The sequence below is a fragment of the Algoriphagus sediminis genome (genome assembly GCF_030403435.1).
Taxonomy (GTDB): Bacteria; Bacteroidota; Bacteroidia; order Cytophagales; family Cyclobacteriaceae; genus Algoriphagus; species Algoriphagus sediminis.
The window spans coordinates 346,029-576,714 of record NZ_JAUEPH010000001.1 but is presented as its reverse complement, the minus strand read 5'-3'; the positions used below and the strand labels follow the sequence as shown (position 1 = coordinate 576,714).

Annotated in this window: 178 protein-coding genes (2 of these 178 only partly in view); 73 read left to right on the top strand and 105 right to left on the bottom strand. The window is 40.9% G+C overall.

Features of this window, described 5'->3' with window-relative positions:
* Positions 1-610 carry the start of a PVC-type heme-binding CxxCH protein gene (locus QVH07_RS02455; protein WP_289998542.1) on the bottom strand. It extends 2,534 nt beyond the left edge of the window, so 610 of the gene's 3,144 nt are visible here — the first part of the coding sequence; its start codon is at positions 608-610; its stop codon lies off the left edge, out of view.
* Between the two features lie 176 nt (positions 611-786).
* Here QVH07_RS02455 and QVH07_RS02450 point away from each other — a divergent pair, with 176 nt between their 5' ends.
* Together QVH07_RS02450 and QVH07_RS02445 are read left to right on the top strand one after the other, a co-directional pair.
* Positions 787-3,462, top strand: a complete 2,676-nt coding sequence (locus tag QVH07_RS02450; protein ID WP_435367051.1) for a c-type cytochrome — start codon at positions 787-789, stop codon at positions 3,460-3,462.
* Positions 3,463-3,581: 119 nt separating this feature from the next.
* Entirely contained in the window at positions 3,582-4,271 is a 690-nt protein-coding gene (locus QVH07_RS02445) for a 3-keto-disaccharide hydrolase (protein ID WP_289998705.1), read from the top strand.
* A gap of 281 nt (positions 4,272-4,552) precedes the next feature.
* Here the strand turns inward: QVH07_RS02445 and QVH07_RS02440 are convergent, their stop codons facing one another.
* Complete coding sequence (locus QVH07_RS02440) at positions 4,553-5,185, bottom strand: hypothetical protein (RefSeq protein ID WP_289998541.1); 633 nt, start codon at positions 5,183-5,185, stop codon at positions 4,553-4,555.
* 521 nt (positions 5,186-5,706) lie between these two features.
* Between QVH07_RS02440 and QVH07_RS02435 the strand changes: the two genes are divergently transcribed.
* Both QVH07_RS02435 and QVH07_RS02430 read left to right on the top strand, forming a co-directional pair.
* Positions 5,707-6,123 (top strand): hypothetical protein, encoded by a 417-nt coding sequence (locus QVH07_RS02435; protein WP_289998540.1) that lies wholly within the window; start codon positions 5,707-5,709, stop codon positions 6,121-6,123.
* A gap of 285 nt (positions 6,124-6,408) precedes the next feature.
* Entirely contained in the window at positions 6,409-7,224 is an 816-nt protein-coding gene (locus tag QVH07_RS02430; RefSeq protein ID WP_289998539.1) for a 3-keto-disaccharide hydrolase, read from the top strand.
* 31 nt (positions 7,225-7,255) lie between these two features.
* Here the strand turns inward: QVH07_RS02430 and QVH07_RS02425 are convergent, their stop codons facing one another.
* The 3 genes from QVH07_RS02425 to QVH07_RS02415 all read right to left on the bottom strand — a co-directional run bounded on the left by QVH07_RS02425 (position 7,256) and on the right by QVH07_RS02415 (position 10,179).
* Entirely contained in the window at positions 7,256-7,834 is a 579-nt protein-coding gene (locus tag QVH07_RS02425; protein WP_289998538.1) for a YdeI/OmpD-associated family protein, read from the bottom strand.
* Positions 7,835-7,963: 129 nt separating this feature from the next.
* The gene (locus QVH07_RS02420) at positions 7,964-9,058 is read right to left on the bottom strand and encodes a TlpA family protein disulfide reductase (RefSeq protein WP_289998537.1); all 1,095 of its coding nucleotides are present in this window, start codon (positions 9,056-9,058) and stop codon (positions 7,964-7,966) included.
* Between the two features lie 20 nt (positions 9,059-9,078).
* Positions 9,079-10,179 carry a DUF2855 family protein gene (locus QVH07_RS02415; protein WP_289998536.1) on the bottom strand — a complete coding sequence of 367 codons (1,101 nt, stop codon included), beginning with the start codon at positions 10,177-10,179 and terminating at the stop codon, positions 9,079-9,081.
* Positions 10,180-10,274: 95 nt separating this feature from the next.
* On the opposite strand from QVH07_RS02415, the gene QVH07_RS02410 reads away from it, so the two are divergent.
* Positions 10,275-13,538, top strand: a complete 3,264-nt coding sequence (locus tag QVH07_RS02410; protein WP_289998535.1) for a VPS10 domain-containing protein — start codon at positions 10,275-10,277, stop codon at positions 13,536-13,538.
* Positions 13,539-13,651: 113 nt separating this feature from the next.
* Here QVH07_RS02410 and QVH07_RS02405 read toward each other — a convergent pair whose 3' ends face one another.
* Positions 13,652-14,890 carry an agmatine deiminase family protein gene (locus tag QVH07_RS02405; protein WP_289998534.1) on the bottom strand — a complete coding sequence of 413 codons (1,239 nt, stop codon included), beginning with the start codon at positions 14,888-14,890 and terminating at the stop codon, positions 13,652-13,654.
* 332 nt (positions 14,891-15,222) lie between these two features.
* Between QVH07_RS02405 and QVH07_RS02400 the strand changes: the two genes are divergently transcribed.
* From QVH07_RS02400 to QVH07_RS02365, 8 genes are all read left to right on the top strand, one after another.
* On the top strand, positions 15,223-16,371 hold the full coding sequence (locus QVH07_RS02400) for a serine hydrolase domain-containing protein (protein WP_289998533.1): 1,149 nt from the start codon (positions 15,223-15,225) through the stop codon (positions 16,369-16,371).
* A 327-nt stretch (positions 16,372-16,698) separates the two neighbouring features.
* Entirely contained in the window at positions 16,699-18,381 is a 1,683-nt protein-coding gene (locus tag QVH07_RS02395) for a hypothetical protein (protein ID WP_289998532.1), read from the top strand.
* 62 nt (positions 18,382-18,443) lie between these two features.
* A complete protein-coding gene (locus QVH07_RS02390; protein ID WP_289998531.1) occupies positions 18,444-19,166 on the top strand; it encodes a hypothetical protein in 723 nt (240 codons plus the stop codon).
* 9 nt (positions 19,167-19,175) lie between these two features.
* Positions 19,176-21,146: an adenylate/guanylate cyclase domain-containing protein gene (locus tag QVH07_RS02385; protein ID WP_289998530.1), complete on the top strand. Its 1,971-nt coding sequence runs from the start codon at positions 19,176-19,178 to the stop codon at positions 21,144-21,146.
* 153 nt (positions 21,147-21,299) lie between these two features.
* A complete protein-coding gene (locus QVH07_RS02380; protein WP_289998529.1) occupies positions 21,300-22,346 on the top strand; it encodes an aldose 1-epimerase family protein in 1,047 nt (348 codons plus the stop codon).
* Positions 22,347-22,379: 33 nt separating this feature from the next.
* Entirely contained in the window at positions 22,380-23,591 is a 1,212-nt protein-coding gene (locus QVH07_RS02375; protein ID WP_289998528.1) for a class I mannose-6-phosphate isomerase, read from the top strand.
* A gap of 34 nt (positions 23,592-23,625) precedes the next feature.
* Positions 23,626-24,645: a sugar phosphate isomerase/epimerase family protein gene (locus QVH07_RS02370; RefSeq protein WP_289998527.1), complete on the top strand. Its 1,020-nt coding sequence runs from the start codon at positions 23,626-23,628 to the stop codon at positions 24,643-24,645.
* A 62-nt stretch (positions 24,646-24,707) separates the two neighbouring features.
* Positions 24,708-25,874: a Gfo/Idh/MocA family protein gene (locus tag QVH07_RS02365; protein ID WP_289998526.1), complete on the top strand. Its 1,167-nt coding sequence runs from the start codon at positions 24,708-24,710 to the stop codon at positions 25,872-25,874.
* A 134-nt stretch (positions 25,875-26,008) separates the two neighbouring features.
* Here QVH07_RS02365 and QVH07_RS02360 read toward each other — a convergent pair whose 3' ends face one another.
* A complete protein-coding gene (locus QVH07_RS02360; protein WP_289998525.1) occupies positions 26,009-26,770 on the bottom strand; it encodes a hypothetical protein in 762 nt (253 codons plus the stop codon).
* Positions 26,771-26,883: 113 nt separating this feature from the next.
* On the opposite strand from QVH07_RS02360, the gene QVH07_RS02355 reads away from it, so the two are divergent.
* The 3 genes from QVH07_RS02355 to QVH07_RS02345 all read left to right on the top strand — a co-directional run bounded on the left by QVH07_RS02355 (position 26,884) and on the right by QVH07_RS02345 (position 29,527).
* Positions 26,884-27,687 (top strand): LytR/AlgR family response regulator transcription factor, encoded by an 804-nt coding sequence (locus QVH07_RS02355; RefSeq protein ID WP_289998524.1) that lies wholly within the window; start codon positions 26,884-26,886, stop codon positions 27,685-27,687.
* A 107-nt stretch (positions 27,688-27,794) separates the two neighbouring features.
* Positions 27,795-28,400, top strand: a complete 606-nt coding sequence (locus QVH07_RS02350) for a hypothetical protein (protein WP_289998523.1) — start codon at positions 27,795-27,797, stop codon at positions 28,398-28,400.
* On the top strand, positions 28,388-29,527 hold the full coding sequence (locus QVH07_RS02345; RefSeq protein WP_289998522.1) for a serine hydrolase domain-containing protein: 1,140 nt from the start codon (positions 28,388-28,390) through the stop codon (positions 29,525-29,527). Before QVH07_RS02350 ends, QVH07_RS02345 begins: the two co-directional genes overlap by 13 nt.
* 6 nt (positions 29,528-29,533) lie before the next feature.
* Here the strand turns inward: QVH07_RS02345 and trhA are convergent, their stop codons facing one another.
* The 5 genes from trhA to QVH07_RS02320 all read right to left on the bottom strand — a co-directional run bounded on the left by trhA (position 29,534) and on the right by QVH07_RS02320 (position 34,259).
* A complete protein-coding gene (gene trhA, locus QVH07_RS02340; RefSeq protein ID WP_289998521.1) occupies positions 29,534-30,199 on the bottom strand; it encodes a PAQR family membrane homeostasis protein TrhA in 666 nt (221 codons plus the stop codon).
* A 95-nt stretch (positions 30,200-30,294) separates the two neighbouring features.
* On the bottom strand, positions 30,295-30,885 hold the full coding sequence (locus tag QVH07_RS02335) for a DUF2911 domain-containing protein (protein WP_289998520.1): 591 nt from the start codon (positions 30,883-30,885) through the stop codon (positions 30,295-30,297).
* 132 nt (positions 30,886-31,017) lie between these two features.
* A complete protein-coding gene (locus QVH07_RS02330; protein ID WP_289998519.1) occupies positions 31,018-31,677 on the bottom strand; it encodes a hypothetical protein in 660 nt (219 codons plus the stop codon).
* 45 nt (positions 31,678-31,722) lie between these two features.
* The gene (locus QVH07_RS02325; RefSeq protein WP_289998518.1) at positions 31,723-33,216 is read right to left on the bottom strand and encodes a sulfatase family protein; all 1,494 of its coding nucleotides are present in this window, start codon (positions 33,214-33,216) and stop codon (positions 31,723-31,725) included.
* A gap of 8 nt (positions 33,217-33,224) precedes the next feature.
* Positions 33,225-34,259 carry a GntR family transcriptional regulator gene (locus QVH07_RS02320; RefSeq protein WP_289998517.1) on the bottom strand — a complete coding sequence of 345 codons (1,035 nt, stop codon included), beginning with the start codon at positions 34,257-34,259 and terminating at the stop codon, positions 33,225-33,227.
* A 205-nt stretch (positions 34,260-34,464) separates the two neighbouring features.
* Between QVH07_RS02320 and QVH07_RS02315 the strand changes: the two genes are divergently transcribed.
* Both QVH07_RS02315 and QVH07_RS02310 read left to right on the top strand, forming a co-directional pair.
* Positions 34,465-35,871: a sulfatase gene (locus QVH07_RS02315; protein ID WP_289998516.1), complete on the top strand. Its 1,407-nt coding sequence runs from the start codon at positions 34,465-34,467 to the stop codon at positions 35,869-35,871.
* A gap of 2 nt (positions 35,872-35,873) precedes the next feature.
* Positions 35,874-36,887, top strand: a complete 1,014-nt coding sequence (locus tag QVH07_RS02310) for an SMP-30/gluconolactonase/LRE family protein (protein WP_289998515.1) — start codon at positions 35,874-35,876, stop codon at positions 36,885-36,887.
* Positions 36,888-37,432: 545 nt separating this feature from the next.
* Here QVH07_RS02310 and QVH07_RS02305 read toward each other — a convergent pair.
* From QVH07_RS02305 to QVH07_RS02295, 3 genes are all read right to left on the bottom strand, one after another.
* Positions 37,433-39,544 (bottom strand): bifunctional aldolase/short-chain dehydrogenase, encoded by a 2,112-nt coding sequence (locus QVH07_RS02305; RefSeq protein WP_289998514.1) that lies wholly within the window; start codon positions 39,542-39,544, stop codon positions 37,433-37,435.
* Positions 39,545-39,824: 280 nt separating this feature from the next.
* On the bottom strand, positions 39,825-41,219 hold the full coding sequence (locus QVH07_RS02300; RefSeq protein WP_289998513.1) for a sulfatase-like hydrolase/transferase: 1,395 nt from the start codon (positions 41,217-41,219) through the stop codon (positions 39,825-39,827).
* Between the two features lie 141 nt (positions 41,220-41,360).
* A complete protein-coding gene (locus QVH07_RS02295; protein ID WP_289998512.1) occupies positions 41,361-42,470 on the bottom strand; it encodes an FG-GAP repeat domain-containing protein in 1,110 nt (369 codons plus the stop codon).
* Positions 42,471-42,759: 289 nt separating this feature from the next.
* Here QVH07_RS02295 and QVH07_RS02290 point away from each other — a divergent pair, with 289 nt between their 5' ends.
* The 7 genes from QVH07_RS02290 (at position 42,760) to QVH07_RS02260 (ending at position 56,072) form a co-directional block, all read left to right on the top strand.
* The gene (locus QVH07_RS02290; RefSeq protein ID WP_289998511.1) at positions 42,760-45,858 is read left to right on the top strand and encodes a SusC/RagA family TonB-linked outer membrane protein; all 3,099 of its coding nucleotides are present in this window, start codon (positions 42,760-42,762) and stop codon (positions 45,856-45,858) included.
* Positions 45,859-45,899: 41 nt separating this feature from the next.
* A complete protein-coding gene (locus tag QVH07_RS02285) occupies positions 45,900-47,411 on the top strand; it encodes a RagB/SusD family nutrient uptake outer membrane protein (RefSeq protein ID WP_289998510.1) in 1,512 nt (503 codons plus the stop codon).
* Positions 47,412-47,618: 207 nt separating this feature from the next.
* Positions 47,619-50,306, top strand: a complete 2,688-nt coding sequence (locus QVH07_RS02280; RefSeq protein WP_289998509.1) for a c-type cytochrome — start codon at positions 47,619-47,621, stop codon at positions 50,304-50,306.
* Positions 50,303-51,085, top strand: coding sequence for a 3-keto-disaccharide hydrolase (locus QVH07_RS02275; protein WP_289998508.1), 783 nt, complete (start codon positions 50,303-50,305; stop codon positions 51,083-51,085). Before QVH07_RS02280 ends, QVH07_RS02275 begins: the two co-directional genes overlap by 4 nt.
* Positions 51,086-51,484: 399 nt before the next feature.
* Positions 51,485-52,063: an alpha/beta hydrolase gene (locus tag QVH07_RS02270; protein WP_289998507.1), complete on the top strand. Its 579-nt coding sequence runs from the start codon at positions 51,485-51,487 to the stop codon at positions 52,061-52,063.
* A 116-nt stretch (positions 52,064-52,179) separates the two neighbouring features.
* Positions 52,180-55,035: a PQQ-dependent sugar dehydrogenase gene (locus QVH07_RS02265; protein WP_289998506.1), complete on the top strand. Its 2,856-nt coding sequence runs from the start codon at positions 52,180-52,182 to the stop codon at positions 55,033-55,035.
* Positions 55,036-55,037: 2 nt separating this feature from the next.
* Positions 55,038-56,072, top strand: coding sequence for a sugar phosphate isomerase/epimerase family protein (locus QVH07_RS02260; RefSeq protein ID WP_289998505.1), 1,035 nt, complete (start codon positions 55,038-55,040; stop codon positions 56,070-56,072).
* 22 nt (positions 56,073-56,094) lie between these two features.
* On the opposite strand, the gene QVH07_RS02255 is transcribed toward QVH07_RS02260, so the two are convergent.
* Positions 56,095-57,351 (bottom strand): prolyl oligopeptidase family serine peptidase, encoded by a 1,257-nt coding sequence (locus tag QVH07_RS02255; protein ID WP_289998504.1) that lies wholly within the window; start codon positions 57,349-57,351, stop codon positions 56,095-56,097.
* Between the two features lie 338 nt (positions 57,352-57,689).
* Entirely contained in the window at positions 57,690-58,553 is an 864-nt protein-coding gene (locus QVH07_RS02250; protein ID WP_289998503.1) for an AraC family transcriptional regulator, read from the bottom strand.
* Positions 58,554-58,684: 131 nt separating this feature from the next.
* On the opposite strand from QVH07_RS02250, the gene QVH07_RS02245 reads away from it, so the two are divergent.
* Genes QVH07_RS02245 through QVH07_RS02230 form a run of 4 tightly spaced genes read left to right on the top strand, consistent with a single transcriptional unit; the run spans position 58,685 to position 63,880 of the window.
* The gene (locus QVH07_RS02245) at positions 58,685-59,959 is read left to right on the top strand and encodes a sugar isomerase (RefSeq protein ID WP_289998502.1); all 1,275 of its coding nucleotides are present in this window, start codon (positions 58,685-58,687) and stop codon (positions 59,957-59,959) included.
* Between the two features lie 4 nt (positions 59,960-59,963).
* On the top strand, positions 59,964-61,337 hold the full coding sequence (locus QVH07_RS02240) for an FGGY family carbohydrate kinase (protein WP_289998501.1): 1,374 nt from the start codon (positions 59,964-59,966) through the stop codon (positions 61,335-61,337).
* Positions 61,337-62,488 (top strand): alpha-hydroxy acid oxidase, encoded by a 1,152-nt coding sequence (locus QVH07_RS02235; RefSeq protein WP_289998500.1) that lies wholly within the window; start codon positions 61,337-61,339, stop codon positions 62,486-62,488. The genes QVH07_RS02240 and QVH07_RS02235 overlap by 1 nt, the downstream gene beginning before the upstream one ends.
* 12 nt (positions 62,489-62,500) lie before the next feature.
* Positions 62,501-63,880: a purine-cytosine permease family protein gene (locus tag QVH07_RS02230; RefSeq protein WP_289998499.1), complete on the top strand. Its 1,380-nt coding sequence runs from the start codon at positions 62,501-62,503 to the stop codon at positions 63,878-63,880.
* Here the strand turns inward: QVH07_RS02230 and QVH07_RS02225 are convergent.
* A complete protein-coding gene (locus QVH07_RS02225; RefSeq protein ID WP_289998498.1) occupies positions 63,877-64,695 on the bottom strand; it encodes an O-methyltransferase in 819 nt (272 codons plus the stop codon). The two genes, QVH07_RS02230 and QVH07_RS02225, sit on opposite strands and share 4 nt — an antisense overlap.
* A gap of 247 nt (positions 64,696-64,942) precedes the next feature.
* On the opposite strand from QVH07_RS02225, the gene QVH07_RS02220 reads away from it, so the two are divergent.
* Positions 64,943-65,893, top strand: coding sequence for a phytanoyl-CoA dioxygenase family protein (locus QVH07_RS02220; protein ID WP_289998497.1), 951 nt, complete (start codon positions 64,943-64,945; stop codon positions 65,891-65,893).
* Positions 65,894-66,015: 122 nt separating this feature from the next.
* Here the strand turns inward: QVH07_RS02220 and QVH07_RS02215 are convergent, their stop codons facing one another.
* A complete protein-coding gene (locus QVH07_RS02215) occupies positions 66,016-67,056 on the bottom strand; it encodes a serine hydrolase domain-containing protein (protein WP_289998496.1) in 1,041 nt (346 codons plus the stop codon).
* A gap of 5 nt (positions 67,057-67,061) precedes the next feature.
* Positions 67,062-68,600, bottom strand: coding sequence for a mechanosensitive ion channel family protein (locus tag QVH07_RS02210; protein WP_289998495.1), 1,539 nt, complete (start codon positions 68,598-68,600; stop codon positions 67,062-67,064).
* A 223-nt stretch (positions 68,601-68,823) separates the two neighbouring features.
* Between QVH07_RS02210 and QVH07_RS02205 the strand changes: the two genes are divergently transcribed.
* Both QVH07_RS02205 and QVH07_RS02200 read left to right on the top strand, forming a co-directional pair.
* Positions 68,824-69,201 (top strand): transmembrane 220 family protein, encoded by a 378-nt coding sequence (locus QVH07_RS02205; RefSeq protein ID WP_289998494.1) that lies wholly within the window; start codon positions 68,824-68,826, stop codon positions 69,199-69,201.
* 4 nt (positions 69,202-69,205) lie between these two features.
* Positions 69,206-69,967 (top strand): NIPSNAP family protein, encoded by a 762-nt coding sequence (locus QVH07_RS02200; RefSeq protein ID WP_289998493.1) that lies wholly within the window; start codon positions 69,206-69,208, stop codon positions 69,965-69,967.
* Positions 69,968-70,035: 68 nt separating this feature from the next.
* Here the strand turns inward: QVH07_RS02200 and QVH07_RS02195 are convergent, their stop codons facing one another.
* From QVH07_RS02195 to QVH07_RS02085, 23 genes are all read right to left on the bottom strand, one after another.
* A complete protein-coding gene (locus tag QVH07_RS02195) occupies positions 70,036-73,482 on the bottom strand; it encodes a ThuA domain-containing protein (RefSeq protein ID WP_289998492.1) in 3,447 nt (1,148 codons plus the stop codon).
* A gap of 116 nt (positions 73,483-73,598) precedes the next feature.
* Positions 73,599-74,747 (bottom strand): galactokinase, encoded by a 1,149-nt coding sequence (gene galK, locus QVH07_RS02190; protein WP_289998491.1) that lies wholly within the window; start codon positions 74,745-74,747, stop codon positions 73,599-73,601.
* Positions 74,747-75,772 carry a LacI family DNA-binding transcriptional regulator gene (locus tag QVH07_RS02185; RefSeq protein WP_289998490.1) on the bottom strand — a complete coding sequence of 342 codons (1,026 nt, stop codon included), beginning with the start codon at positions 75,770-75,772 and terminating at the stop codon, positions 74,747-74,749. Before QVH07_RS02185 ends, galK begins: the two co-directional genes overlap by 1 nt.
* A gap of 57 nt (positions 75,773-75,829) precedes the next feature.
* Positions 75,830-76,807 (bottom strand): M28 family peptidase, encoded by a 978-nt coding sequence (locus QVH07_RS02180; protein ID WP_289998489.1) that lies wholly within the window; start codon positions 76,805-76,807, stop codon positions 75,830-75,832.
* Complete coding sequence (gene cysS, locus QVH07_RS02175; RefSeq protein ID WP_289998488.1) at positions 76,797-78,287, bottom strand: cysteine--tRNA ligase; 1,491 nt, start codon at positions 78,285-78,287, stop codon at positions 76,797-76,799. The genes QVH07_RS02180 and cysS overlap by 11 nt, the downstream gene beginning before the upstream one ends.
* Before the next feature lie 171 nt (positions 78,288-78,458).
* A complete protein-coding gene (purH, locus tag QVH07_RS02170) occupies positions 78,459-79,985 on the bottom strand; it encodes a bifunctional phosphoribosylaminoimidazolecarboxamide formyltransferase/IMP cyclohydrolase (protein ID WP_289998487.1) in 1,527 nt (508 codons plus the stop codon).
* A gap of 104 nt (positions 79,986-80,089) precedes the next feature.
* Complete coding sequence (locus QVH07_RS02165; protein ID WP_289998486.1) at positions 80,090-81,310, bottom strand: glycoside hydrolase family 18 protein; 1,221 nt, start codon at positions 81,308-81,310, stop codon at positions 80,090-80,092.
* 112 nt (positions 81,311-81,422) lie between these two features.
* Complete coding sequence (locus tag QVH07_RS02160; protein ID WP_289998485.1) at positions 81,423-82,007, bottom strand: GrpB family protein; 585 nt, start codon at positions 82,005-82,007, stop codon at positions 81,423-81,425.
* Positions 82,008-82,217: 210 nt separating this feature from the next.
* On the bottom strand, positions 82,218-82,925 hold the full coding sequence (locus QVH07_RS02155; protein ID WP_289998484.1) for a 2OG-Fe(II) oxygenase: 708 nt from the start codon (positions 82,923-82,925) through the stop codon (positions 82,218-82,220).
* Positions 82,926-82,955: 30 nt separating this feature from the next.
* Positions 82,956-83,876 carry a hypothetical protein gene (locus tag QVH07_RS02150; RefSeq protein ID WP_289998483.1) on the bottom strand — a complete coding sequence of 307 codons (921 nt, stop codon included), beginning with the start codon at positions 83,874-83,876 and terminating at the stop codon, positions 82,956-82,958.
* A 209-nt stretch (positions 83,877-84,085) separates the two neighbouring features.
* Positions 84,086-84,559, bottom strand: coding sequence for a transcription elongation factor GreB (gene greB / locus QVH07_RS02145; RefSeq protein ID WP_289998482.1), 474 nt, complete (start codon positions 84,557-84,559; stop codon positions 84,086-84,088).
* A gap of 34 nt (positions 84,560-84,593) precedes the next feature.
* Positions 84,594-85,757: a cytochrome P450 gene (locus QVH07_RS02140; protein ID WP_289998481.1), complete on the bottom strand. Its 1,164-nt coding sequence runs from the start codon at positions 85,755-85,757 to the stop codon at positions 84,594-84,596.
* Positions 85,744-87,183: a Dyp-type peroxidase gene (locus QVH07_RS02135; protein ID WP_289998480.1), complete on the bottom strand. Its 1,440-nt coding sequence runs from the start codon at positions 87,181-87,183 to the stop codon at positions 85,744-85,746. The genes QVH07_RS02140 and QVH07_RS02135 overlap by 14 nt, the downstream gene beginning before the upstream one ends.
* A complete protein-coding gene (locus QVH07_RS02130; protein ID WP_289998479.1) occupies positions 87,165-88,463 on the bottom strand; it encodes a hypothetical protein in 1,299 nt (432 codons plus the stop codon). The genes QVH07_RS02135 and QVH07_RS02130 overlap by 19 nt, the downstream gene beginning before the upstream one ends.
* 76 nt (positions 88,464-88,539) lie before the next feature.
* Positions 88,540-89,679: an NAD-dependent epimerase/dehydratase family protein gene (locus QVH07_RS02125; protein WP_289998478.1), complete on the bottom strand. Its 1,140-nt coding sequence runs from the start codon at positions 89,677-89,679 to the stop codon at positions 88,540-88,542.
* Positions 89,680-89,849: 170 nt separating this feature from the next.
* Positions 89,850-90,863, bottom strand: coding sequence for a pirin family protein (locus tag QVH07_RS02120; RefSeq protein WP_353890976.1), 1,014 nt, complete (start codon positions 90,861-90,863; stop codon positions 89,850-89,852).
* A 100-nt stretch (positions 90,864-90,963) separates the two neighbouring features.
* Positions 90,964-91,326 (bottom strand): hypothetical protein, encoded by a 363-nt coding sequence (locus QVH07_RS02115; RefSeq protein ID WP_289998477.1) that lies wholly within the window; start codon positions 91,324-91,326, stop codon positions 90,964-90,966.
* Positions 91,327-91,334: 8 nt separating this feature from the next.
* Positions 91,335-92,756: a sulfatase gene (locus QVH07_RS02110; protein ID WP_289998476.1), complete on the bottom strand. Its 1,422-nt coding sequence runs from the start codon at positions 92,754-92,756 to the stop codon at positions 91,335-91,337.
* Positions 92,757-93,204: 448 nt separating this feature from the next.
* Positions 93,205-93,762 (bottom strand): phosphoribosylglycinamide formyltransferase, encoded by a 558-nt coding sequence (purN, locus tag QVH07_RS02105; protein ID WP_289998475.1) that lies wholly within the window; start codon positions 93,760-93,762, stop codon positions 93,205-93,207.
* 84 nt (positions 93,763-93,846) lie between these two features.
* A complete protein-coding gene (locus QVH07_RS02100; RefSeq protein ID WP_289998474.1) occupies positions 93,847-95,088 on the bottom strand; it encodes a glutamate-5-semialdehyde dehydrogenase in 1,242 nt (413 codons plus the stop codon).
* Complete coding sequence (gene proB / locus QVH07_RS02095) at positions 95,081-96,163, bottom strand: glutamate 5-kinase (RefSeq protein WP_289998473.1); 1,083 nt, start codon at positions 96,161-96,163, stop codon at positions 95,081-95,083. The genes QVH07_RS02100 and proB overlap by 8 nt, the downstream gene beginning before the upstream one ends.
* Before the next feature lie 79 nt (positions 96,164-96,242).
* Positions 96,243-98,375, bottom strand: a complete 2,133-nt coding sequence (locus tag QVH07_RS02090; RefSeq protein ID WP_289998472.1) for a polysaccharide lyase family 8 super-sandwich domain-containing protein — start codon at positions 98,373-98,375, stop codon at positions 96,243-96,245.
* Positions 98,376-98,423: 48 nt separating this feature from the next.
* Positions 98,424-99,281 (bottom strand): geranylgeranylglycerol-phosphate geranylgeranyltransferase, encoded by an 858-nt coding sequence (locus tag QVH07_RS02085; protein ID WP_289998471.1) that lies wholly within the window; start codon positions 99,279-99,281, stop codon positions 98,424-98,426.
* 146 nt (positions 99,282-99,427) lie between these two features.
* Here QVH07_RS02085 and QVH07_RS02080 point away from each other — a divergent pair, with 146 nt between their 5' ends.
* Positions 99,428-100,801 carry a Gfo/Idh/MocA family protein gene (locus QVH07_RS02080; protein WP_289998470.1) on the top strand — a complete coding sequence of 458 codons (1,374 nt, stop codon included), beginning with the start codon at positions 99,428-99,430 and terminating at the stop codon, positions 100,799-100,801.
* A 12-nt stretch (positions 100,802-100,813) separates the two neighbouring features.
* Here the strand turns inward: QVH07_RS02080 and QVH07_RS02075 are convergent, their stop codons facing one another.
* The 3 genes from QVH07_RS02075 to QVH07_RS02065 all read right to left on the bottom strand — a co-directional run bounded on the left by QVH07_RS02075 (position 100,814) and on the right by QVH07_RS02065 (position 105,110).
* Positions 100,814-101,767: a carbon-nitrogen hydrolase family protein gene (locus QVH07_RS02075; RefSeq protein ID WP_289998469.1), complete on the bottom strand. Its 954-nt coding sequence runs from the start codon at positions 101,765-101,767 to the stop codon at positions 100,814-100,816.
* 71 nt (positions 101,768-101,838) lie between these two features.
* The gene (locus QVH07_RS02070) at positions 101,839-102,705 is read right to left on the bottom strand and encodes an ROK family protein (RefSeq protein WP_289998468.1); all 867 of its coding nucleotides are present in this window, start codon (positions 102,703-102,705) and stop codon (positions 101,839-101,841) included.
* A 77-nt stretch (positions 102,706-102,782) separates the two neighbouring features.
* Positions 102,783-105,110 carry a glucosamine-6-phosphate isomerase gene (locus tag QVH07_RS02065; protein ID WP_289998467.1) on the bottom strand — a complete coding sequence of 776 codons (2,328 nt, stop codon included), beginning with the start codon at positions 105,108-105,110 and terminating at the stop codon, positions 102,783-102,785.
* A gap of 305 nt (positions 105,111-105,415) precedes the next feature.
* Between QVH07_RS02065 and QVH07_RS02060 the strand changes: the two genes are divergently transcribed.
* The 3 genes from QVH07_RS02060 to QVH07_RS02050 all read left to right on the top strand — a co-directional run bounded on the left by QVH07_RS02060 (position 105,416) and on the right by QVH07_RS02050 (position 108,505).
* A complete protein-coding gene (locus QVH07_RS02060; protein WP_289998466.1) occupies positions 105,416-105,910 on the top strand; it encodes a gluconokinase in 495 nt (164 codons plus the stop codon).
* A 61-nt stretch (positions 105,911-105,971) separates the two neighbouring features.
* A complete protein-coding gene (locus QVH07_RS02055; protein WP_289998465.1) occupies positions 105,972-107,339 on the top strand; it encodes an amidohydrolase family protein in 1,368 nt (455 codons plus the stop codon).
* Positions 107,336-108,505 (top strand): aldose epimerase family protein, encoded by a 1,170-nt coding sequence (locus QVH07_RS02050; protein ID WP_289998464.1) that lies wholly within the window; start codon positions 107,336-107,338, stop codon positions 108,503-108,505. Before QVH07_RS02055 ends, QVH07_RS02050 begins: the two co-directional genes overlap by 4 nt.
* Positions 108,506-108,532: 27 nt before the next feature.
* Here the strand turns inward: QVH07_RS02050 and purB are convergent, their stop codons facing one another.
* A complete protein-coding gene (purB, locus tag QVH07_RS02045; RefSeq protein ID WP_289998463.1) occupies positions 108,533-109,876 on the bottom strand; it encodes an adenylosuccinate lyase in 1,344 nt (447 codons plus the stop codon).
* A 218-nt stretch (positions 109,877-110,094) separates the two neighbouring features.
* On the opposite strand from purB, the gene QVH07_RS02040 reads away from it, so the two are divergent.
* Entirely contained in the window at positions 110,095-111,189 is a 1,095-nt protein-coding gene (locus QVH07_RS02040; RefSeq protein ID WP_289998462.1) for a ferredoxin--NADP reductase, read from the top strand.
* The gene (locus QVH07_RS02035) at positions 111,164-111,682 is read left to right on the top strand and encodes a hypothetical protein (RefSeq protein WP_289998461.1); all 519 of its coding nucleotides are present in this window, start codon (positions 111,164-111,166) and stop codon (positions 111,680-111,682) included. The genes QVH07_RS02040 and QVH07_RS02035 overlap by 26 nt, the downstream gene beginning before the upstream one ends.
* A gap of 56 nt (positions 111,683-111,738) precedes the next feature.
* Here QVH07_RS02035 and QVH07_RS02030 read toward each other — a convergent pair whose 3' ends face one another.
* From QVH07_RS02030 to QVH07_RS01990, 9 genes are all read right to left on the bottom strand, one after another.
* The gene (locus tag QVH07_RS02030; protein WP_289998460.1) at positions 111,739-112,668 is read right to left on the bottom strand and encodes a DUF4097 family beta strand repeat-containing protein; all 930 of its coding nucleotides are present in this window, start codon (positions 112,666-112,668) and stop codon (positions 111,739-111,741) included.
* An 11-nt stretch (positions 112,669-112,679) separates the two neighbouring features.
* A complete protein-coding gene (locus QVH07_RS02025) occupies positions 112,680-113,525 on the bottom strand; it encodes an outer membrane beta-barrel protein (RefSeq protein ID WP_289998459.1) in 846 nt (281 codons plus the stop codon).
* A gap of 46 nt (positions 113,526-113,571) precedes the next feature.
* Positions 113,572-114,606: a hypothetical protein gene (locus QVH07_RS02020; RefSeq protein WP_289998458.1), complete on the bottom strand. Its 1,035-nt coding sequence runs from the start codon at positions 114,604-114,606 to the stop codon at positions 113,572-113,574.
* Between the two features lie 34 nt (positions 114,607-114,640).
* Positions 114,641-115,438 (bottom strand): hypothetical protein, encoded by a 798-nt coding sequence (locus QVH07_RS02015; RefSeq protein ID WP_289998457.1) that lies wholly within the window; start codon positions 115,436-115,438, stop codon positions 114,641-114,643.
* Positions 115,431-116,003, bottom strand: a complete 573-nt coding sequence (locus tag QVH07_RS02010) for an RNA polymerase sigma factor (protein WP_289998456.1) — start codon at positions 116,001-116,003, stop codon at positions 115,431-115,433. The genes QVH07_RS02015 and QVH07_RS02010 overlap by 8 nt, the downstream gene beginning before the upstream one ends.
* Positions 116,004-116,151: 148 nt before the next feature.
* A complete protein-coding gene (locus tag QVH07_RS02005; RefSeq protein ID WP_289998455.1) occupies positions 116,152-116,547 on the bottom strand; it encodes a carboxypeptidase regulatory-like domain-containing protein in 396 nt (131 codons plus the stop codon).
* 74 nt (positions 116,548-116,621) lie between these two features.
* Positions 116,622-118,022 (bottom strand): MBL fold metallo-hydrolase RNA specificity domain-containing protein, encoded by a 1,401-nt coding sequence (locus tag QVH07_RS02000; protein WP_289998454.1) that lies wholly within the window; start codon positions 118,020-118,022, stop codon positions 116,622-116,624.
* A gap of 74 nt (positions 118,023-118,096) precedes the next feature.
* The gene (locus tag QVH07_RS01995) at positions 118,097-120,088 is read right to left on the bottom strand and encodes a PspC domain-containing protein (RefSeq protein WP_289998453.1); all 1,992 of its coding nucleotides are present in this window, start codon (positions 120,086-120,088) and stop codon (positions 118,097-118,099) included.
* Complete coding sequence (locus QVH07_RS01990; RefSeq protein ID WP_289998452.1) at positions 120,085-120,414, bottom strand: PadR family transcriptional regulator; 330 nt, start codon at positions 120,412-120,414, stop codon at positions 120,085-120,087. Before QVH07_RS01990 ends, QVH07_RS01995 begins: the two co-directional genes overlap by 4 nt.
* Positions 120,415-120,738: 324 nt before the next feature.
* On the opposite strand from QVH07_RS01990, the gene QVH07_RS01985 reads away from it, so the two are divergent.
* From QVH07_RS01985 to QVH07_RS01975, 3 genes are all read left to right on the top strand, one after another.
* Positions 120,739-121,881 (top strand): putative type IX sorting system protein PorV2, encoded by a 1,143-nt coding sequence (locus QVH07_RS01985; RefSeq protein ID WP_289998451.1) that lies wholly within the window; start codon positions 120,739-120,741, stop codon positions 121,879-121,881.
* A gap of 1 nt (position 121,882) precedes the next feature.
* Positions 121,883-126,895 carry a putative type IX secretion system sortase PorU2 gene (gene porU2, locus QVH07_RS01980; protein WP_289998450.1) on the top strand — a complete coding sequence of 1,671 codons (5,013 nt, stop codon included), beginning with the start codon at positions 121,883-121,885 and terminating at the stop codon, positions 126,893-126,895.
* Positions 126,896-127,047: 152 nt separating this feature from the next.
* Positions 127,048-128,199 carry a cystathionine gamma-synthase gene (locus QVH07_RS01975; RefSeq protein ID WP_289998703.1) on the top strand — a complete coding sequence of 384 codons (1,152 nt, stop codon included), beginning with the start codon at positions 127,048-127,050 and terminating at the stop codon, positions 128,197-128,199.
* On the opposite strand, the gene QVH07_RS01970 is transcribed toward QVH07_RS01975, so the two are convergent.
* The 4 genes from QVH07_RS01970 to QVH07_RS01955 are packed head-to-tail and all read right to left on the bottom strand — an operon-like array spanning position 128,200 to position 135,879.
* A complete protein-coding gene (locus QVH07_RS01970) occupies positions 128,200-129,033 on the bottom strand; it encodes a hypothetical protein (RefSeq protein ID WP_289998449.1) in 834 nt (277 codons plus the stop codon). It lies immediately after the preceding gene.
* A gap of 2 nt (positions 129,034-129,035) precedes the next feature.
* Positions 129,036-129,974 (bottom strand): DUF8465 domain-containing protein, encoded by a 939-nt coding sequence (locus QVH07_RS01965; protein WP_289998448.1) that lies wholly within the window; start codon positions 129,972-129,974, stop codon positions 129,036-129,038.
* Positions 129,971-131,272, bottom strand: a complete 1,302-nt coding sequence (locus QVH07_RS01960) for a cryptochrome/photolyase family protein (protein WP_289998447.1) — start codon at positions 131,270-131,272, stop codon at positions 129,971-129,973. The genes QVH07_RS01965 and QVH07_RS01960 overlap by 4 nt, the downstream gene beginning before the upstream one ends.
* A 44-nt stretch (positions 131,273-131,316) precedes the next feature.
* A complete protein-coding gene (locus tag QVH07_RS01955; protein WP_289998446.1) occupies positions 131,317-135,879 on the bottom strand; it encodes a translocation/assembly module TamB domain-containing protein in 4,563 nt (1,520 codons plus the stop codon).
* Between the two features lie 29 nt (positions 135,880-135,908).
* On the opposite strand from QVH07_RS01955, the gene tsaD reads away from it, so the two are divergent.
* From tsaD to QVH07_RS01930, 5 genes are all read left to right on the top strand, one after another.
* Positions 135,909-136,922 (top strand): tRNA (adenosine(37)-N6)-threonylcarbamoyltransferase complex transferase subunit TsaD, encoded by a 1,014-nt coding sequence (gene tsaD / locus QVH07_RS01950; RefSeq protein WP_289998445.1) that lies wholly within the window; start codon positions 135,909-135,911, stop codon positions 136,920-136,922.
* 1 nt (position 136,923) lies between these two features.
* The gene (gene smpB / locus QVH07_RS01945) at positions 136,924-137,391 is read left to right on the top strand and encodes an SsrA-binding protein (RefSeq protein ID WP_289998444.1); all 468 of its coding nucleotides are present in this window, start codon (positions 136,924-136,926) and stop codon (positions 137,389-137,391) included.
* The gene (locus tag QVH07_RS01940) at positions 137,354-138,151 is read left to right on the top strand and encodes an NlpC/P60 family protein (RefSeq protein ID WP_289998443.1); all 798 of its coding nucleotides are present in this window, start codon (positions 137,354-137,356) and stop codon (positions 138,149-138,151) included. The genes smpB and QVH07_RS01940 overlap by 38 nt, the downstream gene beginning before the upstream one ends.
* A gap of 1 nt (position 138,152) precedes the next feature.
* Positions 138,153-138,665 (top strand): HNH endonuclease, encoded by a 513-nt coding sequence (locus QVH07_RS01935; protein ID WP_289998442.1) that lies wholly within the window; start codon positions 138,153-138,155, stop codon positions 138,663-138,665.
* A gap of 92 nt (positions 138,666-138,757) precedes the next feature.
* Positions 138,758-139,204 carry a hypothetical protein gene (locus QVH07_RS01930; RefSeq protein ID WP_289998441.1) on the top strand — a complete coding sequence of 149 codons (447 nt, stop codon included), beginning with the start codon at positions 138,758-138,760 and terminating at the stop codon, positions 139,202-139,204.
* A gap of 47 nt (positions 139,205-139,251) precedes the next feature.
* Here the strand turns inward: QVH07_RS01930 and rnhB are convergent, their stop codons facing one another.
* Together rnhB and QVH07_RS01920 are read right to left on the bottom strand one after the other, a co-directional pair.
* A complete protein-coding gene (rnhB, locus tag QVH07_RS01925; RefSeq protein ID WP_289998440.1) occupies positions 139,252-139,857 on the bottom strand; it encodes a ribonuclease HII in 606 nt (201 codons plus the stop codon).
* Complete coding sequence (locus QVH07_RS01920; protein WP_289998439.1) at positions 139,829-142,504, bottom strand: MGH1-like glycoside hydrolase domain-containing protein; 2,676 nt, start codon at positions 142,502-142,504, stop codon at positions 139,829-139,831. The genes rnhB and QVH07_RS01920 overlap by 29 nt, the downstream gene beginning before the upstream one ends.
* A 260-nt stretch (positions 142,505-142,764) precedes the next feature.
* Between QVH07_RS01920 and QVH07_RS01915 the strand changes: the two genes are divergently transcribed.
* Both QVH07_RS01915 and QVH07_RS01910 read left to right on the top strand, forming a co-directional pair.
* Positions 142,765-143,133: a BlaI/MecI/CopY family transcriptional regulator gene (locus QVH07_RS01915; RefSeq protein ID WP_289998438.1), complete on the top strand. Its 369-nt coding sequence runs from the start codon at positions 142,765-142,767 to the stop codon at positions 143,131-143,133.
* On the top strand, positions 143,133-145,181 hold the full coding sequence (locus tag QVH07_RS01910; protein WP_289998437.1) for a M56 family metallopeptidase: 2,049 nt from the start codon (positions 143,133-143,135) through the stop codon (positions 145,179-145,181). Before QVH07_RS01915 ends, QVH07_RS01910 begins: the two co-directional genes overlap by 1 nt.
* Here QVH07_RS01910 and QVH07_RS01905 read toward each other — a convergent pair.
* Positions 145,178-146,320 (bottom strand): glycosyltransferase family protein, encoded by a 1,143-nt coding sequence (locus QVH07_RS01905; protein ID WP_289998436.1) that lies wholly within the window; start codon positions 146,318-146,320, stop codon positions 145,178-145,180. The two genes, QVH07_RS01910 and QVH07_RS01905, sit on opposite strands and share 4 nt — an antisense overlap.
* On the bottom strand, positions 146,317-147,165 hold the full coding sequence (locus tag QVH07_RS01900) for a UDP-2,3-diacylglucosamine diphosphatase (RefSeq protein ID WP_289998435.1): 849 nt from the start codon (positions 147,163-147,165) through the stop codon (positions 146,317-146,319). Before QVH07_RS01900 ends, QVH07_RS01905 begins: the two co-directional genes overlap by 4 nt.
* 166 nt (positions 147,166-147,331) lie before the next feature.
* Here QVH07_RS01900 and QVH07_RS01895 point away from each other — a divergent pair, with 166 nt between their 5' ends.
* The 3 genes from QVH07_RS01895 (at position 147,332) to QVH07_RS01885 (ending at position 152,194) form a co-directional block, all read left to right on the top strand.
* Positions 147,332-148,291 (top strand): glycosyltransferase family A protein, encoded by a 960-nt coding sequence (locus tag QVH07_RS01895; protein WP_289998434.1) that lies wholly within the window; start codon positions 147,332-147,334, stop codon positions 148,289-148,291.
* 86 nt (positions 148,292-148,377) lie between these two features.
* Positions 148,378-150,858, top strand: coding sequence for a S9 family peptidase (locus QVH07_RS01890; protein WP_289998433.1), 2,481 nt, complete (start codon positions 148,378-148,380; stop codon positions 150,856-150,858).
* A gap of 76 nt (positions 150,859-150,934) precedes the next feature.
* Complete coding sequence (locus QVH07_RS01885) at positions 150,935-152,194, top strand: glycosyltransferase (RefSeq protein ID WP_289998432.1); 1,260 nt, start codon at positions 150,935-150,937, stop codon at positions 152,192-152,194.
* A 13-nt stretch (positions 152,195-152,207) separates the two neighbouring features.
* Here QVH07_RS01885 and QVH07_RS01880 read toward each other — a convergent pair whose 3' ends face one another.
* Complete coding sequence (locus QVH07_RS01880; RefSeq protein ID WP_289998431.1) at positions 152,208-153,551, bottom strand: sensor histidine kinase; 1,344 nt, start codon at positions 153,549-153,551, stop codon at positions 152,208-152,210.
* Positions 153,541-154,923 (bottom strand): sigma-54-dependent transcriptional regulator, encoded by a 1,383-nt coding sequence (locus QVH07_RS01875; RefSeq protein WP_289998430.1) that lies wholly within the window; start codon positions 154,921-154,923, stop codon positions 153,541-153,543. The genes QVH07_RS01880 and QVH07_RS01875 overlap by 11 nt, the downstream gene beginning before the upstream one ends.
* A 199-nt stretch (positions 154,924-155,122) precedes the next feature.
* On the opposite strand from QVH07_RS01875, the gene QVH07_RS01870 reads away from it, so the two are divergent.
* A complete protein-coding gene (locus QVH07_RS01870) occupies positions 155,123-155,551 on the top strand; it encodes an FKBP-type peptidyl-prolyl cis-trans isomerase (protein WP_289998429.1) in 429 nt (142 codons plus the stop codon).
* 49 nt (positions 155,552-155,600) lie between these two features.
* Here QVH07_RS01870 and QVH07_RS01865 read toward each other — a convergent pair whose 3' ends face one another.
* From QVH07_RS01865 to rsfS, 4 genes are all read right to left on the bottom strand, one after another.
* On the bottom strand, positions 155,601-156,434 hold the full coding sequence (locus QVH07_RS01865; protein WP_289998428.1) for a hypothetical protein: 834 nt from the start codon (positions 156,432-156,434) through the stop codon (positions 155,601-155,603).
* Positions 156,431-157,207: a UDP-2,3-diacylglucosamine diphosphatase gene (locus QVH07_RS01860; protein WP_289998427.1), complete on the bottom strand. Its 777-nt coding sequence runs from the start codon at positions 157,205-157,207 to the stop codon at positions 156,431-156,433. Before QVH07_RS01860 ends, QVH07_RS01865 begins: the two co-directional genes overlap by 4 nt.
* A gap of 65 nt (positions 157,208-157,272) precedes the next feature.
* Positions 157,273-159,342 carry an ATP-dependent zinc metalloprotease FtsH gene (gene ftsH, locus QVH07_RS01855; RefSeq protein WP_289998426.1) on the bottom strand — a complete coding sequence of 690 codons (2,070 nt, stop codon included), beginning with the start codon at positions 159,340-159,342 and terminating at the stop codon, positions 157,273-157,275.
* 63 nt (positions 159,343-159,405) lie between these two features.
* Positions 159,406-159,753, bottom strand: a complete 348-nt coding sequence (gene rsfS / locus QVH07_RS01850; RefSeq protein WP_289998425.1) for a ribosome silencing factor — start codon at positions 159,751-159,753, stop codon at positions 159,406-159,408.
* A 52-nt stretch (positions 159,754-159,805) separates the two neighbouring features.
* Between rsfS and QVH07_RS01845 the strand changes: the two genes are divergently transcribed.
* Positions 159,806-160,570, top strand: coding sequence for a biotin--[acetyl-CoA-carboxylase] ligase (locus QVH07_RS01845; RefSeq protein WP_289998424.1), 765 nt, complete (start codon positions 159,806-159,808; stop codon positions 160,568-160,570).
* A 77-nt stretch (positions 160,571-160,647) separates the two neighbouring features.
* The gene (gene ahcY / locus QVH07_RS01840) at positions 160,648-161,967 is read left to right on the top strand and encodes an adenosylhomocysteinase (RefSeq protein WP_289998423.1); all 1,320 of its coding nucleotides are present in this window, start codon (positions 160,648-160,650) and stop codon (positions 161,965-161,967) included.
* A 48-nt stretch (positions 161,968-162,015) separates the two neighbouring features.
* Here the strand turns inward: ahcY and QVH07_RS01835 are convergent, their stop codons facing one another.
* Positions 162,016-162,828 carry a hypothetical protein gene (locus QVH07_RS01835; protein ID WP_289998422.1) on the bottom strand — a complete coding sequence of 271 codons (813 nt, stop codon included), beginning with the start codon at positions 162,826-162,828 and terminating at the stop codon, positions 162,016-162,018.
* Positions 162,829-162,906: 78 nt separating this feature from the next.
* Between QVH07_RS01835 and QVH07_RS01830 the strand changes: the two genes are divergently transcribed.
* The gene (locus QVH07_RS01830) at positions 162,907-163,779 is read left to right on the top strand and encodes an SDR family oxidoreductase (RefSeq protein WP_289998421.1); all 873 of its coding nucleotides are present in this window, start codon (positions 162,907-162,909) and stop codon (positions 163,777-163,779) included.
* 52 nt (positions 163,780-163,831) lie between these two features.
* Here the strand turns inward: QVH07_RS01830 and QVH07_RS01825 are convergent, their stop codons facing one another.
* The gene (locus QVH07_RS01825; RefSeq protein ID WP_289998420.1) at positions 163,832-164,887 is read right to left on the bottom strand and encodes a PAS domain-containing sensor histidine kinase; all 1,056 of its coding nucleotides are present in this window, start codon (positions 164,885-164,887) and stop codon (positions 163,832-163,834) included.
* Positions 164,888-164,960: 73 nt separating this feature from the next.
* Between QVH07_RS01825 and QVH07_RS01820 the strand changes: the two genes are divergently transcribed.
* The 3 genes from QVH07_RS01820 to QVH07_RS01810 are packed head-to-tail and all read left to right on the top strand — an operon-like array spanning position 164,961 to position 167,390.
* On the top strand, positions 164,961-165,560 hold the full coding sequence (locus QVH07_RS01820; RefSeq protein ID WP_289998419.1) for an HD domain-containing protein: 600 nt from the start codon (positions 164,961-164,963) through the stop codon (positions 165,558-165,560).
* A 60-nt stretch (positions 165,561-165,620) separates the two neighbouring features.
* Positions 165,621-166,352: a DUF2092 domain-containing protein gene (locus QVH07_RS01815; RefSeq protein ID WP_289998418.1), complete on the top strand. Its 732-nt coding sequence runs from the start codon at positions 165,621-165,623 to the stop codon at positions 166,350-166,352.
* Between the two features lie 15 nt (positions 166,353-166,367).
* On the top strand, positions 166,368-167,390 hold the full coding sequence (locus tag QVH07_RS01810) for a DUF6515 family protein (protein WP_289998417.1): 1,023 nt from the start codon (positions 166,368-166,370) through the stop codon (positions 167,388-167,390).
* Between the two features lie 32 nt (positions 167,391-167,422).
* Here the strand turns inward: QVH07_RS01810 and QVH07_RS01805 are convergent, their stop codons facing one another.
* The gene (locus QVH07_RS01805; RefSeq protein WP_289998416.1) at positions 167,423-167,911 is read right to left on the bottom strand and encodes a DUF4494 domain-containing protein; all 489 of its coding nucleotides are present in this window, start codon (positions 167,909-167,911) and stop codon (positions 167,423-167,425) included.
* A 133-nt stretch (positions 167,912-168,044) separates the two neighbouring features.
* Between QVH07_RS01805 and QVH07_RS01800 the strand changes: the two genes are divergently transcribed.
* A complete protein-coding gene (locus QVH07_RS01800) occupies positions 168,045-170,315 on the top strand; it encodes a patatin-like phospholipase family protein (protein WP_289998415.1) in 2,271 nt (756 codons plus the stop codon).
* Here the strand turns inward: QVH07_RS01800 and QVH07_RS01795 are convergent.
* Positions 170,309-170,788, bottom strand: coding sequence for an Mpo1 family 2-hydroxy fatty acid dioxygenase (locus tag QVH07_RS01795; protein WP_289998414.1), 480 nt, complete (start codon positions 170,786-170,788; stop codon positions 170,309-170,311). The two genes, QVH07_RS01800 and QVH07_RS01795, sit on opposite strands and share 7 nt — an antisense overlap.
* 75 nt (positions 170,789-170,863) lie before the next feature.
* Between QVH07_RS01795 and QVH07_RS01790 the strand changes: the two genes are divergently transcribed.
* Genes QVH07_RS01790 through QVH07_RS01780 form a run of 3 tightly spaced genes read left to right on the top strand, consistent with a single transcriptional unit; the run spans position 170,864 to position 174,098 of the window.
* On the top strand, positions 170,864-171,988 hold the full coding sequence (locus QVH07_RS01790) for an NAD(P)/FAD-dependent oxidoreductase (RefSeq protein WP_289998413.1): 1,125 nt from the start codon (positions 170,864-170,866) through the stop codon (positions 171,986-171,988).
* Between the two features lie 50 nt (positions 171,989-172,038).
* Positions 172,039-173,499: a Na+/H+ antiporter NhaC gene (nhaC, locus tag QVH07_RS01785; RefSeq protein WP_289998412.1), complete on the top strand. Its 1,461-nt coding sequence runs from the start codon at positions 172,039-172,041 to the stop codon at positions 173,497-173,499.
* A complete protein-coding gene (locus tag QVH07_RS01780; RefSeq protein WP_289998411.1) occupies positions 173,496-174,098 on the top strand; it encodes a 3'-5' exonuclease in 603 nt (200 codons plus the stop codon). Before nhaC ends, QVH07_RS01780 begins: the two co-directional genes overlap by 4 nt.
* Here QVH07_RS01780 and QVH07_RS01775 read toward each other — a convergent pair.
* Positions 174,088-174,711 carry an IMPACT family protein gene (locus QVH07_RS01775; protein WP_289998410.1) on the bottom strand — a complete coding sequence of 208 codons (624 nt, stop codon included), beginning with the start codon at positions 174,709-174,711 and terminating at the stop codon, positions 174,088-174,090. The two genes, QVH07_RS01780 and QVH07_RS01775, sit on opposite strands and share 11 nt — an antisense overlap.
* A gap of 84 nt (positions 174,712-174,795) precedes the next feature.
* On the opposite strand from QVH07_RS01775, the gene QVH07_RS01770 reads away from it, so the two are divergent.
* From QVH07_RS01770 to QVH07_RS01760, 3 genes are read left to right on the top strand one after another with little or no spacing between them, the layout of a single operon-like run.
* Positions 174,796-175,227, top strand: coding sequence for a sugar 3,4-ketoisomerase (locus QVH07_RS01770; protein ID WP_289998409.1), 432 nt, complete (start codon positions 174,796-174,798; stop codon positions 175,225-175,227).
* The gene (locus tag QVH07_RS01765) at positions 175,224-176,138 is read left to right on the top strand and encodes a GNAT family protein (RefSeq protein WP_289998408.1); all 915 of its coding nucleotides are present in this window, start codon (positions 175,224-175,226) and stop codon (positions 176,136-176,138) included. Before QVH07_RS01770 ends, QVH07_RS01765 begins: the two co-directional genes overlap by 4 nt.
* Entirely contained in the window at positions 176,138-177,094 is a 957-nt protein-coding gene (locus QVH07_RS01760) for a glycosyltransferase family 2 protein (protein ID WP_289998407.1), read from the top strand. Before QVH07_RS01765 ends, QVH07_RS01760 begins: the two co-directional genes overlap by 1 nt.
* On the opposite strand, the gene QVH07_RS01755 is transcribed toward QVH07_RS01760, so the two are convergent.
* The 5 genes from QVH07_RS01755 to QVH07_RS01735 are packed head-to-tail and all read right to left on the bottom strand — an operon-like array spanning position 177,091 to position 184,155.
* A complete protein-coding gene (locus QVH07_RS01755) occupies positions 177,091-178,362 on the bottom strand; it encodes a M16 family metallopeptidase (protein WP_289998406.1) in 1,272 nt (423 codons plus the stop codon). The genes QVH07_RS01760 and QVH07_RS01755 overlap by 4 nt on opposite strands.
* A gap of 3 nt (positions 178,363-178,365) precedes the next feature.
* On the bottom strand, positions 178,366-179,577 hold the full coding sequence (porV, locus tag QVH07_RS01750; RefSeq protein WP_289998405.1) for a type IX secretion system outer membrane channel protein PorV: 1,212 nt from the start codon (positions 179,575-179,577) through the stop codon (positions 178,366-178,368).
* Positions 179,574-182,816, bottom strand: a complete 3,243-nt coding sequence (porU, locus tag QVH07_RS01745; RefSeq protein WP_289998404.1) for a type IX secretion system sortase PorU — start codon at positions 182,814-182,816, stop codon at positions 179,574-179,576. The genes porV and porU overlap by 4 nt, the downstream gene beginning before the upstream one ends.
* Complete coding sequence (gene pssA / locus QVH07_RS01740) at positions 182,813-183,505, bottom strand: CDP-diacylglycerol--serine O-phosphatidyltransferase (protein WP_289998403.1); 693 nt, start codon at positions 183,503-183,505, stop codon at positions 182,813-182,815. Before pssA ends, porU begins: the two co-directional genes overlap by 4 nt.
* The gene (locus QVH07_RS01735) at positions 183,502-184,155 is read right to left on the bottom strand and encodes an MBL fold metallo-hydrolase (protein WP_289998402.1); all 654 of its coding nucleotides are present in this window, start codon (positions 184,153-184,155) and stop codon (positions 183,502-183,504) included. Before QVH07_RS01735 ends, pssA begins: the two co-directional genes overlap by 4 nt.
* Before the next feature lie 55 nt (positions 184,156-184,210).
* Between QVH07_RS01735 and QVH07_RS01730 the strand changes: the two genes are divergently transcribed.
* The 3 genes from QVH07_RS01730 to QVH07_RS01720 are packed head-to-tail and all read left to right on the top strand — an operon-like array spanning position 184,211 to position 189,482.
* Entirely contained in the window at positions 184,211-185,257 is a 1,047-nt protein-coding gene (locus tag QVH07_RS01730; RefSeq protein ID WP_289998401.1) for an NAD(P)/FAD-dependent oxidoreductase, read from the top strand.
* An 18-nt stretch (positions 185,258-185,275) separates the two neighbouring features.
* Positions 185,276-188,584, top strand: coding sequence for a BamA/TamA family outer membrane protein (locus QVH07_RS01725; RefSeq protein WP_289998400.1), 3,309 nt, complete (start codon positions 185,276-185,278; stop codon positions 188,582-188,584).
* A 16-nt stretch (positions 188,585-188,600) separates the two neighbouring features.
* Complete coding sequence (locus tag QVH07_RS01720) at positions 188,601-189,482, top strand: YicC/YloC family endoribonuclease (RefSeq protein WP_289998399.1); 882 nt, start codon at positions 188,601-188,603, stop codon at positions 189,480-189,482.
* Here the strand turns inward: QVH07_RS01720 and QVH07_RS01715 are convergent.
* The 16 genes from QVH07_RS01715 to QVH07_RS01640 all read right to left on the bottom strand — a co-directional run bounded on the left by QVH07_RS01715 (position 189,469) and on the right by QVH07_RS01640 (position 213,231).
* Positions 189,469-191,040 carry an N-acyl-D-amino-acid deacylase family protein gene (locus tag QVH07_RS01715; RefSeq protein WP_289998398.1) on the bottom strand — a complete coding sequence of 524 codons (1,572 nt, stop codon included), beginning with the start codon at positions 191,038-191,040 and terminating at the stop codon, positions 189,469-189,471. The genes QVH07_RS01720 and QVH07_RS01715 overlap by 14 nt on opposite strands.
* Positions 191,041-191,181: 141 nt before the next feature.
* Positions 191,182-191,856 (bottom strand): energy transducer TonB, encoded by a 675-nt coding sequence (locus QVH07_RS01710; protein ID WP_289998397.1) that lies wholly within the window; start codon positions 191,854-191,856, stop codon positions 191,182-191,184.
* A 79-nt stretch (positions 191,857-191,935) separates the two neighbouring features.
* A complete protein-coding gene (locus tag QVH07_RS01705) occupies positions 191,936-192,292 on the bottom strand; it encodes a VanZ family protein (RefSeq protein ID WP_289998396.1) in 357 nt (118 codons plus the stop codon).
* 1 nt (position 192,293) lies between these two features.
* Entirely contained in the window at positions 192,294-192,671 is a 378-nt protein-coding gene (gene gcvH, locus QVH07_RS01700; RefSeq protein ID WP_289998395.1) for a glycine cleavage system protein GcvH, read from the bottom strand.
* Positions 192,672-192,724: 53 nt separating this feature from the next.
* Complete coding sequence (sov, locus tag QVH07_RS01695) at positions 192,725-199,774, bottom strand: T9SS outer membrane translocon Sov/SprA (protein ID WP_289998394.1); 7,050 nt, start codon at positions 199,772-199,774, stop codon at positions 192,725-192,727.
* A 93-nt stretch (positions 199,775-199,867) separates the two neighbouring features.
* Positions 199,868-200,464 carry a Holliday junction branch migration protein RuvA gene (gene ruvA / locus QVH07_RS01690; RefSeq protein WP_289998393.1) on the bottom strand — a complete coding sequence of 199 codons (597 nt, stop codon included), beginning with the start codon at positions 200,462-200,464 and terminating at the stop codon, positions 199,868-199,870.
* A complete protein-coding gene (locus tag QVH07_RS01685) occupies positions 200,461-202,731 on the bottom strand; it encodes an NADP-dependent malic enzyme (protein WP_289998392.1) in 2,271 nt (756 codons plus the stop codon). The genes ruvA and QVH07_RS01685 overlap by 4 nt, the downstream gene beginning before the upstream one ends.
* An 18-nt stretch (positions 202,732-202,749) precedes the next feature.
* Positions 202,750-203,844 (bottom strand): DUF4837 family protein, encoded by a 1,095-nt coding sequence (locus tag QVH07_RS01680; RefSeq protein ID WP_289998391.1) that lies wholly within the window; start codon positions 203,842-203,844, stop codon positions 202,750-202,752.
* A 98-nt stretch (positions 203,845-203,942) separates the two neighbouring features.
* Positions 203,943-205,328: a LysM peptidoglycan-binding domain-containing protein gene (locus QVH07_RS01675; RefSeq protein ID WP_289998390.1), complete on the bottom strand. Its 1,386-nt coding sequence runs from the start codon at positions 205,326-205,328 to the stop codon at positions 203,943-203,945.
* Between the two features lie 8 nt (positions 205,329-205,336).
* Positions 205,337-206,773 (bottom strand): Asp-tRNA(Asn)/Glu-tRNA(Gln) amidotransferase subunit GatA, encoded by a 1,437-nt coding sequence (gene gatA / locus QVH07_RS01670; RefSeq protein WP_289998389.1) that lies wholly within the window; start codon positions 206,771-206,773, stop codon positions 205,337-205,339.
* A gap of 6 nt (positions 206,774-206,779) precedes the next feature.
* Entirely contained in the window at positions 206,780-206,986 is a 207-nt protein-coding gene (locus tag QVH07_RS01665; protein WP_289998388.1) for a Sec-independent protein translocase subunit TatA/TatB, read from the bottom strand.
* Between the two features lie 107 nt (positions 206,987-207,093).
* Positions 207,094-208,338 (bottom strand): murein hydrolase activator EnvC family protein, encoded by a 1,245-nt coding sequence (locus tag QVH07_RS01660; RefSeq protein WP_289998387.1) that lies wholly within the window; start codon positions 208,336-208,338, stop codon positions 207,094-207,096.
* A 5-nt stretch (positions 208,339-208,343) separates the two neighbouring features.
* Positions 208,344-209,084: a lipoprotein insertase outer membrane protein LolB1 gene (gene lolB1 / locus QVH07_RS01655; protein ID WP_289998386.1), complete on the bottom strand. Its 741-nt coding sequence runs from the start codon at positions 209,082-209,084 to the stop codon at positions 208,344-208,346.
* On the bottom strand, positions 209,077-210,804 hold the full coding sequence (locus QVH07_RS01650; RefSeq protein ID WP_289998385.1) for a tetratricopeptide repeat protein: 1,728 nt from the start codon (positions 210,802-210,804) through the stop codon (positions 209,077-209,079). The genes lolB1 and QVH07_RS01650 overlap by 8 nt, the downstream gene beginning before the upstream one ends.
* A 126-nt stretch (positions 210,805-210,930) precedes the next feature.
* The gene (locus QVH07_RS01645) at positions 210,931-212,430 is read right to left on the bottom strand and encodes a lipopolysaccharide biosynthesis protein (RefSeq protein WP_289998384.1); all 1,500 of its coding nucleotides are present in this window, start codon (positions 212,428-212,430) and stop codon (positions 210,931-210,933) included.
* A gap of 15 nt (positions 212,431-212,445) precedes the next feature.
* Entirely contained in the window at positions 212,446-213,231 is a 786-nt protein-coding gene (locus QVH07_RS01640; RefSeq protein WP_289998383.1) for an enoyl-CoA hydratase/isomerase family protein, read from the bottom strand.
* 201 nt (positions 213,232-213,432) lie between these two features.
* Between QVH07_RS01640 and QVH07_RS01635 the strand changes: the two genes are divergently transcribed.
* The 3 genes from QVH07_RS01635 (at position 213,433) to QVH07_RS01625 (ending at position 217,340) form a co-directional block, all read left to right on the top strand.
* Positions 213,433-214,887, top strand: coding sequence for an NADP-dependent isocitrate dehydrogenase (locus QVH07_RS01635; RefSeq protein WP_289998382.1), 1,455 nt, complete (start codon positions 213,433-213,435; stop codon positions 214,885-214,887).
* A gap of 91 nt (positions 214,888-214,978) precedes the next feature.
* Complete coding sequence (locus tag QVH07_RS01630; protein ID WP_289998381.1) at positions 214,979-216,268, top strand: glycosyltransferase family 4 protein; 1,290 nt, start codon at positions 214,979-214,981, stop codon at positions 216,266-216,268.
* Positions 216,249-217,340: a DegT/DnrJ/EryC1/StrS family aminotransferase gene (locus QVH07_RS01625; RefSeq protein ID WP_289998380.1), complete on the top strand. Its 1,092-nt coding sequence runs from the start codon at positions 216,249-216,251 to the stop codon at positions 217,338-217,340. Before QVH07_RS01630 ends, QVH07_RS01625 begins: the two co-directional genes overlap by 20 nt.
* Positions 217,341-217,386: 46 nt before the next feature.
* Here the strand turns inward: QVH07_RS01625 and QVH07_RS01620 are convergent, their stop codons facing one another.
* A complete protein-coding gene (locus QVH07_RS01620) occupies positions 217,387-217,566 on the bottom strand; it encodes a hypothetical protein (RefSeq protein ID WP_289998379.1) in 180 nt (59 codons plus the stop codon).
* Between the two features lie 10 nt (positions 217,567-217,576).
* On the bottom strand, positions 217,577-218,419 hold the full coding sequence (locus QVH07_RS01615; RefSeq protein WP_289998378.1) for a VOC family protein: 843 nt from the start codon (positions 218,417-218,419) through the stop codon (positions 217,577-217,579).
* Between the two features lie 131 nt (positions 218,420-218,550).
* On the opposite strand from QVH07_RS01615, the gene QVH07_RS01610 reads away from it, so the two are divergent.
* Positions 218,551-219,690 carry a DUF819 family protein gene (locus tag QVH07_RS01610; RefSeq protein WP_289998377.1) on the top strand — a complete coding sequence of 380 codons (1,140 nt, stop codon included), beginning with the start codon at positions 218,551-218,553 and terminating at the stop codon, positions 219,688-219,690.
* Between the two features lie 11 nt (positions 219,691-219,701).
* Positions 219,702-220,562 (top strand): bile acid:sodium symporter family protein, encoded by an 861-nt coding sequence (locus QVH07_RS01605; RefSeq protein WP_289998376.1) that lies wholly within the window; start codon positions 219,702-219,704, stop codon positions 220,560-220,562.
* A 385-nt stretch (positions 220,563-220,947) separates the two neighbouring features.
* On the opposite strand, the gene QVH07_RS01600 is transcribed toward QVH07_RS01605, so the two are convergent.
* The 7 genes from QVH07_RS01600 to QVH07_RS01570 all read right to left on the bottom strand — a co-directional run.
* Entirely contained in the window at positions 220,948-222,984 is a 2,037-nt protein-coding gene (locus QVH07_RS01600; RefSeq protein ID WP_289998375.1) for a family 20 glycosylhydrolase, read from the bottom strand.
* Between the two features lie 207 nt (positions 222,985-223,191).
* Positions 223,192-225,936 carry a S9 family peptidase gene (locus QVH07_RS01595; RefSeq protein WP_289998374.1) on the bottom strand — a complete coding sequence of 915 codons (2,745 nt, stop codon included), beginning with the start codon at positions 225,934-225,936 and terminating at the stop codon, positions 223,192-223,194.
* A 232-nt stretch (positions 225,937-226,168) separates the two neighbouring features.
* A complete protein-coding gene (locus QVH07_RS01590) occupies positions 226,169-226,963 on the bottom strand; it encodes a cation efflux transmembrane domain-containing protein (RefSeq protein WP_289998373.1) in 795 nt (264 codons plus the stop codon).
* A 2-nt stretch (positions 226,964-226,965) separates the two neighbouring features.
* Positions 226,966-227,886: an isoaspartyl peptidase/L-asparaginase family protein gene (locus QVH07_RS01585; RefSeq protein ID WP_289998372.1), complete on the bottom strand. Its 921-nt coding sequence runs from the start codon at positions 227,884-227,886 to the stop codon at positions 226,966-226,968.
* Complete coding sequence (locus QVH07_RS01580) at positions 227,883-228,944, bottom strand: hypothetical protein (protein WP_289998371.1); 1,062 nt, start codon at positions 228,942-228,944, stop codon at positions 227,883-227,885. The genes QVH07_RS01585 and QVH07_RS01580 overlap by 4 nt, the downstream gene beginning before the upstream one ends.
* A gap of 286 nt (positions 228,945-229,230) precedes the next feature.
* Positions 229,231-230,139 (bottom strand): hypothetical protein, encoded by a 909-nt coding sequence (locus QVH07_RS01575; protein WP_289998370.1) that lies wholly within the window; start codon positions 230,137-230,139, stop codon positions 229,231-229,233.
* Positions 230,140-230,389: 250 nt separating this feature from the next.
* Positions 230,390-230,686 carry the final stretch of an APC family permease gene (locus tag QVH07_RS01570; RefSeq protein ID WP_289998369.1) on the bottom strand. Its footprint extends 1,008 nt past the window's final position, so 297 of the gene's 1,305 nt are visible here — the last part of the coding sequence; its start codon lies beyond the right edge, outside the window — the gene reads right to left on this strand; the stop codon is at positions 230,390-230,392.

The following is a 230,686-nucleotide window of genomic DNA, read 5'->3' as shown; positions in this document are numbered from 1 at the left end:
CTTGGGTTACCTTGGCGTAGAGTTGGATCATTTCGTTTTCTTTCTCACCGTTTGGTACATCCTTCAGATGACTGATATTCTCCATTGCGATAGGGGACACAAGTGCAAGACTTGGTACCGAATCTCCATTGTATTTCTTTCTTTTGCTGTGCTTAATCCAGGCATCCAGCTCAGCCTTAAAATTTTCCAATCCGGCTTCACCTTGAAAAGATTCATTGAATCCGAAGAATCCGATCACCACATCGGCTTCCAATCTCGTTAGCCATTCATCAGGTTTTTCCAGAAAGCCTTCACTTCCTGATGGAGTGGCATATTCATCCTGAAAAGCTTCAGCACCTGGAAATGCCCATGGGTCATTGGTACCAGACCTGGGCCTGAAGCCTGGGGTGTCTGCTGGGTCACAAAGGTTTCTAAAGATTAGGTTTTGATCTGGAAACCGGGTGTACATTTCCGTTTCAAACGTTCCATAATGCATCATCCTGGATCCAAGGTTATTTCCTACCAAAGCGATCACCTGGCCTTCTGACAATTTCAATTCTTGTTTTTCAGCACAAGAGAAAATGAGCAGAATGATAAAAAGAAATGGGATGTAATGTTTAATTGAACTCATAGGTTACTGGGGTATTGACTTGGAATATCGGGTTTATTTATTCTCAATTCAAAAAAATCTGGTTCCTGTGATAAGAATAGAATTTTATTATGCATTAAAATTATTTGGACGGTATATTCTTCTGATTCAAATTTTTTTAGATTAAGTATTTAAAACAAACCCAAATTACCCTGAATATGAAATCAACCAAACTGTTTATCCCAGCTTTCCTGATTTTGATGCTCGGTCTTTTTTCCTGTGAACCAAACGAATCCACCGAGGTTACGGAAGACCCAAAGGTTGCGAAGCTGAAATTGCCTGACGGTTTCAGGGCAGAACACATCTATAGCCCTGGGGATATGGACCAAGGCTCATGGGTAGCCATGACTTTTGATGATAAAAACCGTTTGATTACTGCCGATCAATATGGGTTTTTATACCGTCTCGAGATTCCCGAGATAGGATCTGAATCATTGGAGCCAAAAATCGAAAGACTTATCGTAGGAAATGTACAAGCTCCTGAAGTGGGAATGGGATATGCTCAAGGATTGCTTTACGCCTTCAATAGCCTTTATGTGATGGTTAATCATAATGGTAATGAGACATTTAAAGAGAGCACTGGTCTTTACAGAATTCAAGATCTGGATGGTGATGATCAATACGAGACTGTCACTACGATTAAGCTTTTTTCAGGTCGACCAGGAGAACATGGGCCTCATAGCATCAAGCTTTCACCTGATGGACAGTCGCTCTATATGGTTGCAGGAAATCATGTGGATGTTCCGGAATTTGAGAAATATAGGGTTCCGCCTGTTTGGGAGGAGGATAATCTTTTTCCACTCATCAAGGACCCCAGAGGTCATGCAAACGAGAGGGAAGCCCCCGGAGGTTGGGTGGCTAAATTTGACCCCGAAGGAAAGGAATTTGAATTGATTTCGGTTGGGTATCGTAATCCTTTTGATATTGCTTTTAATGAAGCTGGAGACCTTTTTACGTATGACTCGGATATGGAGTGGGATTTTGGAATGCCATGGTATCGTCCCACCAGAATCTGTCATGTGACTAGTGGATCGGAATATGGCTGGCGGACTGGTAATTCCAAATGGTCACCTCTTTATCCAGATAACCTTCCCGCAGTTTTAAATATTGGACAAGGCTCTCCAACCAATGTCATGTTTGGAACCGGAGCCAATTTCCCCGAGAAATATCAAAAAGCTTTGTATGCTTTTGACTGGAGTTTTGGGATCATTTACGCCGTAGATCTTCAGCCTAATGGAGCGACTTATGAAGCTACTGCTGAGGAATTTATTTCTGGTACAGCCCTTCCACTTACCGATGGAATCATCGGTCCGGATGGGGCTATGTATTTTATGACGGGAGGAAGAAGACTTGAGTCGGATTTGTACCGTGTCTATTATGAAGGGGAGGCTTCTCCTTCTCAGAATACCTTGACAGCGGAAGATTTGCCGGCGGCAAACAAGTTGAGAAGACAAATTGAAGAGTATCATTCCAGCGAGGCTGGGCCAGAAGGATTGGACCTCGCCTGGGAAAATTTGGATCATGAAGATCGATTTGTGCAGTTTGCGGCACGAGTGGCTCTGGAACATCAGCCATTTGCCAGCTGGAAGGCCAAAGCAGTGAGCGAACAGAACCCGGTTAAAAAGACGCAAGCCATTATTGCTTTGGCAAGACATAGTCCCAAAGGAGTTTCTGATTTGCTTTTAAACTCTCTTATGGAGATTGACTATTCAGCTTTGGCCGAAGGGCCAAAACAAGATTTTCTGAGAGCTGTGGAACTGGTTTTGGCAAGACAAGGAAACCCCTCGGCCGCAGTAAAATCTAAGCTAGTTGCCTATTTGGATGGTAATTTTCCGGCAAATGAAAACAACCTTGACAGAGAATTGGCGAAACTTCTGGTTTATCTGGAAGCAGATGATGCAGTAGAAAAAACTTTGGCACTACTGGCCAATGCAAAAGATGATCCGGACTATCAGAAGACGTTTACTTCTTCATCAGATCTGATCATGAGGAATCCGCAGTATGGCATGGACATAGCAAATATGCTGGCTAATGTCCCACCTGCACAGCAAACGTATTTGGCGACTGTTTTGGGTGGAGCCAAAGCTGGATGGTCAGATGAAGCTAGGGAAGAGTATTTCACATGGATCCAAGATGCTTTCAAGTACAAGGGTGGAAGGAGCTATGTGGGCTTTATTGATCGAGCCCGAAAAATGGCTTTGGAAGAAGTGCCTGCCTCCGAATTTGATAAGTATAATGAACTCTCAGGTGCTGCTTTATTGACGAGCAATGGAAACGATCTAGTGGCCAGCGATATTCATCCAGAGGGACCAGGCCGCAGATGGACCGTAGAGGAGGCCTTGCCTCTAGTCTCCGACCTATCCGGAAGGGATTTTGTGAGAGGAAAAGCCATGTATGCAGCCACGCTTTGTCAATCCTGCCATACCATGCAAGGTGAAGGTGGGATCATCGGACCTGATCTAACCCAGCTTGGAACCAGATTTACTCCAAAAGATATTTTGACGGCGACCATAGAGCCTAGTGAGACAATTTCCGAGCAGTACGCCGCCACTATCCTCGAATTGAAAGACGGCTCATCAGTTGTGGGTCGATTAACGGATGAAAACGAGGAGAACTATTATGTTTCTCAGAATCCATTTGCTCCTGATCAAATTCGTACGGTGGCCAAAGCCAATGTAATTAGCAAGAAGATCTCGGAAGTCTCCACCATGCTCCCTGGTATGATTAACTCGCTAAATGAGGAAGAACTCAAAGACCTGATGGCCTACTTGATTTCTAGTGGGAATCCCGATCATGAAGTATTTAAGGACGGAACTTTAAGCATGAACGAATGAAAATTTTAATGACAAAGTGGTTGATTATTGAGCTGCTTGGAGCAGTAATTCTTGTTTCATTTCTGGGTTTTTCAGGGATGTTTGATTCGAAAGAAGTATCCGAAAACCCACGAATTGCCATGACTGACCCCATGTTCGTTGCGGATTTTGAGCCTATTTTTGATGGAAAGACTCTGAATGGATGGGAAGGTGATCCTGAATTTTGGTCCGTTGAGGACGGAATGATCGTTGGGGAAATGGCAGAGGGGCAGACTCTGGAAGCAAATACATTTTTAATCTATAATGAACCGGTTGCGGACTTCGAGTTGAAGGCAGAATTTCGCATTTCAGAAAGAGGAAATTCCGGAATTCAATACCGCAGTGACTGGGTGGAAGGTGTTCCTTTTGGGCTTAGAGGTTATCAGGCAGATATTGATGGGAATAATACCTATACCGGACAAAATTATGAAGAAAGGAAAAGAACTACGCTGGCCTATCGAGGACAGAAAACGAGTATTTCTTCACAACCGGATGATGTAGCTACACTTCGTGATTATGTAGAGCGAAATGCCTGGAAAGGCCTTAAAGTAGAATCTGAGCTGGGTGACCGGGCGGAATTAGGCTCTAAAATCAAAAAGCAGGACTGGAATGAAATTCACCTAGTTATCAAAGGGAATATTTTACAACATTATGTAAATGGAATCTTGATGAGCGAAGTGATTGATTTAGATGAAAAAAATCAAAGTCTGGAAGGATTGCTAGGCTTTCAGGTTCACCGTGGACCACCGATGAGAGTTGAGTTTCGGGAGGTGATGTTGAAGAAACTTTAGCGGTTTGGGCTATGTGTAATGCGGGATTTCAAGACACTTGACTTTCAGTTTAGCTATTAGTTTAAAATTTAATGTACCTACTTTTTTATTAGCATTTTCATCCGAATTACGTATAGTTCCCATGACATAATTCGCTCGTTTTAAGTACAGGATCAAAAGAAAATATCATGGACTGGAAGCTTCTCTTAAGTTATTCAATGGTATCGATGTGAACAGGCGACAAATAGAGTGCTCGCCCCATTTGCTATCCTTGGAATTCATGAATTTTTGTAGGATTAGGACTAATCCTCCACCTTATCTACATTAATCTGTTTGATGGGTAACGCTACCCAGGCATCATGATACTGTCGTGATCCGGAAAGCAGAGGGCTTATTTTGATTTGGTTGGTCGATGCAATAAAGTCAAACAACACTTCATTGAATTGGTCGTTAATGATCCACTTATCATTGTACCTGCCGGTTACACTGGTCATAACTTCTTTGTTCCTGTAATCCCCCGGTTTCAATTTTATTCTCACACGATATCTCTTTCCTTTTTCAGGTCTAAAACTTAAAACTAGATATCTTAATTCTGGTAGGAACCCGTCCACCCCGGCGTTTAATCTTCTATAAAAAACTGGTTCCGGGAGAACGTCTATGCTTGTTTGGGTGAATCTTCCGTAAAATTCAGAAACCACCATATCCTTGTCTATTAATTTCTTCGGGGTTATTTCCCAGGATTCATTTATTGGCAACCTTATTAATTCATTCCGTCTAGTAGCAATTCCCGGTATGCTTGCAATACCATTCGCATCGAGCTTTTTTAATTGGGTGTTGGAGATTCGATTTGATGGGGTCACCTGAATGTTGATAGGTTTTATGTTCAGATTCTTTTTACTGAATTTTCCGATATTCCCAAACTGTTTCTTTGACATGATTTCTTTGATTTTTTAGTAGTTAAAAATTTTCCTGACTTTAGATTGAAGCTCTGTCTGTTTGACCATTTTGACTTTGAAAATGGAAGTCTTTCATTTTTTTGGTCAAAAAAACTTTCTATTCGAGACCAAATTCAGACTTATTATAATTAACAGGCCTATACCTCTCTTATAAAATAGGGCTAATTTCACTTAGGTACAACTTTCTGTTGTAGCTAGTCCTCAACTTTAAAGATGAGCTATGGCATATTACAGGAGTCAGGAGGAGGAGTTTCTACTGCTGCAGGACTGACCCTGAAAAATGAGTACGGGAATATTCCCCCCTAAAATACTCTTTTAATAATGCATCACCCACTTATCATGAAAAGGCTTTTTTGAAGTGCAATTGAGTTTCTCTCATCCCATTTATGTATGATTTTTACCATCGCTGTTGATTTCAGCCATTTGAATAATTTATGTTATTTTTATTATTATCTTAATATTTATATTCATCTTAATTGATCAAACTTAAATCTTAGATTATGAAAAAAGTTCTATTATTAGCAGCTGTAATTTGCCTTGTGTCGTTCAGCGCGAATGCTCAGGCCAGGAAGTATCTTAACCTAGGTGGAATAGGTACTGGACTTTATGCGGGCCTTGAATTCCCAGTAGGAAGTGCGATCACTGTTGGACCTGCCGCCTACACTGATTGGGATTTTGATGGATTAGTCCTTGCTGCAAAAGGTAATTTCTATTTTGATGATTTATTTGGTTTAAGCTCTGATTGGGATGTTTATGCCGGTGCTAACGTAGGATTCAGAGCAGGTGGTGATAGTGGTGCGAACTGGGGTGCACAGATTGGTGGACGTTGGTTTTGGAGTGAGAAGTGGGGGATCAATGCCGAGTTTGGAGGTGGTTCCGCGGTCAATGGCGGTGTCGGAGTGACCCTGGTCCTTTAAAGAAATTGAATTTTACAAAGCACTCCAAAGGGGTGCTTTTTTTATTTCTTAACCTTTTTTCAAGGCAAATTCATCCGGGTACCATTGAAAGGTTTAAAAATATTATTGAGCCCTTTTATCGGTTATTTTTTCCTTCCACCATTGTTAATGAATAAATTCCTTTGGCTAGGGATTTTGTTATCCTCCCTGATTTTTATAGGTCTTTATCCGGTCAGGTGATTATTCGCTTCACCTTTCATTCCAAAGGACAATGCCCTATTTTTATTTCAACCAAACTCTCTAATTATGCAACTCTTTTTTAAATCAATTCTAACATTTTCCATTTTGGTCTGGCTATCTATTTCTGTGGTATATGGTCAAAGGGGTGCAGACCGCGATTGGACACAATTCTTTTCCGTCCCCGATTCTATAGATTTTGATGACCATGATGGTTATGTCTCACTTTTTGATGGGAAGTCTCTCGAAGGTTGGGATGGAAATCCAAAATTCTGGACCGTAGAGGATGGTGCGATTGCGGGTGAGTCTACACCCGAAAATCCCAGCGGAAATAATTACTTGGTTTATAGGGACTTGGAAGCAAAAGATTTTACCCTAAAGTTCAGGATTAAAGTGCAGGAACCAGGGGGTACCGGCTTCCAGTACCGAAGTAAGACAGGATTTCCATGGTTGGCTCCGATTAGACCTGAGGTTACAGCTAATGTTGGTCCGGTAAATCTCGATTGGATGATGACCGGACCACAGGCTGATTTTTGGCCAAGTCTTCCCTGGACTGGGCAGTTTTATTCCGAAAACACACCTATGAGGATACTGGCTTGGAGAGGACAGGTAGTGGAGGGGTATGGTGAGGAAACCCAAAAGATGCTGGGTTATGTGGGTGATGCTGAAGACCTGATGAAATATGTAAATATCAATGACTGGAATGACTATACCGTGATCGCAAGAGGACCGGTCTGCATACATATAATAAATGAACACGTAATGGCCATCATGATCGATGATGATCCGGAATCATCTAATAACTGGTCGGGTTTGTTTGGTCTCGAAATCGAAGCAACCACGAAGGTCTGGGTAAAGGATATTTGGGTGAAAAAGATCAGATAAAGAGTCCAGCCATACTGGTAAATTCCTCTGCTTAACTACCGGGCAACTTTCTTCCCTGTGCCGATAAATCTGCCAATTTCCTGATTCTATTTTGTCTTGTTTTTTCTGTTTTAGCCAACTTTACCCAGCGAAGGACAAATCTTTTGCTAGAGGGGTTAATAGAATGAAAAAACTCTTCAGCACCTAGGTGTTTTTGGAGTTCTTCCAAAAGATCATTTGGGACGATTAGTTTATCAACCTCATCCATGAAATCCCAAATACCGCTTAATTTGGACGATTCTATTGATTTCAAGCCTGACTCATGCATCTTGCCTTCTTCGATTAATTTGGCAGCACGCTCCTTGTAGCTTTTCGCCCAATGTTCCACTTTTCTAGGTGAAATGAGTTGCATGGTTTTCTCATCATCTGCTTTTCTACGGATACCATCTATCCAACCGAAGCAAATCAATTCATCCAAAACATCCCATCTGGATACGTATTTTTCAGGAATAGATTTTTTATAGGTAACGAGCCAAAAGCTTTCGTTTCTATCATGGTTTTTCACTAACCATGAGCGTAATTCTTCCCGAGTGGTAACTTCAATTTTCTCAAAGTTCTCAGTTTTGATCATGGAGCCGCGTAGCACTTTAAGTAGAAACTCAACCTGATACTTTGTGTTTGAAAAAACAATTTAAGGTAAGGAGCAAATACTCCAGTTTACCATTGAGTAGTCTTTGGACTTTTGCTGTTTTGCTATTTTTTAATCGGCCTCTAGTGCCTGAATCTTTTCTTTATCAAAGCCTAAAATCACATCTTCAATTACTCCCTCTTCATCAATTAAATAGAAAAGTGGCCAGCTGTTCACTCCGTATTTTCGAGCTATTTCTTGAGCATCTGCAATGGCTGGAAACGGGATACCAACTTTCTTTTTAAACTGAGCTACTTCATTTCTCCCATCTTCCTGATTGATATAAACAGCTTCTATATTTGATGCAAGTTTAAAATCCTCCTTGTTGAAATACTTCAACGATTCGAGGCAATACCCACAATTAATGACAGAGAAATCCAAGAGGACCTTTTTTCCGCGGTAATCCTTAAGATTCCAGGTTTCATTATTTAAATCCACCCCGGAAAATAAAGGGGCCTTTTGTCCTACTTTAAGAAGCTGAGATTTGCTTTGACCGAAAAATGCGGTCTTATAATTTTCGGGTAAGGTATAGCTCAGTAGACCCTTTTGTTCTCTTAAGTTATAATCTTCAAATCGATACCAAATCGTTTGACTTAGCTCCCCATTAAAGTAGTTTCTCCTTTCATAGCTTTGCACGAGGCTAGTTTCGGGATTAATGAAAATATGTTGTTCGGTGTAAATCGTGTTACCCTCTACCACTTTATCATTTTCTATCCTGAAGAAATCTGCCAGCGCAGTATCTTGGACCAAAGTATCGCCCACATACTTCCAATCCTCATGCTTAAAAAAAGTGACAGGAAAAACCCACAAAACCTGTTCAATGTATTGGTCTTGCTGAGGGAGATCCTTTTTAGAAAAAATCCTGACGGTCTCTTCCTCGGGGTTAATTTCCCAGTATTGACCTTCTAGATACACCGTGGTTCCAAAATCCGAATCTTTGATAAAGTCATACCCGATGGAGCTTTTGGGATTTTTGGAAAAGGAAAATGAATGCGTTCGGCTAATCATATTTCCCAAAGGATCTTTGAAAGACTGAATCTGTTTAAAATTCAGGCTCTCTTTACTTTCAATTTTTCCTTTGGCGTCTGATAAAGTTTGTTCTGGAGATTTCTTGCAGGAGCAAAGGATAATTGTGGCCAGGATGGCACAAATAAAAATTCTTTTCATGTTGGTTTAGTTTCATAGACTTAGGATAAGCTCAAAATATTCCCCTGCTTCGGATCAATTTTCCCGTTGAGCATATCGGAATACACCTGTTTTAGGTTTTGAGCTCCCTTGTAGTCTTTAATTTCGAGGGTTGATATGACAGCATCTTCAAAAAGTTTCCAGGCCATCCCTAAATTCTGACTTAGCTTCGCCATTCCCCATTCCTTTTGACGCTTCTCTGCATGGGCTGGAGCAAAGAAGAATTCGCCTTTTTTGGGTAATTTATGCTTCCCTTTCATGTTTTTCCAGTCGACTAACCCAACCAGGCAATTATAGACAAGGTGTTCTCCCAGAACACTTTGTAACCGGAACTGGGTCTCGTGATTTCCTGTGAAGTCCACCACTATATGTTTATGATTGGAGTTGAGTTGATCGATTTCATCATAGCAGATCGTTTGATCATACCAACCCAATCCTGATACGAAGCCTGAATTAGCTTTGGAAGTAAGTCCGATAATTTTCAGATTGAGCCCTTCTTTCTTTTTCCGATCGTTAAGAAGACAGGCCAGTGCCTGGGCAGTTTTGCTGGAGGCAGAAGTGAGAATAATTTTAGTGGTTTGGAAAAAATCCTGCTCCGTCAGAAAATCATCAATCAAAAAAGAGGTAACAAATAAAGGGCGGAAAATAGAAAAAAGCTTTTCAGTTTTTGGTGTGATTGTGGAATCAGCCTCGATATTCGAGTAATAATTATATACAGAAGGCAGCTCCTTTCGATGAGGCATGCCGTCCATAAATCCATTTACACCCACCTTTGCCGGAGAAACCAACAAATGAGAGCTCATAGGGAAATAACCATAAAACCTCTGGCCAATACTGACCTCTGGATGAGTGGATCGGATCACCTCTGCGAATCCCCAGGCCGGAATTATTCCGTAGCCATCCTTCGTGGGAAAAAACTTCCAATAGCCCAATCGATCTCCACTTACAGCATAGGTGATATTATTGGACGTAAATGAAAAGAGATCAATTTTGAAAAGAACCTTGTTGTCATCAAGCTGATCCGGATAGTTTTTTTCCAGAGTTTTGCTTTGCTGCAGGTCATCTCTTTTTACCACAAAATCCAAGGCTTTGATCGCTCCCATTTTCTTTTCTTTTGTTGTTTAAGGTAGGTATTTATGTAAGGAAAAGCATCGAGGTTCATTGGGCTCTTTAAAATGAATCCACATTTTCCTACATTATGAATTCGACCATCATCATGACTATGCGTTTTTTCAAATCACTTCTAATTTTAGTCCTTTTCTTTTCTTTTCAGGCCTTCGGCCAAAGCGATATAGAAGCCATTAAACAAGCAGCAAATGGACTCAAGCTAAGAGAAATCGGACCTGCCACTATGGGAGGACGAATTGCAGACATTGCTGTAAATCCTAAGAATAAAAGTGAATGGTACATAGCTGTGGGTTCAGGTGGAGTTTGGAAAACCATTAATGCCGGAATAACCTGGGAGCCGATTTTTGATGAACAGCCTTCCTATTCAATCGGTACAGTTACTTTGGACCCGAACAACCCGAATATAGTCTGGGTAGGAACAGGAGAAAATGTGAGTGGACGCCATGTAGGCTGGGGAGATGGAGTATATAAAAGTCTGGATGGGGGAGCCTCCTGGCAAAACATGGGCTTAAAAGGCTCAGATCATATTGGTAAAATTTTGATTGATCCGAGAAACTCAGATGTGATTTTTGTGGCCGCAGAGGGTCCACTTTGGTCAACTGGAGGAGAACGAGGATTATATAAGTCAGAAGATGGAGGCGAAAGCTGGAGCCAGATCCTTTCTATTGATGAAAACACTGGTATAACGGATATTGAATTTGACCCTTCAAATCCAGATGTGATTTATGCTGCTGCTTATGAGAGAAGGAGGAAAATCTGGTCGCTTTTGGCCGGAGGCCAAAATTCAGGAATTTATAAGTCCATGGACAATGGTGAAAGCTGGAGAAAGCTTAATTCAGGCTTACCTTCAGGAGAGGTAGGGAAGATCGGATTGGCAGTAACGGAGGCTGACCCTGATTTAGTGTATGCTACGATTGAAGCGAGTGGTTCAGGCAGAGGTTTTTATAAATCTAGCGACAAAGGAGAAAGCTGGAGCAAAAAAAATAATTATATCTCGGGAGGGACGGGTCCACACTATTATCAGGAAATAGAAGCATCCCCCACTGATCCTGATTTGGTATATCAAATGGATGTATTCCTTAATGTCACACGAGACGGTGGAGATAATTTCGACTATTTGGTTACAGGAAGAGAAAAGCACAGTGATAACCACGCCCTTTGGATCGATCCGGATAACGGGAAGCATCTCATTGCAGGGTCTGATGGGGGACTTTATGAAAGTTTTGATGAAGGAGTGAAATGGAGACATTTTTCAAATCTTCCCATTTCTCAATTTTATAAAATTGCCTTGGATAATGCTGAGCCTTATTACAATGTGGTGGCAGGTGCACAGGATTTAGGGACATTGATTGGCCCATCAAGGACCACCACTACGGAAGGTATAGAAAACCACCATTGGTATGTACCACTTGGCGCGGATGGATATGATGTGGCTTTTGATCCAGAGGATCCGAATATTGTATACATGGAAATTCAAGGAGGAGAGCTAAATCGTCTGGATAGAAGGACTGAAGAGCTAATTGACATCAAGCCAAGACCTGAACCAAATGACCCTCCGGAAAGATGGAATTGGGATAGTCCGATTATCGTAAGTCCACATGATATTGAGACTATTTATTTCGGTTCTCAGCGAGTTTGGAAAAGCACGGATAGAGGAGATTCTTGGACGGCAATTAGCGAGGATTTGACCAGCAATACTAACCGGTACACTCTTGAAATGATAGATAATGTTCCAAGTGTGGATGCCCTTTATGACAATGGTGCCATGTCCTTATACGCCACCCTTACCAATCTTTCAGAATCTACAATTCAGGAAGGTTTAATCTACACCGGATCGGATGATGGGTTGATTCATGTTACTGAGGATGCTGGAGCAAATTGGAAAAAGGCTGGGCAGCTTCCCGGTGTGCCGGATCGATCCTTCATTAATGATGTGGAGGCTTCAAGTCATAATGCCAATGTGGTATTTGCTTCTGCTGATGCCCATAAGTTTGGTGATTACAAACCCTATCTTTTTATGAGTTCAAACAAAGGAGAATCTTGGACTTCCATAGTAGGTGATTTGCCTGAGGAGACTATCGTATGGTCGATCAAACAAGATCCAATCGATGAAAATCTTCTTTTTATCGGTGCCGAATACGGTATTTACTTTTCTCCAAATATGGGTCAAAACTGGATTAAACTTTCTGGATCACCAACCATAGCCTTTAGAGATATAGAGCTTCATCAAAGTGACGACTTGGTAGGGGGATCCTTCGGTCGAGGAGTTTTTGTGCTTGATGATTATTCTTCATTAAGAGGAATAGGAGAAAAACTTCAAAAAAATAGGGTGTTTCCAGTAAGAGACACCTGGTGGTACATCCCATCGGTTCCTTATCAGGCAGGGGGAATGCCATCTCAAGGTTCTTCTGCTTTCAGGACGCCTAATCCGGATTTTGGCGCAATGTTCACTTATTATGTCCATGAGCTTCCTAAGACTTCCGGTCAGAAAAGAAAAGAGACCGAAAATGATATGGCTGAAAGAGGAGAGGACATTCCTTTTCCTGGATGGGATGTGCTTTCATCAGAATCAAGAGAAGATCCCTCTGAAGTCAGGCTTCTCGTCCGTAATGAAAGTGGTCAAGCCATTCGTTGGTTAGAAGGTAAAACAGCGAATGGTCTTCATAGAGTGAACTGGGATTTAAGACTTCCTGCTCCGAATGCAATTTCTCTAAGTACACCTGATTTTCAACCGCCATGGGCTGGCGACCCTCAGGGTCCCTTGGTTGCTCCGGGAATTTACAGTGTGGAGATGTTTGTGCTGAATAATGGAAAGCTGGAATCTCAGGGCGAGGCCCAAAGCTTTACAGTAAAGCCGGTTCCTTCCATTAGTACAGATTCTGATTTTTCGGCAACTGCTGAATTCAATAAGAATTTCATGGAGCTCTATCGCAAAGTGAATATTGAGAGCAGAAAACTGGGTGAAGTCAGCAGTAAAATCCCTTATATGAAAGCAGCCTTAATGCAGTTAAGCTCGGCTGATGCATCGCTTTTCGAAGACCTAATAGCTATAGAAAATGAACTTAGAGATTTACAGATCGCACTTCAGGGAGATGGAACCCGGGGAGCTAAAAATGAAGCGTCTTCTCCTTCTATTATGACTCGGGTTTGGCAGTCCCAAAACTGGGGTACAACTCAATCTCCAACGGCCACCAATCGAAAAAGCTTTGATATAGCCCAGTCCTCTTTTGCAGAATACCTAACAAAGACTGAAGGGCTCTTCAATAGGGTTAGTGCCTATGAAGAAAAGCTTTCAGAGTCAGGGGCTCCTTATACTCCTGGTAGGAAAAATTGATTGAGGTTTTGAGTTGAATTTCGCTCTTTTCCTGGATGTTTGGCAGGGGATTCATCCAGTACCGAATGATCCAACAGCATTAGTCCGACGATACTTTATCCAAAGTGTAATGTCTAATTGAGCTTTGGAATTTGCATGGTTTGACAATGGATTCCTCCTCCATACCAATTGAGCATTAAAGCATTTTTGATCCCAATTATTTCCCGGTCTGGGAAGTAGGTTTTGAGGATTTCTTTCATTTTTTCGTCTTTTACCTTTTCTGACTCTGGCAGCCCCTCCTTCCAATATTCTGAAACCAGTACAGCACCGTTCGTAATCAGGAAATTTGAATAACCGGTGATGGGAACATAGGTAATAGTGTCACCAATTTCACTTTCCGAAAAAGCAGACTGGAAATTTTCAAATAGCGGAAATTGGTATTGGTGTAGGGAAAAATCCGGATATGGGATTTCAACGATATTAAATGGCTTTCCATCTACATTTGTTTCTGATTTGAGTTGCTCTAAATTCTTAATTGAAGCCTCATATTCAGCTCGAAGTAATGCATTTTTATCCTTAAGTTCAGGTTCTAAAATAGGAATCAAAATTGTGCTATCATTCACAAACCTTAAATAGGCATCCATGTGATAATTTGCTCCCTGTCCATAAATATTATCGATTTTATGCCAGTTCTTATCCAGAAGCATGGGCTCTTTGATCCAGATAAGTTTTTCCAGTCCAAGAGCATCTAAATATTTCTCCTCAATTTGTTCTAAGCTCAGATCAGGATTTCGGATTTTCGCAAATTCTTCAAAAAGGATTAAAACCTTACTAGAGCTAATAAAACCACCTCCTTCACTATTGAGATCTACCGGTTTGACCAGATAGCCGAGAGAATCAGCGAGTTGGTTGTCGATTTCCGCTCTGGCATAATATGATGAGTCTACAAAAATCGCATCTCCAAACCCATCAAAGCCAAAGTCTGCCATTTGATACTTTTCTCCATTGGTTAGTAGGATCGGGCCATAATCCCGGATGGCTGACCCGGCTGCTTTGGGGTTTTGATAAACTCGGAGGTTACTCCAATCTATATTTGCTTCGGTCAACATGCTATCCAAAATATTTCGCGTATAATCTGAATCTAAAATCACATTAACTGGGACATATTTTACCAGATTCTCTATGATCTCGATCCTTGCAGGATAGTCCGGCTCACCTATTCCTTGACCCCAATTTCTTTCATCAGGAAAGTCAACCCAAACATATTCTTGAGATTCCCATTCAGGGGGTAAGGTGAATTTTGTAGTCTTCTCTTCTGTATTCGAATTACAACTCAGGAAAATCAATAAAAGGACAGGTATGAAAAATTTCATTTGAAAAAAATTAAAGGTTAGCATTTGACAGAAGCTCGCTTTTGTTTCTAAGCCTTTTAAAATAATCAAAAATAAGAAGGAAGGGAAAGAACCTTTTTGAAGACCCTCTCTTTCCTTATGTATTTGTCCTTGAGTCAAATCAAATTAGGCAGGATGCTATGACCTGAATGAGTATGCTATTGAAAAGGCGGGTATTTCTCCAAGGCTCCTTGGTTTGTGAACCTTAAAAGCAAATTATTTGGAAAGCTTTACTTGAGAAAAGAGAATCTGCAGATTCTAATTGATTATTAAATGCTTATTATGAGGTATGAATGCATTGAATTGAAAATGGTATGGAGAATTTAAAAAATATTCAAATATCTGTAGCCCAGTTGAAAGCTGTTCTATTATTCATAGCGACATTCAGTGCTTGCGGGCCTTCTAAATCAGACCTAATTTCAATTGACTATTCACCTTTAAAACGAGCAGACTGGAAGGTGTCCACCCCTTCTGAGCAGGGGTTAGATTCCATGCTGCTTGCTGAGTTATATTATAATGCTGCAGGATTGGAGACCCTTTACAGCTTGCTGGTGATAAAGAACGGTTTTTTAATTGCAGAAGACTATTTCAATGATGGATCGGTGGACCAGAAGGATAGACTTCAATCGGTCACAAAGAGTTTTACTTCGGCCTTGGTTGGGATTGCGATTCAAGAGGGTTGTTTGTCGAGTATTGACCAGAAGTTAGTGGATTTTTTTCCTGAGATTAAGGAAAAGATTACAGATCCAAGGAAATATGAAATCACTATTCGGGAACTGTTAGAAATGCAAGCCGGATATCCTAGAGAAGAAGACGATCAAGCCTATTGGGATGGGCTGCTGTCGGGTTACTATACAACTCTAATTGAGGATTTCCCCCTTGTCAGTGAGCCGGGTACTAAGTTTCATTATAGTAATCTTTCATCGAACTGGCTCGGGATTATTGTGGATCGGTCTTGTGGTATGAATCTCAAGGCCTATGCTGAAAAAAAACTCTTTGGACCTCTTGATATAGAGTCAGGCGATTGGGGTACAGACGCGGAGGGCCATAATAATGGCAGTGGTGACCTTCATCTTTCTGCAAGAGATGCTGCTAAATTTGGACAGCTTTTTCTAAATGATGGGTTGCTAGAAGGGAAACAGCTTATTCCTGAGGATTGGGTTGATGTCTCCCTTCAAACTTATTCCGTAAACGAAGCCTTCGTAAACAGAATAGGGGATTTTCGTGATATTGGATATGGTTTCCAATGGTGGTCTGCAAACACCAAGGATTACCATGTAAATTTTGCTTGGGGACATGGTGGTCAGTTAATTGTACTTGTAGATGAGCTGGATATGGTCATAGTGACTACCTCTTATCCATTTTGGCTAGAGCATAATAGCCAATCTTGGAAGCAGGAGAAGGCTATAATTACCATGGTAAGTAAATTTGTTTCTTCTATACCAAACCCCAATAAATCGTGATCGCCAGCAAATAAATCTGATTAGAAAAGGAGGTCATATAATTTGTCAGGCTAAAATCAACATAGGATGTTCGAAGGAACAAAAATTGTTGAGTCATGATGAAATATTAATCCTTTTCGGATAAGTCTAACAAGTTAGGATTGGCTTTTAGGGTTTTCATTGAAAAAGTTGCCCGAACCGAAATTAATTGATTCATGCAGCCATTCAAGTTCAGAGTGCTTTTCAATAGACCTTTTTGGCCTAACGGTAAAGTAATTATTTTTCAGACGGTTCGATCCTGTGCAATTGCCTTTAATTCAATATATTGAGGGCTTAGCATAAATTTTTATGAGTGATATATTTTTTGATTCAGCCGGAGAATCTGATAGTAAAAAGGTACTGGCCAAAATTTGGACAGATGTTCAGGAGACAGGTGTTTTTCCCGAAAACTCATTAGACCTTCCATCTACCGGTGTATGTTTTTGTGGTGGGGGTACACGCGCAATGAATTGTGCCATTGGTCAAATGAAGGGGTTTTATGAATTAAACCTTTGGAAAGACATAGGCTATATTTCGGCTGTTTCTGGCGGATCCTGGGCCTCGACTATTTTTACCTATTATCAGGATGGTTCCATAAGTGATGCTGATCTCCTCGGAAATAAAGTGTGCCCCTCAAATCTTTGCAAGGATAATCTGAATGATCAGCCCGAAGGGTTTATGGGTAAGGTGGTGAGTCATAGTCTTGAAAAAAATCTTATTCTAAGGTTAGGTAAGGAAGTTATCCCTTTTGAAGAATGGCAAAAGTTAGATAATATCTGGATAGATGCCGTAGGTGATACTTATCTTAAACCCTACGGAATCTATGATTCAAAGAACCCCAAGTTCTTTACGCTGGATGATGAAACTCGCGATGCTATCATAGCAAGGAACCCCCAGCTTCAAGCCTCTGACTTTATCATGGTTCACTCCAATCCTAAGGATGCAAAACGACCTTATTTAATTATCAATTCCAGTTTACAGGCACCAGCTCCCGACCTACCCATTCAAAAGGAAGAAAACTTAACTGTTTTCAATTATACCCCATTGTATGTTGGGTCCGCGTGCTATCGTGAGATTGAGGATAAGAATTTGATTTCGAACAAGGATGTGAAATTTGGATCAGGGGGAGGATTTATTGAATCGTTTGCCTTTGGAGGATCTAATCCCAAAAAGACTTCTATGAATGATAGTCTTAGCGTAATCTTGTCGAAAAAGCCATTTGAGATCGTGGATGCCACTGGGACGAGTAGTACCGCTTACGGTGCTACTCTAGGTTCTTTTATGCTCTCTGGTTTGGCGGGCGATTTATTGGACAAAATTCCTCTTTCAAAGTTCATCCCTGAAGATTATTATTGGCCATATCCTGAATTGGGTAAAATCGGTAAACCTCAGCCTTACCGTTTCACCGATGGAGGGAATTTGGAAAACCTTGGAGTTATTACTCTTTTACAGAGAAAAGTAGAACGTATCGTGGTTTTTATAAATACAGACACACCGCTTGCTACTGGCTGTAGTTTTGATGCCGAGAATCCTCCAAATAATAAGCAAGTAAGTAGTGATTTTTATCCATTATTTGGATTTACCTGGGGAAATCAAGTCCATAATCAGGTTTTCCATAAACGTGATTTTAATCCCGTGTATCAGAAGTTGGCGAAAGCCAAAGAAGAGGGTAAAACAGTCATGGCTAGGACAAAGCTCATGACAATTGCCAATGATTGGTGGGGAATCCCGGATCGTCAAAAGGTGGAAATTCTATGGGTGTACAATGACCGCGTACCTGATTGGGAGAACCAACTTTGTGATGATCTCAAAAACGAAATTTCAAAAGGAGAGAAGGGACGATTTCGAGATTTTCCACACTATAAATTGCTTTTTGAAAATGGAGTTTTACATGGAATTAGTCTCACCACTGACCAGGTAAATCTTTTATATCAACTAAGTGCCTGGAATATTTATTCGAATGAGCATGTGTTCAGGGATTTTTTGGAATAAAAAGAATTTGGCAAAAGCATTTAAATGAATTCAAAACAATACACTTTTAAAATTTAAATATTATGATCAACTCAGGAATTAGCGACCAGGTAAATTATAGCAACCTAAAATCCTCCTTAAAAACCGGGGATGTAATGATGTTCATGGGTTTCAATCCCACTGGCGATGCCATTAGGAGATTGGAGAAATTGGAAGGTCTTGAAGGCTTTACCCATATTGGGATTGTTGTAGAGATAGCGGATGAAAAAGGAAACATCCAACATTATTTTTGGCATGCCATTCCACCAGATGCCATTAACCAATTCAGTCCCGATTATCTCAAAGGAGTTCAAGCGGATGGATGCGTTTTAGTTACATTGGATTCGGTCATTGATTGGGTAAAAAAGACAAATACTGATGCCGGAAGAACAGAATTCAAGTTAATCGTAAGGAAGCTTAATGGGGAAAATGGCAAGCGTGGAATTGGCCCAGATCAGTTAAAGGATTTTATCACTTTTATGAAACAGATGGCGGGTAGAAGTTTCTCTCATCCTGTGGACATGGGGATGGTACTGGATTATACTGCAGGCTTGGAAGCTTCCAAGTTGGGAGGCAAATCATCTTCAAACACCACGTTCTTCTGTAGTAAATTATCTTCGGCTACTTTTCAGGCAGCAAAGCTGTTGCCTGAAAGTTTGGTAGTAAATAGCGTCTTACCAGGTCATTTTGGATCAAAGTCTAAACAAGGTAAACTCCAGTGGCAAAAGGGCTACTCTTTAGGAGAAGATATTTACGTACAGCCATAAATTCAGCAAGTGAAGACTCATCTGCGTTTAATTGCTACCATTTTCTTCGGATTTATTTTGAGTGCTTCTCTGCTGTCTTGTAAGCAGCAGGTCGAGGAAGAGAGGTATATTCTTGAAGCCAATGTTTTAGTTGATCCTGATGATAATATGGATCTTACCGACATAGTGGCTCAAGATGGAATACCTTTTCAAGAAATCGAGGGGCTAGAAATTGATAGTAAAATCAAAACGGTATGGGTGGAATTAAAACTTGATCCAGGCCTTCAGGGTCAAGAGTTTGTATTTGCAATCCGACACATCGATTCCCTATTCCTTTACCATGATTTAGGAAGTGGATACGTGCTCGCCGATTTCAGTGGGGAGGATGTAAAGATGAAAGATCGAAAATTAAAATATGGGGAAAGACCAGCTTTAGTGTTCGAAATACCGCCTTCTGGGGTGGTTTACCTAAAAATGGTTTGTTCATCATTTTATTCTAGAAGTTTCAGGAGTCTGGAAAACTTAAGAGTTGAGCCCGCAGAAATTTTTGAGTCTCGAATAGAGAAAGGCCGTTATTTCCATGGAATTTTTCTTGGGGTAATGGTGGCTATGATCATCTATAATCTCTTCATCTACTTCATGTACAGGGATTCCATGTATTTGGTCTATACTGTTTTCATGGTCACCCAAACTTTTTATCATCTTTCTATTACGGGTTATTTGCGTGAGTTAATTCTTCCAGATTTACCCTTTTTAGCGAAGTATGCTCCTTTTGTTATTGCCGGAATATCCTTGATGAGTTATATCTGGTTTAGCCAAGTATACCTGATTGCTAAGAAATATGCGCCGCGTATAAATAACCTTTTGAAAATACTATATGCGGTCATAACTGGAACCACGGTAGTAGGCCTTTTTTACAAGATAGAGTTAGCCAACAGCATTCTTTTGGTCTGTGGGTTACTTGTTGTCGCCTTCCCATTTGTGATTGCCATCATAGCTTATAGGCAGAAATATCGGCCAGCATTTTTCTTCCTTATTGCAAGTGTTCTTTCCTATATAGGTTATTACCTATTCACCATGCAGCGCTTTGAATTGCTACCGAATGTATTCGTCACACGGTATTCCTTTCAGATGATGTTTGCTGCGCAAAGCTTACTCTTCGCCCTCGGTTTAGGAGATCGAATGAATCGAATTAAAAAAGAGTTGGCCTTGGGTAAAATCAGGCAGGCAGAACTCAAACAAGAAAAGGAGCGGGCTCTGAAAGAGGTGCTAGAAAAGCAGAATATCGAGTTGGAGAAAAAGGTGGTCGAACGAACGAAAGAGCTGGTTGAAAAGTCAAAAATCGTAGAAAGAGATAAAGAAACCATCCAAAAGGAACGTCAAAAAAGTGAAGCCCTTTTATTAAATATTTTACCTGAATCCATTGCTGAGAGACTTAAAAAAGGTGAGTCTAAAATTGCTGATCAATTTGATGATGTCAGTGTGTTCTTTTCTGATATAGTAGGTTTTACTTCTCTTTCAAAAAAGATGAAACCGGATGACCTGATCAATCTATTGAATGATGTCTTTTCAGAATTTGATAAACTGGCAGAAAAGCATGGCTTAGAGAAAATTAAAACCATTGGAGATGCATATATGTGTGTATCGGGGTTGCCGATTCCTTTAGAAGATCACGCCACAAGAATGGCCAGCTTTGCTATCGAAGCCAACCATAGTTTATCAAAATTGAGCTTTGAAAAAGCAATTGATGTTCGCTTTCGAATGGGAATTCATTGTGGCCCTGTAGTGGCAGGGGTTATTGGCAATAGTAAGTTTGCATACGACTTATGGGGTGAGACAGTAAATGTGGCTTCCAGACTCGAAGCTCATGGTGAATCCACGAAAATCTATTGTAGCGAGGAATTTAAAACTAAGATTGAGAGCAATTTTGAGTTGGTTTCTGTCGGAGAGTTGGAGTTAAAAGGCATTGGGAAGAGAAAGGTTTTTGAGTTAAAAACCTAAACCTAAAATATCTCCTCCATGCATTTTTTACCGGAGGTATGCCATTTGTATCGATTTTTTATAAATTTCTTTTATAAGATTTCGGATTATCCTGATACCACAGGATAGTCTAGAATCGACTTTTCATTAGTTTGATTTTTTGTAAAACCCAGAATGAACATCGAAGATCAGAAAAGCTGGAAAGGCAAACTTTCTAACCATCAACAAATGGGTGGTATTGAAACCTCCATTTTGGATAATGGAGCCGGCAAGGGCGTCCGGATTGCTTGGATTAACACGGGCACAGGTTTAAGATATAAGGTTGTCCTGGATCGAGGGATGGATATTTTGGACGCCTTTTTTGGAGAAAAGAGCCTTGCCTATATTTCTCACTTGGGAATAACTAGACCTCAGCCTTTTTCTAATCAGGGAATAAATTGGCTAAGAACCTTTGGTGGTGGACTCCTCACCACCTGTGGACTATCTTCCATGGGTGGCCCAAACGAGGTGGATGGAGTTTCACATGGTTTACATGGTCGTTACTCGAATATTCCGGTTGAGCTGCTATGCATCAAGCAGCCCGATATTCACTCAGGAGATCTGAGTTTTGAGATGGTCGGGGTCGTAAAGGAAACCAGTATTTTTGGTCCCAACCTCGAATTGAAAAGGACGATTTCTGGAGTACTCGGATCAGCAGAGATTAGGATTTCTGATTCAGTTCGAAATTGTGGAAATACCTCGACTCCTTTGATGCTTCTTTACCATATCAATTGCGGTTGGCCAATTATTGACGAAGGAACACGAGTCATTTGGAAAGGTGAAAGGATACCTCGCGAATCAGACGATCAGCTCTCCGATTTTAATAAAGAACATAATTTCAAAGTAATCCCAGCACCATTACAAGAGCATTCAGGATTTGGAGAAGACGTTTCATTTATACAGCCAGAGAAAAGACAGGTGATTTGCGGTTTTGCAAACGATGAGGAGAATCTGGCCTTGAAAATTGAGTTTTCCAGAGAGCAATTGCCTTGGCTGATTCATTGGCAGCACTTGGGAAAGAATGATTACGTCACTGCACTGGAACCTGCCACAAACCCACCAATTGGTCAAAAGCAAGCTAAGGAAGAGGGGACACTGATTGAGCTAAAACCTGGAGAAGTAAGAGATTTTGATCTTAAGCTTTCTGTCCTTACAGGACAAAGTGTAACAGATTTTACCTAAAACTGACAATAAACAACCCATAACCAATACAAAATGAGCCTAGCGAAAAAAGCATTAGAACAAGGAGAGGGAATACTCCGACTCACACCTACCTGGGTACCTCGATCTTTCTGTGTACCAGGTCGACGCATTAAACTTCACCCGGATGATTACTATGCATTAGGTGGTAATCGTGGAGGTATCGATGAACGATGGTTTTCTTCCACCACTCCTGCACAAAATGGCCCATTAACCAGCGAAAACGAGGGTTTAAGTCATGTGGCATATCAGGAGAATGGGGTGACTGAATTATTCTTGCTAAGAGATGCCATAGATGAGTTGGGTTCTCAAATTATTGGTTCACGACTTTGGGACAAGCATAAATCATGGCCCATGTACTCTAAGTTTTTTGACAACATGGGGCCATTACCTCATCATATTCACCCGAGTGATGAATTCGGCAAACTCACCGGCCAAAATGGAAAACCTGAAGCTTATTATTTCCCTCCTCAGGTAAATAACCATGGCGGGGATTTCCCTTACACCTTTTTTGGAATAGCACCAGGTACAAGTAAGGAGACCATTCTTCAATGCTTGAAGGACTTCGACAAGGGAGATAATAAAATCACAAATTATTCTCAGGCATTTAGGCTCCAACCCGGGACAGGTTGGGACGTGCCACCAGGGATGCTTCATGCTCCAGGCTCCCTTTGCACCTATGAACCCCAAAAGGCCTCTGATATTTTTGCGATGTATCAGTCTCTGGTTAATGAAGCAATTATTCCTGATGAATTGCTCTGGAATGCTACCCCAAAAGATAGAATCGGTGATTATGATCTATTGCTAGAGATGATTGATTGGGACCTGAATGTGAATCCTAACCTTATGGATAGGCATTATATGGAGCCATTGCCTGTGGAAGATGAAGATGAAATGCATTCAAAAGGATATCACGATGCCTGGATCTGTTATCGCTCTCATGATTATTCTGCTAAGGAACTTACGGTCTATCCTGGTGAAACAGTAATTATAAAGGATGCAGCTGCATACGGAATGATTATGATGCAAGGGCATGGAACCATGGGAGTGTGGGATATTGAAACTCCATCCCTGATCCGCTTTGGTCAGCTCACCCATGATGAGTATTTTGTTTCTGAGGCTGCAGCCAAAGCCGGTGTGAAAATCACCAATACGTCTAAGACTGACCCTATAGTGATGCTGAAGCATTTTGGACCCGATAATCCCGATCTGAAAGTGGTTGAATAAACCAAGAACTTAAAACTTATAACCAAAAGTAACCATGAACAATTACCCAAAATTACATAATGCTACCTGGCCAGGATTGGTTGGGAAAGGACCAGATTCAGAACCTGTGATTCCCTTTGATTCCCTTCTTGAAATGACAGCGGCTGCTGAAGTTGACGGAGTGAAATTTGATGGAATTGATGTTGGTTTATTAGAACCTCATTTCGACCTGAATGATCCTGATGCCGCAGATAAGCTTGCCGAAAAAGTGTCAAAACATAATCTCAAGGTTGGTTCCCTTGTCGCGCCTATCTGGGCAGGATCAGCGATGGGGACACAGGAGCAAAAAGACACATTTGTGGAAATGGTGAGGAAGTCCTGTGAGTTTGGACAAAAGCTAAAAAAACTGGGAGTCAGAGATTATGGAGTTGTAAGAATTGACTCCGCTGCAGGAGTGGAAGACTGGGCGAAGGATCCGGATGGGAATACTGCTCAGATTGTAGAAACTTTCCAAAGAGCATGTGATGTGGCAGCCGATTTTGGCGAAAAGCTTGCAGCTGAGGGAGAAATTTGCTGGGGTGCCATGCACAGTTGGAAATATATGGTGGAAACTCTGCAGAAAGTGAATAGACCAAATATTGGTTTTCAGGCAGATATGTCTCATACATTCCTTTACACATTGGGATATAATGCGCCTGAGCATAGAGTTTTGCCCGAAGGTGCAGATATCAAGGATCATGAAGTCGTGAAGGCCGGTTTAAAAGAAGTGACTGACGCTCTCAGACCCTGGACCATTGATTTTCATGTGGCCCAAAATGATGGAAGCGTGTTTGGTTCTGGTTCTCATGATAAAACCGGCAGACACTGCCAAGCTACCGATCCCAATGGAGTATTGGATATAGCTCATGACGCGGGATATTGGCTTCGAGATGAAAATGGAGTTTTGACTAAAGCTTTCAAACATATTTGCTGGGATGGCTGTATGTTCCCGAATTCGGTGATGGAAAATCAGCAGACCTGGAATGATATTCTGGCCGCTATGATCAAGGTTCGTGAAGCTCACGGCTGGTCATAGGAAAATCATTTTTAGAACCACTTAGTAATCTCATTGAATTTAGAATTAGAAATAGATAAAAAATGAAAGACAAGAAATATATCCGAATTGGAATGATTGGAACCGGCTTGATGGGGAGGATTCACACAAACGGTTACAAAAGACTTGCTGATTTTTGGCCGGAGTATGAATACAGACCTATTCTTCAGGCCTGCTGCTCCAGACGTGCAGAGAAGGCCGAAGCATTCATGAAAGATTGGGGGTACGAATCTTTTGAAACGGACTGGAAAAAAATTATCGCCAGGGATGACATAGATGCGGTGGATATCTGCACCCCAAATGACATGCATGCCGAAATAGCTATTGCGGCGGCAGAGGCTGGAAAGATGATTCTTTGCGAAAAGCCCTTAGCCAGAACAGTGGAAGAGGCCAAAGGCATGCTCGATGCGGTGGAGAAAGCCGGGGTAAAGAATACTGTTTGGTACAATTACAGAAGAATTCCGGCTGTGACTTTGGCGAAGCAGATCGTAGCTTCAGGAAAGCTGGGAAAAATTTTCCATTACCGTGCGAACTTCCTTCAGGACTGGACCATAAACCCTGAATTACCACAAGGTGGGGACGCATTATGGAGATTAGATGTGGCTGCTGCCGGATCTGGAGTTACAGGAGATTTATTGGCTCATTGCATCGATACAGCCATGTGGATCAATGGGGGAATTAAGGATGTGTCGGCTATGACTGAAACCTTTATTAAGGAAAGAGTTCATCAGAAAACCGGAGAGAAGCAGGCAGTGGGTATCGATGACGCATGTACCTTCCAGTGTCATTTCGATAATGGCTCTTTAGGACTTTTTGAAGCCACTCGTTACGCTAGGGGCCACAAGGCGCTTTATACTTTCGAAATAAATGGAGAGCATGCCTCCATACGATGGGATTTACATGATCTTACACGATTGGAGTATTTCGATCATGATGATGAAGGTCAGGTTCGGGGATGGAGATCTATCCACGTTACTGATGGAGATCATCCTTACATGGATCGATGGTGGATTCCGGGAACTTCAATTGGTTATGAACATTCCTTTATTCATCAGGTCGCTGATTTCTTTCACAGCCTTGAAACGGGAGAGTCTTGTCACCCCACCTTCAGAGATGCCTTTGAAACGCAGAAAGTTTGCGAAGCGGTAATTAATTCAGCAAATGAAAGGGCCTGGAAGGATACAGGTGTGGAATGGGTTGAAAAGTATTGATTTTAGCTTAATCTCAAATTACAGCCTGGGTAAAATCACCTGGGCTTTTTTATTGAAAAAATCCGGAGGACCACAAGGTCCTCCGGTTTTGAAAAGCTGAAAAAATCACCCTTATCTAAATAATTGAACTGTTTTTAGTTTAAGGTCACCAGTTTTGAATCCACAGTTTCATTAATGAAATAGATCTTTTTTCCACCATAGGTCTGACTTTCAATATTGAAAGCAGCTGCTTGAACCAGACCATTAGAGGTTGAACTTAATGTCCCTACTTCAGAAGCTGAGAAGGTTACGGAAGTGGTTTTTGATTCTTTTGTGATTACTCTATTTCCATCACTTATGAGCCATAGGATGTTGTCCGCATTTGAAGGTACAGATTGAACAGAAAGGGTGATTTCTCCACCCGTGCTAAATGTATCACCCACACTCCCGGCAAAACGAACCTGCTGCGGCATTACTTTCGAAGTGGTATGCGAGAAAGCATCAAAGCCATTATTTCCAGCAATTTCCCAGGTATTGGATTGACCTACGTTTATTCCATTATCCACAGTTTGGGGATTCGAGATGTAAGAGTTTCCACTGATATTCTGTAGGTCATTTCCATTTAGACCTACTATTCCAACATTTACTCTGCTGGAGCCTATTCCAGAAGAGAAGAAATTGGCAGAGGCCACATCAAATGATAATCCAGAAACCCCTGGTACTTGTGGTGTGCCAGCGGGCAAAGCGGCTATAATTTCGATTGCCGCGAGTACGGCATCAGCATCACCAGGTACCTCTGGTGTTGGGCTCGATTGAGTTTGTTGGTCTGGCTGAGGATCATCGTCAGAATCACATGAGGAAAATAGGGCCGTTCCAAACAGGATAAGTACCCAAATGTTAGCTTTGAAAAATTTCATTGTTCTAAGGTTTAATTATGAAATTCTAAGCTAAAGAAGGTCGATTTTTTAAAACATAAGGCATTTGCCCTATTTGTGATTTGAAACCATTTACTTTTGTAAAAAGCCTTCCAGTGACTAAGGAAAATCATCAAATATCTTATGCACCGGACATCAAAATTTTTCTGATTTTGATTCCATTGATTAGTGCATTCAATTATTTCCTGACCTACTCTTACATTGCTTTTGACCTATTCACCTTGGTTAGGTATTCTGTGGATACAGCCCAGGGTTTTATTGCCTGGTGGCTGGTAAGGACTATAATCATCTGGCTTGACACCAAAATTCCCTTTATGGTAACCCCTTTAAAAAGGACCGTTATCCAGGTGACTTTGACCAGCGTTTGTGGACTGGCTTTTATAATTTTTACTACAGAATTATTGAGTCTGCTGGTTTACGGGAAACCAGCTGTCATCTCCTTTTACACCCTGGATGTTCTTATAATTCTAATTTGGTTTTTCGTTATAAATGGCATTTATATTGGACTCCTTCTCTTCCAACAATTGAAAAAATCTAACGAGCCATCTGAAAGTTTAGAAAGGATTATGGTCAGTGTAGGGAAACAAAAGAAATTATTCTCTACCGATGAGATAATTGCCTTTGGTTCAGATTCTGGTTATGTAGAATTACTTACCACGAGCGGGGAAAAATTTCTGCTAGATCAAAGCCTAGACTATTGGGAAAGTAGGCTAAGCAAAGTCGATTTTTTCAGGATAAACCGAAAGAGAATACTTTCGCGGAAAGTGATTCTTGGGTTTGAAAGTAAGGAGAACGGTAAACTGGAAATAAAGGTGTCAGCCTCAATAAATCAAAGTGAATTGGGGGTTAGTCGAGCCAAAGCTCCATCATTTAAGAGATGGTTTCGGCCAAAGCCCTGACATTTCATCCTGGTATTTGGGTTGTTTCGTCCAAAATTCGGTGTAATAGGATTATTTTATCCATTTTCGAAAAGAATCTTGTGTTCGAAAACAGACCAAAATATAAGATGAGATCTAAATTGATTTTATCGCTAATCTCGGTGCTCCTAGTCTATGAATTGAAGGCGCAGGAGACAGTGAAGGATTATCGTAATTTCCCACTTACTTTAAGCATACAGTTTCAAAACTTTGCTATGGCTTTTAAGAAGCCAAGTTTTAATTTTCAGAACTTCGGAATTGGAATTGGAACAGAAGTTAGCCATAGCAGTGGACATAATTGGGTGCAAGAATTTTCCATTTGGTGGTCCGGGAATAAAACCATGGGAAATGGGCTTTATTTCATTACTCAGACTGCCTATAGGCCCTATTTAGGTAATCCTTTTTTCGGAGAAGTGAAAGCCGGTATAGGGTATAAAATTGCTTATCGTCCCAGTGAGTCTTTTAGTCCTGGACCAGAGGGATGGCAAAGTCGTGGAAGAAAAGGAAAAGGAATGCTCGTTATCCCAATGGGGGTGGGTGTTGGGGTACATCCTTATCGAGAAAATTTTTACACCTCCCCATTCTTAAATTATCAGTTTATATTAGTCAAGGGGCTTAATCCGGATATCCCATGGTCACCTGAGACCCTTATGCAGTTTGGAACCAGAAATCATTTCAAATCATGGAAAGACTGATCAGAAACTGGCTTACCGCATTTTCTTTACTTATTTCAGCTTTGGCGATGGGCCAAAGTCAATCCGAGGACTGGGCCGAGGTAAAAACACAGATGAGATTAATGACCTCAAAGGGAGTTCCAGGAATGGTTATCGGAATCCGGAAAAACGGTGAGTCACAGTTTTTTGCGGAAGGTTATTCGGATATTCCTAATCAACATCCCATGACTACCGATCATGTACAATACGTACAAAGTATTTCTAAAACTTTTGTGGGGGTAGCCATCTTAAAATTAGCTGAGGAAGGCAGGATTGATCTTGATGTAAGTATCGAAAAATATCTTCCAGCAAGGATTACTGACTGGATTGAAGATTCCGAAAAAATGACCGTCAAAATGATGTTAAATCACACCTCAGGTATTCCAGAATACAATTACCTTCCAGAGTATATTACCTTACTTCTTCAAGTGAAAGATTATGCCTTCCATCCGGAGGATTATATCCAAATGCTTGAAGATAAATCTCCCGACTTCGAGCCCGGGTCAAGGTATAGCTACCGAAATTCAGGTTATGTAGTCCTCGCGCTTCTCCTCGACGAGATCACTGGTGATCATGCGAGGTATATTCGGGAGCAAATTTTTTCTCCCCTCGGGATGGAGACATCTTACTACAGGGAGTCAATAGAGTATTTAGATGAGCCAAATTTACCAAAGTCGTACTGGGATAGGTATGGGAATGGCATTTTAGAGGATGCAACTGAATTACAGAAGAACAACGTAAAGAAGATGATTGGGGATGATGGTATTGTACTTAGTCCAGAGAATGGTTTAAGGTTTTTGGAAGGACTGATTGAGCTAAAGCTTTTATCTAGTGAAAGTCTGGAAAAAATGAAAGACTGGGCTGAGTATGAAGATGGCTATCCAGCTTATGGTCTTGGCCTCGATTACACTGAATTTGCCGGTCAGGAAGCTTGGGGTCATAGTGGTGGAGGTATTGGTTCGGGTGCAAACCTTTATTATTTCCCGAATTTTAATGCATATGTTTTTATAGCAATGAATCTGGGAACAGTTACAGGCGGGGTGATCCATCAAAACCTGGAACCAGAATTGGAAAAACTTTATACGCTTATTTTTAAAGTTCTAAAGTAAATTATTTCAAAGAAAGAGTTCAGGATTTTGAAGAACATTCCAAATAGCCACAAAATGGGATGCAGTTCCTCCTAATACAAAAAGATGCCAAATGGCGTGGTAATAAAGTTTCTTACTTTGCACATAGAAAATAACCCCAAGTGTATAGAATAACCCGCCAAGAGCTATCCAAAAAATGATACTTCCATCTAATTGCTCCCACATGGACTCGAAAATGACTACCGACATCCAGCCCATTCCGAGATAAAGTGCAACAGAAAAAAAACGAAATCTTCCAGTAAAGAAAAGTTTAAAAAACGTTCCCAGAGCAACCAAGACCCATAAAATTCCAAGAAAAAGCAGCGCCTTTTCCCGTGTTAAAATAGCCAAAACCATTGGAGAGTAGGATCCAGCAATTAGGAAAAAGATGGAAATATGATCCGCTTTCTGAAGTTTAAGTTTAAGCCTTCGCTCTTTTGCTAGGTGATAAAAAGTGGAGCTTGAATAAACCAGGATCATTCCCAGACAAAAAGAAATAACCGCCAGATTCAGATCAAAATCTCCAATTTCAAAAGCACGCGAAAGAAGAAATGGAGAAAAAATTAATGCAAGTGCTAAACCGATTCCATGACTCAAAGCATTAAACTTTTCCTCCCTTGGGGTTTGAATTCTTTTAGGAAGCTTTGGAGTCATTTTTGATCTTTTACGAATTTATGAATACCCTTGATGCAAAAGAAAAGTCATCCCGAAAATTCGAGATGACTATCAAAATTTAGAAAATACTAGGCTTAGTTAAAAGCAGCTTTCATTGCTTCCATCTTTGCATCTACCTGCGTATCTACATCGAAGGATAATCTAGCTTTATCCCAACCCATATACACCTTTGCTACTTTGTTGTCATTAGCAGAGATCCAATAAGTTAATCGCTCCATACTTTCGTCAGCCATCATTGGGCTTACCTTAACTGCAACGATGTCATCTGCGGCAAGGGCTTCTTCGTCGATTTCCCCATCTTTCATATAGGCATATACATATACGCCTTTGGGATTGAAATGAACCACCCAATCATCAGATTCCATTGGGGTAATGTGGATTGAGTAAGTTCCGGCAGGAATGTTTTTTCCACCGATAGTTACAGCCGTGCTGAAAGTAATCTTTGTGGCTGCATTCGCACCTGCTCTCCAAGTCACTCCATAAGGAATGAGGTCTCCGAAGATGGTTCGGCCTTTTACAGCAGGAGAGGAGTAATCCATGGAGATTTTTGTAAATCCAACTACCTGGGAAACTGTAGAAGCTGGGCTAGGTGCGGGAGCTTCCATTTGGGCGAAAGCCCAGGTGCTAGAAAGCATCAAGGCAAAAGCTAAAATCGATTTGTACATTTTTATCATTTTAAGGTTGAAATTTCAATTTGTAACCTGAATTGTGGCCTAGAGGTTTCAATGGTTTATATGAATGGTCAAACAGTTAATAGCCGAGGATAAAAAAGTCTTAGAATTCAATGATTTAGAGCTTTATTTGCCTGATGCATAGTTTTTTAAAAGGGTGTCGTAATCGGGCAAACTGCCGTCATCGTGAACTTGGATAAACTGTCCAAACTGTAAGAATCCATAAATGTAAGGATCAGATGACACCTTATCGTAATTTTTATTAAAGTACTCCTGAACCGTCTCACCTTTAGGTACTGGGTCAGGGAGAATGCTCATGATGTGCTTAGCAAACTCATAACACTGGGCAAGGTCATCCTGCTCACCATGCTTTCTCCACCATTGCATTCCTATTTGATTTGCAAAGAGTTCGTTTGCATAGGAACCCTTGGTGTCACCTTTTACAAAATACTGAACTCCATGTCCAAGCTCATGTGGTAAATAGAAGCCATTGAAGAAGAGTCCAAAAAGTCTTTTTCCTTCTTCAGCAGACCCTGCCATTTTGTTGAAGAAACCTATAGCAGGATCCTTTAGCTGATCCCAAAAAGGCAGATTGACGGTCTTTGTAGAAGGGTCAAAAAACACCAATGCCGGCGTGGTATTAATGATCACGCTCACGTCAAATGCCGTGGTTGGAAGGATGGAATGAAAGTCGCTGACGAATTGGTTCGTAATGGCTTTGCCATCGGATAAAAAATCGTCTTGTGAGCTGTAGGTATGAAACCAGTTTGAATAAGGGGTGTCCATAATTTGGAATTTGATTTTATAAAATGACTCTTAAAAAATTGTTGATTAATAAGTTCTTTGATAAATATGATCCCTTTTTGGATAACTGATTCTCTTAAGAGGAATTTGCTCTCCACCTGTGTTTTCAAGCCAGGTAAAAACATCATCTCTAAGCCGCTTTGCGATTTCCTGATGAGCTTCTGAACGAATAAGATTATTCATTTCATAGGGGTCATTCTTAAGGTCGTAAAGCTCATTTATATCCCAAACTCCGTGATTGAAAATATATTTATATCGATCTGTACGCACCGCAAAAATCGTAGGTGTGGAGGGATAGGCCATTTCCCAATAATACTCGTAAAATACCTTATCTCTCCATTGATTCTCAGGATCATTCAGAATTGGGAATAAAGATTGCCCTTGAATACCCGGCTTCGATCCTGCCAGACCCGCTAATTCCAAGAAAGTAGGAGCCAGGTCAATATTCATTACAATGTTATCATTGGTAGATCCCGGCTGAATCATTTTAGGATACTGAGCCAGAAAAGGAACTTTCATGGACTCCTCGTATGCATGGCGCTTATCGATCAGCCCATGTTCACCAAAACTGAATCCATTGTCACCCATGTAAATAATCATGGTGCTTTCGGTAAGACCATTTTCCTCTACCCAGTCCAAAACTCTTCCCACACTTTCATCGATACCAAGCAAAGTTTCCAAATACAGTTTATAAAACTCATCAAATGGAATGGCTCCATGGTACATATGATCCACGCCATGCCAGGAATACCTTTGTTTCCTTACCCACTCAGGGATGTCTTGGTAGTTTACCGGGCTGGTGATGGGCATTTCTCGATCTGAGAAATATGGACTATCCTTCGTCGCAGTGAGATACATGCTCGGGGGAGTGACCACAGGTGTGTTTTCATGGACTCCTCGATGCCTTTCAGCCGGAGTGAACTCAGCATGAACAGCTTTATGTGATAAATAAACGAAAAAAGGTTTTTCCTCATCTCTCTCGTCAAGCCATTCGATGGCATAATCTGTTAAAAGATCAGAAGTATAACTCCCTTCAGGCTGTTTTACCTGCTCTCCATTGATATTGAAAGTAGGATTGTTATAAACTCCCTGGCCTCTAAAACTCAACCAATAGTCAAATCCAGCTCTGGGATTATCATCTGCATCTCCCATGTGCCACTTACCCAAGAATGCTGTTTGGTAGCCATTTTTCTGTAAAATTTCAGGAAAAAACTTGGTGCCTTCTGGTACCGGAGCGGAATTATCTACAATTGTGTGTTTATGAGCATATTGCCCAGTTAGGATAGATGCTCTACTTGGTGAACAAAGGGCTGTGGTGACAAAGGCATTAGGGAAGTAGGCTCCATTTTGTGCCATACGATCCAGGTTCGGAGTTTCTAACCCTTCCACAGCACCTGTGAATCCCATAAAGTCATATCGATGATCATCGGAAAGGATAAAGATGATGTTGGGCCTTTCACTTTGTGCAAAGACCGTAACAGTGATAAGGTATCCAATCAGGGAGAATAGAAGTTTTTTCATATGAATAATTAAATGGATTTTCTGAGAATTAGATTAAATGGGTTTTTAACTGGAGCCCTATATTCTTTATTGAGAATTTGCTTTGCGATCGTTTCTCCCATTTTTACAAAATCAGTTGAGACAGTGGTTATCCCTTCAGCAAGGATTTCTTTTAGTGGAGTGTCATTGTACGAAATGATCCCGACCTTTTCTCCCAAGGGTAGATTTTGGACTCTTGATTTTTTAACAAGGTTGGCTAGGTCGGTTTCTGCCAGAACCAAGTACAAATCCCCCTCGTAGACGGGCTCTTCATCAATTCCATCTACGATCACATTGTTGTATTCGTGTAACAAACAAAATTTCTTAAAGCCATTTACAATGTCAAAAGGATAAAGAAGACCCTTGGGGAAGACCAAGACCAGCCGCTTGTATTTCTTTAGATACTCCTGGCCAGATTCCAGTGCCTCAAAAATGTCTTTGGAAAAATCCTGGAATACTCCAGGAAATTCCTTTTCGTGCCCTTTTACTGGTTTATCAATTATAAATAGTTTCTCAGCCGGAATTTTCTGCATTAAATCATATGCAGTTTCCGGGTTTCCAGCATCATCAAAAAAGTGAGGAGCTACCACAAAATAATCATACTCACTTAGATTCTTCGTGAGTAAATTTTGGAAAAGATCACGATTATAATGATGAATCTGAATATCTACCATAGCCTCTTTCCCAAGAGTATCCACGATAGAGTAGTAAATGATCTTTTTGTAGGAGCTAAGTTTATTAAAGAGCAAAAGAACTCGTGTTTTCTCCGCTTGATCAAAGGAAGTAATATAATATCCTTTTCCCCGTACAGAGGTAAGAATTCCTTGATCCCGAAGTTCTTTATATGCTTTCTCCACGGTATCTCTGGAAAGAAGCAGATCAAAGCTCATCTCATTGATAGAGGGGATTCGATCACCAACCTTTAACTTTCCCAGGCGCAAATCCTCCATAATGGCGTTTGCTAACTGTACATATTTTGGAACCCAGGAATCTGTTTTGATTTTGTCTGACTTATTCTTGTGCATATTATTAAATCTAGCCAAATTATTGATCCTTAAGGGGGTATTTGGGATAATAATGACTTTTAAAGTGATTTTCGGTTCACCAAATAAAGAATTCTGGTAGGCGCATATTTTTTTCTTATAAATTCAAAGTTTAGATTCTCATAAAAATTTACTTTAGGTAATACTAAATTGAAATAATCGTCCAATTGTGTACTTGTTTAGGACCATGACTGCCTTGAAAGCCGTTTATCTTCCATTATTAATTGCTTTTAACCTGAACTTCTTTCCTGCAAAAGCTCAGGAAAAACCCAATATCTTATTCATTCTCACCGATGATTTGGGTTACACGGATTTAGGTTCGTATGGCAATCTATTTAATGAAACCCCAAATATCGATAGTCTTGCTCAAGGTGGAGTCCGCTTTACTGAAGCATATACGGCAAGCCCGGTATGTTCCCCTTCTAGGGTCGCTTTGCTTACCGGAATTCACCCGGCCCGAGTAGGCTTGACCAACTTTCTTGTTGGAAAAAGGACTGATGAAAATTCATCGATAGACCCACCGGAAAACTGGACTTTAGGTCTGGATGGAGCATATGTGACCTTGGCCGAATACCTCAGTGATCAGGGGTATCAGACTGGATTTGTGGGCAAATGGCACCTTGGAAACAAGGAGGGACAGAATCCATGGGAGCAAGGATTTGACTTTTCAAGAATGATATCGAAAAATGGTCTGGATTACTATAATTATTCAATTGCCGAGGACGGATTTGAAAAGCTGTTTGAGGACGACGGTACCTATTATCTCACGGATAGATTGACTGATTATGGTCAGGAATTTTTAGAAAAGCAGAAAGATGATAAGCCGTTTTTTCTCTTTATGAGCTATTCTGCTCCTCATGTATTATTGATTCCGAGAAGTGATAAGCTTGGGAAATACTTATGGAAGTATGAAGAGTTTAATGGGAAGTATAACCCGAGCTATGCCGCCATGATAGAAAGTGTAGATGATGGGGTGGGGGCATTGGTGCAAAGTTTGGAAAGTCGTGGTATGCTGGAAAATACCCTGGTTATTTTTACCTCAGATAACGGTGGAGTGGGTTTACCAGAACTCGGGCCAATACCTACTAACCTGGAACCGCTACGGGCATGGAAAGGACATAATTTTGAAGGAGGAGTTCGGGTTCCGGCGATTATTTATTGGAAGGGAAAATTTGAACCCGGAAGAATTATTGAAGATTACTTCACCAATTCGGACTACTTTGCCACCATCCGAGATTTGATTGAAAATGGAGAGATTTATGAAGATGGACAAAGCCTTTTACCCATTATTAACGGAAGCAATGAACCATCAGATAGGGCTTTGTTTTGGCACTATCCACATTTCTCGAATCAGTTGGGAATACCCTCAGCAGCAATAAGAAAAGGAGATTGGAAACTAATTTACTTTTTTGAAAGTGGAGAAAAGGAACTTTATAATTTGAAAGAGGATATTTCAGAAGGCAAAAATCAAAGTAATGCCGAAATGGAGATTCGGGATGAGCTTTGGTCTCTACTTAAAAATTGGCTTATTGAAACGAATGCTCCACTTCCGATTTCAAAGGAAACCGGCAAGCCGGTTGTTTTAAGCGAATAAAAATGAAAAAATATACTTTAGGTCTTGTCTTATGTTTTTTGCTTTCATCTATAGCTTTTGCTCAAAAAAATAATCAATCCATGTCAAAGAAATACAAAACAGCCGGCAGCATAGAGAGGTTGGACCCAGCCATCAATTCTCTAATTCCTGAAGGGGCTGAAATTGAAATTTTGGCTTCTGGCTTCGATTGGTCGGAAGGACCGCTTTGGCTGGAAAGCCAAAGTGCATTAATCTTCTCAGATGTTCCTGCCAATAAGATTTATCGCTGGTCAGAAAAGGATGGACTTTCGGTGTATTTAGAACCCTCCGGATATTTCGGAGAGAGGAGGGATAAAAAGGAGCCTGGCTCTAATGGGCTTACCCTGGACAATGAGGGTAATCTGATTTTATGCCAGCATGGTTTAAGGCAATTGGGGAAAATGCGAAGTGGTCTTGAGAACCCAGAAGAAACATATGAAACTTTAGCTGATTCCTGGAAGGGAAATAAATTTAATAGCCCAAATGATGTGGTTATTCATAAAAATGGTGGCATTTACTTTACCGATCCACCATATGGCTTGGATCCTTGGGATGAAAAGGAGTTGGAGTTTCAGGGAGTTTACCGGCTTTTGGATGGTGAATTGAAACTAGAGATTGAGGATTTGTACCGTCCAAATGGAGTAGCCTTGAATCCGGATCATAGTATTTTGTATGTGGCTCAGTCCGATCCTGAAATGGCCAGATACTATGAGTATAAGCTAAGTGAATCAGGAGAGGTTCAGGAGGGCAAAATTCTTTTAGATGTAAGTCATCTAATTTCTGATGAAAGAAGGGGTTTGCCAGATGGATTGAAGGTGCATTCTTCAGGAAATGTTTTCGCTACTGGGCCTGGTGGAGTTCTGGTGATTTCACCTATAGGCAAGATTTTAGGGACTATTTTGACGGGTCAGGCAACTGCTAACTGTGCCTTTGATGCCGATGAGAATTATTTATATATGACTGCCGATATGCACTTGATGCGGATAAAGTTGAAATAAGGTTATTAAGACTCAGTCATGGGTATAATTTGTTCATAACCTGTGATTAACTTAGTAATTGTGTGTATATCTGTGTTCATTTAGAATATTATTTGGTGGGAAAATTGGGGAGAAGTAAAGTTTGATTTTGTTGTTTTAGAGGATCTATAAACCGACATTAGAATCATCAAGTCAACGATAAAAGATCGAAGATAGAAATCGGATTAAGGTGGAAATGTGGAGTAATGAGTGAAAGGGCTGGAGGCTTCGGCTGAGTGTCTGCAAAGGGAAACCTCAAAAGCTTTTTACTACGGGCTGCAGGGCGAAAGTAATGCGGAGCGATTTGAAGCCTAAGATTAGACTGTTGGGTAACTGGCAGGAAGTCTTTTGGGAAGGATTTGATACCGTCTGGAGGTTACGGCCTCGATTCGGTTAAACGGGAGGTGCTTGAATAAAGCATTTCCCGTTTTTTTGATCCTACCCATTGAGAAATAGAAAACTCTAAAAAGACAAAAGCCCACTAATGTGGGCCCCTGTACTCAATCTATCTATCTATGAAAAACTTATTACCTGACAAATGCAGCGGCAACACCGCCGTCTACATTGATGATATTTCCAGTACTTTTTGACATATCTCCTCCAACAAAGGCAAACACGGCACTAGCTATGTCTTTTGTGCCGATGATTTCATTTAAAAGAGTACGCTTGGCGTAATGCGCAGGAAGCTCTTCCACTGTGATTCCATAAGCTTTAGCTCTTCCTTGAGCCCATTTGCCCTCCCAGATTTTGCTTCCTTCGATTACGGCATCAGGATTAACCACATTTACTCTGATTTTATCTGCACCCAATTCTGCAGCTAGAAGTCGGCTCATATGCTGCTGGGCAGATTTTGCAGTACCATAAACCACATTGTTTGGTCCGGAAACTAATCCGTTTTTGCTGGCGATATTAATAATATCACCTCCTAATCCCTGTACTCTTAAAATCTCAACCGCAGCTTTACTAACTTCAAACTGACCTTTTACCAGAACGTCCATCAGCAAATCATAATCTTTCTCTGTGGTATCCAGGATGGGTTTTGAGATTGCCAACCCGGCTGAGTTTACAATTATATCCACTCCGCCAAATTCTAGACATGCTGCTTTATATGCCTGGGAAATACTTTCCTGGTTTGTTACATCCAAGGTTACTGCGGTAGAAGTATCTCTTGCGAAGGTTTTATTTGCTTCCTGCACACGATCTCCATCAATATCGGAAATCACTACACAAGCGCCTTCTGCTACGAATCGATCAGCAATTGCTTTACCAATTCCGCCTGCGCTTCCTGTGATAAGGGCCACTTTTCTAGACAATGGCTTTTCCTTCGGCATGCGCTGTAGCTTTGCTTCTTCCAGCAACCAATACTCAATATCAAATGCCTCCTGTAGTGGAAGTGCTACATATTCTGAAACAGCTTCAGCACCTTTCATTACATTGATTGCATTGATATAAAATTCACTTGCTACACGGGCTGTCTGCTTATTCTTAGCAAATGTGAACATTCCCACGCCTGGCCAAATAATTACTACAGGGTTTGGATCCCGCATGGCAGGACTATTCGCACGCTTATGCGTTTCATAATAATCCTCATACATTTTTCTATACTCTTCGAAAGCCGGTTCAAGCTGATCTTTTATGGCAGCTTTATCGGATAAATCAAGGTCTGCAGGAATATCCAATACCAACGGACGAATTTTGGTTCTCAGGAAGTGATCTGGACAACTGGTTCCTAGTGGAGCTAATTTTTCAAGATCATGACTATTCGCAAATTCAAGAACTCTTTTATCGTCTGTGAAGTGCCCAACCATTCGGGCATAACTTGAAGCCAAGCCTCGAAGAACAGGAGCAATCATCGCTGCCTGATCTTTTCTTTTTGCTGGCTCAAGAGATTCTATTTTCTGTCCCCCAAAAACTGGACGTTTCTTTCCAAAGTTAGCTTGTAGGTAAGCACTAGCTTTTTCTATGGCGTCAAGTGAATTTATATAACACTCAAAAGCCGTGTCGCCCCAAGTGAAAAGCCCGTGACCTCCTAAATAAAGACCTTTTAAATTGGGATTTTCCTTGATGGCTGCTTCTAACTTAAGAGATAAATCGAATCCAGGTCTTTGCCAAGGGATCCAAACAAAGTCATCTCCATAAATTTCTTTCATGATTGCTTCACCCTCTTTGGATGCAGCAATTGCAATAGCAGCATCTGGGTGAAGGTGGTCTATATGCTTATAAGGTAAAAGCGCGTGAAGGGGCGTATCAATAGATGGTGCTTTAGAGTCTAAATCATAAATGCAATGGTTAAAAAGACCCACCATTTCGTCTTCATGCTCCAGTCCTCGATATACATTTTTAAGGGCTCTAAGCTTATCTACATAAAGACCTGCTAGTCCATTTCTCTTAAGAGTTCCTATATCACCTCCAGAACCCTTAACCCACATAATTTCTACTTCTTCGCCGGTTAAAGGGTCTTTTTCAATGGTTTTGCAGCTGGTGTTTCCACCGCCATAGTTGGTTATTCTGAGATCTGCACCTAATATGTTCGAGCGATATAATAATAAGGCGACTTCATCACCCTGCAATTCAAGGGCTTTTCTTTCATCCCATAAAAAATCTACATGTTGATACTTTTTCTCTGCTAATGATTCCATAGATACTTTGGTTTGATTCAATTTTAATAAGATAGACACAAGTTTCCATCCTGTAGCGTACTGCTTTACGTGCTTAAAACTATTCGTGTATTATTTTAATTTAATTCCTAATCTTGACTGATCTAATCAAGATTGATGTTTTTTAAAGGTTTAAAGCGGTAATACCGAAAACAAGATCAAATTTAATTTGAGAATATTTAAGGTGTGATGAATCCTAATTTTTTACTCTCAGGTACCAATTGATATGGTAATATTGAAATGAAGCTCTTATCCTGTATTCTTAATTCTGATACCAAGAAGATATTTTTTTTCTTAGACGTTTAACTTGCTCTGGATGCTGTTCTGATACATTATTTTTTTCCAATGGATCTTTATTTAAGTTGTACAACTGGATTTCATTGGAGTAATAACCTGCCTTTTGTTCTTCTTTAGTTTTGTCTGCTTTTTCGATCATTTTTAAGTTCGGAATCAGTAATTTCCATTCATTTTCAATTGCAATCTGATAAAGTAGAGTTTCAGTCGGGTTTTGAATATTTTCGATATCATGATCATAGGCTTCTGCAAAAACAGTAGTTCTGTTTTGGACTTGTTGTTCATCTAGAACGTTGATTCCAGGTAGTTCTCCGTGATCAATTCCTAAAATACTATGAATAGTAGGAACGATATCCACATTACTAATTACGTGTTTATCATCCCTTTTTGGAGAAATTCCTTTGGGATATTTAAACATGATAGGTGTGCGAATACCACCCTCAAAAGGTGAACGTTTAGATCTAGAAGCATAGGAGTTTGATGAAGGATCTTGGATCCAACCATTATCACAGGTGTAAACGATCAAAGTATTTTCATCCAGTCCCTTTTCTCTTAAGAAATTTTGTAAGTCACCAACTGTCTGGTCAAACCATTCTATCATGGCCCAATACTTTGCGACAGTCGAATCTGGGGTGAGCTTCAGGTATTTTTCCTCAAGCGTTCTGGGAGGAGTATGTGGGGTATGGGGAAGAAAAGGAGCATACCATACAAAAAAAGGAACCTCTTCTTCCGAGGTACTTTCGATAAAGTCATAGATAGGTTCTAATCCCTCCCTTCCAATTTTCAATCCTTCATCCCCATGACGTCCTCCTCTAGTATAATCACCGTGGGTCATTCCTGAATCAAAACCTGCGTCTTCAGCAGAACCTACCCACCATTTACCTGATTGGAAAGACCGATAACCTTGCTCTGCAAGGGTCTCAGTGATCAGTTTATTTTTGTAAAAGTTTTTGGCCAAAATTTGGAAGGCACTATCTCTTCTCACAGGGTAGCTATCACGAGGGAAATCATGAGCACCTGCTTCCAGTTTCGGATAGCGAGGTCCCGTGAATTTTACAACTGGATCATTACCTGTAATGCCATGCTGAAATGCATATAGACCTGTTATAATAGAAGCCAATGAAGGACTACATAAGGGGGCAGAGGCATATCCTCGGGTAAAAGTCAAGGACTCTTGGGCCAGCCGGTCAATATGGGGTGTTTCGACCGTCTCGTGACCCATAAAACCGTAGTCTCTGTAATCCTGATCGTCTGAAATGATGAAGATAATATTGGGTTTGCTCACCTCCTCAAACCGATCTTTGGAGCAGCTTGAAAAAATTATAGAAATCAGGAAAATCGTTATGAAAAGTTTATGATCCATTTGTTGGAATTTGAAATATTTGAATGATTTTTTTCTACCTATGGGAATCATTTAAAGCATCTCCAAATGCAATTCCTAGTGAGGTTGATATTTGTATGGTTAATTTTTTGAAGGAGTACCCCCCCCTTTCTTTGTCTTAGGCTACCTTTGCCAAAATATGGCTAGTCCATCTTTCCCAGCTACGGCGATGTCCAGCTTTCCATCTTGATTTAGATCCTTAATTTCAAAATAAATCCCAGCGCCTTTTCCTTTTCCCAAAGGGCCATAACTTATCACATTTTTATAGAAGGCTTTTCCGTCCCATTTGAAATAATAAAGCCCAATTTCATCTTTCCCGCCCGGGTCTCTGCCGTTATGGGCTCGATAGCGTTTACCTGTAATTAATTCATTTTGACCATCCCCGTCTAAATCAACCCATTCCATGGTGTGGTATTGAGAATGATATGGGTCAATTTCATGTCTTTCAAATCCTATTTGTCCATTACGATCAACCTGTTCCATCCAAAATAAGCCGTAGTCATGGCCATTTCCTATGATTAGGTCATTTTTTCCATCTTTAGTTAGATCGGTTACTATGATGGGAATGCTGAGATCTTTAAATCCGTCCAAAGGATGAAAAACCCATTCTTTATTTATCAATTCTGAAGAAGCTTCGTACCATCCGTTCGAGCTGATCAAATCTCCATTACCATCACCGTTAATATCACCAAATCCGAGGCCATGTCCTTGTGTAGGGTACACATCAAATTTCTTGAATTGTCCTGGACCAACCAGTTTAAAATACACTAGTGGTTTTTTAGGATTGTTTGGAACGATCTCCAGAACACCATCTTTGTCGATATCCCAAGCACGGATCGTTTCAATATTTTCAATCTCAGCGATTAAAAAACTATCCCACAATCCATCACTCCCTGGATTTTGCTTCCATATTAATTGACCGTCAAACCACCCGCCAGTAATGTAGTCTTCATAGCTATCCCCATTCACGTCCATGGGAATGGTGGCAAAATCCTCGTAATATTCTCCATACCTTTTCACCTCACCAATTGATTTTCGATTTGTGAACTCTGGTCCCACATACCAGAAGCTGCCAGAAACTAGATCATTGAACCCATCTTGGTTTACATCAAAGATTCCGACCGATTCAAAGCTCTCAAAACCAATCATTTGTTTCTCAAATTTCAAATTATGGGATTGGGAGAAACCAACTGTACTGACGAATAGAAATATGATAGAAAGGTTAATCTTCATTTGGAAGGAAGTAACATTTATTGATCATAAAAGAACTAGGTCGAGCTCGAAATTCAAAAATTATTTCACAAAATATCCTTTGTCATTTGACATAAATAAAAAATTTATGAGCTAAAAAAAATGTATTCTTTAAAATTATCTTATGCTTATTGTAAATTTTACAATTTTTTCATGCATTTGGTATAGATTTTTAAAATTTGGCTTGTGGAGGCAGGATTCAACAGGATGGTTTTGTTCATAGACTTTAAAAACTTAAAAGAGTTTTAGTTAACCAATAACCCAAAATCATATGAAAAACCACTATCTATCTAGATTGAAAATCCTACTTTTTGGCTTTTCGATAATGTTTGCCACGATCAGTCTACAGACATTTGGGCAATCTCAAACAATTAGCGGAGTTGTAGTCGCCGAAGAAGATAATGAGCCCATACCAGGGGTACTTGTATTGATAAAAGGTACTCAGGACGGAACTGTTACTGATATTGATGGAGCTTTTAGTATAGAGGCTTCTCCTGGAGAGATACTAGTAATTAGCTTCGTAGGGTTTACTACTCAGGAAATTCCTATAAATCCTGGTGTAACTAACCTGAATATCAGCCTTTCCCTTTCTGTATCAGATTTATCCGAAGTAGTAGTAGTTGGATATGGTAGTCAAATCAAGAGGGAAGTTACAGGCGCTATTCAGTCTGTTGAAGCGGAGGAACTCAAGGATATGCCAGTGTCTACGGTAGCCCAAAAACTTCAAGGTAGACTCGCCGGAGTTCAGATTAATCAGACCACTGGTCAACCAGGAAGAGGAATGCAGGTAAGAATTCGAGGCCAGCTGTCAGTGTCAGGGGGTAGCGATCCTCTTTATGTTGTGGATGGCTTTCCCATTACCGGAGATATCAATGCTATAAATCCGGATGAAATCGAAGAAATCACGGTTTTAAAGGATGCTGCTTCTACTTCACTATATGGTTCTCGTGCCGCCAATGGGGTTGTTTTGATCACGACGAAGAAAGGTAAAGCAGGTCAGACCAGTGTTAATCTTAATGTTTTTACAGGCTTCCAAAAAGTTCCCATGGAAGGTCGTCTGGAAATGATGAATGCTGAGGAATTTGCCCAGTTTAAGAAAGAATACTTTGAGGATGCGGGTCAAGCTGTACCTGTAGAATTTCAGAACCCTGCTCAATATCGTGGTCAAACCAATGATTGGTATGATGCTTTGCTACAGACGGCTCCTATTTCTTCCTATAATCTGACCATTACTTCAAACACAGAGCGTTTAAATACCTCCGTTGTAGCTGGTGTTTTTGATCAGACTGGGGTAGTGCTGAATACTGATTTTCAGCGGTTTTCACTTCGCTTGAATACAAGGTATAAGTTGTCAGATAAGGTGGATATCGGTGTAAACGTGGCACCAAACTACGTTTATGATAACACTCCAAGAACGGACGGTACTCGAGGAGTTGGTATCCTTTTTAATGCCCTTCATACCTGGCCGGTTATGCCTATCTATGATGAAGAGGGGGAGCTTACCTTTTTTAACCGCTTCCCTGGAAATACAGGAAATATATTTGCTTACCCTAATTGGGTTCGTTCCGCTGAAGAGATTGTCAATGAAACGACTAGGTTAAATGTATTAGCAAACACCTATGTGGATTGGAAACCGATAAAAGGTCTTTCTTTGAAATCTACCTTTAATGTGGAGGTTAATACCTCTAGATTTTTCACTTTCAACCCTTCAACTGCAACCTCATCGATTAACCGAGCAATACCAACAGTGGCCGTTTCTATACGAGAGAATGCAAATAACTTGTCTTGGTTGAATGAAAATACCGCCACCTACCGGACTTCAATAAATGATCATAATTTGGAGTTTTTGGCAGGTTTAGCAAATCAGCGGTTTAGAAGTGATTTTACTAGAATCCAAGCTGATACTTATGCGGATGACAGACTTCCGACTATTCAAGGCGCGATTAACATCAATCGAGGTGGTACTAGAAACGATATTCAAGAGTGGGCTTTAACATCCATTTTCTCTCGATTTACATACAATTATAAAGGTAAGTATCTCTTCACCGCAGCGGTCAGAGGAGATGGATCATCCAGATTTGGTTCAAATAACCGATGGGGGGTATTCCCTTCAGCCTCAGCTGGGTGGGTATTATCGGATGAGGATTTTATGGTGGATAACAAAACCTTCTCATTTGCAAAGCTAAGAGCAAGTTTTGGTGTGACTGGTAATAATAACATAGGAAACTTCACCCAATATGCCCTAGTCAACAACACCGTAAATGTGGCTTTTGGTAATAATGTGATTCCTGGTGCAGCCATAACTTCTCTGGATAATCCCAATTTGGGATGGGAAACCACTTCTCAGTTTGATATTGGTTTTGACCTAGGGTTTTTAGATGACCGAATTACCTTCAATTATGACTATTTCGTGAAGAATACAACCAATTTACTTTATGCGGTGCAGATTCCGCAGGAGTCAGGCTTCACCAATTTTAATGATAACATCGGAGAAATTAGATTTTGGGGGCACGAATTTGCCATCAATGCAATTCCAACCACAGGAGCTTTAAGATGGACCATTAACGCCAACATATTTTTCAACAGGAACGAAGTGATTTCTCTGGCGGATGGGATTGATCGGGTCTTTGGATCATTCCATATTACTCAGGTGGGTCAGCCTTTTGGTCAATTCTATGGACTTCGGAAACTGGGTAATTATTTGAATGAAGAAGACTTGGCAAACTCACCAAGTATTCCTGGTAGGTCCACCGTAGGTAGTATTAAACTTGAGGACATTAATGGAGATGGAGTGATTACCTTTGGAGGTGATAATGATGATAGGACGATTATCGGTAACCCTTTTCCGGATTTCGTCTATGGAATTACCAATAATTTAAATTGGAAGAATTGGGACTTCAGTATAGTTGGATCAGGTTCCCATGGAAATGAGCTGTATATGAGACATCTATTCTCCACAGCAAATCTTGATGGAGTATTCAATATGGTTAGAAGAGCTACTGATCGTTTCAGATCACCCTCTGATCCAGGTGAAGGAATATTTGGAACCACCGTAGGCGGAGGAGTGGTGACGGGTGTAGAAAGAGACTGGCCAAATAGCAATTTTGTATGGGATGCATCCTTCTTTACCATTCGAAATATTACCATGGGCTATACTTTTAGTAACCTGCCCAAAGTAATCCAATCTGCTCGAATCTATGCCTCTGCTCAGAATGTTTTCGTGTTCACCAGTTACTGGGGAGGATCTAACCCTGAAGTAAGTATGCAAAACAACGGACAGGGAGATGGAGGTAACTTGAGTCCAGGTATAGATTTGGCTCCATATCCGGTTCCTCGCACGATCACTTTTGGTGCAAACATCACCTTTTGATCTGTATCAGATTGATTCCATCAAATTAAAAAACAAGAAAAATGAAAAAATATATCATATTCCTTTTCTCTCTCACTCTGGTTTTCTCTAGTTGTGATGATTTTCTGACAGTCGTGCCGGAGACACAATTAAGTTCAGCTACCTTCTTTCAGACTGAGGCTGATTTTGTCCAAGCTGTCAATGGCGCCTATGCACCTCTTAGGGGTTACTACAATACACAAGCATGGATGCTTGGGGAGTTACATTCTGACAATCTATATTATGGTCGTAATATTCTTTTTGGAGCAACTGAAAACCATCAGAATATCGCAGATTTTGCTATGCCTATTTCAGGGGGTACTACACCTAATGTACATGTATTAAATGGCTGGAGAGCACTTTATTTAATTATTTCGAGATCCAATCAAATTCTGGCTCTGATAGATGATGTGGAGTTTGACCAAGCCTCCAAGGATAATGTTAAAGGCCAGGCCCTTTTCCTACGCGCATTTTCTTATTTTCATTTGGTAAGATACTTTGGACAAGTTCCTTTGCATATTACTCCGGTAGCAGTCCGCGAAGAGTCTGCCTTGCCACTTTCCGAGGAATCGGAAGTATTTTCTCAGATAGAATCAGATTTGACTCAAGCGGTTCCCCTTTTGCCTCTGAAATCTCAACAACTTCCAGGACGAGTAACCCAGGGCTCTGCAAGGACATTATTAGGGGACGTGTATGTGTATTTGAGGAGATGGGTAGAAGCTGAGCAAGCTCTTGGACCAGTTATTTCTTCAGGAGAATATATGTTAATGCCCTCTTATGAAATGGCGTTTTCTGAAAGTGTAAATAATAAGAATAACGCAGAATCTGTGTTTGAAATACAATATAAAGAAGGTCCAGAAGGGCTACAAGGTACCTTCATGTATCAATTTATGCCCAGACCCATTACCATAGATGAGTTGGCTCCAATTATGGGTACCATTAATCCACAGGAGCTAGGGGGGGAAGGGCCCGCTGTCCCTACACCAGATTTAATTTCTGCATATGAAGAGGGAGACCTCAGAGAAGATGTGTCTATCGGATATCTTACGCTCTCAGGTAGTTTCCGTGATGATAAGGTCTATCCCTACATCAAAAAATATCAAAGTGATCACGTTCAGCATAACAATCATGGAATGAATTGGCCGGTCTACCGCTATGCAGAAGTTTTGCTTCTTATGGCAGAGGCCCAGAATGAGCAAGGTAAAAGTGGTGAGGCAGTTGGTCTTTTAAACCAGGTTAGAGATAGAGCGGGTCTTGAAAATTCTTCAGCCTCAGGCCAAGCGGATGTAAGGGAGGCAATTTTCCAAGAGAGGCGAGTGGAGCTCGCATTTGAGAATAAGCGTTGGTTTGACATTATGAGGACTGATCGAATTCAGGAAATTATTGTGCCTTATGGACAGAGAATAATTAATAATCCTATAGATTATTATTATCCTCCTGTTGAAGGATCAATACCTCCCAGTAATGCCTTTACAGTTTTGGATAAGTTTTACCCTTATCCAGCTTTAGAGGCTGATCTGACACCTCATTTTTAATTACATGTCCAAAAAATATGGCTCGGTTCCAAGTCAAATCCAGAAAGGTTTTGAGGTGGGACCGGGTTATTTTCTTTACAGATACAGCAGGACGGTATTGGGAAAGAACTGAGTTAAATTCAAATGATAAATTGCTCTCGTTTACAAGAAAAATATTTGAATTTAGGCCTGTAATAATCTGAAAAACAATTGTATAAATTAATATCTATGTTAAATAATAAATTAACAAGAAATCTAATTTTCTTGCTAGGAGGGGTGGTTTTATGCCTTTCTTGTGCCAAGAAAGAAGACGCTCAAAAACAGCTTTCTGGTGACCCAAAGATCGACAAGCTCAAGCTACCAGACGGTTTCGAAGCAGAATTACTCTACAGCCCTGGTGAACACGATCAGGGATCTTGGGTAGCCATGACATTTGATGACAAAGGGAGAATGATCACTTCCGATCAATACGGTTTCTTGTATCGTTTAGAACTACCACCAATAGGCTCAGGCACTTCAACTGAACCCAAAGTGGAAAAACTGATTGTGGGAAATGTAGCAGAACCTCAGGTTGGAATGGGGTATGCACAAGGCTTACTCTACGCATTTAATTCACTATATGTGATGGTTAATCATAATTCGAATGAGACTTTCAGCAAGCCAACAGGCCTTTATCGAATACAGGATTTGGATGGAGATGATCAGTTCGAAACTATTACCCAAATCCAAGAATTTCAGGGACGGCAGGGTGAGCATGGTCCCCACAGTATGCGTGTATCCCCAGATGGTGAAAGGATTTTTATGATTGCTGGAAATCACGTGGATGTGCCGGAAATGGATTCCTATCGTCTGCCTAGAGTTTGGCAAGAAGACAACCTATTTCCCATTATTAAGGATCCTCGTGGTCATGCAAATAACAGGATGGCACCAGGAGGTTGGATTGCGAGCATGAATCCTGATGGTTCAGAATGGGAGCTAGTAGCGGCAGGCTTCAGAAATGCCTTTGATTTTGATTTCAATGAAGTAGGGGACATGTTTGCTTATGACGCAGACATGGAATGGGACTTTGGTATGCCCTGGTACAGGCCTACCAGAATCAACCATGCCACTAGCGGAGCTGAATTTGGCTGGAGAACAGGTAACTCCAAATGGTCGCCTAACTATCCTGATAATCTTCCGGCTGTTTTGAATATTGGACAAGGCTCACCAACGAATGCCATGTTTGGTTATGATGCTAAATTTCCAATTAAATACCGTAAAGCACTTTTCGCCTTTGACTGGAGCTTTGGGATGATTTATGCTATTCACCTCACACCAAATGGTGCAAGCTATGATGCCACCGCAGAAGAATTTATTTCAGGTTCTCCGCTTCCACTTACCGACGGAACTATTGGTCCTGATGGAGCCATGTATTTTGCCACTGGTGGAAGAAGATTGGAATCAGATCTTTATAGGGTCTATTACACGGGAGAGGTAGACACTTATACTCCAATGACCATTGAGGACTTACCTCAGGAGGCAAAAACGAGAAGGGAATTGGAAAAGTATCATGTGAAGGGTGCACCAGCAGAGGGTTTGGAAAAAGCTTGGTCCGAGCTGAGTAATGAGGACCGTTATGTTCAGTATGCAGCACGTTTGGTTTTGGAACATCAGCCTGTGGCATCATGGAAGTCAAAAGCCTTGGCAGAATCGGATCCTACAAAGAAAATCCAAGCCATCTTGGCTTTGGCTCATCATGCTTCAGATTCAGATGCTGCTCGGATGTTGAACAGCTTAATACAAATTGATTACAAGAGTCTTTCAGATAAGGACAAGCAGGATTTGCTTAGAACTATTGAAGTTATTCTTTATCGTTATGACGAAGGTGCTGATCCAGTTAAGCAAAAACTAATTGCTTTTCTCGACCCTAACTTTCCTGCCAATGACAATATGCTTGATCGTTCTTTGTCCATTCTGATGGTTCACTTGGACGCCCCTTCAGCTGTCGATAAAACATTGGCTTTGCTTCAAAATGCGAAAGATGATCCTAACTATCAAAAGACCTTTACTGCCTCCTCTGATTTAATATTTAGGAACCCTCAATATGGTATGGATATCGCTAACATGCTAGCTAATGTACCTCCTGCTCAAGCAACTTTTTATGCCAATGTTCTAGGAGGAGCAGATAAAGGATGGACTCCAGCCCAACGCGATGAATTTTTTTCCTGGGTGAAGAATGCTCTTACGGAATATAAGGGTGGGCGTAGCTATGTGGGTTTTATAGATCGTGCAAGAAAAATGGCCCTGTCTTCAGTTAATCCTTCAGATTTCGACAAATACGACGAACTTTCTGGTGGAAAGCTACTTTCTTCCAGTGGAAATGAAGTTGTTGAATCGGGGATTCAACCAGAAGGTCCGGGTAGAAGGTGGACAGTTGAAGAGGCAGAACCATTGGTTGCTAATCTTAGTGGGAGGGATTTTGTACGTGGTAAAGCCATGTATGCAGCCAGTCTTTGTCAATCCTGTCATACTATGCAAGGAGAAGGTGGCATTATCGGTCCAGACTTGACTCAATTAGGTACCAGGTTTTCTCCCAAGGATATTCTTGTTGCAACCATTAATCCCTCTGAAACTATTTCAGACCAGTATCATGCGACTGTGTTGGAATTGAAGGATGGAGCTTCAGTCATGGGTAAACTTTACGATGAGGATGATCAAAATTACTATATCTCCCAAAACCCATTTGTTCCGGATGATGTGAAAGAAATCCCCAAAAACAATGTAGTCCTAAAGAAGAATGCAGAGGTTTCTATTATGATGCCAGGTTTGATAAATCGATTAAATGAAGAAGAACTCAAAGATTTGATGGCTTACCTCATCTCCTCGGGTAATCCTGATCATGAAGTTTTTCAAAATAAAGCGACGGCTCAGAAATGATTTGCTCAAGAAACTATAGATTCCTGATGGCCCTATGCTATTTGTTTATAGCGATTGGATTAAAGTCGACTGACTTTTTCACCCATGAAAAAGAAGAAATCGTCCAAAATGATTTTGTTGCAATTTTCGATGGAACTTCACTAGATGGCTGGGAGTATAATCCAGAATATTGGAAAGTGAGTGAAGGGGCAATCCATGGAGAAACTACCGCTGATAATCCTTTGGAGGCTAATAATTTCATCGTGTGGAAAGGAGGTGAATTAGGAGATTTTGAGCTCAAAATGGATTATTGGATTTCTGAGACTGGGAATTCTGGGGTTCAATATAGAAGTGAACGGTTGGCTGAAGTACCTAATGCTTTAAAAGGTTATCAGGCAGATATCGATGGAAGGAATCGATATACCGGCCAAAATTACGAGGAGAAGAAGCGGGCAACATTAGCTTATAGGGGGCAAAAGACTCGAATTACCTCTCAGCCGGATGACATTAGTAATCTCAGGGAGTATGTAGAGCGGAATGCCTGGAAAGGGCTTAATGTGGTAGAAGAATTAGGTGATCGAGAAGAGTTGGGTAATCTCATTAAGCAAGGAGAGTGGAATTCCATTCACTTAATCGTGAAAGGTAATGTGATGCAGCATTTTGTAAATGGCACATTGATGAGTGAGGTTCATGATGAGGATATGAAGAACCGAATGCTTACAGGACTTATTGGTATGCAAATGCATGTCGGACCTCCAATGAAGGTTTTATTTAAAAACGTTCAGTTAAAGAAGCTCTAAAATAGCTGGGATTTTACAGGTTGGGTATGAATTAAAAGAATAAGTCTAATCGTTTAGCAATTATTCTTTACCACTCAGAGCTCGAAGTTCCAAATAGGAAGCAGCCTTGAATCCTAATATTGATTAAAGACTAGCGAATGGTCTAAAAGAAAGATTGGATAGTGCGACGGATTGAATTCTCCATGTTTAGTGGAGGATGGCACTATCCTTGGGGAGCGGGGTTTCGATGAAACCCCGTTTTCATTTTTTGTACCATATTCTATAATCCTTGGTTGTCAAGGCTCAAGCATTGGGATTCAGTTTTTACCACACTCTACCAGTTAACACCAATAATTATGATTGATTAAACACTTGTATCATTACTAATTGTCATTATTAGTTTTCAAGAGGTAGCTCAATTTGGACTACCACAAGAAAAGTGGCGAGGCAAAACCAATGATTGTGGTGATGACCAATGGTAACCCGGGACAGGCTGCGGCCTTTCCAGATTCACCAAAAGTAGCCACCCAAGGACAAGGGGCTGGTTCAATGGCAGACGGTGTGTTTGAAGAAAGCCTGGTAAAAGATGTTGTTCCTTACATTGAATCTCACTTTAGAGTAAAAGCAAATAAAGAAAACCGTGCAATTACCGGGCTCAGTATGGGAGGTCATCAGACAATAAATACCACTTTGAAAAACCCTGGAATGTTTGATTATATAGGAGTGATGAGTATGGGTTTTGCAGATTTTAGCCAATGGGGGGTAGATATTGATGAAAAAGAAAGAGATCAGAAAATTGAGGCCTTAAAGGCAGCCGATCCTGAGCTTTATTGGATTGCATGTGGAGAAGATGACTTTCTTATGGAAAGCGTAGTGAATATGAGAAAAAGACTGGATGAGCATAATTTCGATTACGAATACTTTGAAAGTGCCGGTGGCCACACCTGGAATAATTGGCGGGTATATCTATCCATGTTCGCTCCTAGACTTTTCAATTAAACAAGAAGGTCAATTAGGAATTATACAAGTAATCAACCATTCAAAGAATTAATCGGCGAAGAGAAGTTTGCTCTATTAGATTAGATCGGAAAATGCTAAAATTAGAATAATAGAATATGAAAATCATTTCATGGTCAGGATTAAGAAACAAGGATTTTGGTTCAACCAAAATGCTCCTTTTAGGTGCTTTGTTTTTTACTCTTTCCTGTCAACCAACTGACAATGGCGAGAAGCCGGAAGACAATCGATTCACAGTTTCTGTCCTTACAGAGCCAGATGCATTAGATGAACCTATGGCATTCACATTTTTGAATAATCAAGAAATGTTGATCGTAGAGCGTAAAGGAGGGGTTAAACATCTAAATGTGGAAACCAACGCTTTGGAGGAAGTAGGTAATCTGGCGGTAAATATCATTTACACCAACAAAGAAGGACAATCCAGACCGGCAGAGGAAGGGTTGATTGGGGTTACTGCTCATCCTGACTTTGCAACTAATAATTGGGTTTATCTGATGTATGCCCATCCTGATGAACCCAAGCATGTTGTTTCCCGATTTGAATTCAAAAATGGATTCCTTTATCCTGATTCGGAAATCATTATGCTGGAATATCCGGTACAGCGAGAAGAGTGCTGTCATACGGGAGGTGGAATGGTCTGGGAGGATCAAGGTAATCTTTTCATCACCACAGGAAATAATACCGTAAATCCACCAACCGGGACTTCGAATCTTGATGAAAGACCTGGGATGGAAAATAGAGATGATCAGCGTACCGCTGGCAACACGAATGACCTTCGAGGAAAGATTTTGAGAATTCATCCAGAAGATGATGGGAGCTACAGTATTCCAGAAGGCAATTTATTCCCTGTCGGTACAGAAGGTACAAGACCAGAAATTTATACCATGGGACATAGGAACCCTTGGAGGGTAAGTTGGGATTCGGAAACTGGTTATATCTATTGGGGAGAAGTGGGACCTGATGCCTCTGAAGATTCAGAAAGAGGTCCAAGAGGATATGATGAATTTAATCAGGCCAAAGGGCCGGGCTTTTTTGGCTGGCCCTATTTTATCGGGGATAATTTTGCCTATGTAGATTATGACCATGTAAATGAAGTCTTAGGGGAGCCATTTGACCCCATGAACGTGGTTAATACCTCGGTAAATAATACAGGCTTAGAAAAGCTGCCTGAACCACAGCCAGCCATGCTTTATTATCCTTATGCCAATTCAGAAGAGTTCCCACTAATGGGAAGTGCTGGAAGAAGTGCTACTGGAGGACCTGTATTCAGAAAAGCAGATTTCCCTGAATCTGATAAGCGTTTTCCTTCCTACTATGAAGGCAAGTGGCTAATTGTGGAGTTTATGCGAGGCTGGATTGTGGCGATCACCATGGACGAAAATGGGGATTATGTCAGTATGGAGCCATTTTTACCGAATGAGAAATTCATTAGTGCCATTGATATGAGCTTCAGTCCTGATGGCGACCTTTATGTGCTTGAATATGGTTCAGCATGGTTCCAGGGAAATGATAATGCATTGGTTAAAAGAGTTCGTTTCAATGGTGGAAACAGAGAACCTGTAGTAGTTGCTATTAGTGATAAAAAAGCTGGAGCAGTACCATTTAATGTGCAGCTTTCTTCTGAGGGAACTTTGGATTATGATGGAGATGATCTAGATTATTCCTGGAACATCAAATCTGATAATGGCTATAATGAAACCATCTCGGGTGCAAATCCATCTATAACACTTACAGAGCCTGGGAGATATACAGCAACCTTAAGTGTTACTGATGAGGCTGAAAATACTAACCAGATCACCTTAGATCTTTTTGCCGGAAATGAACCTCCGGTGGTCGATATTGATATCTCCCGAGGAAATACCTCCTTCTTCTTTGCGGATAGCGAAATTGAATATAGTATCAAAGTTTCAGATAAGGAGGACGGTTCAACAGCCGATGGCTCCATTCCTAAGGAAGAGGTTGCTGTGAATTTTGACTATGCTCCTGAAGGCTTTGATATTATTGAGGTTTCCCAAAACCGAGTGGTTTCAGATGAGTGGATTGAGTTCTCAAGAGGTAAAACTCTGATTGCAGAAAGCGATTGCTATTCTTGTCACAAAATAGATGAAGGCTCCATAGGCCCAAGCTATTCTCAGGTAGCGAATCGTTACGAAAATGATTCCGAAGGTCAATCAATGTTGGCTGCTAAAATAGTGAATGGTGGCGTTGGCGTTTGGGGAGAGCATGCGATGAGTGCCCACCCTGATATCTCTATGGAAGATGCTCAGCAGATGGTGGATTACATCATGGGAATAAATGACCAATTGATGCAACCAGAAGAAATGGAGCTTTCAGGAGCTTATACCACGAGAGTTCCTGCCAGTCAAAATGGTAATGGAGGTTATATTCTGAGAGCTGCGTATCAGGACAAAGGGGCTGCTGGTTTACCGGGCTTGTCGTCTGAGAAAATTATTGCTTTGAGAAATCCAGTTTTACTTCCTGAAAATGCTGAGATGGAATCGGGCACAGAATTCCTTACTACTCCACGGGAGGCTTATTACTTAAATGTACATGATGGTTATGTGGGATACAGGCAGCTTGATCTTGATGGAATTGAGAAAGTGACCATAATTGCAGAGGCACCAGAAAGATATGCCGGAGTAGGTGGAGTGATTGAAGTACATCTCGATAGTCCTGATGGGCCTTTGGTGGGCGCTACTGAAAAAATTGGGGTGTCCAATATCGATTTGAGGGCAGAGACACAAAGACTGGTAGAAGAATGGGAGGCGAATGGTAGCAAAGGGCCAATACCCAACTTTAGAACAGTCAGAGAATTGCTAAGACCAAGTTTCGATGTGGAAATCACAGGTGTGGAAGGAGTCCATGATGTCTACTTTGTAGGAAAAAACCCTGAAGCTCAACCAAGTCAGAAATTACTTCAAATCAATGAGTTTCGTTTTATTCAGAAGAAATAATTATGAAAAATAATAAAACAGATAGAAGATCCTTCCTTCAGAAAAGTGCCTTGGCTGCGGGTGGTTTATTTATTGCTAGTCAGGCCAAAATTATTGGTGCACCAAATATCATTAAACATTACAACAAGTCCTTATCAAAGATCAACGGGGTACAAATAGGGGTGATAACTTACTCCTTCAGAAGCATGCCAGACCAATCTGCGGAGGCAACATTGAAATATATCACAGATTCGGGTATAAGTGCTGTGGAGCTGATGGGTGATCCGGCTGAAAGCTTTGCAGGGATGCCGGAGTCCACAGTTGATAGAAGGGCATTTTTCGGGCTGAGGCGTAAGCAAAGAGATGGCAGCCTAACTGCCGACGAAGAAAAGGAAATGGCTGAAATGCAAGCCGCACAGGAGGCATTCAATAAGGAGGTAGCGGAGTGGAGAGCAACTGTAAGCATGGAGCCTTTCGAGCAAATGAAGAAGATGTACGATGATGCAGGAGTCTCGATTTATGGATTCAAGCCTCGGGCCTTTGGTCAGGATAATTCCGATGCGGAGATCGATTATGGATTTAGAGCGGCCAAAGCTCTTGGAGCGACGCATGTGACTTTGGAGCATCCAAGTGATGACGCTCACACGATGAAACTTGGCAATATGGCCAAGAAGCATAAGATCATGGTCGCTTATCATGGGCATGAGCAGCAAACTCCTACATTTTGGGATACTTCCCTGGATCAGTCCAAGTTTAATGCAATGAACCTGGATATTGGCCACTATGTGGCAGCGGGTTATAACCCATTAGATATCTTAAAAGAGAAGAACAAGCGGATCGCAAGTATTCATATAAAAGATAGACAGACACCTGAAAATGGAAAAGGCAACCTTGTTTGGGGTACTGGTGATACCCCAATTGCGGAAACTCTTCAGCTAATGCGAGATGAAAAGTACAAGTTTGCCGCAACTGTTGAATTGGAATATCAGATCCCTGAAGGATCTGATGCCGTGAAAGAGGTACAGAAATGTCTATCCTTTTGCGAGTCCAGCCTTTAATAAATAATTTTCAAAGGTTGAGTTATTTGGACTGCAAGGACATCCACTGCATCACAGTCACCGGAACATCATTCACTTTTACCGGACTACCATCATAATCGGTTTGGGACTTATTGGCATGAGAGTAAATCCAAGACCAGTGACCCGGATAGCGGTAGTTTTTACCTCCATATACATTTGTAATATCTACGACATGATCGTAAAGTGTCAAATGAGTGTTAGCTGCTCCAGCAGCTTTCAATTTCTCATAAACTGGAATAACTGTGTTATTTGCTACGGTTGTTGAGTCGTCCTTCGAATGTATAAACCACATCGGGATATCTTTGATGTCCTGAACTTGGGTGTCAGTTAGGTTTTGGGCCCTATAGGCCAAAGCACTTATGTAACCAGCCGCAAAATATTCAGGATACTCCACGAGTAATTTTAAACTCATATATCCTCCGTTACTACAACCGCCAACATAAATTCTATTCGTGTCGATGTCAGGATTTTTGCCGATGAAGTCGTCAAATAAATCCTTCAATGCTTTAAAGTAGATGTCATCGCGTTCTCCTCGGGTGGTTCCTTCTCCGCTGTCCATCCAGCGAGTGGGAGTCTGTGGGACCAGCACATATGCTCCATCAAAATATTGCTGAATTTCTTCTGAGGCATAATTTGCAGCTCGGTTTCCCAAAAGTGGAACAGTGGGGTCTGTCCCCCCTTCGCCGCCTCCGTGAAGCCAAATAATCAAGGGAAATTTGCCATCGCGCTTTTCAGGCGTGAAGGAGGCGTAGGTAAGAGAGATTCCATCTGAAGTGAATTTACCGGTCAGGTCAAATTGATCAATAAGAGGCATCACTTTTCCTGCGAGCTGATTCCAGGTACGATCACCATTTGAAATGCTTAATTGATAATCTACCCAGAGGTTTCCTCTTCCACGCACGTATTGAAATGGAGAGGCTATTGACTGTCTTGGGCCTACTGCCAGTACTAAGGTGATGTTGTTGCCTTCATTTACCCGATTCCCTTTTTCATCAGAGACATAAGCGGAAAGTACTTCTCGCTCGCCCTGTGCTGGCTGAATAGGTTGATCAGCTGTTTCTAACTTTCGGGTGGCATTGACGGTGAAGTCTCCAGCATTAGCTTCGGTGGTGGTTTGATCCAGAGACAGGATCACCTTGTTCACGGCAGGACCCCAGTCAAAACCTTCTACCACAATTGTATAAGAATTTTGGGCTTGGGCGCTATTAAGGCTGATGATGAAACAGGTTAAGGCAATAATTTTGAAAACAGACTTCATTTTTTGCGGAGATTATTTTGGTGATTTAATTAAAGAAAGGATTTTTTTCTCTAAACAGAGCAAAAGTAAATTAATACAGTTTGCACTACTATCCTGCCCTGTCATGGCGCGGCCGATAAAAGAAAAACATTTGATTTCGAAAGTCCTGTTTGAAGGGAAATGAGACCTAAGATGGTTTTCACTTTCAGGTTTAACTACTTCTTCAAAAAACCAATTTCTTTATTCCTAATATCTAAAACATCATAAATAGATCCAAAAGGCGGTGTCCACAGGACGAAGTATAAACCATTGTAGTAGCGACTACTTTTTGAACAAGCCATGCATTGAATAGCTTTGATCTAGAATCTAACCTCCCTCGGAGATTGACCTATTTTATTTTTGAATGTTCTACTGAAATAATGGATTGAACTAAATCCCAACCGGTAGGAAATTTCTTTAATGGGTAAATCTGTTGTCAATAGTAATTCTTTTGCACGCAGGACCTTCGAGTCTAGAAAATATTGGTGAGGAGCCAAGCCTGTGTAAATTTTAAAGATCTTCCGGAAATAGGAATAGCTGACATGATTTAAAGCTGCGAAAGCCTTAAAATCGACTCCTTCGTCCACGTGATCCCAAATGTACTGTTTGGCATTATTAACCAAGCTGTCCACTTCTTTTCCGCGAAATTGTTCTAGTCGAAGTTGACTTTCAATATTTCCTAAAAGCTGGATGACCAGACCTGCACCAATTTTTTGAAATGAGGGGCTTTGCTGCTGAATCATTCCAAAAATCCGCTGGAAACTATCCATTAACTCAAAAGGATGGCTGCAATGAACAATAGGATTGGACTTTTCTTCGAAAACCTGATTAACAAAGTGTTCTACCAAATTTCCAGTAAAGCCAATGTAATTTTCGGTCCAACCCGACTTAGAACTTGGCTTATACCTGTGCCTTTCTCCCGGTCTGATCAACATGACCGTTCCAGGCAGTAAGTCATACCGTCCTTCTGTCAATTCTAAAACTCCCTTGCCTTCTGTAATGAGGTTAAGTTGAAATTCATTTAGGACCCGCCAGCTATTCCAGTCGAAGTAATATCCAGTAGGATGTTCTGTCCCTGGATATGATTCTCCAGGTGGAGAAGTGTATTTCCCAGCGACAGTCAGTGAGATTCCCCATTTTTTATCCTGAGCACCTGAATTTAAATACTCAAAAAAGTCCTTCATTGTGAAATCATTTTATGCAAATGATATGTCAATTTATGCAATATTGTTCATCAAAAAGAAGATAAATTGTATTTTGACTTATTACAAATAAATCAAAAAAGTAAATAATAGAACTCAAACCCAAAATCCCGATGATTACCGACCAGGATATTTCCGTGCACAATGAACAAAAGTTCAAGGTCCATTCTTCAGAAATCCAACATCTGGAGACTAAACTTCAAGACAAGGGCTTCGATGTCAAAAATATTATTTCTGACTTAGCGAGATTTCAGGTGGCTATACCAAGCTGGGCTCTGGGAACCGGAGGTACCCGATTCGGAAGATTTCCGGGAGGGGGAGAGCCAACTTCTCTTGAAGAGAAAATTGCGGATGTTGGGCTTTTACATAAACTGAATGCATCAAGCGGGGCGATCAGCCTTCATATTCCTTGGGATATTCCTGAGAATACTAATCAGCTAATAGCTCTTGCCAAAGAGCATAATCTTGCCTTTGATGCGGTAAACTCAAATACCTTTCAAGATCAACCTAATGCAGAGGTTTCATATAAATTTGGTTCACTTTGTCACATTGATCCGGGGATTAGAAAAGCTGCCGTTGATCATAACAAGGAAGTTATTAGGATTGGAAAGGAATTAGATTCGAAGGCCTTAACCATTTGGTTGGCCGATGGAAGTACATTCCCGGGGCAGCACAATCTGCGAGGAGCTTTGCAAAGGACCCACGAATCGCTTGCTTCAATTTATGATGACTTACCTGAGGATTGGAAGTTATTGCTGGAGTACAAACCTTATGAGCCGAATTTTTACTCTATGGTCATCCCTGACTGGGGGACTTCATTTTTATTAGTGTCAAAGCTAGGTGAGAAAGCAAGGACACTTGTGGATCTTGGTCATCACTTACCCAATACCAACATTGAGCAGATTGTGGCCGTTCTCATGTCAGAATCTAAATTAGGAGGGTTCCATTTCAATGATAGCAAATACGGGGATGATGATCTCACTGTAGGTAGTTTAAAGCCTTATCAGATGTTTCTGATTTTTAATGAGTTGGTAGATGGAATGCGAAACACCCAGAACCCTGAAATAAGCTGGATGATTGATGCCAGTCATAATTTGAAGGATCCATTGGAAGATTTACTTCAATCCGTGGAGGCCATACTTATTGCATATGCTCAAGCCTTGATTGTAGACAGAAAGTCACTGGCGTTAGCTCAGGAAAAAAATGATGTGGCCAGAGCTCAGGAAATTTTGCAGGATGCATATCGCACAGATGTGAGGCCTCTTGTTGCCGCTGCTCGAATGCAAAGTGGTGCTGCTTTGGATCCAATTTCTCTATATCGTTCTGCTGAAGTTAGAAGCAGGTTGGTAAAAGAAAGAGGGTTACACGCTGTTGCCACCGGACTTTAAGATTATGAAAGAAGTAACGGCAATATTTGACATTGGAAAAACCAATAAGAAGTTTTTCCTTTTGGATAAGGATTTAAACGAGGTCTACAAGGTTTATACGCGTTTCGAGGAAATTCCGGACGATGATGGTTTTATGTCTGAAAATCTGCCTGAGTTGGTTCGATGGGTGAAGGAGACTTTTGAGTCTGTCCATAAAGACCCGACTTATAAGATTACTCATGTAAACATTTCTACCTATGGTGCCTCCATGGTTCATTTGGACGAAAATCAGGAACCTGTGGTACCGTTTTATAATTACCTCAAGCCTATGCCTGAGGGTTTTGAGGATCGATTCCTGAGTTTTTTTGGGACCAAGGAGAATTTCGAATTAACTACCGCAAGCCCCTATTTGGGATTTCTAAATTCAGGTCTTCAGTTATATTATCTGAAATATTATAAGCCTCATTTATTCGAAAAGGTCAAATGGTCTGTTCATTTTCCTCAATACTTGAGTAGTCTGTTCACGGGCAGGCTATTGTCGGATTATACTAGCATTGGTTGTCATACTGGTCTTTGGGACTTCAAAAAGAATAGCTATGCGGAATGGGTTCGACACGAAGGCTTTGATGAAAAATTTCCCCCAATCGTAGCAAGTAAAACTGTATTTAAAAAAGACGATATCAATTTTGGGGTAGGTATTCATGACAGCTCCTCAGCATTGGTCCCTTATGTCGATGCCAATAGGGAACCTTTTGCTCTGATTTCAACAGGAACATGGAGCATTTGCATGAATGTTTACAACAATAGTGAATTGACCAAATCTGAATTGAATTCAGATTGCCTTCATTTCGTCAGGCCTGATGGGCAGTCGATAAAGGCATCCAGACTTTTCCTCGGAGATCATCTAAGGACTACGGTGAAAAGGATGGCCAAGCATTTTAAAGTATCCTATGAATTATACAAGGATATTAAATGGGATGAAAACCAAAAAGATCAGAGAGAAAGTTCCGATCAAATGTTGTTTGATCATGAGACTTTGAAGCCAGAACGATTTGGATTTAAAAATGGAAGTGATTCGAATTTTGCCAAGTTCAATACTTTTGAGGAGGCAGTTCATCACCTTTTTAATGAGCTTACCGACCTTCAGATAGCTTCATTGAATTTGGCGATTGGAAAATCAGGGGTTAAAAAGATTTTTATTGATGGAGGCTTCAGTTCCAGCGAAGTTTTCACAAATTATTTGGCGAGAAAGCTACCACAATATGAGATATATTCATCTTCATTTCCCTTGGGATCTACTCTTGGCGCAGCACTAATTATGCAGAAAAAGACATTATCTGAAGATTTTCTTGATAATGTCTATGAAGTTCAGAAGATTCAGCCAAAACAAATCAAATAGTGGAAGAATACATAAACCCAAATTACCCGGATATAGATTTTCTCAGAGAGAGAGCCAGGAAGCGAATTCCTAGGTTTGCATTTGAATACCTCGATGGTGGGTGTAATTCGGAAGTTAATCTTAAGAGGAATACTGATGATATCAGAGAGATTTTATTGAAGCCTCAGTATCTCACAGAGATAAAGGAGGTGGATTTAAAAACAGAGCTTTTTGGGCACACCTATGATGCTCCCTTCGGTATTTCGCCGATCGGTCTTCAGGGCTTAATGTGGCCCAGGGCCAGTGAGATTTTAGCGAAAGCGGCTTTCGATTACAACATACCCTATATTCTAAGTACGGTTGGGACTGCAAGTGTCGAAAAAGTGGCTGAAATCACAGAAGGTAATGCTTGGTTTCAACTTTACCATCCTGCGGAGAAGGACCTCAGAAATGATTTACTCGATCGGGTAGCAGCTGCTGGACTACCTGTTTTGGTGCTTCTTTCGGATGTTCCAAGCTTTGGTTATCGAAGTAAGGAAATCCGAAATGGATTAGCGATTCCCCCAAAGATTACTTTCAGCAATATGGTTCAGATTGCAACCCATCCAAACTGGGCCTTGCAGACTTTGATAGCAGGGCAACCAACTTTCAAAACCCTAACTAAATACATTCCTAAAGGAATGAATTTGAAGCATCTAGGACTTTTCATGAATAAAACTTTTGATGGAAGATTAAATATGGATCGGGTGGCGGAGATCAGAGATCGCTGGAAGGGGAAGCTAGTTTTGAAGGGCGTGGCCAGTGAGGAAGATGCTCAAAGATGTGTTGATTTGGGTCTGGATGGGATCATAGTTTCTAATCATGGAGGTAGGCAACTGGATCATGGTGAATCTGCTGTTTCAGCTTTGCAACCCATTGCAAAAAATTTCAGCGATAAAATTAAGATTATGATGGATAGCGGTATCCGTACAGGTCCCGACATCGCAAGCACAATTGCTTCAGGGGCAGATTTTACATTCCTTGGGAGATCATTCATGTACGGAGTTTCTGCCCTAGGAAAGCATGGTGGAAACCATACCATTTCCTTATTGAAAAAACAATTAACCCAGGTGATGCAGCAAGTTTGCTGTGAGCATGTCTACGAATTACGAGATAGAAAAGTCAATAACTAATACACCCAACCCATGTCAGATAACCAAGAAACTACTAGTAGCGAATTTGAACGGGAGCCCGTTCCGAAATCCCAACTAAAAGGCTGGAAGAGCTTTTTAGGAATGTATGCAGGAGAGCATGCGGCAGGTACTGAATTTGTTATCGGTCCTCTATTTCTGACGGCTGGGGTGAGTGCCTTTGACCTGATCGTTGGTCTATTGGTTGGAAACCTGCTTGCGGTTTTATCATGGAGATTTTTAACAGCTGAAATTGCAGTTAAGCATAGACTTACACTTTACTACCAACTCGAAAAGATTTGTGGGAGAAAATTGGTTACCGTTTATAACCTTGCAAATGGGGTTTTATTCTGTTTTCTCGCAGGTTCTATGGTGACGGTTTCAGCTACAGCCGTCGGTGTGCCCTTTGACATGGAAATGCCAAAGCTTACGGACACCATGCCAAATAGTGTTACCTGGGTGGTTATCGTTTTGGCAATTGGTGCTGTGATTTCATTGATAGCAGCCAGAGGATATAGTATGGTTAGCAAGGCTGCAAACTGGATGTCACCATTTATCGTGTTGGCATTCGTGGTGTGTGGTCTTGTAGCCTTAAATCAATTGGGAGTTGGTTCTTTTTCCGATTTCTGGAATATCTGGGGTGAGGGATCTGAGCCTTTTCCAGGTCAGATAAAGTATACTTTCTGGCATGTAGCCATCTGGTCTTGGTTTGCCAATGCAGCGATGCATGTGGGAATGTCCGACCTATCTGTTTTTCGATTTGCAAAAACTCCAAGTGTAGGATGGACCACCGCGGCTGGAATGTACGTGGGGCATTACATGGCTTGGATCGCTGCAGCTTTGCTTTATGCAGTTTATATTCAGTCTCCGGAAGCACAATCTATGCTCGAACAGGGGTTAGCTCCATCTGTTGCACCGGGTCCATTGGCTTATAATGCCATAGGTGCATTTGGGATTGTGGCAGTGGTCATCGCTGGATGGACCACTGCGAATCCGACCATTTATCGTGCAGGATTGGCCTTTCAATCTATATTACCTAAAACTTCCACTTTCTGGGTAACCATGGTAGCTGGTGGGCTTGCTACCATTGCAGGTTTATTCCCAGCATTTGCCATGAAGCTTCTTGATTTCGTTGCCTTGTACGGATTTATTTTAGCACCAATGGGTGCAATTATAGTGTTTGATCATTATTTCAAAGTCACCGAAAGAGCCGGGGATTTCCCTGCAAATCAAGTGAACTGGAAGGTGTTTATCGCTTGGTCCATTCCTCCGCTTTGTTTCTATTTGCTTTCCAGTTTTTCTGGTATCTTCCTTTCATTCCTTACGCTTCCTGCCTGGCTATTGAGTGGAGTGCTTTATTTGATCCTTGTAAAAGACAAACTTAAGACTGCCTAGGCAAAAAGTTGGAACTTGAAGTTCTGGTTGTGAATGGCTTCGTTCTTATCTATGATCACAATTCCTTGCCTGCGTAAGTCGATGGAGAAATTGACAATGGGGTCCTTCTTAATGATTTCCCATGTCTCCTTCATTTCGTCGGTCCAGTAAATATCATCAAAAACTAGAATTGCAGGGTCAGCGATAATTGGTTTTAAAGCTTCCAAATAATGAAGTGTAGGCTCCATTCTGTGATTTCCATCGATGAAGGCAAGGTTGAATGGGATTTTTCTTTCGATTAATGGATCGAAGGTTTTATCATAAAGCCCCTGAATGACCTCAAATCGGGAAGAATCCACAATGCCAGAAAACTGTTTGGATGACAATTCACACAATTCAGGAATTCCTTCCAAGCTGATCAATTTCCCTTTGCCTCCTTTTATTGACTCCAATAAATAGGAGCCTGATATACCTACATTCGTTCCTATTTCCAGTATAGTCGGATTCTTTACCGCTTTGGCTAAATAATAAAGGAACTTTGCCCATCCCTTTGGGGAAGAATCTGAGGCGCAGATATCTCTAATAACTCTGGTTTTTCCCTTTTCAAAAACATCAAGGGAGACCTCGGTTTCATCATTCAATAATGTACGCCTATACTTTTCACAACGCTCAAAAGCTTCTAAATCTTTTTCCGATCCACCCTTGTCCAAAGTGCTAAGCATAGCTTTATGGACAGCCCGGAGTGTGGGATTATCAAACCCTGAAATACTTTTTAATTCTTTGCCTTTTACAAATTTCCTACTGAGGTCAAGGGGCAGTCTTAATATATCTTTCATGTAAGATTCAGAAAGTTAAGTTCAATTTATTGCTGGCTTTGCTATCCTAGATTTCCTTGCTAAGGGAAAGTCTGCAACTTAAAAAAATATGTGATAAGTAATGGAGTCATTTAACCTGATCGAATAGAATTTTAGGTTTACTCGAAAAATGAGTACTTCTGTTAAAAACCTTGTTTGGTTTTCATCTGAGCTTTCTTTTATGGATATAAAAGAAAAGCTTTGAATATAAATAAACCAAAAATCGGCTATGATCTCGGATAATCATCACAAGGATATTCCAGGAAATCCTTCCACGCCAAAGAGTAGCGATTCTAATCTCAGGCAAACTGCAACTCCAGAAACCTTAAGAGTTCTAAGTATGGAGGATTGGAAGTTTTGGAAGCATAATGGTTATGTGATCATTAAACAAGCCGTACCACGAGATCAGGCCCAAAGGACAGCAGAGTTCCTCTGGGAATTTGATGAGAAGGATCCAAAAAATCCTGAAACTTGGTATACTTCCGCTAGGGCAGCGATTCAGATGAAAGAGCTCGCCGGAACAGGTATGGTTGAGGTTTATAATAATCAGCACCTTTGGAATAATAGACAAACTCAAAGAGTTTACGATGCATTCGTAGATATTTGGGGGACGGAGAAGCTTTGGGTCACCATAGATCGAGCGAACCTAAACTTTCCAATTCGGCCTGGGCATGGATACAAAGGATTCATCCACTGGGATTATGATCCGGAGACCAAGCCGCAAAATGTTCAAGGTGTTCTTGCATTAGCGGATCAAATAGATCCCGAAATGGGTGGTTTTCAGTGTATTCCCTGGTTATTTAGAAATTATGATACCTGGAAGCTAAGTCAGCCTGAGGATAGGGATTATTTCCAGCCAGATGTTACAGGCCTTGAAGATGAAATAGTAAAGGTCCCATTGGAAGCTGGAGACCTACTGATTTCCCATAGCTCTGAACCTCACGGAATTCGACCAAATAACTCTGTTGACAAGGTTCGAATTGCCCAATATATCTCAATGATGCCAGCCCAGGAGGATGATGAGACCCTCCGGGCATGGAGAATCAAGTCATGGAAAGATCGAATAGCGCCTGAAGGATATGCTTTTCCGGGCGATCCAAGAAACTGGGAGCAAACCAAATATGACCGAGCCGAGCTTTCTGATTTGGGAAAAAAATTACTGGGATTGGAAAAATGGTAATCTTGGATTAGAAAGGAAATAAGGTTTTTAAGAAGTTTATGCTAATGCTGGTCTGCTGCTATGACCAGATTCAATTTTTGTGAAGAGTAAAGAGTAATCCTGAGAAGGTGGTGCCTGAGACCTTAAGAGCTCCTTTGCTTTCTAAGAATCTTGATTATTCGGTTGTAAATAACCTCTGAAAGATTCCAATTGTAACCATTAAAATCTGTGGTGTTGGTAAACTGAATGACGACTGTATCCATGTCTTCATGATACTCAGCAATAGTTTGGTAGCCCGGAATCAAGCCTGTATGATTGAATTCATAAATGGAGGCATAGATGTCCCTTTCTCCGGGACCGAATACTGAACCATCGTTAAGAGCTCGAAGAAAAATACCCAAATCTTCAGCCGAGGAAATCATAGAGCCATAGTTCTCATATTTCATATCCTCTGGAATTCCTTCATAGTACCCACTCATTAGTTCATTCATATCAATTTGATCCAGGGAAACATAAGTGTTTTTAAGACCTAAAGGATCAAAAATGACCCTCTTCATATATTCGTATTGGCTGATTCCTGATGCTTTTTCAATTAGTTCATAAAGCAAAAAGTAATTAGTGTTAGAATATTCATAATCAGCTCCAGGCTCAAAGTTCGCAGGCTTATCAAACACTAATTCAAGTACTCCTTCCTTGGTATCAGGCGGATCAGCCCAGAAACCAGGCTCATCGGTGAAATTAGGAATCCCACTTCTATGCTGCACCATAGATCGAATAGTTATAATATCTGAGTTATCTATTCTTCCGCCAAATTCTGGAAAATACTCATCAAGGGTTCCATCAAGCGAAATTCTCCCTTCTGAGGCCAGTTTGGTGATACTTACTGCGACAAAGAGCTTGTTTACACTGGCGATTTTAAATAATGCTTCAGGATATGCTGGATTTTTTTTGTCCCTGTCATGCCATCCTGCGGCATAAAATTCAGATTTCTTACCGCCCTCATCGACGTAGACTATTACCCCTTCAAAACCATAATCCAGTGCCTCTTCTAACTGCTCCTGAACTGTATTTGGTAGAGGTAAGATCCATGCATTAAGGATAATCCATGGGACGAAATAAAGCGAAACAGCAGTTCCTCCGAATAATAGAATCCGGATTATGAGTGTAGTGGTTTTTTTTGACATCTAAATTACCCCGGTAAATTAGGTTTCTCTTTTGGTTTATCCTCATTTGGTTTCGGGATATGCACCGGAGGAATAGTGAGTGAACCTTCACGATTTTCTCTATAATGAGGGGACATGATTTCTACACCCTCCTTGGCAAAAACGTCCTGGATATTTCCATGAAGTTCAGAATAAATCACTGCGGATTTCTTTGGATTTTTTGTGTAAACATTCAGTTGGTAGCTTACATAAAAATCATCCAAACTGGTTTGCAGAACAAAGGGTTTTGGCTCTTTTTCGGTCATTCTAGTATTAGAGGCTGCAGCTATAAGCATTTCATGGACTTTTCTCCAAGGGACATCATATCCTATCGTCACAGCGGTATTTAAGATCAAACCCGGGCCATTATTCTCTACTGAATAATTGATGGTGTTACCAGTGAGAATTGTTGCATTTGGAATAGTGACCTCTTCATTTTTAATCGTTTTAACTCGGGTTACCAACATGCTTTTTCCAATCACATCTCCCACGGTATCACCTATTTTCACACGATCCCCTTTTTTAAATGCTCTCATGTAAATCAGAACAAGTCCAGCTATGATATTACTAATGGCTGAAGTGGAGCCCAAAGAAATCAGAATTCCTAAAAAAACTGTCACACCTTGAAATGCAGGAGAATCTGATCCTGGTAGGTAAGGGAAAATGACTATGAATGCAAAAACATAAAGTATAACCTTAACCAGGTTGAAGGTTGGTTTAGCCCACTCTGGATAGAATCCCGAAATTTTAAGTCGTTCCCCTTCTATTTCATTGGCAAAGAACTCTAGGCCCTTAACCACAAATCTGGTAACGATAATGATTACAATAATTGTTACAAATTCGGGTATGTAGCCTATCAATCCCCTTCCTAGATAAAAGAAGGGTTCCTTGATGTAACCAAGAAGAGTTTCCCCAATTCCTTTGGTACTCGGAAATACCGAAAGGGCCAGTGGCATGGCAATGTTGATAAAGAGTAGCAGAAAAATGATCTTGGCCACTTTGAGAGTGATTTCTGCTGCTTTCAGGGAGTTTTCCTGAGTGAGTAATTTATAATTCCTGATCTTAATATCTGGCACAAACCGCTCCAGTCGACTTTTAAGTTTGTCAATCAGACGATTCAAAATCCGGTTGAGAAAACTTACGATTAGAATTAAAACGACTAAAATTCCAACGAAAATTCCTCCTTGAGAGAGTTGGGTTATGATGCTATTTTCGCTGGCATAGACGTGTACTTTGGATTTAAAAACGCCCAAATATGTCTGAGCAAGAGAGTCACCTTCTGCTTGGAGGTGATTAATATCATCGTCAGTCAGGGCCATTAGAATCTTATCCTCATAGGTGAAGTAATAGCCATCAGAATAAGGTGAGACCTCAAAAGCAGTGCTGTCAAGTTCAGCCCTGGACTGAATCAACTCATTTATTCTATTACTGACAGCTTCAGCTCTCTCTTTAGGGCTTGCTGGCCCAGAAGGTAATGAGATAAGAAAAAGCGTATCCGTTCCGAGGTAGACGGGGTAGTCAGCCACTTTACCTTTAGAAGTGCTATCTGCTGAAGTAGATATTTGCTGGGAATTACCCGAAAAAGGGAGACAATTAAAAAAAACAAATAGGATAAAGAGATTAATATTCCGCAATGCTTTGTTAATAAAAAGTGGCCATACGATTCATTTAAATATACTACTATTATTCAATTTTTGGGTTAGGCTCATTTGGGAGACGCAATCCCAGGAATTTTGTATTATTGGTTAAATGAAATCAAAAAACTTTCTCAGCTACTATTTTGGTCTTTGGATTTTGCTCTTTGGCCTTTTTGCCTATTGGCAGTTTAATGACCCTGATCCTGAAATCTGGGTGAGTCTTTATGGGGTGGCAATGATTTTTTGTTACCTGGGAATTCGAAAGGTTTATCCGAAAATACCACTCACAATCCTAACGATCGTCTGTTTGATTGGAGCGGTTTATTTTTACCCGGGTGAGATAGGAAGCTGGATCAGCCAGGAAGTAGAGCAGAAGGACCTGACGATGAAAACTCCTCAAATGGAGGAGGCCAGAGAAACCTTCGGTCTTTTAATCATTGCCTTGGTTTTAAGTCCGGCACTTTGGAATGCATGGAAGAACAAAAAATAACATTATGAAAAAAACCTTAAACACAGTATTCTTAAGCCTAATGGCATTTCTTATGGTCAGTGCGGCCCATGCTCAGGAGGCAATGGGTTTTCAGTCCAAATATTTTGAAATTCGAAAATATTACGCTCATGAGGGTAAATTGGAAGATTTGATCGCCCGATTTGAAAATCACACGTTCTCCATTTTTGAAAGAATCGGAATGGAGAATATCGCTTATTTTCTTCCTGTGGATAACCAAGAAAATACCTTAATCTACATTTTGGGATATCCGGATAAGGCGTCCAGAGACAGGCTTTGGGAACAATTCTTAAATGATGCCGAGTGGACAGAGGCGTATCAAAAATCTACTGAAAATGGAGCTTTGGTGAAAAGGATTGAGGAAACCTTTATGGTTTTGGCTCCAGGCCTAAATCAACTCCCAAAGCCTTTGCCTAGCGGAGTAATTCAAATGAGAACCTACCATTGTTTCGATGATAAGCTGTTCGATTTACAACGAAGATTTAAGGATCATACTCAGGAGCTTTTTGAGAGGCAAGGCTTGCGAAATTATCTCTATTGGGTTACGGATGAGGAGGATGGAAGTCAATCTAAATTAGTTTATCTCCTAGGACATAGGAATCAAATGGCATTTGATGAGGCTTTCCAGAATTTCCTTAAAGATCCTGATTGGATCAAAGCTCGTGATGAGTCAGAGGCAAATGGAAAAATCGTGGAGAAGGTAGATGCAGTAATGCTCAAAACCTTACCATTCTCGCCAATTAAATAATAGCTGAGAATTTCATAAAAAAAGGCCAATCCGATCGGATTGGCCTTTTTCGCATTTACGCTCTGCACTTATTTCGAATTGAAGATTGCTCCGGCAACCACGAAGGTTCCAATCTCACCTCCGTTTTTCGTGCGACTTGTTACAAACACTTTGTGCATTTCTCCGTCTGAAGGTGCATTAACCGGAATCATTACTGCCCCAGTAATTGGTGGGGCTTGATTTGGATCTATTGGGCCTTGCTTAAAGGTGCTTTCTCCAATCTTGGTCCCATCAGGGCTATCCAGTCTTATTTCGAAAATTACTTCTTCACTAACCGGACCCATTGAGGCTGTTGGTAACATTACCGAGGAAATGTCTGTCAAATCAACAGTTCCAAGGGCGAAATGACCCGGGTCCTTAGGCACGATCAGAAGGTTTTGACCACCAAAAGCCATAGCTGAGTAACCTTGAAGGTCGGATGCCTGACCCAAATCCACGGTATTGCTTCGAAGTATAACATTGGTTGAGCCTGAGAGTGGCTTGATTCCTTCTCCACCAGCATCTGTGAAGGATGCAGTCATAACCATTACTCCAGCAGCGCTTGGAGCTTTACCCTGGGTAGGGTTTACTGAGCCGGATGCAGGTAGACTTGGCTTCGCGGCAACTCCATCCAAGGAAAGTATATAGCTTACTAAAGCTCTGACCTCAGTCTCTTTAAGGTTTGGATTCGCAGGCATAGCTACTTCTCCCCAAACACCACCCCCACCATTCATAATTTTAGAGGCCAAGTAGTCTCTATCTGACTCAGAGTACTTCTGCGCAACTTTGGTATAAGAAGGCCCAATGGATTCTTCAGCTTCTTTATGACAGGTTTTACATGTCAAAGCCTGAACAAGCGATTTTCCAACCATTGCGTCGGAAACAATTTGATGACCCATATCTGCCTCTGCCTGATCCAATCCTTCCAGATAATCAGCGGAAACATAAAGAGTACTCATATCTAATTCTCCCTCAGTATCCTCGTCCATTACATTGACCGAATACTTCACTTCTTTTCCTGGAAAATAGAAGGATTGATTTCCATCGATCTCAATATTTACCACTGGAGCTATGTTTCCAGCATAAACTGAGGCTTTCATACTTGTGCCTTCGAGCCCTCCTGGATCTTTGGCTGTTACCGTAACTTCATAATCACCAATGTTATTGAATGTATAAGTTAATTCTGGAGTAGAAGTTGTTTCAGTTTTACCATCTCCTAGATTCCATTCATAGGTCAATTCATCATTTTCGGGATCGGTAGCTTCAGCAGTAAAGTTCACTGTAAGTGGAGTCTTACCTGAAGTTTTATCCATATAGACGCTGGCGACCGAAGGAGCCCTGTTTCCTCCATTGAAATCGATCCTTGATAAACCGGAATCGTCATTTTTACTAAACCAACCATTTCCGTATTCAAGGATGTACATCTGACCATCAGGTCCCATTTCCATGTCAATTAGTGCATTGAACTTCGTGTTTTCCATAAATGGCTCCATCTTATAGAAATCCCCATTCTCATCCATGGTTACGGCCTTTATCCATCCTCTTACCCAGTCATAGATGAACAGTTTGCCTTCGTAATAATCAGGAAATTTGCTTTCTGCAGTATACAAGTCCGGATAATAAACTGGGCCTGCCATAGCATTTCTTCCCCCTGATCCCAGTGATGGGAAATCTCGAGATTCGTTATAAGGATACCAAATGAATGCTGGCTGAGCAGGAGGAAGTTCTGTAACTCCGGTGTTATTCGGGGAATTATTTACCGGCTTCATCGGATCAAAAGCCTGTATTGATTTTCCATTAACAAAATCGAATTCGTAATAAGGGTAGTTGTTGCCAACAAAGTAAGGCCAACCGAAATTTCCTGCCTCACGCGCCTGGTTAACCTCATCATATCCTCTAGGACCTCTGGAGTCAAGACTATCTGCGCGTGCATCGGGACCTACCTCACCCCAATACACCCAGCCTTTCTTCTGGTCAACTGAAATTCTGTAAGGGTTTCTATTTCCCTGAACAAAGATTTCTGGACGAGTTCCTTCCTGCCCTTGAGCGTAAAGGTTTCCTTCAGGAATCGAATAGCTTCCATCCTCATTTACCTTAATTCTTAAAATTTTACCTCTAAGGTCATTGGCGTTTCCAGAAGATCTTCTGGCATCCCATTGCTCTCTTCCTGGTCGCTGATCAAGTGGAGCATAACCATTCAGAATATATTCAGAATCGTTCTGATTAAAAGGAGTGGAGTTGTCACCAGTGGATAAGAATAAATTTCCATCCGGATCAAATGCAATGGATCCACCTGTGTGACAGCAAATCAAACGATCTGAAGCAACGTCCAAGATGACTTCTTCAGAATCCATATCCCAAACTCCGTCTTTATAGGTAAAGCGGGAAAGTCTATTTACCCATTCATCACCCGTGGGGGAATAGTATACAAAGACATGTCCATTGGTTTCAAAATTTGGATCCTTCTGGATTCCCATAAGGCCTTCCTCAGCATTGACTCCCTGTACACCTGATTGCCAGTAAACATCAAACTTGGCGATTTCAGATATCTCACCAGTGGCATTATTATATCTCAAAACCTCACCTCTTCTTTGAGCAATTAAAACATCAAGATTTGGTAGAATAGTCATTTCAGTAGGTTCAGTGAACTCCCCAACTGAAAGCATGGTCTTTGTAAATCGATTCTCTTCAGGAACTCTTTGGGTTTTGGTAGCCGTATAATCAAGTTCTTCATTATCACCGATCGCATACTGAATTCCTGCTAAAATGTGCTTAAGAAATAACTCTTCCTCGAAGGACTCTTTGGTATGTCCGCCTCCTGTATAAAAAGCTCGTCCACCGTCAAAATCATGGTACCAAGCTATTGGGTGTTCTCCCATATCGAGGCCTCCTTGATAGGAATCCTCGTCCAGAGTCATCAAGACATTGAGCCCATCAAACATTTTTTTGTAGCTATACCATTCGTCAGTCCTTTCCCATTTTGAAGGAAGGAAAGAGGTGGAAGAATGAGTATTGTCTACCACATCGATTACCCCAGGCTGAACATTCGGGTGAGGATCGTTGATTCCTGGATGATCTGCGAAATATCCTCCAACTAGTCTATTATACCAGCCCCATTGATACTCTGTATCTGCAGCGGCGTGAATTCCTACAAATCCACCTCCCGACTGAATGTATCTTTCAAAATCAGCTTCCTGATAGTGATCGAGAATATTTGAAGTTGTACTTAAGAATATGACTGCGGCATATTGAGAAAGGTTTTCCTCGTTTATTAAGGCCGCATTTTCTGTTGTGTCCACGTCAAATCCATTTTCTTCACCCAGTTTCTGGATAGCCGCAATACCTGCCGGAATGGATTGATGCCGGTATCCTTCTGTCTTGCTGAATACCAGAACTTTTGGATTTCCCTCTCTTTTCTTTGAACAACTAGCCAGTAGGCCAAAACTCAAAAGGAGGGCAATAATGAATAGGTTTTTTAGGTTTTGGGGGATTTTCATAGAACGTAAATTTGCGGGAAATTAATCAAATTTACTCAATCATAATCTTCCATTCTGAATGATGGACAGAATTGAGGATGAATAGCCAAAATCTGTAAATGGCTGTTTAGGCAATATTAAGATAAAGCTTTGGCTCCTCCACTCAAAGCAGTGGGAATGAATTCGGGAACAATGCCAAATCTTTCTTTATAAGCAGCTCGGATTTCTTGCTCAAATTTCATGGTTTCAGATGACTTCAAAAGATTAAGGGTACAGCCACCAAATCCTCCTCCCATCATTCTGGAACCTAAAACGAAAGGCATTCTTTGTGCCTTTAAAGCAAGAAAGTCCAATTCTTCACAGCTAACCTGAAAGTCTTCACTCAAACTCTGATGGCTGAGATTCAAAAGTCTGCCAAAAGACTCCAGATTTCCTTTTCTCAAGGCATGAGCCGCCTGAATCACTCTGGTATTTTCTTTAATCACATGCTTGGCTTTGGAATAAAGTTCTGGCTTAAGTAAAGACTCTAGTTCATGAAGCATATCAGGGCTTGCATCCCTGAGAGTTTTGATTTCCAGGAAGGCTGTTTTAAGAATTTCAACGCTTTCCTCGCATGCAGCTCTACGCTCATTATAAGCACTTTCGGCCAAAGTATGCTTTACCTGACTGTTTACGAGAATGATTTGATAATTCTCCAAGGCAACAGGAATTACCTCATGCTCAATATTTCTGCAGTCGAGCAGTAAGGCTGAATTTACGTCTCCAAAAATAGAGGCATAGGGATCCATAATCCCACAATTCAACCCTGCGTATAGTTGCTCGGATTTTTGGGCATATCTGGCTAGGGATTTTTTTTCAGGTAGAATCCCATTTAATGATGAAATTGCCAGTCCCGCTGCCACTGATAATGCTGCGGAAGAAGATAAGCCAGCACCAACTGGAATATTTCCTCCAATGGCCATATCAAAACCTTTTAGATCAATTCCTGCCTGCCTTAGCTGGCTGCACATGCCCATTATGTATGTTGCCCAATGGCCCTTTTTCGGTGAAAAACCATCCAGGTCAAACGCGAAGTCTTCCTGAAAATCTATGGAATGCAGCCTTGCATGGTTTTTTCCATTAAGTGAAATGGCAACATAAATCCCATGGGGAATAGCTGCGGGTAGAACCAGACCTTCTTGATAATCTGTATGTTCTCCAATGAGATTTATTCTGCCAGGGGCAAAAAATAGCTTTGGCTCTTCATCAAAGAGCTTTTCAAACTCCGCTTTTAGCAAAGCTTGCATCACGAGTTGATGCGGGTAGATTTCCTGGGAACCAAGGTAGTTTCAAGGACGATAGAAATCGGCTCATCGCTGGCTAAACCTTCAAGTTGATCGAGTAAATGATTTACCGCTAATTTCCCCATTTCGTATCCAGGCTGAGAAACCGTGGTAAGTGGAGGTTCGACCACTGCAGATGTGGGGTTATTTGTGAATCCAGCCAATGCCATATCTTCAGGAACCTTGATTCCTTGGCTTTTCCAGTGGGTGAGGACATCGACGGCGACGGGGTCAATCATACAGAAAACTCCATCTGGCCTTTCATCCATGTCTATGATTTCCTGGGCAACTTCAATATTCTTCTCAAGGGTTAGATCAGTAACTTTGATGAGCTTTGGATCCGGTTTGATTCCAAACTCCTCCAAAGCCTGAGTGTAACCTTCTTTTCGCTTTTTAGAGATGTACAAATCTTCTGGTCCAGAAACATACATCACTCGACGACAACCGGTTTCCAACAAATGTTTGGTTACCTGATAGGCTCCGCCTTGGTCATTGAAAGTGACTTTAGTGACAGGCATAACTTCATAAACCCGATCGAAAAGAACGAATGGAATTTCTCTTTGATACAAGTCATCCAAATGCTCATAATGGTTGGTTTCACGGCTTAGTGAAATCAAAAGTGCATCTACCTGAGAAGCCACCAAAGTCTTGATATTGGACATCTCCAGCTCAATAGACTCATTGGATTGACAAATCATCACGTTATAACCTCGCCGGTTTGCGCCATCCTGAATTCCTGAAATGCAGGAAGCAAAGAAGTGGGAAGTGATCTCAGGGACGATAACACCAAGTGTCTTTGTCTTACTGATTCTTAAGCTTTGCGCCAGCAGATTCGGCTGATAGTTCATCTCCTTAGCCAGCTCAACAATGCGCTTTTTTGTTTCCTCATGGAGTTCAGGAGAATCCTTCAATGCCCGGGAAACGGTGGAGACCGATACGCCAAGTTTTTTGGCGATCTCCTTCATGGTAACCTGATGCCCTTTCTTCATTTAACTTTGCTTTAGCTCAAATTTCCGAAACATAATGATACGGAAAAAAGCTAAAACCTACTCCTGATAGACCGTATATAAAACTGTTTCCCCTACAGCCTGAAGCGGCCTTTTAGAAATGATGTCCATATTATCGGAGTGAGTATGATGGTACGATCCAAATCCGAAATCCGGGGAGAATTCGATGATATTCACCATTGGGATATTACCCCAATCATTCACAAAGAAATGATCATCAATGATTTCTGGTGAATCTTTTGGCATAAAAAAGTCGCCATGTCCGATTTTGGCTGCATTATCCCAAACTTTCTTTAAAATCCCGGAAGCGTACTGACGGGAGAAACCTTCACGATAAAACCTTGCACCCTGAGCACCCACCAGGTCCACCAAGATGCCATAGTAAGCTGAGTAGTTTGGGACGTGTTTATTTCTAGCCCAGTGCTGTGAACCAAGACACCACCAAACCTGCTGATTATTCCGAATGGTACTGAATTCCGGCTCTCCATCATCTTCTCCATCGAAAAGAATAATGTCGATACCTACGTCCGGTTTTAAGTCACCGGTTCCTATTACCCTGGCTACTTCCACCAAAACTCCAACCCCAGAACCTCCGTCATTAGCACCATCAATCGCTTCGTTCATTCGCTCGGAATCTTTGTCAGCAATTCTTCGGGTATCATAATGGGCTGAAAGCATAATCCTTTTTGTGGCTTCAGGATTATAGGAGGCGATGATATTACTCAATTCCCAGGTTTGCCCATCATAGGTTGGAGCTTCAAAATCTTGAGTTTGAACCGAAAAGCCGTAGCCTTCAAATTTTTCAATTAGCCAGTTTTTCGTGTCTCGATGACCTTGAGTCATTGGGACTCTTGGCCCAAAGTCTACCTGCTTTTGGATAAATGCATAAGCCGAATCTGCATTAAATTTCGGATAAGGTTTAGCGACTGTTTCTTCAACCGTGGCTGATTCCTGCTTCGGCCCCGAACAGGCCAATGCCAAGAGGAAAAGAAATAGGATGAATAATCTACTCTTCATATGCCCAGTCAACTTTTGTTTTCATATCCTTTACCACAAAACCCATGGACTTCAGACCTGATCTGATTTCGTCTACCTTATCATAATTTCTAGCCTTTTTGGCTTCTTGATAAAGATTCAATAGCAGTTCAAGCATCTCATTTTGCACCTCATTCTTTTCTTCCTGGAGTCCTAAAATATCTACTACGAATGCGATAAATGTATTCAGCAACAGATCGAAGTTATCCTTGCCTAATTCAGCACTTTTTAACTGACCTGTAAATAGTGAGTTTATCTTTTTCAGGAGATTAAACAGATGACCAATTGCCTGAGCGGTATTGAAATCATCGTCCATTGCACGAAATGCAGATTCTATGGAACGTTTGATTTGCTCTACCTGCTTCTCGTTAATTTCTTCCTCACCTTCTTCGTATTTCAAAAGTTTTGCAATACGCAAACCATTGATCATTTTCTTAAAACCTTTCTGCGCGGCCTGGAGAGCCTCATTCGAGAAGTCTAAAGTCGATCTATAATGAGCGGTAAGGATGAAAAACCGAATGGTCATAGGGGAGTAGGCCTGATCCAAAAGATCATGCTTGCCCTGGAAAAGCTCTTGTAGAGTAATGAAGTTTCCCAGCGACTTACCCATTTTTTGACCATTTATGGTAATCATGTTGTTATGCATCCAGTATTTCGCCGGATCCTCATGATTGCATGCATTTCCCTGCGCAATCTCGCACTCGTGATGTGGGAACATAAGGTCCATCCCTCCGCCATGAATGTCGAATTGCTTTCCGAGATATTTAGAGCTCATGGCTGTACACTCCAGATGCCAGCCTGGAAAACCTAACCCCCATGGTGATTCCCATTTCATTAAATGTTCGGGAGCAGCATTTTTCCAAAGAGCAAAATCAACGGGATTTCTTTTTTCACTTTGTCCATCCAGATCTCGACTTCCACTCATCAATTCTTCCAAGACTCTTCCTGATAGACGGCCATAAGCAGTTCGCTCGTTGTATTTGCTTACATCAAAGTAAACCGAACCATTTACCTCATAAGCCAGACCTTCCTTAAGTATGTTTTCAACCAAAGCTATTTGCTCAGGAATGTGTCCTGTAGCTCTTGGTTCAATGCTCGGCTTCCAGGTATTTAAAGCAGCCATATCTCTGTGATAGGTATCAGTGTATTGCTGCGCAACTTCCATTGGCTCGAGCTGCTCGAGTTTTGCCTTTTTCGCAATCTTATCTTCACCCTCATCGGCGTCGCCTTGCAGGTGTCCTACATCGGTAATATTCCTGACATAACGAACCTTATATCCTAGGTAAGTCAAATATCGATTTACAGTATCAAAAGTGATGGCGGGCCTGGCATGACCTAAATGTGCATCTCCATAAACGGTAGGTCCACAGACATACATGCCAACAAAAGGAGGATTTAAAGGCTCGAATTTCTCCTTCTCTCTTGAAAGGGTATTGTAGAGTTTAAGTTGATGTGATTTCATATAAGGCACAAAGTATCGAGTAAAATACCAGATATAGTGATGTCAGAATTAATTAAGATGCAAAATAGGGGATTCCTTTTGCTAAACGAAAGAGATTTATCGGAGCAACATAGTTTAACCAAAAAGACCTCCCAATTTTCAACAGGAGGTCTTCATTCTTCTAAGCCGTTTTTAATGCTTGAAATGTCTGACTCCTGTCATCACCATGCTCATTCCGTGAGCATCGCAATAGTCAATACTTAACTGGTCCTTAATAGAACCGCCAGGTTGAACTACCGAAGTGATTCCGGCTTCATTTGCGATCTCAACACAATCCGGGAATGGGAAGAAGGCATCCGATGCCATCACTGCTCCTTTTAGATTAAACCCAAATTCTCCAGCTTTGATTATTGCTTGACGTAGTGCATCAACCCTTGAGGTCTGGCCTACACCGGAAGCGAATAGCTGTGAATCATTGCTCAGGACGATTGTATTTGATTTGGTGTGCTTACAAACCTTTGCCGCAAAAACCAAAGCGTCTAATTCTTTTTCTGATGGAGCTACTTTGGTCACCACTTTGAAATCTGCCTTACTCTCTGTAGCCAAATCCTTGTCCTGCTCGATCACACCGTTCAGGAGGGTTTTGATCATTTTGGATCCAGGAAGATTCATCTTTTGCTTCAGCAAAATCCTGTTCTTCTTTCCTTTTAATACTTCTAGCGCTTCCTCAGTAAAGTCAGGTGCGATTAAAACTTCAAAGAAAAGTGAATGCATCTCCTCGGCCGCAGCCTTGTCCACAGTCTTATTGGTCACCAAAACACCACCAAATGCAGAAGTTGTGTCCGCAGCGAAGGCTTTCTGATAAGCTTCTTTCACTGAATCCGCCGTTGCACAACCGCAGGCGTTCGTATGCTTCAAAATAGCAAAGGCTGTTTGATCTGGGAATTCGGCAATCAAATTAACTGCTGCGTCTACATCAACCAGGTTGTTGTAGGAAAGCTCTTTTCCATTGAGCTGATCAAAAAGGTCTTCAAGATCACCATAAAAGTGAGCCGCCTGATGTGGATTCTCTCCGTACCTGAGGCTTTTGGCCTTACTTTCAGAAACTTTCAAGGCGGGAATCTCTTCTGTTTGGTTAAAATAATTGAAGATGTGGGTATCGTAATTTGAGGAAACTTGAAATGCCTGCGCAGCAAAATACTTCCTATCGGCAAGACTAGTCTCTCCATTTTGCTCAGTCAGCTTTGCTTCCAACTCTGCATATTGATCCTTGGAAGCGATGATGGTCACATCCTTAAAGTTTTTGGCGGCAGCCCTTATAAGAGAAATCCCGCCAATATCAATCTTCTCGATATTGTCTGCCTCAGAAGCTCCAGAAGCTACAGTCTCTTCAAAAGGATAGAGATCCACAATCACCAAGTCAATGGCAGGAATGTCAAATTCAGCAGCCTGGGAAACATCTCCCTCATTTTCTCTTCGATACAGAATCCCTCCAAATACCTTTGGATGAAGTGTTTTTACTCGTCCCCCGAAAATAGAAGGGTAGCTGGTCAGTTCTTCGACCGGTATAACTTCTGCTCCTTGCTCCTCGATAAATTTCTGCGTTCCCCCAGTGGAATATATTTTTACTCCATGCTTTTTGAGCAAAGCAATGATGGGTTCCAGATTGTCTTTGTAGAAGACCGAAATTAGGGCAGATTGGATTTTTTTATTGGCCATTTTTTAGGATGGAAAGGTTTGACTTGCAATAAGTCGCAAAGGTAGGAATTGAGAAGGTAAAATGAAGGATGTAGAATTTAATTTTACCTAAGTATAATTCTGATTTACTCATTTGCAGTTTTGTAAATGGCGTCCAGTAGACTTCCCTCTTCCTTGGTGTCATTACCAAGCTCCCAAAACATGATTCCGCCTAATCCTTTTTCCATCGTATATCGGGTTTTCAAAGCCACCGACACGGTATCATCATAAGAGACAAAGAGACTGTCAGCAGAATTGTACAAATAAGGGGCTTGGGCATTTGCATCCCAGAACCTTTCAAAATTGTCATCGGGTTCATATTTCTCGCGAATCTGATGATAAGCCATCCAGCCAATGTGCATTCGCTCGCTCAATTGGAACAAACCATTGTTTTCTGGAGGAACTCCACCCCAAACCCTTCCATAAAATGCGCTTCCTATCACAATCTGCTTCGGGTCAACTCCTCTTTCAACTAAGAAGTCTACGATTTTCTCAGCCGACCTGGGGTCGGCATCTTGTGACCTTCCTGCCTTGTACAATGAATCCATTTGGGCCTGAAAGGGAGTACCTTGGTATTGCTCGCTTTTCATCATCCCAAGTGGTGTATGATGGCCGGTATAGACAGAGTTTCCCGAGACCTGATCGTAGGTCATTACATTAGTGAAGTCGGCGTATTTCATTACTTCATCCATTTCGACAAAGTCAAAATATCTCTTCCAGCCTGCAGAGGCGAAAGTCAGAACTTTGGGACTATCGAAGCTGTCCAGCATCTCCCGGAGACTTTTCATTAATGCAGTAAAATTTTCCTTGTCTTCTGGTCTTGCCATGGTTCCTGCTCCGGAAATTCCAGGATACTCCCAGTCCATGTCCATCCCATCCAGGTTATATTCTTCTATAAATTCCCTTGCACTGCTGACAAACTTAGCCCGGCTTTCTTCCGTGAGTGCCATATCTGAAAATCCATCGGCACCCCATCCTCCGCAGGCTATCATCACTTTGAGTTCAGGGTTACGATTTTTTTGTTGTACCAAAGCTTCTAGCTTAGGTCCAAAGTTTTCCGGATTTCTGAATTTCATTTCCCCATCAATTACTTTTGTAAAGGAGAAAATGATATGAGTGAGTTTTTCAACAGGTATTTCCTCTGGCTCAAAGTTTCTTTCAGGCACATAATATGCCATGATGACCGGATAAGGGTTTGAATATTTTTGGTCAGGAATGGGATCTTTTGAGACAGTGGTAGGAGAGGAGCAACCCAAAATTAAAAAGGCGAAAATCAAGCCGCAGAAATATCTTAAGCAAATGGTCATAGCTTCAACTTATTCAAGAATTTTAATAAAGTATTAATTACTTGATTAAAATCTTTATTTACAATTGAAGCGACAATGTTTTGATAAGTGGAGTAGGAATAGATTGTACTTCTTAGGCGATTTCCCTTTCAATCATTTGCAAAGTTTCATACACAAAACCTGACTTTCCATTCACATAAGCTCCGCGATCATTAGAATAACGGGAAATGAGTTTAAGCTTAAGTTCTTCATAGGCTTTAGCCCTTTCTGGGTTTGTTTTCAGGTAGTCCCTAAAAGCGATTTGTCTCCACATGTAATTGTTGGCCGGACACATATGGATATGAAAAATCTGTTCTTTAATACCATCCAGTCGATAGCCTTTTCCAAAGCTTGAATATGCATCTATCCCTTCTCTTTCGGGAACCTCAAAATGGGAGTACCCGATTTTTTCGAATTGGGTGATCAGTTCCTGATCGAATAAGGATTCTCTAGGAATTTCAATGATCAAATCAATGTATGGCTTGGACATGATACCTGGGATTGCGGTACTGCCAAAATGTTCTATTCTTAATAAAAAAGAATTGTCCACATGGTCGAGAATCCGTTTTTTCTCCTTTTCAAAAAGCCTTTCCCATTCCGGATTGTGATTCACCAATTCGATTGGAAATAATCGATTCCAATCCTCTCTGTTCAGGTCGTTTAGCGTCTTTTCAGCCATATTTTTTGATTAATAAAAGTACATGCCTGGGAAGCTTAGCCAATTTTATTCCAAGTTTTCCCATTTATTTCTTTCGCTGCCCTCAGAAAATTGAATAATGACTTTATGAATCCAAGTAATTTTGATCCTCGATTTAACCGTTTTACTTTTTAGAAGTAGATTTCTGTGGTTTTGCTTGATTTATGACCTAGTTGATCTAAATGCCTTAATTTAACAACTTCCTACACTATTCTCTAGACCCCATCCATGTATGGCCAGCCGCTTTTCGGGGCCTTTGTGTATCACCTTACTCACCCTGTGATTCAAGGGGACTTTGAATACGACCAATGAATTAAATTTGGGCACAAGCTTTTCTTTAACAAACCCAGAATCATCCAGAATTTCGAGGTTGCCGCCAAACTCCGATTTCCAATTCCGACTCAGCTGTAAAACAAAAGCCAATTTTCGATTTACATCTTTCAATTCGTCATTATGATCCATTAGAAAACCAGAATCAGGATAATATGATGCAAGGAAATTATGGTCATTGATGCTCGATTCACCCGATAATTGGGCTAGAAACAATGTAAATGAATCATTAAAAATCAACTCGCATGAGCGCTTCAAGGAGGAAGGGACTTCCTCTTTAGATTTTATTGCTTTTTGAATATTATAGTTGCAATAATGAAACTGAAAGCCTTTTTCGGAACCTTGGGCTATCGTTTGTTCAATAATGTTTAATTGTCTTTTAGTAAGTGTTTCCATTTGCGACAGAGGAAATTTTACCGGTCCCAAACGCCCCAGGTAAGTTATCTCCCATGGCACCTCATTAGCCAAAGTTTGGTAAAGGTTCTCCGCAAGTTTTGAGTCTAAAAAATCTTCAATTATTACCCATCCATTATGCCTGTATTCATTAATCTGAGACTGCGAAAGGTGCATTAGGGGCCTTTGAAGTTTTTTCAATGAAAATCAGGATGAAGAGACGGGGTTAGTCTCTAACTTCTGCCAGGCATCAATATTATCTTGCAATGGTTGCCAATCGGAGTCAAAAGTCTTGGCCGCTTTAACCTTGTAGTCAGCTAAGCAACTTTTACATTTAGAGTGAGCTGGGACATCCTCTTCACAAGGGTACCAGATACTGGTCTCGAAACCAAATTCACAAATCGTCTTACTTTTCCAACCATCCTTACCATAAAAGGCTGACTTAATTGTTCCAGAGGGCCAACCCATGGCTTCCTTATTGTCTTTAGGTGGTCTGCCGTACTTTAATTCCAGCTCCAGTTTACGATTAGTGATATTCTCAGCTTCCTCTGAGGTATGTGGGCCACAAGAAGGGCCTTTTATAGAATCTAACCTCGATTTTCTAATGTTGGCCAGTAGTTCAGTGGCTCTGGTAACATATTTTTTTGCGTATTGCTGAATGTCCTTGGCATATTGAGTCTGTGCCGGATTTGATTGTGAAGGATCTTGTTTTGCCATTTCCTGTAAAACTGCAAAGTGCATACCTGCTCCGACCGCAAAAACCAATAGACTTTGTTGAGCATTTCCTTTTGCCTGAGTTTCATCAGTAAGTGCTGTAAGTGGTCCCATAATGTTCAGGTCTATAGTAGACTCAACATTGCTCAAATAAGCCAATAGACTTTCCTTCGAAGAACCTGAAGCTTTCATGTTGGGGTAGTTAATGGTCATCTCGGAAATAACCCCATCTACCGTACCCTTGATATTGACAATATCGTTTGAAACCAAAGAAATATGGAGGATATTTTTTATGTCCTTCAACATTTCCTTGAAATAGTAGTCGGCACTATGGCCACCAAATATGCTTGAGAAAATTTTTGAAGCTAGTGCAGAAAGTAGGCCCTTGGCCAAAGCAGCTAAAATTGCGCCCATAGTTCTAAAAATTAAAAGGGTTGAACTTAATTACTTTATCAATTTAGCAATTAGTATAATACTTACAAGTTTTAGCAAGATAAACCTAAGGTTTTATGTAGATTGCGTAACCTTCGATCTATCACGATAAATTGTCTTTTTTTAAATAAAGGCTAATCGATCTCTCGCTAAGAGATGCCTTGAATTATCAATCCTAGACAAACCCCAACCTATTTTTCATACTCTATTTTTAAAATTTTCCAGGTCATGCTTGCCGCTGGAGTTTTAACTAAAACCTCATCGCCTACTTCTTTCTTTAAAAGTGCCTGTGCGATAGGGGAATCAATGGAAATCACGTCCTTTCTTCCTATCAGTTCTTCCGAGCCAACTATTCGAAGTCGCTTTTTTAACCCACTCTGGTTTTCGATTTCCACCCAAGCTCCGAACATGACTTTGCCCTCTTGATGTGGATGGTAGCGGATCACTTTAAAATTATCAATGCATCTCCGTAAATAAAGTAAGCGTTTATCAATCTCTCTGAGTCGTTTTTTATTGTAATGGTAATCAGCATTTTCAGAACGGTCGCCCAAACTGGCTGCCCAGGCCACTTTGGCGGTCGTTTCTGGTCGTTCCACCTTCCAAAGATGTTCCAGTTCTTCCTTCAACTTCTCCATTCCTTCCGGAGTGATCATAGGGGTTCTCATAGCCCCGAAATTACATTTCTCTTTGGAAAAATGATCAAGCCCGCTCGAATATCCAACGGTCAGGGAAAGGGCCTTCCTTCATTAGTTTTTCTTTAGGTTTAAGTCCTTTCACTTTTAAAAGGGCTATAAGAATTTCAGGAATGGCTACCAAGTTTATGTAATTTCCAAAACACCGGTGCTGTCCAAATCCAAGGTACATCATATCCTCTACCGGCCGACCGGGAAGGAAATTCTTTGGCTTCTCCACCTGTCTTGGGTCGAACATTGCTGAGTAAGTCATTGCAAAAACAGTTTGTCCGGCTTTAATTCTACGTTTACCTACTTGTTGTTCCTTTTTTGAGAACCGCATAAGCACGGGCATATTAGGTTGGAACCGTAACGCTTCGAGGGCCAATTCTTTCATGGTTTGAGTGTCATTAGATTCGGATGCCCTAATGGCCTTTTTGAGAATTTCCTTTCTTGCGAAAAACTGCTGAATGACATACACGCAGGCTTTGTTAATCGGCTCTAATGTTCCCATTAAAGTTCCTGCAAATTTTCCTGCAATTTCCTCATCCGAGAAAGAAGGAGTTTCACCATCCTGCATTTTGATCAGTCGGTTCAGCATGTTGTCCTCCAGCTCATTTCCTTGGGTAGTTTTATTTTTATTTTCAAGAATGAGGTTTTTGAGATAGGGGAGCATTTCGGAAGAGCTTTGCAAAGCTGCTGATCTTATTTCCGGTTTTTCCTTTAGATCTAAAAAGACATCCCAAAAAATACTTCGGTTCCATCTGAGCATAGAAGTCCTGTCCGGACCAGATGTACCAAAATAATCGCTTATTAAAAGATAAGGAAGCTGCCGAGTGTAATCTTGGACCAAGTCAAATTCTTTTGGAAGATCGCATATAATATTTTCGGCTTCTTTTCGAATAAAACTGGCGATTCTCTGACTGTCCTCTCTTTTGGTAGCGGCTCGAAGAATACTGATATCCCTTTGATATTGTGGACCATCATCCATTCCTAGGATAAAAGGGCCTATGTGACGTTCGATATGCGGGCCATTGATCTCAGCGATAGTAAAATCCTGGTTTCTGTTCAGGACTTCTTTCACATCTTCTGCTCTAAAAACAAATGTGCTGTTTTTCCAACGGAGTACCGGTGTCAATGTCCTACCCAATCCAAGGAGGAATCGTGTAAAGGCTTGTTTAATTAGTAACATCTTTCTGGCTTAAAAATTTCAGTGCTTTTAATCCCGGCATAAAGAAATAGGCCCCACCTTTGATTTCCACATGGCGAGTAAGTCCGTAAATCTTTTGCCGTACTGGGTCTGCTTGAATGGTGAAATCATGTTTTTTGGAGCGATCACGATAGTCCTTAATTCCAAGGACTGGATCAGGATCATTGTAGAGTCCATCAAACTTGGTGTTGTTACACCACATGTGCTGAATAAATTCAAATTGTCGGGCGATGTTCGCATTAAAACAAATGAAATGAAGTCCCCGCTTCTTATCGTCATTAGGCAGATCCTTGATCTTTTCTGCCGAAAAACTCTCGTCCAGTGGTGGGCCATAAATTCTACCTCTACGCAGGATTCGGTGTAGATTGGAAATTTCCACAGAGGCTTCAGGTTTATTGTCGGGAAGAACATCCCTTGGATTTGTTCTTCTCACATGCGATCCCAAAGGACATTTATGCCCAGCCTTATCCCCATTCTTCAGGTATAAGAAATATTTTTCCTTTGGATCAAATGAAGACTCATTCTCTGGGTCCTCTGTCATAGGCTTTCCATTTGGCCATCTTCCTACCATTTTCGAGGCGGTATAAATGCAGGCCGATTCTTCTTTTCCGATTTGTTTAGTTCCCTCTTTTGCCTGTTTCCAGAAGCCTTCCACGTCTTGTTCTAGCTGGCGAAATACCATGTAGGAGCCATTCCTTCCGAAATCTCTGTAACCAGACTCCTTCGAAGCTGGAAGTTGCTGATTTGGGTCATTGATTTCTTTTATCAGAGGAGTGGCTGGTAGCTGATCATAACCGTTTGGATATCCTAAAATAAATTCTCCTTGAGAAACTGTATTTTCTGGTAAATCCGATTTGCTCAAGCCGGGCATTACCGGTTGAGTGATTCCATCTGCAAAACCGAAATGTTCTTTTCCATGTGGATTTGGGGGAGCATCCAGGCTTATGATATGTTCAATCCCATTTTGAGTCCAAAGCGATAGGGTTTCTTCATGTTTCTGAGAAAGCCTTTGCTCCGAAGGAGCGAAAACCATCAAAACAAAATCCAATGCTTTATTATTCGGTCCTCCCCATTCCCAATTTTGGGGTGCGCTTTCTTCGAGATCTCCCAAAACCCGACTTCGAAAATCCGTCGCCATACCTTGTTCAAACTCCACCACAAACCCAAACATCTTAGCATTACAAAGTTTTCTTATCCCCGAATACGTGAAGGCAATCTGGAGACGGAAGTCTGTCGGCTTTGAAATTCCATCCGTAATTTCAGGGATAATATCACTCAGCCAGCTTTTAGCTTTCTCTTGCTCTGTAATGTGGGCCATGAAATACTTGGCATAGCTCATTTCCTTATGTGACCTGATTAGCAGGCCCTGAATGTCTTGAAGTTCCATGCTCACAGTCTTTGTAGCCATTCCTTTGTTTTTTCAGGATTCATCTTTTTGATAAGGCCCTGGCGGATGGCGGTGTTGTTGTTTATGTTTTTGATGGAAGAAGTGGGGTAGGCACTGTACCAGATTTGGGTTGGAATTTGTTTGAATCGTGCCCAAGCTTTAAACTCTGCTGAGTGTCTTGCTCCGTTTCGAATCAAATTTTTGGTAGGGGGGAAGCCGACTGTGTTTGACCAAACTCCTGTGAGCCCTACTGCCGCACGATCCACGAATTCACCCAGATAGGACTCCCAGCTTCCGTCGTAATTACTAAAAAACAAGAGCCTCCGACCTTTATCTATAATCACCCATCGGGCAAAATGAATGGATTGAATTCCGGCCAGATTACCTTTGTTGTAAACCCTGCTTGCTAGAAGATTAATGGCCCAAAGAACAAATTTAAGGGTGTAAAGGCGAATGACTCCTGGCTTAATTTCAACGAGGTGAGTAAGCTGATTTTGAACTTTAAAGTCTTCCTTTTTCATGAGAACCGCTACTTCTGATGGATCCTGCCTTGCAGCAATAAATGCTTCTTCATCCTTTTTCTCCAAAACTCTAAGCTGAATCCACCAGCCTCCTAAAAACAAGAATAAAAAGGTCGGAATGATGTAAGAGGGAATAGGAAGAATTATTATCAGTGCCAATAGTGCTGCCAAAACCGCCAATGCCTGGAATCTAAGTGTGATGCCCCCGAATTGCTGGTTGAACTCTTTTTTGTAAGGTGAAAAGGCCCAGGCAAAACTTGGGTCCTTTTTGATCTCATCAAAGAGTTTTGTCTTTATTTTATCACCATTTTCGGATTTGCTTCCTTGGAGTAAACCCTGAATTTTTTTCCAAAGAGACTGTTCCTGATGAATTTGCGCAACCTTTCTTCCTGCTGTTCCCCTATAAAATGCCGGAATGGATATTCTATTTTTCTTAAGGTAGTGTAGGAGGTGTTGGGAGAATTTTTCTTTCGGCGCACCTTCGCAATGACTATAAATCTGAAATAAACCGTCAAGATTACTGGAGCAAAGATCTTCCAGATGGGGGATTAGCTTCCCATCGAAATTAGTAGAAAGTACCAGCTGAGCTGCAATTCTTTCCTCATTGATCGTAGTCTCGTCTAAAATAACCCAGCGTAAAAAATGGACAGTCCTAAACGAGGCAAAGGATACCACCGGATTTTCATTGATGTCCCGCCCGATTGCTTCTAAAAGTGAACGCAACTCATTGACCTTGTCAGCTTGAATTCTGGTGATAACCGTGAGTCCTCTTTGTCTCATGGTTCTCTTTAAAATCTATGTTAAGTATAAAAAATGTTTCTGACTTTGTTGAATTATCTACCTTATAATCTGTGGTTTACCTTTGTTTCCATTTTGTAAGAATATCTTCCTCCTTCTTCATAAAAGATCGCTCACCATTAAGGATATTGTCTCTTCTTTCCTGTTCTACAGCGTCTGAATACCACCATTTATGAGTATCCTGTACTGTTTGGGCCAAAGGCCTGAATTCGAGACCTGCTGCTTTAGCCTTGCTATTATCGCTTTTCGACATTCCTGCATACTCGGGTAGCTGAATCACCCATGGCTGAAGCCCGATTATTCCATTTTCCTGTAAAAAACCAAGGTCGTCAATTTGGGTGTATCGAACAGGAGAATTGAAGCAGGCATGTATCCCATGCACGAAGGCATCAGTCGTCATTTCGAATCCCGGTCCTGAAGCATTATATGTTCCAGCAGCTTTTTCTTCAAGTAATCTTATCATCCACTCAGCTAAGTCCCTTACATCAATGTACTGGACGACCTCATCTCTACTTCCGGGAATAATAATATCTCCTCCTTTTTCTATCCTGGCCATCCAATAGGGAAATCGATCGGTGCGGTCCCCAGGACCAACAATTAAAGTCGGACGAACAATAATGGATCTGTCTTTTCCGAAAGAGTCAATAGTGGCTAACTCAGAAGTTGCTTTCATCACTCCAAACTCATAATTAGCCTTTTCTGATTCTGTAGCATCCGCGGGAATTTCAGTAACCACCGGGCGATTTTCAGTGAAATCATTACCGTAAAATGGATAGAAAACACTCAAAGAAGAAGTGTACATGTAGTAGCCTACCTTGTCCACCAGAAGCTTTGCCGAATCCTCGGTCCATTTGGTTCTTCGTCCTGAGTTATCGATCACCACATCCCATTTTCTGCCTTTGAGCGCTTCAAGGTCATTTTCTCGGTCCCCAACTAGCTTTTCAACTTTTGAAAATAGCTTTTCGTGAGTGGAAGGCACCGTTCTTCCCCTTGTGAAAATTGAAACTTCATGTCCTCTCTCCAGAGCATAAGCTACTTGATGAGGCCCCAGAAACCCTGTGCCCCCCAGGATCAAAATTTTCATTTTTTCAGGCTTATCCTTCTTGCTTGTTGGACTGGAAAATGCATCGGCTCCCAAAAGTGGAGTAAGTCCCAGAGCTATGCTGGACTGAATAAATTGGCGTCGGTTCTTTTTCATTTGCTGCTGGTTTGGATGATTAATCTACATAAAGCCGAGACAAAACAGAAAACCCTTTAACTTATTTTGAACTCTAACTAGGCAGTGATCCTCGATATGTGAATTAATTCAAGCAGAAAAAGAGTGGGTAAAAAAAATCCCCTTCAAAATAGAAGGGGATGCTAACTGTCTTATTTTAGTTCTTCTCTACCATCCGCGTGGAGGGCAAAGCGACCTTTATCTCTCGGGTGAGCGACCTCTCTCTCATTCCAAGGCCATCCACCGAATTGGGTGCGTCCATACTCCCTCATGGTTTGCTGGATTTCTTCCACAGTATTCATCACGAAGGGTCCATGTTGAACTACTGGTTCTCCAATTGGCTTTCCTTCCAAAATCAAAAAGAATGATTCCTCATCTCCATTTTTTATGGTAACATCCGAATCTGCTTTTGCCTCGATAATGCTTTTTACTTGAATAGACCTGCCCTCTATCTGGATATTTTTCCCGCGATAAAAGAAGATGGTTCTATTGGCACCAGCCAATGTCGCGGGGAGAGTCCATTCTGCACCGGCTTCCATTTTCAAGGTGAATACCCCAACTGCATTTTCAGGATTGGAAGCCCAGGAATTAGGAGTAGGGTCAAGAGCCTCAACGTCTCCAATATTCCCTGCAATTATATCAATGGTTGATTTCTTACCATTCTCATCTACATGATTTATCACCGGAATGTCTTCTCTCCAAAGCATTTTAAAGTGAGCTTCGACCATTTTGGAGGCTTTTGGAAGATTTAACCAGATCTGGAAAATTTCCAAGGGGTTTCCTTTATCTTCATTCACCAGTGGGAACATCTCGGAGTGCTGAACACCTCGACCAGCGGTCATCCATTGCACATCTCCTTCCATAAATCTTCCTGCGGCACCAAGGGAGTCTGAATGGTCGACTACGCCTTGTTTGTTTATGGTAATCGTTTCAAATCCACGATGAGGGTGATATGGAAATCCGGGGATATCGGAACCATGATACATGCTCCAGCCGTCTTTTCCCTGGAAGTCCTGACCTATATTTCTTCCTCGCAAATGCTCAGAACTAGGTCCCATTTTGGTATTTCCTTCAGGGTAATTATCTAAATGATAGGCACAAAAAAGAAAAGGGTCTTGAGTTTCCCAGGGGAAACCAAGGGGTTTGATGTTTTTTATTGCAGTCATTAGGATTTTGGATTAGTTGTTCAAATAAACAGAATAATCCATTTTTTCAGGAAGAGGTTCATTTTTGCCCTAAGTTGGCTTTAGCCTCCGCCCATGACTGCTACTTCTTATAAATCAGTTTCCTTAAATGACTTCCAACATAAGCTGCCGCGACGCTGATTCCGAGGACAATAATAAACTCCAGTCCAAAAAGGCTATGGCTACTCGAATCAAGAATCATGTCAAAAATAAATCTACCTAAAAAGGCAACCATGACCCCGATGACTACAAACATGGCAATCTTCCAATTAGATTTTTTCAAGAAAATGGTCATGAGAAGGGAGGCCAGAAAAGTACATACCGCCAACACCAAATAAATAGGGATTCCCAGGAGGTTGGTGTCATTGTAGGGGTTAAACCAAAATGAAATAACTCCAGCTAGGAAGCCTGCTCCCAAAACAGTGATATTATGATTCTTTTTCATGCCAGAATTTAATCAAAAATCTCTATCAACTTAATTTTTTTACTCATGATCTTGCGAAGAGAATCCACCAATTGAGGTCTTTGACCTGCAAGGTTCCTTGTTTCCTTTTCGGCTGTTGAATGATCGTATAATTCGATGTAACCGTCAGAATGCTGGATGATTCTATAAGTTTCACTTCGCAAAGTGAAGGCATTGGGGGTATAGCCAAAAACTGCATGTCCCTCGCTTTCTGGATGCCTAAGATTTTCCACCAGTGAAACCCCTTGGACAAAATCTGGAGTTTCTATTCCGCTTAATTCACAGAGTGTTGGAAATAAATCCACAGTTTCAACGAAGGCATCTGACTTAGCACCTCTTCGGTTCATTTCGGGGTATAGGATGATAAGTGGTGACCTTAAAGACTCATCAAAAAGACTATGCTTTCCCCAAATGCCATGTTCTCCCAAATGCCACCCGTGATCTCCCCAAAGGATTATAACGGTATTTTCAGCTTCTCCCGAATCTTCAAGAGCCTTTAAAATCTTGCCCAACTGCGCATCTGCATAGCTTATGGCTGCTGCGTAATGCTTTCTGACTTCATCTGCAAAAGCCGAATCAGTGACTGGGTCTTTATCCCAAAGGTTATATCTCCTGAATTCTCCTGAGCCATGCCATGTACTTCGGTGTTCAGGTTTGCTCGGATGTAGAATAGGTGGAAGCTTAATATTCTTATAATGCTCCATATATTCGGCTGGAGACCCAAAGGGCAAATGAGGTTTTATCAGACCCACCGTTAAAAAGAAAGGGTTTTCGGCTTTCGCCAAACCTTGGATTTGCTCGACGGCTTTTTCCGTAATCAGTCCATCAGGATAATCTGTGTCCTCCGAATCCACAGATTGGAAAACGTCCATTTCACTTGAAATTTCTCTGGTTTCACCAAAGGCTAATCCATGCATAGCTCCTCGAGGATCTTCCCATTCTCCAGTAGGCATGAGATTGATATTCCATGATTTGGGCATCTCCAGCAGATTAGCATCATTCCATCTTTCTCCACCCATTCCTCCTGGGTGGTGGGAAACCTTTCCAATAGAAGCGGTAGTGTAACCATTGGACTTAAACCATTCCGGAAGGCTTGGATCTACTTTTTCACCATCACCTTGAAATTTCGACCTTTGAAAGATTGCGTCATTTCCGGCAGGTCCATATTTACCCATCAGAAATGTATATCTAGACGGACCACAGCTAGGGGAATTGACAAAGTGGTTGACAAATGAAATTCCCTCCGAAGCCAAATGGTCAATATTGGGAGAGTGAATATAATCCACTCCGAAAGACTTGAGCTCAGGTCGCAAGTCATCCACCATGATGATTAGAATATTAGGTAGTTTTTCCTCAAAACCAATGACTAGGATTGATAATGCAAGGAGCAAAGAATGGAAAAATAAATTCATATTAGGTTCATAGTCTTTTATTGAAAAAATGAAGTAAAAAAGAACTGGGAATAACCCCGGTTTCAATTTGAGTGCTAAGGTTAATAATTGTCTCCATCGCAATGACAATTTCGATTAAGAGATCAGATTTTTTATCCAATGCCTTTAAAATATCTCTTTTTACTTGGCTGCGTCGGCTTTGATTACAAAAGTCTCAGTAATTTTTGTGTTCTGGGAAATTCCTTTGCTGAAGCTTCCGTACAAAGTACTGTAACAAGGGTATATCCCATGAGCAAAGTTTTCAATTTAAAAGTGAATATTCGTCAAGATGATTTCAGTCAAATGCTTTTTTCTATTTTTATTTATAGGATAATTTTATCCTTTGCTTTGCCTTTTTCTCAAAAAATCATTAGGGTTAATTTTCCTTAGAAAGAGCCCTTGCCATTCCATTAGTTTGGCATACACATTATTATAGAAGGCTTTCTATAACTTCAGGGAAATATTGATGTTCAAGCCTATGAACTTTGGCTGCGATGGCCTCTGGATCATCAGAAGGATCAATCTCAGTTGCTGCTTGAAAAATGATTTTTCCTTCATCGAAATTCTCATTCACTAGGTGAATTGTGATTCCTGTATGGCTTTCTCCAGCATCTTTGACCGCTTGATGAACATTCATTCCATACATTCCTTTTCCACCAAACTTTGGAAGCAAAGCAGGATGAATATTGACCATTCTTTCCGGAAATGCCAGAATTAGACTTTCTGGAATTTTTAATAAAAAACCAGCCAGAATAATCCAATCAATCCCTGCATCCTGAAGCTTTTCTAGAACCAAACCATCCTCCATTTCGGTTTTGCTGAAAGTGAAGGTGGGAACGCCGAATTTTTTTGCTCGCTCCAGTGCATACGCATCGCCCTTATTTGAGGCCAATAATGTCACTTCCCCTTTATCAGAATTTTTAAAAAACTCCATGATTTTTTCGGCATTGGTTCCACTTCCGGAAGCTAGGATTGCTAATTTCTTCATGTCTTGTTCAGATTTGGGTCAAAGTTTAAAAGTAATTTCAAAAGACATTAGAAGAAATCAAAAGGCGAAAAATAAACTTTTGATTTATGGGCGTATTTGACCTTCACCTATCACTTTCCATTTGTAAGTAGTCAGTTCATTAAGTGCCATGGGCCCCCGTGCATGTAGCTTTTGAGTACTAATCCCGATCTCAGCCCCTAATCCAAATTGGGCCCCGTCAGTAAATGCTGTGGAGGCGTTCACATATACTGCCGCTGCATCAACTTCTTGAAGAAATCGGTTAATCGAATGCTCATTGGTCGAAATAATTGCTTCTGAATGTTTTGATGAAAAGTGCTCTATATGATCCAGTCCCTCATCTAAATCTTTGACGGTTTTTATGGATAGCTTTAAGCTTAGAAACTCCGTACCAAAGTGCTCCACCCTTGCCCTTGAAATGGAAGGATGAGAACCCAAGGCTTCAAAGGAATCTTTATCTGCATAAACCTGTACACCATTTTTAATCAGGGGTTCAAGTATTTCATTCAAATTCGTGAGCTGTGATTCATGAACGATCAGGCAGTCCAATGAATTGCAAACACTCGGTCTGCGGGTTTTGGCATTAAGTATTATGGCCTTTGCTTTTTCCAGATCGGCTTGGTGATCAAGAAATGTGTGAACGATTCCTGCCCCAGTTTCGATTACAGGTACTTTCGCTTTATCCCGAACGAAGGAGATCAGATTTTGTGAGCCTCTGGGAATAATGACATCAACGTAACCAAAAGCCTCCAAAAGTTCTTTGGTGGCTTCTCTTTCCGCAGGTAGAAGCTGGAAGGCTTCCCTGGGAATTCCGTTTCTTTCCAGTACTCTATGGATGAGAAGCATGATTGCGATATTCGAAAATTCCGCGTCTGAACCACCTTTCAGCAAAAGTCCATTTCCAGATTTTAGCGCTAAAGCAAATACGTCAAAAGTGACATTAGGTCTGGATTCATAGATAATCCCTAAAACCCCCAATGGAACCGATTCTTTTTTTATCACCAGTCCATTTTCAAGTGTCTTTTCTTCCAAAACTTTATTCAAAGGCGAAGGCAGTGCAGCTACATTTCTTAACTCTTCGCATATCCCCGAAATACGATCTGAGTTCAATTCCAACCTGTCACGCATGGGGTTATCCAAACTCATTCTATCCAGATCTCTGCGGTTCTCAGCCACCAAAAACTCCGATTGTTCCAAGGTGAGGTCAGCTAGTTCGTTCAAGACTTTCTGAAATATTGCATCACTAAATGACAGCAGCTTTTTACTTGATTTTTTGGTCTCTTCAAATATGAATTGGTATTTACTCATCCTCAAACAGGTATAAATAGTTGTAATGAATTAGTGCTTTTTGTTTTTGATGGCCAATTCGTTCTTTTGCCAGGCTTGAACCATATTCCGCTCTTCCTAAGCCCAGAGCATTATCCTCCTCATCACAAATCTTCAGAATATCTCCCCTGACAAAATCACCTTCAATTTTTACCACACCCACTGGCAATAAACTTCTTATTACATCCGAATGTAATGACTTTTTAGCACCAGAATTGATCACCACGGTTGCTTTGTAATAAGATTCCCCATGAGCGAGCCATTTCTTTGCTCCCTGCTTGGTAATCTTTGGTTCAAACCAGGTGAATACTGCTTTTCCCTCTAAAATATTGGGTAAGATATTGTCTTTGGTACCATTAGCAATGACTACTTGGGTCCCCAGATTCGCGGCTTTTTTTGCCATGGTATATTTACTCATCATCCCACCTCTCCCAAAAGAGGATTTGGTTGGTGAAATCAGATCTTTTGATATTCTCGATTCAGAATTCACTTTTAAAATCAATTTTGAATCCGGGTTTGAAGGATCACCATCATAAATTCCATCCACATTACTTAAAAGAATTAGGGTATCGGCATTAATCATAGCCGCTACTAAACTGGCAAGCTCATCATTATCCGTAAACATCAGCTCCGTGATCGCAATGGTGTCATTTTCATTAATGATTGGGATAACCCCTTCCTCCAAGAGTCCTTCGAGGCAGTTCTTCATATTCAGAAAATGCTTTCTGTCTCTGAAGTCTTCCTTGGTTACCAGTATTTGCGCACAGTGCAAACCCTGTTTTCCAAAAAGCCTCTGATACTCATGAATTAGCTCTATCTGGCCAATTGATGCCCAAAGCTGTTTTTTGAGAACTGCGTTAAGCTTCTTCTTTGGTTTCAGTATTTGTCTCCCAAAAGCAACAGCACCTGAACTTATCAGGATCACTTTTTTTCCTAGATCCTGAAGTGTTTTTACCTGATATACAAGATTTTCCATCCTGGATAAATCAGGATTACTATCAGATTGGGTCAAAACATTGGATCCGATTTTAATTGCTATAATTTTACTACGCTTCAACTAGGAAATGTTTTTTAGAAATTATCTAAACGATTGGAAATAGGAATACTTATGGGTTTCCTTGGAAACTCTGAAAAGTTTAAAGTGAAAATGTTTCGGATAGGGTGGACCCGGCGAGGTCACCTTCTGGTAATTCAAATTTTATGGTCTTTGATTTGGATCCAAATTTTACCCTTATACTTACCTCGCCTTTAATTAATTGGGTAGGTTCAGCAACATGAAGTTCCCATTCCTCATTCGATTTTTTCTTCAATTGAAGAATTAAAGGATGACTTACGCTAACTGAGTTCTCATCCCAATCAAAGCTAGATTTCTCATAGAAAACCATCCCATAAAGCTCAGTTCTCTCATCTTTCACCACTTGGGCAAAGGTTTTATTGCTTAAGACTTCTATCTGATCAACGGGTTTTTCTCCAGCAGCAGATTGATTTGGAACTCCCGGTGCAAGTATGTACTCATAGGAGTTATATTGTGGCTTAACCCCATGATCTATATACAAATTGAAAATCTCCAAATCGATTGGGTCTTTGGAACCGTTTTTGGTGATCTCGGACCACGAACCATCCTGTTTTTGAGCGGATAGGACCACATTTTGCTCTTTGGGAAAATAGTACCCAACTCCATCATGATAAATCCATTTTACGGGGTCAGAAAACTGTGTGAGGCCTTTATCCATTTTTTTGAAACCAGCTCCGCTATCAGCCCAGACATCTCCTCGTAACTTCACCTGATTGATATTCGTGGCGATTTTTTCGGTTCGGCTGGATCCAATACCTGTTCCCAGACATACGATCAAATCATCGAAGAAAAACCAGGATTTTCTCGCTTGAGTACTATAATCATCCATCAAAAAGGCGGAAATACCATTCAGTCCATCGCTCACTCCTCCTACATAATCTGCTTTACCCGGTTCGGCAACCCAATTGGTTCTTTTCTTCAGTTTTTTATTTTCGGGCGTAGTGGTTCCAGGGATTCTGTACCACTGCCAGTTCGGAAAAACATTATAGTACTCATCCCCCTTCACAGCAATTGTCATTGCTCCTTCGGTCATCCACTGTGGAGAAAGATTCACTCCGTTTCCGGATTCGGTTCGTATGGTTCTTTTCGATGCCACATTCACGCTTACCATGAATTCTGGGCGATGATGAATGATGTAATCTGATCTCCAGTAATATGTGTTGGAGGGTTTTACACCTTCTCCTGGATCTGCTTTCCCTTCAATTCTAGCTATAGCTTGATTATACTCCTCGCGATGCTCGTCAATATCTATATCCCTAATTTGCTTGACCAAAGCGGAGCTCGTTCGCACATTATTTTTTACTGCCACTCCTCTCCCCAAAACGGCATGATCTACATATCTTCCCCGGATTACATTGAGGTATCCATTTCTCATAAAATCAGAAATCAAGGCAATCTTCTCTGGAGCGATCGCGAACTGCGTTCCTTTAGTATACACCGCCACGTTTCTAATGCCTAGCAAATACTCTCGCCCGTAGCCATGAATGTACAGTTCCGGACCATGGGCATGAAAAGACATATCCCTTTGAATTCCATCTCCAGTTGTGATTTTGATGGACTTGGAAACTTCAGATATTGCTTCATCCATTAATTCCGGATTGTCCGTTAAGACTGCCTGCATTATCATATGTTGGGCAATATCTGTAAGGTTAGAGCCTTCCGAACCTGGACTTTTATAAATCGAAACCGTTTTATTCATCCACTCCAGCAATCCTTTTTCTTGTTCTTCTGAAATACCATTTTCAGCCTTTCTTAGCGCGATGAGTATTTGACCTATCTCTTTTGGAAGACTGATACTGGTCCACCACCAGTTGTCTGATGTGGGTTCTGGGGACAGATTATTCCAAAAATCGATTGCACTGAGGATTTTGGTATGGACCTCTGGGCTTTTGTTGTATTTACTATCAGTTCGCGTGTATGCTTTGGTCAGTGAACCTAGTCGTTTGATGTGCTTGTCTGGGTCCCAACCCGTCATCGATTTGGAACTATATTCTAGGTCCGGCCAGGAACCATCTGCTTTTATATCTTCAAGGTAGCTTGCCACCCTTTCGTCCAGGTCTTCGGTACCCATGGACTTCTGATATTCATCAAAAACCCGATTTGCAATGATTTCATAGTCTGACTCCTGAGAGAAAACAGAGTTTGAGAATAACTGAAAAACGAGAATGACTAAGAGAGATAAAAATGTCTTCATGGAATTAAATAATTGCTTGAAATACATAAAAATAGAGAATTTGACGGATTAAAGGAATGCCATACTGATTGTTCCGATCAGCATTAAGATTTTGGCATATTTACTGAGCTCAGTAAAGTGCTCTCTACGATCTCCCAGATAAATTTTATATAAGAAGTAGAGGAAGAAAATCCCTAGGCCACCAAAATACAAGTAGAGGTCTTTTTGATTTAGGGCCAATGTGATGAGTATGATGGAAACTACAAAGCAGAAAGCGATTACAAAGATCACTTCCTTGGTTTTTCGAAATCCAATCGCAATTGGGAGTGTTCTGCAGCCATGTTTTCTATCCCCCTGCCTATCTTCTATGTCCTTAATTATTTCCCGAATTAGGTTCAGGTAAAAGGCAAAAACAGCATAAGTGAAAATCAATAATTCTGATTTCTGGTAATAAATCCCGACCATAAATATGGCCAAAGCTGTCAGCAAAGCCACTACAAAATTCCCGATAAATGGCCTTCTTTTTAGCTCATTACTGTAAAGCCATAGTAAAAAAGCCGCTGCAAAATTTACCAATGCGATTCGCGGGGAGACAAGGTAGCCAAGTCCAATTCCACTAAAGTTTAAGAAAGTGTGAAGAACTATGATTACTCTTCTTTTGATAGTTTTCCCCACAATGACTTCGTTTGGACGATTGACATAATCTATCTTCACGTCATAGTAATCGTTGATCATATAACCGGCAGCAGTAATGATCAGGGTGGAAAGGATCAAAAGATAAAGTTTGGGATCTGCCGCTACAGGATTCCCATTTTGGTCTGTTATCACGAGAAAGTAGGCCGCCATGAATTGGGCAAAAGCCACCATCAACAAATTGATAGGGCGGCTTATTCTAAATAGGCCTTTCATCGAGATTGCAGTTTCCATAAAATAGGTTTGAGAATCTAAATTAATTCAATTCAGGGTCTAATTCTCCATTTGTTGCCATTTATCCTTAAGAAATTCCTATAAGCTGAAAAGGCTCCTTTGATTGAAGGATTTCCTGTATATTCTGACTTTAAATGCTTTTACCTATGACAGAAGATCAGAAACAATCAAGACGTAATTTTATCGCTACCTCGGTGTCTCTTTTGGCAGGTTCTTTTTTTGTACATCCAGTTGCGGAAGCTTTAAGCCTTTGGTCTGAAAAGACTGAAAAAATGAAGATCGCCCTGGTGGGAACAGGAATCAGGGGGTGTGGAATGTTTGGTAGAGATGTCAAGAGGGTTTACGATGATTTGGTGGAGTTCGTGGGACTCTCTGATATAAATGAAGGTCGCCTTGCCTATGCTAAGGAGTTTATTGGTGTGGATTGCCCTACTTTTTTGGATGCTGATCAGATGATTGCTGAAGCAAAACCCGACCTTCTCATTGTCACCACAATGGATAGTACTCATCACGAATACATCATAAAAGGCCTAAATGCAGGAATGAATGTGATTTCTGAGAAGCCTATGACCACGGATGAAGCTAAGTGTCAGGCAATTCTCGATGCCGAACGAGCTTCCGGAAAGAGGTTGATTGTAACCTTTAATTATCGGTATTCACCTCATCGTCAAAAACTTTTTGAACTCCTTCGCGATGGTTCTATTGGTGATTTGACCTCCGTAGATTTTCACTGGTATCTGGATGTGTACCATGGCGCAGATTATTTCCGAAGATGGCATAGAAAAAAGGAGTTTGGGGGAACCCTTCTTGTTCATAAGTCTACCCACCATTTTGATCTTTTGAATTGGTGGATTGATTCTGATCCTGAAGAAGTTTTTGCCTATGGCAAACTTGAATTCTATGGGAAAAATGGTCCTTTCCGAGGGACTACCTGCCGGGGATGTGAATTCAAAGAGAAATGTAATTTTCATTGGGATATCACAAGAAATGAACATCTCGTGAATCTTTATGTAAAAAATGAATCCTATGATGGATATCATCGTGATGGATGTGTATTCCGTGAGGATATTGATATCTACGATAAGATGGCTGTGCAAATCAAGTATAAAAATGAGGTTCAGGTGAGTTATTCCCTCACTACTTATTCACCTTATGAGGGCTATAGGATTGCATTCAACGGAACCAAAGGAAGGCTTGAAGCCTGGATCAAGGAAAGACAACCATGGGAAGAGCCTTCTCAGGATGACATCTATCTAACCACCAATTTTGGCGAACGCAAAAAAATCGTAATTCCACATGGTGGAGGTGGACATGGTGGAGGAGATACCCGTCTGAAGGATAAACTATTTAAGGATCCTAATATGGCAGATCCCTATCGCCAATCAGCAGGGAGCAGGGATGGAGCAATGTCGATTTTGGTAGGAATTGCCGCTAGAAATAGTATTGAATCCGGTAGGCCCGTTCGAGTTCAGGATTTGACAGATATTCCTTTAGAAGAGTCCGGTAGGGGACAGGGTTAGAAGAGTTGAGTTTCAGTCAAAGTCAACTGAGTGCTGCCTCTCCCGATTAACATGAAGGCGCAGAACATCTGGGCGTGAATAATGTCCTACAGGGTCAAAGTTCTGCCTTTCTTCCAAAACACGATTAAAATCCAAAGTTTCATAAAGAAGTCCTTCAAAATCAGCTTTGGGCTCAAGAATCCAGTTGCCATCCGGGCCAGCAATGCAACTACCTCCATTTGCGAGCACTTCTGGTGATTTTGCCAGGATCTTTTCGAGGTGAGGAGTTTCAGAGGGGAAATCTGTTTTTCTCATGATGCTCGAAACAGAGATAACAAAAGAGCGTGATTCTTGAGCAATCATTCGGGTGATGTTTTCGGTATTTCGAACTGCTCCCGGCCAAACGGCCACGTGCAGATTTTCACCCAATCCATAAAGTGCGGTCCTGGCCAGTGGCATCCAGTTTTCCCAGCAATTCAAACCTCCAATAGAAAAATTCTTCAACGGGTGAACCTGGAGTCCATTACCATCACCTGGTGACCAAGTTAGTCGTTCGTCGTAGGTAGGTTGAAGCTTTCTGTGAACGGACTTAATTTCGCCATTCGAGGAAATATAAACTAAAGAACAATAAAGGCTATGCCCTCCACGGTCTGAAGGGCGCTCAATGATTCCCAGATAAACAGCTATACCCTTTTCTTTCGAGAGAGCTTGTATTTCTACCAGGTCGCCTTTTTCAATCTGCACGGCTTCTCTCGCATAGTGAGCATGAATTTCTTTTTGAATTGAATCATCCCAAGCTGTACCATTGGTAATAGGTAGCCAAAAGGGATATCCTGGAACCAGCCCTTCTCCAAAAATCACCAATTCTGCTCCATGATCAGATGCCTCTGAAATGGTTTGTTTTACTTTTTCAAGAGTTTGAGATTTTCTTAGCCAAACAGGAGAAATTTGTGCGAGGGCAACCTTTAGCAGATTTGAATCAGACATAAGTTCTTTTTTGTCCCAATTAAAGCATTTCGATTTAGGAACGAATCAAAAAATGAGTAAAGAAGTAATTGCTATTTGACGGCAGGGATAATTTCCACCTCATCCTCGACTAATGCTACAGCGCCATGAACTGCTGTTTCATCGAGCTCTGAAATCAGAATCTTAGTCCTTTGTATTACCTGAGGGTATCTGAAGTCTTTTAGAGATTCAAAAAGTGATTCCTGAAAATGTGGGTAGGTCTTTCGAATAGAACCGCCTAATACAATGGCCTCAGGAGCAAAGGCATATAAAATATGTTTTATCAAAGCCCCCAAGTGCTTTCCATATTCATTAAAAGCGCGGATGGCTATTAAATCTCCCTTTTCCGCCTTTTTAGCCAGAGTTTTTGGCTTTTCTTTATAGACCTGATTAAAGAATTTTCCACTGCAGTAATATTCAAAATCGTGGTCCAGATACGGTGCGCTGCACCATTCTCCGGCTGCAGAGAAAACACCTGAATACAAGTGTCCGTTGATCACTATTCCCCCACCTACACCAGTTCCGAGGGTAATTCCAACCAGGTTCTTATATGGCCTTCCTACCCCATATTTTTGCACTCCGAGTGCAAAGCAGTTGGCATCATTATTTATAAAAACAGGCTTTCTAAATCGGTTCTCCAGGAACTCCCTTAAATGAACATGTTGAAATGCAGGAATATTGGAGAGATTCAGTACAATACCATTTTCAACATCGACCAATCCAGGAATTCCAATTCCTATCCCTAACAAGTCGTGATGCATAAAACCCTCAATGAATTCTGCAATTGCATTTAAAACTACTTCCTGGGACTCATTGGCCGGGGTGGGTATGGATCTCACCTCTTCCAAATGTCCATCCACGAGAACCCCTGCTACAATGCCGGTTCCTCCGATGTCAATTCCCAGGATTGGTTGTTTCATTGATTAAACTCTAAAATGATTTTACTTGTAAGGCTTACTTTCTATTACCCGATATTGTTGGAATGATAAGTTCTTTTTTATAGCATTCCTTCGATAGATTTTTCCAATTCTCGAGCAGTGGCAAGGAATTCTTCCACATTCATATCTCGGAAGAAAATCAACCCATGACTTGCTCTTACATCGGCTCTATCGTGTAGATAAAAGAAGTTTTTGCCTAGCAAGAGTTGAACATTATTTAATTGTTCTACCCAAGTACGTTTTGCTACGGTGCTAAACTTTCCATTATGCGAATAACTCGGGAAAGAAGCATTCACCTGGCTTAGATAACAGTTAGCAAATGAATCTTCCATTACTGATAAATCACTCAGAGATACCGGAACGATCACGTTTGCTTCGTATGGCTGAAATTTAAACCATACGTTTCTGTAACCTATTATTCTTAACTCGCTCGTGTCATGCTCTTCTCCCCATTTTTTAACTGCTGCAGCTGTTGCTTGAAGGACTTTGTAATGGGTATCAGGACCAGAACCTTCAGGGTCTAGGGTGAGACTAATTTTTGTGGGTTTGATCTTTCTGAACATATCCACGATTGGTTCCACGTCTCGGTCCTTATCTGGCTGTTCGGTGAAAATATCTCCGGTGTAAAACCCGAGCCTTAAGTGGTGAACATTCTTGACCTGCACTCCAAAGTGGGCCCATACTAGTTCCTCTTCGAATTCCCTGATCATTCCTTTCAGCTTTTGGATTTTAGCAGGGTTCTTTTCCCCATCATAGCTATTTTTCAGAATACTGATCACATCATTGATCGTTTCACGAAGACGGGTTTTGTTTGGTATTTCGAATACAATCACCAAGGCACGAACCACTCTGTGGCAAAGTCCCCTTAAGCGCTCTTCAGGGTTTTCCGAAGCCACGTTGGTTAGATAGTGGTAGACATCTTTATCGGTTTTTAGAGAATATCCGATTTTGAAGAAGTCCTCATAATGCACCATTTGTATTTCTCCATTATCCAAAAGTTTTTTGGTGTGCTGAAGTGTATCAATTACAAATGTGTTTGTCACAGCTGTAAAGCCTGAGGTCAGAACAGAAAAGTGAGCCTCATTGCTGGGTTCATTTAGCTGTTTGGTAATATGTGGAAGTATACCGAGAGAAATGTCATCATGGTGTGGTCCGGTATGAAGTAAAACTTCATCTGTTTCTCGCTCCAGTCCTCTGGCGATCTTGGCATCAATACTAGCGATAACCTGATTTACGGTGTCTTCAGAGAGGTCAGGAATCATGCTGGTGTATTTATCAGCCTTTAATTCAGACAACTTTAATCTGTGACCATATTTTTGAAGCTTTTTACAAAGATCCATAACAGATCTTTCTGTTTTTTCCCAAGTCCACTCACCTTTTTCATAATAGGCGTCCACTGAGTCGGTTAATCTTACAGCGGCACCTTTGGTTAGATAGAATCGACCGTTTTTAAGTTTTTGCAGGACTGTAGCGGGATACACATTGTTCATCTCTGTCTCAAGAGAATCCTTTACAATTTGTGCCTTCGCCTCGCCAGCTGCGATGATTATTCCGACTGCATCTTTATTGTAAACAATGGTGTCCAATCCAATGGTAATCACCAATCGATTAGCCGAGACTTCAATTCCACCAAGGTCTCCAGCGGCTACAGCTTGAGTTTCAAAATTCGTTTCTGTCAGTCTGGTTACTGAATATAAATGAGAACCCCTGGTATTGAAGGCGATATGACCATCAGGTCCTATTCCACCTAGGAAGAAACCGATTCCACCGGCGTCACGGATTCTTTGCTCATATTCCCCGCACCATTGATCTATTTTATAAATGGATTCTTGCTGCAATGCTTCTAGAGGGGTCTTCGGCTCACGGAATCTTAGGGATAAATCAACTTTTAATTCTGGAAAAACTTCAGAATAAGACATGCCATTAGCTAATGGGATTTCATCCGAATTAATGAGGATTGCTTTTTCTTTAGATAGGCCAAATCCTTCAAGATAGAATTTGTTGACGTAATCATAGAAGCTGTTGGCTTGCTTCGAAGAAATAGGATAAAATTCGTCAATCTGGACAAAGGTTAAATCCTTTAGGACAGGCTTTGGGGTGTCTCCAAGTCCATACTTAGATCTGACCTCTTTTCCTTTTTTATTATCCCAGTTTGTTAATAAAAACTGAGTCCACTTAATGAAGAATTCTGGTGTTTTACCTGTAGGCAGTGAAATTACTCCATTTGGATTAGCAGCTACCCACTCCAGAAATCGGCATGCTGTAAGCAGCCCAAGCTTTGGGAAATTGTCAACCGTCAAGTAGGGTATGAGCGTTGAAATCTTATCAACACCTGATTCTTTTAGAAAAGCTTTTTCTACTTCTGAAAGTGGGTAATTAGCTAACATAGGTTTATAGATTTTGAGCTGCTGGATTAAGCCAAATAAAACTTCATTTTCTCAAAATTCTCATAAAGCCAAAAATTATCTTTTAAATGGCTTTAAGAGCAAATTATCTTTTGAATTAAGAATGTTTGACTACAATTTATATTTCTTTGTAAAATTAAAAAAAGTTTTTGAATAAAAGATACTTTTATAAAAAAATTAATAAAGTCTTAACATTTTGCCTTTTTACTTTAAAAAGTATGAGCTGGAAGATTCACTTATTTTTTGAGGTTGCATAGACCTCTTGGAATTTTTAGCATTTTTGGATTATGCTCATAATTGTTACTGGGGTATCCGGAACCGGCAAAACGACCATAGGTCATATGATTTCGTCTCATCTTGAAATACCTTTCTTCGATGCGGATGATTTTCATACCAAAGAGAATATAGCCAAAATGAGTAATGGGATTCCTTTGACAGACGAGGACCGAATTCCTTGGCTAGAAAGACTGGCTGATCAATTAGAATTTCACAAGGACAAAGGTGGTGCAGTTTTGGGCTGTTCTGCTTTGAAAGAGGCTTACAGAAAGGTCTTGGCAAAATCAAATGAAATTATCTGGATACATCTTATTGGCTCTGAAGATTTGATTTGGGAGCGAATGAAAAAAAGAAAGAATCATTACATGAAGGCATCCATGCTTTCCTCTCAATTTGAGATTTGGGAGAAACCCAGTGAAGGTATTTGTCTTTCGATTGATGAGAGTCCGGAGGCCATTTTCTCAAAGGCAATGGACTACATCCTTAACTGTGCTGAAATAAAGTAAACTACGGTTGCATAAATGCAATCAAAGGAAGAACTTATAGAAGTATAGACCCAGATATACTATGAAACGTATACTACTGCTTTTAGCATTTTTAGTTTTTTTGGTCTCACAGGGTTTCTCTCAGGACATTTTAGTGACCAATGCCCACATAGTCACCATGGATGGAGAAGAGGTTCTTGAGAATCACGCCATTTATGTAGAAAATGGACAAATAAAAAGAATCATACCACTGAATGCCCGGACCCCGAGGATGACGGCGGAAAGGGTGATCGACGCAAACGGAGCATATGTTTTTCCCGGATTGGCTGAATTTCACGCGCATCTTCCTGTAGCGAATGACGGAAGTACCCAGCTTCAAGAAGAATCTATGTGGCTGTATCTCGCAAATGGGGTACTTAGGATCAGGTCAATGCTCGGCCACCCAACTCACTTGGATCTCCGTAGAAGAGTGAACTCCGGTGTGATTGATGGTCCAAGAGTTTTTATTTCTGGCCCTAGCTTTAATGGAAACTCAGTGAGTAGCCCCTCACAGGCGGTGGAAATGGTCAATCAGCAAAAAGCAGATGGCTTTGACCACTTAAAGATTCATCCGGGTGTAAAACTGGATGAAATGATGGCCATTTCCAAAGCAGCCAAGGCAGCCGAAATTCCTTTTGGCGGACACGTTCCCTTGGAAGTAGGTCTGGAAAATGCCCTGGCGAGTGGCTATAAATCTGTGGAGCATATTGACGGATATCTGGAAGCCTTGCTTCCGGATGATGTAATAATCGATCCGACTACCTCAGGTCCTTTTAACTTGAAACTAGTCGGTATGGTCGAAATGGATAAACTCCCAGGTTTGATCGACCAAACTCTGGATGAGGGAACATATATCGCTCCCACACTTACCCTATTTGATCGGTATTTTGGCTACATCCCAGCGGATGAATTTAGTCAGGCTCCTGAAATGAAGTATTTGCCCGGTTCGCTTATATATCAATGGGTAACAAGTAAAAAGCAATTAGAGCGTTCTGGAGTACTATCGAAGGAAAATGTGGAGCCTTACCTTCAGTTTCGTGAAAAACTTTTTATGCAACTTCATCAATCAGGAGTACCTATGATTATGGCTTCGGATAGTCCGCAGGTTTTTAATGTGCCGGGCTTCTCCATCCATCATGAAATAAAATTGATGGCTGATGCAGGGATGTCGAATTATGAAATCCTTAAAACCGGCTCTATAGAACCGGCGAAGTATATGGGGAAAGAGGAAGAATGGGGGAAAATCAAAGAGGGTATGGCTGCTGATTTTGTCATGGTAGCTGAAAATCCTTTAGAAAACCTTAAAACTATGCAGGATCCTCTTTATGTAGTTATCCGGGGTAAAGTTTTCGACCGGGAAAGATTACAGTCCGAATTGAAGAAAATTGAAATAAACCACCAGCGAAAATGACCTCAAAGCATTTAAGACATTATTTATTCAGCAAAATCACAATAGGTCTATGTCTTTTTACATCAGTCAATTTACTCTCATGTGAAGAGGCGAAGGTGGAAATTCAAGAATTAGACGAACAAGAAAAAACACTTATGATTAAACAAGAAAAAGTAGCTGAACATAATGGCGAAGATGTCATGATTTATGTTCTAGAAAATCAGGACATGAAACTAGAACTGAGTAATTATGGTGGGCTTGTTTATAAAATTTGGGTGCCGGATAGAGAAGGAAATTTAGAAAACGTTGCTTTGACTATGGAAAATGTTGAAGACTTTTTATCTAAACCAAATCCATTTTTTGGAGCTACTGCCGGAAGAGTAGCGAATAGGATAGGAGGTGCCAGTTTTACTTTGGATGGAGAAACTTACACCCTTGCCAGAAACAACGGGCAAAATACTTTGCATGGCGGTCTTGAAGGTTTTAACAAAAAAGTCTGGTCCGGCGAAATTTATGAGCTCGAAAATGAAGTCGGCGTCAAAATGGTTTATGTCAGTCCAGATGGAGAGGAGGGTTTCCCGGGTGAATTAACTACAACCATGTATATGGGTCTTACCGAAAATAATGAATTGAGAATTCGCTTTGAAGCCACCACCGATAAGTCTACCATAGTAAATCTAACGAACCATACTTATTTCAATCTTGGGGGGATCCAAAGGGACGTGTTGGACCATTTATTCACTTTCCATGCGGACGCTTATACACCAGTAGATGATGAGTTGATACCGACGGGAGAAATTAAAGATGTCAATGGCACCGCCTTTGATTTCCGGGTTCCAAAGCTATTAGGTGATCAAATTAAAGCCAATGGAGAAGGTTTTGATCATAATATGATCATGAAATTAGAGCCTTCTTCAGAAATGGAGCATTTCGTGACGGTTCTTCATCCGGAATCAGGCAGAAAAATGGAAATGTACTCTGATAATGTTGGCGTGCAATTCTACACAGGCAACTTCATTAATGAGTTTGAAGGTGCAGGAGGCAAAATCTATGAAAAACATTGGGGCTTTTGCCTTGAATCACAAAACTGGCCTGACGCCATCAATCACGAGAATTTCCCCAGCCCTATTCTTCGGCCTGGTGAAAAATATACCCACGAGATTATTTACAGATTTAGTACAGAATAATAAAAGGGTTTTGCGAAGCCTCCCTTATTATAATCCGGTGTAATTAAATGGAGTGATCTTGCTTAACTCTTCTTTGATTTCATCGGAGACGTTCAATCCCTGAATAAAATTGCTAATGGACTCACTGGTGATTTTTTCATTGGTTCTGGTGAGATCCTTCAACGCTTCATATGGTTTTGGGTAACCCTCTCTGCGGAGAATGGTCTGGATGGCTTCAGCTACTACAGCCCAGTTTTCCTCCAAATCGAAATCAATGGCATCTTTATTCAACTCTAGCTTATTCAAGCCCTTTTTCAAAGACTCAAAAGAAATCTGCATGTGTGCCAAAGGAACTCCAATGACCCTAAGCACGGTGCTGTCGGTCAGGTCTCTTTGAAGTCTCGAAATAGGGAGTTTTGCTGACAAATGTTCCAGCAAGGCATTAGCAATCCCCAGGTTCCCTTCTGCGTTTTCGAAGTCGATAGGATTGACCTTATGGGGCATAGCACTGGAGCCTATTTCACCCGCTTTTATTTTTTGCTTAAAATAATTCATCGCCACGTATTGCCATACGTCCTTAGATAAGTCGAGGAGAATGGTGTTTAATCTTTTCAATGAATCAAAAACTGCAGCGAGATTGTCGTAATGTTCTATTTGGGTAGTTGGATAACTTCTGGTTAGACCCAAAAATTTATCCACGAAATTCTCCGCGAAGGAATTCCATTTTAATTCAGGGTAGGCTACCACATGGGCATTCATATTTCCAGTTGCTCCACCGAACTTAGCAGAGAATGGAATTTGGGAATAAAGCTCTAATTGCTTCTCAAGCCTGTTTACGAAAACTTCGATTTCTTTCCCAAGTCGGGTAGGAGAGGCAGGTTGTCCATGAGTTTTTGCCAACATCGACACTGCCGCCCATTCCTGAGCTCTTGCCTTCAATAGATTTAGAACCTCATTTAGATTTGGGATAATCACATTTTCCAAACCCTCTTTCAGCATCAAAGGAGTTGCTGTATTATTAATGTCCTGTGAAGTCAACCCAAAATGAATGAACTCCTTATACTTTTCAAGACCTAATTCATCAAACCTTTCCTTAATGAAATATTCCACTGCCTTTACATCGTGGTTGGTTACTTTTTCGGTCTCTTTGATTTTTTTCGCATCACCAAGTGAAAAATCCTTAGTGATTTGTCTCAGCTCTGGAAAAAAGCCAGAATCAAACTCTTTAAGCTGGGGAAGCCCAAATTCACAAAGAGCGATAAAGTATTCGATTTCTACATGCACCCGATATTTGATCAGTGCAAATTCAGAAAAATATGCTCTTAGCTCAGCAGTTTTTCCGGCATAGCGCCCATCTACTGAACTTACGGCTGTTAAGGCATTCAATTCCATGATGATAAAGTCTTATTGGTGAGGTCTGGTTTGAGGATCACAAAGTTAGATTTTCTTCCTTAAAATGAAGCCTCAACTCATGAAAAGGGTGAATTTTTGAAGCTTTGGCAAACCAGTTTCCAAAAAGAGGTGTTAACTGAAGGATTATCGCAAAAAAGGGTTTTATAAAATATGGAATCTTATTTTTGCCCAAATTTCAAAAGAGCTAAAAGACCGCAATGTTTAATCTATTCAAAAAGAAGAAACCAGAAAACAAGGCAAACACCCATTTGGGACTGAAAGTACGGGAGGTGGTTCGTGAGACTCCGGATACCGTCACCTTGTATTTTGAGCAGCCAGAACCCCATTTGGAGTACAAGCCAGGTCAGTTCTTAACCTTGATAATGGAGTTTGAAGGTAAAGAACAACGACGGTCTTATAGTTTATGCACCTCGCCATATGTGGATCCATTTCCAGGGATTTCGGTAAAAAAAGTGGATGGTGGACTTTTTTCAAATCATTTGAATGAGAAGGTTTTTCCTGGTAAAACAATTAATTCCCTTTTGCCTATGGGGAATTTTACTACGGACTTCCACTCTCAAAATAGGCGTCATTTGGTTATGGTAGCAGGTGGAAGTGGAATTACTCCGATTATGGGGATTTTAAAATCTACTTTAATTAATGAGCCTAAATCTAAAGTCACTCTACTCTACTGCAGTAGAAATGAGGAGCAAATAATTTTTAAAGAGGCTTTGGCTGAATTGGCCAAAAAAGAGTCGAATAGGCTAGAAGTGATCCACATATTGAGTCAGCCGGAACCAGGATGGAATGGAATCACCGGTAGGATTACCAAGGAGCTGATCAGAAGTGAGGTGGCAAAAGCCGAAGCTGATGAGACCTTTGAGAAAGAGTATTTTGTCTGTGGTCCGGAAGGAATCATGAATCAAACGACTGATGTTTTGGAAGATTTGGAAATTGAAAAATCCAGAATTCATCAGGAAAGCTTTTATTCATCAGCTGTAGAGGATGAAAAGGCGAGCGCCGTGGCTTCCGGAGGACTAACGAGGGAGGTCACAGTGATTTTGGAGGGAGAGGAAAATAAGGTTCAGGTTTCTCCAGACAGTACAATCCTAGAGGCGGGATTAGATCAGTTATTAGATATGCCTTACAGTTGCCAAAGTGGGCTATGCACTGCTTGTAGGGGAAGGCTTTTAAGTGGAGAAGTAAAGATGGTAGAAGATGCCGGCCTTAGCGATAAGGAAAAGTCACAAGGCTATATACTTTGTTGTGTTTCTAAGCCCTTGACAGATGATGTTAAGGTTACGATCGAATAAAGCTGTGGAGGTAAGTGATTTAAGAAAGCTTTATAAAAAAGTAGAAGTAAGGTTACTCATTATGCTAGGCATCACACTTCCTCTCTTTGGTGTGGTTTATCTATATTATAATTCAGGTAACCTCAACTGGGAACTTCCTGCACTTTCATCCAATGTGGAAATCGCATTAGTAGCCTTAGGGCTATTTCTTTTATTGGCTCAATTTTTCCTCTATAGAAAGCGTTTTAAAGCTGTGTTTGAGAGTAAAGATCTTCATCATAAAATGATTATTTACAGCGAGGCATCACTACAGCGTATTCATATCTTGACAGTTTCATGCTTGGTAGATGCTGTGGGGCTTTTGCTATTTAAAAATCCTCTTTTCGTAGTTTTTTTTGCAGTGACCTTGGTCTTTTTCTCACTGGCAAAGCCTAGCCCAGATCGAATTATCAGGACCATGAAGCTTGGTAAGGCTGAGGGAGATTTAATCCGACAAGCATCCCGGCCTGAATAAATATAAAAAAAGCGCTCATGATTGAGCGCTTTTTAACCTGTCCAGGTCGAACCTGATTAGTTTTCAATGACTATTCTTCCGGAAGAAATATTTCCTTCTATGGTCGAAGAAGCGCCATTATCGATTTTAAGGGTTTTACTGGTAGAAGTTCCCCCGACCGAAACTCTTCCCGATGATGCCCTTAGATTGTAATTGAAATCTTGGAGATTGGTGGGGGTAGTCACTCTAAATCCCCCTGAAGTTCCGCTGAAAGAAGTATCAGGACCGAGCCCCGCATTTTCAGCTCGGATATTTCCTGAGGTGAATTTTAGCTTACCGAGTTCACCAATATTTTCCAGCTTTGCATTACCTGAGGTAAGTTGAACACTAAGCTTTCCATCCACATTATTCGCAGAAAGACTACCACTGGTGGCTTTGTAATCTACAGATCCTCCGACATCCTCGATGTCAGCATTTCCACTAGTCACACCGGCAATCACGTCCCCACTTACACCACTTACCTTAAGATTTCCGGAAGTAGCTTTGATCGTAAGATCTCCTCCAATATCCATTGCAGTTACTTTTCCAGAACTGACGCTAAGCTTTGTATGATCACTACTTACTTTGGATACGGCTATTGTTCCAGAGCTATTTTTTACATCAATCTCGATTTCATTGGGTCCGGTGATATTTATGTATCCTTCATTTTTATTATTCCATGAGTAACTGTTACGCTCCCTTTTGTATTGAATTTTCAGGACATCACCGACGGTTACAAAGATAATGTCTTGATCATCATCACTAGATTTTAAGAAGGCTTCTACTTCTACGTCGCTACTAGATCCTCCTTCATAGTTTACATCTAGCCATCCTCCTTCAACTTCGATTCTTGAAATATTAGAGTAGTTTTTGGTCACGTCGACCAGGACGTCCTGGGCGAATGCACTGACTGCAATCATGGCCAATATTGCAGTAGCGAAAATTGATTTTGTGTAAGTTTTCATCATGTGTAGGTTGTTTAGTCTAAATCATTTGAGGTAATTCCAAAGCTAATCGCCTGAACCTGAGGTCCTAGATTTTCTTGGAATAGGTTGTTTAAGTCATAATTTATGTAAAAGTTGATGGATCCCACTCCTACTTCTCCTCGCACCCCATACCTAAAATCTTCTACATACATATTTGATTTCTCGTAGAGTTTCTGCTTGTTTCCATCATTATCATCGTAAACGAATTTTCCTCGCCCACCGATTCTATAGCCGGCATAAGCACCTACACCCAGTCTTAATTTTTGATTACTGGTTTTAATGGTAGGGACCATAGTGATATTCACAAAAGAGGCTGAGATTTTGGATTTTGTGCCAATGCCATCTCCGTCAAATTCTTGAAACTCTAACCCATCCGGGGTTTTAACAGTGATGGTGTTTTTGTCTTCAAATTTGAAGTTGTACCAGGATACTCCTGCTGTAGTTTTGATTTCAAAGTTTCTCCCAAATGATTGCGTTCCAATTAAGTTCAATGCAAAATTCCAGGATCCCCATGGTTTTACCTGCGGAGCTTCACTGTCTTGTGGCCAGATATTGATGCCCAGGTCTGTAGCTATTCCGCCTCTGAAACTATTTCTGTTTCTGGATTTGATTTTAACCTCATTTCCGTCTCCCTCCTCAAAATCGAGAACCCATTTCCCATCTTCCGTCTGAGTGTAGGACCAGGTGTCCCCAAAAACCTTGATCACCTTATCTTTTGTGTAGATCACTGTATCAGGTTCAGAAGGTTTCTTTGGATTTTTGGGTTTCTCTGGTTCTGTTTGTGCCAAAGCACTTACAGAAATCAATAGAAGCATACAAAGCGATAGAAAAGTCTTCATAATTCAAAAATTAAGGGGAAGAAAGACCTTCCCCATTTGGTTTAGTTTACAAAACGATTCCGAATGTAATAGCCTGCAATTCCGGACCTTTATCATCCTGGAAAAGTGTGTTCAAATCATAGGTGGTAAAGAAGGTAAGGCTTCTGAACCCGATCTCGCCTCTCACTCCATATCTGAAGTTATTCAGGAAAAGCCCGGTAGATTCCTTATCCTTTTTACGACCGGATCCGCCGATTTCTCTGTACACAAACTTGGACTGACCTCCTAATCTGTAACCTGCGTATCCTCCCGCAGCTATTCGAAGACCTCTGTTGCCATTGTCATTCATTCTACCAAAGTCCAACTCAAGCATAGTCTGAGCCATTAAATAGGATGCGGAAATTTTACTTTTGAATCCATCTACATCGGTTCGCTGAACAAATTCTATCATGTCCTCTCCTCTTACTGCTTGGAAGTCCCTGTTCTCAAACTTGAAGTTGTAGAAATTGAATCCTAATCCGAAGTCCCAATAGAACCCTTTGGAGATTCTCTGTGAGGCCATCCAATTCAAGCCCACATTCCAGCTTCCCCATCCTTTCACAGCGTATGGGTTATCTGAGGTTGGGAAACTTCCACTAGGATCCAGGTAGTTGTTTACTCCGAGATCCAGGTCAAAATAGGTTCGGAAGGGTGGGTCAGATTTCTTTTTGAGGCCGGATTCGACTTTGACTTTAGTATTAACCCCGGAATCATCTACAAAGACTCTCATTCCCCCGATGTATACTTCGGTGTTCATTCCATCTTCGCTCACTCGAACCACTTCCTTCGTATTTCCATCCTTATCCCGGATTTCTACGATGGTTAAGTCTCCTGTTTCTTCATTCTCAGCGAGATCTAGCTCTCGAATGATTTCATTGATATTCATTGACTTGAGCTTTTCAAAATCCTCTTTGTTGTCAACGATGATGACTACTTTTCCGGATTTTCCGAATTCTACGATCACTGAATCTGAGGATATCTTGTGATCAGAGGATGGCAGGGTTCCTGCAAATCCTACTTGAACTAGCGCCATCAGGCAAAACAATAGCAAGTACTTTTTCATGATAGTGTGTTTTAATTAGTTGGTGGTTTATGTTTTATGGTTTTTCTGTCTCTTTGTCCTTTTTGCTGATTAGGTTATTGAAGAAATCATTCTTCTTTTCCTGGAGCTCACCAAAGCCCTGGCCAGCCTTTCCAAGAAGTCCTTCAACCTGATTTACCCTTTTCCCTATACCAGCGATCAAATTATTATTTGGAGTGTCTTTAATTCCATCAGAAATAATGGTCAGCTTGTAGCCTGTATTTTCATTAGGAGAAGTTGCTTCAGGATCATCTTCAGTTTCTATTTCAGTTAACTCAAGAGGGACTTCAGCGATTAATGGCCTACTTACGTCAAGAGTCATCACTTCAATTTCCTCCTTAATTTCAGGTGTAACTTCAATCTCCTCCTTGGTTTTTTCTTCCTCCTTTTTAGGAGTGTTCACCGCTACAAACTCCATTGGTTTATTTACCACTTCATTCTTTTGGATTTCTTCGGGAAGGGGCTTGTTTTCAGAGTCCTGAGTTTTTGGTGCCTCTTCGAAAGTTTCCGAATTGCTTACCTGGTTATCCTGAGTTTCAGTCACTGGGTTTTTAATTATTTCTTCTACTGAAGGTTTGCTTTGCTCTGCGACAAAATCTCCAGTTTCAGTTTGATCTGAAGTCTGGAATATGAAGTAGCTGACTCCGAGCAATAGAACCGCTGCTGCCGCTGCCCACCAGTAAGTCTTGGGCTCTTTTTTCTTTTTTGGCAATTGGTTCTCCAGTCTTTCCCAGGCCAATTGACTAGGCTTGATTTCGTGTTGGTTAAGCTTCTCTTCGAAAAGCTTGTCCAAATTATTAGGTGCGTTAGCCATTGATTTTCCTTTCTTTTATTTGTTGGGCGATAATCTGATTTTTTAACACATTTCGAGCCCGGTTGAGTTGGGACTTCGAGGTGCTTTCCGTTATTCCTAATAGCTCTCCAATTTCCTTGTGAGAGTAACCTTCTATCGCATAGAGGTTAAAAACGGTCCGATATCCAACGGGCAAGCTTTGGACTAAGGTCATGAGCTCTTCCGCTTCCAGGTGGTTGGTTTCATAGTGATGATTATCTGGAAAAGATGAATCCTGCTCCACATTCACTTCCATCATTAAGTGTTTACTACTTCTTAATTTCATCAAAGCTTGTGTTACCATAATTCTTTTCATCCATCCTTCGAAACTTCCCTTAGCCTGGTACTGAGGTAGTTTGTCGAAAATCTTCATAAAACCTTCGATCATCACATCTTCAGCATGCTCTCTGTCCTTGAGGTATCGTAGACAGATTGCCAGAAATTTTCCGGAGTAGGACTCATACAAATGTCTCTGAGCGAGTCGATCCCCTTTCAGACACCCCTGAATGAGTCCAGCTTCTTCCGAAAAATCTGTGTTGTTAAACATGTTGGTTGGCTTTCAATTAGGTAGATGTCAGCTTCGCCAAATAGGTTGCTCAGTTATTGTAAAAAATTTGGTTTTTTTTCTAAAAAAGTTATAACACATTGAAAATCAATAGATAAAATTTATTAATTCAATGAGGGTTTTTCTAGAATCAGTAGGCTGCTTTGTAATCTACCAGAATTTCCAATTCAGTCCATTCGCCCTTGGAAATATAAACTGGCTGGATGTTTCCCTCCGTATCAAATCGGTTGGCAAATAAGCCTTCTTCTTCCTTTGTAAAAAAAGAATATGCACCTGGCTCAAGTTTTAGGGAGAAGTTTCCATTCTCATCCGTGGTCACTTCCTTAATTGGGTCAGTTGCCAGAGATTTGAAAAGTCCATCCACCAATTGAGCATCTTCAAGTTTTGTCAAAGGATAAATGATTATAGTTCGCTGTATGGCTTGCTTTCCCTTTCTGACCTGGCTTCCATCCTCTGAAATGGTTGGCATCTGGTTACCTTCCAGCCAGAAGACTTGACCCCTGACTCCTTCACTTTCTGATTTCATAACGTTGCAAGATTGAAAGTTCAGGGAAAGGATCATTAGGACTAATAGTCCATTTTTATATAAGGTTTTGTTACTCATATATTTTCAAAGAGCATAAATGATTCCAAGTAATTTGGAACGACAGTATTCCACCCCAATTCATTTTTAAGCTTTTCTGCTAAAACCTCAGCACCTTTTTCTTCTCCATGAACAACGAATGCGAGTTTAGGCTTTTCTGTGAATTCTTCAGCCCAGTCCATTAGTTCCTCCTGGTCGGCATGAGCGGAGAGTCCTTGAATTTGATAGATTTTTGCTTTTACTTCTAACTCCTGACCAAAAATGTTGATGTAAGGCTCTCCATCCACTAACCTCCTCCCTCTGGTTCCCTCAGCCTGAAAGCCCACGAAAATTACCGCGTTTTTATCTGACCCTAGTCGGTTGTGAAGATGATGCAAAATTCGACCACCAGTAGCCATGCCACTGGCAGAGACGATGATAGCCCCACTTTGATATTGATTTAATTTTCTGGATTCTTCAGCCCTGCGGGTGAAGTGTAGATTTCTATGCTGAAAAGGATGCTGATCGCGTTCATTTATCACAGCAATTAGTTGGTGGTCCTGATGAAACTGCTCATAAACTTCCGTGGCATTAATGGCCATAGGAGAATCCAGAAATATGGGTGCTTCTGGAATTTGCCCTGTTTTCATTAATTGATACAGATAGTAGAGGAGTAGTTGTGTTCGTCCCACAGAAAAAGCGGGGATAATGACCACCCCGCCATCCTCAAATGTCCGGTTGATATGACTGGCTAGCTCCTTTTGGGGTTTCACAGAAGGTGAAACCCTGTCTCCATATGTTGATTCAATCCAAATGATGTCTGCTTTTGGAATAACCGTAGGAGGATAAAGAATCGGATCTTTATACCTGCCCAGATCACCACTGAAGACCAAAGTCTTGGTTTGAGTATCTCCCTTAATTACTATTTTAACCGAAGCAGCTCCAAGAATATGGCCTGCAAAATAAAAAGTCACTTCAATACGAGAATCGATTTCAAAACTCTGATTGAAAGGTTTTCCCACAAAAAGCGGAAATACCTTCTCGGCATCTTTTATAGTATACAGGGGTTCTGGATTCTTATGCCTAGAATATCCTTTCTTTCTGGCATATTCCGCTTCTTCCTCCTGTAACTTGGCAGAATCTAAAAGAAGGATTTTGGCTAATTCAATGGTAGACTCTGTCGCATAAATAGGACCTGAGAACCCTTGTTTCACCAGTCTTGGTAAATACCCGATGTGATCAAGGTGAGCATGAGTGAGTACCACTGCCTCCATTTCAGGCAATGGCATTGGAAACTTCTCCCAATTTCTTTCCCGAAGTTGACGTCTACCCTGAAATAGCCCACAATCTACTAGGAATTCAAAATCTCCAATGTCAATTAAATACTTAGAGCCAGTTACAGATTTTGCTCCTCCCAGAAATTTTGCCGTAATGTTCATTTGTAATTCTTTTCAGAATATACAAAAAAAGGGCATCCATGTGATGCCCTTTTTTTAGTTGGTGGTATTAAGTATTAATTGTCCTTTGAATTATCCGATTCGATGATCACGTCTCCATCTACTTTGACGCCAGTACTGTCTATTTCTATGGTTACTGAGGTTCCGTCTTCGCCTGAAATATCAATGGTCGCGTCAGATTCCGCTTCGGCTTCGGCTTCCTCCTCTTCCTCAATTTCACACGTAATACAAATCAATCCATCTTCATTAAACTCCCACACATTTCTATAGCTCACGTCTGAAGTTCTATATCCATTTCGATAAATAGTATTTCTTATGATATCAAGAATCGAGCGTTCCATGATAAAAGGCTGGCCATAGGGTATCTCAAGAATTAAGTCCAGACTCTGGTCTCGGAACACATCAAGTGAGGTAATATCAAAGCCCTCTTCAAATGTAATCACCGAATCCATAAGGTTGTATTGGTAATCCATCAATTTGGCATTATCCATGGCTTCAGCTTTGGTTCGACCCCTTGAGAAGAATTCCTTCTTCAGGGTCACCGTACTATCCGCCGTGCCTACGATTCTAAGTCCTACTCCATTAAATGTAGCCTCGTCTCCTATTTCATTCATTTTGAGAATCAAAGTTCCTTTACTAACTGGAATTGTTTCCTCGGTTTTGTAATAATTTTCAGATTTGAATTGAGCGACTATGCGTGGGATTTGGAATGCGCATATTCCTATGCAAAGTAACCATAACCCAAGCGCTACGAGAGCAAACCTACTTCCTATGATGTTCTTCTTAGAAAGCACGCTTATGCCGAGCAAAATGATGATTATCCCAGGGATGATCAGTAAGAATGATGCTCCAACCACCAACCAGATAGGAACTAGGTTAGAGAAGAGTTCTAATGGGAAATTATCAATTAAGGCCTGATAATCGGGACTTTGAAGAACTCCGAAATAAACGGCTAGCGAAAGAAGAGGAGCAATGGTAATGCTCAAACCAATCATAAAGACAATTAGTCCGAAAATCACTCTGAATACATTCAGGATAAATATTCCTAATGGGCCCAAAGCCTCTCCTAAGGCATCGATGACCTGACCTATTACTCGGAAAGGGGTCAGTAGAATTTCTTTAATTCTGGAAGTCTCCTTCGGCTGGGTAGGGTTGAGGTTTTCCTTTAGAGTTGTGTCAATATTATCTAAAGTTATTTCTCCTCCTTTCATTTTGATCCTTTCGGTGATAGAGGCGGCTACCGGTGTGATAATCCACAGAATTAGATAAATCAAGAATCCAGATCCTCCTGCGATGGTGAGAAGCACAAAAGCCAACCGAATGTAAATTACATCCACACCAAAATAAGCGGCCATCCCAGAAGATACCCCACCTAGAACTCTGTCATCAGGGTTTCGATAGAGCTTCTTGATATTCTTGTCCTCGTCTATTTCATAAGAAACTGGAAGAATAATCCAAAGCACGATGTATGCGATTATTGCAAGAAACCCCAGTCCTAAAGTGAATCTGAAATCATCAAATGGGAAAATATCGAATCGATTAAAGTTGAAATTCAAGTTTCCGCTAAACAGCAAAAGGATAGCGATTAACCTTGTCCAAAGAGGATCGATCGCAAAGTATTTTGCGAAGCCAGCGCACACACCACCTAGGATTTTTTTGTTTTCCAGACGGACTAGCTTCTTATAACCTCTTTTTTCCTCGTCTGGTGGAGCTACATATTTATAGTAGTCTTCACTTTTTGACTTTCCTGTGGACTCATCCTTTTCTTCGGTGATACTTTCTTCCCCAACTGAGAAATCCTCGATAGTACCCATCTTTTCGATGAGTTTATCGACATTTTCAGCGGTGATGACCTGCTTGTTGTTTTTGAGGTTGCTAAGGAAAATTTCCGCAATACGGTTTTCTATATCAGAGATGATCTCCTGATTATCCTTATAAGACGAAAAATGCTTGTTTATCGCTTCCAGGTATTTCCGGAGCGTATCATATCCGTCTTCCTCTATGTGGAAAAGTATCCCGCTAATATTTATGCTTATCGTCTTTTTCATTTCTTTGAGGTGATTTGTGTGGTAGACTGCACTAATGATTTCCAGGTCTCTGCAAGAGTATCCAGAAACTTCTTTCCTTCTTCGGTGATGGAATAATACTTCCGTGGTGGTCCCGATTCCGATTCTACCCATCTATACTCCACGAGCTCTGAAGATTTTAATCTGTTGAGAAGAGGGTATAAAGTACCTTCAACCACTATCATTTCGGATGCCGTGAGTTCATCAATCAAATCTGAGGTATAAACCTCGCCACGTGAAATGATGTACAGCACACAAAACTCCAAGAGGCCCTTGCGCATTTGAACTTGTGTATTCGCTACGTTCATGTTTGACTAATTTTTCAATTTTAGAGCAAAACTATCCTTGCTCATTACTTTTCAAGAAAAATGATACCATGTTTTTTACACGCTACCTTGTAATACCTAATTCTAGGTATAAGTCAGAACTTTGTGAGCTCTAATTGAGATAAAAACCCTCTCTATCTTGATTTTAATGGGGGGTAGGGTAGGACTTCCATTAATTTCAATTTTTTTCAAATTGATTTTGAAGACTTTCAGCCAAATCAAAAAATGTTAAATACTGGACATTATTATGTACGTTCGCGAACACCAAGTCTTTACTTTTTACAATAAAATTCAATAGGCTTTTTAATGGATGAGAATTTAGTTTATTTTCGATTAGTGATTGGGAGTAAATTTTATAGGATACTTATCCTCCTTTTATTAGGCTGCATTCAATTATGCCTTGGACAGACCATTGCTCCCAAATATTCCAATGAATTTCTGAATATTGGGGTGGGTGCGAGAGCACTTTCCATGGGAGGTGCTCAGGTTTCAGCCGTTCGGGATGTCACAGCTTCTTACTGGAATCCAGCGGCCCTCACAGCTATACAACATAAATATGAGTTTAGCCTGATGCACTCCGAGTACTTCGGTGGGGTAGCACAGTACGATTATCTCAGCTTTTCTACTCCGATTAAATCAGAGAGCCAGGTGGCAGTTTCCCTGATCCGTTTTGGGGTCGATGATATACCAGACACCAGATTTCTTTATGATGCCAATGGAGCCTTGAATTACAATAATATCCAGTTCTTTAATGCAGCTGATTATGCTTTGCTCCTTAGTTATGCTTTGGATATTAATGAAAAATTCAAGGTAGGTGCTAACGCAAAGGTGGTTCACCGGAACGTAGGGAAATTTGCAAAGGCATGGGGCTTTGGGCTTGACTTGGGTGCCATCTATACAAAGCAAAGGCTCACACTTGGGCTGATGCTGCGAGATATTACCACCACTTTCAATGCTTGGTCACATAATGCAGAACTTGTAAGGGATGTTTTTTCCCAAACCAACAATGAGATTCCAGTGAATAACCTGGAGTTGACTTTGCCTCGGGCTATTCCCAGCTTGACATATCAATGGAGTTTGGGCGAGCAATTTTCTTTACTGACTGCTTTGGATTTGGAGGTCACCTTTGATGGAAATAGGAATACTCTGGTTAGTACCTCCGTATTTAGCATGGATCCGCGAGTGGGATTAGAATTGGGTTATCAAAACCTCGCCTTTCTCAGGGCTGGTGTGAGTACCTTTCAGTATATCAAGGATTTTCAAGGAAATGAATCCCTAAATTTTCAGCCAAGTGCAGGGGTGGGGGTTTTGATCAGTAATAGATTTCAAGTGGATTATGCCCTAAGTGATATAGGTAATGTATCTGAGACACCTTATTCTCATGTTTTCAGCGTTCGGGTGAGCTTGGAAAAACTAGAGAATGATTTTAAGAAATTTGCAGCCTGGTGAAATGAAGAAGTCATTACTTATACTTACTCTTATTTTTCTGCAGATTCATTTCTCCTCTGCGCAGGAAAACGCATGGATAAATTACGGGCAGACTTATTATAAAATTCAGACGGGTAAGGATGGAGTTCATAGGATAGGTTATGAAGTTTTGGAGCAAGCAGGTCTTAACCTAAATGGTCTGGATCCAAGAAGCCTTCAGCTTTTTTATCGTGGTGAAGAGGTAGCAGTTTTTGTTTCCGGTGAAAATGATGGGTCATTTGATGAGCAAGACTTTATCGAATTTTACGGAAAAAGAAATGATGCGACCTTAGATTTTGATCTGTATAAAACTGACGAAATTCCAAATCCCTATTTTAATACGCATACAGATACCAGCGCTTATTTCCTGACTTTGATCCCGGATGGATCAGGTCGTAGGATGACTATCAGAAATGCCCCAAGTCCAAACCTTCCCAATATTTTCAGTTATGAGACAGAGGTACTGAGGATTTTCTCGGATCAATATTCACTTGGTATTGGATATAATTTTGGTTTCCGGCTCTCTTCTTATGATCTGGGCCAAGGCTGGATGAGTGGTTTGATTCGAAAGGGTCAAAGCTTTGAATTGAATTTCAATGAATTAGGTGCTGTGGCAAATAATCCAGCCAGATTGGATCTAGGCTTGGTGGGCCGATCCGGAAATTCACATAATGTAAGGATCTCAGTTGGGCCTAATTCAAACAGTCAGAGGGTGATATCGACTGAAATTTTTTCAGGATTTGAATTTCCACAAGTTCAATTTGAGGTGTTACCAAGTGATTTTGATCAGGATGGGAATCTGGTTATTCTTATTCAGCCGAATGGGCCTGACGATGTGGATAATATATCAGTTTCCTATGCAAAACTCACCTATTCCAAAGGAATTACATCGGGAGATTTCGAAAGTGAATTACTTGTCACAGATCAAGGTTCGTCCAAGATAAACTTTACGGGGCTTCAAGAAAATTATGTAGCTCTTGACCTAGCTGATGAAAATAATCCAATTCGTTTGAATGCCTTTGAGGAAGGGGACGCAATGTCCTTCGCTACTGAGACTAATCAAGCGTTGGGAAGGATATGGGTTGAAAACCAAAACAGTGTGACTGAAATCCAGCAGGCAGAACAGGTCATATTTAGGGATCTTCTTGGGATTCAAGCTGATTATATTTTAGTAGGAAATCGGGAATTAGAAAAGGCCTCATCACTTTTCTCCAATCCTATCCAGGCCTATGCTGAGCACCGATCCTCTGAAGCAGGAGGAGCTTTCAAGGTTCTTTCTGTCCGAGTAGAAGAATTATATGATCAGTTTGCTTATGGAGAAAGATCATCCATTGGTATTTTCAATTTTCTAGAAAATTATTATCCAATTCATCGACCTACCCACATGCTACTGGCTGGAAGGTCTATGGCGATTTATTCTACACAGCGTAGTGGAGGTATAACCTATTTTTATAGAAACAATCCATCCGTTTTTCCATTTCAGGACTTGATCCCTGTAGGAGGTTACCCTTTTTCTGATAATTCTTATGTATTGGGTCTGGACCCTGAAAACCCACTGGTTCCTGCCATGGCTGTGGGAAGAATTCCAGCAAGGAATTCAGAAGAACTTGCGGGCTATTTGGAAAAGGCAATTGAAAAAGATCAGGTTGGAATTTCGGCTCCTTGGCAAAAAGAAATCACACATCTAAGTGGGGGCATTTCAGAGTTTGAGCTTGCTCGTTACTTTAATTTCTTAAACGGATTTGGATCTATTGCACAAGGTCCATTTTTAGGAGGGAATATCACTACTTACCGAAAGCGGTCGAATTCAGTTATTGAAGTGATCGATGTAACAGGAGATTTAAATGAGGGCAGATCTTTGGTTACCTTCTTTGGTCATGGCTCACCTACTATTATCGATATAGATATTGGTTTTGTCTCAGATCCTACTTTAGGTTATGATAATCGCGGAAAATATCCCGTGATGCTGTTTAATGGATGTGATTATGGTAGTGCCTTTGCTAATAGCTATACTCAGGGGGAAGACTGGGTAATGACGCCAAGAAAAGGAGCTTCAAATATCATGGCAAATTCGTCCATCGGGGTGGATGTAATTCTACGGCGGTATTCTGATCAGTTTTATCAAAAGGCTTTCGCGGATAGCTCCTTGATTTATAGAACAGTTGGCGAGGTGAAAATGGAGGCTGAAACATCTTTCATAGAGACCTTCGGAACTTCGCCACTGACCTATTCTCACATGGAGCAAATGGTGATGCTCGGTGATCCAGGAGCCAGAATGTTCCCCGCAGAAAAAGCTGATTATGCTATCCTTGAGGAAGAAGTGGAAATTAGCGGTTTTGACGGTGAGACTGTGAACTCACTGTCCGACAGTATTAATTTCACTTTTGTGGCTCGAAATCTGGGTAGGGTGGATATGGATTCTTTGGATTTCCGAGTGAGAAGAACTTTGCCCGACGGGCAAATCCTAACTTATGATCCAGTTGAAATAGCCTTTATTCCTCGAGCGGATACCTTGCAGTTTTCCCTTCCGAATCAGGGTTTTATTTCCGCAGGAGAGAATACTTTCACGGTTGAGATCAATAGCCAAAGGAGTGTGGATGAGCTTACCTTCGCTAATAACTCCGTGACCATTTCGGAATTCATTCCACTGAGTGGTTCGCTTAATATTTCACCTACTGATTTTGGGATTTCACCTAATACTGAGGTGACTTTAGTGTCCCAGGTTCCAGGGAAATCTACTTCGGAAAGAACTATAATCATTCAGCTGGATAGTGTTTCGGACTTTAGCTCTTCGTTCAGGAAAGAAATAAGAGTTTCCACGAAGGATCTGGCGGAGTGGGATTTGAACCTGGAAAATCAGAGGGATAGCGTCACCTATTACTGGCGATCTAAATTTCAGGAGATTCGAGAGGGAGAAGCTGATGTATGGACGAATTCAAGTTTTTCAGTAATTAAAGATTCGCCGCGAGGTTGGACGCAAAGAGATGCTGCCCAACTAGATTTAAACCAATTGGAGAATTTGAAGATTTCCATCAAAGATGGAGATTGGAGTTATTTGGATCAGGAACTGGGAATTGAAGTGTTTACTTTTGGCAGTGGTGTGGATACGCTTGGTTTTCAAAACACCCAATTCTTTTTAGATGAGGTTCCCCAGATCCTTGACAACGTGAATAATGCCAATAGTCGGCTTTGTCCAAATGGATCCCTGGGATTGGTTGCTTTTCAGCAAAAAACACTTTTCCCATACCTTGGTATTCCTATTCCGGGCTTTGATATCCTTGATGCAAGAGCTTGTGGACGTGTCCCTCAAATTATCCAGAGTATTCGAAATGGCTGGATTACTGACCCGGCAAATACGATTCTCCAGGATTATGTGAGAGGCATAACTGAAGGAGATTACGTAGTAATTTTTTCTGTGGGAGATGTCAATTTCGGGGATTGGCCGGATAGAGCTTTTCAAAGTCTGAGAGAGTTTGGAGCTAATGAAGCCACCCTTCGAAATCTGAAAAATGGTGATCCTTATATTCTTTATGGAAGAAAAGGGATGAGCCCCGGAGAGGCGATAGAGATCGTTGGAAATCCTGACTTCGAGGTTCCGGTAAATGAGCAGGTACTTTCATTCGAAACCGATTTAACCGGGTACTTCACCGATGGATGGATTTTGACTCCGAGGATTGGTCCCGCCAGAAATTGGGAGAGATTTTTCCAAAATGTCAATGCAAGAGAATGGATAGATGAAGAAAATACAACCCAGTTCGAGATTTTTGGAGTGAAGGACAATGGAGTGGAAGATCGCCTAAGAATGGGCTTTTTTGAAGAGCAGATTGATCTTTCTGATATTTCCGCCGAGTCATATCCGTACTTGAGATTACAATATCTCATGAATGACCCTGAGTCCACCGCGCCATCTCAGCTGGATCGCTGGCAGGTCAATTACGAAGGAGTTCCCGAAGGAGTTTTGACCGTGAATGCAGACAGAGATAGATTGGAGCTCAGAGAAGGAGAGGAGGCAAGTCTGGAGTTTACTTTCAGTAATGTTTCTTCTCAGGATTTTCTGGATAGTATCCAGGTCGATTATGTTTTGGAGAACGTAAACTCAGGACAAGAAAAACAGACTAGCATTAAAATCCCTGCTCTTAAAGCAGGAGAGAGGCACACCTTTAGAATTGATTTTAACTCCGTGGAGAATGTGGGAGCAAATACTCTTGAAGTTTTCGCTAACCCTAGGATTCAAAGAGAACAGACCTTTAGAAATAATCAGATTGACATGGGTGAATATTTCTTTGTAGAAGGAGATAATACCTCTTCTATTCTTGACGTGAATTTTGATGGAATTTACATCATGGATGGAGATTTGGTTTCACCAAATGTGCTGATAACGGCCGCATTAAAAAATGATGAAAGCCTCCTTTTTAAGACTGACACGGTGGGGATGGAGCTTTTCATCAGGGAGAATTGTGAAGGATGTAATTTCAACCGTATTAATTTCTCAAACCCAAATTTGTCTTGGACGCCGGCTAGCGAGGATAATGACTTCAAAGTTTCCTTTTTGCCAGGACCCCTTGCTGATGGTGAATATACCCTGAGGGTAGTCAATGAGGATTCTAGTGAGCCATACGAGATAACTTTCGAAGTGGTAAACGAATCGCAGATTACCAATTTTTACCCATACCCTAACCCATTTAGTACAAGCGTTCGGTTTGTCTTCACCCTGACAGGCTCAGAGATTCCTGATGAAATCAAAATCCAAATTATGACCATTACGGGAAGAGTGGTAAGAGAAATTTTACAGGATGAATTGGGCCCGATAAGAATTGGAAATAATATCACGGATTTTGCCTGGGACGGCAAAGATGAATTCGGTGATCAGCTAGCGAATGGAGTTTATATTTATAGGGTTTTGGTCAGGAAAAACGGACAATTCTTTGAGCATAGACCCACCGCAGGAGACCGAGGGTTTAGTAAGGGCTATGGAAAAATGTACTTACTCAGATAACCACCAATCATTCCTTTATGGCAAATTGAAATTAACCATCATTTTTATCATCTTTATGCGCCCATAGCATTCGGAATGAACCCTATCTAAGAAAATCACGATTTCCGAAAACAAGTCACTCTTCATCTGATTTAAGACTTAAAGAAAACAAGATATTTATGAAATTTGGCACTAAAGTCATTCATGCAGGTATTGAGCCTGATCCATCCACTGGGGCTATAATGACCCCGATTTACCAGACTTCCACCTATGTGCAAAAGTCACCGGGAGATCATAAGGGATATGAATATTCCCGAACACACAATCCTACCAGAACTGCCTTGCAGGATAATCTGGCAGCACTTGAAAATGGTAAACATGGAATCTGTTTTTCTTCAGGATTGGGTGCAATCGATGCTGTGGTAAAAATGTTTAAGCCCGGAGATGAAATCATCAGTACGAGTGATCTTTATGGAGGTACATATCGGCTTTTTACAAAGATTTTTGGGCAGTATGGAATCAAGTTTCATTTTGTCCCAATGGATGACCCAAAGCTGGTAGAAGAGAAAATTAATCAAAATACCAAGCTGATTTGGGTGGAGACCCCTACTAATCCAATGATGAATATCATTGATTTGAGGAAGATGTCAGAAGTCGCAAAGAAGGCGGGAGTTTTACTAGCAGCGGATAATACATTTGCCTCTCCTTACTTGCAAAATCCATTGGATTTGGGAGCGGATATCGTGATGCATTCAGTGACAAAATATCTTGGAGGGCATTCAGATGTAGTTATGGGCGCCTTGATTGTGAATGATGATGAGCTTGCAGAAAAGCTGGTGTTCATTCAAAATGCCAGCGGGGCCACACCAGGACCTCAGGATTGTTTCCTTGTATTAAGGGGTATTAAGACCTTACACTTGCGGATGGAAAGACATTCTCAAAACGGAAAAACCATCGCGGCATATTTGAAAAATCACCCCAAGGTAGATAAGGTGTATTGGCCCGGTTTTGAGGATCATCCTAATCATGCTATTGCTAAAAAACAGATGAGAGATTTTGGGGGGATGATTTCTTTCACTCTGCACGGAAATAGACTTGAGGATGCGAAAAAAGTAATGGAGAATTTCAAGCTATTTTCTCTTGCCGAATCACTTGGCGGAGTAGAATCTCTATGTGGCCATCCAGCGTCGATGACTCATGCCAGTATTCCTAGAGAGGAGCGAGAAAAAGTTGGACTTGTTGATTCTTTGATACGTCTGAGTGTGGGCGTAGAAGATGCTGAAGATCTGAAAAATGATTTGGCTCAGGCAATGTCCTTCATTTGATTAGACCAGAAGTTTCTCAAATAATGATTTGGCCTGTTGCTCAGCATTGAGTGACAGGTCTTTTTTTTCACTTCGAAGATCTTTCACCCAGTCAATGTATTTTTGGGATGGGGCCTCAACTTCACCTAAATAATAGGAAAGTGCCTGAAGGGTCAAATGATTTGTATACCAGGCTCTGAGTTTGTCTTTTAGCTCATTTATCTCCTCATGAGTTTCTAAGGGGAAAATGGAATTGAATCCCAACTGCACAAGTAGATTTTCCAGAATGATTATTCTCCTGAGCCCTTGATATACTTCTTTTAATTTTTGGGTGCCAAGATTTCCGCTTTGATCCAAATGAAAATTCTCAAGTTCTTCCTGCATCAATCGGTTGATTCCAGTATTGATCATGAGCGGTTTTAATCCTTGGTTAAGTTTCAGGATTTTTTCCTTGAAGCCTTCCCAGGGGCCATAGGTACTTCCTACGATCATTTCATAGGTAGAATTGTATAGACTTTTTTTGTACCCATCTAGCTTATTCTGGAATTTGGTGTACTTCTTTCCTGTTTCGTTCTTCCTTTTTAATAGTTCTGCCTCTACCAGCTTATGATGATAAATCTTTTTGAGGTTTTTATGCAGGGGCCGAAAAGGGGAAAAGGGGTCTGTTTCCGGGTCAATGGTCCGCTCGTGGGTACTGACCATTAGCTCTGATATCAATTCAAGAAAACTCATCTTTCCAAGCAATTCAATCGACTTTTTCGATTTCATATGCTTGATCAGGTCATTAAAAATCAATTTTGACTCAGAGTGTTGTGAATCGAAAATGTCGAAAACTGGAGAGATTTTCCTCGGCATTCTTAAGATATTCTGACCAGTGTGGCTCCATAACCCCAGCGATCTTTCTGTGTATCCTTAAAGTACTTAATATTTTTTATTTCGCTCAAGCGCTTATGGATTTCTTTTCGCAGCACCCCATTTCCAATGCCGTGCACGAAAGTTATTTCATCTAAACCCGAGCTAATTGCTTGGTTAAGATTTTGCTCAAAAGTTTCTAGCTGGATCCTTAGCATTTCAGAATTGCTAAGTTCATCTGGTTTCTCAACCAACTCCTCGATATGCAGATCAACTCTGGAGGAGGGTGGTTTTACTTGCTGGGTGGCCGTAGGGTTCCATTCATTTAATTCAGCATTTAATGAATGGATATCCAGTTCCTTCTCTTCTCTAAAAATCTCAAATAGGTATCCTTTCTGCTTCAAGAGGGGGATTTCAACAGTAGATTTCGAAAAGACTTTTGCTTTGAATTTGAGCGTTGAGGATATAATGGGACCCTTGTTTTCGAAGCTCTCATGAATAGGTAGAATAAGAACATTCAAAATTGGCCAACTGCTTAAGTCCTTAAGTTTGAAACGATCAAGCTGAGCCCACTGCTTTTTAGGAAGCTGATTTGCAAAAAGGGTTTTCACCAGACCTTCTTTTTCAGCTTCAACATGAACCAAAAAACTTCCTAGGGAAGGATTGACCAGATGTAATATCATCTCCTGATCATTCTGGGGTATCATTGCAATCAAAGGAGCTTGATCAGAATCCTGGTTCGATTCCTCATTATTCTCTGGGACGGTTTTAGTCGATTCTTCAAAAAAAGTCTTTTCGGAAGAATGAATAACCACGAGCTCATTTTTCATGGCAGGAATCAAGAAGCCGTCTTCGATCTCAATTTCTACCCTGCTGCCAGAGACTTTTCTGATGGTACCTTCTTCATTCCCATGAAGCATCCTGACCTTGTCACCTATTTTCATCTATCTAAAGCTTCTTTATATGTATCTATAGCTCTTTGTCGGGCAAATTTATGATCTACAATGGGTTCCGGATAGTCATCGGTGCCATATTCAGGAACCCATTTTTTAACGTACTTCAAATCCTTGTCAAATTTCTCCATTTGGGAGGTAGGGTTAAAGACTCGGAAATATGGCTGAGCATCTGTACCTGTTCCAGCTGCCCATTGCCATCCACCATTATTTGAGGCCAATTCATAATCCAGCAGCTTCCTGGCAAAATATGCTTCTCCCCACCTCCAGTCGATCAAGAGATGTTTGGTGAGAAAGGAAGCCACAACCATTCTCACCCGATTATGCATGTATCCGGTCTCATTGAGTTCTCGCATCCCGGCATCCACAATTGGATAACCTGTTTTTCCCTCACACCAGGCTTCGAATTGAGCTTCATCATTTCTCCAGGGAATCTGATCATAAGCCGGTTTAAAAGCTTTATCAACTACCTGAGGATTCTTTGCCAAAATCATCATATAGAATTCTCTCCAGATTAATTCATTCAGATAAGTTTCATTCAATTCCTTTGCCCTTTGCGCTAAATTTCTGATTGAAATAGTTCCAAATCGCAAATGAATTCCTAAGCGAGTGGTACCATTGATCGCAGGGAAATTCCTGGTTTTATCATATTTACTGATACGCTCGTCGGATGTTTTTAAGGAGGGAATCTCAATTTTTGAGGGCTCAAAGCCCATTTCTTCCAGTTCAATCATTTTCTCCGGAGAATCAGTTTTCCTGAGATTTTTGAAGTTCAGATCATGCTGAGAGTCAAACTTTAGCTCGTCAAATTTGGCTTTCCATTGTCGACTGAAAGGGGTATACACTTTATAAAATTCCCCTGAACCATTTACAATTTCGTCAGGCTCAAAAATCAATTGATCCTTAAACTGGAGAAAATTTACTCCTTTTTCATCCAGAAGCTTATCAATTTTCTGATCCCTTTCCTTCGCATAGGGTTCGTAGTCCCGGTTAGTGAAAACCGTATCCACATCATATTCAGAGATCAGCTTTTTATAAATTTCTTCGGGGCGTCCATATAGAACCCATAGGTCTCCTCCTTGGTCTTGAAATTCCTTCTTTAAATTAGAAATACAAGAGTGTATAAAACTCACTCGTGCATCATCTTTATCTTCAAGTTTGTCCAAAATATTCCGGTCGAAAATGAAAATAGGCTGAACATTTTGGTTTTGCTGTAAACCATGAAATAGACCTGTGTTGTCTTCCGTACGAAGATCTCTGCGGAACCAAAAAAAGGAGATTTTTGACATGTAGTTTTTCTTTTTATAAGTCATGTCAAAGGTGCTTTGTTTTTTTAATTATCGCTTTCCGGTGGAATGTTTTTCTTCACTCTTTGCAGGGAATCGTATCTTTCATCAATCCTATCCAGATCGATTGGTTTCCAATCGTAATCATCCCTGTAGCGCAAGAAATCATCATTATCATTGATCAAAAGCTCTTCATCTTTTTTCCTGGTTATTTTTTTGAACAGCTCTGAGAAGGAGTTAAATGATACGTTTTGTGACAGAGCCACTCCGTAGGTAGCCACATTTTGTGAAAGCGAAAGTGACGTAAAAGTGTTAAAGTTATTCTTATTGAAAATCCGGATTCTGTAAATGCCGTCTTCGGTCAAAGTGTATTCTGCCTGCCAATCCCCGATAATCGAAGCGGCACTTGCGTCTCCATTGTTATTTGTGAAACCTCCATCTCGTGAAACTCTCAGTCTTCCATCCAAGAAGGTGTACGCAACGCTTAACTGAAAAGTCTCTAGAGTATTTTCGTCCAAGCTATTCAAATCTACATCTACCTCCAGATTTTGATCCACCTGGCTGATGAAATTGTTTAATTGAGCTGAAAGAAGTTGGCCAAGGCTCGAGGAAATGGTAGAAACCCCGCTGAATTGACCTTCTGGTGAAAGCGAGCGAGTGAGAATTACTGAGAAAACCTGTCGGTTCATCTCCTGTTCATCATTGGCAATTCGGTTTTGAAACGCAGCAATCGTTGTCTGAAAATCCCCGCTACTTGGGAATTCAGAAAAGTCAAAACCAAATTCGATGTCCGGAGAAAGCAATTCTCCTCTCAGATCCATAGTCACCTTAAGTGGGTACCTCCGGCTATTCTGTGAGCTTTGATCATCGATTGTTCCTGTTGCCAGAATCGGCTGTAGAGATACATTTTCGACATATTCAGCTGTCAAATCCATAATTCCTGAATAGGGGTCACCAAACCAAGTGATTCTTCCTCCAGGTCTTATATTGAACTGCTTATTGACCACATTGTATAGAGAGAAATTATAAAGGCCCTCTACTATTTCGTAAGTTCCTCTTAGTTCAAAATTCCCTCTGGTATCGATATTTAAAGTTAGAACTCCCTGACCTCGACCTTGAATTCCTTCATTTGTTCTAGGGTCAATAATTATTTCTGCCAAGGCATCTGGTGTGATATCCATTATGAAATTCATTTTCACATTTTGTATATCAAGTCGGTCTTCTACCTCCTCAATTTCCTTGATTCTGACAGTATCTCTAATGTTGATAATATTGATGAAGTCTTCCTGAACCTGATAGTCATCAGAGGTTAAAGGAATAAAAATCTTGGTATTTGCTTCTGATTTAGCTCGTGCAGTGATATCCAGGTTGTTTGTACTTCCTTCCATTTCCAAAGTACCTGTCACATAAGCCTCCCCGTAAAAGGTTTCATTATCGTCAGAGGAGGTGTTTAGTACCTGGAAATTTGAAAGGTTTGAGTCTATATCCAGATAGAAGTTACTGAAGTTTTCATGGTTGATCCCACCCTTAAAATCTGCTTCATTTCCAAAGCTATCCAGAACTACTAATTCCTGAAAACTTATTTGTCCTTGCCTAAAAACTATTCCCCCGTCTAACTGATAGTTGGTCTGGAGATAGTTTATTTTCATTTTACCTTGTTCGATCTCCGTGCTTCCTACTACCACTGGCGCATCAAGGGTTCCAGAGACCTCTATATTTCCTGTAGCAGTTCCACTGAGTTCAGAAACATATTTAGAAAGGAAGGGTTCTAGTGTCACCAGGCTAGTTCCCGCTAATTCCACCTGTATTTCCAAATCATTTTCCTCGAGGCCCATTGAGCCGGATAGGTCAAAGGTTTTAGTGTTTTCCCTTACATTCTGGAGATTTACCAACATCCTATCCTTATCGACTTGGGTGGAGCCAACCACATTTCCTATGGGAAAAGCATTGATCTCGAGATCCTCAATACCGAGATTCCCTTCGACTAGTCTGGCATCATAACCATCAGTTAGGGTAACTACTCCATCCATGATTCCATCAAAATTCTGAGGCGTCAAGGTATTCAAAATGGACACATCTACATTTTGAATAGCTAAATTCAACTCATCCTCAGGATTTTCGCTTATTCTTCCCTCCAGTGAGATAAATTGATCCCCATTGGCGATTTTGAGATTAGTAACTTCGATATCCTGTGGCTTAATGACTATTTCGTTTTCATCATCTATAGACCAGTCTTGATTCAGAACCTGGAGTTTTGAGGGTAGAAAATTGATGGTGGTGTTCTCACTCGAAAATCTGGCTGCAGCATTGATTCTGGCAGAGCTCTGAGTAGAATCCTGATCCAGCGAAAAGTCCAGATTTATTTGATTTTGGTCCCAAATAGCTTCTAAGCCTAGATTGGAAAAATTAACTGCTTCGCCTAGGTATTGCTCCTTTGAGTAAATGTAAAATGATGCCAAAATATCCTCACTGTTAATGATTTTTGAGGTATTGAAATCAATGTTGATATCTTTCGCAGAGTTGTTGTTATAGGTCAATTCATCAATACTCGTGAAAATATTGAAGACTGTATTTTCTGGTGTTTGATAAAAAGCACCTTCTACTATCGTGTTTGGGGATAATTTTAGGTTTGGTTCAAAAAGCTGGATAATTGGGTTGATATCTAAAAGGTTGATATTGATATCAGCGCTGTAGTTGTCGGAAAAATTCTTTTCTAAATCAGCAATGGGTTGTTCCTCATTTAAGATTATTGAAATGTATTGGTCAAAGAGAACCGGTAAATCTTCGCTCATCTGCTGCAGATTGAATTGACCTGAAGCCCCGGCCACCAGATAGTCCGAATTGATGGAAATTGTTCTGGTACCTCCTGCAAAGAGAGATTGAAAATAGAAGTCTCCGATATCTAAAAACCTACCATCATAGCTTGCTTTCAGACCTTGAAACCGGCCTATACCCTCCAGGTCATCCAGAGTGATTCCTTTAGTATCCAATTCAATAAATCCACTTAGCGAGGCTTCTTTTTCCGTCAAATTTATTGCCTGCAATGCCACTGAATCCAGTTCAATTGCGAGCCGAATAGAATCCACCGATTCTTCTAAATTTACTGTACCTCCGGCTTTTAGAATTAAGTTTGGGTCATCAATTTCTATGTTTCCCTCAAATAAATTCAAACCATAATTCGCATTGGTCTGAATGTTCGAAAAGTTATATCCATTGAAGCCGAACTGCGAAATGTTAGCATTCATTCCTACGATTAAATTTTCGGCCTCATCTCCCTCCAAATCCACTCGACCATCTAAACTTATTCGTTGAAAGAGCTCTGGATTATCTGTAAGAACCCCAAGGTTAAGTCCATTGACCTCAACATTAGAGACTACTTGGGTTTGCCCAGATGTGGCATCATATCGAACCCGTCCAGAGATGTCTCCAATCGAAGTTTTTAATTCTCCATTGGTATCAAATCGTCGAAGGTAGCCTGCAAAATCCGCGTCCAGCTCAATCTGCCTGAATTTACTTACAGTCAGTAAAAGCGAATCATTTAAGTAGTCCTTTAAATCGTTAGAATTTATAATTGAATTCTCTAGAGAAAGCCGAATGAAAGTTTCATCGATATCGGGTAATCCTTTAAGCTCAAATGATCCTCCTACTTTTGTCTTTTCACCCAGCTCCAAAAGAAAGTCTTCTGAAGCAAAGTCGGAAATGGTGCCTCTTACATTACCTGAGAGGATCAGTCGATCATCCTTTTGTGCTAAACTTGGAACAAAAAGCCGAATGTCGGCAAGAGCCAGAGTGCTTTGGTCCAAATGGATTTCAAGAGTTACCTCTTCTAGAAAATTAGAAAATGACCCAATGGAATCGAATTCAAAACTCAGGTAATCCTTAATCTCTGAATTTTGGGTTTTCAACATGGTGTTTTCTAACCGAAGAAGATTTGGATTGAAGGTTAGGTTTCCACTCAATTCTTGGATTTGAAGGTCAGATTGAGGGTTTCGACCAGTTAAAATATCTATGTCAATACTGATCTCTTCATTTTTTATCAGCAGGTCGCCAGCATTTCCTGTAATTTCAGTAACTCGAAGTTGATTATAGTTTAGGCCTTCTGTTATCTCTGGTTCATTGAAATTTAGGAGTGAGAACTTCATTTGCCGAAGTTCTATTTGGTCGATACCAAAGCCTGTTCCGGAAGAACTTGAATCAGAACCAAAAAGCTCAGATAATTCGGTGGTCCAAAGGTCCAAGTTTGATAAAGAATCTCCTTCGTGAGTAATTATTTGAAATGCCCCTTTCTCTACCCGAACTTGATCAAGATTTATATCTCCTGGAGGTATAATAGAAAGAATGTCAAAGTCTACATGAACGAGTTCCGCGCCTATCATGGTACTGTCATGATGATCGAGAATTTGAAAATCCTCTACTTTCAGCATGTCCCACCATGAAATGGTGATATGACCAATTTCAGTGGTAAAATTTCCTGAAGCATTTAGCCTGCTTGTGACTTTATCGATAAGAAAATTCTGAACGGAGGTAAGCTGTAGAGCAAGGACCAAAAGAATAAAGAATAGCAGAAGGAAAAAGACTACACGAGTGAGCACTCGAAGGGCTTTCAACAAAAAATCCGTAACTTTCGAGTTCTTTTCCAATGGGTAATAAAGATATTTCTATTCTAGCGATTGAGTCCTCATGTGACGAGACATCGGCGTCCATAATAGTAAACGGCAAAGTACTTAATAATATCGTGGCCACACAATCAGTCCACGAAAAATATGGGGGTGTTGTTCCCGAATTGGCTTCTCGTGCTCATCAGGAAAACCTTGTTCCTGTGGTTCAGGAGGCTATTTTTTCAAGTGGCATTGATAAAAGAGACATATCAGCAGTAGCCTTTACGCGAGGACCAGGACTCATGGGCTCGTTGCTGGTGGGTGTAAGTTTTGCCAAGGCTTTTGCTTTCGGTTTAGGAGTGCCTTTGATTGAGATTAACCATATGCAAGCACATGTTCTTGCTCATTTTATAGAGGATCCCAAGCCAGATTTTCCTTTCATTTGTTTGACGGTAAGTGGAGGTCACACCCAGTTGGTCTTGGTTCGGGATTTTCTGGATATGGAAGTCATTGGTGAGACGAGAGATGATGCTGTTGGTGAAGCATTTGATAAGACTGCCAAATTACTTGGACTGCCTTATCCGGGAGGTCCAGTGATTGATAAGTTTGCAAAGAATGGAAATCCAAAGGCATTTAAATTTCCAATCACCAGAATGCCGGGTTTGGATTATTCTTTCAGCGGAATAAAGACAGCAGTTTTATATTTTCTGCGGGATGAATTGGTGAAAAACCCGAAGTTCATTGACGAGAATATAGAAGACCTTTGCGCAAGCATCCAATATAGTCTAATAAAAATGCTCATGATTAAGCTTGAGAAAGCTTTAGAAGAATATCAAATAAAAAGTGTGGCTATAGCTGGAGGTGTTTCTGCAAACAGTGGTTTAAGAAGCACTTTGGAACGGATGGCAAGGAAAAATGGTTGGAAACTCTTTGTGCCAAGCTTTGAATACTGTACTGATAATGCCGGTATGATAGCCATGGCTGCACATTACAAGTATTTGCAGGGAGAATTCAGCACAATGGATGTTGCACCGATCGCAAAAATGAAACTTTAAGATGGGGAAAAAGAAGAAATTTGAGGCAATCGTAAACATTAAGAACCGAAAGGCGAGCTATCAATTTGAGTTTATTGATAAATACGTGGCCGGGATGGTTTTAAAGGGGACGGAGATCAAATCTATCCGTGAGAATAAAGTTTCTTTGGCCGAGTCTTTTTGTGTTTTTCATCGGGGAGAACTTTTTGTCAGGCAAATGCACATAGCACCCTACAGTATGGCGGCCTCCTATAATCATGAGGCTGTACGTGACAGAAAACTGCTTTTAAATAAAAAGGAGTTAGAGAAATTGAAAAGTAAGTCGGCAGAAAAAGGGCTTACAATGATTCCTGTTCGTATATTTATCAATGACCGAGGGCTGGCAAAAATGGAAATAGCGCTGGGTCGAGGAAAAAAACTCCATGACAAAAGACAGGACCTGAAAGAGAAAGATGCCAAGAGAGAAATTCAAAGAATGGCCCTTAATTGACGCATTTGGTATCTGTAGGCTCTCCATTCTACCCGTATATTCAGCCCCGACCTTCGATTCATTTCTTTTTGCTCAGCTGCTTTTTGGAGAATGCTACCAGGTTACTGCGCTTACTCCGGATCGAAAGTGGTTTAAAATTCATCAGGAGGATTCTGAGATTTCAGGTTGGATCACCAGTGACTCTTTGAAAGAGATCACAAAGGACGACTATGAGCGCTTCAATGGTGCGGACTATCAGGTGGTAAACAGTCCTATTGCCGCGATTGAGTATCAGGGAACCAATCTATACCTTTTGCCGGGAAGTCGTCTACATTTCTCTGAGATAGAGCTTTTTAATTGGAAAGATCATGTTGGTTTTACCGGCTCAGTCAGGAGTCATAGACAGCGTGCTACTAGAGAAGAATTGATTGAAGTGGCCCTGAAATTTTTGAATACTCCTTTTCAGTCTGGTGGACGAAGTATCTTTGGAATGGATCATCGATGGTTTTTCCCACTTGTCTTTTCTATTTCCGGATATAAATTGAGAATGAGTAAGCATATGGGGGAGTTGATTGAAGAGGAAGAAGTTATGCCAGGTGATTTTCTCAGCCTTCTTGATACTTCCAGTAATCCCCTTGGACTTGCTCTTTATCTTGGCGCCGAGCAAGTGCTTTGGATGGATAATAAAGTGAAGGTGACTGATACCTTTGATTGGGAGAGGCAGGCGACGAACAATTACGCAGAAGAGGCGGTTTGTGAAACAAGGTCGATTTTAGAGTGATATGAATAAGAGGGTTTTGGTTTTGAATTTGGATCATTCACCTGTGTCAGTTGTCACAGTCCAGAAGGCTATTGTCCTTTGCTTGATGCAAAAAGCCAATTGTTTGAAAACCTACGAATACCTTCAAATCCGCACTGTAAGCAAAAGCTTTGATTATCCAGCTGTAATCCGTCTGAATGAATATAAAAATATTCCCTATAAAGGAGTAATGCTCAATCGAGCCAATATCTTCCGAAGGGACAAACATGAGTGTCTTTATTGTGGCAGTACCAAGCAGCTGACTATAGACCATGTAATTCCAAGTTCTAAAGGTGGTCGAAGCACTTGGACGAACCTTGCGACTGCATGCCATAGATGCAATGTGAAAAAAGGGGATAAGACCCCTGAACTAGCTGGAATGAGTCTGAGGGTCAAACCTTTTAAGCCTTCACTTTCATATTTTCTAGCAGATTATGCAGAGAATAATGCCACAGAATGGATTCCTTTTTTATCAGTTCCTGTGGTATCTGGATAGCTTTTTTCAATTAATCTACTGAAAATCAGGGTATTGATTCTTGTTTTTTTGGAAGGTTAGATTTTTGGCAAAGAAATTGCCGCTTTGCAGATATGAAAATTTCTATCCTTAGCACTTTCATTCTTTGGCTTGCCCTAAGCACCAGCCAATTCGAATATCAACAGTTAGTAGGTGATTGGCAGCTAGTCTATTTTGATGGAATTGAGCGAGTAAAATCCTCAGCTGAATATCAGAGCAGAGGCCCAGAGTTCAGAAGTGGAGTGGAGGCAAGAATTAAATTCAGACTGGAAAATACCGTTTACAAGTTTAAATCAGGAGATACTCTTGAATACACAGATTTTGTAAATCAAACAATAGTTATGAAAACGGCTAAGATTGATCTAGCGAATGGAAATATCATTACCATCCATGAAGAAGATCAAACCAAAAAGGCTGAAATCGTAGAACTGGATAAGGATAGGATGGTTTTACAACCCATATCTGAGAATGCCGGAGCAGGTAAACTGATCTTCGAAAGGATCAAACCTGAAAAAGAATAAACACCCTTAATTTATATGTAAAGCGATGGAGAAATCTGTCGCTTTTTTTATTTCAAATCCAATGACATTTGACCTTTAAGAAGGGTGAAGCTTTTTCGGTGCCATATGCAATCTCCATGTTTTTTAATGCCCTCTCGATGAGCCTTGGTAGGATACCCGACATTGGTCTCCCATCCATAGAACGGGTGGTCTTTTGCCAAGGTCTCCATGAATTTATCTCTGGCCACTTTGGCAAGAATAGAAGCCGAGGCAATACTTGCAAATTTTCCATCACCTTTGATCACACAAGTATGGGGAATGTCGAGGTCGGACTTCCATCGGTTTCCATCGATAAGTAAGTGCTCCGGAGTTTTTGGTAACTTTTTTATGGCTCTTTTCATTGCCAAAAAAGAGGCGTTAAGAATGTTTATTTCATCAATTTCCTCCACAGATGCTTCCGCTATAGCCCAGGCGATAGACTCCCCTTTTATTAACTCCACTAGAGATTCTCGATTTGCTTTGGTTAGTTTTTTGGAGTCATTTATCCACTTATTAGAAAAATCGGGGGGAAGAATTACAGCCGCCGCCATTACAGGACCTGCAAGGCAGCCTCGTCCCACTTCATCACAGCCGGCTTCTAGTCGATTAGCTTCTAAATAGGGGAGCAGTGTCATGATGAACTCTCGCAGTCTTTGGTTTATGGTTTTTATAAATTAATTCAGCGACAAGGCCTGTCCAGCCAGTTTGATGAGAGGCTCCAAGACCTGTTCCGTTATCCCCATTAAAGTACTCATAGAAAAGTATATAATCTTTGAAATGGGGGTCTTCCTGCATTTTTTTCTGTCGACCAAAAGCAGGTCTGTTTCCATTTTTGTCCTTTTTGAATAGCTTGATGAGTCGGTTGGAAATATCCTTTGCCACCATGTCCATTGTCATGAAATTCCCAGAACCAGTAGGATGCTCAATCGAAAAATCTCCACCATAGTAGATATCAAAGCGCTTCAAAGATTCAATGATCAGATAATTAATTGGAAACCAAATTGGCCCACGCCAGTTACTGTTACCGCCAAACATTCTAGTGTCTGACTCTCCAGGTGTGTATCTTACTGAAAGATGTTGTCCATTTAATTCTATTGAATATGGATGCTTCTCATGATACTTCGAAAGGGATCTAATTCCAAAGTCACTAAGGAATTCATCGGAATCAAGCATTTTTTTCAAAACACTCTTCATTCGATGTCCTCGCAAAAGTGAAAATAGACGCCTTTTTTCCATACCAGGCTGTACCCAGCTAGAAACCAAGGAAGCTAGGGCAGGCTTTTCTCTTAAGAAAAAGTCCAAGCGTTTTTTAAACTCAGGGAGACTATTGAAAAGCTCTTCACGAATAGGCTCTACAGCAAAAAAAGGAATGAGCCCCACTATGGATCTCACCTTCATTTTTTTTGAGGGTGAACCTGGGATATGAAGGACATCATAGAAAAATTGATCTTCTTCATCCCAAAGTGAAATATGTTCCTTAGAAATATTATTCATCGCTCCAGCGATGTAGAGAAAGTGCTCCAGGAATTTGGTAGCAGAAAATTGGTAAACCTTGTTGAATTCACAAAGATCTAGAGAAATGCGAAGCATATTCAATGAGAACATAGCCATCCAAGACGTGGCATCCGCTTGCTCCAGTTTACCTTTAAAATGTTCCACACTGCTCCGGTCAAAAACAGATACATTATCTAAGCCAAGAAATCCACCTTCAAATATGTTTTGACCGTCACTATCTTTCTGATTCACCCACCAGGTGAAGTTGAGCATGAGTTTATGAAATGCTCTTTCTAGAAACTCCTGATCGCCTTTACCTCCATTTTTTTTCTTATCTATCTGATAAACTCTCATTACCGCCCAGGCATGTACAGGTGGATTCACATCGGAAAAATTCCATTCATAGGCAGGAATTTGTCCATTCGGATGCATATACCATTCATTTAAAAGTAGGACTAGCTGGTTTTTGGCAAATTCTGAATCCAGCCTTGCCAGGGGAATGCAATGGAAAGCAAGGTCCCATGCTGCATACCAAGGGTATTCCCATTTGTCAGGCATTGAGATGATATCATAATTCTGAAGATGTCTCCAGTTACCGTTTCTACCCGATTTTCTTTCTTGTGGTGGTTGATATCTGCCAGGATCACCTTCCAGCCAGCGTTCAACATTATAATAGTAAAATTGCTTTGACCATAGCATTCCTGCATAAGCCTGCCGCTGAATATTAAGGAGATCTTTATCCTCTACATCCTTTTGTAGTGTAGCGTAAAACTTATCGGCTTCTTCTTTTCTAAGCTTGATACAGTCATTACAAATGGACAAAGGCTCCTCGGTTAATTGATGTTGAAGCCTTAAATTGATAGTTTTTGAAGAGCCCGCAGGGACGGTTATCTTATAAATAGCTGCTGCTTTAGTTCCATAATTTTCCGGATTGAGATTTTTTTCTTCTTTGTGAACCACAAAGTTATTTATGGCATCCTTCGGAAATGGCCTCTCATTTGGGATGTTGTATAGTCTCTCTCGGTTTGTTTCGTTATCACAAAACCTTAAATCAGGCTCTCCCTCAAAAGTTATAGAGTAATTACCTGACTTTGGGCTGAAAGCCTTAATACTGTTTGATGAAGTTTTCGAAAGTTTTGGCATGAAAGGCTCATGACCGGTAAACCAGGTTTTGCGAAACCAAAGCGTGGGCATGACCCAAATTTCCTTGTCTTCATTTCCACGATTGTGAATGGTAGCTCTGGCTACAATGTCTTCAAAGTCCTTTTTCGCGTACTCAATGAAAATGTCGAAATACTTATTCTCGTCAAATATCCCGGTGTCCAGCAGCTCATATTCCGGCTTTTTCTTACCTAACTGAGCATTTACTATCTCCAATTCTTTGTATGGAAACTCTTCCTGAGGATACTTATAAAGCATCTTCATGTAACTGTGAGTGGGTGTAGAGTCCAAGTAGTAATAGAGCTCCTTTACATCTTCTCCATGATTTCCCTGATTACCCGTGAGACCAAAAAGGCGCTCTTTTATAAATGGATCCTTTCCGTTCCAAAAAGCCCAGGATAAACATAGCTTTTGCTTGTAATCTGAGATTCCCGCAATTCCTTCTTCACCCCAGCGATAGGCCTTACTTCGGGCCTGATCATGGGTAACATTTTCCCATGCGGCACCATCAGGACTGTAATCTTCCCGAACGGTTCCCCATTGTCTTTCTGTGAGGTAGGGCCCCCATTTTTTCCAGTGTTTTTTGAAGTCTTTATCCTCTCTTAAACGCTTTCTTTCTGCTGACATCAACTAATAGGCTTGAGCTAGGCGGTGAAATTAGGATTTTCCACCGATTAATATTCAATATAGGCCACCTCTTAGACTGAAAGACAGTCCAATTGTTTTCTAATCCTTAAAATCAAGGCTTTCAAACTCCAATCCTATAAATCTAGAACGTGAACTTCAAATTGAGAAGGAAAAGTGGGATAGCTAAAAGATGAAAAATTCGCTTCTACACTTGTAGAAGTAAAAAGTTATTCTACATTTGTAGAAGAACTGTAGAAAAAATGAAACTTTCGAAAACAGAAGAAGAACTCATGAATCACCTCTGGGGGTTAAAAAAGGCCTTTATGAAGGATTTGTTAGAAGAGTATCCAGACCCAAAACCTGCTGCAACCACCATTTCAACTTTGCTGAAAAGGATGGCCGATAAAAAGTTCATTGCTTATGAGGTCAAAGGAAATATGAGACAGTATTATCCGCTTGTGAGTAAAGATTCCTATTTCTCTAGTCACATCAATGGATTGATAAAGAACTTCTTTAATGACTCTCCTGGTCAGTTTGCCTCATTTTTTACCAGAAAAACGGATTTGACTTCGGAAGAATTAGAAGAATTGAAAGCACTGATCGAAAAACAAATAGACCAAAAAAAGTAATGGAATACCTTTTGAAGTCCATATTGATTCTTTTAATCTTTTTGCTGGTTCATAGATTTTTCCTGCAAGGTGAGACCCTACACCAGTTTAATCGCTATTATTTACTAGGGGCTATTGTAATTTCATTTCTGATTCCTTTGAATACCATAGAGATTAGGCAGAATTCAAATGAGGAACAGAAAGTGGCTGCAGAATTTTCTAAGGCTGAACCTCCCGTTGGCTCAACTCAATTAAAGACTACTGGTGAGAATCTGTCAAAACCGGAAGTTTCCGGATTCGATTTGGAGCAATTTCTATTTTGGTTTTATGCTGGGGGATGTATTCTTATGTTGGTGCGATTCTCTTTTCACATCGGTATTATATGGAATAAAATTGCCCGAAATCTTCATGTGACTTACAAAGGCGAAACTCTGGTATTGCTTAATGAGGGTAATCTCCCGTATTCCTTTTTGAAGTTCATTTTTGTGAATAAAGGTGAGTTTAAGGAAAAGGGGATTTCTGAATCTGTCTTAGCTCATGAGATCGCACATGTGGACCAAAGGCATACTTTGGATATACTTTTTGTGGAGCTTCTTATGATCTTCTTTTGGTTTCACCCTGGGCTTTATTGGGCTAAAAACCAGATCCAATTGAACCATGAATTTATTGCTGATCAGGAGGCGATTAAAAAGTCTGACCTAACTACTTATCAAAAATTGCTTTTGACACATTTAGAAGCTACTGCTTCGAAAGCTCTTGCAAGCGGCTTTGGCTTTTCAATAACTAAAAAAAGACTGGAAATGATGGAAAAGAAAACTAAACCAACTATTAAAATTCTCAAGGTCGCGCTATTAATTCCATTATTGGTATTGCTGGTTTTTGGCTTTAGCGAAAAAATTTATGTGTCCGAAAGGATAGAAAGTGAAGCTTTGGAAACGAATTCTATTGACCACTTCATTCAAAATGAGCTTTCTGTTTTCCTAGGAGAAAACGGAAATGTGGAAGTGGCAAATGTAATCCTGGACTTTGATGAGTTTGATGCATTTTTGGGTGATAACCCTCAAATCAACTATGTGAAAATCTCTGCAGCTCCCACACTGAAATTAGGCACTCTTTGGGATTTCAAGAAAATGTTGCGAACGCATGAGGTGTATGAAGTTTCCTACCAGGATCCGGTTTATAAATCCTCGGAAAACTACCAAGAACTGGATAAGAAGGAGTTTTTTGCTCACACGACTTTTGCCTTGAAATATCCAGATGGAATGGTTTCAAAAGTGAAATACAGTGAACTTTCAAGTGAATTAAAGGAGGGGCTGATCGTCCCAAAAATCTCCTCGGAAAGAAGAATCCCAACTAAAGAAAATCTTGAAATATGGAGTAACTCGAAAAACCATGCACTTTGGTTTGATGGGAAAGTAATTTCAAATGCGGCGTTGAAAAATATAATGGAGGACGATATTTACCACTACTTCGAAAGCTATGTTTATCCTAATGCGAGAAGTGCTAGTTTTCCTCAGGAGTATCAGGTAAATCTGTATAGCAAGGCGACTTTTGATAAAATGCTAAATGAGTCAAAAGTGGGGCCAAGTGAAATGATTATCCAGATGTCAGAAACCATAGATACTACAAAGGTGGAGCCAAATAAGGAGCTTGAAAAATACCTTAAAGATGTGGAGGCTTATCACAAGGTCCTTGAAAACGGGCAACACTTTGTCTTCAAGGAGAAAGCTGAACAGGAAGAAATATTGGGATTATGGTCAGATCTGGGTGGCAGATACTTCAGACTATCTGCCGCTGATAAGCGAAAGGTTCCTCTGCCCTCAAGCCCATATCCGCCTTACATGAAGTTGGAGAAGGATGGTGAAGTGTATTATAAGCTAAAGGAGGAAATGACTCAAGAAGAAATCGATCGACTTCCACCTCCGCCACCACCTTTAAAAACGGTAGATTTTACATCAGCACCATTACCACCAGAAAAGGTTAAAGAATCAAATTTCCCAGCACCCCCAGTTCCTGTGGGCCCTATACCTGAAGTACCCTCGGCAAAGATAGATTCAGAAAAGAATTAATTTGAATAGTTCACTTCCAGATCCAATTCTAACTTATTGTCATTTGAATCGACAAGAGCCTCTTCTTCGTATTCGGAACAAAGATTCATAAACTTAATGGACCAGTTGCTTTCCCATTCTCTAAACTTCTGGACTTTTTCATCAACACTGGAATCCTGCTGTGGTATTTTGTGAAAATCAAATTCATGGTGTTGTTTTCCTATTTGAAGCAGTTCGATTTCATGCGCATTGCAAAGCTGCTCATACTGCCCTTTTACTGGAATTACCAATACAGGTTTACCCAAATAAAGGGCCTCACAAATAGACTCGAAACCTGCTGTAGAAACCAATCCTTCACACTGAGCCATTGCTTCTAGAAAATTGATATCATGAATGGGATGAAGTTCAAGGTTAGGTAGAGGCTTTTGAACTTCGTTTATCCCCTTTCTATCCCAAAATGCCTTGATTGAAATATCCGGATTTGAACTAGCGAATTCTAAGACTTCTTCAGCATACCCATCATTCACCATATAGGCCAAGAAGAAACCAGCGTTTAAGATTATCTGGGATTTCACCTTCTCTCGGATTAATGGAGGAAACACTTTTATTTCTGATCGCTCTTGAACTTCGGTGAATGAAAGTGCAATTTTCTCCTTAGCAAAAAGAGCAGTAAGTCGAGTATTTAATTGATACATGGCCTTATCTAAGCCTCGTTTTTTAGGGAAAAGATGACCTTTCTGCAGACTTAAATATTGATGCCCAATTACCCAATGCATCGCTGTGGGGCGATATAGGAGGAAATAAAGTCCACCTAACACATCATAAAAATTTAGGATTACATCTGGCTGACTTTTTTTGACAAGTTTATCTAGCTTCTGTAGGCTTATTTGGTATTTGCCAGCTCTGCCCAGATTATAGCTCAAGGTCCTCCAAATCAAAACCTGCTTACTTTTTTTATCAGTTTTAAAGTTTGGGCTTTCAAGTTTTAAGAGATGCGTATTTAGCCCTTCAATCAGAAATTGAGGGATTTTTCTCCTTTTACTTTTTCCGATGACCGCCCCCACCAATTCGTGACCCTGTTCTTCAAGAATCTGTGCAAGCGTGATAGCCTGGGTCATGTGTCCACGACCTTCACCCTGAATTAAAAATAGAAACCTCATGAAATTCGTAAAGTAGGGCCGTCCAGATCTTCTCGGGATGAAAATGAAACCTCTTTCAGAACCGCAGGTCCAGTCATTTTTACAGTTTTTGCGGGGCTACTCTCAAGTTTAGTCTCGGCGAAATAAATCAGCTGCCAATTTCCTTCATGATCCTCTGCAAGTGCACTCATGGTTTCCACCCAGTCACCAGAGTTCAAATAATGAATTCCATTTATCATTCGGTTTTCTGGTTTGTGAATATGACCACAAATGATTCCATCACAATTTTTAGCTTTGGCGACTTTGGCCAATTCGGTTTCATATTCATCAATATAAGAAACGGCAGATTTCACTTTGCTTTTCACATATTGAGAAAGAGAGAAATAGGGAAGGCCTTTCTTCACTCTGTACTGGTTGACCACTCCATTAAGCCAAAGAAGGAAGGTGTACCCCACATCACCTAGGTATGCAATCCATCTGAAATTTGTGGTGATGCTGTCAAAGACATCACCATGTGTGATGAAATATTTCTTGCCAAAACTTTTGTAGATCATGTCTTTTTGCACGCGAAGATTTCCTACCGCCATAGGTAAAATCTGGTCCAGGAAGTCGTCATGATTTCCTCGGAGATAATAAACTTTGGTTTCGTTTCTCTCCATCATTTTAAAGATCCTGTTGAAAAAACGAGTATGTTTTCTTTTCCAGGCTCCTCTCTTTTTCAATTGCCAACCGTCTATGATGTCACCATTAAGTATCAGATTTTCGCAACTGAATTCTTTGAAGAATCGAGTGATCTCCTTAGCTTTTGAACCTTTGGTGCCCAAATGAATGTCTGACACCACAATTGTTTTAAAATGAGTTTTCACTGTTGTAGTTTTTTCCAATTTAATCTTGGAATATGAACTACGGGGGCATGAAATATTATGAAAATCTTATTTTTGAGTAAACTTCCCTTTTTAATATGAAGAAAAGGTTAAGTGTATTTTAAAATTCCTTACGACTTCCGATTTTTCTCGAAACTCTCTTCAATTTATGCTGATATCTGTAATCATGGAATGGGAAAACGCTTTGCTTTCAGAGCTAGGGCGTACCGAGGAAATGCTTATTTCTTTTTTTTCTCAAGCGAGAAAACTCCATCATGAGTTTGAAATAATAATTGTCCATGATCCAAATTTGGTGACAGGAGATTTCATTCAAGATTTTATTAAATCATCAGTACCGGATCTATCGAGAAGTGAACTTTCAAAATTGAGGCTCATTGAAAGACAAGGGCTCCACTATTTTGCTTTTAAGAATATCGGAATTCAGGAGGCGAATGGGGAATCGGTTATTTGCCTAGATAGTGATGTGATTCCTGAAGACAATTGGCTTGAGAAATTGATTGATTCACATGAGGAAAATGATAAGGCTGTAATAGGTGGTCTCACCTATATCGATTACTCTAACTTCATGGGAAAATGCTTCGGGTTGTGTTGGTTTTTTCCGAAAAGAACAAAGTTGGATGTGGTAGTTCCCTCGAATATTATTTTCTCCAATAATTTTATCGCAAGGAAAAAATTACTTTGTGAAAACCCCTATCCTGATTTGGATGGGAAGGCTACTCGGGGTGCAGATGTTCTTCTTTGGCGGAGACTACTTGAAAAAGGGGTTGGTATTTTTATGAACTTAGGAGCTAAGGTTTCACATCCACCACCGAATGGGGTTAAACATTTTTTTGTTAGGGGCTTGGCTGAAGGGAGAGATGAGTATTATCAATTGAAGGAAACTACGGGGCATGATAAAATCCCTGAGATTCAGTTTTTCAAGATTTATTCGATTAAATCTTGGAAAGTGATTAAAAGTACATTTACTGAGGGGGCACTTGTCAACCTTAAATGGTACGAGGCACCTTTTGCCATGATGGTGATGCTTTTCTACTATCTACTTTTTCTTGTCGGAGGTATATCTACGATGTTGTTTCCCAAGGCGACTAATCGAGTCTGGCAGATTTGATCAGTCTCAATTCAGCTCATTTTTACATTAGTGGTAAATATCTATGAGGCCTGATTGGTAGTTTTGACCTTAACAAAAGTCAAATCATGAGAAAACTACTAATACTATTATTTGCCTTATCATTGGCTGGAGGCTTAAAGGCTCAAGAGAGAATTGGGAATTATGAACTCGCCGCACGCTTTTCGCCTCAAAAAATTGATAAGATGGTTTTTTCAACCTCAGTCTCACCCCACTGGTTAAAAAATTCCGATCGATTCTGGTATGAATATGAGACAAGTGAAGGTAGAAACTGGTATTTGGTGGATCCGGCCAGAAGAACAAAGACGGAGTTGTTTGATAGAGATGAGTTGGCAATGGAAATCACCAGGATTGTGAAAGACCCCTATGATGGGCAGCACTTAAAATTAGATAATCTGAAATTTCTCGAAGATGAAAATGCTATTTCCTTTGAAGTGAAAAGTTCTTCCGAAATGGTCTTGAAGAAAGATTGGGAAGAAATAAAGATGAAGGATGATAGCGCCACTGATTCTTTAGAAAAGAAGACCTACTTTTTCCAATTTGACATTGATACACAGCAATTAACGGAAAGAATTGATGCTGAAAAAGACCCAGAAAGACTTTCCTGGGCCAATATAGCTCCTGATTCGAGCAAGGTTCTTTTTGTTCGCAATCATAATCTTTTCATGATGGACAAGGAGAATTTCCTGAAAGCTGTGAAGGATGAAAAGGATAGCACAATAGTGGAAATCCAACTTACAGAGGATGGTGAAGAGAATTATTCCTACACCTATTCTGGAAGGGGAGATGACAATGTAGAAAAGGAAAAGGAGAAGGAGGACAGAAAGCCTGTTAGTGTAAGATGGAATCAGGCAGGAACTGAGTTTGTCATGACAAGGACTGACTCAAGGCAGGTAAAGGACCTTTGGGTAATTCATAATACCCGAAACCCCCGACCGACTTTGGAAACTTATAAGTATGCTATGCCTGGAGAGAAGGATCAGCCTCAGACTGATTTGCTGCATTATTCATTTGAGGATGAAGAAATGACAGAGTTGCCGATCTGGACTTTCAAGGATCAAACTGTGGGCCTATGGTCCCAACCATATCCTGTGAGTAGTAGAGACGATGATTTCAGGCCGACCTTCTGGCTGGGAGATGAGGATGAGGTTTATTTCTCAATCACTTCCAGAGATTTGAAAAGGGTGGATATTTGCCGCTGGAACTTGACAATGAATGAAAAGGAGGTGGTTATTGAGGAGAGAAGCAATACCTATATTGATTTTATCCAGCCGGCTTTAATTAAAAATGGGGAGGAGTTAATCTGGTGGTCAGAACGAGATGGATGGGGTCATTTTTACCTGTATGGACGGGATGGATCCCTAAAAAGGCAACTCACTTCCGGAGCATTTCATACCGCCGGTATTGAAAGAGTGGATGAGCAAAATAGCCGATTATTCTTTGCTGCGAATGGAAGAGAAGATGGAGAGGATCCATATTATGAGCATCTATATTCTGTAAGCCTTAATGGGGGTGAAATCAGTCTCATGACCCCAGGAAATTATAATCACAGTTCTTCAGTGAACGATAGAGGGAATTATGCCGTCGTAAATTATTCCAGAGTCGATACGACTCCAGAGTCAATTTTAATCGATAGGAGCGGAAGGAAAATTATGGATTTAGAAACAGCCGATTTGAGCCAGCTTTTTGCCGCAGGCTATCAATTCCCAGAGCCATTTACCTTCAAAGCCGACGATGGAATTACAGATTTATACGGGGTGATGTACAAGCCTTTTGATTTTGACTCAACGAAAAAGTACCCACTTGTCCAGTATGTTTATCCCGGCCCTCAGACTGAGGCAGTAAACAAGTCCTTCAGTAGCAGTATGGATAGAACTGATAGATTGGCTCAATTTGGATTTGTGGTAGTAACTCTTGGTAATCGAGGTGGCCATCCGGCAAGGTCCAAATGGTATCATAATTATGGCTATGGAGATTTGAGAGATTATGGATTAGCTGATAAAAAAGCTGCCGTAGATCAACTGGCGGATCGAAACGATTTCATTGATAGAAATAAAGTTGGAATCCATGGTCACTCTGGTGGAGGTTTTATGTCCACCGCGGCCATGCTGGTCTATCCAGATGTATTTAAAGTAGCGGTTTCATCTGCAGGAAATCATGAAAATAATATTTACAACCGATGGTGGTCTGAGAAACATCATGGAGTGAAGGAAGAGATTTCTGCGGAAGGAGACACTACTTTCGTCTATCAAATAGAAAAAAACCCTGATTTGGCGAAGAATTTAAAGGGGCATTTAATGCTTTCTACGGGTGATGTAGACAATAATGTGCATCCTGCTGGAACCATCAGGATGGCAGAGGCTCTAATCAAGGCTGGAAAGCGTTTTGAATTTGTGATTTTGCCAGGGCAAAGACATGGCTATGGCTCAATGAGAGAATATTTTTTCTGGAAAATGGGAGACTATTTCACTCGACATTTACTGGGCGATAATATTCCTCCACCGGTAGATATGATAGAAATGCAAAGGGATAAGCCCAAGGATAAATAAACAATAAGCCCAACTTAGAGATGAGTTGGGCATTTTAATTACTTTAGGTTTATAGAATCACCTTGCTTTTTTGGAAATGAAAATAGTCATTATAATCACCGGACTTCGTGGCCTTTTTTATGCGAGTTTGGAGATGGCTAGAAGGTTGCAAATTCATGGTCATGAAATCGTCTTTGCTTCCTCAATGGATCTTTCGGAAAGGTTAAACCCTTATGACTACGAGTTTATAAGGCTTCCTTCTATGCGGCTAAATCCCAAGTCAGATTCTGGTTATGAACGGGTGTATAAAAACGCAATTCAAAACCTCGCAGTTAATACATTAATTGTTGATATAGAATGCCCGGTATATGCTATTTCGGCCGTCTCCCTAGGAAAGGATGTGTTTATTCTTAATCACTTTTTACCCATTCCAACAAGACCTGATGCACCTTTTCCTAACCAGAATATTTCTCCAGGTGAAGGGCTTAAGGGCTCCAAATGGATGCTTTCAATAGGTTATGGTATTAAAAGATTGAAACATTTTGTCAAAGCTCAAAGAGCTAGGTTCCAAGAAAAAGGCCTAGACAGAAGAAGTCTTTTGATTAACCTAGCTGAAGATCTAGGGTTGAAAAAAGATGAATTCTTATATAGCAGAAGCATTTTTCCAGGTCCTTATCTATACTTTTCAAAGCTTCCGATATTGCACATAACCGCGGCTGAGTTAGATTTTCAGCACTATCTCAGGCCAGAGGAAGATTATGTTGGTCCAATGGTGTTTTTAGAAAGAAAAAATGATGAGTATCCCGAAGATTCCAAAAGGCTTCAAGAGCTAATCGATAAGATCAGTTCTTTAAATAGGCCCTTAGTTTATTGCGCTTTAAGCTCACTTAAAGCAGTAGAGAAAGATTTTCTTGAGAAAATCATAAATGCCTACAAATCAGAGGCTTTAGAAGTGGTCGTCGGTTTAGGAGGTAAAAGTGAGATTCCGGTAATTGAGATTCCGGAAAACATTCATTTCTTCAAATGGGTAGATGCACAGGTAATTTTACCTCACACCGATGTTGCAGTGATAACAGCTGGATTTCATACTATTCATGAATGCATATATTTTGAGGTTCCAATGATCTCTTTCAGTTTTAGTACAACAGATCAAAATGGTTTTCAAGCGAGGATTCGCTCGAAAAAGCTTGGATTGAACGGTGACTTTACAAAGGAAACGCCTGATTCTCTGAAAAGGAAAACATATTTTCTTATCGAATCAAAAGAGCATAATATTTCTCTTGCGAAAATGAAAAAACAGCTAAATAGCTACGTGGAAAACAAGATTTTCGAGAAATTGATTGGTGACATAGACTAGATTAGGCTATTTACTATCCATTAAAAATCAACTTGAAAGTAGTCCCTTCTCCTGGAGCACTTTTCACCTGAATATTTCCCTTATGCCGTCGCATGATTTGCTTAGATAAACTGAGCCCAATTCCGGAACCTTTTTTCTTGGTAGTAAAAAATGGAATGAAAATCTTGCTCAGAGCTTCCTGATCAATTCCCTTTCCACTATCTCTCACTTCTATGATAATTTTTCCTGCTTCATCAATGAATGCTGACAAACAGATTTTTCTTGTCTCGGAATCTTCAACTGCCTGGATGGCATTTTGAGTCAAATTAATCAATACTTGCTCAATCTGTGTTTGATCGCCAAAAAGAATGAGCTCGGATGGATTTAACTCCTTGGATAATTTGATGCCCTTCTGTTCGAGCTGATGCTGGAGCAAAACTTGCAATTGATCGAAAAGCTTTGAAATGGAGATACTCGTGAATTTTGGAGCAGGGATATGAGCGAGACTTCTAAAGTCAGCGACGAAATTCGTTAAGCCCTCTGATCGCTTTTCAATCGTATTAATTCCCATCAGATAATCTTCCATATCGGATTGGGTCACATCTTCCACCTGCTCCAGTTTTGATTCCATATCATCCCTGATGGTTCCGGCCAGAGAAGAAATAGGAGTGATAGAATTCATGATTTCATGGGTCAAAATTTTCACAAGATTTTGCCAGGCTTCCATTTCTTTTTCCTCAAGTTCTGACTGAATGTTTTGGAGTGAAACCAGCTTAAATTTTTCTCCTCGCATTAGCAGTTCAATCACATACACGGAGAGCTGCATGATGCCGTCCGGATGGGCTATTTTTACGAGTTCACTACCTCCTGTCCGTAGATTCTCTATTGCGAGGTTAAGCTCTTTATTGATGGAAGCCATATCAGAAATATTCTTCAGCTCACTCACATTTAGAATTCTTTTAGCTGCGGTATTGATCAAGGTAATCTCTCCGTCTTCACCAAAAGTCAGGAGCCCGATGCTCAAATGCTTAAAAACAGACTTGAAAAATTGTGAGTTTGCTTCTTTCTCAGATTGGTCCTCTTTTAGCTTTGCCAGAATGGCGTTAAACTCAATATGTAAATCATCTGTCTCAGACCCGTCAAATTTTACTGGATAGAGCTGACTGTATTTGTTCTCTTTAATGTTATCAAGGAAGACCCGAACCTTTTTAAAAGAGCTTTCTGAATAGCGCAAGAGAAATACTATCTGGATGACAACCAGGACGATAAATAGGGAGATAATAAATCCTCCCCATGAATCAAAAATGGTATAAGCCAGACCAAAAAGAGAGGCTGCCAGCAGGGCAATCCTCCCGAGCATTCCTACTTTATAGTCCATACTTTTCCAGTCTTCTATAAAGTGAAGCGCGAGTCAGTCCCAGCTCTTTTGCTGCCTTGGAGATATTACCACCATTTTTGTCTATAGCTCTCTGAATAGTGGTCCTTTCCATATCATCTAGGTTTAATGTGGTAGATGTAGGTGCTTTTTCAGAAGAGGGTTTTGCAGATAGGAAGAAGAAGTCTCTGGAGTCTAGTTTATCCCCTTCTGCCATGATAATGGCACGCTCAATAGCATGCTGCAATTCTCTGATATTACCAGGCCAAGGGTATCGCTGAAGTAGCTCCATTCCAGATTCGGTAAAACCTTCAAAGGTTTTTCTGTACTTCTGTGCATATACCTTTAGAAAATGATTCGCTAAAAGTGGAATATCATCCGTTCTGTCTCTTAATGGCGGAAGGAAAATCTCCACTGTGTTGATCCGATAGAGTAAGTCCTGTCGGAAAGTGTTCTCCATTACCATCTCATGGAGGTGCATATTTGTTGCACAAATCAATCTTATGTCTACGGAAATAGGCTTATTCGTTCCTATTCTGGTCACTTCCCTTTTCTGAAGTACGGTCAAAAGTTTCGATTGTAAGGGGAGTGATAGGTTCCCAATTTCATCCAAAAATAGGGTTCCATTATCCGCCACTTCAAATCGACCAGCGCGGTCTTCTTTGGCATCTGTGAAGGATCCTCTTTTATGACCAAAAAGCTCACTTTCAAAGAGGCTTTCGGTGATGGCACCCATATCTACACCTACGAAAATTTCATCCTTTCTCATCGATCGGTCATGGATTGCTCGAGCTATGAGCTCCTTACCAGTACCATTCTCACCAAGAATCAGAATATTCGCATCCGTTTGAGCTACTTTGTCAATAATGGAGAAGATATTTTTCATGGAAGCGCTTTGTCCGATGATCTCGGAATAGGGCTTCTTCATGTCAGATTGAAGTTGTTTCTGCTTAGTATTCAGCTTTTCTACTTCCTTGTAGCTTTCTTTCAATCTCACCGCAGATGAAAGCGTGGCAATCAATTTTTCATTTTGCCAGGGTTTCAGAATGAAATCCGTAGCTCCTTCCTTAAGAGCCTGAACAGCCATCTCAACATCACCAAATGCTGTAATCAAAATAACCACTGCACTTGGATCAATTTTCTTGATTTCTTTTAGCCAGTGGAAGCCTTCCTTTCCGGAGGTGGTATCCTCCCGAAAATTCATATCCAATAAGATTACGTCATATGAATTATTATTTACTAGGAAAGGGATTCGTCTTGGATCCTTTTCAATCATAACTTCCTTTGCATGCTTTTTAAGTAGCATTTTAGCAGCAAAGAGCAGGTCCTCGTTATCATCAATTATGAGTATTCTTCCTAAATTCTGACTTTCCATGGTTGTTGTTTTCTTTACTAGGTGGGAAAATAGTGCCAATGGTAATTTAAGCCCTAGTCGCTGGTTTTCATAAAAATTAGTGTACATTTTCGTACATAATTATCATATGAACGGACACTTTTTAAGGAAGACGGAGGCTTACTTTTTCCCTGCGCTAATAATTCCTACTTTTGTGCCTCACAAAAAATGAACATATAAGATGCAAGCTAAAAAAGGGGATGCCGTTCAGGTACATTACACTGGCAAACTAGAAGATGGAACTGTGTTTGACTCTTCCGTATCGAGAAACCCATTGGGATTTACCCTCGGCGACGGAAATATGATCAAAGGATTCGATGCTGCGGTACATGGAATGAATATCGGAGATAAGAAAACTGTGACAATTCCTTCTAATGAAGCTTATGGGGAAAGAAGAGATGATATGATGATCGATGTGCCCATCGAACAAGTTCCAGCAGACATCAAACCAGAAGTGGGTATTCAGCTGACTTTACAAGGTGGAAATGGACAACCAATGCCTGTGACAGTTACTCATGTTGATGAGAAAAAGATTACTCTTGATGCTAACCATCAACTGGCAGGTAAAGATTTGATTTTTGAAATTGAACTAGTTGAGATCAACCAGTAAAATACTATTCAAATATTCTAGCAAAGCGAACTCCAGGGGTTCGCTTTTTTTATTTCAGATTCCCAATCCAGAAAGGTAATGGGTACAATATAATTTTATCTTCTTCAACCAAAGCCAATCGGTTTTGACTCATTTGCAAGTATTTGATATTTGAGTTTGGAAGTTTTGCCATTTTGAATATTGCCTGGGTAGAAAAAGAATACACCATTAAATCGTCTTCCTGAACCCAAAACAAGTATTCCTTATAAAGGCAAAGTCTCTGGTCGATTTTCAGCTTTATTTTTTGAATTAAGTTTCCCTGATTATCGAAAAGGTAAATTCCGTCTTTTGGAATATTCATAAAAAGCCGATTCTTGAATTCACGGATTTCGGCTACTTGCAGCTCATCCGCATTATCCAGAATCAAATTGAGGGGTTGGTTTTGTAAAACAAGATTTCTGCGATAATCCAAAATCTTTAGACTCATATCTGACTCATCCCAAACCCAAAGGATATTATTATTCCCTAAGGTGGCTGCTTTGGCAAGAGAAACATCATTCAGAAGAAAACCTTTATCGGAAAGTGGGTTTAAGAATCGATCGAACAGTCTGTATTCTTGCAAATCGGCTGAAAAGGAGAATATGTTGGCAGTCCATGAAGCTTCTAACTGAGATAGCCGGCCCTGCCTTTCAGGAGAATAAAGGTTTACCTCGATTCCCTTTGAATCGAACATATAAATGTCTCCTGAAGTGGTTGACGCAAATAATTGATCTCTGGTGTCAAATGAAATCAAATCCACGTAGGGAATAGGAATTTCAGTGATCGGATCGGGGAGTACCTGCTGTGCATGTCCCATTCGATAGCTGAAAAGCAAAATGATTAAATAAAGAACTCTAGTTTTCATCCCTTGAATTCTGAGAGACTTGCACCTTGTGCATTGATCTTAAGAAAAGTATTTTGGCCCACCCATTCTCCAAGATTAAAATACCGTGCAGATTCTCCAACAGGCAAGTCTAGTGGTAGGTGCCTATGCCCAAAAATATAAAAATCATGGTGACTCTGCTTCTCTACTTCTTGGCAGTACTGCCAAAGCCACTCATTTTCTCCCAAAAATTCCCCTTCGTTTTTTTCCAGATTGGAGACTCTACTTTTTCCGGACCAGGCTTTCGCAAGCTTAATACCTAAATCGGGATGAAACCATTTGAATAGCCACCTTGAGACTGGATTGGTAAATATCTTTTTTAGCAGCTTGTAAGATTCATCACCTGGGCCTAATCCATCGCCATGGCCAACCATCATAGTAAATCCGTCTGCTTTCACAAAAATAGGATTATGAAATACAGGAATTCCAAGCTCTTCGGTGAAATAGGATTTCATCCAGAGGTCATGATTTCCAGTGAAAAAATAGATAGGAATATTTTTGTCTCGGAGTTCGGATATCTTAGAAATAAAAGGAATAAAACCTTTTGGGATCACTTCCTCATATTCAAACCAAAAGTCAAAGATATCTCCGACTAAAAAGATGGCTCTGGCATCATTCGATATACTATCGAGCCATCGAATTATTTTCCTTTCTCGTTCCTTGGAAGTGGTAAAATCCGGAGCCCCTAAGTGAAAATCCGAAGCAAAATATAAACTCTTGCCATCTAGTGAGAAATCCAGAGATTCTTTAAGCATGCCCAAAGATAGCTTTTCAGCGCATAAAAAAAGCCCCGTGATTGGGGCTTCTTAATTTTTGGGGTTTAAGCTTTAGCTTCGGGAACTTCTATTTTATCTGATTCGGAACTCGAGTCATTTGAATCTTTATCCTCGTCTTTTACCTCTGCCGGTTCCTCTTTTTTATCAGCTTCCTTATCCACCTTGTTGGTAAAAGCCTGGTAGGTTGTTTCCCGGGCAAAAGGCCGCTTTCCGATCAGGCTTTCAAGATCAGACTGGAAAAGGATCTCTTTTTCCAGAAGTTCTTTTGCAAGAATTTCTAGTTCTTTCTTTCTCTCTGTGAGAAGGGCTTTTGTTCTTTCATAAGCTGAAAGGATTAATTTTCTCACCTCCTCATCGATCGTCTCTGCAGTGGTATCCGAATAGGGTTTGGTCATTTTGTAACCATCATTCTTTGAATCATAGAATGACACATTTCCTATTTTATCATTCATCCCGTAAACCGAGACGATGCTGTAGGCCATTTTTGTCACCCTCTCAAGATCAGAAAGTGCACCGGTCGAGATTTTTCCGAAGATGATTTCTTCTGCAGCTCTACCACCGAGAGTCATGCACATTTCATCCATAAGCTGCTCGGTCTGATACAGAAATTGCTCTTTAGGTAGATATTGGGCGTAGCCCAAAGCTGCAACTCCTCTAGGAACTATACTCACCTTAACTAATGGATCCGCATGCTCAAGATACCACCCCGCTACGGCGTGGCCGGCCTCGTGATATGCTACAATTTTTTTCTCCTCGGGAGAAATGATCTTATTCTTCTTCTCCAGGCCTCCAATCACACGATCCACCGCATCCTGGAAATCCTGCATATCCACCGCTTTTTTATTTCTTCTTGCGGCTATCAATGCTGCTTCATTACATACGTTGGCGATTTCGGCACCTGCAAACCCTGGAGTTTGAGCTGCCAATTTTTTAGGATCCACATCGTCTGAGCTTTTGATTGGCTTCAAGTGAACCTTAAAGATGGCTTCTCTCCCAACGATATCTGGCTTGTCAATAGATATTTGTCTATCAAATCGACCTGGTCTTAAGAGTGCATTATCCAAAACATCAGGTCGGTTTGTAGCCGCGATGACGATAACTCCGGTATCAGTACCGAAACCATCCATTTCTACTAGGAGCGAGTTCAAAGTATTTTCTCTCTCGTCATTTGAGCCCGGCATTTGACCTTTACCTCTCGATCTACCGATAGCGTCAATCTCATCTATAAAGATGATACAAGGAGCCTTTTCTTTTGCTTGCTTAAATAGGTCACGAACCCTGGCTGCACCGACACCTACGAACATCTCCACGAAGTCAGATCCCGAAAGTGTGAAGAACGGTACTCCTGCTTCACCAGCTACGGCTTTTGCCAAAAGAGTCTTACCCGTTCCCGGAGGTCCTACTAGCAAGGCTCCTTTAGGAATTTTACCTCCTAGTTTGGTGAATTTTCCAGGATTCTTCAGGAATTCTACAATTTCCTGAACTTCCTCCTTTGCTTCATCGAGACCTGCCACATTGTCAAAAGTAATTTTGACTTTGTTTTCGGCATCGAATAGTTGAGCTTTAGATTTCCCAACATTAAAGATTTGTCCGCCAGGACCAGATGGGCCAGCCATTCTTCTCATCATAAACCAGAAGAAAACAAACAGAAGTATTAAAAAGCCAAAGCTTCCAAAATAGCTTGTCCAGTTTTCCTCTGTGGTTACTTTATAACCAAGCCTGTTATTTTCGTCACGGGTTTCTTCCAGTGCCTTATAATCTGCAGCAAAGGTTTCTGTAGAAGCCACTTGAAGTGAGTAATGTGGGCCAGACGGATCGTAGAAGGCAGAATTCGCCTCTAATTCCTCTTTATATTTGGTCTCAGCAAGAGCTGAGGGTTTCAGAGTGATATCCACCCGATCCATATTTTTTACCAGAGTTACATTGGCTATATCTTCAGCCTTGTACATCTGTTCAAAACGATTCTTAGTGATATCGATCGTTGAATTTCTTTGTTGAATCCAAGTAAGACCGAGTAAAACCACAACTGCTGCCACGATCAACCAAATCTGGAAGTTTGGCTTTTGTTGAGGTGCTTTAGGTACGAACTTTTTGTTTTTATTCTTGTCGCTCATTTTGTCGATTCTGCTTCCTATAAACTTATGCTAAAACGGTTTAGGAGGTCTAAAGTTTGCACTTTAATTGATTTGGGTGATTTTGGCATCACCCCATAAATCTTCTAAACCATAAAACTCTCTTTTATCTTTTACGAAAATATGTGCTACCACATTGACGTAATCCATGATAATCCATTGATTGTTGTTTTTTCCTTCCATTCGCCAAGGACCGGATTCTCCCGCTTTTTTGACTTCCTCTTCGATTGAATCTGATATAGCTTCTATTTGCTTATCAGAGTTTCCTGAGGCGATAATCATGATATCCGTAATGGAATTATTTACTTTTCTAAGGTCCATCATCACTATGTCTGAGGCTTTTTTTTCCTCCATACCTTTGATGATAACCTTGCTCAGCTCATCTGCTGTCATCAGATTAGTTTAAATTTGGCTTGGATTTACTTCTATTCCAAGAGACACAAATATGATGTATAAAATCCTTGCCAACACGATTTTCTTAGGAAAAGATATTCATTTTCTGCCAGAGTGTCACTCTACGAATGACAAGGCGCTAGAACTAGTCAAGAATCGTCAGGCTCATGAAGGTTCTATTGTGATCACTGCTCATCAGACCAAAGGAAAAGGTCAGAGAGGAAACGCCTGGTATTCCAGAAAGAATGAAAACCTTACCTTTTCATTAATCCTGCGACCAAAATTTCTAGACATATCCGAGCAATTTTTTTTAAACATGATGGTGTCAAATTCAATAAGAGAAACTTTAGGAGAATATTTACCCGATCTAAAGGTAAAATGGCCTAATGACCTTTTGGTCACTGGAGTAGGAAAGCTTTGTGGAATTCTGATTGAAAATGTGGTAACAAATGAAGGTTGGGATTATGCAGTAGTCGGGATAGGAGTTAATGTAAATCAAATGGAAGATTTGCCAGACACCGCCACTTCTATCAAAGCCTGTACTGGTTTTCACTTCGATTTGGAGGAACTGTTTAAACTAATTGTAACCCAGATTGAGCAGGGGTACATAAGCCTCAAAAAGTCAGGAAAGGAAAAAATTTTAACCAATTACCTGAATCACCTTTACGGGTATCAAGAATGGAAGAATTTCGAAAGGGAAGGGCGTGTTTTTGACGGAATGATCACAGGGGTGCACTTAGATGGAAAACTTAAGGTAAGATTAAAGGGGGGAGAGGAAACTCTCTTCGATCTTAAGGAGTTACGTTTTCTATTGTAATGCAAATTTTCACTTCCGGGAATTAAGAGATAAATTTGCAGTTGAATTTTTGAAAAATTAAATAACCACAATTAGATATGTCAGAAACTACATCTGCCAAATACATACCTTATAAGGTAAAGGATATTTCACTTGCTGAATGGGGTCGAAAAGAAATTTTACTTGCGGAAGCGGAAATGCCGGGATTAATGTCCTTGAGAGAGGAATTCGGTCCTTCTCAACCCCTAAAGGGTGCTAGAATAGCAGGATGTCTTCATATGACCATCCAAACTGCAGTTTTAATTGAGACGTTGAAGGCTTTGGGTGCTGAGGTTACCTGGTCCTCTTGCAATATTTTTTCCACACAAGATCATGCGGCTGCCGCTATTGCTGCTGCGGGTATTCCTGTTTATGCATGGAAGGGTATGACCGAGGAAGAGTTTGATTGGTGTATTGAGCAAACCATATTCTTTGGGGAAGAGCGAGAGCCGTTAAACATGATTCTTGACGATGGAGGCGATCTGACAAATATGGTTCTTGATCATTATCCAGAATTGGTATCTGGAATTAGAGGTCTTTCTGAGGAAACCACTACTGGGGTTCATAGATTATATGAGCGAATGAAAAAGGGAACCCTTCCTATGCCAGCCATTAACGTGAATGATTCCGTGACCAAGTCAAAGTTTGACAACAAGTACGGATGTAAAGAATCTCTTGTAGACGCTATCAGAAGGGCTACGGATGTTATGATGGCCGGAAAAGTAGCCGTTGTAGCTGGTTATGGGGATGTTGGAAAAGGCTCTGCTGCTTCTCTTAGAGGTGCTGGAGCAAGAGTGATAGTAGCTGAAATAGATCCAATCTGTGCCCTTCAGGCTGCCATGGATGGTTTTGCAGTGAAAAAGATGACCGATGCCGTGAAGGAAGCTGATATTATCGTAACGGCTACCGGTAACAAGGATATAATTGCAGAAAGTCACTTCATGTCCATGAAGGACAAAGCCATAGTTTGTAATATCGGACACTTCGATAATGAAATTGATATGGCTTGGTTAAATAAAAAATATGGTCATACCAAGAATGTGATCAAGCCTCAGGTTGATCTTTATGACCTTGATGGTAAGCAGATCGTTGTCTTGGCTGAGGGAAGATTGGTTAATTTGGGTTGTGCTACCGGGCACCCATCCTTTGTGATGTCTAATTCCTTCACAAATCAGACTTTGGCGCAGCTAGAGCTTTGGGAAAACCATGAAAATTATAAGCCTGGAGTTTATGTCCTTCCAAAGCACCTTGATGAAAAGGTAGCTGCTCTTCATCTAGCCAAGCTTGGAGTAGAGCTAGACTCACTTAGTGAGGAGCAAGCTGAATACATTGGTGTTAAAGTAGAAGGGCCTTATAAGCCAGAGTATTACAGATACTAAAGTTTGTATTTAGGATAATTTTAAAAGGGAGCTTCAAGCTCTCTTTTTTTATGGATTCAAAATAAGATTTCTTCCGTCTGGTAATACCATTTTTGCCGTGGTTTCGCAAATTCCTGAAGTCTCGTATTTCAAGGTATGAAGGACAGAATTTGAGTTGCCCCTCTGTATCTCCCAGAGTTCTTCTCCAGACACAGGCAGGTTGTCTTCAGCCAAAAAGCATGATTTTGCAGAAATTAGGGGCTGGGAGTTTCTGGAAGTGATCTGCCGTCCTACAGGGTTTTTTCCATTTATTTCCCCAATTGAGGAAATTAGATCCGTTTCAAGGTTAAAGGAATTGTAGGAGTGAGTAAGTGCTCCATTTAAAACGAAACTACTTTGGTTTTCTGCTATAATTCTGAGCATCTCAAAGGTTTCAATGACTTCTCCTGGGCCTATTTGTCCGAAGGTTTTAATACCCTGAATAGTGTCTCCTTCAAATGTGTAATCTTTAAACTCCATGAACCACCGAGGAACACTTGAATTCTGTAGTGCCAAATCCAAGATAATTACCCCCGTCCTTCTATCGGAATTTTCACAGCCTTCTACTTCTCTGTAAGTCAGTGTTATTCTTTTTAAATCTTCTTCTACCTTCACATCTGGGCAACCTGGCAGCACTAGGCCTTCAGGGTTCAAAAACTGCTGATAAGGGGTCAGCGCTGTAAAAAGGTGTTCATATTGGAGTCTGGAGATCAGGAAAATCTGGTTTGCTTCAGTTGGTAGGTCCGTCCTTAAATTGCGGTCCTCATCTTCTGCACATCCAGAAAGGATACCGAATAAGACAATACATATGAGGAGAAAAAAAAATGAATTGTGACTTCGCAATGGTATTAGAATTTTTGAATCTGAGTGCTCAATTACTAAGCCGAATTCATAACTTCGAGAGTAATAAATAAAAAAATTATGAATCATACTGAAGGAATGCTAAAGGAGGGCTCCTTGTCTGGAAAGAATATTTTGATCACCGGAGGTGGAACAGGTTTGGGCCGATCTATGGGTGAATATTTTTTAAAGCTTGGGGCAGTTTTAGTTATTACCTCTAGAAAACTGGACGTATTGCGAAAGACTGCTGAAGAAATGATGGCCGCTAATGGGGGAAAAGTAATTCCCTTGGCCTGTGATGTCAGGGATGCTGAGCAGGTTGAGCAAATGTGGAAAGATGCTAATGATGAATTGGGAAGGATTCATGTGGTCCTGAATAATGCAGCAGGAAATTTCATAAGTCCGACAGAGAGGCTATCGACAAATGCCTTTAATACCGTTCTGGATATTGTGCTAAAAGGTACCTCCCAAGTCACTCTTACAGCAGGAAAGCATTGGATTGAGGAGAAGACACCTGGTGTGTTTTTAAATATTGTTACTACTTATGCCTGGACGGGTTCTGGATATGTGGTTCCTTCGGCTGCCGCCAAAGCTGGTGTCCTCGCAATGACCCGGTCTTTGGCAGTAGAATGGGCGAAGTATGGGATCAGAAGTAATGCGATAGCCCCGGGACCATTTCCAACAGAGGGTGCATGGAGTCGACTATTACCCGGAGATCTGGTAAAGAAGTTCGATCCGGCAAAAAAAGTACCTGTTGGAAGGGTAGGTGAGCATCAGGAATTGGCAAACCTAGCCGCGTACCTTGTATCTGATTTTTCGGCCTATGTGAATGGGGAAGTTGTTACGATAGATGGTGGAGAATGGCTAATGGGGGCAGGAGAGTTTAACAATCTGGATAAGATTCCTCAGGAAATGTGGGATATGCTGGAGGCTTCACGGGGAAAAAAGGGATGAGCCCCAGCATAGTTTGGGGCTACTTGAAAGCCAGATGGAAAATGAGAAAACTCTAAATCAAATCAGATCCAAGGCCCTGATTTTTTAAGGATTTATTTTTTTCCACACTTTGACGAATACTTTTTTTCAGGGTGGAATCCAGTAGTCGGGTTTCTTCCTTTATTAAGCTGAGTAGTCTTTTGCATTCATTTACATCGTCTTCAAGCTCTGCGATTTCCAGCAGGCCTGAAATATTTGCCACTTTTGATCGGATTGAATGTGATTGCTCAAATACCAGCCTCTTCAAAAAATGCTTGTGCTCCTGCATCCAGAGTTCCTGTTTTTTTCTTTCAGTAATATCTAGCATACAGCCTTGAAGTTTGATGGGATGACCCTCTGAGTTCCATTCATTGGTCTTTCCAAAACAATAGACCCAACGGACCTGATTATTTTTGCTGTTGATCTTGAATTCTTCTTTGAAGGGAGTGGTACCTGTAGTTTTGAAATGAGTAGAAAGGCTCTGCATCAATTTTGACATGTCTTCGGAGGAGATATGTTTGGCCCATGTAATTTTGGCATTTCTAAGCTCATCCAAATTGTAACCAAGCATTTGTGCTAAGCCCTGGCTCATTGAATTAATGCTTTTAGTGTAGTCGAACTCCCAGAATCCGAGTAGTCGATTCTCAAGTACGCTGCTTAGCACTGAGTTGCTATCCTCGTCGGACCTCTCAAAAAACTCTTCTAAACCCATATCATAAGGTGCAGCGATTGATATTGGGTGACCGATTCCTAGACATGTTCCGGAATTTACTGTGAGGAAAAAAAACTCCCATTTAGTTTTTATGATACTTTCATCCGGGTAGACTATTTTATTTAATTCAATAACAAAGGACTGTTGAGACTTTTTCCAAGCATTTAGTCTTTGATTTTCATATTTTGACCAATCTGAAGAAAGAAAACAGTCTGAAAAAGAGAGTGGTTTTTCCTTGCTATCGAATAAGGTAGGTACAGGTCCTAGTCCAGAATCTGAAGCAATGATTTCTCCATTTTCATTTATTGCAGCCTGAAGAAAGTATTCAGAATTAATCGCAATGTGGCTAATATTTTTAAGGGCCTCTAGGTTCTTCATGAGGTGCTAAAACAAGCTTCAAAGATATGAAAAACAAAAAATAAAATTTAAAATACATAAAAATATATTTGAAATGAATCTACACCTTGGTAGAAGTACTTTTGGAAACTCTAAAAACCTTGGCAATGTAATCAGTCAGGAGGAGGCATTGAATCTGTTAAGGGAATGGGTAAAAAATGATAAACTCATCCTTCATATGAAGCAAGTAGGCTTATTGATGAAGGCATGGGCTAGGACGAAGGGATACAGCGAAGAGGATCAGCATCGTTGGTACCTAGCGGGTTTGTTACATGATGCAGATTGGGAAAAGTATCCCGACCAACACTGTAAAGTCATCATAGAGGAATTAGAAAATAGAGAGATTGATTCGGAAATAATTCATGCCATTGCTTCACATGGTCCTAAGTATTTTGGCGTCCAACCTGAAACGGAAATGGATAAAATGCTTTATGCGTTTGATGAGCTAAGCGGCTTAATTCATGCATATTCTCTTATGCGCCCTACGGCTTATGAAGGGATGGAAATTAAAGGAGTTAGAAAACGTTTGAAGGATAAGAGCTTTGCTGCACAAGTCAGTCGTGAGGATATTGCAGATGCCTGCGAAAGAGCAAATATTGAATTGAATGTTTTGATTGAATTCATAATTCAACACCAACCTGATTCAATAAACTGAAGAAATCAGGAAAATATAATTTGAATTAGATATTTTTATACAAACTATAAATTTTTCCATATGCTTAAGAAACTTAGCCTAGGGCTAGCTCTTGTGTTTTATTCTTTCGCCCTTAAGGCTCAAGATGTTCAAATCGACACTACAGCTCTCACCATTTTGGATAATATGAGTCAGATTTTTGGGAGCATGAGCTCAGTTGGATTTGAGTCATATACCTCTAGAGATATAGCCTTTTCAAATGAAATTTTAGTAAAGGAATTCATTAGAAATGAAATCAAAATTAAAGGTCCCAACAAATTCGTTTCTCGAATCAGCGGAGAGAAAAAGGAAGAGATTTACAAATACAATGGAGAAAAGGTAACCTATTATTCACTTTCCACGAACCGATATGCTGTTGCAGATGCACCGGATAATCTGGTTGAAACCTTAGATTGGCTCTATACTGATTATGGTATCGAATTTACCGCTGGGGATATTTTTTACCCGAATTTCACACAGGACTTGGCGGAAAATATGGACCACATCCAATTTTTGGGAGTTGTGACCTTGGATGATAAGAGGACCTTCCATATTCTCGCGAGGAATGATCTAATTTCGGTGCAGTTTTGGATCTCAGATGAAATTTATATGGTTCCGAAGAAAATTGTATTGACCTATTTAGATCGAAGTGATTTTCCTCAATTTGAAATAGATTTTGCAAACTGGGAAATAAACCATGAGTATCCAGACGGTATTTTTGAATTTGAACCACCTCCTGCTTCCAAGCAGATAACTTGGATTACAAAAAACTAAATTAGAGTCAAAATCATGAAGAATTCCAAGCCATATTTTCTCGCCTTAGCCATTGTAGCCCTATTTTTTGTTTCAGACTATGCTGAAGCACAGAGGATGAGAGGTGGAGGTAGAGGGAGTGTCAGACCCGCAACCTCGAGACCAACCACTTCGAGAGCACGTCCAAGCACCAGGCCGACATCAAAACCGACATCAAGACCTACAACTCGACCAAGTACATCTTCGCCGAGACCTAAAAACTCCAGCTCAAGACCCACAGTGAATGGTGGTTCAAGTCGAGTTACAAATAAACAGGGGACCAATAGCAGAGTGGGTTCAGTAAAGGATAATCAATCTAGAGATAGGGGTACCAGTGCGGGAGACCGCAGAGTAAACACCGGTGATAGAAATATCAATACCGGTGACCGAAATATCAATTCGGGAAATCGAAACATCAATATTGACAACAGTCGAGATGTAAATATCAATGTCAGGAATAGCTACAACAGATCGTACCGCCCACCATATAGGCCTTATCCTCGACCACCCTACTACTATGGAGGTTTCGGGTTTTCTTGCTTCAGACCTTACTATTATCATCCATATACCCCATTTTATTGGGGGCCTGTGTGGCATCCATGGGGATTTTTCGTAGCTGCTTTGGCCACGACTGCCATCATTGTTTCGGTGAATAATCAGGACTATCACTATGATGAAGGAGTATTTTATATTGAGGATGGGGATGGCTATGTAGTAGTAGAGGCTCCTCAAGGTGCCACTGTCAAGGTGATCCCGAATGATTCAAGAGAGGTAGAGGTAAGTCCTACGGTGAATAATTATTATTATGGAAATACATATTATGAAAAGACAGATGGAGGATATACAGTGGTGCCTCCACCAGCAGGAGCGGTAGTAGATGTATTGCCAGATGGAGGAGAGGAAGTAAAAGTTGGTGATGAAACCTACGTTAAAATAGGCGACACCTATTATCTTCCGGTACAGGTCGATGGAAAGAATATGTATGAAATTGCATCAGTAGAACCTGTAGAAGAGGAGTAAATAAAAAAAGCCGCTATTAAGCGGCTTTTTTATTATTCTTCAATTTCGGAGATGGGTTTGAAATTTCCTTCTGGGAGTTTGGGTTCATCTTCTGTTTTCTCATAAGGGAAAACATCCACGATTGGGCTTTCTACCACATCGGGTATCCTAAAACTTACCAGCATGCTACTCAAACTCTCTTGAATTCTGTCGTACGCAGATTTCACGTCATGAGCGGCGATCAGCATAAATTGGTTTACTTTTTTTTCTTTTCCTGTGTCTGCATCAGTGACCAGATAAGAAACTTTACATTTATACCAGATATCTGCATCATCATAAAAGAAGACATCCACAATGTTACTTTTGCTAAGGCTGGTTACCTGAAAATCACCTCGGATTTGGGATCCCAAACGATCAAAAATCACTGCTTCTGCCTCGGTAAATGATACTGCATCTAATAAAAATTGCTCTGAAATATTCTTCAATAGCCCTTCCTCATTCTCTTTGGCATATTTTACTTTACACAAAAACCAAGTTCTCATATTCTAAATTTTAGGATGTGAAGGTAACCGATATTGGTTGAAGCTCAAACCAGATTAAAATGAAATTTTAAAGCAATGTTCTGGATCGGTTGAGTTCAATTTTTTTGATTAATTTATGTCCAAAGATTAGCTCATGCTGCATAAAATCTGGAAGAGCTTTCCCATCCAGCTGTTCATGCTTCACCTTCAAAAGAACCTGACCCTGGTTTTGGTGTGGGGAATATTATTTGGGGTGATTTTCCAAAAGGTTGGAGTTACTCTTGGGATTCCTTACCTCTTTTTAGATCCTGAATATCTTCATCAGGTTTCCTGGCTGAGTTTTTTTCTTATGGGGATCGGAGCGGCTATTTTGACCATGGCTTTCCATATGACCACCTATATTTTGGATGGTCGCAGATTTCCATTTTTGGCAATTCTAGATCGGCCATTTTTACATTTTTGTGTCAATAACTCCATCATCCCATTTGTTTTTTTTCTGACTTATATCCTAGCTTTTTTGAATTTTCAAAGGGGAAATGAATTGGAAAGTGATTGGGAAATGCTCTATTACTTTCTATCGTTTTCACTGGGTAGTGTTTTAACCATTGGAGTTATTTTTGGGTACTTCGCCCTTACAAATAAGGGATTCTTTGTTCTTTTTTCAGGGTCTGTAGATAAAAGGCTAAGGAGGGTGAAACTCACCAGAACACGCGCATTGACTCAATACCGAGAAATGCGTAAAGAAAACCAGATAGTAGAAACCTATCTTACCTTTGGCTTAAAACTTAAACCAGTTAGAGGAGATATTTCAAGGTTCGAGGCGGCAAAACTCCTGAAAGTTTTCAATCAAAATCACCTCAATCTTTTCTTTATTCAGGTTTTCCTCATTGGGTTGGTTTTGGTCTTAGGTTTCTTTAAAGAAGTTCCAGTTTTTCAATTACCGGCTGCCTTAAGCGTTTTGATCCTTTTTTCGATCCTTATGATGGCTTTTGGAGCTGTGAGCTTTTGGTTCCGTTCTTGGACTAACATTGCAATTATTGGTTTTGCTTTGGTGCTAAATTACTTTTCAAATTATGATTTCCTTAATCGGCCACATGAAGCTTACGGGTTGGATTATCAAAGAGAGCCTGCAGAGTATACCCTAAACCGTCTAAGAAAATTGGTTCATCCAGATACTCTGGAAAAGGACAAATCAAATTTTATAAAAATCCTTGATAATTGGAGGGGGCAGTTTAATGATAGCATTTCTCCAAAAATGTTTATAGTCGCCGCTAGTGGTGGGGGACAAAGATCAGCACTTTGGACGCTGAATGTCCTGCAGCACATCTATAGGATTGATGATGGATCTTTAATCAAAAACATCGAACTCATGACTGGGGCTTCGGGGGGCGTTCTGGGCGAAGCTCTTTTTCGGGAAATATATTTGCGTTCTCTTTCTGACCCGACTTATAGACCAGATTCTAGTCTTTATTTAGATCAACTATCTACTGATAACCTTAACCCAATCATTTTCACCCTTCTGGTAAATGATCTAATTATTAGAAACCAATATTTCGAATACAATGGTCGGCGATATCTCAAGGATAGAGGCTTTGCATTTGAGCGGCAGTTTAATGAAAACACCCAAATGGTTCTGGATAAGCCAATTTCCAGCTATACTGATTTAGAATTCAGAGGTGTAATCCCATTAATGCCAGTTTCCACTTTGATTACTAATGATGGAAGAAAACTTGTGATTTCCCCGCATTCTATGAGCTTTCTCGGAACTTCATTGATGGGGCTTACAGGAGAAAATGAAAAGCTTCAGAGCGTAGATTTCATGAGGTTCTTTGCTGAACACGACCCAGAAGATTTGCGATTTCTTACTGCTTTAAGGATGTCTGCTACTTTTCCCTTTATAACTCCAAATGTACAGCTTCCCTCTGAACCTATTATGGAAACTATGGATACAGGCTTATCGGATAATTTTGGGATACAGGATGCGCTTAGATTCATTTATGTTTTTCAGGAATGGATAAATGAAAATACCTCAGGAGTGGTTTTGATCACTATTCGTGACTCAGAGAAGTCTATGGAAATTCCGGAGACCCTTCCTCCTAAGATTGCTCAAAAACTTTTCACTCCATTAAGGAATATTTATTCGAATTGGGATAACATACAGACTATCCAAAATGAGGTTTTGCATAACTATATGAATGAAAGCATGCCTTTTGAAATCGAAAAAATAGAATTTGAGTACAACCCAGAGGCTTTGCAAAGTGAGGACTTAACAGCCAATCAAGAAAACATGCAGAGAGCTTCTTTAAATTGGCGGTTAACTTCTCGTGAGAAGAAATCCATTTTGGATAATATTAAAACGCAAAAAAATAGAGCCGCCTTAGAGCGACTCCAAGAAGTCAGTCGAGAAATGCGTAAAAATCAATAGGCGATTCCAATTTTCTTATAAATGAAGTGCATTAACCATGCGGGACCAATCATGAGGAATTGTACATCCTTCAGAAAGGAGGGTTTTTTTCCTTCTATTTTATGGCCGTAAAATTGAAATATCCAAGCGATTACAAAAATCCCAATACTTATCATCCACAATTTTCCTGGAAAGGCTAAGTCCAGAAAATTTGCCACGGCCAGGCAGAGTGCAGAAAAGAATAGCATTCCCAAGGCAAGGGGCGCCGAAAGGCTTACATAATAAATCAGAACTAAGACCAATGCGATGGTTGCCCAATTTGCAAAACTTCCAAGAAAGGGTAGTAGATCAGGAAGAGGACCTGCTGGAATACTGTATACCAGACCTACTATGCTAAAAAAAATAGCTGGAACACAAACCCAGTGAATTAATTTATTGGTTGAATTTTGATGGCTTAATCCATATTCATTTAGCAGTTCATCTATTTTTCTCATAAAACTTTGGTGATTAAGAATTCAATTGAAATTCAAATTAATTAAATCTCGACAAAAATTCTGACCTTCAATCACATGTTAAGTTATTGGGAGAAAAAACATCTGTTGAAAGTGGATTTGGTAGTCGTTGGAGCTGGTTTTGTAGGCTTGTCCACTGCCATACATTATAAGCGAATTTACCCTCAGAGAGAAGTATTGGTTTTGGAAAGAGGTGCGTTTCCTACGGGAGCCAGCACTAGAAATGCTGGTTTTGCCTGCTTCGGTAGTCTCACTGAAATTTTGGATGATTTGGACCATATGAAGGAAGAGGAAGTGCTTGCCTTGGTAGAAAGACGCTACATGGGCTTGAAAAGTATCCGTTCGGAGTTCGGTGATGTGAATCTGGATTATCTGGGCACGGGTGGATTTGAGCTATTAGATGAAGGAAACATAAAAGCTCTGGACTCCATACCAAAGATCAATCAAATGTTATATCCATATTTTGGGAGCGAAGTTTTTTCCCTGGAGCCCAAGCCTGAAAGCTTTGGTTTCTCCGCTGAAACAAAGGCCATTGTGAAGAATAAATTTGAGGGTGAATTGGATCCAGGTAAGTACATGCTCAATCTATGGAATAAAGCGAACCAGGAAGGAGTAAGAATTCTTACAGGAATAAATGTTTCAAATATCAATGCCAAAAAGGGAAAGGCTCATGCAAAGGACCCTATGGGCAGGCAACTTTCCTTCGAAGGACATAATATAGCAGTATGTACAAATGCATTTGCTGAAAGCCTTGTAACATCCTTGGGAGTTAAGCCAGGTAGAGGATTAATCCTTTTATCTAAACCGATGCAAGGAGTCATTCCATGGGAGGGCTCATTTCATGTGGATAAGGGATATGTTTATTTTCGGAAAATTGATGACAGATTTTTGATTGGGGGCGGGCGAAATATTGCCTTTGAAGAGGAAGAAACAGAAGAGTTTTTAGCGAATGACAGGATTAGGAATCACCTTAAATCTTTGACAGAACAAAGGCTACTACCTGGAAAACTGGTAGAATGGGACATGGAATGGACCGGGATCATGGGTTTTGGTCAAACCAAAAAACCAATCATTAAACCCATAAGTAACAGAGCAGCAGTAGCAGTAAGACTTGGGGGAATGGGGGTGGCAATAGGATGGCAAGTGGGGAAGGAAATGTCGGAATTACTGTCCAAAATGTAATATGATTTTTTTTACTTAGATTCAATGTTTTAATTCACAAAAACTGCTAGATGGAAGGAATGACGAAAACCCCAAAAGTAATTGACGCGCTTATTCCCCTTACTTTTCTGATCGTTCTTCTCATCATAAATATCCAGGTTTTTGGAACTGATGGTCTTTCTGGTTCCAATCAAATCGTGCTGATTTTGTCCGCTGCAGTGGCTGCAGGAGTTGCTATTTTTAAATTGAAGTATAATTGGTTGACGCTTAGAGAGGGGATAGTCAAAAGCATCAGCTCCGCAATGTCCAGCATACTGATTCTCTTTCTGATCGGAGCACTTGCTGGCACCTGGTTGCTGAGTGGGGTAGTACCGGCTATGATTTATTATGGACTGAAGGTATTAAATCCAACGATTTTCTTGATCGCTGCCTGCTTTGTAAGTGCGGTTGTTTCACTTGCAACAGGTAGTAGTTGGACCACTGTGGCCACAGTCGGAGTAGCCCTATTGGGGATTGGTAGAGCTTTGGGTTTTGAGGAAGGCATTATTGCTGGAGCCATTATTTCCGGAGCCTATTTTGGGGATAAAATGTCTCCTCTTTCAGATACGACCAATTTAGCTCCGGCCATGGCTGGAACTGATCTTTTCACCCATATTAAGTATATGGCTAGGACCACTATACCTTCAATCACCATTACTTTAATAATTTTCGCCATTATTGGCGTGAATTATACGCCTGAAGGAGGTTTAAATGATGTCTCAGTTATTTCGGAAGCCATTCTGGGTAAATTCAATATTTCAGGTTGGTTATTCTTAGTTCCTGTGGCAGTGTTGGGCATGATTATTAAGAAAGTGCCCGCCATTCCAGCCTTATTTGCCGGTGCTATTCTAGGTGGCGTCTTTGCTTTAATCTTTCAACCTGATGTAATCAGGATTATTGCAAATGAAGATGGTTCATTCGCTTACCAATCATTCAAGGCGATTATGATGGCTCTTTATGGAGAGATTGCCATAGTTACAGAAAATGCTGTGGTAAATGAATTATTAGTGACTGGAGGTATGTCAGGTATGTTAAACACCATTTGGTTGATTGTGTGTGCCATGGCTTTTGGAGGAATTATGGAGGTAACTGGGATGCTAAGGGTTTTGGCCGAAGCAGTGATACGAAAAGTTCATAGTGTGGGATCCTTGATAGCTTCGACAGCTGCTACCTGCTTATTCTTTAATGTAACCACTTCGGACCAATATCTGGCCATCTTGGTTCCTGGTCGGATGTACGCCAATGTTTACAAAAAGCGTGGTTTGAAGCCTGAAAATCTAAGTAGAACTTTGGAGGACTCCGCCACCGTTACCTCGGTTTTGGTGCCATGGAATACCTGTGGAGCCACCCAGGCCTCAGTATTGGGAGTGGCTACCTTAACCTATGCCCCCTATTGCTTTTTTAATATTATTAGTCCTTTTATGACTATCCTTTTTGGATATTTGAAGTTAGGAATCAGAATGTATGATGAAGAGAAAGTGAAAGTGGTATGATACCAATGAGAATTTCAAAAGAAGAGGTAAATGAGTTGCCTCTTGGACAGTTCGAGGGGGAGATATTTTTAATTGATAATGAGGAGGAAATAGATGATATCGCTGAGTTTTTAAATACTCAGAGTATTCTTGGTTTTGACACAGAAACAAAACCTACCTTTAAAAAAGGACAACGGAATGAGGTTTCTTTACTTCAGATTTCTACCTCTGAGCAAGCCTTTCTATTCAGATTGAATCATATTGGCTTTCCCATAAAAATCCGGAACGTTTTAGAGAAGGAGAGAATCATTAAAGTCGGTGCTGCAGTTCACGATGATTTAATTGCGCTAAAAAGAATCACGAATGGGTTTTATCCAGAGTCTTTTTTTGACTTGAATGATGAATTAAAAAAAGTGGGGTTTCATAATGTAGGTGTAAGAAATCTTTCCGCAATGGTACTAGGGATCCGTATTTCTAAGTCAGAGCAAGTTTCAAACTGGGAGGCGGAAGAATTAACGGAAAAACAGCTTAGATATGCGGCTACAGATGCCTGGGCCTGTTTGGAAGTCTACGAAAAGTTGAAAAGTCAGGGCTACCTGGATGACCTTCTTAACTCTTAATAATCTCAACTTCTCTTATTAAGTTAAGTCTTTCAAGCACTTCCTTCTCAAGGCTTGCTTTCATTTCTATAGTCATTCGACAATTCAGGTGCATCTCCTGATTTGTGATTTCCAGATCTAGGGATTTTACAAGCTTCATGATTTCATTCATGGCGGGGTAGGGGAATTGCAGGGTCACACTCCCCATTAAAAACTCTTCGACAATCTCATTTGCCTCAATTGCCATTTGAGCTGAGGTTTTGTAGGCTTGAATCAAGCCACTAACCCCTAGCTTTGTCCCACCAAAATAACGCACTACCACAATAAGAACATTTGTGAGATTGGCTGATTTTATCTGGCCCAGTATCGGAATTCCGGCAGAATTATGTGGTTCACCGTCGTCATTGGCTCTAAATAGTTCTTGATCCTTTCCTAGCATAAAAGCGTAGCAATGATGGCCTGCATCATAAAACTCCTTCTTCAGCTCAATTAATTTTTCTTTTACTTCATCCTCATCTCGAACCGGGAAAGCATGAAAATAAAACTTGCTATTTCGATCCTTGTAAAGACCAGAGCTACTTTTGCTCAGGGTGAGAAAACTATCGGATTCGGAGGGGAGGTCTTCCGAGTTCATTGTTTTTTGCCTTTGGTAAAATGAAACCGAAAAATAACCTTTCGCTAACTTTAAAGTAGCATCAATTGTCTTAATTTTAGATTGATGCTATCTCAAGAACAACTCGCTCAATTTCAAGCTCAGATTCCCTTCGTTTTTGATTTTGGGATCAAAGGGGATCCAACGGGAAAGTTGAGTTTTTGGCAGAAAAATGAAATTTTCCCGGAAGGAATTCAACGCTGCTTTTGGGTGTATGACGTGGATGAGGATGAAACCAGGGGAAATCATGCTCACCGATCGGAAGGTCAGGTTATTGTAGCTATCAAAGGAAAGATTTCTCTTAAGATTACCGACACTGCGGGAAATACAAAAGCTTTCACTTTAGAAAACCCTTATGAGGGTTTTTACCTACCTCCTAAATATTGGATTCAAACCAAATTTGAAAGTGGAGCAGTCTTGCTAGGAATGTGTAATGAGCCATTTGAAGATGGTGATTATATACGTGATTTTGAGGAGTTTTTAGCCATGGGAAGATGAGTGCTCAAGGTTATCAATTGAAAAAGTCTCACGAGTCTCATCCGAAACGGAAATATTTGTTTGAGGACTTTATTTCTGAAGGGGATGAGAACTTTTTGTGTTTTGAATGGATCAAAAAAGATAATTGTAAAGTTCTTCTGAGTGTTGATATTGATTCCGAAAATCGGGCAATTTCTTTACCTCACTCTCCATTTGGCGGTGTGATTTTACTGGAGGAGATTAGTTCAGAGCTTTTAGATAGGTTTTTGGAGAGGGTAATTGAAAACCTTCAACATAAAGGGGTGAAAAACTTAGAAATCATTCAAGCTCCTAAGCCCTATGAGCCTCATGCAGATTTAATAGGATATCTTTTGCATAAAAAAGGATTCAAGGTCGATAGGATCCTTAACCATCAGTTCTTCGTGGGAAAGAAAAAAATCAAGGGATGGCTGAAAGAAAAGGCTCCGAAAATTCTAAAAAAGGCTAAAAACCAGGGTTTAAAAGTAAATTCCAGCTCAATAAATAATTTTGATTTTCTGAATAAAATCGCGGTTTGGAACAAGTCGAGAGGATACGATGAGAACCTTGACCAAACCCAGGTGATCCAGCAGGTTTCACTTTTTCCGGACTGGTATTTTGAAATTTCCCTTTATCAGCAAGAACGGCTTGTAGGCTCTGCCCTCGCCGTAAAGCTTACAGAGGATTCTATTTATTATTATAAGTCGGCGATTGATCCTGACGCTAAAATTAAGCATGGTGGAGATATTCTGGTTACTCAACTTTTTAAGCTTGCTGCTGAATTAAAGGTTAATTTCATAGATTTGGGTTCTTCAGACAGGGTGACCTCGGCTAATCATAAATTGATTTTTTTTAAATCGAGATTTTCAAATGATCAGTACAACAAGGTGACCTGGAGCAAGGATATTTTATAATGAGGATTTCGGATCGTGTAACTGTCATATGCATCGCATATAATCATGCGGAGTATATTGAAGAAACGCTAGAAAGCGTTCGCTTACAGGATCACTATAGCAAAGAATTAATCGTAATCGATAATGGTAGTGAGGACGGCACTTTGGAAAAAATCCAAAATTGGGTGGAAAAAAGGGCTGGATCTTTATCTGTTCAGGTAATTTCAAACGAAACTGAGCAACCGTATTGTCAAGTTTTCAATGCAGCCCTTGCTAAGGTAGAAAGCCCATATGTGGTAGATTTATCAGGTGATGATGTTCTCTATCCAGAACACTTGTCACAGTCTATAAAAAGGCTAAAGAGAGTGAATTTTGCTGCTTTCGTTTTTTCAGATGCTTATATACTGGATGAATCGGGCGAGGTTTCTACTTTTTATAAAAGGAATGCAAGTGGTGATTTGGTGGAGGACATGGAGGAACTGGGAGACATCTATGTCACTTTGATAAAGAAAAATTTTATCTGTTCTCCGACCATAGTTTTTCAGACCAAAATTCTAAAGCAAGAAGGTGGTTATGACGGAAATCTTAGCTATGAGGATTTCGATATCCAATTACGACTCGCTAGGAAATATCCTATTGCTTTTTCTAACCACTTAGGGGTACTGAAAAGAAAGCACCCAAAATCTCTATCTACAGGCCAATACAAAAGGTATCAATCTATTATGCTGCCAAGCACGGTAGAAGTTTGTGAGAAAATCAAAGAGATGAATACTCATGAGTCCGAAAATGAAGCCTTGGGAATAAGAATTCTTCATGAATTGAAACATGCCCTTTGGAGTGCTAATTTTGAGCCGGCCGATGGACTGATTAGAATAGGTGAAGAAATAGGGCTTTCCGGGTTGAAGTATTCTCTTTATAAATTCTGGTACAAAAAGAAATGGGATCTTTCCTGGCTTTACCAGAAGGTGAAAGGTTAACCTATTGTAATTCGTATCGGCATTTTTTCCGAAAAGTACTTTTTACCAATTCTTAGAATTTCATCAGCTTCGAAATTTTTCAGATAGTGAAGTTTCATTTCATAAAAGTTCATACCTAATCCTTGCCTATGAACAATTTTAAAACGATCCAAGAGATCAAATGAATTGCTAAACTGGGAGAGCATTTTTCCGATAGAATAGTTTCTCACACTGTTCAGTTCCTCTTCGGGAATAGGTATTTCACAGAGTTTCAGGATTTCCGCTTCTATTTCCTTTATCACTTCCTCTTTGAACCCTTTTTGGATTTCAGCTCCTATGAGAACATAATCCAAGTTACCGATCACTTGAAGGCTGGAATAAATGCCATAAGTATGACCTTTATCCTCCCTGATATTTTTAATCAACCGCGACCCAAAATATCCTCCCAAAAAGGTATTGAATACGCTCAATGCAAGATAATCAGGATGTTTCATCGGGATGGATGGCGCACCCATTCTCAAGCTTACCTGAACCGCATTTTCATTTACCTGATCTAGGAAATAAGGATGGACTTTTTGAGTCAAGGGCTCTTCACTCTTTTTTTCTCTATTTGGAATTTTTCCAAGAAGTGTAAAAAGTTTTTCGATTTCAGCTTCAGAGAAATTTCCTGCAAGAAATATTTCTATATCAGTCCAAAGCTTTGTCTCATAGTAATCCTTTAACTTTTCCACGTTGATGGACTCTACATTTTCAGCCTTGTTCTCGTATCCAAAAGGATCATTTGCTCCGAATAGAGCTTCCCTGAATCTAGTATTGGCACGGCTTGAAGTTTTTTCCAGTTCTATTTTAATAGCTAGTGCCTTTTGCTTTTTGCGATTATCGAAATATTTCTGCGGGAAAGTGGCTTCTTCAAAAAGTGTCAAGTACAGAGGAAGAATACTCCAAAACTGCTTTCTGGTACTGAGTAATCTAAGTCCTTCGTGCGTGAAAGAAGAGATAGCGGTGATCTCGGTAGCATAAAAATCTAACTTTTCAGAAATCTGGTCAATGTCGAAAGTTTTGGTACCATCCAAAAGAGAATCCAGACATAACCTTGGAACCAATTGCTCTTGTAATGGCAATCCTCGACGACCAGAAATACCTACTGTTTCAAGTTTGACGGCATCTATTCCCGGTGTTTGGAAAAAGTAAACTTTGGCACCATTGGAAAGCTCATAAACGACAGGTTTTCCGAGATCAAAGTCATGGGGAACCTGGAATTTCGGTGCTTTCGACCGATCTAATATCATAGATTAATTAGGGATAGTGTAAAGCAATCCGAATCTAAGAGTTTCCGCGAGCGGGTGATTTTGTGTCTGAGGAACAAGGTAAGAAAAGTCAAACCCGACTCTTTTGATATCAAAACCTAATCCCATGGTAAAATATCTTCTTCCACCCTTGTTTGGGTTTTCATAGAAATATCCTGTTCGAAGTGAGAATTTTTCGTTGTAGGTATATTCTACCCCGAAGGAAATCATGACTTCTTGAAGCTCTTCGGAGAACCCACCTGGAGCATCAGCAAAAGAACCGAACATTCCTGAAAGTAGAGGGCGGTTTGGATCTTTGCCGGAGGCAATAATCAAATTGCCATCTTCATCTGTGGCAAGTGTTCCATCCTCATTTGTTTCATAGATTGGAGGCGTAGGCACAAGAAGTTTATTGAAGTCTAGGGAGAAAGTGAGTGAGTTAAACTCGTCTAAATTTATGAGGTAAGAAGTTCCTATTCTCAAATTTGTAGGAATGAAATCAAGGTCTTCCGCGCTATTGTAAGTGATTTTCGGTCCAATATTCGAGATATTAACACCCCAGGACCAGACTCCATCCTTATTTGTGGTGTAAACTTTTTTCTGATAGTAAAGTCCTACATCTGCTCCTACACTTATCCCTGGTCTGCTTTCTGCACCACCAACCGAGGAAATCGCACCAGAAAGATTAGAATGGATGAACCGTGCTGAAATGCCTAATCCGAAATTTTGAGATAGTTTTCTTGAGTAAGTTCCACCAATTGCGATGTCTCTTGGATTGAATTCGCCCACCTCATTACCCATACCATCTGTTAGCTGGATATCCCCCATATTAAAGTATCGAAGGTCAAAGCCTACTGCCGAAACTTCATCAATTTTAAAATACCCTGCGAGGTAACTAACAGACATATCATTCACGAGATTTCCAAGCCATGGAGAGTAAGAAAGGCTCAAACTCATTTGATCTTCGACAAAGGCCAGTTTTCCAGAATTCCAATGTGCACTATTTGCGTCCGGTGAGGTAGCCACACCAACATCTCCCATTCCAGAGTGACGGCTGTCTGGTGCGAAGTTCAAAAAAGGTACAGCCGTAGTAATTACACGGCGATCAGGATCCTGCCCCGAAATGATCGTACTATTTTGAGCATAAGTCGAAAAGGAAGCTAATGACAAAACTGTCACCAAGAGTATTTTTCCCTTAAATAATGCTTTAAATTTCATTCAATGATGAGTTTTCCGCTTACAGAGGCCTCGCTACCGTCTAATTCTGATATAAGCGACAATTTGTAAATATAAGTTCCTTTTGCTGGATATTTTGATTGCTCTTGCAAAAATATCCATTTGATTCCTCTGATTACAGGGCTGACGCCCACTAAACGTTGAATGTCTGAAAATAGTATTCGACCCTCCATATTATAAACTGATAAACTTAAAACAAGATTTTCATCCGGACGGTTATGGCTAATTTCAAAATTCGATTCGATACTTGAAGGGTTGGGATAAACCTTATGCGACAAAATCTGAATAAAATTACTTCCTACTACTTCAATAATTCTTTCCAAGGAGGAACTATTTCCTACATTATCCCAAGCACGAATGGTTATCTTGTTGAGACCTTCATTCAGGTTATTAATGGTGGTGGTGAGGCTTCCTTTTTTAAAGTTTCCATCTGAAGAAAGAAATAAGCTATTCAGATTTTGTGGAGGATTATTGTTCACCTGAACTTCTATATTCTGACCTGGATTTAAGCCTGAAACATTAATTCCGCTAATATCTTCTAAGGTCAGATCCAAAATGATTTGCTTGGAGTTAAAGCTAAGGTTTTCAGATTTTTCGTTGAAATAAGCCTGTATTTGTGGTCCTTCCTTATCATTAGGCTTTTCACCTGATCCTCCAATGATAGGTGTCCTTCCTCCAAAAGCCTCGGAAACTCCATCCTCCTCTGTACCCAATATTCTCAATGCCCCCTTGCCATATTCATAATCGATATTAGAGGAAATCAGAAAAGTGGAGGTGAACTCACCTGCTGAGATTTTACCCTTGCCCCTGAAAAGTGAAACTTTCTCTTCTTTAAAATCGAATGGGTTACTCTCGTCTCCAAGTGTGGTTGAAGTCCCGGGTTTATCCCTGATGTCTATGAGATATTCTCCATCAAAGCTACTCAGTTTTGCTCCGGACAAAGGATCAATTACCTGTCCTTTAAGCTCAATCTCCTGAAATGCGGACAAGGTGTCTACCTCTGTTTGTTTTGACACACTTTTTAAGGATGAAATTTCTATTTCAAGTTCAGGACTGGCTAATTTCATACTTGGATCGCCCAGCAGGGCAAAGTTTCTATTTAAGGCCCCATTCAAGCTTTGGTTTTTGGTGTTTTTGAAAATTTCTCCCAAAGTCCGACTTTCTCCGTTATCTCTTTTAAATACCTCTTGGACAAAAGCCTCGTTCAGTCTAAAATTGACACTGCTAAACACAGGCCTCCCAGTTGTAAGAAGTCCAATGGCACCCTTATCAGGGATAATCATAAGCTCTTCAGCGGCCGAGCGAATAAAAGGACTGTCATGTCTACCAAATTCGCAGGTAGCAGTAACCCATAGAGCCAATCTTTCCTGAGCTGGCCAATCCCTTATGTCTTCCACCTGAAAAACTTCCTCCGCAGTAAGGGTTGTCTCATTTCCATGACCGATATAATTCAAAAGCAGAGTTCCTCGCTCCAGAGTTTCCAACAGAGCTTCCTTTGCCGCAGGTGATTCCTGACCAGAGCCAGTGCTTATTTGCTCATATCGATCCAAGTAAAGTTTTCTTTGGAAATATCCCTGATGATTTTCAAAGAGATATTGGCTATGAGACTCAGCATCTCTTGCGTGGATATTATTATCTGCATCATCAGCAAAAAAAGCGACGGTCCTTTTCCAGTCTCCGGGCAATGGATTAAGCTCATACTCGATAATCTTATCGACCATCACCTTGGCTTCACTTTCATTAATCACCGGAATTCTTCCTACTCCGATCTGCATTAATTCATCACCTTCTCTATTTTCTTCCCAATTACCTTGACCCGGATTAATTAATCCAAAAAAATCATCTGAACTGAATGTGGTCAGAGGATTGAGGCTTTCCCTGCTAGAATAGGTAGGTATTAAATTAGGACGTCCTCCAAGAATACCTTTGGTGTCAAAGGTGCCTTTTCCAAAAAGCAAAACATTTTTTAGAGAACCGTTTCCAAACCTTGAGGCAATGAAATTCCGTATTCCATTGACATCGAGGTTTCCATAAGCATAGGCATCAATCACTTGCTGAAGACTCACCAATTCAGTGGAAAGGCCCATTGAGTTTTTATGTGCCTGTAATCGAACAGCGGAATTCCATAATTCAGAAGGAGAAATAATCAGTAAACCGGCATTGGAGGCTGAGGATCGAAGTGAAAGGTCCGCGGTTTCGAAATCGGTGATCTCAGGAGCTGATGAGGAATCAAAGACCACTAATTTCATAAAGTTTGTGGTTCCTATTTCTTCAATTAGCAGAGACTCGGGCTCAAAAAATCTTTCTACATTCCATATTTCCAATCCTTCGGAAAGAGAAATTTCAAATAGCTCTGAACTCTGTCTGTGCCAAACACCACTTGACAGATTGATTGATGACTGAGGCATTCCAAGGGTGATAAACTCAACGTATCCAGAGGAATTTGAAGCGCTCGCAGAGTATGAAACCTCCACTTCATCAACTTGATTATTGGTCGGTTCAAAGGTCTCATTTATAAAAATTGATTCACCTTTCACACCGTAAATTGCATCGGGTATTGCCTCGAATTCAAGTTCTGAAATCAGCTGACCATTTGCGGAAATTCTGATTTGTGAATTCGCTAAGGATTGAGCCATAAAGCTGCCTGAAATTATCCAAGGTGCTGGTTCACTGCTGCTTAGTCCAAAGCGAATGGCTTGTGAATTTCCTGAGCCTATGGCCTGGCCATACCACACACGGCCAGAATTTAAAAGGTTTGTTCGCTCTTCTCGATAAGTGTTGAATTGATAAAGAATAGAACTTATACCATTATTTCCGGACGGTGTCTGAAGCGTGCTTATTCTTTTGGGTTCCTCCGTTTTACCGATTAGGAAGGATAATTCATCTACTCCAAGGTGATTCACCTCCTCCCAATATTCACCATTCCAGACCCGACGATCTGGACCACTCAAAAAGACGAATATATCTCCGTTTTCGAAGTGAACTGGAATTTGATGTAGCTCCAGATCTTCAGATTGAAAAGTTTGTGGAAGCTGACCTGGGTATCCGAAGACACCTACTTCTTCGGGATTGATTGAGAGAGATTCTAGCTGTGCTGCGGAGATTTTATAGATACCTTCTTTGCTGATGGCAAACTTGTAAAAAGAGCTTTGCGCCAGCAAAATAGGACTCAAAACCATAAGAAAGAGCCCAAACACCCAACTTCTCCAATTCAAAATCATTTCTCACCTATGCTGTTTTCGACGATAGATAGTCCTATGTAAGCCAGAATAATGAAGGGAATGCCTGCTAGACCTAGCCAAATGGCTACCACGAAACCCAGTATTATCAATAGATACCTATATACATTATCCTTGAGGGAAAAGTTTTTGAATTTTAACGCGATAAGTGGAATCTCTGCAATCAGAAGGTATGAAATGACAATAGCAATACCGGCAAGGAATAAGGGCAAGGTTAACCAGGAACCCAATTGTATCCAACGTGTAGCGAGAAAAGGTAAAGTAGTGATCATCAAAGCACTGGCAGGGGTGGGTAAACCTATGAATCGATCCGTTTGGCGAGTGTCCAGATTAAATTTCGCAAGGCGATAAATAGAAAAGACGGGCACAGCTAGGGTGATATAGGTGATCCAATCAGCCTCAGCTTTACTCTCCGACATGGCAAAAAGCACAATACCGGGAAGTAGGCCAAAGGATATGGCGTCTGCAAGGGAATCAAGTTGTTTACCTAATTCTCCTTGAACCTTAAGAAGCCTTGCCGCAAAACCATCAAGAAAATCTAAGAAAGCCGAAATGAGAACAAAATAAGCTCCGTAATAGATATTTCCATCAAGAACTTGGATAATACCAATTGACCCTGAAAGTGCATTCAGAAGCGTGAGGCTATTCGGGATATGCTTAATAAAGCTCAATATATTGCGTTTTTGCCGACAAAAGGATTATGCTCTTTTTCAAATCCTACGTTAGTTTCTGGACCATGTCCAGGGAACAGGACTGTTGTCTCAGGCAATTCGAAAAGTATAGAATTTATTCGATCTAGGAGCTGTTGGTGGTTGCCGCCAGGAAGATCTGTTCGCCCAATACTTCCTCTAAAAAGCGTGTCTCCACAAATAGCAAAGTTTGATTTAGCATTATAAAAAACGATATGGCCAGGTGAGTGACCTGGCACGAATAAACACTCAAGTTTGTCATCACCGATTTCAATCATGTCACCTTCGCTTAAAAGATGATCATGGGTACTGGGTTCATAAGCTGGTAGACCATATCCAGGGGCATAAACTTCTACAGCCTTCAATACCGGTATTTCATTCTGGTGAATCCATAAATCAAGATCATATTTATTTTTTGCCCAGGCATTTCCTAAAACGTGGTCAACATGACAATGGGTGTTCAATAGCTTTAGGATTTTAATATCATTTGCCTGAATAAATCGGTCAAGCTCATTCTTTTCTTCTTTGTCATAACATCCAGGATCGATCAAAACTCCAGCCCCGTTTTCATTATAAACGAGATAAGTGTTTTCCTGAAGTGGATTAAATGTGAAGACCTTGATTGAGAGCATAAATTCTTTGAAGAGTTAGTAGGCAAAATAAGTAATAATAGGCTTAATTTGGACGATGAAAGTTGATTTTTTGCTGATTGGGCAGGGTCTGGCAGGAAGTATTCTTGCCTATCGATTGATTAAAAAAGGAAAGAAGGTAAGGGTTTTTGATACGCCCAAAAAAAATCTATCAAGCCGAGTAGCGGCAGGCTTATATAATCCGATCACCGGTAGGAAGATGCTAAAAACCTGGAGGGCGGATGATCTGTTTCCTGAAATAGAACAGTTTTATTCTGAACTCGAAACTGAAACCAAAACTTCATTTTTAGAGCGGACAGCTATTTATCGGCCATTTTTGACCATTGAAGAGCAAAATGAGTGGATGGGAAAAAGTGCAGAATTAAATTTTCAACCTTATGTTGAGAAGGTCTTGAAGAAGTCATTAAACTCTTCAATTAATGATCCATTTGGAGGGATTCTTCTTAAAAATTGCGGGTGGCTGGACACCAAAAAATTTCTGGACGCCATGTCTTGCTGGCTTGGGGATCAATTGATACAAGATGAATTTGAGGAGTCAAACCTTCAGAGGATTGAAGATGGATGGAAATATGAGAATTTTGAATCCTCAGCTTTGATTTATTGCAATGGAATTGGTGCCATGAACTCTTCATTTTTCAGCTATCTGCCGTTTGCTCCTTCCAAAGGAGAGATTCTCGAGGTACGACAGGGTTATGATCCGAACCTTATCATAAATCGCGGTGTTTTTCGGGTAGGTTTAGGAGAAGGTAAATTCCGGGTGGGATCGACTTATACTCATCATGACCTTGAAAAAGGTCCTACTGAAAAATCGAAGAACGAACTGATCAGACGACTCGGAGACTTAATGAATGAACCGCTGGTGGAAATTATTGGCCATAAACATGGTATTAGACCGGCTACAAGGGATAGAAAACCATTTTTGGGTAAACATCCTAAGGAAGAAGGCGTTTATTCTTTTAATGGATTTGGTGCCAAGGGTGTATCTTTAATTCCTTATTTCAGTAAAATTATGATAGACTATATAATTGAAAATAAGCGATTGGATAAGGAAATAGACATCGAAAGGTATTTTAATTATATTTAAATCAAATCAGCCCAACGAATGCGCAGACAGGCTTTACGTCTTTTATTTATAATAGGTTTTCTATCTGCTCCCTTTATTACCCAGGCTCAATTTGATCAGGAGAGATTCGGTAAGAATAGGATACAGCACAAAGAGTTTGAATGGTATTTTTACAGTTCAAATAACTTTGAGGTCTACTATTACGACCGGGGTGGAGCCAATGCCAAGTTGGCTATAGATTATCTCGAAAGTGAGTTTGACAGACTGACACAAATGATAGGCTACGTGGCCTACACTAAGCCCAAAATCTACGTATATAATTCACCAGAAGAACTTCTTCAGTCTAACTTGAATTTGAACAAGGACGAGTTCACAGAGGATGGGCAGACCACTTTTAATAGATTAATTGCTGAAGTATCCTACAAAGGACATATTGATTTATTTAAGGAGGACTTAATATTCGCAACTTCAAAAGTCATTATTGAGGAAATGCTCTATGGCTCCTCAGTCGCCGATGCTTTTCAATCAAATCTGATCAATAGCTTTCCGGAGTGGTATTTAGATGGGGTTGCCTTATATCTGGCTAAAGGCTGGAGTCGTGAGATGGACGACTACGCAAGGCATTATTTCGCAGAAGAAGAGGATCCGAAGCTTTTAAAGTTGAAGCAAAGAGAAGCTGCTCTTGTGGGCCAATCTGTTTGGAACTACATAGCCGAGAAATATGGTCGCCGATATATTTCCAGTATTCTTAATCTCTCAAGAATAAATAGAAATGAGGAAAATAGCATTGCAAATACGGTAGGACTTAATTTCGAAACTTTCAAAAGTCAGTGGAGGGAATATTATACTAACATTAACAAGCAGGTTTTTAGTACTTTCCAAACGGTAGATTCCGATCGGGCTTTTGTAGAGACGTCTCCAAGGGTTATTGGGGCTATCAGTGATATTGAGTTCAGTCCAGATGGACTGAATTTGGCTTATGTATTAAACAACGGGGGTAAATATAAGGTGGTCGTAAGGGACCTTTCCAGTGGTGATGAAACCATCATTTATCGTGGAGGAGCCACATACGAGGATCAGAATCCAAACTTCATATCCCCAGTAATTGCATGGAGGGATTCAGCCAACGTGGCGATAGCATCCTTCAAACGTGGTTTTACCACTCTTCGATTGAGATCAATAGACGGTACAAATCAGGATAAAATTTTCCTCAGAAATATTACCCAGATACTTAGCCTTGATTTTAACAGCACCGGAAATAATATGGTGCTTTCAGCAATCTCGAATGGTAAGTCGGATATTTATACTTTAAATACTAGAGGGGCTGGACGTCGACTGACAAACGATCGTTTTGATTACATCACCCCAACTTTTCTGAATGATTCGACCATAATTTATTCCTCCAATTTCACATCTCTTCCTGACTCCATAAATGATAAAAACCTAAAGATGGAAGACCTGCCGGACATCTATAATCTATACAGGTTAGATGTTGGGGATTCCATGGTTACGACCCAGCTGACGAATACTGCAAGTAAAAATATTAGGCCGGAGAAGCTAAACGCAAATTCAATTATTTTTCTAAGCGACCTGAGTGGTGTAAATAATTTGATGAGATTAAGCTTGGGGACCAATGTATCAAGCCAAATATCAGGTTTTGACAAAAGTATAGAGGTCTTTGATGTTACAGGTCGGATGAACAAGGTGGCCTATTCTATAAGAGATGGAAGGCAAAGCTTCGTGGTAGTGGAAGGGTTTTCAGCGGCTGATCAATTTACCCCAAGTACTCCAAGGGTTCAATTGGCGCAAGCCAAGGACTTAAATGAGAGGATAGCTATGAGGCGAAGACTTGAAGAACAACAAAAACAAGAGGAATTAGAAGAGCAGGCAACTGTTATCCCACCCACTGAAGATTTGGGAATTCCAGAGGCTATGAAGGTGGATACTACTGCCAATGTCAATCGAAGTTCATCTATAAATGTAGATCGATTAAGATTTGAGAATAAGGGAGGAATTGATACTGATAATTATACTTTCGACTCCCTTCCAAACCCGGTTTTAGATAGGGAAAGAACTGTTGATAGTAGTAATAAGATTAATTTGCTTGAAACTTTTAGGAGACAGAGCTTAAGAAAAAGAGTGGTGGGTCCAAGGCGCATGGAACCCCAATTTTTCACGAATAATATAAATACCCGATTTGTAGTAGACCCACTTAGGGGATTTGGTATTATGCTTACTGGAAAGATGACCGATCTTTTGGATAATCATTCATTTTATGGAGGCATCATGACTACGCTTGATTTTAGATCAGGTGGAGATATTTTCTTTGAATATGAATACTTAAAAAGTAGACTGGACTTCAGAGCTAGATTCGATAGAAGAACCATCGAAGTAGATGAAGGTGATATTACCTTCCAGAGATATGCTCTGACCAAGGTGGAGCTCGGAGTTTCCTACCCATTTAACATAAACACTAGATTCACTTTAGCCCCTTTTGTTGCTAAAACTCAATATTTTAATTTAAACCCTGATTCTTTGATCCTTGGGCAGGTACCGGAGCAAAATCGCTTTGATGTGAATTATATTGGAGGTAAAGCAGAATTGGTATTTGATAGAACTGAGCAAATCGGGCTTTATACACCAGCCGGTATTAAAGGGAAGGTAGGCTTTATGCATTATCAAGGTTTGAATCATGCTGATCGCTCTTTCAGTCAGTTCTATTTGGACTTGAGAAACTATCAGAAGATTCATAAGAATATAATCCTTGCTTCTAAGCTTTATGTAGGTTCATTCATGGGAAGAAATCCTCAATCCTATTTGGTAGGTGGTATGGATAACTGGCTATTCAATGAATTTTACAATCCTCCATCAAACCGTCCTGAGGCCTCACCAGTTAGAAATCCAACAGGGGCAGAAAATTCAAACATACTCTTTGCTGATTTTGTGGATTTAAGGGGATATGATTACGATGAAATTCGAGGAAGAAATGTGATCACATTTACGACTGAGCTTCGAATTCCTATTTTCTCTTATCTCACTAGAGGAAATATTACCTCCAACTTTGTGAGAAACTTTCAGCTTGTAGGATTTTATGATATAGGATCAGCATGGAATGATGCTGCACCTTGGGAGAGAGTGAATGATCAAAACACTGAAATAATTGATACCGAAGGTTCTCCTTTCGAGATAACGCTGAACAATTTTAACAACCCATGGCTACAGAGTTATGGAGCTGGATTGAGAACAGTGCTTTTGAATTATTATGTGAAGTTTGATATGGCGCGGCCCGTTAGAAATTATGAGCGGGAAAACATGAGGTATTATGTGACCTTAGGTTTTAATTTTTAATCCAAACTTTACAAGAATGATCAAATCCATGACTGGTTATGGAAATGCCAGCTTAGAAAATGAGCAGTTATCCATAAATGTTGAAGTAAAGACTCTTAATTCTAAATTTCTGGATTTTTCTTTTCGGGCTCCAAGGCAGTTCTCAGAAAAGGAAAAAGAGGTAAGGAACATAGTTCAAAATACTCTTGAGAGGGGTAAAGTAGCTATAAGTCTCGATATTACTTCCAAAAGTTCCGGACAGCTTCCTGTTCAAATTGACGAAGAACTTTTCAAAACCTATTATAATAAGTATAAGGAACTAGCTGTTGAGGTAGGAGATAGTAGTTCTGAAATATTCAAAATGGCACTGCAGAGTCCCAATGTAACCACGAATATTGCTTCTGATTCAGAAGATCTCGAGTCTGAATGGGTGCAAATATTAGAGGTGATCAAGGAGGCTCTTTCAGCATGTGCATCCTTTAGGGAAGATGAAGGAAAGGCATTGGAGGTAAAATTAAGTGAAAACGTAGGGACCATTCGAGAGGGTCTTGATGCGGTAAAGGGACTCGAAGGAGAGAGGGTCGAGAAGATAAAAAGCCGAATTCGTGGGCACTTCGATGAGTGGTTGGAAGAGCAACAATTTGATGCGAATAGGTTTGAGCAAGAGCTCATTTACTATTTCGAAAAACTTGATATTACGGAAGAGATTGTAAGATTAGGAACTCATCTAGATTATTTTGAGAAGACTATGAAAGAAGGTAAGGGGCAGGGGAAAAAACTTGGGTTTATCTCACAAGAAATGGGTAGAGAAATCAACACTATTGGGTCGAAAGCAAATGACGCTCAGCTTCAGAAGCATGTAATCCTGATGAAGGATGAACTTGAAAAAATTAAAGAACAAACCCTTAACGTTCTGTAAGTTCAGTTTTCCTAATTAATCTACCTGGAGTTCTACCTAGAAACTGTCCTTTTTCTAAAGCTAGAACTCCATCAATAATTACATATTCAATACCCACCGGATATTGGTGAGGTTTTACGAAGGTAGATTTATCTATGACGGTTTGCGGATCAAAAATCACCAAATCAGCCTTCATTCCTTTTTTAATGATTCCTCTGTTAGCCAATCCCAGTCTTTGCGCTGGCATTCCAGTCATTTTATGGATTGCTTCTTCGAGACTTAAAACTCCCTTCTCACGTACATAATAGCCTAGAATTCGTGGGAAAGTGCCATAGGCACGAGGATGAGGGTGTCCATTTCCCGGTTCAGAAAGCCGTCCATCTGAACCTATCATGGTCATGGGATGTGCCATGATTTTTTCTACATCCATTTCATCCATGGCATGGTAGATGGTTCCTGTTCCTCCGTTTAGTTGAGCTTTAATTACATATTCAGCGCCGTTTTCCACACTCGGCTCTTCTCCCTCCATGGTTAACCAGTCATGTAAGGTTTTGCCTTCTAATTCTGTCCTCCAACTCACCCTCGAAAACTGGATTCTTCTTAAATCACTTCCCCCTCGATCATTTAATATATTCCAGATGATTCCTGCTTTGATACTATCTTTCAAAACAGGATCAGAAACCCTTTCTGAAAACTTGCCACCTTCTCTGGCCCAGGCTGGAATTAAAACACTTATTCCAGTATGGCTGGCAGCATACGGGTATTGATCCATCATAATATCCAGACCTTGAGCTCTTGCCGAATCGACCAAAGCTAAGGTTTGGCTACTGGCTCCCCACATTCTAACGCCAATGGCCTTGTGATGAGTCAATACCACAGGAATATCAGCTTGCTCAGAAATAACAATAGCCTCTTTTACAGCTGGTATTAAACCCACTCCTTCTTCCCTTAAATGGCTTGTATAAATCCCACCGTTTTGAGAGGCAACTTTTGATAAGGAAATTATTTCATCAAGCTTGGAAAAGGCACCAGGAAGGTATTTTAAACCTGTTGAAATCCCGAAGGCCCCGGCTTTCATGGCGGATTCAATGGAAGCTTTCATTTCTTCCAACTCTTGGAGATTTGGCTCCCTGTCATCCAAGCCCAAAACAGCTCTTCTTACGGAATTATGACCAATCAGATATCCAACGTTCAACCCTAATTCCATTTGGTCAAGAGAATCAAGATAAGATTCGAATGGCCATGGCCCACCGCCATCAGGTCCACCCAGTGCAAAGGTGACTCCCTGCCTTACGTGACTTTCTGCCAGAGGCATATCCATTAAGGGTTCGAGGTGGGTATGCATGTCTATAAACCCAGGCGAAAGTGCCATACCTTTGGCATCGATAATTTTTTCAGATTTTGCTTCGCCCAAATCACCAATTTCGATGATTTCACCATCTGAAATAGCTATGTCAACTTTTGCTGGAGGGTTTCCCAAACCATCATAGACGTCTGCATTAATAATTATAAGATCATAGCTGTTAGATGTACATGAAACCCATAAAATCAAGCCGAAAAGAGTAAGGAGGTTTTTCATTTCACAATGGATTTTCCGTTTAACAAAAGAAAGCTAGAATCTAATAAATTCTAGCTTGAAAATAGCTCGGGTTCATCAGCAATGAAATTATGGGCATAAAAAAAGGGTCTGAATTCAGACCCTCTCTTTTTTATTTTTGGATTAGCTCAATTTAAATCTAATCGGTAATCTCATCCTAGTTCTTACTGGCTTCCCTCTTTGCTTACCAGGCTCCCATTTAGGGGCATTTTCTACTACTCGAATGGCTTCATCATCACAACCTCCGCCGATACCTCTCAAAACATCAACGTCTTGGATAGATCCATCTACGTTAACAACGAAAACCACGATAACTGTTCCTTCGATACCCATTCTTCTAGCCTGGGTAGGGTATTTCAAATTCTTTCTCAAATATTCATTCCAGCCTGACATTCCTCCTGGAGGATTTGGCTGGGTTTCTACCACGTCAAAAATTTCGTCAGCTTTCTCCTCTACAGGAGCTTCAGCGATAACGACCTCTTCGATTACCGTCTCTTCCTGAACGTCAACATCAAAGTTAACTTCAATTTTTTCTTCAATCTCAACCTCATCTGGAATCTCCTGAATAATTGGCTGCTCCACTGGTGGTGGTGGTGGCGGCGGTTGTTCAGTAATAGGTATATCTAATAGCTCTTCGAAGTTATCAGTCACCATTCCGAGGTCCTTAAGAGCACCATCATCAAATGACTTCCATTCGAAGGCTGCAAGTGACGCACCCACAGCTATGGCTAATCCCAAGTTCAGGAACATTCCTGTCTTGTTTGCCAGATCAGCGCTTGGAGTCTTTTTTGCTTCCATGACGAATTTTGGTTGAGTTTTACAATTATATTAAGAACTAGACTTACAAGATTAACGATATTTGATCAGTTATCCAATACTATTCGGACTTGGAGATGTTTAAATATGTCAAAATTCCAAGTCCTCCCCCTAAGATATTAGCGGCTATGTCATAAATATCGAACGTTCGATTTGGTACTTGGGTTTGCGCTAGCTCTAAGACTAGTCCAAGTAGTAAACCGAAAATCAGGAAATTAAGCCTACGACCAGTTCGATTATTTTGAAAAATGGGCTCTTTTATTCCAGCCCAAATAAAGCTCAGGATACCAAAACAAATAACGTGGATTAATTTGTCCTGAAAACTGAAATAATCTACTTCTGGAAATTTATCTCCAGGAGTCAGCATTGCAAATAATAAAACAACAAGCCATGTAACTCCCAGAATTAATCTGAACATTTTACTTGCCTACTAATTCAGCGTATTGTTCAGAAGTAAGAAGGTTGTCAGGAAGATCTCCGGTGATTTTAACCTTGATCATCCAGCCTGATTCATATGGCGAATCATTTACTAATTCCGGATTGTCTTCAAGTTCTTCGTTCAGTTCAAGAATCTCACCACTGATGGGCATGAAAAGGTCAGAAACAGTCTTAACCGCTTCTACGGAGCCAAAAACTTCACCACTATCTAGCGTGTCACCGACAGTTTCTACTTCTAAGTAAACGATATCTCCCAATTCACCGGCTGCAAATTCAGTGATACCAATGGTGGCTACATCACCATCTATTTTGACCCACTCGTGGTCTTCTGTGTACTTTAAATTTTCTGGAAAATTCATTTTTCAATTTTTAAAACGGTTCAAAAATATAAGGATTAAAAATAGGATGAAATCTATTGGGATAAATTAAATCTAACTTGTCCACCAAAGGCCGTAGAGGAGCGACGGAAGGCAGTAGTTACCTTTGGGTCATTGATGGTTCGATCAAAATATAATGTCACACTTAGGTTTTGATTAACAATGTAAGTGGCAGTAGGCCGTATTTGGATGTTCAAGTTGCCATTTGTAATTGTACTACCCTCATCTATTTTCCTCTGAATTTGAGTGGTATTCACAACTTTGGCATCCATCCTTAGCGTAAGATCATTTTTTAAGATGGCCTGCTGTCCACGAATCTTAAACGGTACCCGAACGCCTGCTTTGGTATATCCAATGTTGATACCAAAATCGGAGCTTTTTTGCTCTGTGATCTGCGAATTTGAGAAGTTCATTCCAAGGTTTCTCTCACGATTGTACAATACTGCCACGTTCAGTCTATCCTTGGTTAAGACATCAATACCAATAAGTGGAGAAAACCGTTCGGACAAAACCACGTCATTTAATACATACACCGGAATGAACTGGCCCGTCTCATTGACTTCATTCGGTAAAGGGATATTCTGCAATGAATTGAATAACTCAAGACCCCGCTGATATTGAAGAGAATTGCTGAAGTTACTCGCATTATAGGAGGATGTGTAGCCGTGCTGAATATTTATGCTGGTGAAAATATCACTCAAACCTTTTAATCTGGATAGACCTCTGTAGTCAATTCGCCAGTTTGGCAAAGGAGTTTTCGGGAAGGGGTTTAAGTTCACCTCTTCCGCATCCTGCCCTCGATATGCTGCTAGGAAGGATGGAATAAGTACATCCTGTCCATTGATTCCATACTCACCACCACTCACTTCGGCATCCAGTCTACCTTTAATAATGGCTCTGTTCACTTCAAATTGATCAAAGAGGGGTGAGTTATTTTCTTCGTCAATACCGGAGAATGTTGTTCCGATCATGATTGTAGTGATCGAATAGGAGGATATTCTATTCGGACTTATAGAAACATATTCACCGGGATTATCCATGGAATTTCGGAAAATTTCCCTGTAATCTCCAGTTTCGCGTTTATCTGCATTTAAGGTAATTCTGAAATCCTGGAAGGGTTCTACAATACTCGTCAGTCCCAAATTAACTCCTCTATTTTGGGTGAAAGGCTGTGTCAATTCAGAACTCGGGGCTATCAGCCCATCTCTTGCCAAGCGGTTTCTAATAGATGGGTCCTGACTACCAAAAAGAAAGGCTAACCCGGGGTTTTGGAATGCCCGGTCCATACCTAATAACCCTGTATTAGGCATGTATCCAGGCAAGAATGTTCCCTCAATCACCCCGTAATTGAAATTTAGATCCTTTACCATCATAAGGAATTTCAAGAGCTTGTTACTAAAAGGTGTGCCAATAGTGTCTTCCGCCGAAACCGTAGATCTTCCGGGTATGCCCGGTCGTTTTGGTGCATTTAAGGCGGCCAGCTTTTTATTCTTGTTGTAGAGCTTCATGAAATCAATCTTACCAATCAGGCTTTGCTCTCGAGTGTTCTGAATAGAGTTACCCAGTGTATCTCTTTGACCTATGGCGCCAGTTAACCAGGTGTAAGTAGTGTTATATCTGTAATCAGCAGAAATCCAGTCAGTTACATTGGATTTATCAAATGGTAATTTATAATTGATAGAAACTCTATGGTTGTAATTAGTTCTTCGTCCAAAATTCCACGCATTATTCCTAACTGAATCTTGTTTAGCCTCTGTATCTAGATCGCCTTGGGGTTCATCCACTACAGCCATCACAGTACCAGTATAATCTACTCGTAAGGACCGGCTCAAATCCCAGTTAAGGCTATAAAAACGATTCATAAAAAAGCTCTTCTGGAAAAGCGGATCTACACCAGATGTACTTAATTGATCATTTCTGTATTGAGATCTCAGTAACCTTCTATCTATATCCAGTCTAGCCAATACATTAGTAGGCGCGAGATTCAGATTGAATTCTTTGAGGAATCTAAGATTAGGGGAACTGAACCAATTACTGTTTTTGAAAGGCTCAATTACCAGAGGTTTCAGAGGATAATTGTAGGTGATATTCCCATTATAAGTCTTGAAAGTGTAATCTTGAATTTGGGCATTGGTCTGTTTTACTACACCATACGAATAACTAAAGGAGAAATTGCTTAAATCATAAAAATGGCTCTTTGCCTCAGGGTTGGTTTTGATTTTACGGACGTTTGCAAAGCTGATATTTTTTCTATTGGTCTGATCCAAAGCCAACTGACGATAAGCGTCCCGATCTGCATCGGTTTCAAATTTGCCCAAGGCAACTTCAAAAGGTACATCGGGGTTAAGCGGATCATATTCAGGCCTTGTTGTTGAGTTTGCCACACTGAAATACATCGGAATACTGATTCCGAGTGCCTCAGGCAAAAGCCTATCCACATCCACATTTGTGGAAATGTCATATTGGGTGATCGCTTCTCTTGATCTCTGAGATAGTCGGGTTTCTAGCCCTCCAAAACCAATGGAGTTATGTCGGACCGAAGCAGAAACCACGGCCACATCTGCGATTTTAGCATTCACAAAAGCATTGGCTGCCCAGCCATTGGATTTGGTAAATCCGGTTACTCGCAGTTCATTTGCCCAAATACAAATACTTCGGCTGCCACCTATTCCTGTGCCTGGATTTCGGACCCCAATCATCATTCCTTGAATCTGGCTGAGTTCAGGACGTCCTACCACTGTCACATTGTATTGTCGTATTTGTTGAGAGAAAGGTAGGTTTTGAGGGACTTGGTTATTGTCTCTTTCTACTTTCACACCTACTATTTCCTGAATGGCAATATCAATCTCGTTTTCTAAAGGCCAGATGGCTCGTGGGTCCCTGGTTCCTCTAGGAGTGATGGTTAAGGGAACTTCGATCTCGTAGTAGTTATCCGTGTAATCTGTCCCCATCCTTAAGAAAGCGGTGATTTCTCCGTCAATGGCATCTTCACTATCAGCATGCAGGAACATCTTGATTCTCTCGAACTGAACAATATCCTGACTGATATTTCTAAATACGGCTCTTGCATCCCTCGCTCCGAGATCTTCTACACAAACTCTCAGGGACTGTTCATTCAGCCTTCTTTCTACGGTGGAAGTATTGTCTCGATCTCTGTTAATTCCTGGAGGTAACACATAAGGGCTTTCGGTATCACTTCCTTGACTGTTTTCCTCAATAGAAACCACATCCACAGTCACATTTGAATTATCCGGTTCAGGAATTTCGAAGAAGCCTTTTTCGAAAAGAGACTCCTGGAAAACTCTCCACTGGCTTCCAATCATCCGGAAGTTTGCCATTCTAAGTACAACGGGCTGCTCAAAGTCGGTCAGGTAAGTTCGAATCCAACGGATGGATTTGAAACCAGTGATGTCACCCTGAACACGGTCCGGCTGTCTGACAGGGATTCTGAATAAGTACCAGTCTATGTTATCCCCATTCTCATTGTGTGTAGTCTTGTCGACGATATAGTTTTGGCCAACCACCAGATTTCCAGGCCTGATATCAATTTCATATTCGTAGTAATTCTCAAGTTCGTTGATGGTGTTGTCTGTATTGAGATCCTCGTTGTCCGGCTTGTTGGTACCAGTTGGAGTATAAGGGAGGTTTTCATTTTGAGTAACCGGTGTATTACCCTCCATTCCATTGAATTTCTTGTACCGTTCTAGGATTTTTAGGTCTTGATTGTCAAACTCTTCATTGAGATAATATTCAAATCTATCTGCTGAAACATCTTGAAGGATATTATTCAATGCATCCTGAGATACATTAATCCTATCGAGATATCTCTGTCGGAAATAATCTGCCTCTAAATCATTTCTAAGACCATCCAATCCTACATCCTGATTTACTCTAGACTCCTCCGAATTATCAAAGGCGGGAAGTAAAAATTGTTCCCTCGTAATTCTTCCCCATTCATTTTCCAAAGTTTCTGAAGGATCACCATCAGCGGGAAGACCATTTTCGAAGGCATGACTTCCATCTCTCATTACATCTTCAGCGATGTCCCCGAGATTAAAGAATATCTTACCTCCGGTAGTGTTGTTCTCATTGAAAATTCCATCTAGAACTCTACCATTTTCTCCTTCTATGAAAGGATCCATCAGCCAAAATTCTAGGTATTCAATGTTTGTTCGATCAAAGTCAACTTCAGTGGTGATTGCTCTGGTAATCGCTCCGTAATTACTTTCTGGGTCTTGTAGTAAACCATTAAAATTTAAGTCAGGATTGTAATTGAACATTCCCCTTTCAGAAGGGAAATAGGCAAGTTCGAAGAGTGGTTCAGGGGTAATGATCACATCTCTGTCCTGCTGTGGAAATATTTCCTGAGGAATAACCCGTCTTACGTAGTGATTTCTTCTGTCTTCGCTGGTTATGTTTGTAGGAACTCCAGGACCGCTCTCTAGGTAAAAGATAATATCGATATTATACCATGCTATTCGTGCTCTCTTGTAGGCAAAGCCAAGATTATCTTCAGTCTGGTTACTTTTATCAAATTTATTGGTAGGAGTGGCTGGAGTAGATCCTAGTTTCCAGTTTTGGTTTGCGGCGCCTCCAAGTCCAAAAGGAGTAATAGCTGCTTCGAAATCATCAATATAGGATGCCGGATCTCCATCTACACTATTGGAAGTTCCAGGGATAAGATGGGCAAACTCCCCACTGACCTGAACCACGGAAGTTTCTTTAGTATCCGTAAAAGGCAAAGCATCGGCTAGTTTGGTTAGCCATCTGGATTCGTCATTATAATTCGCATCCAGTCCCCAGAGACTGTTTCTCAGGGTTTCGCTTCCTGTGGCGATTCTAGTTACGTTAGGCCTTTCATTCAAATAAAGAAAGGTGCCTCCCACATTTAGTTTGTCGCTGGCAAGATAATCTAGTCTGGTGCCTAAAAGACTTCTGGTTTGGAAACTGACCAGATCAGCCTTTTCAAAACTGATTGAAACCTGTTTACCAGACTGGAGAATGGCATCATTAATAATGACCAATCTCCCCGAGTTGTAATCTATGGTATAGTCCACACCTTCCGTCAGTGGAATATTACCCGCCTGAACGATTACCGACCCAGGAGAAATATTTAATCCAGGCAGTTTGATTTCGCTCGCAGATCCTGAGGTGAGTCGACCTTTGATAAAATACTTATTTAGTCTGGTGACTAACTCCGCATCCGCTTGGGTAGTCTGATAAAGTGTGTCATAAACAAACTTGTCCTTCAAAACCACCTCACTTGGTAGAAACTCTTTTGCTAAGTTTGAGCCGAAAGGCTCCAAAACAGGGAAAATCAAAAGACCCCGATTCGAAATCATGGTCAAACCTTCCACATAATCAAAGTTCCCATCTGGCGCGGGGTCATTCTGAGGGTTCAAGTTGTCCAGCCCGGTTAGTCGAATTAGAGGAACATCTTTTACATTTTCACCTTCAAGAAGAGATGGGTTATCTAAACCAGTCCTATCGTCTCGATAAATCACTTGAAGCTGAAAACCTTCCCTTAAAATCTGGCTGGAATTCAAGTTGTAGACGTTTTTCATCATCAGGTCCCAAGTTGGAATTCTGGTATTTATCCGGGCAGGCCTGAGAAGTTTCATAAAGATCAATTCATCTTCTGCTCGGTCCTGATAATCTTCAGTTAATTCACCTACCTTGTAAACCTGACCGTTGTAGGTGTATTCGTAGGACACGGCGAGAACCTCATCATTTTGAAGCTTTCTGAATAGTGATAAGTACCCAAGTTGCGGATTAAAGAAATACTCGGTTTCCTGAAGCTTTCTGGCACCATTGATTTGTTCGAAATCCACCCCTTTTCGAATTCCTAATGCAGACTCCATTGCTCTTGATCCTGTATCAAAAGGGCGGAAAGCAGGATTTGATGAAATATTTCCGTAAAGGGAATTAGCACCATTGCTGGCTGGGGAATTCGGGTTTCCAGGACCGATATTCGGGTTCGATGGGTTTGCGATTACCCGGCCTTCGCCCAAATCGAGAAAGGCTGCAAAATTTCTAAGGGTCTCCGTATTCGAAGCCCGGTTCATGATATAGACTTCGATTCTCGTGACGTTAACACCTGATAGAACCTGGGGTAATCCCCTCAGCCAACGTTCATAATTATCACGGAAGAAATGTGAAAGGAAAAAGTGTCTGTTCTCATCATATTGCGAAGCCTGAATATCAAAGGTTCTTCCTTGTCCGTTAGCATCAATCACCAGATTGTCCCTTCTACCACGTTGGGTAGAAGCTACGGCAGTTACATTAAGTTTACCGAATTGTAACTGGGTTTTTACACCGAAAAGATTTTGGGCTCCCTGAATCAAACGGTTTTGAACAGGCATACTCACGTTTCCTATTTCTACCTTTTGGAGAATATCTTCTTCGAAACCATCATACTCAAGCTTGAGCTGATTTTGGAAATCAAATGAATTGTTGGAATCGAAGTTGGCTCCGATATTGACCTTTTCTCCGAGGGAGCCATTCACCGCCATTTGTATTTGCTGATCAAAATTGAATCCTCCGTTTTGCTGCTGACGGATGGGCAGGGTAGGGTTGTCAATTCTTCTGAAAATTGCTCCAAAGTCGAGATTAACATATCCGGTGGGAACGATGCTGATCTCACTTCCTCCAAAAATTCTATCAAAAGACGGACTTACCGTAAGGGGAGGAATGAGTCCACGGCCTTCTACTGCGCTTTCTCCGTCTCCCCCTCGAGCTCTGGTATTCCAGTAATCTTGCCTGACTTTGTATTCCTGAGTTTTCGAAAATAACTCAAAATCGTACTCCTGTTCATTTCCTACCCGATTACTATCATATTCATCAATAATCCGATACCGAAGGGTACTGTCGATCTCCACCTTGATATTTTGTTGGGTAAGTGGACTTGGTAGAAAAGGAGACCTTGGCCTTAGAAAAGGATTTTGATATGGAAAAAGTGGATTTGTCTTAAGGCTATTCCATAACAAAAAGGAAGGGGAAGACCTCCTCTCATTGAGAGAGTCAAGCTTGGAAGGAATGGTATCAGTCTGGGTGTCTTGAGCTTCGGAAGTGTTGTAGGCTAGCAAGAGCCCAAAGAGGATGAAGCATTTGAGCCAGATACTAAAAAACCACCTCCTTCTAAAAGTCAGTAACTTCCAAAAGTTCAATGCAACTTTAAGTTATGGTGTCTTTAAAGATGCTTTAATTAAATCTTCTAATGAAATTTCTCCATCGGTTTTTTTAAGCACCTTATCTAAATTTTTTTCCGCAGCAGCTTTTGGAAAACCTAGCGTAATTAACGCTTGTAACGCTTCTTGGCGTATTTTATTGTTTGGATTTAAAAATCCTGTCGAGATTTGAGTATTACCGGAATCAGATTTGCCGATTTTATCCTTCAGCTCTAAAATTATGCGCTGGGCAGTCTTGGCTCCTATGCCTTTTACTCTCTGAATTAGGCCCACATCTCCAGCTAAAATCGCATGTTCAATCTCCTCGGTGCTCAGGGAAGAAAGTACCATCAGTGCGGTATTCGGTCCCACTCCATTAATGCTCAGCAAAAGCAAGAACATAGCTCGCTCACCTTCTTCTTTAAAACCAAATAGGGTATGAGAATCCTCTTTGATATGAAGGTGAGTGAGCAGTTTAATTGATTCCTGATCCTTAATCTTACTGTAGGTCTGGAGAGAAATCTTCACTAAATACCCCACTCCACTTACATCAATGATGACGTATGTAGGATCTTTGAACGCTAGTTTTCCTTCCAGATACGCAATCATCCCTTTCCTTTGGTTTGTGCGTCTACTACAGCGATGGCTACCATATTCACGATTTCGCGAATTGAACTGCCCAGTTGAAGAATATGAACAGGTTTGTTCATTCCTAGCAAGACCGGACCGATGGCTTCTGAACCTCCAAGTTCGGAAAGTAACTTGTAAGCAATATTTCCAGAGCTAAGATTTGGGAAAATAAGAGTGTTTGCTCGCTTCTTATTCAAGCTCGTAAATGGATAAATTTCCCGCTGAATCTCTTCATTGATTGCTATGTTGGCCTGCATTTCACCCTCTATAATCAAATCAGGGTATTTTTCTTTAGCAAGCTTTGTCGCCAATGCTGTTTTACTAGGAACATCTCCTTTTGCAGAGCCAAAGTTTGAATAGGACAGGACAGCAATTCTTGGTTCTACATTAAAGAACCTCACTGCATCCGCTGTTTGACCTATAATGTCTACTAAAGCCTCTGCAGTCGGGTTTTGGTTTACTGTAGTATCAGCAAAGAAATAAGGACCCCTTGGAGTATTCATTATGTACATACCTGCCACACGATTCAGCCCTGGATTCACTCCGATAGTATGAAGCGAAGGCAAAATCGTCTTTGGATAGTCTCGAGTCAAACCTGAAATAAATGCATCTGCCTGTCCAGTTTCTACCATCATTGCACCAAAGTAGTTTCTTTGGGTCACGAGTCGATGAGCCTCGATAGAAGTCATACCCTTTCTGTGACGTTTCTGATACAGGATTTCACCGAATTTGTGAACCATCTTAGTTTCCTCAAGTGGATCGATGATGGTGGCATGATCTAACTCAAGTGAATTCTCTTCAATTAATGCAAGTATCTTCTTTCGGTTTCCTAAAAGAATTGGACTTCCGATTCCTTCATCCCGAATGATTTGAGCCGATTTGAGAATTTTTGGATTATCTGCTTCCGCAAATACCACTTTCTTGGGATCCTTCTTCGCTCTGGCTATAACCACAGACATTAATCGTTGGTCAATACCGATTCTTTCCTGAAGTTCTACCTCATATGCATCCCAGTCTTCGATTGCTGTTTTAGCTACGCCCGAGTCCATAGCTGCTTTGGCTACGGCAGGAGCGATGGTCGTGATTAGTCTTGGATCTAACGGCTTTGGGATTAAATACCATCTTCCGAATCCGAGATTATCCGAACCATAGGCTTTATTCACCATATCAGGAACGGGTTCTTTGGCGAGTTTAGCTATTGCTTTGGCCGCAGCCAATTTCATTTCTTCATTAATTCCAGTGGCTCTGACATCAAGCGCTCCACGGAATATGTAAGGAAAACCCAGGACATTGTTTACCTGGTTAGGATGATCTGATCGTCCGGTAGCCATGATGATGTCCTTACGCGTTTTGATCGCCAGATCATAAGCGATTTCAGGATCTGGATTTGCTAAAGCAAAAACGATCGGATCTTTAGCCATCAGTTTCAATTGATCCGGAGAAACTACATTTCCGGCTGAAAGCCCTAGGAAAACATCTGCATCCGTAAGTGCCTCTGAAAGAGTCCTGATGTCACGATCACTGGCAAATTCTCCTTTAATCGCATCAAGATTTTCCCGATCCTTTCTGATCACACCTTCTTTATCGCACATGACGATATTTTCCCGCTTCACCCCGAGGGACATATAAAAACGAGTACAAGAGACAGCGGAAGCTCCAGCACCATTCACAACAAGTTTGATCTCCTCGATTTTTTTATCGACTACCTCAAGTGCATTAATCAAAGCTGCTCCAGAAATGATTGCAGTCCCATGCTGATCATCATGCATGATCGGGATATTCATTTCCTTTTTAAGGGTGGTTTCGATTTCGAAACACTCGGGAGCTTTAATGTCCTCAAGGTTTATCCCGCCGAAGGTCGGCTCTAAAGATTTGATGGTTTGGATAAGCTTTTTTGGATCCTTTTCATTGATCTCAATGTCGAAAACATCAATACCAGCAAATTTCTTGAAAAGTACCCCTTTACCTTCCATCACGGGTTTTGAAGCGCTGGCACCAATATCCCCCAATCCGAGGACTGCAGTACCATTACTAATTACTCCGACCAGATTTCCTTTGGCGGTGTATTTATAAACATTTTCTTCGTCAGCTTCTATTTCCTTACAAGGCTCCGCTACTCCAGGAGAGTACGCCAAAGCAAGGTCCATTTGACTAGAAAGAGGTTTGGTAGGAACAACCTGGATCTTACCTGGAGTGCCTTGAGTATGGTAATTCAAGGCATCCGATTTACGAATTTTAAGGGCCATAAAAGGTCTAAATTGGGTTTAAGCCCCTTGGTCTTCCGAATAGCTAATGTCGGTTTTAAGCAAGATAGTCTCTATTTCACGAAGAGCATCTCTGTGTACTTCATTAGGGTAGTACACAAATCCCTCCATGTAATAGAGTCGTCCCTTTTCTTCATCCACCATGAAATATCCTAAATAGGACCCCCCCATGCTTAGATTATTCGTTTTCCAAGGCGCTCTTAATTCGACAGTAAAATTATCATTTATCACCATGTTTCTGAACGCTGGGACGATTTGTTTTTCAGTTACCATAAATGATGTTGGATCTTCCGGGTCGCCAAAGATGTGTTTCCCTGCGATAGAATCTCTGAGTTTCAGGATGTTTTCAGGGAAAGTCTGCTCTTCGCTCACATAAGGGGCAGAATAGAAAAATAAACTTATATCCGGTCGATTGGCACTAGGAGTAGGCTGTCTTAGCCAAAGGAAATCCTCTTCTGATTTGGCAATTTGATAGGATGCGGGTACTTCAATTGCTATCCCTAGATTATCACGAGCTGCCACTGCAGCAGCTGAGTTTTTTCTGGATAAAATGGCTTTTTCAAGACGTCCTCTTGCTCTGACTTCAAAGAGGTTTTGAATTTTTGCCTTATTCTTTTCTAGATTCGCAATTAGCTCTTCTTCATTGTTGCCAAATAAGTACAATACATCCTGACCAATTGCATATTCGTCCTCTATTCTCAGGGAGTAAAGGCCTGGGTCTGAAGCAGCTCTTTCTTTGGATTCCTTAGTGAATTGTGCATTTACCGCCTGTGAGGCGCCACTCTTGTCATCAAAAGTTGTCACATAAATAATGTTGGTGGACATTTTTAGCATGCGATTCATGGCTCTGGGATCCACTCTATGTACATTGAACATAGTTTCAGAGCGAATCATGCCGGGAATGTCTTGTAAGAAAATTTCCCTGAGTTGATCTCCAACGGGGCCTGCCCATTTAGCAGAATCTATCGCCAGCATAATTTCCCCGATTTGCCCTCTTGCCCTTGGTTTTGTGCTATCCGGACGATCAGCTGAATCGCAGGAAAAAAGAAATGCAATTAGCAGTAGTGAAGGAATAATATTTCTTAACAGTCTCATGATAAGCCTTTTTAATTTTGCTCTAAATTAACGGAAAATACCGTTTGCCATCTTTGGCAAAGGTTAAAGAATTTGAAAATCGAAATTCAAGTTGTGAATTATCCGATCACAAGTTTTTGGCCAGGTTTGATACTATTCGAGCTGAGATTGTTGATACGCTTGATATCTTCTACACTCAAGCTAGAATGTCTTCTGGAAATAATCCAAAGTGAGTCACCAGGCTGCACAATGTAGGTTTTGTTTCCATTGTTATCCGTAGTAGCTACTGTTCGATTCGGTGGTGAGTCAGTTTCTATGTATAATTTTTGGCCAACGCGGATAAGGTTTGAAGAGAGGTTATTCCAATATTTGATTTCCGAAACAGTCACCCCATGCCTTCTTGCAATTGACCCCAAAACATCTCCTGATCTCACCCGATAGGTGAGTGGTTCCCGGTTTGGCATTCCTGGATTTTCCTCGTTCCAAAGGGAGGCTGAAGCGATCAGGTTAGTAGGCTTATTTGCTAGGGAATCTCCAATCCATGAAAAATTCTCTTCTAAATAGGCCATTCGGGCTTCAGGAATTCTTATGGCCATTGTTTTATTGGTCTCAGGAACGAAGCGACTCTTAATGGATGGGTTAAGGGCTTCAAGATCTGCTACGCAAAGCTCAGTAAGTTCAGCCAGTTTTTCCAGATTAAAAGCTTTGTTCAATCGAACTTCTCTGGAGGCCACAGCATATGTTGGATCCTCGAGGTGAAGATTATGCTCATCCAAATGATTCAAGAGGTATAACATGGCCTGAAACTGAGGCACATATCCTCTGGTTTCTCTCGGAAGCCAGCGATAAATTTCCCAAAAGGTCTTTTTGCCTCCTGACCTTCGTATGGCCTTTCTAACATTTCCTGGCCCACAATTATATGCAGCCATGGCAACTTCCCAGTCGCCAAACATTCGGTAAAGAGACTTCAAATATTTAGCCGCAGACTCTGTAGCCTTTACAGGGTCCATTCGATCATCTATATCTCTATTGTAGCCCATTCCATACATGCGGCCCGTAGCAGGCATAAACTGCCAAAGCCCCATAGCACCTACGCGAGATCTAATTTGTGGATCAAGGCCTGATTCGATTATAGATAGGTATTTGATCTCTATTGGCATATCATGCTTCTGCATGATGGAATCAAACATCGGAAAGAAGAGATCTTTCCTTTCCAAAACCATTTTGGTGTAATCCCGATTTCTAACCGCGAAATAATGAATGAAAGCGAAAATTCTTTCATTCAATTCAAACCCCATTTCAGAATCCATTGCGTTGATTCTTTCTTTGACCATGTCATAGGTGAAGTCGGGGATAAATTCGTAGTGATAATTTGCTGTAAGTAGCTCTTCTTCAGGATCTATTTCTTGATCCGGGTTTTCAAATTTGTTTTCTACTGTTTGGGAAAATGTAAAAATGACTGGACATAACACAATAATGAATGCAGCTACCGTCTTTCTTCTCATTATCATCTTCATTTTTCTTGAGCAGTTAATTTCATTAAATAATCACTGAAGGCATAGAGCTCAGCTTCTTTGAACGAATTCGAAATAATCTGTAGCCCAATCGGCATTCCATTAGAATCTTCACCATTTGGAATCGAAATCGCGGGAGTTCCAGATACCGAAGCCTGTACGGTGTACAAATCCTCCAGGTACATAGCCACAGGATCACCACTATGCTCCCCAAACTTAAACGCAGTAGTTGGCGTGGTCGGCATAATGATATAATCATATTTTCCGAAAAGCTCCTCGGTCTGCTCTTTAATCAAGCGTCTGACTTTCTGTGCTTTAGTGAAATATGCATCATGATAACTAGCGCTGAGAACGAATGTTCCCAACATAATTCTTCTCTTTACTTCTTCACCAAAACCTTCTGCCCTTGTTAATTTGTACATACTCTCGAAGTTATGAGCATTTGGAGTTCTATATCCATATTTTACTCCATCAAACCTGGAAAGGTTGGCACTTGCTTCTGCCGTGGTCAATATATAATAAGTGGGCAATACATACTTAAGTAAAGGGAAGTCGGTTAATTCTACCGTGTGACCCTCCCTTTTCAGGTTTTGAATTACTTCCTCAGTTTTAGCTCTAATTTCCTCTGAAAGAGCTTCAGAATCCAAAGTTTCCCTTAGGCAAGCAACTTTTACTTTCCTTGTTAGGTTGAGCTCTTGGCTGTATTTCGGGACTGGGGTTTGACTTACAGTACTATCTTTCTCATCCTCTCCTGCAATGACTTCCATTATCAATGCATTATCACTTATATTCCTGCTGAAAATTCCTATCGTGTCAAAGGAGGATGCATAGGCAATTAATCCCCACCTGGAAATTCTAGAATAGGTTGGTTTCATTCCAACCACACCCGTGAAAGCTGCTGGCTGCCTTACCGACCCACCCGTGTCAGTTCCTAAAGAAGCCATACATAGCCCTGCTTGTACAGCAACGGCCGAGCCCCCGGAAGATCCACCTGGAACTCGTTCGTGGTCCCTAGCATTTAATACAGGGCCATGAACCGAATTTTCATTGGAACTACCCATTCCGAATTCATCGCAATTCAAACGCCCAATGATAATGGCGTCCTCCTGGATGAGTCTTTCTACGGCGGTACAGGAAAATTGAGATTGGAACCCCTCCAGAATTTTGGATGAGGCATTGACTTGGTGGTCTTTGAAGCAGAGAACATCTTTAATGCCTATGACCATTCCGGCCAGTTTCCCTGCTTTTCCCTCTGAGAGTTTTTGATCTATCTCTTTGGCTCTAGCCAAAGCATAGTCCTTATATACTTCAACGAAGGCGTTTAAATTCGCCTTCGTTTCAATTTCTTTTAAATATTTGCCGACAATTGAGCGACAATCGATCTCCTTGTTTTTGAGTGATTGCGCTATGGTTTCAAATGTGTCGTGCGTTTCCAATTAAGGTTAAGCTTTCTTTTGGTCCTTATCCTTAATTCCCTCTTCTAAGTCGTTCTGGATATCCTTAGTGGCATCCTTAAATTCTCTGATCCCCTTACCTAAGCCTCTTGCCAGGTCTGGAATTCTTTTGGCACCAAATAAAAGCAGGATGATCAGTGCAATAAGAATGATCGAGCCTGGACTCATATTTTGGAAAAACGCTAGCGTGTTCATGATGTTCATTTTTTATAAATGTAGAGCAAAGATAGAATAGTAACTCACTTCGCCCAAAGAGTTCTGGCCTGCCGGCCTATCTTTTTTATGAATATACGAAATTTGTACTATTTAGGTGCGATCCAAGTGGCAGGATTCATTTTTGTCAAACCTTTCCAGGTCTGAAAATGAACTTCAGCTTGTCCATCAGCTTGGGTGGCCACTTCACCAATGATATCCTTTGCGACTACCTTTTGCCCGGTCTTCACACTGATCGTTTTCAGCTTGCTATACATGGTATAATATTCTCCATGTTTGATGATGATGGTTCCACCGAACCCAGGCATATTGGTGATTTTGGTGACCGTTCCATCAAATACGCTCCGAACGGGTGAACCTTGCTCGGTTCGGATGTCCAAACCGTCATTTTCTATCGTAATTCCCTTTAGGGTAGGATGGGCATGAGTTCCATACTGTTGCGAGACAAAACCAGTCTCTACCGGCCAGGGTAATTTCCCTTTATTTCCTGCAAAAGAACTGGAAAGAGCTGCGGCTTCAGGAGTTAAAGGCATGGAAGAGCCAGTACTTTTTTTGACTGTAGGGTTTTCTTTGGCAGCGGCTGCTTCTGCTAATCTGATTTCCTCGGCAATCACATCCTTAATCATTTGATTTAATTGTGCCTGTTGTTTTCTGGTTTCAGCAATCTGCCTTTGCACCTGTCTTTCTTTCGAAGTAAGCGTGTTTACTACCCCTTGTCGCTCTTGCCTCATAGCCTGAAGCTTGGCACGTTCTTTTTCGGCTTCCGCCAAAACTGCCACCTTTTCATCTTTCTTGCCATCCAGAATAACTCGTTGCTCAGCCAGTTCCGCCGTGAGCTTTTCGATTTGAACCGCTTGTTGTTTTCGGCTATCGGTGTACTGTTTCAGATACCTCAGCCTCATGTAGAGCTGGTTGAAATTTGAGGAACTGAATACAAAAGCCACGATGGAAAGCCCACGGTTCATTTTGGAGGCATTGTAAATCATTCGGGCGTATTCTTCCTTAAGTTCCTTGAGCTCTTGCTCGTTTTGTTTGATTTTAGACTCGGTTTCCTCGATTTCCTGATCGATTAGCTTTACTTCCCTATCCAGAGTATTCACCAGTTTATTTTGTGCCTGGAACTGCCGGGTAATAGCATTCAGCTCACCTATAGTTGCATTTTTGGTGGCCGTAGTTCTTTTGAGAATTTTATCGAATTCCTTCAGTCTCTCCTGTACTTCCCGCTTTTCACTTTCCAGCTGGGCCCGGGTTTTCTTCGTCTGAGCTTGAGTTGGTGCTATCCAAATCAAGCCCGAAAAGATGATTATTAAAATACCGGAAAAAAACCTTCTCATCAGCATCAGAATCTAAACGGAAAGCTTAATGGATCATTGTAAGGAGAAATCGAAATCCATTCCAGATTTACGATTGTGTTCTCAGGTCCCTCTGGGGTCTGATAGTTTAGCTTGAATAGTACATCGATCGGAAAAGGCTGTTCCTCCACATCCTGAAAAGTGGGAAAACTTGCCAGCAAAGAACCCCGGTCATCCAGAGAATTACTGACCAATTCCGAGACTTTACCATGAGTAACATCGATTTTGGAAAAGTAACGAACCTTATCTCTTACCTGAGTCAGTTCAAAATGATCTTTAACTCGGGCCAATCTGTCCTGATATTCGAACTCGAAGGCAGGGTTTGCCCAAAGTACATTTTGGAAAAGATCCAAGGATAGAGAAAGTCCAAAAATGGTTTTGAACTCTTCATAAGTCAGGTTTATGTCATCCCCGCCTATACGATCGTTGATCTGAATTTTTTCTTTGGTGATGAATCCTCGAAAGGCTTCAACTCCCATTCCAGGGGAAATGGTAAACCAAAGAACGGAATCTTTCTTAGCTCTGACATTCACAGTACCTCTGGTTATTTTTCCTGATTCCTCTTCAATTACGATTTTGGCTCTTCCACTCAAGTAATCATAATCAGCTATGACCGGCTCAAAGTCGTCCATTTTAGTGGAGCTGCTATAAAGAGTGGCTTTTTTAGCACATGAGGCTAATGCCAGTATAAAAAAAATTGAGAGCACTCCCAAAAAACGTTTACTCATGGTATTTCTTCTCTTGAATTTTTAAAGGCAGCTTTTCTGATGCCTCCGGACTTCCTTCTGCTTTTTGCCAGTAGGCCAAAGCTTCATTCCTCTTTCCAACATGAAACAATATATCTCCATAGTGCTCAAGCATCACCCCACTGGGTTCTTCTTCCGCTTCAATGGCCCGAAGCATATATTTTTCGGCTTCCTTATATTCTCCCATCTGAAAGAGGATCCATGCATATGTATCAAGGAAAGTGCCATTATCTGGAAATCGCGCAACGACTTTCGCAGACATCTCTCTAGCCTTATCTAAATCACGATTTTCCAAGGATAAAAAATAGGCGTAATTGTTTAAGACTGTTTCGTCATTCGCATCCAATTTTACCGCTCTTTCAAAGTTTTCGAATGCCCTTTCTTTCTCTCCAATGTTATATAAGGAGCTTCCCAGAGTACCTCTCGCTACCTGCTCCAACTGTTCATTTTGGCCTCCATTGATCTCAAGGGCTTTCTCTAAAGAAACCACTGCTGAAGAATCCTTTTGAATCGCCGATTTTACCACTCCGTCATAAAACCAAAAGTCAGGTCGATTTGGGAATTCATCCACTCCCATGATGGTGAATTTCTCCAAGGCTCCCAAATCCTCCGTGATTCCAAAAGAACCTAAAATCACTTCCTCAATTAGCTTTTCATTTTTTGCATTCAAACTCAAAGATTGCTTATAAAGCTCAATTGCTTCTTCTTGGTTGCCATCTTGTTTCGCTCGATCCCCTAAAGCCTTATAGACGAAAGAATCATTCGGGTGAAGTTCAAGCATGGAGCTGGCCAAAGTATCCAGTAGATTATCTCTTTCCTGCGTTCGGATTTCGGATAGAATTGCTTCAAAGGTTCTTGTTTTGCCTTCCGCTTCCAAATCAGGATGTGCAAAACCTTGCAAAAGAAATGGCCTTGCCTGATTCTTCATCCCGGCGTCCTCATAAAGCGAATATGCAGCCATTTGAAGTTCCGGTTGATTGGGGTAGCGCTCTATTTCCTTTAGCACGAGTGCCAAAGCCTCTTGCGAACGATTATTATTGAAAAGAATCTCTACAAGGTTGAGTACATATTTTGGATTGCCTGGCCTGGCTTCAATCAGGGCCTCACCTTCCCGAATGGCTCCTTCCAAATCATTTTTTGAAAGGTAGATCCTTTGCTTTTGGCGGGTGATGGGTTCATAAACACCATAATATTCCTCAGCACGAGTCAATACAACCAAGGCTTTATCCATTTCACCGGCTTGGAGATAAAGTGATGCAAGGTCCAGATTATATTGCTGATTGCTTTCTCCATCCACTGTCAAACTATCCAGAATTGCCGCCGCAGCCAGAGGTTGTTTCAATCCTTTGTAGATTTCTGCCACTAAAAGGGAATAGTACTTGTTTTCTGGATTTAACTCTACAGCAGTATTAGCATAAGGAAGGGCTTCCTGAGGTCTGTTGGCACGAGTGAGGACTTCCGCGATTTTATAGTGAATCGCGGGCTCATTTTCTTCAAATTCCAGAGATTTCTGAAGGTAAAAATAAGCTTTATCCAGATCGCCGAGAACCAGCTGTTTTTCCCCTTCAATTAAATACCTGCTTGCGCTCCGCTCTGCCTCAAGGGCTTTACGCTCTTTTTTGGAGAGTTTTTTCTGAGCAAGAACTTCAGGGCCTGTAAGAATCAGGCAAAAGATCAATATGATCAGCTTGGTAATTTTCACTTTTTAAGGGTGTTTCTCAGTTGCAAACTTAATGCCTTTTATGAAATCAAAGGACTGATTACAAACCTGAGCCATGAGTATTTTGAAGATTAACTGAGAGAAGGGGTAGAAAGATTCAATAAAAAGTTAATTTTTCTTCTTCAGGAAGAGTAAAAGGTCATTTCTCTCTGAAAAATATACCCAGATCAGGATCAATAGGATAATTGAGTTTTTTGCGAGGAAATTAATGAGGTCATTATCTATATCCAGATAGAACCCTGCATAGCTAAATGTAAATCCGAGTAACATATAAACGATTAGCTTCAGGGTAGGATAAGGAATCGGATAGAACTTCTGACCAAAGAAATAACAGATTACTACCATCAGAAAATAGGAACTTAAAGTACTCAGGGATGCGCCTAGATATCCCAGCTTTGGAACTAAAATGAAAATTACAAGAATACTCATGGCCGCACCTGCCAGCGTAATCCAAAGGCTGTAAGATGTCCGGTCGGTCACTTTAAACCAAATGGAAATATTAAAATATACTCCGAGTAGTAAATATCCCATGAGTAGGATAGGCACAATAAAAAGCGCTTCTGAATACCCCGGCTGTCTTAGAAATAGTGGCCCAATCCAATAAAGGTTAACCGAAATGGCAACCATCAAAACGGTAGTGAAAATTACAAAGCCATGTGTCACGCGAGCGTAAAGCTTTGGTGAGTTTGGATCTGAAGATTTTTTAAAGAAGAAAGGTTCGGCTGCATATTTGAAAGCCTGAATGACCAGATTCATCAAAACTGCCAATTTGAAATTAGCTCCAAAAATACCGGTGGCCTGCCGGGAGGTTAATCCTGGATAGAAGTCAGCGGGCAATAAATATTCAAACAGAAGTCTGGAAACAAGATCATTTGTTACACCTGCTAAACCCATGAACAGTAAAGGAAAGGCATATTTCCACATGGGTTTAAGTATGTCTCTATTAAGGTAGAATTTGAAAAAGCCAGCTTTCCACCAAACGAGAGGAATTATCAGGCCATTGGCAAGTAAGTTTGCCAGAAGGATATATTCCACACCCCAATCCGTTCTGTAACCCAAAAATCCTTCCTGAAGCATTCCTGCTTCGATCATTTTTGGAAATCCCACGATCAGGAGAATATTTAGACCTACGTTAAGTGAAATATTTAGAAGCTTTGCGCCAGCAAAAGCCCAGGCTTGATTTCGTAATCTGAGTCTTGCGAAGGGGATTGCCATAATGGCATCAAAGGAAAGTATCAGGGCGACCCATCTGAATAAATAGGCCTGACCTGGATAATTCATCCATTCTGCCAACTTTGGGGCAAGCAGAAAAAGTGTACTTCCCAAAATAAGAGAGGTGGTAAAGAGAAGGCTCTGAGTGGTATTGTAAACTTTGGTGGAATCGAGGTTTTTTCCGGTAGCAAACCTAAAAAATGTGGTCTCCATCCCAAAGGTGAAGACAATGTTCAAAAAGCCTATCAGGGCGTAAATCGTCGTGAATGCACCAATGGCATCCTTACTCAGGAAGGTGGTGTAGACAATGATTAGGAGGAAATTTACCGATCTCCCAAGAATACTGCTTAGACCATAGATGGCAGTCTGACTTGCCAGGCTTTTAAAGTTACTCATTCACGGTGAGCGTACTTATTCCCCTCGAAAGACTGGCTTTCTTTTTTCTAAAAAAGCAGAGGTTCCTTCTACATAATCTCCGGATTTCACACATCTGGCAAAGGAGTTTGCTTCAGTCTGATATCCATTCTCCTCCGAGAGATACACTGCATTTACACAATCAATAATCATCCCAATTGCAAGCGGAGCCTTTTCCATTATGGTTTTTAGAAGAGATTCTGCCTTCTGCATTGCTTCTTCCTTTGTCGGTAATACGTGATTGACCAGGCCTAGGGACAGGGCTTCTTGGGCATCGATTAGATTACCAGTCATCATAAGTTCATTGGCTTTTCCGCGGCCGACCAACATGGTCAACCTCTGAGTTCCACCATAACCAGGAATAATGCCTAGGTTTACCTCAGGTTGTCCGAACTTTGCATTTGCAGTGGCAATCCTCATATGACAGGCCATGGCAAGTTCACAGCCTCCACCGAGCGTATAACCATTAGTTACAGCGATTACAGGCTTGTTGCAGTTTTCAATCGTGGAGAAAATCTCCTGTCCATTCTCCGCAAATTTCCTTGCATTAACTTCGTTTAGGTCTGCTATTTCTCGGATGTCTGCACCTGCAACAAAGGCCTTTTCACCCGCTCCGGTAAGGATTACGGCTTTGATTTCTTTGCTATCAATGATCTCATCAAAGATAATTTTAAGGTCCTCTAGTGTGCTGTAATTCAATGCATTCAGACTAGATTCTCTATTTATAGTGAGGTATAAAACCCCGTTTTTCGTTTCTGTGAGGATATTTTGAAAGTCCGTCATATTTGTTGCTTTCGATATGGGGCAAATATACGTGAAGGGCCTAACATCACAAATCAGGTCTTGGAAAAATCCAAATTTGCTGAAATTTACCTAAGGATCTTTTATACAAAGCATCACCTAATTTTAGGATTTGCCAAAGCTCTCTTCCCGCTTTTTTTCTTACTTTTGCACCATCAAATTTTAACTAATTCATCTAACCATATGTCTTCCAAAAGAAAAATTACAGTCGCCTATGGTGACGGGATCGGACCAGAGATTATGAAAGCCACTTTGAAAATTCTCGATGCGGCAGGTGCAGATCTTGAATACGACGTCATCGAAATTGGCGAGAAAGTATACTTGAAAGGGATCAGTTCCGGAATGGAGCCGAAGTCAATCGATTCACTTAGGGAGACCAAGGTATTTTTGAAATCACCAATCACTACACCTCAAGGTGGAGGTTTTAAGTCGCTTAATGTAACTACCAGAAAATCATTCGGCTTATTTGCTAATGTTCGTCCGTGTAAAGCCTATTCTCCATTTGTAAAGACTCATTTTCCCAAGACAGACTTGGTTATTATTCGTGAAAATGAAGAAGATCTTTATGCAGGAATTGAGCACAGACAGACGGACGAAGTTTATCAAACTCTGAAATTGATTTCTGAGCCAGGTTCTGAGAAAATCATCCGTTACGCATTTGAATTTGCAAAGAAGAATGGCCGTAAGCGTGTGACCTGTATGACCAAGGACAATATTATGAAGATTGCTGACGGTCTCTTCCATAAAAAGTTTGACGAAATCGCTAAAGAGTATCCTGAAATTGAAAATGATCATAAGATTATCGATATCGGAAGTGCTCTGATCGCGGAAAGACCTGAGATTTTTGACGTAGTGGTTACTCTTAACCTTTATGGTGATATTATCTCTGATATTGCAGCTCAGGTAACAGGTTCTGTCGGTCTAGGTGGATCTGCCAATGTAGGCGCTGAAGTGGCTATGTTCGAAGCAATACACGGTTCTGCCCCTGACATCGCTGGACAGGGCATTGCAAATCCATCCGGACTCATCAATGGAGCTATCATGATGCTTGTTCACATCGGGAAACCTGAGAAGGCTGAAATGATTGCAAATGCCTGGATGAAGACATTAGAAGATGGAATTCATACGGGAGATATTTATCAGGAAGGACTTTCTTCCAAAAGAGCCAGTACTCAGGAGTTTGCAGATGCAGTAATTGAAAGATTGGGCAAAAAGCCTGAGAAAATGACCCCGGTTCATTATGACAAAGAAGATACAGAACCGATGCAAATCACACTCAAGCCAAAGAAAAGGGCGAAAAAGGAACTGATCGGAGTGGATGTATTTATAGATTGGGATGAGGCTGGGAGAGATCCAAATGTGATCGGAGAAGGTCTAAGAAAAGCTGATGCGGATGGATTGAAACTACAGTTAATCACTAACAGAGGAGTTAAGGTCTTCCCTAATCCAATGCCAGAAACTTTCTGTACCGATCACTGGAGATGTAGATTTAAAACAGCCGATGAGAAAGTTATAACCAATGATACAGTCTTAGAACTTCTAAGGCAGATCAAAGAGCTTGGATTTGATTTCATCAAAACAGAGCATCTATACTTATTCGATGGAAGCAGAGGTTACTCTCTTGCCCAGGGTGAGTAAAATTTAATTATTCATAACAAAGCTTAAAAGGGAACGGTGATCATATCGTTCCCTTTCTTTTTTTCTGGACTTAGTGGTAATTTGATATCGAATGAAGAAACGCGTACTTATTATTACTTATTACTGGCCCCCCAGCGCCGGTTCTGGTGTACAGAGATGGCTTAAGTTCTCTAAATATCTTCCCGAATTTGGCTGGGAACCAGTAATCTATACACCCCAAAACCCTGATTTTGATTTACAGGATGAAAGTCTCCTGGAGGAAGTAAGTGATGAAACCACAGTTCTGAAATCCACTATTTGGGAGCCTTATCAGGTTTTAGATAAAATCCGAGGTAAGAAAAAGAAGCATGTTGCTCGGATTATGGAGCAAAGCGAAAAAACAACCTTGGAGAAAGTGGCCATCTGGGCCAGGGCCAATCTTCTCATACCAGATCCAAGAATTTTTTGGGTAAAGCCCTCTGTCAAAACGCTTCTTGAAAAAATTGAGGAGTTGAATATTGATGCTATGATTACTACAGGGCCGCCCCATAGCATGCACCTAATTGGAGCTAAAATTCATGATCAGACAGGTCTACCCTGGATTGCAGATTTCCGCGACCCTTGGTCAGAATGGGAGCTTTGGGATGAGCTGGAGGTAAGGCCCTGGGCTCTAAAAAAACACCAGAGTTTAGAGGCAGATGTTTTGGCTAATGCCAATGCAGTGACCACCATCTCTCAAACTTTTAAATCAGACCTTGAAAGACTTTCTGGAAGAAAAATAGAATTATTGACCAATGGATATGACCCTGCTGATTTACCCTCAGGATTCAGCAAAAAGAAGTTTAAGTCAGGGGGGTTTCGTTTAGTTTACACAGGAATAATTGATTCTATTCGGAATCCCATTCCAGTTCTCAGGGCATTTAAAAATGAGTTTGAACCTACCCTGGAAGATGTTAAATTCACCTTTGTCGGACAGGTCAGTGATGTGGTGAGAAATTTTGTTCAGATGGATGATTGGCTAAGTAAACATGTGGAATTCCCGGGCTATTTTTCTCATGAAAAGGTCTTTGAATTCTACGCTAGAGCCGATGTACTTGTTTTGATTCTGACCAATACGAAAAATTCCAAAGGGAATATCCCGGGTAAGCTTTTCGAATACCTTTCGACGGGAGTCCCCATTTTGGCACTTGGAGATTCTGATGGAGATTCAGCAAAAATTTTAAAAGACAGTGGTGGGGGAGAAGTTCTCGCTCATCAAGATGAATTGGGGATTCAAAGAGCCATTCGAAGACATTTCTTAGATGAAGAAAAGACTTGTGATAAGACTGATTTAGAGAAGTTTTCAAGAAAAAATTTAACCAAAAAACTAGCAAGTATTCTAGATGATTGTACCATTTCTTGATCTGAAGAGGGTTTCTGCTGCTCAAAAAGAAAAATTGAGCCAGGCTTTTGAGGAGAGACTGGAAGAAGGTCTTTACTCAGGCGGTTTAGCTGTGACTGATTTTCAAAGGGAGCTAGAAAAGTTTCTCGGTGTTAACCATGCCATAGGGTTAGGGAATGGTACTGATTCCCTCGAAATGGCCCTGAGAGCATTGGGAGTAGGAGAAGGTGATGAAGTCATTGTTCCTGCATTGACCTGGGTATCTACTGCTGAAGTAGTGAAGCTGGTTGGGGCAACTCCTGTTTTTTCGGATACCGATGAAAATGGACTGATTGGAGATGGATGGACCGAGCTTTGTACAGTAAAAACCAAGGCCATTATCCCAGTTCATCTCTATGGGAAAATGGTGTACATGGAGTCTTTAATTAAAGAGGCCAAGAGGAAAAACCTTTGGGTAATAGAAGATGCAGCTCAATCTTTCGGGGCGGTCCAGAATGGAAGAGCTTCAGGAACTATTGGAGATATTGGCGCATTGAGTTTTTATCCCACAAAGAATCTTGGAGCCTTGGGGGAGGCAGGGGCCTGCACCTCACATGATCAGGAACTTGCAGAGAAAATCGCTTTACTGTCCAATCATGGCCAATCTCAGAGAGATGCTCATGAACTTTCAGGGAGAAATGCCAGAATTGATACACTTCAGGCAGCCTTTCTTTCAGTTCAGCTTTCATTTTTTCAGGAGCAACAGATAAAAAGAAAGGAAATCGCAAAAAAATATCTTGAGGCCTTCGCTGATCTGGAAGAATTAGATATGCCGAAAGGAATTTTGTCGGAGGATCATAATGCTCACCTCTTTGTCATAAAATCAAAAAAGCGAGATGAGCTACGTTCATTTCTGAAGTTAAAGGGAATCAGAACAGCACTTCACTATCCTATGATTTTGCCCGATATGTCTCCCTTCCGGGTTGACGGTGACTTTTCGAAAGCAAGAAGTATAACAAAAACCTGCTTGTCAATTCCTTTAAATCCTTTTCTCACCGACCAGGAAATTGACTATGTGATTAAAACAGTTCGGGATTTTTACACAAAAAAATAGTGTCAGCCCCCTTAAGGAATTGACACTAGATTAGATTCAAGGGATTTTACCAGCGAACAGGACCTCCGCCATAAACTCCCACGTTCATGGTTGGTGTCAATCGCGGGCCATGAGGTCCGCCGGTGAAATTTAGTCCCACCCCTCCCGACATATGCATGTTTGAGCAAGAGTAATAAAGAAAACTACTTCCGATTACGAATAATATGATTACTATTTTTTTGATCATGATTTTTAAGTTAAGGGTTATAAACCTGAATAGCCATTGGAGCTCCCGTAGGATCCAAGAAAAGTGCCGCCGTACCACCTCGAATCTCGGGGGAAGGCTCCACAAGCATGGTCCCACCGGCAGACTTGACTTTTGCTACGGTAGCGTTTAAGTCACTCACACGAACGTAAGGAACCCAATGGGACCGAGTATCTTCAGCTGGGTTTTGCATCACAGAAGCACAGTTTTTTCCATCCATTTGAAACATAGTGTAGTCAATTCCGACACCATCCATTTTTGCGGTCTGGTAACCTATTATATCAGTATAGAAGCTAATCGATTCTTCAGGGTTGTTTGACCAAAGCTCAAGTCCAAGAAAATCATCTGTCTCAGGAAATCCAGGCTCAGGATCTCCATTGGTAAATTTGATAAAAGAAATATTTGCACCTTGGGCATCTTGGATGAAACCAACAGTTCCTAAACTTTCAGAAACCCGGGTGTCCTCCAAAACCGCTGCACCCATGGATCTAGCTTTTTCTACAGCCTCATCTACATTTGGAACCGATATAGCTCCGATCCATTCTCCAGATCCATCTTTTGTTCGATATTGTGCCATTAGGGCAATTGGTTCCCCACTTTTCTGGTAAACCCAAACCTTTCTATTGCCTTCTCCATAAGGGACTGCGTTCCAGCCAAATACAGCTTCATAAAAACTAGCTGAAGCTTCCGGGTCTGGAGAGGCCAGGTTATGCCATACCACTCTTCCATGAGTGTAAGGGCTGGTTGCAATTTCTGTATCGATAGGAGGGGCTGCGCCTTGTGAGCAGGCAAAAATTATGGTTCCTAGCAAAATAAAGAGACTAATTCTTTTCATACTGTTCAAATAGTGTTCTTGAATATAAATTTTTGAAAAACTAAAAGCAATATAATGATTGAGTCTAAGCTTATCTTCAGATACTCACATTTCTTAGCTCTACAGATTATTTATTTTTTCTATTTTTCAGAATGAACTTCATTCAAAGCCCCATCTACGTGGCGGGTATGCTATGCTTTTTTCTATTTCTGTCTGTGTGGCTAGGGAAGTTCAAATGGGGTAGAACGATAGGTTCACCCATTCTGATTATTTTGATCACTGCTATCGCTGCAAATATCGGTATCGTGCCAGCTGTGACTGATGGGAATGTGATATATGATGGCATTTTCCTTTTTCTCGCCCCACTGGGTATATTCATCACTTTACTGGAAGTAAATCTGAAAAGCATAAAAAATGCTGGGATACCCATTCTTTTGATGTTTATTTTGGGTGCCGTAGGTACCATAATGGGGGTGGTGATCTCCTGGTGGATTATGAATCCTGAAAAGGTAATAGGGGAATACGCCCATGTGATTGCTGGAATGTTCACTGGTACCTACATCGGAGGCAGTATTAATTTCAACGCAGTAGCTCTTCACTACCAGATGAATGAAAATGCTGATCTCTTTGCAGCAACTACGGTGGTGGATAATCTGATAGGTACTCCATGGATCATCATTACCCTTATCCTTCCAAAATATCTTCAGAAACTACTTCCGAGAAAGAAAGTCATTAGAGAAAGTAAGGAAACCTCTCATGAATCCGCAAAGGAAGAAATCAGCTTAAAGGGGCTCGGAATGATTTTCAGTTTGGCTTTTCTGGCCTTGGCCTTTTCTCGTTGGATGACTGACTTGATTCCTGCTATTCCTGAAATCATAACGCTGACTACACTTGCCCTGATTTTGGCACAAATACCCATGAATCGAAAACTTAAGGGAACTCGTACCCTAGGCTTTTTTCTCATCCTACTTTTTTTAGCTGCCATAGGTGGGCTCTGTGATCTAAGCACTCTGCAAGGCCTTGGTGAACTCGCACCATTCCTTTCCCTTTTTGTTGGCCTGATTGTGATAATTCATGGTTTGGTGATTTTTGGGATTGGAGCGGTATTCCGAATGGATTGGGATGTGGTCGCAGTAGCTTCGATGGCCAACGTCGGGGGAAACACTACTGCGCTGGCGGCGGCAGAAAGTCTGGAAAGACCTGACCTTCTGGTCCCAGGAATTTTAGTGGGAAGTCTGGGAAATGCTATAGGGACTTATGCTGGGTTTTTGGTGGCAGGATATTTTGGATAAACTGAAAAAGAATGGAATCTAACGTACTTACTCAAGTTTTTTTGCCGCTCTCGCTGGCTGTTATCATGTTCGGGATGGGGATCACATTGAAACCCATCGATTTCAAGCGAATTTTCATTTTTCCTAAAGCAGTAACTCTGGGACTGGTCAATCAGCTGATTATTTTACCAGCCATAGCTTTCGGACTCATTCAGCTATTTGGGATGCAACCCGAGCTAGCGGTAGGAATGATGATTTTGGCGGCTTGCCCAGGAGGAGCAACTTCAAACCTAATCACCTACCTGGCAAAAGGGGATGCAGCTTTATCCGTCACCCTCACAGCCATCGCATCCCTAGTTACGGTAATTACCATTCCCATTATCGTGAATTTCTCTATTGTTTATTTCATTCCGGGAGGAGAGGAACAGCAGCTCAATGTGCTAAATACTGTGATTGCGGTGCTATTTATAACCATAATCCCGGTGTTGCTCGGGATGATGGTACTAAAGAAAGCTCCCTTGCTGGCAGGAAACCTTGAGCGTCCATTTAAGATTATTTCTACCGTATTCTTCGTGGTGATCGTAGTGGCAGCTTTGCTAAAGGAGAAAGAGAATATTGTCAACTACTTCTCACAAGTAGGTCCGGTTTCTTTGGCCTTAAATCTTGCAACACTAGGTGTTGGTTACTTTTCCGCCAGGTTTCTTGGATTAAGTATTAAGCAAGCTAAGACTATTTCTATAGAGTCAGGGATTCAAAATGGAACCTTGGGTATCACGATCGGAGCTACATTACTGATGAATTCTACCATGACTATCCCCTCTGCAGTTTATGGTTTACTTATGTTTTTAACCTCTGGAATTTTGATTTATGTGGGGAATAAGATGGGGGATTAGAAGGAGTTCAAGTTAACTCTCTTTGTATGGTTGCCAAAGTTAGGTTTGAAAAACATAATAATTAACACACCGCTCCATTTTTGAGCTTTAGCTGCTTTGTCCAAAGGACATAAAAAAAGGAAGACCGTATCAGGCCATCCTTTTTTCTTAACCCTGTCTCTTAATTTGCTTTTTCATAAAGCCTTTCCAAATGTGGAATTCCTTCGATCATCCAGTATAGAGCTTATTTGGTGATCAGGTAATAATCAAAATACTTTTTCGGGGTATTGATTGTGAAAAATCCATACAAAACACCCTTTGAAAAAGTAACCAAATGGTAGGGACAAATAGCTTAACTTTAAAATTTCTGATTTTCTTCTGAAGCTTTAAAGTTTAAGGCAGTGAGTTAACGATTCTTTACCTTCTCTACCAGAAGCTTCTCAACTTTGAACTGCCAATCTGAAAATTTAAGGGCCTGGTTTGCGAGATGTACATGATGATCCTGATCCAAAATATAATCTGCTGGCTTATTTAGTTGCCTGGTTTTCCCATAGACGGATTCAACCTTTGATTGGATAGCTTTCCACTCAGATTCCAGGGCTTCGAGTTTTGCTTCTGCCTGATTTCTACTTTCACCACTGGGTTCGTCAAATTCTGCTAAAGTCAAAAGCGTGCGATTTGAAAATTGGACTACCTCAGCCACTTGCTCATATACTTCCAAGGTATAATGGTTTCTTCTTGCTCGGTCCTTTGATGCTTCGATTTTTGAAAGAACAACGTCTATCCTGGCTAGATTCTTCCTTGCTGTAGCAAGTCGATTTTCATTCTTTTCAGACCAGGCACCGGCGGAATCTAAATTTGGGAGTTCAATAATGGAGTTAATTGCTTCATTTCCCAGCTTGGTCAATCTATTTCGATCCGCTCCTTCCTTTAGAAGAGAGTTTTTCCAGAAACCTACAGCTAACTCCAAGGAATCAATGAACTCATAGGATTCATCTGCAAGGGTATGTCCAAATGTTCTCTGCCTGAATGCTTTCTGCACACCCTCAATTGTTCTTTTTTCTCCTGCCCAGGTGTATTCTGCAAAATTAGAAATGCCCCGACCATACAATTCAAAATGTGGAGAATCATCATCCCAAAGGGTCAGAAGTAATCCCTCAGCCTTATTTCGAATGGAGATCAATGCGAAATCCCGGATGTTTTTGGCGTTGCTTTGCTGCTGCGGCATAAGGTTCCAACGGGTTTGTCCGGCTGTTGCCCCCATGACCTTAAACCCATTATCTAAAAACCATTTCATAGCCCTTTCATTTCCTGGAGATTCTGGTATGCTATAGTTCCAGCGCATGTAAACACAGTTTTTGGGAAACATGTCCACATACTTATTTAGCTCCGGTTCATTTGAAGTCCAGATGCTGTCTACCTGGGCCTCTGTCAGATTTCTATTATAGATGGAATTGTAGACTCCGGCGTTTTTCAGGGGCATATCATCCCAAAAAATTGGTATAAGTCCTTTTTGCGCAGCATATTCACTCACTCTGTTCAGCCAAATCAGCTGTAGTTCTAATGCTGACTTTCCGCTATTTCTTCCCGTCGTATGCACCTCATCTCCACCCACATGGAGGTAGCTCGCATAGGGAAAAGCCTTTAAGGCATCCTTATACAGATCAAACTGAATCTCATAAGTTTTTTCATTCAAAGGGTTAAAAGCCCAATCACTACTCGGGTCATCTCTTAAGTGGACGTATTCTTCATGCTTTAATATGAACGAGGCATGGCCAAGGCCTTGAACCAGTGGACTCAATTCGATATTTCTAGCCTTGGCATAGTCGCTGATTTCTTTCCAATCGGCTATGCTAAAGGCATCCGGAGATCCTACTTTCGGCTGAAGTTCATAGGCTAGTTTATCCTCTATTTCTACGATGACAGCATTGATTTTTTGTGCAGCCAGTTGATCTAGTTTCTCATAGTAGTATTCTTTTTTCTCCAGATGGTGCTTTACATCCCAATGAATAGCACGATAAGAGAGAGCTGGTTCATCAGAAATTTTCAGTAGGGGTAATTGGGTCAGTTGATCCTGAGAATCTTCTAGAATCTGACCCAAGGTCATCAATCCATACCAATGACCCTCGGGTGAATCAGCGATTATCTCGATCCGCTCCTCTGAGATTTCAAGTTTATAGGCTTCCTTTTTCAGAGATTTCTCCAAACTTGAGGTGAAAGAAATGATGCCCTGGTTCCAAGAGTCAAAACTTCCTTCTGAAACAAAATGCGAATACGATTCCTGATAAGCTTTACGAACCTCAGCAAGATCTAGACCTGAGATTCCAGAAATAGAAAGTGAAGTAGGACTAGGTAAAATTTGGAGTTCCAAGTTATTACCACCAGAAGACTGGCAGGAGAATACCATTAAAACTAGTGTCAAAAAAATGAAGAATCGTTGCATGGTCTTGTTCATTTGGAAGATTGAAAATATTGAAATCATCCTAAGTTTTCAGGTTTTTTGAGCCTAATTTGACTTAGTAGACTTATATCCTCTCGAGGAAAGAGCGGTCAAAACTATTTTGATGAATTGCAGATTCCGGCTTTGTCCTCCGGACATAAAAAAAGGATGACCTTATCAGGCCATCCTTTTTCTATTTAATCAAAATACTTACTTCGCCTTATCGTATAGCTTTTCCAAATGAGGGATCCCTTCGATCATCCATTCTGGGGCTTCTTTGTCCATCAGGTAATGATCAAAATACTGCTTCATTCGGATTTGGAAATCCTTTTGATTCGCTTCTTTACTCAAGTGATGAGGCTCCCCCGGATAAGAAAGAAAAATCACTTCCTTGCCAAGCCTTCTGGCAGCATTATAAAACTCTAGCCCTTGGGTCCAATCCACCGCTCCATCAGCAGTGCCATGCAGAATCATGAACGGTACCTGGATATTTGGGGCCTGGAACATCGGGTTTTCACGCTGGTACGCCTCACGATGGGACCAAGGTGTCACTCCACGACCCATTCTAACTTGACCGATCTCCATTATTCCATTATGATTGGTTCCTGTATTTCCATAGATATTATTATAGAAGCTCTCAAGGTCGGTGGGTGGTGCACCAGTCACCACGCACTTAAACATATCCGTTTGAGTCAGTATAAATGAGGATTGATAACCTCCCCAGCTATGGCCCTGAAGCCCGATTCGGTCTGGATCTGCATAGCCCTGATCGATGACCTCCTGTACCGCGGAAGTAATACAGTCCAAAGAACTGGTGCCTGGTCTACCTTCTTCATAGACATTATCAGGCTGGAAAAATAAATACCCATTGCTGGCGTAAGTCGAACCATGGGGTCTATCGTCATACACCGGCATATAGTAGCGGTGGTGTCTGTCTGACATCTTTTCGTAGAAATAAACCACCATCGGGTATTTCTTACCTTTTTCATAATCCGGAGGAAGAGTGAGTGTTCCTTGTAGCCTTTCTCCCTTACTGTTTGTGTAGTCGATCAGCACCTTGGATCCCCATTTATATTCTGATTGCTGAGGATTTGCATCGGTGAGTCGATTTGGGTTTTTGAAGGAAAGATCGCTGATATGGTAATCAGGGAATTCCACGAAAGATTGTCTCGTAAACACTACTTGGTCTGAGTTCTTTGCCTTTTCTATGTTGACATAGGCATAATCCTCATAGATCAATTCCTTAGGTTTTTTACCGATTTCCAGTTCAAAATATCCCTCCTTTTTTGTCCACTCTCCATACGCACTGAGCAATATCGGTTCTTCCGTATCGATAAAGGGTTCTTCCCAGTCCAGGTTTACATAGCGGAAGCGAATCTCTTCCGCATCTCCCATACCCTGAGTGATGTTCTCTGCAGAAGATCCGTCAAGCTTTACAGCCCATAGGTCATACCTGTGATTCAGGATGATGGATTCTCCGTCTTTAGTCCATCCGGCTGCGCCAAAGGGAGGATTCTCATGAGGGTAGGGGTGTTCCATATCCATAAACTGAACACCTGCTGCATCCGAGATATTAGTTAGAGTATTTGCTTCCAAATCCACCACATGGATGGCAGAATCCTTCTGCAGGGCATAATATTTTCCATCCGGAGAATAGCCCATGGTTCTTTTTACTAGTTTGACGATCTCCTCTCTTTTCCCTGTCTTCAAATTCACACGAAATAGATCTGCAGGTGACACCCCCCAATTCACATCATTGATATAAGGCTTTTCATTTCGGCCGATCCAGTAGTCCGAATTACGGGAAACCAAAAGGTCTCTCATAGACTCGTCAGTGAGGCGTGTGAAGGTTCCATTTCCAAACTGATACGAGGCCCAATAGGTGAAATTCCTATTTCTGTTTGCTCTACGTTGCTGTACAGTGTTGATGGTTTCATCATTCCAGTGGAAGACGTCCAGGTTTGGGATGGTGTCCTTATCCAGTTTCATTTTTTCTTCTTGCTCTTTGATTCCAAAGAGCACAAAGCTTCCATCATCGCTGAAGCGGAGATTTCCTTTTTCAGAAACCACAAAATTTTCAGGGAAGGCCGATGCAGATTCCGGATCCAATTCATAGGATTGAGGATTTTGCCTCACATCAGAAACCACCAAAAGCGTATTGATCATTTGTTCCAAAGTATCTACTTCGGTTCCCTTCAGTACTGCGATTTGATTTCCACGATTGGACCAGTCTTCTTTTAGAACACCTGCATCGTCCCAGGTAAGATCGGAGTATTTTTTTCTGTCGCTGTCAAGATTTTTCAGGGTTTTGTTCTCTAGGTCATACAAGTAAAGACCATTTCCTACCATCTCAGCAGCATCCACGGTATAGGCCAGCAGGTTGGAAGTTTTGTTAAAAGCATATTGACTCACATTTCCAAAGTTCATTGTGGCCATATTACTGAGATCAACCAGAACCAAATCCTGTCCATCATGCTTGGACTTATCATCCTCGGTTTTTTGAATGGAGATTGCCAGGAATTTCCCATCCTCAGAAAAACTCATTGAGGAGGCCCGCTCAAAACGTGTCGAATCCCCAGTTTCCAGATTTCTTAATTCAGCTGTTCTAAAGACCTTTTTATTGGACTTCCTTAGCTTTTCGGTTTCATCTTCAGAAGGGGAGATGAGGTAAACAGCCCATTTGCTATCGCTGGAAAAGGACGGTGAACTTCCATAAGGTACCCGATATTCAAAGGCCTCAGTCGCTGATGTAGTCTTTTTGATAAATAAGGTATCATCGCCTCCATTAGGTCGGAGTCCATAAGTGAACCATTCTCCATCAGGAGAAAGCTCAGTGGAAACGATCCGGCTCCATCTGCTGTAGTCTTCCAGCTGAAGCACTTTGTCTTGTGCCAAAGCAAAAGTTGAATAGAGCATGACTAAAGCAATGCCCATAAGTAGTCGATATGCTTTCATAAGGTAAATTTTAAGTTTTGGGTCTTTTTGGGATTAAACAGGACTGAATCTACAGATTTAGAATTGAGACCTCAATCCTTGAAGCTTCCTTTTCTATGAGCGGTTAATTACAGTCCCGTTTTGTGTCTTTATAAAACTGAAATAAAAAGGTTTGTGAGGACACAAACCATGGCGAATGTGGAGATTTGTGGAAAATCAGGAGATGTGGTCATTCAGTAAAACAGGCAAAATCTTACTTCCCAAGTTTCAAAATCCTTCTGGCCCCCTGAATCACCAGGATAAATACAATCGTCCCTATGATTAGGTCCGGTTTATTGGAGTCCAGCCAATTTACCAGAAGGGCAGCGACGATTACCCCCAGATTGATGATCACATCATTAGAAGTGAAAATCATCGAAGCTTTCATATGTGCCTCTTCCTTACTATTTGATCGCTGGAGTAAATACAGACAAATGCCATTGGCGATTAGTGCCAGAATTGACACCACGATCATTGTGGAAAAGTCAGGAACTATACCCCTCCCTAAAAAACGCCTGACCACCTCTGTAAATCCCAAAACGGCAAGAGTGATTTGAAAGTATCCTGCGAGTTTCGCGATATTTTTTTTCCTAGCCAGAGTGCCACCCACAGCAAGAAGGCTAATTCCATACACAAAGGAATCAGCAAGCATATCCAAACTATCAGCCACTAGCCCCATGGATCGGGAGATCAGACCAGTGGTAATCTCAATAAGAAAAAAGGCAAAATTGATTCCCAGAACTGTCCAAAGGAGCTTTTTCTGATTTTTATTTTCCTTGAATTGGGTCTGTTCGGTTTCTTCAGTGGTAATTTTTTGACCGCCTAGGTCAAGTTCCAGAATAGATTTTTCAATCTCATCTATGTTTCCGGTATGGAAGACTGTGAGGGTACGATTCGGGATATCAAAGTCCAAATTGGATATGCCGGATATACCATCCAGGTTTGCCCGAATGAGGTTTTCCTCAGACGGGCAATCCATTTTGGTAATCTCGAATGTGGTTTTTTTCATTACTATTTGAATATACCCACAAACTCCTTTCCGTTAAAGCTTTTGTATCCCCTGTACATTCCAGAGGTGTTAAATGGCATAACCACATTTCCATTTTTGTCCACCCCGATCAATCCACCCCGACCTCCCAGCTTGGGTAGTTTCACTTTGATGACTTCATGACTCGCTTCTTCCAGGCTCTGTCCTCCATACATCATTCGGGCAGAAACATCATGACCTACCACCGAGCGGATGAAATACTCACCATGTCCGGTGCAGGAGATCGCACAGGTTTTATTGTTGGCATAGGTGCCAATCCCGATCAAGGGACTGTCACCGATCCTGCCATATTTTTTGTTGACCATTCCCCCTGTAGAGGTAGCCGCAGCCAGATTGCCTTTTTTATCCAGTGCCACAGCACCTACTGTCCCATATTTCTCTTCATCATGATCCAGCTCCACCTTGTCCTTTTGAAGGGCTCTTTGCCATTGGTTGTATCGAAATTCATCGTAGAAGTACTCTTTATCCTCCAGGGTTAGTCCTTGTTCTTTTGCATACTGCAAAGCCTGGTTGCCGCTAAGAATGACATGTTTCGATTTTTTCATGATGCAGTCTGCCAGCAAAATGGGATTTCTAACCTGAGAAACTCCTGCTACTGCTCCCGCCTGAAGCTTTTTCCCATCCATAATAGCCGCATCCATAGCAAAGTCACCTTCGTGGGTGAAAACAGAACCTTTACCCGCATTAAAGAGGTGCGAATCCTCCATGATGATTACAGCCTCAGCGACTGCCTCGAGGGCAGAGCCACCCTTTTTCAAGACCATAAAGCCTACCGTGTAAGCTCTGGTCAGGATTTGATTATATGCCTCCCTTTTCCATTTAGTTAGTTTGGTTTTGGAAACGGTACCCGCACCCCCATGAATGGCGATGGCGAATGGCTTCATAGCTCTTCTTTAGTTTTACGCTTGCGTGGAGGGTTCAGGATTTTATAAACCTCCGTTGCATTCATATTAAGGCTGTTGAATACGGGGATATCGGTGTATTCACTCAGTTCTTTGATGTGTAAAGGGGAGCTGGAGCAAACGCCTGAAATAGCATCGGGTACCAAATCAAATTTATTTTTTAGCACTTCTAGTCCCCCGATAGCTCCAAAGGAATCTGCTGCGCAAAAGATCAATTTATGGATACGTTTTCTCACATCAGGATGCTTCAGCAGCATAGCTGTCTCACGCTGGTTGATCCCATCGGCAAATTCCACCACCCAATAATTGTCCTTATTATTGGCGTATTTCAGATCAAGCTTATTGAACACGTCTACGATCTGATCTTCGTCCAGCATATAGGTACTTGGATAACCCAGAAATGAAAAGTCAGAGAAATAAGTTGCTCCGGCATCATTCATGTTCAGGATATCCTTTAGGCTGGCAGTACCAGTCACCTTGGAGGCTCGTACTTCTTTCTCATGGACGGATAAGGCATGGACGCAAGCAGTAGCCGCAGCACTTTTTCCTGAGTTCATTGCGGTTCCTATAGCCAGAATCAACTTTGCCCTGGGGAATTTCTTCTCCATTTTTTTAGGCTTGATCAAATTATAATCCCGAGCATTCACCACTTCGCCTTCTGCATCACATACATAACCCAAAGGCTTAATGGAAGTAGGGGAAATTACTTTTCCACTTTTGGATTTTACTTCACCCACCACTCCGGATCTTGCCAGAAGATCCAGCTTTTCAAAATCGCTATGGGTGGGGATCAAACCCTCATAGTAATCCGGAGCATATCGATTTCCGAATACGAAAACAGCTTTGGTTCCCTGATGAATCGTATGAATACGACCATGACTATTTTCAAGCGAGCTATGCTGCCCTAAAGATTCCACCTGACCATAAATTAAATCTCCAATTTGTGGAATTCGGTCAAGTTTCATGTAGCCTTTTAGTGCTTTTCTGGGTACTGTGTACGCCGCACTGGGAAGCCTAAATCCCTTATCTAATTTTTTCATTTCACTCTAATTAAAAGCGGCGCAAGATAGGGGGATAGGAGTTATTTTGGAAGACTTTTTTATAGATTTTTTTCTCTGATCCTGAGTGAGTTAGGTTTTTTTTGATATGCTGCTTGTCCAGAAGTAGCGAAGCTGACTAATGGTTTGTGAGGACACAAACCATGGCGAAAAACAAATAAGTTAAGCCGGAGCGAAACGAATCCCCCTTTGGAAAGGGGGTAAGGGGGATTTGCCTATTTCTCCAGAAGCAGAATCGCAATGATGATGAATGTGAAAACCCTATTAATCACTTAGCGTCCATCATGGCATTGATCAATTTGGTATTTGCCTCTTTAAGGATTTGCATAGCGTCTGAATAGTATTTCTGCTCATCAATAGCGAGTTCGAGAGTGGCTCGGTTGTAGCTACCTAGGTCTGTCTGGTCAGCAATGGTCAATTCACCAGGAGCACCCACGGCACCGATGTGCTCATTAATTTTGATTTCTGCCTTCTTTGATTTGGAGATCCAGATATCAGCTCCTGACCTCCACCATACTTGAAGTGCAGGGTAGAAAGTCACATTGGTTTGGTTGAATATTTTTCCCAAAAAGTCATTTTCATCTACTTTGGCTTTGGCCGCCAAGTAACCTGAGCCTAGGAGATAAGAAATGGTAATGGGGGGTACTTCAGAATTTTTTCCGGCTATGCCCATAAAGTTTAACCTATCGTAATCAATACATGGTTTTCCATTTGCTGACACGGTGATAGTGCTCAATTTGCTATAGGCCTGGTAGTGGTCAACGTCTTCTTTGAAATTTCCTGTGCTGGGGTAATATCTTTTCATGGATTCATCTGTGTGCGCTAATCCATCAAAGTCACTGACGGTAAATCCCTTTGCTTGGGCTTGGGCAACAAAATCTGCATAGGCATCATCCGTGATTCGCTGCATTAGTTCCTGGGTGAGGCCAGTGGTATTTACTTGTAGTGCAGATTTTGCTCCGGAGAAATTATTTCTGGACTGAGTAGAGGCCGATTTAAACTCTGAAGTCATGAATGCCACGGTAAATTGACCGACATTTAGTTCATCAATTTTTTTCATGGCTTTTTCTCCATCCAAATAGAGTTCTTGGCCATGGGAGAGGGTGCAGAGGAGTATAAAGGCCAAGCCAAAAATTATTCTGCCTGAAATGTAAAGGAGAGGTTTTGCTGGTTTCATCGATTTTAGAGATTAAGTGCAGATCGGCTATCCCTAACTTTAGATTTTTGAGTGTTGGTTTGGGTAGTCTATCGATTGATTTAACATCCTCAATTTGAATCTTTTAATAGAATTCAGCCATAAGGCATTTGTCGTATTTTGCCGCTGCTTGTCCAGAAGCAGCAAAGCTGATTAATGGTTTGTGAGGATACAAGCCATGGTATTTGAGGATTATAGCCAACGGTTTAAACCCTTGGGCTTTAATTTGAGTCTAGTTTTGCCCCTTTTTCCGACTAACCAAATACAGCACGGTCCCTATCCCAATCAATACCCCTGTCATCCAGATATTGGTCCAAGTTACTTGGAACATCAGCCAGGTACAGGCGGCTACTCCCAGTACAGGAATCAGATACCCTCCTTTGAGAATAAAGACTTTTTTGTCTTTGAACTTTGGTCGTAAGACCGGAATACAAGCACAGGTCATCCCAAAAAGAAACAGTCGGGCCAGCACGGTCATGGCTGCCAAAAAGGTGAAGGATCCCATTGCTGCCAGCACAAAAGCCACGAT

Bases quoted from the DNA above. Each gene is read 5' to 3' on its own strand.
- QVH07_RS02230 (WP_289998499.1), top strand. From the start codon at position 62,501: ATGTCAGATAACCAAGAAACTACTAGTAGCGAATTTGAACGGGAGCCC.
- QVH07_RS02315 (WP_289998516.1), top strand. From the start codon at position 34,465: ATGACTGCCTTGAAAGCCGTTTATCTTCCATTATTAATTGCTTTTAAC.
- QVH07_RS01860 (WP_289998427.1), bottom strand. From the start codon at position 157,207: ATGCTTAAAGAATCTCTGGATTTCTCACTAGATGGCAAGAGTTTATAT.
- QVH07_RS02075 (WP_289998469.1), bottom strand. From the start codon at position 101,767: ATGTCTGATTCAAATCTGCTAAAGGTTGCCCTCGCACAAATTTCTCCT.
- QVH07_RS02260 (WP_289998505.1), top strand. From the start codon at position 55,038: ATGAAAAATAATAAAACAGATAGAAGATCCTTCCTTCAGAAAAGTGCC.
- QVH07_RS01865 (WP_289998428.1), bottom strand. From the start codon at position 156,434: ATGAAAACTAGAGTTCTTTATTTAATCATTTTGCTTTTCAGCTATCGA.
- QVH07_RS02245 (WP_289998502.1), top strand. From the start codon at position 58,685: ATGATTACCGACCAGGATATTTCCGTGCACAATGAACAAAAGTTCAAG.
- QVH07_RS02290 (WP_289998511.1), top strand. From the start codon at position 42,760: ATGAAAAACCACTATCTATCTAGATTGAAAATCCTACTTTTTGGCTTT.
- QVH07_RS02435 (WP_289998540.1), top strand. From the start codon at position 5,707: ATGAAAAAAGTTCTATTATTAGCAGCTGTAATTTGCCTTGTGTCGTTC.
- QVH07_RS02055 (WP_289998465.1), top strand. From the start codon at position 105,972: ATGAAACGTATACTACTGCTTTTAGCATTTTTAGTTTTTTTGGTCTCA.
- QVH07_RS01960 (WP_289998447.1), bottom strand. From the start codon at position 131,272: ATGTCAAAAATCTCCTTTTTTTGGTTCCGCAGAGATCTTCGTACGGAA.
- QVH07_RS02450 (WP_435367051.1), top strand. From the start codon at position 787: ATGAAATCAACCAAACTGTTTATCCCAGCTTTCCTGATTTTGATGCTC.
- QVH07_RS02425 (WP_289998538.1), bottom strand. From the start codon at position 7,834: ATGATCAAAACTGAGAACTTTGAGAAAATTGAAGTTACCACTCGGGAA.
- QVH07_RS02100 (WP_289998474.1), bottom strand. From the start codon at position 95,088: ATGAGTAAATACCAATTCATATTTGAAGAGACCAAAAAATCAAGTAAA.
- QVH07_RS02400 (WP_289998533.1), top strand. From the start codon at position 15,223: ATGGAGAATTTAAAAAATATTCAAATATCTGTAGCCCAGTTGAAAGCT.
- galK (WP_289998491.1), bottom strand. From the start codon at position 74,747: ATGCAAGCTTTGCTAAAAGCGGAGTTTGAAAAGCTCTTTGATGAAGAG.
- QVH07_RS01970 (WP_289998449.1), bottom strand. From the start codon at position 129,033: ATGCCGAGGAAAATCTCTCCAGTTTTCGACATTTTCGATTCACAACAC.
- QVH07_RS01815 (WP_289998418.1), top strand. From the start codon at position 165,621: ATGCTTAAGAAACTTAGCCTAGGGCTAGCTCTTGTGTTTTATTCTTTC.
- QVH07_RS01590 (WP_289998373.1), bottom strand. From the start codon at position 226,963: ATGAAAAAAACCACATTCGAGATTACCAAAATGGATTGCCCGTCTGAG.
- QVH07_RS02430 (WP_289998539.1), top strand. From the start codon at position 6,409: ATGCAACTCTTTTTTAAATCAATTCTAACATTTTCCATTTTGGTCTGG.
- QVH07_RS02300 (WP_289998513.1), bottom strand. From the start codon at position 41,219: ATGGATCATAAACTTTTCATAACGATTTTCCTGATTTCTATAATTTTT.
- QVH07_RS01575 (WP_289998370.1), bottom strand. From the start codon at position 230,139: ATGAAACCAGCAAAACCTCTCCTTTACATTTCAGGCAGAATAATTTTT.
- QVH07_RS02185 (WP_289998490.1), bottom strand. From the start codon at position 75,772: ATGAAGAAAGGGCATCAGGTTACCATGAAGGAGATCGCCAAAAAACTT.
- smpB (WP_289998444.1), top strand. From the start codon at position 136,924: ATGGGGAAAAAGAAGAAATTTGAGGCAATCGTAAACATTAAGAACCGA.
- QVH07_RS02015 (WP_289998457.1), bottom strand. From the start codon at position 115,438: ATGGCTAACGCACCTAATAATTTGGACAAGCTTTTCGAAGAGAAGCTT.
- QVH07_RS02295 (WP_289998512.1), bottom strand. From the start codon at position 42,470: ATGAAGATTAACCTTTCTATCATATTTCTATTCGTCAGTACAGTTGGT.
- QVH07_RS01985 (WP_289998451.1), top strand. From the start codon at position 120,739: ATGGATGAGAATTTAGTTTATTTTCGATTAGTGATTGGGAGTAAATTT.
- QVH07_RS02220 (WP_289998497.1), top strand. From the start codon at position 64,943: ATGATCTCGGATAATCATCACAAGGATATTCCAGGAAATCCTTCCACG.
- QVH07_RS01940 (WP_289998443.1), top strand. From the start codon at position 137,354: ATGCCAAGAGAGAAATTCAAAGAATGGCCCTTAATTGACGCATTTGGT.
- QVH07_RS02080 (WP_289998470.1), top strand. From the start codon at position 99,428: ATGACAGAAGATCAGAAACAATCAAGACGTAATTTTATCGCTACCTCG.
- QVH07_RS02060 (WP_289998466.1), top strand. From the start codon at position 105,416: ATGCTCATAATTGTTACTGGGGTATCCGGAACCGGCAAAACGACCATA.
- ftsH (WP_289998426.1), bottom strand. From the start codon at position 159,342: ATGAGCGACAAGAATAAAAACAAAAAGTTCGTACCTAAAGCACCTCAA.
- QVH07_RS01585 (WP_289998372.1), bottom strand. From the start codon at position 227,886: ATGAAGCCATTCGCCATCGCCATTCATGGGGGTGCGGGTACCGTTTCC.
- QVH07_RS01965 (WP_289998448.1), bottom strand. From the start codon at position 129,974: ATGAAAATAGGTGACAAGGTCAGGATGCTTCATGGGAATGAAGAAGGT.
- QVH07_RS01795 (WP_289998414.1), bottom strand. From the start codon at position 170,788: ATGAGAAAAATAGATGAACTGCTAAATGAATATGGATTAAGCCATCAA.
- ahcY (WP_289998423.1), top strand. From the start codon at position 160,648: ATGTCAGAAACTACATCTGCCAAATACATACCTTATAAGGTAAAGGAT.
- QVH07_RS01895 (WP_289998434.1), top strand. From the start codon at position 147,332: ATGCTGATATCTGTAATCATGGAATGGGAAAACGCTTTGCTTTCAGAG.
- QVH07_RS01730 (WP_289998401.1), top strand. From the start codon at position 184,211: ATGAAAGTTGATTTTTTGCTGATTGGGCAGGGTCTGGCAGGAAGTATT.
- QVH07_RS02125 (WP_289998478.1), bottom strand. From the start codon at position 89,679: ATGAAAAAGAACCGACGCCAATTTATTCAGTCCAGCATAGCTCTGGGA.
- QVH07_RS02275 (WP_289998508.1), top strand. From the start codon at position 50,303: ATGATTTGCTCAAGAAACTATAGATTCCTGATGGCCCTATGCTATTTG.
- QVH07_RS01870 (WP_289998429.1), top strand. From the start codon at position 155,123: ATGCAAGCTAAAAAAGGGGATGCCGTTCAGGTACATTACACTGGCAAA.
- QVH07_RS01830 (WP_289998421.1), top strand. From the start codon at position 162,907: ATGAATCATACTGAAGGAATGCTAAAGGAGGGCTCCTTGTCTGGAAAG.
- QVH07_RS02165 (WP_289998486.1), bottom strand. From the start codon at position 81,310: ATGACCATTTGCTTAAGATATTTCTGCGGCTTGATTTTCGCCTTTTTA.
- QVH07_RS01645 (WP_289998384.1), bottom strand. From the start codon at position 212,430: ATGAGTAACTTTAAAAGCCTGGCAAGTCAGACTGCCATCTATGGTCTA.
- QVH07_RS01875 (WP_289998430.1), bottom strand. From the start codon at position 154,923: ATGGAAAGTCAGAATTTAGGAAGAATACTCATAATTGATGATAACGAG.
- QVH07_RS01675 (WP_289998390.1), bottom strand. From the start codon at position 205,328: ATGAGAAGAAAGACGGTAGCTGCATTCATTATTGTGTTATGTCCAGTC.
- QVH07_RS02360 (WP_289998525.1), bottom strand. From the start codon at position 26,770: ATGAAATTTTTCAAAGCTAACATTTGGGTACTTATCCTGTTTGGAACG.
- QVH07_RS02350 (WP_289998523.1), top strand. From the start codon at position 27,795: ATGAGATCTAAATTGATTTTATCGCTAATCTCGGTGCTCCTAGTCTAT.
- porU2 (WP_289998450.1), top strand. From the start codon at position 121,883: ATGAAGAAGTCATTACTTATACTTACTCTTATTTTTCTGCAGATTCAT.
- QVH07_RS01660 (WP_289998387.1), bottom strand. From the start codon at position 208,338: ATGAGAAGGTTTTTTTCCGGTATTTTAATAATCATCTTTTCGGGCTTG.
- QVH07_RS02320 (WP_289998517.1), bottom strand. From the start codon at position 34,259: ATGCACAAGAATAAGTCAGACAAAATCAAAACAGATTCCTGGGTTCCA.
- QVH07_RS02255 (WP_289998504.1), bottom strand. From the start codon at position 57,351: ATGAAGTCTGTTTTCAAAATTATTGCCTTAACCTGTTTCATCATCAGC.
- QVH07_RS01640 (WP_289998383.1), bottom strand. From the start codon at position 213,231: ATGACGGACTTTCAAAATATCCTCACAGAAACGAAAAACGGGGTTTTA.
- purB (WP_289998463.1), bottom strand. From the start codon at position 109,876: ATGGAATTGAATGCCTTAACAGCCGTAAGTTCAGTAGATGGGCGCTAT.
- QVH07_RS01775 (WP_289998410.1), bottom strand. From the start codon at position 174,711: ATGAACTCGGAAGACCTCCCCTCCGAATCCGATAGTTTTCTCACCCTG.
- QVH07_RS02240 (WP_289998501.1), top strand. From the start codon at position 59,964: ATGAAAGAAGTAACGGCAATATTTGACATTGGAAAAACCAATAAGAAG.
- QVH07_RS01935 (WP_289998442.1), top strand. From the start codon at position 138,153: ATGAATAAGAGGGTTTTGGTTTTGAATTTGGATCATTCACCTGTGTCA.
- QVH07_RS01595 (WP_289998374.1), bottom strand. From the start codon at position 225,936: ATGAAAGCATATCGACTACTTATGGGCATTGCTTTAGTCATGCTCTAT.
- QVH07_RS02070 (WP_289998468.1), bottom strand. From the start codon at position 102,705: ATGAAACAACCAATCCTGGGAATTGACATCGGAGGAACCGGCATTGTA.
- QVH07_RS01715 (WP_289998398.1), bottom strand. From the start codon at position 191,040: ATGAAAAACCTCCTTACTCTTTTCGGCTTGATTTTATGGGTTTCATGT.
- QVH07_RS01630 (WP_289998381.1), top strand. From the start codon at position 214,979: ATGAAGAAACGCGTACTTATTATTACTTATTACTGGCCCCCCAGCGCC.
- QVH07_RS02345 (WP_289998522.1), top strand. From the start codon at position 28,388: ATGGAAAGACTGATCAGAAACTGGCTTACCGCATTTTCTTTACTTATT.
- QVH07_RS01915 (WP_289998438.1), top strand. From the start codon at position 142,765: ATGAAACTTTCGAAAACAGAAGAAGAACTCATGAATCACCTCTGGGGG.
- QVH07_RS02375 (WP_289998528.1), top strand. From the start codon at position 22,380: ATGAGCCTAGCGAAAAAAGCATTAGAACAAGGAGAGGGAATACTCCGA.
- QVH07_RS01845 (WP_289998424.1), top strand. From the start codon at position 159,806: ATGATGTATAAAATCCTTGCCAACACGATTTTCTTAGGAAAAGATATT.
- purH (WP_289998487.1), bottom strand. From the start codon at position 79,985: ATGGCCAATAAAAAAATCCAATCTGCCCTAATTTCGGTCTTCTACAAA.
- QVH07_RS01735 (WP_289998402.1), bottom strand. From the start codon at position 184,155: ATGCTCTCAATCAAGGTCTTCACATTTAATCCACTTCAGGAAAACACT.
- QVH07_RS01805 (WP_289998416.1), bottom strand. From the start codon at position 167,911: ATGAGAACTTGGTTTTTGTGTAAAGTAAAATATGCCAAAGAGAATGAG.
- QVH07_RS01680 (WP_289998391.1), bottom strand. From the start codon at position 203,844: ATGAGACTGTTAAGAAATATTATTCCTTCACTACTGCTAATTGCATTT.
- QVH07_RS01765 (WP_289998408.1), top strand. From the start codon at position 175,224: ATGAGTGCTCAAGGTTATCAATTGAAAAAGTCTCACGAGTCTCATCCG.
- QVH07_RS02085 (WP_289998471.1), bottom strand. From the start codon at position 99,281: ATGGAAACTGCAATCTCGATGAAAGGCCTATTTAGAATAAGCCGCCCT.
- QVH07_RS02030 (WP_289998460.1), bottom strand. From the start codon at position 112,668: ATGATGAAAACTTACACAAAATCAATTTTCGCTACTGCAATATTGGCC.
- QVH07_RS01885 (WP_289998432.1), top strand. From the start codon at position 150,935: ATGAAAATAGTCATTATAATCACCGGACTTCGTGGCCTTTTTTATGCG.
- QVH07_RS02010 (WP_289998456.1), bottom strand. From the start codon at position 116,003: ATGTTTAACAACACAGATTTTTCGGAAGAAGCTGGACTCATTCAGGGG.
- QVH07_RS01755 (WP_289998406.1), bottom strand. From the start codon at position 178,362: ATGATATTAGATCGGTCGAAAGCACCGAAATTCCAGGTTCCCCATGAC.
- QVH07_RS01605 (WP_289998376.1), top strand. From the start codon at position 219,702: ATGGAATCTAACGTACTTACTCAAGTTTTTTTGCCGCTCTCGCTGGCT.
- QVH07_RS02285 (WP_289998510.1), top strand. From the start codon at position 45,900: ATGAAAAAATATATCATATTCCTTTTCTCTCTCACTCTGGTTTTCTCT.
- rsfS (WP_289998425.1), bottom strand. From the start codon at position 159,753: ATGACAGCAGATGAGCTGAGCAAGGTTATCATCAAAGGTATGGAGGAA.
- QVH07_RS01780 (WP_289998411.1), top strand. From the start codon at position 173,496: ATGATACCAATGAGAATTTCAAAAGAAGAGGTAAATGAGTTGCCTCTT.
- QVH07_RS02225 (WP_289998498.1), bottom strand. From the start codon at position 64,695: ATGAAAGATATATTAAGACTGCCCCTTGACCTCAGTAGGAAATTTGTA.
- QVH07_RS02065 (WP_289998467.1), bottom strand. From the start codon at position 105,110: ATGTTAGCTAATTACCCACTTTCAGAAGTAGAAAAAGCTTTTCTAAAA.
- QVH07_RS02035 (WP_289998461.1), top strand. From the start codon at position 111,164: ATGATGTTAAGGTTACGATCGAATAAAGCTGTGGAGGTAAGTGATTTA.
- QVH07_RS02440 (WP_289998541.1), bottom strand. From the start codon at position 5,185: ATGTCAAAGAAACAGTTTGGGAATATCGGAAAATTCAGTAAAAAGAAT.
- QVH07_RS02310 (WP_289998515.1), top strand. From the start codon at position 35,874: ATGAAAAAATATACTTTAGGTCTTGTCTTATGTTTTTTGCTTTCATCT.
- QVH07_RS01620 (WP_289998379.1), bottom strand. From the start codon at position 217,566: ATGATCAAAAAAATAGTAATCATATTATTCGTAATCGGAAGTAGTTTT.
- QVH07_RS01990 (WP_289998452.1), bottom strand. From the start codon at position 120,414: ATGAACGTAGCGAATACACAAGTTCAAATGCGCAAGGGCCTCTTGGAG.
- QVH07_RS02155 (WP_289998484.1), bottom strand. From the start codon at position 82,925: ATGCACCTTTCGCAGTCTCAGATTAATGAATACAGGCATAATGGATGG.
- QVH07_RS01635 (WP_289998382.1), top strand. From the start codon at position 213,433: ATGTCTTCCAAAAGAAAAATTACAGTCGCCTATGGTGACGGGATCGGA.
- QVH07_RS02335 (WP_289998520.1), bottom strand. From the start codon at position 30,885: ATGTACAAATCGATTTTAGCTTTTGCCTTGATGCTTTCTAGCACCTGG.
- rnhB (WP_289998440.1), bottom strand. From the start codon at position 139,857: ATGACACTGCTCCCCTATTTAGAAGCTAATCGACTAGAAGCCGGCTGT.
- QVH07_RS01810 (WP_289998417.1), top strand. From the start codon at position 166,368: ATGAAGAATTCCAAGCCATATTTTCTCGCCTTAGCCATTGTAGCCCTA.
- QVH07_RS02200 (WP_289998493.1), top strand. From the start codon at position 69,206: ATGAAAAAAACCTTAAACACAGTATTCTTAAGCCTAATGGCATTTCTT.
- QVH07_RS02040 (WP_289998462.1), top strand. From the start codon at position 110,095: ATGTTTAATCTATTCAAAAAGAAGAAACCAGAAAACAAGGCAAACACC.
- QVH07_RS01880 (WP_289998431.1), bottom strand. From the start codon at position 153,551: ATGGACTATAAAGTAGGAATGCTCGGGAGGATTGCCCTGCTGGCAGCC.
- QVH07_RS02445 (WP_289998705.1), top strand. From the start codon at position 3,582: ATGACTGACCCCATGTTCGTTGCGGATTTTGAGCCTATTTTTGATGGA.
- QVH07_RS02390 (WP_289998531.1), top strand. From the start codon at position 18,444: ATGATCAACTCAGGAATTAGCGACCAGGTAAATTATAGCAACCTAAAA.
- QVH07_RS02090 (WP_289998472.1), bottom strand. From the start codon at position 98,375: ATGAAGACATTTTTATCTCTCTTAGTCATTCTCGTTTTTCAGTTATTC.
- QVH07_RS02120 (WP_353890976.1), bottom strand. From the start codon at position 90,863: ATGACTGCAATAAAAAACATCAAACCCCTTGGTTTCCCCTGGGAAACT.
- QVH07_RS02130 (WP_289998479.1), bottom strand. From the start codon at position 88,463: ATGAGACAAAGAGGACTCACGGTTATCACCAGAATTCAAGCTGACAAG.
- QVH07_RS02325 (WP_289998518.1), bottom strand. From the start codon at position 33,216: ATGAAAAAACTTCTATTCTCCCTGATTGGATACCTTATCACTGTTACG.
- QVH07_RS01800 (WP_289998415.1), top strand. From the start codon at position 168,045: ATGCTGCATAAAATCTGGAAGAGCTTTCCCATCCAGCTGTTCATGCTT.
- QVH07_RS02050 (WP_289998464.1), top strand. From the start codon at position 107,336: ATGACCTCAAAGCATTTAAGACATTATTTATTCAGCAAAATCACAATA.
- QVH07_RS02395 (WP_289998532.1), top strand. From the start codon at position 16,699: ATGAGTGATATATTTTTTGATTCAGCCGGAGAATCTGATAGTAAAAAG.
- QVH07_RS01905 (WP_289998436.1), bottom strand. From the start codon at position 146,320: ATGAGGTTTCTATTTTTAATTCAGGGTGAAGGTCGTGGACACATGACC.
- QVH07_RS02140 (WP_289998481.1), bottom strand. From the start codon at position 85,757: ATGTTACTAATTAAACAAGCCTTTACACGATTCCTCCTTGGATTGGGT.
- QVH07_RS02025 (WP_289998459.1), bottom strand. From the start codon at position 113,525: ATGAAGACTTTTCTATCGCTTTGTATGCTTCTATTGATTTCTGTAAGT.
- QVH07_RS02380 (WP_289998529.1), top strand. From the start codon at position 21,300: ATGAACATCGAAGATCAGAAAAGCTGGAAAGGCAAACTTTCTAACCAT.
- greB (WP_289998482.1), bottom strand. From the start codon at position 84,559: ATGAGAACCCCTATGATCACTCCGGAAGGAATGGAGAAGTTGAAGGAA.
- ruvA (WP_289998393.1), bottom strand. From the start codon at position 200,464: ATGATTGCGTATCTGGAAGGAAAACTAGCGTTCAAAGATCCTACATAC.
- QVH07_RS02280 (WP_289998509.1), top strand. From the start codon at position 47,619: ATGTTAAATAATAAATTAACAAGAAATCTAATTTTCTTGCTAGGAGGG.
- cysS (WP_289998488.1), bottom strand. From the start codon at position 78,287: ATGAAATCACATCAACTTAAACTCTACAATACCCTTTCAAGAGAGAAG.
- QVH07_RS02160 (WP_289998485.1), bottom strand. From the start codon at position 82,007: ATGGCTGAAAAGACGCTAAACGACCTGAACAGAGAGGATTGGAATCGA.
- QVH07_RS01685 (WP_289998392.1), bottom strand. From the start codon at position 202,731: ATGGCCCTTAAAATTCGTAAATCGGATGCCTTGAATTACCATACTCAA.
- QVH07_RS02110 (WP_289998476.1), bottom strand. From the start codon at position 92,756: ATGAATTTATTTTTCCATTCTTTGCTCCTTGCATTATCAATCCTAGTC.
- QVH07_RS02365 (WP_289998526.1), top strand. From the start codon at position 24,708: ATGAAAGACAAGAAATATATCCGAATTGGAATGATTGGAACCGGCTTG.
- QVH07_RS02215 (WP_289998496.1), bottom strand. From the start codon at position 67,056: ATGTCAAAAAAAACCACTACACTCATAATCCGGATTCTATTATTCGGA.
- QVH07_RS02305 (WP_289998514.1), bottom strand. From the start codon at position 39,544: ATGGAATCATTAGCAGAGAAAAAGTATCAACATGTAGATTTTTTATGG.
- QVH07_RS01930 (WP_289998441.1), top strand. From the start codon at position 138,758: ATGAAAATTTCTATCCTTAGCACTTTCATTCTTTGGCTTGCCCTAAGC.
- QVH07_RS01665 (WP_289998388.1), bottom strand. From the start codon at position 206,986: ATGAACACGCTAGCGTTTTTCCAAAATATGAGTCCAGGCTCGATCATT.
- QVH07_RS02020 (WP_289998458.1), bottom strand. From the start codon at position 114,606: ATGAAAAAGTACTTGCTATTGTTTTGCCTGATGGCGCTAGTTCAAGTA.
- tsaD (WP_289998445.1), top strand. From the start codon at position 135,909: ATGGGTAATAAAGATATTTCTATTCTAGCGATTGAGTCCTCATGTGAC.
- QVH07_RS02000 (WP_289998454.1), bottom strand. From the start codon at position 118,022: ATGAACATTACGGCAAAATTTCTGGGAGGAGCAAAATCTGTAACTGGC.
- QVH07_RS02005 (WP_289998455.1), bottom strand. From the start codon at position 116,547: ATGAAATCAGAAAGTGAAGGAGTCAGGGGTCAAGTCTTCTGGCTGGAA.
- QVH07_RS01580 (WP_289998371.1), bottom strand. From the start codon at position 228,944: ATGAAAAAATTAGATAAGGGATTTAGGCTTCCCAGTGCGGCGTACACA.
- QVH07_RS02115 (WP_289998477.1), bottom strand. From the start codon at position 91,326: ATGAAAAAGAATCATAATATCACTGTTTTGGGAGCAGGCTTCCTAGCT.
- QVH07_RS01720 (WP_289998399.1), top strand. From the start codon at position 188,601: ATGATCAAATCCATGACTGGTTATGGAAATGCCAGCTTAGAAAATGAG.
- QVH07_RS02330 (WP_289998519.1), bottom strand. From the start codon at position 31,677: ATGGACACCCCTTATTCAAACTGGTTTCATACCTACAGCTCACAAGAC.
- QVH07_RS01890 (WP_289998433.1), top strand. From the start codon at position 148,378: ATGAGAAAACTACTAATACTATTATTTGCCTTATCATTGGCTGGAGGC.
- porV (WP_289998405.1), bottom strand. From the start codon at position 179,577: ATGAAATTTAAAGCATTATTTAAGGGAAAAATACTCTTGGTGACAGTT.
- QVH07_RS01910 (WP_289998437.1), top strand. From the start codon at position 143,133: ATGGAATACCTTTTGAAGTCCATATTGATTCTTTTAATCTTTTTGCTG.
- QVH07_RS02150 (WP_289998483.1), bottom strand. From the start codon at position 83,876: ATGGGCGCAATTTTAGCTGCTTTGGCCAAGGGCCTACTTTCTGCACTA.
- QVH07_RS01760 (WP_289998407.1), top strand. From the start codon at position 176,138: ATGAGGATTTCGGATCGTGTAACTGTCATATGCATCGCATATAATCAT.
- QVH07_RS02415 (WP_289998536.1), bottom strand. From the start codon at position 10,179: ATGGGAGCGATCAAAGCCTTGGATTTTGTGGTAAAAAGAGATGACCTG.
- QVH07_RS02265 (WP_289998506.1), top strand. From the start codon at position 52,180: ATGAAAATCATTTCATGGTCAGGATTAAGAAACAAGGATTTTGGTTCA.
- QVH07_RS01625 (WP_289998380.1), top strand. From the start codon at position 216,249: ATGATTGTACCATTTCTTGATCTGAAGAGGGTTTCTGCTGCTCAAAAA.
- purN (WP_289998475.1), bottom strand. From the start codon at position 93,762: ATGAAGAAATTAGCAATCCTAGCTTCCGGAAGTGGAACCAATGCCGAA.
- QVH07_RS01600 (WP_289998375.1), bottom strand. From the start codon at position 222,984: ATGCAACGATTCTTCATTTTTTTGACACTAGTTTTAATGGTATTCTCC.
- QVH07_RS01790 (WP_289998413.1), top strand. From the start codon at position 170,864: ATGTTAAGTTATTGGGAGAAAAAACATCTGTTGAAAGTGGATTTGGTA.
- QVH07_RS02135 (WP_289998480.1), bottom strand. From the start codon at position 87,183: ATGGCTACAAAGACTGTGAGCATGGAACTTCAAGACATTCAGGGCCTG.
- QVH07_RS01770 (WP_289998409.1), top strand. From the start codon at position 174,796: ATGCTATCTCAAGAACAACTCGCTCAATTTCAAGCTCAGATTCCCTTC.
- QVH07_RS01710 (WP_289998397.1), bottom strand. From the start codon at position 191,856: ATGGAAGCAAAAAAGACTCCAAGCGCTGATCTGGCAAACAAGACAGGA.
- QVH07_RS02410 (WP_289998535.1), top strand. From the start codon at position 10,275: ATGAATTCGACCATCATCATGACTATGCGTTTTTTCAAATCACTTCTA.
- gcvH (WP_289998395.1), bottom strand. From the start codon at position 192,671: ATGAATTTTCCAGAAAATTTAAAGTACACAGAAGACCACGAGTGGGTC.
- QVH07_RS02250 (WP_289998503.1), bottom strand. From the start codon at position 58,553: ATGAAGGACTTTTTTGAGTATTTAAATTCAGGTGCTCAGGATAAAAAA.
- QVH07_RS01610 (WP_289998377.1), top strand. From the start codon at position 218,551: ATGAACTTCATTCAAAGCCCCATCTACGTGGCGGGTATGCTATGCTTT.
- QVH07_RS01820 (WP_289998419.1), top strand. From the start codon at position 164,961: ATGAATCTACACCTTGGTAGAAGTACTTTTGGAAACTCTAAAAACCTT.
- QVH07_RS01615 (WP_289998378.1), bottom strand. From the start codon at position 218,419: ATGAAAAGAATTAGTCTCTTTATTTTGCTAGGAACCATAATTTTTGCC.
- QVH07_RS02420 (WP_289998537.1), bottom strand. From the start codon at position 9,058: ATGAAAAGAATTTTTATTTGTGCCATCCTGGCCACAATTATCCTTTGC.
- QVH07_RS02370 (WP_289998527.1), top strand. From the start codon at position 23,626: ATGAACAATTACCCAAAATTACATAATGCTACCTGGCCAGGATTGGTT.
- QVH07_RS01725 (WP_289998400.1), top strand. From the start codon at position 185,276: ATGCGCAGACAGGCTTTACGTCTTTTATTTATAATAGGTTTTCTATCT.
- trhA (WP_289998521.1), bottom strand. From the start codon at position 30,199: ATGACTCCAAAGCTTCCTAAAAGAATTCAAACCCCAAGGGAGGAAAAG.
- QVH07_RS01825 (WP_289998420.1), bottom strand. From the start codon at position 164,887: ATGAAGAACCTAGAGGCCCTTAAAAATATTAGCCACATTGCGATTAAT.
- QVH07_RS02180 (WP_289998489.1), bottom strand. From the start codon at position 76,807: ATGAAGAGTAGATTATTCATCCTATTTCTTTTCCTCTTGGCATTGGCC.
- QVH07_RS01705 (WP_289998396.1), bottom strand. From the start codon at position 192,292: ATGTTCAGATTAATTCTGGGAGTTACATGGCTTGTTGTTTTATTATTT.
- QVH07_RS02405 (WP_289998534.1), bottom strand. From the start codon at position 14,890: ATGAAATTTTTCATACCTGTCCTTTTATTGATTTTCCTGAGTTGTAAT.
- lolB1 (WP_289998386.1), bottom strand. From the start codon at position 209,084: ATGAGTAAACGTTTTTTGGGAGTGCTCTCAATTTTTTTTATACTGGCA.
- porU (WP_289998404.1), bottom strand. From the start codon at position 182,816: ATGATTTTGAATTGGAGAAGTTGGGTGTTTGGGCTCTTTCTTATGGTT.
- QVH07_RS02205 (WP_289998494.1), top strand. From the start codon at position 68,824: ATGAAATCAAAAAACTTTCTCAGCTACTATTTTGGTCTTTGGATTTTG.
- QVH07_RS02195 (WP_289998492.1), bottom strand. From the start codon at position 73,482: ATGAAAATCCCCCAAAACCTAAAAAACCTATTCATTATTGCCCTCCTT.
- nhaC (WP_289998412.1), top strand. From the start codon at position 172,039: ATGGAAGGAATGACGAAAACCCCAAAAGTAATTGACGCGCTTATTCCC.
- QVH07_RS01995 (WP_289998453.1), bottom strand. From the start codon at position 120,088: ATGAAAAAGACGATAAGCATAAATATTAGCGGGATACTTTTCCACATA.
- QVH07_RS01920 (WP_289998439.1), bottom strand. From the start codon at position 142,504: ATGTCAGCAGAAAGAAAGCGTTTAAGAGAGGATAAAGACTTCAAAAAA.